This window comes from Neolewinella xylanilytica (assembly GCF_002934605.1).
Classification (GTDB): Bacteria; Bacteroidota; Bacteroidia; order Chitinophagales; family Saprospiraceae; genus Neolewinella; species Neolewinella xylanilytica.
The window spans coordinates 805,000-1,035,685 of sequence record NZ_PTJC01000006.1 but is presented as its reverse complement, the minus strand read 5'-3'; the positions used below and the strand labels follow the sequence as shown (position 1 = coordinate 1,035,685).

Sequence of the window (230,686 nt, the reverse complement as noted above, 5' to 3'; positions counted from 1 at the left end):
TGAGGGTGAGCAGATCGCGCACGATGATGGTGCCGGAAAAGGTGCCTTCAATCATGGCATTCTGGCAATCGACGTCGCCGGTAATGGATCCGCGCTCACCGATGATCAACTTGGCTTTGCAAACGAGGTCACCGTCCAGTTTGCCATCGATGCGGATGTCGCCTCCGGCCTGAATGTTGCCTTTGATGGAGGTGTGTTCGTCGATGGTGTTGACACCACCGGAAGGAGCAGAAGGCATAGGGCCGGGGGATTTTTTGGGGGTTTCTTTCCCGTTTCCAAACATGAGATTAGGATTATATTTTATGAGAGAACCTAAGGCATCAGAACTGGGGGCAGTATACTCCCCGGCGCTGACTACCGCAAATCTTGTACTGCAGCGACAATTCGAAACCGCCGTTTCCGTCGGTGGCCACCCGCAGGTCGCTGGTATTAATATCGTAGCTAAAGCCCAGCGCGAAGTTTTCGTAGTCGAAGCGGGTGCTAAGAATGATGGCGTCGGTTAGGACGCTGCTGTCGAGCCGGTTACTGACCCGCGTCCAGATGCCGACCTGGAACGCTTGGCTGGCGGCGTTGCGTCCCGCATCGAGCAGGAATTTCAGGTTCGTACCGGCGTTCACCTGGAAGCTGGGACCCTGCGTCATCAAAATGGCGCCGGGCACGAGCCCGAAACGGCGATTGAGCATGAATTCACCGCCGGCGTGGGCGGTAAAGCGAGTGTACAGCAAATCCTCTCCTTCCAGGTCGAAGCTCTGATTGGCCCGGTTCAGGTGGTGTAGGGCACCGCCGGCGTACAGGCTGTTGTTTTCGTCGAAAACCATGAACCAGAGCAAACCGGCCGCCATGTCGGAAAAAAGGAATTCGTCGCGGTCCAGGGTATTCTCGCCACTGGGCAGCCCACCGTTAAAACCACCATCTCCGTCGTGCTGTGATCCCCAGCGAAGGGCCAGGAAATCGAGGCTGCGCTGCGCCGCGCCTACTTCGGCTCCGGCTACCAGATAGTTGCCGTAATCACGGGCACCACCCAGCTTCTTGCTGTAACTGGCACTGAGTTTACCGGTCGTAGTGGCGAAGCTGGCCTCACCCGCGCGGTCGCCCCAGAAGGTACCGCCTACGCCGAAAAAGTCGTTGCGGCCTACAGCAATCCGCTGGTCGTAGCTCACGCTGTAGGTTTGAAAGGCATTGCTGCCCAACACCGAAGCCCACTGACTGCGGTAGTTCAGCGCGATACGGCTGTTGCAGTTCATCACCCCCGTCATGGCCGGATTCAGGTTGAGGGGCGACATGTAGAACTGCGAAAAGTGGATATCCTGCGCCTGTAGGGAAAAGGCAAACAGGATCACGAAGCAAAGAGTATGGACTAACTTCATATTCAAGGGGGAGGTATACACACAAAAACGCGCCGCAAGGCACAAGTTTACAAGCTAACGAACCCTAATTGCGGATTAGTCTTTCGGAATAAAAAAGACCGGTCGCGCATGCGCAGCCGGTCCGGAAATAAACACCTAAAACCCTATTATTCGTATTGGGAGCGAAGCCTTTCGCCCGAACGCGATCCAAACAGCTGCAATCTCGCAGACAATTGCTTGAATAAACGTCTAGTGCGAAAATAGGCGTAAAAATCCAATAGTGAAAGGGCAGACGAAAAAAAACGGTTGATACATCGATTTTAAATGTCGAAACTACAATTATGTACCCGCCAGACCGTCACCGCACTACCAACTTTGCCCCCTATCGGCCGTCCGGCGTCCGGCTTAGTGACTGAATCCGGATCGGTAAGCATCGTATGGCAGCAGCGCGACGGCACCCGGGTTTGACCCGGTCCGCTTAGGGTCGGAGGGCGCGTTGCTGCCGCCATACGGTATACGGTTTGGCGCCTCCGACCGATAAATATTGCTTACTCGTCCAAAGGAAGCCGGCTTCCCCGGGCTGGGGAACAGGAATGCCCCGCAGTGATTGCGATCGGCGCGTGCGCGTGCTGGAAATCGGTGAGTTACCGGCCCGTGATCAGCTCGATGTACCCGCTCACCGGTTCTTCGGAGGCGGCAACCCCATCCAGGCGACGCTCGAACACCGTACCTACGTAGTAATAGGTACCGGAGGGGAGGGACTCACCGGCGAGATTCTCCCCGTTCCACCGTATTCCCGGGTCCTGGGTCTCAAAAACGAGCTGCCCCCACCGATTGAAGATCTTGAACTCCACCCGTTCGATAAAGCACAGCCCGCGGGGAACGAAAAAGTCGTTGTCCCCGTCGCCGTTGGGCGTGAAGGCATTCGGAAGATCGTAAATGGGACAATTCGTAACGCAGACCTGGTTGCTGGGCAGACTTTCATTACCGTTTGCATCTACCGCCGTAATGGTGTAACAGCCCACGATTCCATCCGGAGGCGTATGGTCGAAGCGGAGGATATCCGTACTTTCTACTTGGGCGACGAGCGCAGGTGCGGCGGAACTGTCGGCCGTAAAGTATATCCGGTAGGTGACCACGTCATCGTCTCCACACACCTCTCCGCTCGGAACCCATTCGATGATGTTGAAGAGATTCTCGTCGACCGTACAGTCAACGCCCCGGTCACAGACGCTTTCCACCATTAATTGGGGCGGACAGGGGGAAACGTTGTCGATAGGAACCAGGCAAAACTCCTGGCTGCGGTTGAGTAGCGGAGACGGAATATCGTCGACGTTGTACGAGCCGCGGGCCCGCACGAAATAGCAGTACGTTTCGCCGTTGACCAGTTCGGAATCCCGGAAGCTTGCTTCGCTTACCGTGGTCAGGCTATCGTAGGTCGTTGCGCCGGGGAGGCGGCGGAAAACGTCGTAGCTTTCGTTTGTCCAGGGCACCTGCTCGGTCCAGGTCAAATCGACGGCCCGGTCGGTCGGGCTTCCTCCCAGCCGGACACTGCTCGCGGGCTGTGCTTCACCCAATGGCTCGTTCTCGTTGTTCACGAACAACTCAATGCGGTAGCTGTAGGCGTTTGCTTCGGTATCCAGATTCTGGTCGGTATAGCACGTATCGACGGCGTCGCCAAAAAAGGGAGAAGTATAGGTGGCAATTTCGCTGAAGGCACCGGGTTCCGTGGTTTGACCCACCGCCCGACTCAGTACGTAGCGGTATGGCCCGGGGTTCTGGAGGGTATCCAGGCTCAGCGGGTCGGGAAGAACCCAGCAGACATCGATTTGTCCGTCGGTAGCGCCGGTCGACAAGACGTCTACCTTGGTAAGCAGGGGAATATCCCGCGCCAGCTGGACGCATACCTCCTGGGAAGGAATCGATTCGAACTCCTCGAAAATGAAGCCCGTGCTCTGCGTGATGCGCGCCATCACCGCCACCACCCGGTAGCAGTAGGTTCGCCCGCGCTCTACGTCGTCGTCGATGAAAAAGTAGCGGCCGTCGGCGAGATCGCTCACTTCGCCGTCGGATATCTGGGTATACCCTCTACCGGCCAGGCCGGTCTCGCAGGTGTCGGGCACGAAACTGTTGCTTCCCTCCCGACGCCAGACGGTGAACCCGAGGAAATCGGGATTGGCATTGTCTTCACAGGCGTACGGGCTCTCCCAGTTGATGGTGATCTCTTCGTCTTCCACGGCGGCACGCACATCCTCCGGGGGCGGGGGCACCACGCGGATACTTACCGAACGTAGGGTAGCCAGTCCCGATGGTCGCGGGGGACCGTCGTCTACGGCGCGGAGCACGATGAAGTACTCCTGGTTACTGATGTCGTTGCAAGTGGTCTGCCACCGGAATCGCCTGCGCAGCGGATCGGGTTCGTAAGCGGGTGGATTCGCATTCACCGGCGTGAAAGTGGCCGGATTATCTGCGAGGTCGAACGGGCGGCCGGAGGCGGTGAGAAAAATCTCCTGCTCCGTATCCGATAGCGGCGCGGTAGCGACTACGTCAAACTCGACCACCTCACCGGCTACGACGCAGATCTCCTCCCGGTCGATCTCGATCACCGGGGGGTCGTTGGAGCAGTCGTCCACGAACACCTGCATATCCCGTACCAGCGTATCCAGGGGAATACCGTTCCGAAACGACTTCACCATGAAGGCCAGGTTATACTCTCCCGGGATGCCGGGGGAATCCCAGGTGATCTGCCCGGTGCGGGGATTGATTTCCAGGCTTCCGGTCGCGCCGTTGATCTGATTGGGCAGTACGTAGCTGGGAATGGGTGCTCGGGGCGCGAAAGTCGGGGTAGTGAATTCGAAGGCCAGGCTGTCTCCGTCGACGTCGAAAGCCCCGGGGTTGTGGGTCCATACCGAGCCGATACAGGCATTATCGATGGGCTCCTGACTCAGCTGCGGGGAAGTATTGCAGCCATTCACGATCGGGTTGACCAGCGAATAGGAGGTGAAAACGCTGAAGGGGATGTTGACGGACTGCGCTCCGATGTTCCGTACGTTGCGGACCCGGTTGACGTCCTGAAAGCTGAGTACGTAGCGACCGAAGGACGGGTACCGGTGGCACATCCGGTACTCGTTACGCTGAATGCCGGGAGTCGAGGTCGGAATGATCTCCGTTCTACCGATCATTTCGCGGGTGCCGTCGCCCCAGATGATTTCGAGGCTGTCGCGGTCTACCTCCGTCTGGGCCGTTTCGGTGTAGGTGATGATCGTGGCGCATACCCGCAGCTGGTCGTTCACGTTGTTGCAGTCCCCCTCCGCTTCCACGATGATTTCACCCGCCCGGTTGTGGGTACCGGTCAGCACCAGGGGGAGAACGGTCAAAAGAACTAGTAAAATTCGCAGGAGCATGGACCAAGAGATTATTCGGGCAACGGCGTGTGGATGCCGTTAACGGAAGAAACACATAATCCGGCAAATTGCTTCGACACGGTGCGGGTACCGGCCCGATTTGTCTTACCGGAAGCTAAGACAGCAGGCCTTGGAGCTTCATGGCCAGGCCCATGTCGCCCTGGATCTTCACTTTACCCGACATCATAGCCATCATCGGGTTTAGTTTTCCGCTACGTAGCTGGTCGAGTACGTCGACGGAAGTGATCACGGTAGTATCCGCCTCCTTGTCTTCGTTCGTCACTTTGGCCTGATCTTCCGTCATGTCGATGAAGATGACGCCCTCATCGAGTTGCAGTTTGATGCTTTTACCGAGCTTCGGGGCATTGGCCGCGGCTTTGGCAACGCCGTCGTTGAGTTCCTGAAAGGTCATGATCTTATGGTTTGGCGACAAGGTAGAATAAATCACCCGGATGGCGAATTTTCGCCCTCCCACGGTCCGTTGGGTTTTTTGCTACTTCCCCGCTGTTGTGCCGGGGGGGTCACCTTCAGTCAGCCGCCCCGGGATGCAGCCGATAGTGAAAACTTATCAGCTTGAAGTCCACCGGAATTCGGTCCCCTACCGCGTAGCGCCCTGCCAGCCGGGCAGTAAGCTCTTCCGCTGGATTTTCGCTCCCGAACTTGGCCGACAGTAGGGTTCGGCACCAGTCCTCGGCCAGTATGGTGTAGGCAAGCTGCTGCGCCTCCATGATCAACAGCACCTCCGATTTCAGGTCCTGCAGCTTGCTCACGGTACCGGTCTCATCCACCGGAAGTTGACAATCCCAGCGGTATGCATTCACCGGCGGCTCGAAGGGACCTACCCCAAGCGCCGACAGGAATGGACGCGGGTCGAAGCGGTAATCATATACGACTACGTGGGACCCCGGCTTACCCACCCGCCGTATCTCCTGCAAGGCCGCCCCACCGTCCAGATAGAAGAGCGAGCCGGCAAAGGTGATGACATCCACCGACTTATCGGCCACCGGCCACCGGCCGCCAGACCATCGCCGATACCGGATCCGGGGTTCGGGCTTAGCTTTGGCTAACATGGCCCGGCTGTTATCCAGGGCGGTTACCTCCCAACAATGATTCAGGAGTGCCCGCGCTGAATGCCCCACCCCGCAACCTACATCCACTCCCCGCCCGAAAACCCGTTCTCCAAAGTAGTGAGAGAGCGGCACGTCGTGCAGTTCCGGACGGTAGCCCGCATAGATGTTGGCTTTGAAATCGTCGTACATTGGTTTTGCTTCTTAGGCCATAGTCGTCCGCACAGGAGGCAACAGTCGTCCGCACAGCTTTGCTGGTCGGCCGACGGGCCGGAGAATGAGATCTCCCCAAACGCTGGGCCGACGAGCAGACAACCATCTCGTCAACCGTATTGCTCCTACGGATAGCTCGGCGGACCAGCCGGGCCGGCGGACCCGCTAGCTCACCAGCTTCCGGGCGTGCTCCAGCACCGCCGGAATACCCCCCGGCTCCTTACCCCCCGCCGTAGCGAAGAACGGCTGACCGCCTCCGCCGCCACGAATGTGCTTCGCGAGTTCCCGCACCAGGCTACCCGCGTTCAGTTTGCTTTCCGCCAATCCCTTACTGATCGCTAGGGTGAGCAAGGCTTTTCCCTCGTTCTCACTGGCAAGCAAGACGAAAGCATGCTCATTCTCCCCCGTCAGTTGAAAGGCCAGGTTCTTTATGGCGGCCGGATCGGTCAAATCCACTTTGCGGGCGAGGAAGTTGACCCCATTGATCATCTCGAAAGATTCTTCCAGCTCTCCCTTCAAATTGCCGGCCTGCGCGGCTTGTAGCTTATCGAGTTCCTTTTTTAGGCTGCGGTTCTCGTCCTGCAGATTGCGGACGGCGCCGGAAAGATCGGAAGCTCCCTTGAGTGCGTCGCGCACCTCCTCCAGTAAGGCCAATCTACCGTGCACGTACCACTCCGCCCGTAAAGCCGTGACGCCCTCGATACGCCGCACTCCGGCCGCGAGGGCGCTTTCGTTGGTGATTTTGAACAGACCCAGTTCGCCGGTATGCTTGACGTGGGTACCGCCGCAGAGCTCGGAACTGTAGTCCGGGTCGAAGGTGATGATGCGCACTTTGTCTCCGTACTTCTCGCCGAAAAGCATCATGGCGCCGCTATTCCGGGCTTCGGCGATGGGCACGTCGCGACGCTCCAGCAAGGGGATATTTTCGCGGATGCGGGCGTTGACCATTAGTTCGATCTCCCGCAGTTGCTCGGTGGTCGGACGCTCGAAGTGACTGAAGTCGAAACGGAATTTACCCGCCTGCACGTCCTGCCCCTTCTGGACGGCGTGTTCGCCCAGCACCCGGTGGAGAGCGGCGTGCAGCAGGTGAGCCGCGGTGTGGTTATTGCTGATGGCCTGCCGCTCCTGGGCCGTTACCTCAGTGTAAACGTCCGCTTCCGGATCGGTGGGGAGTTTATCGACTACGTGTACCGTTAGGTCGTTTTCCTTCTGCGTGTCAATCACTTTCAGGGTCTCCTCCCCTACCCGGATGGTACCCCGGTCACCGGCCTGCCCCCCGCTTTCGCCGTAGAAGGGGGTGCGGTCCAGGACCAACTGGTACTGGGGCTGGTCCTTCACCTTCACCGTGCGGTACTTGGTTACGCGGGACCCGGCATCGGAGAGCACGTCGTATCCGATGAACACGGATGGCTCGTCACTGACCACGGTCCAGTCGCCCACCTCCTTGGCCGCATCCTTCCGGCTGCGGGCCTTTTGTCGTTGGAGTGCCAGGTTGAATCCTTCCTCGTCAACTTTTATCCCGCGCTCCGCCGCCATAATGCGCGTCAGGTCGATCGGGAAGCCGAAAGTATCGTACAATTCGAAGGCATCTTCACCGCTGATCCTTCCGGATTCGGTATCCAGGGCCGCGAAGCGCTCCAGACCGTTCTCCAGCGTGTGTAGGAAAGAGCGCTCCTCGGATTCGATGATCCGCGCGATCTGCTCCTGCTGCCGCTCCAGCTCGGGAAAGGCATGGCCCATCTCTCGGACCAGTACCGGCATGAGCCGATACAGCACGGGTTGCTGCTGGCCGAGGAAAGAATACGCGTAGCGAACGGCCCGCCGCAGGATGCGCCGCACCACGTAGCCAGCCCCGCCGCTGCCGGGGAGTTGGCCATCGGCGATAGTAAAGGCTACGGCCCGTAAGTGATCGGCTACCACGCGCATGGCCATATCGGCCTTGGCGTCCGGTGCGTAGCTGCTGCCGTAGGGCTTGCCGGTGAGCCGTTCGATCTCCCCGATGATGGGGGTAAAGATGTCCGTATCGTAGGTCGCGTCCTTCCCCTGCAGTACCATGCAGAGGCGCTCGAAGCCCATGCCGGTGTCTACGTGGCGCTCGGGCAGGTTGACGAGGCTGCCGTCGGCCTTACGGTTGAACTGGATAAATACGTTGTTCCAGATTTCTACTACCCCGCTGCCGTCCACGTTCACCAGGTCGCGGCCGGGGGTGTGGGCGCGCTCGGCGTCGGGGCGGACGTCCACGTGAATTTCCGTGCAGGGACCGCAGGGGCCGGACTCCCCCATTTCCCAGAAGTTATCCTTTTTATTGCCGTAGAGAATGCGGTCGTCGGGCAGCACGCGCTGCCAGAACCCCCTGGCTTCGTCGTCGCGGGGAATGCCCTCGTCGGGGGCGCCTTCGAAGACGGTGGCGTAGAGGCGATCGGCGGAGATGCCCAGCCGCTCGGTGAGCAACTCCCAGCTCCAGGCGATGGCTTCGTCCTTGAAGTAATCGCCGAAGCTCCAGTTGCCGAGCATCTCGAACATGGTATGGTGGGTACCGTCGCGGCCCACGTCGTCCAGGTCGTTGTGCTTACCGCTCACGCGCATGCACTTCTGGGTATCGGCCACCCGCCGCTTGTCGGGCACCTTGTCGCCGAGGAAAAAATCCTTGAACTGGTTCATCCCCGCGTTGGTAAACAGCAGGGAGGGGTCGCTTTTATTCACGATCGGTGCGGAGGGAACAATCTTATGCTCCTTTTCGCGGAAAAAGTCGAGAAAAGCGGTACGGATTTCGGAAGCGGTCATGGCCGCAAAGGTATTACGCCGGCGCAGATTCGACCGGCTGCGCGGAACACGAATTTATGGGGCGGCGGAGCGCGGGTGCAATGAAACACAATCGGCGACCGTTCAGGAAAATAGTGCTTATAATGCGCGGTATTCCATCTTTGGAATAATCATGGAATAAGGATCCAGGCTCACTACCTACTCCACTACTATTTTACGACCTTTGCGAACTAAACTCTGACCCTCACCGGTCTGCAACTTAGGGGAATGCGATTTTTGAACTTTTTTAAACAGGAACTGGCCGTCGATTTGGGAACGGCCAACACACTCATCATGCAGAACGGGGAGATCGTCATCGACGAGCCCTCCATCGTAGCGATCGACCGAAAATCGGAAGAAACCATCGCGGTGGGCCGGCGGGCGATGCAGATGCACGAGAAGACCCACGAGAACATTCAGACGGTCCGGCCGCTGAAGGACGGCGTCATTGCCGACTTCCGCGCCGCCGAGCAGATGATCAAGGGGTTGATCGACATGATCGGGCGTCGACGGGCTTTTTTCTCCCACCTGAAGATGGTTATTTGCATTCCCAGCGGCATTACCGAGGTCGAGAAGCGCGCCGTATTCGAAAGCGCGGCCCGCGTTGATGCCAAGGAAACCTACCTTATCTACGAACCCATGGCCGCCGCCCTGGGCATCGGCCTGGACGTCGAGGAGCCCGTCGGCAACATGATCATCGACATTGGGGGCGGCACCACGGAAATTGCCGTTATCGCCCTGTCGGGCATCGTGAGTGATCAGTCGATCCGCATTGCCGGCGACGAGCTCACCGACAACATCGTCAACTACATGCGCAAAACCCACAATATGTTGATCGGGGAGCGCACCGCCGAGCAGATCAAAATCCACGTGGGCAGCGCCCTCCCAGAGCTGGAGGATCCGCCGGCTGACTTCAGCATCAACGGCCGGGATCTTCTGAACGGCATTCCCCGCCAGATCACGGTCACCTACCAGGAGATCGCCGGCGCGCTGGACGAATCCATCACCCAGATCGAAGACGCGGTGATTCGCGCCCTGGAAACCATCCCGCCCGAGTTGGCCAGCGATATTTACAGTACGGGGCTATACCTGACCGGCGGTGGAGCGATGCTGCGCGGCCTCGACAAGCGCCTGAGCAAGAAGACCCAGTTGCCCGTGCACGTAGCCGAAGATCCGCTCTTGGCGGTGGTCCGGGGCACGAGCAAGGCCCTTTCCGACACCCGTCGCTATAAATCCATTCTCGTACCCGCAAGCAGCGTTAGTTAATGGGGAGACTGCTGCGCATCCTTCTTCACAGTAGCGGCTTCTTTACTTTTGCCGTCCTACAGTTGCTGTGCCTGTACCTCATTGTACACCACAACGATACGCAGCGGAAAATATGGGCGGAAACCAAGTTCGTCTACGGTTCCTACTTCACCAAACAGGTTTCCGACCGGCTGGCGTTTCTCGACGTGGCCCGGGAGAACGAAATCCTGCGCCGGGAAAACGCGGCCCTACTGAGTCGCATTCCCGGCTCGGGCTACAACACCTCGGTGGATACGAGTACCGTAGTGGATTCGCTGATGCAGCAGCGCTTTACCTACCTGGCGAGCCGGGTGGTGAGCAAATCACCCTACGGCCCCTACAATACGCTGGTGATCGACCGGGGTTCCAATCTTGGCGTCGAACGCGGACAGGGAGTCGTAGCGGATGGCGGACTGCTCGGCATCGTCAGTGAAGTCACCCCGCGGCACGCCCGGGTCATCAGCCTCCTGCACCTGGATACCCGGGTCAGCGCCGGGCTCGATAACAACGCCTTCGGAACCCTGCGGTGGGACGGTCACGACCCTCGCCGGGTAACCCTTACCGACATGCCGGATTACGTCCCCGTGGCCCCCAATGATACCATTTTCACCACCGGATATTCCAATGTTTACCCCACCGGCTTGCCGATCGGCATCGTGGAAAGCAGCGAGCCCATGCCCGGTACCGGTAGCCAGCACCTTACGGTGGTCCTGCTGAACGATCCCCTACTGGCCGCTACCGGCTACGTGGTCCGCGACCTGTTCAAGGAAGAACTCGAACGACTGAATCAGGTAAAATGAACACCTCGGCCCTGGTAAACAGCAGCCTGCGCTTCGTACTGCTCCTGCTCGTCCAGGTCTTTATTTTCAACCAGGTAGCCTGGGGATGGGGGCAAGGCGATCTCCTGTTCGTATTCGTTTACCCGCTCTTCGTGGCCATGCTTCCCCTTCGGTTGCCGCGCCCCGCCGTCATCCTGCTCGGATTTCTCCTCGGCCTTTCGGTTGATTTCTTCAGCGAAACCATCGGCTTGCACGCCGGAGCCCTGACCCTCACCGCCTATCTCCGTCCGTTCATCCTGCGACTGATCCAACCCCGAGATGGCTACAATATCAAGGCCAACCCGAGCATTTATGATATGGGGGGTGGCTGGATGTTCCGTTACCTCGCCCTCCTGTTGCTGGCGCACCTCGTGATGTTTTTTTTATTGCAGACCTTTTCGATCTATTTCTTAAGCGACATCGTTTTAAAAACCGTATTTTCCCTACCGGCCAGCCTCGTAGTCACCTTTGCGATCGTGCTGATTTTCAACCCTAAAGCATAGCCCCGGAATGCCGAAAGAGACCCTTGACGTACGCACCGTCAGTATCCGCGCCATCATGATCGCGGTACTCCTGCTACTGCTGGGTAAAGCCTTTCACCTGCAGGTCGTCAGCGACACCTGGCGCACGCGTGCCGACCGGGTAGGCAACAGCCAGATCGACCAGTACCCCGCCCGGGGCCTGATGCTCGACCGCAACGGCAAGTTGTTGACGATCAATGAACCGATCTACCAGATCGAGTTGACCTACAACCAATTCGCCGCCAAAGCCGAAGCCTTCGATACGACCCGATTCTGCCAGTTGCTGGGCATCACCCGCGACTACTTCGAAGAGGCCATTCCGGATAAGTGGGGCGGGAAGTTCAGTCCTTCCAAACCCTTCACGTTTCTGGCCAACGTTTCACCGACGGTCTACGCAACCTTCCAGGAAAACCTCTTCCAGTTTCCCGGCTTTTCCGCTACGCTACGCTCTTCCCGCAATTACCCCCACCAGGTAGCCGCTCACTTGCTCGGGTACATGGGTGAGGTCAGTCAGCACACGATCGACCAAGGGGAGGGTCGCTACAGCGGTGGCGATTACCACGGTATATCCGGTCTCGAATATCAGTATGAGCCGGCCCTGCGCGGCGACAAGGGGCGGCGGTTCGTATACCGTGACCGCCTGGGCCGCGAGGCCGGAGAGGTGCTCGACGGAGCGCTGGACGTTAACGCTACGGTAGGCACCGACCTGGTGACCACCATCGACCTCGACCTTCAGGCCTACGGGGAAGAACTTATGGTTAACAAAATCGGGAGCATCGTCGCCCTGGAACCCTCTACCGGGGAGGTGCTGACCATGATTTCCGCGCCGACCTACGACCCGCGCTCGCTGCGGATCGGCCGGGATCGGGGCCGTTCATTCGTCGACCTCCAGCAGGATACCCTGCAGCCGCTCCTGAATCGGGCGATCAATGGCAAATACCCCCCCGGCAGTCCGTTTAAGACCCTTGTAGCCTTGATCGCCATGGAGACCGGGACGCTCGAGCCCGACCGTGGCATTCAGTGTTACGGTGGATTTACCAGTGGCGGGCGCGTGCTGCTAGGTTGCCACAACCACCCCTACTGTCGCTCGGTCGAGGACGCCATCGCCCAAAGCTGCAATGCCTACTTCGTCACCGCCTGGTTAGAAAACATCAACCGCTACGGCAGCCTGACGCCCGAGCAGGGGCTGGATGAGTTTAACGAATACCTGTACCAATTTGGATTGGGCAGTAAGCTCGGTATCGACTTCCCCGGTGAAATCGCCGGAAACGTACCGACGTCCGAATACTACACGAAGCGCTTCGCCGAAGACCAGTTCTGGCGGGCTATCTGGATCCGCTCGCTGGCTATCGGACAGGGCGAATACGAATTGACGGCCCTGCAGACCGCCAACATGGCCGCCGCCATTGCCAATCGCGGCCACTGGTATACCCCCCACCTCGTCCGGGAAGTACAGGAAGGTAACCAGGGTGAGGTCCGAACCATCGAACCCGAACGCCACGACATCGATATCCGGCGCGAATACTTCGAGACCGTCGTACGGGGCATGCGCAAAACCGTAACCGAAGGTACCGCACGCGTCGCCGACGTGCCGGGCATCGAAATCTGCGGGAAGACGGGTACCATCCAGAACACCTACGGCGACCACTCCAGCTTCGTGGCCTTCGCTCCGGCCGACGACCCGAAGATCGCCATAATGGTGTACGTGGAAAACGGCGGTTTCGGCGGGTCTGTCGCCGCCCCCATTGCCAGTCTGATGATTGAAAAATACATCAACGGGGAAATCGCCGAAAAACGCAAGTGGGTCGAGCAGCGTATGCTGGATAAAGACATGACCCAGCGGGGGGAAAGCACCATCCGGGTAAAGTAACCCCCATACAATTTTTCATCCGAGACCGAACGTCTGCCAGTTGCCTTACGTTAGATAAGTGTAAGTAACGCGATAGCGGAAACTTACATATATCAATTTCTATTATCTGATGGAGATACCCTCTCCTCACCAAAATATTTATCTATGGATACCGTCAGCAACGAACAGACCAAAGGACTCAACAAATTAATCACTACGCTCTACGACGGAGAAAACGGTTACAAGGAAGCCGCTGAGGAAGTCGACAGCGTATCGTTGGCTACTAAGTTTCGCGAAATGAGCCAACAGCGCTACAATTTCGGACACGAAATTAAGCCCTTCATTACCCAGCTGGGCGGTAAAGTGGACAAAGGCGGCAGCACCGGTGCCGCGTTGCACCGCGCATGGATCGACCTCAAATCCGCTCTCGCCACTCAAGACGAGGCCGCGGTTCTGCAGGAATGTATTCGTGGTGACGAGCACGCGATCGAAACGTACCGTGGTGTCCTCAACGACACGAGCTACTCCAGCGACGCCCGTCAGGTGATCACGCGCCAGCTCGAAACCTTCGAGCGCAACGTTGCCGAGTTGAAGCAACTCAAGCAGACCTATAAAAACGTGTAGGAAGACCCTTCCGATCACGTCATGCGAAGACCCCTTCACCGTAAGTGAAGGGGTCTTCTTAGTTTGGCGACAGGCGTTATCTTCGCACGTTAATACGACTCCCTTTGACCGATAGTGCCATACTCCTGATCCATTGCCCCGACCAGGCCGGCCTGGTTGCCCAGGTTACCGAATTCGTTCATCGCAACCGGGGCAACATCATTAACCTGGATCAGCACGTCGACCGGTCGATCGGCCACTTTTTTATGCGCATCGAATGGGATTTGGAGGGCTTTTTGATCCCGCGCGAGAAGATCAACGATTACTTCGACACCCTGTTGGGCAAGACGTACGATATGAAATGGCAACTCCACTTCAGTCAGCGAAAGCCCAAAATAGCCGTATTCGTGAGTAAAGCAAGTCATTGCCTATTCGACCTGCTGCAACGGCACGGCACGGGAGAATTCGACTGTGAGATCACCGCTATCGTCAGCAACCACCGCCAGTTGGAAGGTTTAGCCTCCCGCTTCGACATTCCCTTCCACTACTTCCCTATTACGGCGGAAAACAAAGCCGAGCAGGAAGCGGAGACGAGCCGGATACTGCGGGAGGCGGAAACCGATTTGATCGTGCTGGCCCGGTATATGCAAGTCCTGTCCAACGATTTTTGCCAGTCGTGGGCCCATCGGATCATTAATATTCACCACTCCTTCTTACCCGCCTTTAAAGGAGCCCGCCCCTACGAGCGTGCATTCGAACGGGGCGTCAAATTGATCGGAGCGACAAGTCATTACGTCACGGCGGATCTGGACGAAGGCCCCATTATCGCCCAATCCGTCGAACCGGTAACCCACCACCATACCATCGAAGATCTCAAGCGCATTGGTAAGGATGTCGAAAAGCGGGTACTCAGCCAGGCCGTTTACCTGCATCTGCGCCACCTCATCCTGCCCTTCGGCAACCGCACCATAATCTTTAATTAACCATGCTGGAGGCTACCAATATCCGTAAAAGCTACGGCGAGCTCGATGTACTTCGTGGCGTCGATCTCAGTATCCAATCCGCCGAAGTGGTCAGTATTGTCGGCAAGAGCGGCGCGGGTAAAAGTACCCTGCTCCACATTCTCGGCACCCTGGATCGGCCCGATACCGGTCAGTTACGCATCGACGGAGAAGAGGTTTTCGGCATGCGTGATAAGCGGCTGGCGGCCTTCCGGAACGAGCGTATCGGCTTCGTCTTTCAGTTTCACCACCTCCTGCCCGAGTTTACCGCCCTGGAAAACGTCTGCATCCCGGCCTACATCGGTAATCGCGACCAGCAACTCGCGGAGCAAAGGGGACGGGAACTGCTCGATTACCTTGGACTGAAGAACCGCGCCGGCCACAAGCCCGGCCAACTGAGCGGCGGAGAACAGCAGCGGGTGGCGGTAGCCCGCGCGTTAATGAACGAGCCAGCCATCGTGTTCGCCGACGAACCCAGTGGCAATCTGGATTCGGTTAATTCCCGGGAACTGCACGATCTCCTCTTTCGGTTGCGCGATGACTTTTCGCAGAGCTTCGTCATCGTCACCCACAACGAATCCCTGGCGCAAATGAGTGACCGCCGACTGGAAATGATCGACGGCGTACTCGTGTGAGTTCAAGTATGGATACAAAAAAATCGGTTAAGGCCCCGCACGACCAGGTGACCCCGGGGGAAGGGGGCATCAAAGAATGGTTCCGGGAATTTCTGGACCTGCGTGAGGGAAGCGACCGGGAATCGGCCGTAGCTTCGATCACCGGAGGCAACCTGATGCGCGGTAGCAATGCCTGGATGCTCGTCTGCTCCATCATGATCGCGAGTCTCGGTCTTAACCTTAATTCCGGGGCGGTCATCATCGGCGCGATGCTGATCTCGCCGCTGATGAATCCCATCTTGGGAATCGGCCTCGGCGTAGGCACTAACGACCGCAGTTTATTAGTGAACGCACTGAAGAACTTCGGCGTAGCGGTCATCATCGCTCTGGCAACCAGTTTCATCTATTTCCTCTTTACCCCCCTCGATATTTTCACCCCCGAAATGCGATCGCGCACGGAACCGACCATCCTGGATGGGCTGGTAGCGGTGTTCGGGGGATTGGCGGGCATCATATCCGTTACCCGCAGCGATAAGACCAATGCCATCCCGGGGGTAGCGATCGCTACCGCGCTGATGCCACCGCTGTGCGTTTCGGGCTATGGCCTGACGGAAGCCCTGCAAAATGGCGGTGACTTTACCATATTTTGGCGATCCTTTTACCTCTTCTTCCTCAACTCCTTCTTCATCGCCGCAACGGCCTACCTGATCATACGTCTGCTCCGATTCCCCTTCCGGAAGTACATGAACCGGCAGGAAACCCAGCGTAGTCAGTTGATCATCGGTGCGATCAGCGTCCTGATGATCATCCCGGGATACGTAATCCTGTCGGATGTGCTGGACCGGCAACGGGTAGATCGGGCAGTAAGCGAGTTTACCGAGCAGTACTTTCCGATGAGTGTGAGTTCATCTATTTTCGATCGTCGCGACCCCGAACGGCCGCAGCTTATTTTTCCGCTTACCGACCGACAGGTACCGCCCGACAGCCTCCGCATCTACAGCGACATACTGCAGGCCCCGCCCTTCGGCGTGAGCGGAGCGCGCATCGTAGTCGACACCAGCTTCAGCCCTTCGGAAATTGCCGGCATCAAGGGCGAATTATCCACGCTCGAGGATATCAATCAGCGTATACAAAAGCTGGAACAATCCGAGATAAACCGCTCGCGAGAACAGCAGTCGATGTACAATGAATTGCAGGGGTACCGAATGGATTCTACGGACTTCGTCGCGTTCAGTCGCCAGCTCATGGTCGCCTTTCCCAACGTGACCGGCGTCCGGCTGGCGCGGGCTCAGACCATCGAACGGTTTGGCCCCGACGACGACCCGCCCTACTCCGAACGCATTCCGCTAGTGACCGTACGCAGCGCGGATCCTCGGCTGGACAAGGCCGAACTCGCCAGAATGAACGATCTCATTCGCTTGCAGCTCAAACTGGATACCCTCATTCTGGTTACGGAGGGCAGCTGACGAACGCCAAACATGCCTATCCAAAGTTGGTTTCATGCGTATGGGTGATGAAGTACGCGATCTGGGCAGCATTTTCGTAGGCGCCTGGAATCATTTTTTGGAGTCGATCCCGGGTATCATCCTGGCACTGATCATCCTCCTCATCGGTCTATTCCTCGCACGGATTATCGCCCGCTTCTTCGGCAGCCGAATCCTGTCGAAAATGGATGACCCCCTCATGGGTCGCTTCCTCGTTACGACCCTTAAAACGCTCATCATCATCGGGGCGGTGCTGCTCGGACTGCGGGCCGCCGGTCTAAGCGGTATTGCCACCGCGCTCTTCAGTGCCCTCGGCGCTAGTGCCGTCATTCTCGGCTTTGCCTTTCGGGACATCGGCGAGAATTTCATTTCCGGGATCATTTTGGCCTTTAACCGTCCCTTCAATGTCAACGATACCATCCGGGTAGTCGACCATTTCGGGAAAGTAAAAAGCCTGCAATTCCGGTATACCCATATCAAAACCTTCGACGGAAAGGATGTGTACATTCCGAACTCGGACGTCCTGACCCAACCCGTTCAGAACTACACCGCCGATGGATACATCCGCTACGATTTCGTGATCGGCATTGCCTACGAGGATGACATTCAAGGAGCTAAAAACGTTATCCAGGACGTGCTCGATTCCCATTATCGCATTGCGCGGGACGGCGAACACGAAAGCTTTGTTGCCGAGGACGAACTAGCCGCCAGTACGATCAATCTAAAGGTATATTTCTGGCTCGACACCAAAGATTTCCGCGCAGGTGCGCTGCAAGTACGGGGGGAAGTGATCCGGGATATCAAGAACGCGATCGACGCCAACAATTACAGCCTGCCGGCCGATATCACGGAAATCAAGCTGTACGGCAGTGAACGGGATATACCCGTCCGCGTCAGTTTCGAAGAGCCTGCCCATCCGGAAACCAAAGCCAGACCTGGTGCGGGCGAGAATAAAAAGGAATAGCCGCCTCCACTACAGCGGAGGCGGCTAATAAAAGCTAATCGGTAGGAGAAACCTATGCAACGGTAATCTGGCGGACTGGCTTCTGCACGTTTTCCCGTTTGGGAAGCGAGAGACGGAGAATACCATCCACGTACGTTGCCTCAATTGCCTGGTCGTCGATCACTTCACTGTTCAGTTTAAACTTACGGGTGAAGTCCTGGAGGGAGAACTCGTGACGAAGGTAGGTAGGCTGGTCCTCGGTGCCATTCTTTTCGGTCGTGTAGGAGACTTCTAGCAGCCCGTCGAAAAAGTCGACTTTAAACAAGTCTTTCTGACGTCCCGGAGCTACCATTTCCAGCTCGAAACGGTCTTCCTTTTCCAGGATATTCACCGCCGGACGACTGGGATGCACTGCCTGCGTGAGGGCGTCGTCGAAAAATCGAAAAGAGGCAGGAAAACGATTATATCTGGTCAGTTTCATGGTGGTTGTATTTAATTTTTGGATACACCCCCGTGAAATCAAATCACGTGCCATGCAAGACACGGTGCCCAGTGCTGACTATTTGACACCCGATCGTCAAACGGTCTGACCAATTGACATGCCAAGTCGAACGTTGCGTTTAATTCAGCGTTGCCGATCCCAGATTTCACCTATACACGCTACGCCTTGGTGCCGCCCTCCTTCGGAAACGGAATGGTAAGCACCTGATCGGGAAATATATTGTGGGCATCCTGCAGGATGTCGGTATTTGCCTGGTAAATGTGCTTATAGGCCATTGGATCGCCGTAGTAGTCTTTCGCGATCTTGCTGAGGCTATCGCCGCGCTTAACGGTGTACTTATCGTAGTATTCGGTATTGGCAACCTGAATATCAGCCTCGAAGTCACTAGGGTTTTCCCCGCCCACGCGCTTGATTTCATCCCAGAGCAGGTCTTTCTGTCGTTGGGTTTCCACCTTGGCCGCCAACCGGAGCTTTCCGTCTACTTCCTTCACCTGAGCATTGCGGGCGTTGAGCTCCTCGGTCATGCTGAGCACACCGCGGTATTTATCCTGTAGGTTCATAGTCGTTGTTTTCTGGTACTGCATAGCGCCAGGCATTTCCGTTTCCCTGGATTTCGCCCCCTAGCTCTCGGAAGGGAGAGGAAGCCATGTCCACTACAATGTTTAGCGGAATGCTGGCAGTGGCAACGGCAGCTACTTACTGGTTGTTCTCGAGATCAATGGATTTTTCCACTTCCCAGTTTGCCCGCAACTCCTCGGTTTCGAAGCGTTGGACCACCTCCGGCTGTCGGCCGAATCGGAGGTCTCCCGAGTCGAAGCGCTCGTTTCCGTTGCTATCGTAGATCAATTCGACCAAATAATTGCCGGGCGGGAGGCTGCGGTAGGTAGCGATGTATTCGAAACGCTCGTGAATGAACCGGCGGGTCCCCACGATCACCTCCCCTTCGGAATCAACGAGCCGCAGAATGTAGTCCAGGGTGGAATTGAGATTCGCAAGGGTTACGGTCAATACGCCAAATTCTTCCGCTGCGGCCACGTTCAGCGACCGGGCGATGGTATCCGGATTCGAGGTTCCATACCAGTCCGTAACCGCCGTCGGTAATAATTCGATAAAATACGGGGCGGCTTCCGACCAGTTGGCGCGTAGTCTCAACTCGGCCGGGTAAACCGAATCGATCGTATAGGTATAGGCGACCGGATTCACGAAGGTGTCCCGAAAAAGCCGCACCAGGCTGGTATCGATACTGCTCAACGGTCGATTGAATACCAGGCGGATGCCCTCCCCCGGGTTTACCTTACCCGTCGATTTTCCGACGGCGGTAAGCGGCAGAACGGGGGCATCGTCCATTGCTCCGCTAACGAACACGGTATCGGAGTAAATACTGTCGCGGCCCAGCAGGATCGTATCGGCCGCCGGCTCCCGGTAGTACAGTCGGATGGTGTCCGCTAGGTCATTACGGAGGTATTCGCGGCCGCTGCGCAGGTCGACTTTCCCGGCGGGCTGGTTCACTCCGATCTTGATCAGGCCGAACTCGTCGGCCGTAACTTCCGTAGCCAAGGGTGTAACGGGGATCGGCGACACGCGCACCTCACCGATGGGGTTTTCCGCATCGCTAACTAGGATCGTGCTGTCGCGAAAACCGACGGCAAGCGGGGGAAATACGCCATCATAATCCGGATAGTAGGCTGTTGCGCCCGGGTTTCGCTGGAGGGCTACCACCCGGTATTCCCCGGGCCGGACGTTGCCGATCGTGAACGTGCCATCCTCCTCGGAGATGGCAAAGTAGGTCGGATTCTCGGTAAAGACGGCCGTATCCGCCAGGTTATCGTACAGGCTCACCGCAATGGCCTCCAGGGGCTCGCCGGTGAACTCGTCGACAACGCTACCCGTGACGGAGGCGGTATCAAGAATGGGCCCGGTGGCAAACACGAAACGCAGGTTTTCGGTGGGATTTCCTTCGTTCAGGTCCTTGATCGCCGAGCCGATGTTTACCACGTAGGTAACGCTGTCGCGTAATTCCACGCCTTCGAGGGGAATGACCAGGCTACGCCGTCGCAGTTGCGGTCGGTTGTCGGCGCCGAGGTCCAGCGGGGGACTGATAACGATCTCCTGTTGAAAATCGAGCTCCACCCACTCGTCAAAGGTCAGCTCGATCCGGTCGGGTCGAAAATTAGTCTGAAAATTCGGCGTCGATTCTTCCAAGACCAGCACCGGACCAATCGAGTCGATGTCACCGCCCCGAGGCGGGGTGGGCGTGGCACACCGCTGGAGTCCGAAGAAAGAGGAGGCCAGCATGGATAGCCAAAAGACGAGTAAAATTAAACTGCGCAGCAACGGCTTGGATACTTGGGGGTAGGTAGAATGACACCGGAAGGTAGGCTAAGGTTGCCCGTCATGGCACCTGCGCCCCGTCGCCCGAATAGGTATCCACCGCCGCGAGCACCGCGTAATAGGCGGTAGCCACCAGACAGACGCCGCGCCATAAGGGGCTGGGCTCCGGATAATACCAAACATTCATCACGGCGGCGGCGATGAATGCCACGGTGGCCAGTAAGGTCAGCACCCACCACCGCCCACCCCGGGAGGGATAGGCGAAAAGCACGGGGAGAAAATGCATAACGGCAAAGGCGAACACCACCGCGACGATGGCCCAACCCGATATCCAGGGAAGTACGAATACCAGGACGTAGACAACCATATTCCACAGCACGGGGAAGCCAACAAAGTGGCGACCCGAAGGACTGACCATATCTTCCTTACCATAATACAGCGCCGCGGAAAGCAACATGGCAAAACAGCAGGTGAGGCGGGGCCAGTACGCCAGCTCCATGGCCTCGTAGAACAGGTAGGCGGGCAGGATCGCGTAGGAAAAGAAATCGATAACGTAATCGATCGTCTTACCGCTCACCCGGGGTAGCACTTCCCCTACCCTGGCCAGACGGGCGAAGGTACCGTCGACCCCGTCGATAACCAGGGCTACGAGAATCCAGAGCATCGCCAGCCGGTAGTCTCCCTCCGACACCGCGATAAGCCCCATAAAGGCCGCGAGTAGTCCCGTAGCGGTGAAGGCGTGTACGGACCAGGCCGCGAGCTTTTGCATATCGTTGCGTGAAGTTGAAGGCTCAAGATAGGCTTTTGGCCGTCCCACGCTGCTTTCGTCGGGCGGCCTTTCGTTCGGCCTTGGCCCGTTTTTTATCCGCCTTCTCCTTTTCCTTTTCGCTCATTTGGTAGCCTACCAGGTGTAGGTCGCTCTTTTCCCGGAGTACGATCGCCGCGGCCACCGAGGTAAGCAGGGGCCCAAGAACGGTACCGAATAACGGAACCTTTAATAGCAGGAAGAGCGGCAGCCCGAGCCCCATGCAAATGCCGATGTAGTTGCGTTGCAGTTGCTTCAGGCTCTGCTGAATGGTCAACTCGAATTGCTCGTTGTAATTGTCGGCAATGGCGTAACCGAGGATAGTCGACTGAACGGCTATGGCAAACAAGCCTTCCACGAAATTTGGCAGCACGGCATTCCCTATGTTGACGAGGACCTGCTGCAAGATCACGGCCATAAAGGATACTTGCAGCATCCGGATCTGGGCATTGAGGAAGGGCTTGAACGTATGCGCCTCCTCTACGTCTTTCTCCAGGATCACCCGCAGGGTCTGGCGCATAAAATGGTAAATCACCACCTCGAGTAACACCAGCACCACCCAGTTCAGGACCCCATTGGACAGACTATTGTAAGCTTCTAGTAACCACTGCCAGATCAAGGAATCGCTGCCGATGGCCATGGCCGTCAGGGGTTCATCGGCGTGGGATTCGAGCCATTCGAACACCTCGGTGATCATGAAGAGCCCGACTAAAATGCCAACGGCGACCAGCCCGCGGGCCACCCATCCGTATTGTCGCAATCCTACCCAGAGCCGGTGGTTGACCATGAACCGCCAGGCCCGGGGGAAGGTCATGAGCGTATAGAAAAACTCATGGATGCCGTAGCGCAGTTTTGTCATCCACCCGTCTTCCATCAGCTACCGGTAGTATTTTGACAGCGGGCCAGGGCTTCGCGGAGTTGCTCGTTCTCACTGCGGAGTTGTTGGATTGCTTCCATGTCGGCCGGGGCATCCGTTGCCGCCGGTGCCTCGTAGCGTTCTTCCAGCAGCTCCCGGTTGTTCATGCCCAACCACCCCCTGACGTTGTTCACCGGGTCTTCGCCGTTGTAGAGGGAGGCCGCGACGTAAATGATCGGCAGGGCAATAAGCATAAAGAGTAAAAATCGGCTGAATACGGTTAATTTGGTTCTTGGCATGGCTCACTAATTTCTTTGAAGATACGGGCGGCGCGCGCAGGTGCAAAGTTAACTCTACCAATCCTTGGCCGCGCGGGACCAACACACGATACGCGCCGGCGTCCAGGCGGTTGGCTTCGTCGTCCTAAAGCATAACGCGATAGCAGCCGTACCGTTTCAGTCCACCAGTACACCGGAAAGCATGGTACCGAACATCCAGGCCTGAAAGAAAAAAGAAACAATCACCAGTGCGTACCCCACCACGGCCCACTGCCGGTAATGATACAGGGCATACAGGAGGAACATTCCGGTAATTACCGAAAGGCGCAGGTATTTCTGGATGTGGGTATAGTATTCCGGCCAGACCGTAAAGTAAACCAGGTGCAATCCGATGAGCAAAAGGGGAAGCACCCAGGGCGATGCGGGCCGTTGCCGAAATAAATAAACCAGAAAAACGAGCAAAAAGGGGTTAACCTGGAGGTAGCGGTTAATGCCGGTGAGGATGGTGGACGTGTACTGGTAGTCCGGGATCCAGTGCCATTCGGGGTTAAAGAAGAGGATACTGACCAGGCACATGGACAGATAGATGATCGAGAGCAGTTCCACGGGCTGCAGATCGGCGGGCAGCAATCGGCCCCGCAACCAGGTAAACAGGTACTTCACTCCGAAGCCCGCGGCCAGCAGCCCGAGGCAGTAATTAAAAATCCGGAAACGCGTCAACCAGCCTAGGGGATTGTCGGCCAGGGGGAATACGGGAAAGCCGAATTCCCTGCCCCACACCGTGGCCTGGACGCTGAAGTAGAGGAATGGCTCGCCGAGTTGTACGTACTGGATGAGCGCCACCGTCATAAAGGCCAAGGCGATCGGTGGTACATACCAACCCAGGATGGGCCGCCAATTGGCCCAGGTGAAGGTGTGCCGAACATCCCGCTGCATGAGCGTGGCCCCTACCATCGCCGGGATGAAAAAGAGGAAAGTAGGCCGGGTGATCCCCGCCAGCAGCAACGCGACGAACGTCAACGGCCGGTTGCCACGGGCGTACCCCCACAGTATGCCCGTTGAAAAAAGGCAGAAAAAAGCTTCCGACAGCGGGGTGTAGGCGTAAAACAGAAAGGGGAGCGAGAGAAAAATACCCAGCACGACCGGATGTGGACGGAGCAGGAGGCAGTTGAGCCAGATCGCTACCAGAAAAACGGTCGCATTCAGTGCCGCTATTCCGACTACGCCTAAGCCGGTAAGCCGCCAGATGTAGGCAAAAAAGGGGAAAAATCCGGCGTTGCAAGGAACTCCGGGCACGTAAACGTATCCCTGCTGCTGAATGGAGTGGTAGAAGGTTGCATCCCCGTTTAACAAGTTCGACGCGTTGGGAAGCGTGGTAATGAAGTCCAGCGCATAAAGGATCCCGTAGGCGGTTGAGAGTAGCAGTACGAAACCGATAATCCAGATAGCGTAATACAGCTTGGGGTTTGATACGGACACGGCGGGGGCTTTGGAGTAGCCAAGGTAGCAAGCGGTTGTAACTTACCGGCGGTGCCAGCCGGTGCGACCGGAAAAAAACGTAGCGGGGATGCGAGCATCCGAAGCCCCGCTGCCTTGTATATTACCTCTTTCATCACATAAGCCGCAAAAGACTTGCCCACCGAAGCCTTCATCTACGACGCCCTGCGCAGTCCGCGCGGGCGAGCCGCCTTCCCCGCCGACCTGTACGAAGTTAAACCGATCGAGCTGCTGGCACAGTGCCTGCGGGCCTTTCAACGCCGTAGCGGTCGGGACGATCTACCCGCGGAGATCGACGATTTAGTCATCGGTTGTAACACGCCGGCGGGAGACCAGGGCTACAACATCGCCAGAGCGGCGCTGCTGTACGCCGGATGGGGACAAGCGCGCGGCGGGCTGCAGATCAACCGGTTTAATACGAGTGGACTGGAGGCCATCAATTTAGCTGCCGCCCGCATCACCGCGGGTTACGGGGATACGATCATCGCCGGCGGGCTGGAGGTGATGTCGCGGGTTCCAACGTACCTGAACAGTGGCCCCATGATGAACGACCCGGCTACGGTGATCAACAGTCATTACATCCCCCAGGGAGTGGCCGCGGATTTGGTAGCCAGCACCCACGGGCTCCAACGGGAAGACCTGGACCAATACGCGCTTCGAAGCCACGCAAAGGCAGTAGCCGCCCGGGAAGCGGGGTATTTTCGGGCCAGCCTCGAGCCGATCACCGACCAGAACGGACTGCCGATTCTGTCCATCGATACGATACCGGATGCCGGCCTCGACATGGAAAGCCTGGCCACCTTCGGTGCTCGCTTTTCGGAGATGGGGCTGGCCGGCTTCGATGAGATGGCGCTTCATCGCTTTCCCCTAGTAGATAACGTAGACCACCGACACACCAAAGGGAACACCAGCCCCCCCGCGGACGGGTGCGCGCTTTGCCTATTAGGCAACCGTGCTTCGGGAGAACGCCTCGGCTTTAAGGCCCGCGCCCGCATCCGTGCGGTGGCGATGTCCGCCGTTGACGCCACCTTGCTCACCGGAGGCGTTAACGCGTTTAACCTCGCCCTGAAGCAAGCGGGGCTAACCCGGGACGACATCGATCTTTGGGAATTCAACGAATCTTTCGCCGCCCCGGCCATTCGCTTTCAACAGCGGCTCGACATTGACGAGGATAAGATCAATGTTCTCGGCGGGAGCATTGCCCTGGGCGAACCCCTGGGCGCCGTAGGAGGTATGATGCTTTGCCAGATTCTGGACGAACTCGAACGCCGGGACCTGAACATCGGTAGTCTGACCATCGACGCCGGTGCCGGGCTGGCCGTTTCCACCATTATCGAACGACTATGATTTATTACCGCAAGGATACTGACAACATCGCTACGCTGATTCTGGACATGTCCGGCCGGTCCGGGAATCTGCTGAATCACGAAATCGTAGCGGCATTCGCCCCCGTGATCGAGCACCTCAAACAGGAAAAGCTTGCCGGCAAGCTGAACGGTGTCATTATTACCAGCGCGAAGCAGGACTTCCTCGAAAGCGGCGACCTGGATTACCTCTACCAGCTGAATGATCCGGCCAAAGCATTCGAGGCATCGCAACAGCTCAAACAGTTTTTGCGTGACCTCGAAGTGCCCGGCGTTCCCGTGGCGGCGGCCATCAACGGCGACGCTCTCGGTACGGGCTTCGAACTTACCCTGGCCTGCCACTACCGCATTGCCGTAGCCGACTCTAAAATGCGGCTGGGTCACCCGGAAGTTAAGATCGGCCTCATTCCTAGTGGCGGAGCGGTGATCCGGCTTATGTGGCTGTTGGGCATTGAAAGAGCCTATCCGTTACTGCTGGAGGGCCGGCGGTACAGTCCGCAGGAAGCGTTAAAAGTAGGCTTAGTGGACGAACTTGCCGAGGATCGGACCGACATGCTCCGCAAGGCAAAGAAGTGGCTTCTGGCCCACCATGACGTCCGTCGCACTTGGGACGATCCGGACGGGGAGATCCCGGGCGGCACCGCCGCGGATCCTAACCTGGGCCACCGCATTCGCCTGCTTACCGCCCGGCTTTCGGCAAAGACGAACGACCTCTACCCCGCCAAACTGGCCATTATCGATTTGCTCGCGGAAGGCAGCAAATTGGACTTTACGACTGCCTATCGCCTCGACAGCCGCTACTACGCCCGCGTGGCCACCGACCCGGTCACGAAAAACATGATCTCCACCTACTGGTTCGACAAACAGGCGGTACGCGGGGGGGTAGGCAGACCCAAAGGGTACGGAAAGTTCCGCGCCCGCCGCATGGGGGTAATCGGAGCGGGCATGATGGGATCCGGGATTGCTTTTTTGTGTCTGCGCAACGGCTTTGAGGTAATCCTGAAGGACGTGAGCCAACCCATCGCCGACCGGGGAAAAGACTACATCGCCGACAAGATCGACGAGTACATCGAGCGCGGCACCTTCCAGCCGGAGGATCGGGAAAAGCTGCTGAACCGAATTACCACTACCGCCAAGAGCGACCTTTTCGTGGATTGTGACATCGTGGTGGAAGCCGTCTTCGAAAATAAATCGGTCAAGACCAAGGTGACGCGGGAGGCGGAAGAGCACCTGGATGAGTATGCCATATTTGGCACGAATACGCTGTCGATCCCCATTACGGAATTAGGGAGGGGAAGTCTGCGCCCCGAAAACTACGTAGGGCTTCACTTTTTCTTACCGGCGGAAAAAACTGCGGTGGTTGAGGTGGTAAAGGGAGAACAGACCAGCGACGAAACCGTGGCCCGTGCTTTCGACTTCGCCATTGCGATCCGCAAACTCCCCATCGTGGTCAAGGACAGTTGGGGGTTTTTTGCGGCACGGGTACTCAATACCTACATCCTGGAGGGCGTCACCATGCTCAACGAAGGCTATCCGGCCGCATTAATCGAGAACATGGGCCGACAGGCGGGCATGAAAAGCGGCCCGTTGGCCATGGCGGATGACCTAGGGCTCAAATTCGTACTACGGTACGAACAGCAAGCCGCCGACCATTACGGTAAACGGTATAAACAGCACCCTGCCGTTCCGGCTCTCATCAAGGTCAAGGAAGAACTGGAACGGAGTGGAAAGAGTAAACGCGCCGGGTTTTACGAATACGAAGCGAACGGGAACAGCCGCCTATGGTCGGGTTTGGAAAAGCACTTCCCCGTTACCAAGGATGATTACGACCGGCTTCGCATGAAACACCGCTTCCTCTTTACCCAGGTTATCGAGGCGGGCTGGTGCCTTCAGGAAGGGGTGATCGAGTACATCGAAGCCGCTAATCTCGCCAGTGTGTACGGTTGGGGATTTCCGGGATACACCGGGGGGGTTATGCGGTACATCTACAGCTACGGACACGAGAATTTTCTGCAGCGCTGCGAGGAATTAAAGGAGCGTTACGGCCAGCGCTTTACCGTCCCTCGTTTTATCAGGGAGATTGACCTGAATCGCCTAACTCCCTAGTACTTATTAAATATCCAAATTTGTGAGGTAGCTGCGTGAAGATTGACGGGATTTAGTAAATTTGGGAGCTCACACCGGATTAATGAACTCACCCACTTCCGACTTAGGTAGGATTCTGGAAACGGTCCCTTTACCAGGCTTCATCGCTTTGCAAAACGGGAACATTGCCTGTGCAAACCGCTCGATGTTGTCCGTTGCGGGCCAGCCCGACCTGGTTGAGATGGATCGCACCGTATTCGGCCTCGGCATTTTTCACAATCCAGCGGAGTTTCGAGGTTTCCTGTTAAGTTTCAAGCAGGGCGGGGCTACCCGAAGATTGGTGCTCCCGGTCGGGCGCTTTTCCAACACCCGAAAGCCACTCATTCTTTTTGCCACGCGCATCACCTACGCGAACAGCCCCGCTATTTGCGGCATCATCAGCCGTACGCGAATCGATGGGGAGGCGGCAAAGTATATCCCAGAGGAGGATGCGGAGGTAGTCATCGATAAGCTAAATTGCTTTGCGATGCGCATCGACGAACAGGGAAACGTCCTTTCCATCAACCTGCCCCTGCTCATCGAATTGGGGCTCGATCGTACCCAACCGCTCCCCGCCCTGACCGAAATCGACGCCGAACAGAACGCGCAGGATATTGCCAGCCATCTACGATCGGCGATGACGCGGGGGTCCGTAACCTACCAGACCTCGTTCCAACGGAATAACAACACCCTCATTCCCGTCGAAGTCACGATCAAGCCGCTAAGTAAAATCGCGTACAAAGATCAGTACATGATCACCGCCTTTGACCTGACCGGCCGACGGGCGGAGGAGCGACAGCGTCAAACGCTGGAAATCGAGCTCGAGAAACTCTCCACCCAGTTAGAAAGGCGGAGTGCATTAATGAATGACAAACTGAGCGGTCAGATATCCTACAAGATCGTTTCCCAGAGTCCGCTGTACGATAAAGTGCTCCAGCAGATCAATCAGGTGGCGGCCACCGACAGCACCGTGTTGATCACCGGGGAAACCGGCACGGGAAAGGAATTGATCGCGCGGGCAATTCACGCCCTTAGCCTGCGCGCACGCCGCCCCCTGGTCATCCTGAACTGCGGTGCCCTTCCCGCCGATCTGATCGAAAGCGAGCTGTTCGGCTACCGCAAAGGTGCCTTCACGGGTGCGCGTGGCGACCATTTGGGTCGCTTCGAACTAGCCGACGAGGGTACATTATTCCTCGACGAGATCGGGGAGATGCCGATGTTATTGCAGACGCGGCTGCTCCGGGTCCTTCAAGACGGAGAATTCACTCCGCTGGGTGCGAAAGAGAGCATTCAAACGGACGTACGGATCATTGCCGCGACGAACCGCAACCTGCGCGAACGGGTAAGCGAGGGATCCTTTCGTTCGGATTTGTACTTCCGGCTGAACGTATTTCCGATCCACAGTCCGGCCCTACGCGAAAGGCCCGAAGATATACCTGCTTTGGTAGCACACTTTATCAAGAAGCACGGACCGAAAAATGGGCGGTCCTTCCGGGTCAGGCAGGAAGACATCGATCGCCTACAGGCTTACCCCTTCGACGGAAACGTACGCGAACTGGAAAATATCATTCAACGCGCCCTGATTGTGAGCGACGGTGAATACCTGGACATCTCCCTGGATCGTGCCCCCAAAGCAGCAATGCAGCCGCTGGGCGCGAATACGGTGCTGACCGAAGCGGACGTGATAACCTTTGAAGAGATGCAACGTCGCCACATTCTTTCGGTGCTCCACCTTACGGAAGGCAAGGTGAGCGGAAAAGACGGAGCGGCAAAATTACTGGGGCTGAATCCACAGACGCTCTTTAGCAAAATGCGTAAACTAGGCATCAATCGCCCATCCGGACGTACTAGCGGTCAAAGTCCGAAATAAGGATAGGTTACCCTTCACCATCGTGGTGTTGGCCTTCCCGCCTAAAAACCTCCCATAGCCTGGTGACCTTGCGGGTAGCGCTCCGCAAGGTTTAAGCTGCCATACGGTTAACCACTCGCCCGGCACTACGCCCTCGGCTTCCGGGTATCACTGCTCAGTTCGATCCGGAAGCACTAATCTACCGTCTCAAAATTGATGAAGGTGAGTACACCGTTAATGAATACCGGACGGTAAAGCACGGTACGCGGTTGATTGTCATCCAGTAATTCCTGCAGCGAGAACGTGACTTTTTCCACTTCACTCCCGCCCCGAATCCGGTCGACGGCTAACCGGTATTTTTCCATACCCGATGGGGTGATAAAGTCAGATATCATTCTGTTCAGGTAGTGGTCAGGCTCATGAATGTGCCCGCGCATGTGGTTGACGTTGATTAATCGATCCTGCATGTCTACCAGACCCGCATCCTGCTGCAGCTGGGAGAGGGCTTCGACGTACTTGGAGATAATCGCGGTCGACTGCTGACGCTCTTCTTCAATTTCGGTGAAATCATGAATGATCACCATAACTTGACTTACCCGGCCCATCTTTTCAGCGGTGTTCTCCACCGTGGGAGCGATCGGAATGATCTCTAGCTTGGTATAGATGGTCGATCCCGCGGAACTTTTCAGGCTCAATTCCTGATTGGAGACTTCTCCCCGGTCGAAACTAGCCCGCAGGCCTTCGTTGAACCGTACTTTATCCTGATCGCTCACGATCAGGTCGGTGAAGTACGTTCCGACTAACTCGGCTTTCTGGCGGCCGGCAAGTGGACGATTAACTTCCTCGATCCGGCTGTTCTCCCAGAGTACGGCGATGGTCTCCTCCGTATTCTCGAAAATAGCCTCGTACTTGTTCGCCATGTCGGTGAGCCGATGACGGGTGAACACCAAATCGTTGATGTCCACGAAAGTAATGACGATGCCCTGTACATGCTCCTGATCGGTGAGGTACGGCAGCATTCGTAACAGGAAATAATTCCCTTTCCTGTCTTGAATCTCCTGATCGTGGCGAACGGTCGAGGTTAACACCTTGCGGCAAAGCGCTTCGAAGTCCAGTTCTTCGAAGGGATTGGAAAAGGAGGTTATGGGACGCCCCAGGTCCGAGGTATGCAGATCGAACTGCTGGCCCACTCCGGGAGTAAACCGACGGATCCGTAACTGATCGTCAACGAAGATCGTACTGATTTGGGTACTCTTCAGAAGATTGTGGACATCGTTGTTGATGTTGTTCAGTTCCTCGTTTTTCCGCTGGAATTCGTTGTTAACCGTATACAGCTCTTCGTTGACCGATTGGAGTTCCTCGTTGGTACTCTGCATTTCCTCGTTGGAGGCCAACAGCTCCCGGTTGCTGGATTGTAACTCTTCATTGGTCGCTTCCAGTTCGTTATACAACTTTTGCCCCCTTTGCTCACTCGACAGCAGCTCCGCCTCCAACCGCCGAATCCGTTCTCTTAATCTGCTATCGACTGAATAGACCTCGTCCCCTTCGATTTCCGCCCCGAATTTCAACTGCTCTTCGCTGGGAAAAAATTCCAGCATGGCGACCGGCTCGTCTACCTGTGCGAACTCCGTTACGCTGAAGCGTACCCGCACGTAATTCGGGGTATTGCCCGTGTCCGCTAGATTAATGCGTTCGAAAACCCCGGAGTTTCCGGTGCGCAACACCCGATCCACGCCCGCGGTGAGCAGGCTTTGCGCTTCCTGACTCACCATGGTGTGCAACGACAGCATGGCATTGAACCGGGGTAGCCGGAGCATGCCGTCGAAGTCGCCATTCAAGTATAAAATATCGTACTGCCGGTTTACGAAAAGCGTCGCCGGTGCGTAGCGCTCGGAGAGGTAGCGAGCGTAAAAGTCCATGGAAGCCAAGGAGGATGGATTAGATCTTTTGAAGGCACCGGTCGAGGAGTCCGCCAGCCGCTGGCTCAGCTGCGGTACTGCCGGGGTATTTTCGCCTTCGGTCAGAGAAGATGAATGGTCGATAATGTGCCCGCCCCTTCTCGCCGGTGTCTTTCCGCCCATTCGTTTGCGGTAGATCTTCCAACGACGATCCACGGTGGTAAAGGCGGATTGTAAGCCCCCGAGGCTTTCGCTGGGGCCAAGCATCAGACAGCCTGAAGGGTTAAGGCTGAAGTGAAAATTTGCCAAAATGCGCTGCTGCCCTTCCCCGTTCACGTAGATTAGAAAATTCCGACAGGATAAAAAGTCAATGCGAATGAAGGGCGGATCATCCAGCAGGTTCTGAACGGCAAAAAGAATGTTTTCCTTCAGGTCCGGACGAACCCTGAAGCCAGGGGGTTCCCGAATGAAATACTTTTGTAACCAGGGTGCCGGAACGTCTGCGGCAATGGATTCGTCGTACACCCCGGCAGCCGCGGTAATGATCGATTTACGGTCCACGTCGGAGCCAAAGATCTTAAACGTACGCTCCAAACCGTTTGAATCCAGGTAATCCTGAATGAGGATGGCGATGCTGTAGGCTTCCTCGCCGGTGGAGCAGGCGGGCACCCAAATGCGTACTTCCCGCTCCCCCACCTGATCGAAAAGAGAGGGAATGACCTCCTGCTTCAGTACGTCGAAGGCATCCTGGTCCCGAAAGAATCGGGTTACCCCGATGAGAAAGCTTTGCCGCAGGGTTTGCAGTTCCTCCTCGTCCTCAAGGGTTTGCTGGACGTACTGTGCTAGATCGGCGTGCTGTCGGATCAACATGCGTTTCTCGATTCGCCGCATAATCGTAGCGGGCCGATACCGGTTGAAATCTAAGCGGGCGGTTTGATAGATCCGGTCTAATAACTTGCGAACCAGGTCGGATTGGGTCAGATTGTGCAGTACGTCATTCTCCGGATCTAGTGCCGTGCTATGACGGAGCATGGTGGCGAGGCGGGAGGCCAGTTCAGCGGGCGGCAGCACGATATCGGCAAGATGCTGGCGGAGGGCCGCACGGGGCATACCGTCAAACTGAGCCGATCCCGGATGCTGCACCATAACCAGTCCGCCACGAGATTTCACCTCTTTAAGGCCCCGGCTTCCATCGGCCCCCATCCCGGAAAGGACGATAGCGATTGCATCTTCACCCCGTGATTTGGCCAGACTGAAAAAGAAATCGTCAATGGGGAGGTAAAGAGCATTCTTTGTCGCGTTACGGGCGACAGTCCGGATAGTCATTTTGTCCACTTCTACGTCAACCCCGGGCATCTTCACGTAAACCGTATCCGGTTCGGGAACAACCAAACTATCTAACGGTACGACCCGCAGACTCGTCGTACGCTGGAGGATCGAGCTCATCGAGCTGGCATGATCCATACTCAGATGCTGCACCACTATGAAAGCCACACCCAACCCTACCGGAACTTCAGAAAAAAACTCCTCAAGGGCTTGCAAGCCACCAGCGGAGGCACCGATACCGATGATCCTCACTGTCATTAAACACCAAAATTTTCACGGTCGCAACAAATCATGAAAAGCAATAGTAACAAACATTAGGCTAGTGCACCCATGATAAGCAAACACCCCCCTTAACGCTCTGATGCAAAGGAAGGCAGGGCACGCGAGGGGTCTATTGCGTTTTTTGAATTAACTCCGGGCAACGTTAGCAGGTGAAATTCGTCCAGATGGCCCTCCAACGGTGGAGGTAGCGGTGATCTTCGCAAGTGTCGCCGATCATCATAGCCCCAAGCCGAACTTGGTAGGCGATTACTTCGGGAAGCAACGCATTGTGCAAGACTTCCAGTTCTTTCCGGAATTCACCATCGGCCCGTTCGAGCTCCCGACGGAAATAAGCCAGTTTTTGACGAGTGATGCGCCAGGTTTGCAGTAATTCCGAACGCAGGGCAATCGGCATGGGGATATCTCCGGCCATCGCCACTACTTTGGCGGATTGTTGGTCTAATCGATTAATGTAATCTAGGGTGTTGTGTTGGTAGTCGGGTAGGCTGTCCTGATAAATCGACATAGGGCGTAGGTTTACATAAATCTTAACATCAAAGAGTGTGCCACAGATATATACATCTTAAAAACAGCAGGTTATGCATAAACAGTCATTTTATCAGCTAGGCATTTATTAAATATAAAACATCGCAAAGGACAATTTTATTAGGTTTGATGTTTTATCAAATGAGATAAAGCAACTAATCCTTGTTCCTCCTCCCATCTACACGTGCATAAGATCGGGATTAATTTTCACTTTTTGCGCTTCCGCCGCTTTTTCCACTGACATGCCATCTTGCATTTTAAATGCCTGGGCGGTTTCGATTTGTTCCGACACCTTCAACTTTTCCGCCACCTTGCTGAGATGGATTGAGTATTCTTCCAGTCGCCGCATCACTTCCCACCTGCTCCGCCAGACATGCTCGCTGATGCTGGCATGAAGCGATTCTGCCAAGAACCTTAGCGACGACCGTACATCTCTGCATGAGGTGCGGGTGACGATCTGCGCGGACACCATCAACAATATCGGCTTGCATTAGCTCGCCGTCTTCGGCCATTTTTGCCCGCAACCGGGTACGAGCAGCCGACACCTTATCCACGCTACTTTCCGAATGGGCGGGGTGGCGCTGTACGGTAAAGACCGCGAGCCGTGCATCCCGCGGCATGTTTTTTTTCAAGCTGCGGCATGGGGCCTACGCTACCCTCCGAGGCAACGATAACTACTCGGTTAGGGTAATTTGCACGCAAATGAAACACGGCTATGTGGGTCGAGATGGAAAGGATGCCAAGAAAAGACCGGACCTGCTCCCTTGCTGGACCCCGGAAACAGAGTTTTTCGTAGATCTATGCGCCATAACGGAGCTTGTTTCCTCAAATAAAAAGAATGACCGTTCGAGATATTACGCTATTCCCCATTCGCATTCCGTTGACGGAACCGTTTGTCATCTCCCTCGGCCCGTTCACCCATGCCGAGAACTTATTTGTACGGATTCGGAGTTCGGACGGACTTGAGGGGTGGGGGGAGGCGAGCCCCTTCCCCACGATCCACGGGGAGACACTGGACGGAGCAGTGGCCATGGCCCGTTATTTGGGAAAACGGCTAATCGGTTCTCCGGTAATCGATGCACCCGCGTACACCGCCCTATTCAACCGCGCCCTCCACGGAAATTTCGCCGTCAAATCGGCCTTTGACATCGCGTTGCACGACATCGCCGCCCAGCAGGCCGGCCTGCCGCTCTACCGCTATCTGGGCGGAACGGAAAACCATACGCTGTACACCGATTACACGGTGAGCCTCGGGACGCCGGAGGCGATGGTTGCCGCCGCCCGCACCGTTGCCCGACGGGGATTCCCGGTGATCAAAGTAAAGCTGGGTGGGGGCGCCGAAGCGGATATCGAACGGATCGCGGCCATTTCAGCGGCCGTAGGAGCGGATGTTCCCCTACGCATCGACGCCAACCAGGGCTGGACCTTCGAGGAAGCCAAACGGGCACTGCGGGGAATGGAGCGATTCAACATTCAGCACTGTGAGGCCCCGATCAATCGCTACGACTGGACCCGCCTGCCTGAATTACGGCGTAGCACGACCATCCCCCTGATGGCCGACGAGAGCTGCTGGAACGAACAGGACGCGCGACGGCTCACCGAGATCGACGCCGTGGACCGGATCAACATCAAGCTCAGCAAATCCGGCGGCCTGTACACCGCCGGCCGGATCGTCGATACCACTACCCTACCCCTGCAGGTGGGTGGATTCCTGGAGTCCAGACTGGGTTTTTCCGCCGCCGCCCACTTCGCACTAACTTCTGATCGTATCGCTTTCTACGACTTCGACACCCCGCTCATGTTTTCGGAGGACCCGGTGGAGGGGGGCATCACGTACGGACCGGGGGGCGCCGTAAGCGTCCCGGAGACCCCGGGGCTCGGCGCCCGGCTGCGGCCGGAATATCAATTACCTTCGCTCCCACAAACCATCATAGCATGAAGACCCGTCAGGAAAAAGACAGCATAGGAACCATCGACGTCCCGGCCGACCGCTACTGGGGAGCCCAAACGGAGCGCAGCTTCACCAATTTTGAGATCGGCGACCAGCGCATGCCGTTGGAAATCATCCGCGCCTTCGCCATTCTAAAAAAGGCAGCGGCCCGCACCAACGTCGCGCTCGGCGTTCTCGAGCAAGAAAAAAGCGACCTTATCGGGCGGGTGGCCGACGAGATCCTTGCCGGTGAACTCGACGATGAATTCCCCCTGGTGGTCTGGCAAACCGGCTCGGGCACCCAGTCGAACATGAATGTGAACGAAGTGATCGCCAACCGCGGACACGTCCTCTCCGGCGGGTCGCTCAACGACGCGAAGAAGGCCCTCCACCCCAACGACGACGTCAATAAAAGCCAGTCGAGTAACGATACCTTCCCCACCGCCATGCACATTGCGGCGTACGAGATGGTGGTCAGCAACACCATCCCGGGCGTGGAGCAGTTGCGGGATACCCTGCGGGCTAAAGCCCGCGAAATGGAGTCGGTGGTCAAAATCGGCCGTACCCACTTTATGGACGCTACCCCCCTGACCCTGGGCCAGGAATTCAGCGGCTACGTCAGCCAGCTGGACCACGGCATCAAAGCACTGAAAAGCACCCTCGACCACCTGGCCGAGTTGGCACTGGGGGGAACGGCCGTCGGTACCGGACTCAACGCGCCGGAAGGCTACGACGTCAAGGTGGCCGCCGAAATCGCCGACCTGACCGGCCACCCCTTCCGCACCGCGGAAAATAAATTCGAAGCCCTGGCCGCCCATGACGCCATCGTAGAGGCCCACGGAGCGCTAAAGACCCTGGCCGCCAGCCTGACGAAGATCGGCAACGACATCCGGATGCTTTCGAGCGGACCGCGATCCGGGATCGGCGAGATCATCATCCCCGCCAACGAACCGGGCAGCAGCATCATGCCGGGCAAAGTGAATCCTACCCAGAGCGAAGCCCTGACCATGGCCATGGCCCAGGTGATGGGTAACGACGTCGCCATCAACATCGGTGGCATGACGGGACACTTCGAGCTCAACGTGTTCAAGCCCCTGATGATCTACAACTTCCTGGTGAGCGCACGGCTGATCGGCGACGCATCCCGCAGCTTCGACAAGAACTGTGCCGCCGGTATCGAACCCAACCGCAATCGCATCAAGGAGCACCTCAACAACAGCCTGATGCTGGTCACCGCCCTGAATACGAAAATCGGATACGACAAGGCGGCGACCATCGCCAAGAAAGCCTACGCCGAAGACACTACCCTCAAGGAAGCCGCGTTGGACCTGGGTTACCTTACGGCGGAGGAGTTTGATGCCTGGGTCAAGCCGGAGCTTATGATTTAGTCTTTTAGTCGGGTAATTCTTTAATCGGGTAGTCTGTTAATTCGTTAGTCGGGGAGTCTAGGCGTTTCAGTTTGCAGGATGGAACGGGCGGCGCGCGCAGGAGCGGTGTAAGTTTTCCGCTTTCGAGCCTGCTGCCGAACCGGTCAATAGCAGGGACTAGGGGACGCTGCTGCTCCAATCGATTGGACGATTAGCAGCCTTAAAGACTGTTCCAATAAAGTGTGTCTACCTTATTCACTGACACACACCGTTATTATGCCTGAGGAAAAGAATGAAGCCCGGACTTTTGAGTCGTTGTTGCGGGACCCGGATCAGTTTGCTAAGAGCTTGTTTGGGTTTTCCGAGCCTGGTCGAAAATGAGGCAATTGGCAGACCGGTGAGGAGAATCCAAACAAGCTCTAAAATGAAACCACCCCCTTACTCGCGACGTCCCCTGCTGGAAGAAGGTGGCGATTTTGCCGAAGCCTGTCTTCACCTGGCAACAACCGCAAATCAACCGGTCGAAGCATCCAGCACCTTACCTTCCTTAAAGCCTGAAAGACTACCGACTAAAAGACTAACGAACTACCCGACTAACAGACTAACGAACTAAAAGACTAACAGACTAAAAGACTAACGAACTACCCGACTAAAAGACTAAAAGACTAACGAATTAAACGACTCCCCCCTAACTAAAAGACTAAAGAACTAAAAGACTACTATGTCCTTCCTTTACCCTTCCTTTCTCTGGGCGTTGACCCTGGTTGCCGTGCCGGTGATCATTCACCTCTTTTATTTCCGGAGATTTCGCAAGGTGTACTTCAGCAACGTCCGTTTTCTACAGGAGGTGAAAGAAGAGACGAGTATGCGCAGTCGGCTCCGGAATCTGCTGGTCCTGCTGCTGCGTTGCCTGGCGGTGATCGCACTGGTGATTGCCTTCGCCCAGCCATTTATCCCCGTGAATGAGGGCATCTTGCAGGGCCGCAAGGCCATCAGCGTATACGTGGATAACAGCTTTAGCATGGCAGCGGAAAGCGACCGGGCACCACTGCTGCAGGTTGCCCGCGACCGCGCCCGCGACATCGTGGCCGCCTACGGACCGGAAGACCGCTTTCAGGTGCTGACCAATGCCTTTAGCGGCCGCAACCAGCGACTGGTCGGCCAACAGGAAGCACTGGATGCGATCGACGAGATACGAGCGAGTCCGGAAAGCCGTCGATTGAGCCGCGTGGTCGACCGACAGACGGCCGTGCTGAATACCGGCAACGTCGAAAACCGCATCAGCTACCTCATTTCGGATTTTCAACGCAACATTACAGACCTGGAAGGCTCCGACACCACGCTCGCGATTAACCTGGTGCCACTCAAGGCCGTACAGGAGCGGAACGTGGCCATCGACTCCGCCTGGTTCGATGCACCCGTTCCGCAACTCAATCAAAACAACTTGCTGCTGGTGCGCGTGCGCAACTACGGTGATGAAAACCTCGACAACGTTCGGCTTAGCAGCAGCTACCTGGGCCAGAACAAGCCGGAAGGGACCCTCGGGATTCCAGCCGGGGGCAGTATCGTCGATAGTGTCTACCTAAATATCAGCCAGCCGGGTTCGGGATCGGCTCAGCTACGCATCACCGATTATCCGGTGGAATTCGACGACGTCTACGAACTGGCATTCCGAACCATCGACCGGGTTCGGGTCCTGCACATCGACGGCGACAACCTCCCCGACCGCAACCTCAGCGCAGCCCTGCAACTGGGCGTCTTCGAGGCAACCACGGTCAACGCGCAGAACATTGACTACGGTAGCCTGGGGAATTACGAACTGCTCATCCTGACCGATCTGACCTCCATGGCCAGTGGCCTGGGTGAACAACTCCGGCAGTACCTCCGCAACGGCGGCAACGTCCTGCTCTTCCCACCCACCGGGGTCGACCTGACCAGCTACAATGCTTTCCTTTCCGCCCTCCCGGCCGACGAGCTGGAACCCTACCAGGAGCAGTCGCGGGAAGTCAGCGGACTAAACGACGAGGAATTTATTTTCGAGGGCGTATATCAGGGTCGGCAAAACGCCCTGAATTTACCTGCCACCCAGGCCAACTACCCCCTGACCCGCTACGGCAGCCGGCAACAAGAAGCACTGCTTACGTACCGGGATGGCAGCACCGCGCTGGCGAAATACACCATTGGAGACGGTAATCTTTACCTCAATTCGGCTCCCCTCGACGCCGAGACCAACAACCTGGGCCTGAACGCGGAAGTCTTCATTCCGATGCTTTATAAGATGGGCATCAGCAGCGGACGACGTCGCCCCCTGGCCTACGTAATCGGCCAGGACGAGGTGATCGAAACCAGCCGCCGCCAATCCTCCGCGGAAATCGTCTACAAACTTCGTGGCCCCGGCGGGGAATTCATTCCTCAACAACGGACCATCGGCGGACGCGTGGCCCTCAGCCTGGGCGGTCAGGTGCCGGAAGCGGGCGTTTACGAGCTGGTCATCGACGAGGAAACGGTGGAATCCTTCGCCTTCAACTACGACCGCACCGAATCGGACCTCACCTATTCGACCGATGCGGCATTAGCGTCCATTCCCGGGGTAACGGTACTGGACGCCAACTCCCAGGCAGCGCTGGTGGACGACATACGGGAACGCACCGAAGGAAGGTCGCTCTGGCGCTACTTCATCTGGGCTACGCTCATTTTCCTCTTGGCGGAAGCCCTGGTGTTACGCTTCTGGAAAACCTGATTTAGTCGATCAGCCGGTACTGCCAGGTATACGGTACGTCCATTTACGGCGAAATGATACCTTTGCCCCGCCATGCTCCTTCGCTCCGTTCATATCACCGACCCCGACAGTCCGTTTCACCGCAAAACCGTTGACGTACGCGTCGTTGCCGGGCAAATCACCGAGGTCGGGAAATCCCTGGAAGCCGCAGCTGACGAAACGGTGTTCGCCCGGGAACACGCCCGCCTCTCCCCCGGCTTCGTGGATATCGGAGCCTATCTCGGCGATCCGGGCCACGAAGAAAGGGAGGATATTCAAAGCCTCATCGCTTCGGCGCGAGCCGGTGGATACGTTGCCGTGGCCGTACTGCCGAACACCTCCCCGGTGCGGCAAACGGTTGCCGACATGGCGTACCTCAACGCACGCAGCCAGACCGGGGAGGTTGACCTGCTGCCGCTCGCCGCACTCAGTCACGAGACTAAGGGCAGCGACCTGACGGAAATGATGGAGCTGAACGAGGCCGGCGCCATAGCCTTTACGGACGGCCCCGGACGATCGCTAGCCGGCAGTCTGCTAAAACGGGGCCTGGAATACGCAAAGGGCTTCGGCGGACTCGTAATGGACAGCCCCTACGACAGCGACTTGGCGGAAGACGGACAAATGCACGAGGGAAAGCACAGCGTTCAGCTCGGATTACAGGGCATACCGACCATATGTGAAACGATTCCGCTACGCCGGGCGCTCAGCATCCTCACCTATACTGAAGGTCGCTTACTGCTGCACCTTGTTTCCAGCGCGGAATCCCTCGAACTGATCCGGGCTTATGGCCTATCCCCGGAAAGGCTGATCGGCTGCACGGTAGGCGCCCACCACCTCAGCTTCACCGACGAGGAACTTTCCGACTTCAATCCGAACTTCAAGGTGATGCCGCCGCTACGAAGTGCCAGCGACCGGGAAGCGCTGCGCCGGGGCGTTCTGGACGGTACCATCACCGCCATCGTCAGCCATCATCGTGCCCGGCACGGAGAGGAGAAAGACCTGGAATTCAGCTACGCCGCCTTTGGTGCCCTGGGCCTCGAAACGGCCTTCCGCCAGCAACTGAGCTGGGTTGACGGAGAGGATGACATAGATCGGGTGGTAGCCGCGCTCACATCCGGACCACGCCGCCTCCTGGGCCTTGAGCCGGTACGGATAGCCGTCGGCATGCCGGCCTCCCTTACCCTCTTCACGACGGCCGGTTCGGCACGCTTTACCGCGGGCGATCTACAGGGGAAGACCCGCAATAGCCCCCTGATCGGCCGCGAACTGCCGGGCCGTATCCTGGCGACCATCAACCACGACCGCCTATGGACATCAGCGTAGTCGTTCCCTTATTCAACGAGCAAGAATCCTTGCCCGAACTGACGGCCTGGATCGACCGCGTCATGCAAGCCAACGGCTACAGCTACGAGGTCTGGCTGGTAGACGACGGAAGCAATGACGATAGCTGGCAGGTCATCACGGCACTGGCCGCTCGGAATGACTGCCTGAAGGGAATCAAATTCCAACGGAATTACGGTAAAAGCCCCGCCCTCAACGTAGGGTTCCAGTACGCCGCCGGCGATGTCATCATCACCATGGACGCCGACCTACAGGACAGTCCGGATGAAATTCCCTTCCTGTACCAGATGGTAATGGAGGAGGGCTACGACGTCGTTTCGGGTTGGAAGAAAGACCGCAAAGACCCCCTCGGTAAAACGCTGCCGTCCAAATTCTTCAATTTCGTCACGCGCAAGGTCAGCGGCATTCGTCTCCACGACTTCAACTGTGGCCTGAAGAGTTACCGCCGCAACGTGATCAAATCGATCGAGGTATACGGCGACATGCACCGCCACATGCCCTTACTGGCGAAGTGGGCCGGCTTTCGCAAAATCGGTGAAAGGGTAGTCGAGCACCGGCCACGCAAGTACGGAACGTCGAAATTCGGCCTGAGCCGGCTGATCACGGGCTTTCTCGACCTGCTGACCCTGATGTTCGTCGGAAAATTCGGCAAGCGACCCATGCACCTCTTCGGCACCATCGGCACCATCATGTTCCTGATCGGCTTCGTCGCTTCCATCGTGATCGGCACCACCAAGGTGTACGCCCTGGCGAATAACATGCCCATGGTGCTGGTCACCAACAACCCCTGGTTCTACATCAGCCTGACCACGATGGTGATGGGAACGATCCTCTTCGTGACCGGCTTCCTGGCCGAACTGGTCGCCCGCTCCAACCCCGATCGCAACCACTACCTGGTAGAAACCGTACTGGATGCTTGAGATATACGACGATGCCTACTTTATGCGGCAGGCCCTGGCCCAGGCCCGACTGGCCGCCACCATCGGAGAAATTCCCGTTGGTGCGGTGGTCGTATCGCACGGACGTATCATCGCGCGGGGCCACAACCAGACCGAGCGGCTGAACGACGTGACGGCCCACGCCGAGATCATCGCCCTCACGGCCGCGGCCAACCATCTGGGCGACAAGTATTTGCGCGACTGCACCCTATACGTCACGTTGGAACCCTGTCCGATGTGCGCCGGAGCGCTGGCCTGGGCCCAACTCAGTCGGCTGGTGTACGGCGCCAGCGATGACAAGCGGGGCTTTATGCGTTTCGGCCGGGAATTGCTGCACCCGAAGACAAAACTCGAGTTCGGGATTTTGCACGACGACTGTGCGGAACTCATGACCGGGTTTTTCCGGGGTCGGCGTTAAACTTGGCTTAATCCGACCGGCCACCGCACCTGCGCCCCGGCGCCCGACGTATTATTGATTCCCAGCAGAGATGGCTATTTATGATCCGTATCCTCACCCTACTTTCCCTTACCGTTCTGGCTCTGAGCTCCTGCGGTCCTAAACTCAGCCCCTTCACCCAGCGCCTCTACGAGGAGCAGGGTTGGGAAGAACAGGACCTGCGCCGCATCCAGTTCTATCTTTCCGAAGACGTGGTGCTGCAACGGGAGCTGCGCAGCGGCAACTCCCAGATCCGCAACGGAACGGTGCGGGTGATCAACGGCCGGGACGTCGAACAGGTGGTTTTTCGGCGCAACACCCCTGGCGTCTTCATCTTCAGTCCGAAAACGCAACGGGTGGCGATCTCCTTCGAAGACGACAACGACAACTTCCTGGTTTTCGGCCCCAACCCCAAAAACGGCGATCGGTACACCCTGCTGGCCAGCGACTGGGAACGCGACAACGGGACGATCACCTACGCGGGGCGGGATTGGAAAGTGAGCAGCGCGGATGCCTTCGCGAGCTTGTTGATCCCCCTCAAGCGGCTCCGGGAGGAAGACCGCCGGGGCCGGGTGGTCGGCGGGCGTAAAATCTAGTCGGCCAGGAAGTCGCGCGTGATCAGCTCGGCCTCCGCCAGGGCGGTTTTCAGATCGTCGTTGACCAGTACCCGGTCGAAGGAGGTGGCATACGCCAGTTCCTCCCCCGCCCGCTCGATGCGGACTTTCAGGCTTTCCTCGTCTTCGGTGCTTCGATCGCGAAGCCGCTGAAAAAGTACCTCCCGGGTGGGCGGCGCCACGAAAACGGCGAGGCTGTCGTGGGGATAATGCCGCTTAATGGTGGTAGCCCCCTTCACTTCGATATCGAAAACGACCGTACGGCCCGCGGCCCAGATGCGGTGCACTTCGGAGTGGAGGGTGCCGTAAAACCGACCGGGGTAAACCTCCTCGTATTCCACGAAGGCGCCCGCTTCCACCTCCCGTGCGAAGGCTTCTTTACTCAAAAAGTAGTAGTCGACGCCGTGTTCCTCTCCCCGCCGGGGCGGGCGGGTGGTGGCGGAGACACTGAAGGCGAGTTCGCCGAATTTCCCGAGAAGGTGTCGGACGATCGTGGTCTTGCCGGCACCGGAAGGAGCGGTAAAGATGAGCAGTTTTCCTTGGGGGGGCTCAGGCAACATTGGCAAGCTGTTCTTTGATCATCTCGAGGTGCTCCTTCATGTTGACGACCAACCGTTGCAGGTCGGCGGAGTACGATTTGGCGCCGAGGGTATTGATTTCCCGGCCCAGTTCCTGGCTGATGAAGGTGAGCTTCCTTCCTTTAACGTCGTCTTCGTTCTCGAGGATTTCGAGGAAATAATCGCAGTTCTGGGCGAGACGGACCTTTTCCTCGTTGATGTCCATCTTCTCGAGGTAGAAGAGCACCTCCTGCTCGTAGCGGTTCTTATCCACGTTGGCGCGGCCCAGGTATTCGGCCAGGTGGCGCTCCATGCGCTCGCGTACGGCGTCGATCCGCTGCTCGCTGTAATCATCCACGCGGGCCAGGAGTTCCAGAATACTCCGGACGCTGCCGCTGAGGTCTTCGGATAGCACCTGCCCTTCCTGCTGCCGGTATGCGAGCAGCCGTTGGAGGGCATCTTCCACCGTGGCCTGGATGTTCTCCCAGTCGTTGGCGGCCAGCTGTCCGGCACCCGTTTCGATGATCCCGGGGGTACGCAGCAGGGCGGGTACGAGGCCGTCCATGGTATGCTCGGGCAAGGGGCGGCTGCCGTAGGTGTTGAGGCGGAAATAGACTTCGTGGCTAATGGCGGCGAGCAGGGGCAGGTCGACCTTCACTTTACCGGAGCCGGCTTCGTCGTCGATGTCAACGGACATTTCCACCTTACCGCGCTTGGTGGCGGCGAGCACCGACTTGCGCAGTTCCAATTCGTGGGCTTGTAGATTCAGGTTGGTGCGCAGCCGAAGGTCGCTCTGTTTGCTATTGAGCGCCCGAAGTTCGGCGGTGTAGGTTTTGCCGCCATCGGTGCGGGTAGCGCGACCGTAGCCGGTCATGGAAAGGAGCATGGAGGGGTCGTTTTCGGAAGGTGCGAAGATAGGCGGAAAAGGCCAGGGGGCGCCGGGGCGCGGGTGCGAAGGCCGTAAATCCGGGAATACGAAGGACCGCAGAACGACCGACACCTCTATAAGTGACTGATTTTAAAAGAAATAGTTCCTGGCATTGGGCAGAACCGGCGGAAAAAGCAGATATTTGCACCGCTTTTGATAACCCGGGTAACGGGAACAAAAACTACAGAATGAGAAAAGCTGATTTAGTGGCAAATATTGCCGACAAGACCGGCATCGCGAAAGTCGATGTGCTGGTCTCGCTGGAAAGTTTCTTCAAGGAAGTGAAGGGTAGCTTGGCCGAGGGGGAAAACGTCTACATCCGGGGTTTTGGCTCCTTTGTGGTTAAGAAGCGCGCCAAAAAGATCGGCCGCCACATTCAGGAAAACCGGGCCATCGAAATCCCGGAGCACTTTATTCCGGCCTTTAAACCGGCCAAAATATTCGTCGAACAGGTCAAGGATAAGGTTTCCGACCTGCCCGATGATGAAAGCGACTACGACTAGATGCGAAAAACACAGTGGATTGCCGCCGGTATCGCCTTCGTACTCCTGCTCGTCACCTATTGGGGGTGTCCGGTACGTCCGCCCGAGATGGAAGACGGGTTCCAGCGGGGGCCCGTGCAGGCTACCGGCATCGAGTCGCTGATTCGCGAAGCCCACGCCGATCTTTCCCCGGCGGCGGCGGCCACGATCAGTACCCTGGAAAGCCGGCTGGAGGGGCAGGACGACGATAGCCTACGCGTCGACCTGTTACAGCAGCTCGCCGGAGAGTGGTACCGGGCGGGGCAGCCGGCCATTTCCGGTGCCTACGCGGCACGCATCGCCGAAATCAAAAATACGGAAGACGCCTGGGCCATCACCGCCACCACGTTCAGCCTTTGCTTGAAACAGGAAGGCATCGACGATAAGGCCCGGCAATTCTGCAGTGCCGAGGCGGAAGCGGCTTACCAGGCGGCTATCAGTCTCAACCCCGACAACCCCGAGCACCGCATCAATCTGGCGGTGACGTACACCGATAATCCACCGCAGGACAATCCTATGAAAGGTATCCTGATGCTACGCGAACTGGAGGAACGGTATCCTGACAATCCGCAGGTGTACATCACCCTGGCACAGTTGGCCATCCGCACCAATCAGCTCGACCGCGCCGCCGAGCGGCTGCGGAAGGCGGACGAGCTCCAGCCCGGCAACCCCGACGTGGTTTGCCCCCTGGCGAAAGTGTACGAGAATCTAGGACAAGCCGAGGCGTCGGCGATTTACGCCCGAAAGTGCGGCGAGCTGCTGGAGCGGGCCAGCGACGCGGGTACCGGTTCCGTCAGCGGTTGACGACGGTCTTTTTGAAGCTGGTATTCCTTTTTACCTTACCTTTGCACACTAATGCCCGCCCGAAGCCTTCGGATGGACAACTTATACCCTTCCCAATTTGTATTAATTGGTGAGTGCTGTACTCAATTTTACTAACATAAAAACGAATTACTATGCCGTGTGGAAAAAAACGGAAACGTCATAAAATTGCAACCCACAAGCGGAAAAAGCGCCTGCGCAAGAACCGCCACAAGAAGAAAAATCGCTAGTCTTTAGTCTAGCATCATACCCTGCGGCCGGTAGCATTCCACTGATGGTGCTGCCGGCCGCGCCCGGTATAGAAAGCCGCATTTGCAATTTCTGTCTGTTCCCCCTTATGCTAAACTAACGGCCTGTCTCTTTTGGCCGTTCAATCACCCGCCTGCCTGAGGGTTAACCCATTTTAGTTGTCGCATTGATGGCCTTAAGCCCGATGTTGCCGCCAAGACATTTCCGCCACACGTAGTGGCGCGATCGACCGAGCAGAGCACCTTTTCTACTCCCTTCCGGGATGCAGGCCATGCAAAACCTTTCTATTCCTGAATAGTGGTATGTCTTAATTGACCGGATGCACCCGCATCCCTCCGCCAACAATACCCGGCGGGGGGAATTCGTGTATCTACGTAACCCTGTTGAACAGTGGAAAAAGAAATGATCGTCTCGAGCACGGGCAAGGAAGTTGAAGTTGCCCTGCTGGAAGACGGAAAACTGGTGGAAATTCATCGACAGCGATCCACCGACCAATTCACCGTAGGGGATGTGTTCCTAGGGCGTGTCAAGCGCGTCACGGCTCCCCTTAATGCCGCCTTTGTTGACATAGGCCATAAAAAAGACGCCTTCCTACACTATACGGATCTCGGCCCGAAAGTGAAGACCCTCCAGAAATACGCCGAACAGGCCGTCAAGGGAAAGTTGAAGACCCATAAGCTCGAGAACGTATCCCACGAGCCGGAGATCGTCAAGACCGGAAAGATCGACGAGGTCTTCACGAAAAAGCAGGTGGTGCTCACCCAGGTGCTGAAGGAACCCATCAGCACCAAGGGACCCCGCCTGAGTTGTGAAATCACCATTCCCGGGCGCTACCTGGTGATTACGCCCTTTAGCGAAGCGGTCGCGGTATCCAAGAAGATCAGCACCAGCGAGGAGCGCAAGCGCTTGCAGCTCCTCGTGGAAAGTATCCGGCCCGAGAACTTCGGCGTCATTGTACGTACCGCCGCAGAAGGAAAGGGCGTCGGTGAGCTGCTGGAGGAGATGGATAACCTGCTCGAAAAGTGGCAAACCATCGTCGACGGTGCAAAGGACGCCACCCCGCCGGCAAAACTGCTCAGTGAGGTAGACAAAACCACCGGGCTGCTGCGGGACTTACTGACCCCCGACTTCACCAAGATCGTAGTGGACGACAAAAGTCTGTACGAAACGATCAAGGACTACGTCAAGGATATCGCTAAGGACCGGCCTAATCTGGTTCAGTTCCATAAGTCTAGCAAGCCGATTTTCGACACCCACGGTGTAACCAAGCAGATTAAAAGCAGCTTCGGCAAGACCGCGACCATGGCCAGTGGGGCCTACATCGTGATCGAGCACACCGAGGCCATGCACACCATCGACGTGAATAGCGGCAATAAAATGCCCAGCCAGAACCAAACGGAGGCGGTACTCAAGATCAACCTGGAAGCGGCCGAAGAAATCGCCCGGCAGCTCCGGCTACGCGACATCGGTGGCATCATCGTGATCGACTTCATCGATATGCGCGACGCCGAGCACCGCAAAAAGCTCGCGCAAACGATGCGGAACGCGATGAAGAACGATCGCGCCCAGCACACCATCCTGCCATTGAGCAAGTTCGGGCTGATGCAGATAACCCGTCAGCGCGTCCGCCCCGAGGTCAAGATCACCACCGCGGAGAAATGCCCCACCTGTAACGGTACGGGTAAAGTCAATGCCACCATCCTCCTGACGGACGAGATCGAGCGCGACCTGAATTTCATCATGGAAGCGCGGCCCAAGGCCAAACTGAAGCTAAAGGTTCACCCCTACATTTCCGCTTACCTCAAGCGGGGACTACCGAGCGCCCAGATGAAGTGGTACATGAAACATTACCGCTGGCTGGACATTCAATCCGACAACGACTTCCCCATCACCACCTTCAAGTTCTACGACAGCAAGGACGATGAGATTAAGCTGCAGAGTTAGGGGGTAGTATGGAAGGGGGTAGTTCGTAGTACGTACGACTACCCCCTCCACACTACCCACTTACAACGGACGCTTGGCCAGCTGATCGCGAATCTGGATGAGGATGTCCTTCTCCGAAGGGCCTGGATCGGGTGCGGGTGCTTTGGGTACGGGCACGGCGGTCAACCGGTTGTAGCTGCGTAGGAGAATGAAGATGATGAAGGCGATAATCAGAAAGTCGATGACGGTCTGGATAAAACGGCCATAGCGGATTGCGGCACCTTCTTCCAATACATTTCCCTGAGCGTCGATCACAGGTTCCGATAACTCGATGGCGAGCTCGGAAAAATCAGCTCCTCCGAGGGCTAAGCCGATCGGGGGCATGAGCACGTCATTGGTGAAGGAGGTTACGATGGCGCCGAAAGCTCCGGCGATAATAACGGCGGTAGCCAGTTCGAGCACGTTGCCCTTCATAATGAAGGCCTTAAACTCTTTTAACATCAAGCAGGGTGTGATGGAACCACGGTGGGCTCCGGGTGAGAAAATGTGCCCTGCTTCACCCGGTGTTTACCGCAATCGATCGGCACTACGGACCAGCTTTTCGTCTTTGCGGATATAACGGGAGGCCAGGACGGAAAATAAGACGGCCAAAATGGGTAAAGTCACACCTGGTTCCACGCCGGCTTCCTCGGCGGCGGTGTCCTGAATCCACAGCAGCGCTCCGTAAATGGCGTAGGCCATCGTGAGAAAAATGCCCACGTAGCACAAATTCATCTGCAATTTACGGTTGCGAAAGAGGAAAATAGCCAGAAATAGTACGATACCCGCGCCGATTACCCCGCCAATGAGGATCGGGCTGTCGTATACGTCGAACTGGGCGTCGGCGAAGACCTCGCTGGATACCACCGGGGCGGCCGTCTCGGCGACGTCGGTTCCGAAGAGCCCGAAGGAACAGATAGCGGCGAGCGCCAGAAAAATGGATTGAATGCGTTGAATCATCGTTGCGGGTTTGGGGGCGGCAAAGGTATTATCTTACAGCTTCTCTGAAATCTATTCCTTAGCCCGCATGCTTTACCGTTTTGTAGCCGCAATAGTTCTCACCTACGGCCTGTTCGCCTGCATCCCCCCCTCCGAGAAGGTGGTCGAGCAACCCGTGGTCATCGACCTCGCCGATCCCCGGCTGCAACAAATCTACGAGCTGCAGAACGAGCGGGCGGAAGATAGCCTGCGCCACTACCTGTCGGCACCCGAAGCCAGCCACCGCTACCTCGCCGCCCGCGCCCTGGGTAGTTTTCCAAGCCTCCAACCGGCCACCCTCGACAGCCTTGCCGCCCACCTCAACGACGATATGGCCGTGCGGATCGAGGCGGCCTACGCACTGGGACAATCGGGGGCGGCCCGGGCCGCAGGCTCACTGGCCCGCGCCTTCGACCGCACCGGCCGCTATCCGGCGTTTAATGCCACCGTGCTCGCCGCCGTCGGGAAATCGGCGGACGCCGCCACCGCGCGGCAACTGGCCGAGATCACCACCTATACGGTTGCCGACACCGCCCTGATGGCGGGCAGACTGTGGGGCATCTATTACGCCGCCCTGCGCGGGCACCACGGACCGGCCGCCGATGCCACCGTGGTGGACGTGCTAACGGATCCCCTCGCCGCACCCGCGCTCCGGCGCCCGGCCGCCCACTACCTGTACCGCATCGATGTCCCGTTGGATACCGCCACCGAGGGTCGGCTCCTGGAGTTGCTCCGGCGGGAAACGGACCCGGAGGTCAATATGGGCATCATCCGAAGTCTGGGCCGTACCGGCAACGCCACCGCCCGGGCGGGGCTGCTGCGGCACTACGAGACCGCGGAAGATTGGCGCCAGCGGGTAGAAGTACTCCGGGCATTGGAGGGGTTTGAATACGCGGCGGTAAGGGAATCGGTGCTCGAAGCCCTGCGGGACCGACACCCCCTGGTAGCCCGCACCGCCGCGGAGTATTTTATTAGCCAGGGTGAAACCGCCGACGCGCCTTTCTACCTGCAGCTAGCGGAGGATCAGCTGACCGACGAAGTTAGTACGCTGATGTACCGCGCGGCTAACCGCCACCTGGCCCCTTTCCTTACCGATTACCGCGACCGGATGAACAATGCCCTCCGCACGGCTTATGGTCAGGCCGTAGACTCCTACGCAAGAGCGGAAATCATACGGGCCCTGGGTGAGTTTCCCTGGATGTACCGCGTGCTGTATACTTACTACCGCGAAGCGGAATCGCCCGTCGAGCGTACGGCGACCGCGGAAGCCTTGCGGACCATTAGCGAGCGGGACGATTTCGACGCATTCTTCCGGGGAAGTGCCCGGCGGGTACGCTCCGAACTGGCCAATTATTTCCGGGAAATGATCGCAAGCGCCGACGACGGTCCGGCCTACCACGCCGCCCTGGCCATCGCTTCCGCGGCGGATACCTACCGACCGGTATACACCGATAGCGATTGGCTCGATACCGCTACCGAAAGTTTCACTCTGCCCCGACAGATCGAAGCTTACCGGGAAGTCGTGGCCGCCCGGAATGCGCTCCGGCAAACCGAGGGCGCTGTCCCCGAAGTAGGAAGCGGATCGGTCCGACAAATAGAATGGGCCCGCATTTCGGGCGATGCGGAATTGGTGGTCAACGTGGCTACTTCCGAAGGCGACATTCGCATCCGCCTTTGGCCGAAGGAGGCACCCGCTACCGTCTCCAGTTTTCTCGAACTGGTCGAAGGCGGCTACTACGACGATAAGCGCTTCCACCGGGTCGTCCCCAATTTCGTAGCCCAGGGCGGCGGGCCCCGCGGCGATGGGATGGGCGCCGAAGACTTTACCGTTCGGACCGAAACGCCTATGGTGCACTGGGACCGGCCCGGCTTGGTCGGCATGGCCAGCGCGGGAAAGGACACCGAAGGGGTTCAATTTTTCATCACCCATCGCCCCACCCCTCACCTGGACGGGAAATACACCATCTTCGGCGAGGTGATCGAAGGACAGGAAGTCGTGGACCGGCTGGTGCCCGGCAGTCCCATCAACCGCATCAGCCTTCGATAAGTGCCCATGGCCGAGTCGCTCGAACACTCCTGGCAACTTGATCCGAAAGACGCCGTCGAGCTGCAGCGCGAGTTGCGCACCCGTATCCGGTTGCAGCCACTCGATAAACCGATTCGGTTCATCGGGGGAGCGGACATCTCCTTCAATCTGTACTCCGATGTATTCTATGCCGGAATTGTGGTGCTGGACTATGCCACCTTGGAAGTCGTGGAAACGGCCTTCCACACCGAAACCGTCACCTTTCCCTACATTCCCGGCCTGCTCTCCTTTCGCGAAATCCCTACCCTGCTGAAGGCCTGGGCCAAGCTGGCAACCAAACCGGACGTCACGATGGTCGACGGCCACGGTATCGCCCACCCCCGCCGCATGGGCATTGCCACCCACTTCGGGCTGGTGACCGACTCCCCTACCCTGGGCTGCGCGAAAAAGGTACTGACCGGTCGGATTGCGCCGGTAGGTAAGGAAGCGGGATCCGTGAGCCCCATCATGGATAAAGAAGAATTGCTGGGCTACGCGCTGCGCTCCCGGCTACGGAGCAACCCGGTTTACATCTCACCGGGCCACCTGCTGGATCCGGAAAGCGCCCTGGCGATCGCCCGCCACTGCCTGCGGGGCTACAAACTACCGGAGCCGACGCGACGGGCGCACGAAGTGGTCAATGAATTTCGGCGTAGGGAAACCGCCGAATCATCGGATGAGGATAACCCTACCGGTTGAGCGCTCCCCGGCATCCGTAAGTAGATAAAGGTGGTAGAGTCCCGGTCGCAGGCCGCTCAGGTCCAATCGATTCTCCCGTATGGTTTCCTGCACAACCAGGCGGCCCTGACCGTCGAAAACCGATACCGCCACCCTCCCGGCTGACAAAGCGGGGAATTCAATGACCCCGGTGGTTGGATTGGGGTATAGCCTGATGGGGGAAGGAGCTTCACCAGAGGCCACGGATACAGTAAACTCATTGCAGTCATCTAGGCTTCGGAACAAGACCTCTCCGCCTCGGGCATAACATATCAGGACCGCGGGGCCCGCATCTACAACGCAACTCCAGGCCGGTTTCATAAATCCATAGACACTCCCGATACCCTCGATCCAGGTATCGATTCTGCTTCTAGGTGCCGACCCCGGCTGTTTACAAAGAAGTTGGTAGCGTTTCCGCCATGTCCCATCCGCTAGCCGGACGGAATCAATGCTTTCTACGTATCCACTATTGGAGTATCTACCAAAATCGGCGTACAATTCAGGGTGGGGGATCGTATCCCCCGCGGTTACAGAAAAATCGTAGAATACTTGTTCCTGCCCGCTGGGCATGCCGGCTTCGGGAGTAGTATCCACGATGAAAACCCGGCCGTCGGCTTCCCGTAGAAAGTAGGCGCTGCCGACGTAGCCAACACTATCCTCCAGGACGTTGACCTGTATATTTTGGTACCAGACGCCATTGATCTCGTTACTGTCCGGTGCTATGCGAATGCGGGTCACTCCACTGCGGTACTCATCTATCGTACCCCCGATACTCCAGACAGCGGACGTATCGAGAAACGCCACATTGGCAGCATGCAAACTGTCGGCTTGCGAAGACTGGGCAGCCAGGCTCGTCGATAGCAGGGCGAAAAGGAAGAAAAACAGGCTGGGTTTAGGCATTACGCTACGGTGTATTCCATACAAAATAAGCGATTACAGCGATCTGAGACAGGCTCGCCCGGATCAACGCCGATCCGCCACGTATGCATTGCGTAGGTTTACCGCCCGAATTAATCCCCCGCTAACCGTGTCCAAAGAACTCCGCTCCCGTGTTCGCGACCTGGCCGAAGAACATGCCCCCGCCACCCTGACGGATCGCCGTCACCTGCACGCTCACCCCGAGCTCAGCTTTGAGGAGCACGAAACGGTGGCCTACGTAGCCGGGCGGCTCGGAGAGATGGGCATCCCCTACCGCAGCGTGGCGGGTACCGGCCTCGTGGCGGAAATCGGGGGCGGCTCCGGCCCCACCCTGGCCCTGCGCGCCGACATGGACGCCCTCCCCATTCAGGAGGCCAACGACGTGGCCTACCGGTCTACCAAAGCCGGAATCATGCACGCCTGCGGCCACGACGTCCACACGGCATCCCTGCTGGGTGCGGCACGCATCCTTGCCGGCGTGCGTGACGAACTGAAGGGAACGGTCCGGCTGCTCTTTCAGCCCGGCGAAGAGAAATTGCCCGGCGGCGCTACGCTGATGATCCGCGACGGCGCTCTCCAGGATCCCGTTCCGGCCGCCATCTTCGGTCAGCACGTGCATCCTCCCCTGCCGGCCGGCACCGTCGGCTTCCGACCGGGGATCTATATGGCCAGTACCGACGAACTCTTCCTGACGGTGCGCGGCCGCGGCGGGCACGGTGCCATGCCGCATCAGTCGGTCGACCCCATCGTCATTACCGCCCAGGCGATCACCGCCCTACAGCAGCTGATCAGCCGCGAGAGCGACCCTACCCTGCCGGTGGTGCTCACTTTCGGCAAGATCGAAAGCGAGGGCGGGGCAACAAACGTCATCCCGAACGCCGTCCGCTTAGAGGGAACTCTCCGGACCCTCGATGAAAGCTGGCGGAAGGAACTGCACCAACGACTACGGCGCACCGTCGAAGGCATTGCCGCCGCCCTGGGGGGAAGCGCGGAACTGGAAATACGCCACGGCTACCCCTTCCTGAAAAACGACGAACCCCTCACCCACTGGGCGCAGTCGGCGGCCCGGGAGTTACTCGGGGCCGAAAAAGTGGTTGATCTACCCATCCGCATGACGGGGGAAGACTTCGCCTTTTACACCCACCACGTGCCCGCCTGTTTTTACCGCTTGGGGGTCGGCAGCCCCTCCCCCGTGCATACGGATACCTTCGACGTGGACGAAGCCTGTCTCCAGACGGGCAGTTCCTTACTGGCGTGGCTGGCGATGGAGCGACTCAGCCAACCCGCTGCTTCCAATTCAAAATGAGGTAAACCCCTTCGTCGGCCGTAACGAACAGGTGATCGTAGACGACCGCCAGGTTTACCGCCGTGCGGTCCAGTTTGATCTTGCCACGCAACTGTCCGTCTAGATCGGCAACGTAGACGCCGTCTCCGCCGCCGACCAGTAGCGAATCCTCGGTGGTTTGGCTACCGTCCGGCACCCCCTCGTCGGTGGAGAAGGCATAGCGGTGGTTGCCCAGAATGGTCCCCTTAGCGGGGTCGAAATCGAGGGCGTACACCCGGTGGCGGCGATCGAGGTCGACGGCGTCGTGGGCACCGTCGTCGCTGGTATCCGTTACGAAAAGAGTACGTTCGTCGGGACTGAGCGCCAGGCCGTGGGGCATTTCCAGCTCCCCCCGGTAGGCTACCGGATCGCCGTTCTTAGGTAATACGTAAAGCTGGGGCTCGAGGGAAGGCGGCGGCCGGAAGCCCTGCCGAAAGCCATAGTCGGGGTCGCTGACGATCACGTGGCCCACCCGGCTCTGGATCACCTTATTCGGACTGTTGAGCGGCATGCCGCCGTACTGGTCGAAGACCACGGTGCGCTGCCGGTCCGCGAACTCGATGCGGGAGATGCAGGCCGCCCGCTCCTGACTACCCTGTTCGGCAACGAGGAGGGCCAGCCCGTCGTTGGTCAGGCAAAGGCTGTTGGCCATGTTCGCGTCGCGGATCCAGGTTTGGGCTTCCAACCCCTGCACGGATTGCCTATCGAGGCGGGCCGACCAATCGCCGTCGCGCGCCAGGTCGAAGGCGCTGAAATCCAGGTACATCAGGTCGACGCGGGTTTCCTCCAGCTTTTTGGTGGTGGAAAAATAGAGGCGGTGCTGGCTGGCGACCCACACGCAGCCCTCGTGGGCGTCGCAGGGAATGAAATACGTATCCTTCATACTGCTAAATAGAGCGGGACGCGGCAGAGGTTCGTTGCGTCGGGGCGCGGGAGGGGATAAAGCCCACGAACTTCCTCCATTGTACCTTCGCAAGATGCGCGCCAAGAAGTCCTACGGTCAACATTTCCTTACCAACGAGCACTACGCCCGGCAGATCGCCGAAGCGCTCACCCTCACCGATACGTACGATCATGCCCTGGAAGTCGGCCCCGGCCAGGGCATGCTCACCAAGTACTTACTGGAACGGGAGAGCGCCTTCCACCTCAAGGTAGCCGAAGCGGACCGCGACATGGTAGCGTACCTGAACACCCACTACCCGCAGCTGGCCGATGACATCCTAGAAGGAGATTTCCTAAAGTTGCGGCTGCAGGAGGTGTTCGCCGGACAAGCCTTCGGGCTGATCGGCAACTTCCCCTACAATATCTCCAGCCAGATCCTCATCAAGCTGCTCGACAATTATACGCTGATCCCGGAGATGGTCGGCATGTTCCAGAAAGAAGTGGCCGACCGGGTGATCGTCGGGCACGGTACCAAGACCTATGGCGTGATCGGCGTGCTGGTGCAGTCGCGCTACGAGCCCTCCCTGCTGCTCAACGTGAGCCGGGGGAACTTCGCCCCGCCCCCCCGGGTGGAAAGTGCCGTGATCCGCTTGGTGCGCCGGGAAGAGCCCCTGATCGCCGACGAACACTACGGACTCTTCAAGCACGTGGTCAAATCCGCCTTCGGCAAGCGGCGGAAAATGCTCCGCAACAGCCTCAAATCCATTTTCCCGGCCGAGGCGATGGCCGACGACGCACTGTTCGAGCGCCGCCCGGAACAGGTGAGCCTCGATGATTTTGCGGCGCTAACCCGAAAGGCAGCGGGCCTCCAGAACGACAACTAGCTGATTGTCAGCAATCCATGCTGTATTCACCTGTCTAAACGGCCGTCGCAGGCAGGAACGGAAGCGGGCAAATCGTCCCGGGAGATCCAGAAAGGTGAATAGATATTTGGTGTATACGAAAGGGAGCGCATTTCCTCCCGGCAACACCAACAGTATGTATAAACACCTGAACACCCATTATTTCATTTATTTTCGAGCATGCCGCGCCGGACTCCAGGCGGACGTACGCCTGGGTTCGCCGCGGTTCTCCGACTGCCGGGGAGTCGGCATTTGCGCTATCCTGCTCGACGGCATTCCGGCCGCCCACGCCCACTGCCGGGATTGGTGCCAGGCGTACCTAAGCGTGGACGAACCGACCGGCCGGCTGCTGCTCCACTTCGTCCGATCGACGGTTTCGGAACGCAGTTTCGACCATCATTTCGCGAGTGGCTATCTGCAGCTGCAGGACCCCTTCCGGTTGCCGTCCGACGTGGCGCGCCGACTGGCGTTGACCGAGCGCGACAATATCATCGTGCCGGGCCGTTACCCGGTGCTCGGAGGCGAAGACACGCTGCTCGTTTCCTGCCGCCTGGCCATCCCGGTGGTTCGCTGCTTACCGGCCGCTACCAAGGTGGCCTGACGGTTTTATTGAAATTCTTTGCACCTGCGCTCCGGCGCCCCCCCCCCTTAGCGGTCCGGAACGACACCTAACACCTTTGATATGCCAACCGAAGCGCCCCGGCTCTTCCCCTTTCCGCTCGTGGAGGGGGTCGAGGGCCTCTACGCCCGCCACTCCCGCACGGGACGGGCCATTTACCTAACCATCGTTGCCGGCCTGCTGCTGGCGGTATGCGTACTGCCGCTCGTCGAGGTGGAAGTGAACAGCCAGAGCCGGGGTATCCTGCGTCCGGCCATGAAACTGATCCCGGTATCCAGTCCGGTGGGCGGCCGGGGAACCCTGGCCCGGCTACAGGATGACCGGGCGGTCTGTGCCGGCGATACGCTACTGATCGTCTCCACCGCCGAGCTGGACGGCGAAACCGATCACCTCGTTGCCCAACGTCGGGAGCGCAGGCTGGCCCTGGCGGATCTGGGTACCCTAACCGCCAGCAACGGTACGGCCCTAGCCGAACTGCGCACGGCGGTCTACCAGCGCGATCACCGCGAATACCTGCGCCGCCGCGACGAGCTCGAACTCAAGCTCGACCACGCCCGTCGCCACCTCGGACGGCAGACGGAACTGTTGGAAACCGGCTCCGTAGCCCGTATGGACCACGAGCAGGCCGCCTTCGAAGTGGAGCTGCTGGAGGGGCAGCTGCGGCAACTTACCGAGCGGCAGCGGCACCAGTGGACGCAGGATCTGCAACGTATTCGCCGGGAAACCGCGGAGCTGGACCGCAGTCTCCGACAGACGGCCGAACGCTCCAAACAGCACGTCGTAACCGCCCCCGTGGACGGCCACCTGACGCAGACGGACGGACTACAGGCGGGAGCGTACACCTCGGCCGGCCAGTCCCTGGGGCAGATCAGCCCCGACGGCGACCTGCGGGTGGAGGCCTTCGTGAGTCCCTCGGATATCGGGCTGCTCCGGGAAGGGCTGCCGGTACGCCTGCAGCTCGACGCCTTTAACTACAACCAGTGGGGACTGGCCCGCGCCACCCTCACGGAGATCAGCCGGGACGTCACCGAGGTGGAGGGCCAGGCCGCCTTCCGGGTGCTGTGCACGCTGCACGATACCGAGCTGCGGTTGCAGAATGGCTACGTTGGCGGTTTGCGAAAGGGCATGACGCTGACCGCCCACTTCACCCTTACCCGACGCAGCCTCTTCCAACTCCTCCACGACAAACTCGACGACTGGTTCAATCCCGTATACCACTAAGCCATGAAAAAGACGATCAAGCAACACGACATCACGGACTGTGGCGCGGCCTGCCTGGCCTCCATCGCGGCGCATTACCAGCTGGCGCTTCCGATCGCCCGCATCCGGCAAATGGCCAGCACGGACCAGAAGGGTACGAATCTGCTGGGGATGATCCAGGCGGCCGAGAAACTCGGATTTACCTGCCAGGGGGTGCGGGCGGAGGAAGATGCCTTTAAAAACGAGGCACCCTTTCCCGCCGTCGCTCACGTCATCGTCAATAAGCGGCTGCACCACTTCGTGGTCGTGTACCGGGTGACGGACAAGTACGTCCAGGTCATGGACCCGGCCAACGGGCGCATGCAGAAGAAAAGCTGGAAAACGTGGCGGGAGGAGTGGACGGGGGTGCTGCTGCTGATTGCCCCGGGCGATGACTTCAAGGCCGGTGACCGGCGGGTATCGACCTTCGCGCGCTTCCGGGCGCTACTGCAGCCGCACCGGTCTACCTTACTGCAGGCGCTGGTGGGGGCGGTGGTCTATACCGTACTCGGACTCAGCACCTCGATCTACCTGCAGAAGATCACCGACTTCGTATTGATCAACCAGAATACCCGCTTACTCAATCTGTTGAGCATAGCGATGGTGGCGCTGCTGGGCATGAGCATCTTCATCGGCACGGCGAAATCGGTGATGGTCATGAAGTCCGGTCAACTCATCGACGCCCGGCTGATCCTGGGCTACTACAAACACCTGCTTCGCTTGCCGCAGCGCTTCTTCGACACCATGCGGACGGGGGAGATCATCAGCCGCATCGGGGATGCCGTCAAGATCCGCGCCTTCATCAACGACGTGGCGATCAACCTGCTGGTCAATGTCTTCATCGTGGTGTTCAGCTTCGGACTGATGTTCACCTACTACTGGAAACTGGCGCTGGTGTTGCTGATCGTCATCCCCTGTTACGTGGCGATCTACTGGGTCACCAACCGCATGAATCGCAGTCGGGAACGGGAGCTCATGGAACGGGCGGCCGACCTGGAGAGCCAGCTGGTAGAGAGCGTCAACGCCGTGCGGACGATCAAGCAACTAGGCCTGGAGGACCACGCCAACCGGAAGACCGAAACCCGCTTCGTGAAGTTACTGCAGACCACCTACCGTTCCGGCATGACGGGCATCTTCAGTGGCAATGCCTCGGAACTGGTAAGCCGGCTCTTCACGATCATCCTGCTGTGGGTGGGCAGCTACTACGTGATCGAAGGCGCCATCTCCCCCGGGGAGCTGCTGGGCTTTTACGCCCTGATCGGCTACTTCACCGGGCCGGCCAGGGGGCTGATCGGCATGAACAAGACCATACAGAACGCCCTCATCGCGGCGGATAGACTTTTCGAAATCATCGACCTGGAAAGCGAGGAAGAGGCCATCCAAGGGATGGAGCTCAAGCGAGAAATGATCGGAGATATACGCTTCCGTGGGCTGGCATTCAGCTACGGTTCCCGAAAGAACGTATTCGAAGGGTTTGACCTGACCATCCCTGCCGGCCAGATAACCGGGCTGGTAGGGGGAAGCGGCTCGGGAAAATCTACCCTCGCCGCCCTGCTGCAGAAGCTCTACCCGCCCACCGCCGGAAAGGTCGTGATCGGCGACGCCGACCTGGCCTACGTCACCAATCAGAGCCTGCGGGCCCGCATCGGGGTAGTCCCCCAGGAACTGAGCCTCTTCGCCGGCAACCTGATCGAGAACATCGCCGTCGGAGACTACGCGCCGGATATGCAGCGCATCCTGTCCATTTGCAAGGAACTCGGTCTCCTTCCCTTCATCGAAACCCTGCCGGAAGGATTCGCGACCTACGTCGGCGAGCACGGCGCTACCCTGAGCGGCGGTCAGCGCCAGCGACTGGCGATTGCCCGGGCGCTTTACCGGGACCCCGACATCCTTATCCTGGACGAGGCTACCTCGGCGCTGGACAGCGCCAGCGAGGAATTCGTGCAGCGCACCATCCACCGCTTACGCGCCGCCGGTAAAACCATCATTATCATCGCCCACCGGCTGAGCACCATCATGGACGCCGACAAGATCGCCGTACTGGAGGAAGGTAAGCTTATCCAGGAAGGTACCCACGATGAACTGTTGGCGGGGGCCGGTGCGTACCGCGAGCTCTGGAACAAGCAGTTTCCCAGCCGGGTCGTCCGGCGATTGGCGGCTTAATAAATCCTACATCCCACTCCCTAAACTCCCTGAGCCATGTCCGTACTAAAACAAGTAGAGCGCCTCCGGCGCATGCATACCTTCATCAAGTTCCACCGCACCGGCACCCCGGAAGAATTCGCGGGGCGGCTCGGTATATCCCAACCCGGCCTGTACCGACTGCTATCGCAGATGAAAGCGTTGGGCGCGCCGATCCACTTCTGCCAGCAGCGCCAGAGCTATGCGTACTACGAGAGCGTGGAATTGCGCATCGATTTCGTACGCGTTCAGTCGGAGCAACCTGGCGAAGCAACCTCCTTCGACGGACCGGCCAAGGTGCGTAAACTCGTCCCACCCGCCGTTTCCTCCACCGCAGCCGTTTCCTGATATGTACTTCCCTACCCTACCCCTGCTGCAGGCCAACCAGTGCGGTGAACTCTGGTGGCTCCCTTACGTAGGCGATATCGCTTTCTGGCTGGTTTACCTCTCCGGGATCGCCATCCTCTATGGAATATACCGCCTGCTGTACTGGCTGCTTGCATCGCTGTACACCTGGATCCGTCAGTAAAAAACCGGGACGTGCGCCTGTGCAGCACACGTCCCGGTCTGTCTAGTAGCCCCTTTTACTTTCGGCGAACGCTACCGGATAACGACCGGCAGGATGTCGCGCACGTATCCGTCGGCACTTTCCAGCGTCACGACCACGAAAAAGTAGCTACTACTGCTACGGCCAAGCTGGCTGATATCGATGCGGTGATCGGCCCCGCCGGTGATCTCCACCCGATCGCGCAGCCGCACCCGTCCGAGTACGTCGATGATTTGTACGTCGGCCGTTCCCCGCAGGCCCTCCCCGAAGTCGAGCATCAGGAAGCCGTTTTCGGCGGGGTTCGGGTAGGCTTTCACCAGTCCGGAAACCCGCCGGGGGAGGTTGCCGACGGCGCTGGGAGCGCTACAGTCGACGGTGTCCAGTTGTAAATTGAGTACCCGCTGGTAGAGAATAGCGTGCCCGTCGTCATTGACGTGGATGCCATCGCCGCTATCCAGCGAATCGACAATGAATCCATCCGCGCTGGCCAGGCCGGTCCAGAAGTCGATGGCCATTTCGCCGTAGATCGCCAGGATGCTGTCGCGCACCTCCCGCTGAATCTGAATCTGGGCTGGATTGGTGAAATTGCGGGGCTGGGTCGTGGCTACGTAGACTAAAACCCCGGCTTCCCGGGCGGCCTCCACGACGGTCTCGAAGTTGTCGAGCTGCTGCGCTACCCCGTAGCCACCTGCGGCGTCGTTGGACGGCATGTTGATGATGATGGCAAAGGGATCGTAGGTGAGCGCCTGGGTGACGTTGCGGGCCGGGTCGATGGTTTCGTTCACTCCCGCCGGGATGTCGGTGCCGGTCGGCAAAATCCGGAAAGTGTTGTACCCGCTCCGCCCCAGGTTGACCACGTCGTAGCGGGTATCATCGGCCAGGTATTCCTGGTAGCGACCTACCCAGCTGCTATCCTGCGTAGAGGCGCCCGTTCCCTCCGCCGTGGAAGACCCCAGTACCACGATCGTACAGCTGGTCGTCTCCGTACTGATGGTAAAGGTCGAATCGCTGGTAGCCAGCAGCGTATCCGAGGTGATGCGTACCAGGGCTTCCTCGGTATCTACTTCCGGGAGGGTCCAGGTATACGATTCGTTGAAGGCGGGCACGGTATCGATCACCGTCCACGTGGACCCGGCGTCCGTGGAGTATTCCAACCCCAGCTGGCCGAGGTTGCGGGCGTTCCAGGTGATATCCGCCGTTTTTCCCGCCTGCCAAAATTCTCCGCCGGTTGGATCGGTGAGTTCCAGCGAGACGTCGCCCACGGGATCCATATCCGGATAGATGAGCCGCAGTACGCCGAGATAGTAGAACAGGTCGCTGTTCTCGTTATTCGGTCCGCTACTGGCCGTTATCCGGAGGGTGCCTTCGGCGTCCGGCTGCATTTCCACGAAGACGGAGCGGTTCTCGTTCGAGCTGACCGTCAGGTAAACGGTATCGCTCCCGGCCCCTTCGACGACATACTGCGTTTCCCGCCGTTCGCTGGTGGTCCGCGAAGCAAACAGTTCGACGGTGTAGGTGACCGCCGGGTTCAGACCGGTCAGTTCCACGGCACCGGTCGGTTGCGACTGTCCGCCAAAATCTCCGGTATTCCCGAAAAAGCTGTCGCCGGTGGCCGTAGCGGCCAGTCCCAATTCCTCGGCGGGGCGCTGCGTACCGTCCGCGTTGGTGTTATTGAAAGAATCGACCACGGCGATGGTGTAGCCGGTATAAAAGCCGGCGCTATTGGTCAGGTCGCTCACCTTTCCGGCGTTGGGATCGGTAACGTTGTTGTAGGGCGGTGGCGTGGTGTTGGATCCGCCGAAGTCGACCAACACCGTGTCCAGGGGGGCTACCGCCGTTGCTTCGGCGAACACCTCCATGGCGTTGAGGTAGTAGAAGCCGAGGTTGTTGACGTTGTTGGGGCCCGGACTGGCCGTTAGCACGATCGATGAATCCCGGGTCGGGAATACGGTAGTCACCGCCAGTTCGCCGGTGTTGTTGGCCGAGTTGAGGTAAAGGGTATCCGTCGTGATCCCTTCCACCACGTACATCGCTTCCCGGTTCTCCTCCGTATTCCGGGAGCCGAAAATGCGGAGCGTATAGCCCGTGCGCGGATCGAGGCCGGTCAGTTCGATTCCGCCGGTGGCTTGTATGGCGCCGTTGAACGGGCCGGTATTCCCGAAGAACGAATCTTCGGTGGCGGAGGCGGGGAATCCGAGTTCCGCGTCCGGCGTGGACGTACCCAGTGTATTCACCCCCCGGAAGGAATCGACGACCACCAGCCGGACGTTGGCTAGCGTACCGACCTGATTCGCCAGGGTGACTACGGCGCCGGAGTCGAAATCGGTGACGTTATTCCAGGGCGCCGGCGACGGGACGGTACCGAAATCGACCAGAAAGGTATCCGCTGCCACCTCGACAACCGGCGGCGGTGCTTCCGCGTCGTAGTTCATCACCAGAGCCCCGAGATAGAAGAAAGCTTCCGGGGTATCGTTGTCGGGGCCGGCGGCGGCTTCGATCACGATGGTGCTATCGGCCGCGGGGGTCATGGAGGTCCGCACCCGCATACCGCCGGTGCCGCCGGCCTCCAATAGAAGGGTGTCGCGGGTAGCTCCGATCACGATGAGCCGCGTTTGCCGCGTTTCGGTGCCGGCCCGGGAAGCGTACAGGGCCAGGTTGTAGTTCTTTCCCTGCCGCAAATTGGTGAGGGTCACCGCTCCGCTGGGCTCGGTGGCTCCTCCCCAGGGTTGTCCGTTGCCGAAGAAGCTGTCGCCAGTCGCGGTAGCGGGCAGTGCCAGGGAGTCATCCGGCTCGGTGGTGCCGCCTGTATTTACCCCGCGAAAAGTATCCGACACCTCGATGCCGTAGCGCGTCCGTTCCCCCGCGGCGTTCAGGAGTACCGGAACCGCACCGTCGGTGAAGTTGGTCAAATTATTCCAGTTCCCCGTTGAAAGTTGGGTACCGAAATCGACGAGGATGGTATCCTGCTCGGTGTCCTGCGCGCCGAGGTAGGAAATAGCCAGCAGGCACACCAAGAGCGGTAAGAAGCGGGAGTAAAGTCTAGCCATGATCAACGTGTTTTGGCCGCTCGTAAAATCCGGCGGTTCCGGGAAGATATAAAGCTTCCGATATGTGTCACTTTTTTACCCCTCCCTGTGACGAATAATCACGTAGGCGGCTAGGGGCTTGGGCGCCGGGGCGCGGGTGCCGTGTGGACACCGTTGCACTCGTGGCCTTCGTGCAACCCGGTTCATTGCCCTCCCCACGTACCGCCCGCGGAAGGGGGAAAGGAGAAGCTGCGCTACCCGCATTGGTCCGATCATCCCGCGGCAGCTTCCCCGTTTTGGAGGACTAACCCAACCCCGAAGTAAAAGTGTGTCCAGGATCCCACACCCGGCTTACCCGCTGCGCCTGACCAACCTAAAACTTGCCTGATCGAACGACGAAAGAACCGGAATGCCGGGTTCCTTACGAGCCGTCGTCCTCGGGAACCCGCAACGGAAAAATTCACTGACCCACCGAAGAATTAACGCCACTATCACCCCCTGAGAGTGGCTGACCCGATACTTGTACTATCGAATGACAGAAGAGCCGGAACGCCGGTATCCCTAAAAGTCGACTGCCCCTGAAAATCGGAGCGACAAAAAAATCACCGGCCCGCCGAAGATTTAACGCCACTATCACCCGTTGAGAGTGGCCGACCCGATACTTGTACTATGAAACGACGACGGAGCCGGAACGCCGGCATCGCGATCAATGACTACCCTTGAAAATGCAGAACGGGAAATAATTTACCGCAGTGGAAGATTTAACCCCACTATCACCCAGTGAGAGTGACCCGCCCGATACTTGCATTATTGAATGACGAAAGCGCCGGAACGCCGGATGGCTTCCGGAGCATTCCCACTAATAATCCACTACGCCAGAATTTACTGTCGCACCGAAGATTCACCCTTTCGGTCATCCGGTGCGCGGAATCACCCTACTACTTGTACTACCTACCTATCACAGCGCCCCACCCGCGAAAAGGATGATTTCCTCCTGTCACCGTCGGGGCCAAAATCCAATCCCATGAACGACTACGACTTTTTCCCGGAGGATTACGAAACCGATGAATTCTCCATCCCCCACCTGCCCCTCGACTGGAACGAGGACCTTTCCCTGGAGGAATACCTCGAGCGCATGCAGGGGCAGAGCGAGAATAACAATACTGCCACTTAATTTAATCACCAATTTATATAGTATGTCTATTCAAGAACTTCGATCCGTTAGCGGCGGGTTTGGCTTTGAGCTTGGTTGTGTGTTTCCTACACCATACGATATTCAATGTAAAAGACCGGTTGGTGAAATTATCATACCAACAATAGAGAGATTTTCAATCAATAGATTCATCAATTAACCTCAATAATTTTGTTCACACAATAAATCTATAGTTATGAAAAATTTAAAAAATGTTGAAATCATTCCCCACGAGGAATTGGCCGTATTAAATGGAGGGGAGAGTATTTGGTATTGGATTGCATATGCTGCAGGTTGGACAGCAAGAGGAATTCAAAGCGATATCGATCGAATGTCTCAGCCTGGCAGATACGAATGGAGTCCTGCCCGTCCATATTGACAACTCAAATAATTACAACTTCAAAATAGCAATTTTATGAAACCCATCAATCATTCTCAAATTTCCTGTATTCGAGGAGGCTGGGGCATATCGTCCTTCCTCAAGCGAGCAGGCTTACTTGGTGTCCTTTATGATGCACTAGACAATTTACCGGATATCCGAGAAGGATTTTACGACGGATACAATGGTGCCTCACCACGTCATCAGGCACGGTAGTTTGTATGCTCCGAAGATAGAAGTATCTTCGGAGCAACAAATAATTGTTGAGCCATGTATTTGAATAAGTATTTCGCGACTGTAGTCTTCTTTGTTGTACTTTATCTCCTACTCAACAGTGTTGAAATCTATAAGGGCACCCATAATTTTGACAATATTGGTTTCTTTATTATTTTAACCATACTGTCAATAGCAGTTATCCGATTCTACAAATTAGATTGAGACAGCTGTTACGGTAGTTTTTATTTTGAGGTTGGAGCTAAAGTTTAACAACCATCCCGCTACCTCGGCGAGAGAGTATTACATAAAGTGTGTCACGGCATTTTCTAGCGGAAGAATTTTTCGGTCAAGCCCCCGCAGAACACCAAGGGGAGTTGGGCAGAAAATACGTTGACAGCCGCGCTCACAGGTCCAGACGCAATTGGTCGTCGTAAAGAATAGCTAGCTAAGCGAGGATCAGATTCCAGCTATTGATCTGGTGCGGAGCCAACTGGGGTTGATCAGTCAGCTCCGCTAAATAGTATTGTTCCTAAATGGCCTCCGCGGCAACCTTAAATCTGAACTCCAAACTGAATTTACGATCCTTCATTTTTCGTACGATAATTTCAATAGTGTCTCATTCGCTAGTCTAAATTTTTGGAGAATACTACCCAAGTTGTTTCCCAGCAGTTTAATGTAACCAACCTTAAAAAACTTGCCTACCGCCCCCATCGCAGTCAAAGACTGCTTCGAACAGCGCGGTCGGAGACCGCCTATTACTCCATTGCCTACCGCAACAACCACCCCCACATCCGCTCCACCTCACAAACCGTCAAGTACACCTGCGACCCGTAGCCCATCATCAGCTCCCGCGAACTACCCCCAAAGCAATTGATCTTGTCGCTGCCGTGGTTGTGGGGTACGCAGTCGCCGTAGCATTCTTCCAACGGGTCGAAGCCCTGCCCGGCGCAGGGGTTGTCGCATTTAAAGGTGTGATCGAGGGACAGGGCGTGCCCGATCTCGTGGCCGATGTTGCGGGCCAGCGACCAGGTGTCCTGGCTCCCCGCCAGGTAAGTTTGTAGAGCGTTGTAGATGTAAATCGTGGTGCTCCCTACCCCACCCGTCGAACCGTTCGGTGCCCGGGGGCCGGGGTGGTACCGGAATATCACGTTAAATGCCCCGGGAACGTGCACCGGTCGCTCGCCGTGAGCGTAAAAGGACGCCCCCCGGATCCCGGAATCCAGGGTTTCGACCAAAGCGAACCGAATCTTCGTATCCCGGCTCGGCGCGTAGTCCACCATGCCGGTGCGGAAGCGGTGGTTCAGTTCCTGCAGTACGTAATAGATAAGGATGTCGGCCCGTAATTTCTCGTTGTTGCCGTGGGCGATTAGCAGACTATCGTTGGGGTCGGTGACGAAGTTCCGACCGTCGGGCAGGGCCTCGAAGTGGAAGGCCAGCCGCAAGGTGGTGTCCGGCAGTTGTTGAATCACTTCGATCGGTAACGGCTCACTACCCGCCGACTGACCGGGCAGCGCCCCGCCAAGCAGCCACGCCAACCAAATAATTACGAAGGCTCGCAACATGCTAAACTAGCTAGTGAACGGGACCAAAGTTACTAATCCAGCTGCCCCCGGGATGTTGAATGGCCGACGCTCCGCGGCCTTTTACCCGGATAGCGAAAGCTACCCGATTCGACCAAGGCAGGCAAGGCAGTTGCCCAGCGGTTTTCCCCTACGCAACAATTAGCCGTGCATCCGCTTCTTACTGGTGCTTACCGGCCTACCCAACAAATCAACTGGTATGAGTGACTTCAACTTCGGCGAAGGCCTGCTATTCCTGATCCCCGTCGCTACCTTCCTCGCGATCTGCTATTTCCTTTTCCGGTTTCTTTACCACAACGGCCGACGGTAGGCCCCGCTCTTCCAACAAACCGTGCGCGCGGGCGTAGCGGATCAATTCGATCGCCCGATTGACGCCCGCCTTTTTCATCATGTTCTTTCGGTGCGTAGACACGGTATCCCTGCTGATAAACAGCGCCCCGGCAATCTCCCGGCTACTCATCCCCTGAGCTACGAGTTGCAGGACTTCCCGTTCACGGGCCGAAAAAGGGATGGTTTCCCCGGTAGCTGGTAAGTCCACGTTGTAGGATTGGTGGCTCCCCATTCCCACGGCCCCGATGTGCAGGAAACCCGACTGCGGTCGAAGAAATGGCGTTATGTCCGTGACCACCACTACGTCGGCAACCGGATTTCCCGCTGCGTCGACCGCAATGATCGTTTTTTGGAAACCGAGGTGAACGGGTACGCCGTCCGCCGTGAGTAGTCGAAGGCAATAGGTGAAATGAACGTTGGTGCGCTGTTTCGCGGGAGATTCACGCAATACGTCGCCGATGTGCTGCCAAATCGCTCGATACAGGGCCTGGTCCTCGGGGTGTATCGCCGCCGCGATGGCCTCCGCTCCCCGCCGCTTCCAGGAATCGTGGCCAAACCCGAGCATGCGTTGAATTCCGTGACTTAAGTACTTAAAGCGGCGGGTTCGGTAGTCAATCGAATACACGAAGGCGGCGGATCGATCCAATAGCCCACCCGGGTCTCCGTCCCGCACGCTCCGACTTTGGTCGCCGCCGTAAGGATCACGATTCGAGTCTTCCCCGCCGGGGTTACTGAAGTTAAGGTGCATGGCGTAGCTTGCTTTGTATTGCCCGGAACCAGGTGGTGGGGTGAGGAGTAGTCCACCCGGTCCCTGCCTTTTCATGACGTGCTCCGCCGATAGGTTACCCTATTTTCTCATTTTTCTCGCAGTTGTTCTTCCAGCCGAAGCACGAACGCGCCTACTTCCCTACCGTCCATTAGTGCATGGTGGGCATGAATGGAAACGGGCATGCCTAAGCGGCCGTCCCTTTCGGTTACTTTTCCCACGCTGATTTTCGGACAGCTATCGGGATGCCGGTACTGCCGCGCATGGCTGAGGGCGGTAAAGTCGAGCCAGGGCGCGGCACTAAAGTGAATGACGTCGTCGCCGGCGACGCCTACGTTGAGGCCAGACGTGGTTCGGATACGGTCGATCTCGCGACGGGCACCCACGGCAAAATCCGTGAATTCGGGCACGAAGGGGATGTAGGAAAAATCGAAGGTTCCGTCTTCCCGATTGATGGTAGCGGACGCGTGGATGCGATCGTGGATCACTACCCGGTCATCGCGGATCCGGTACCGAAATGCCTCGACCTCGTTGACGGATACCAGCACTTTATGTAGGTACCACTGGAAGAAAGAATGGCCGGTCTGCTTACTTCGGGCGTAGGCTTCCGTACAATCCACCCGTACCGTTAAGCCGAAAAAGGGCTCTTCGAATTGACGGAAGAAGGCAAAATGCTCCCGTCGGTTCCAGGTAGGGAGGTCGAGAAATCTCATGGGAGCAGATCGAATATTTCGGAAATCGAACGGGCTTCGAGAAAGCGGGGATTGGCTTCCTCGTAGGTCGCTTCCTCGTGCACCCAGGTCGTATGAAAGGGGACGTGAACGGCATACCCGCCTAAGCGTAGGACGGGAATGATGTCGGATTTTACGGAATTCCCCACCATCATGAACTGCTCCGGTCGGCAATCCAGGTGGGCGATCAATCGCTCGTAGTTGCCCGTTTGTTTGTCGCTCATCACTTCGATGTGGTGAAAGTACCCGGCCAGCCCGGATTTCTCCAGTTTTCGCTCCTGGTCGAGGAGATCCCCCTTAGTGGCCAGTACCAGCCGATAATCCGGCCCCAGTCGTTCGAGGGTTTCCTCCACCCCGGCCAGTAGTTCGACGGGTTTTTGCAGCATTTCTTTTCCGATCTGGAGTGCGCGATCTACGATATGGCCCGGCGCTTTTCCATCCGTTATGCGCAGTATGGTTTCCACCATGGAGAGGGTGAAGGCCTTGATGCCGTAGCCGTAGAGGGGCAAATTTGCAATTTCGGTAGAGAAAAGCTCCCGATGCACGCTGTGGTGCGGGAGGTAGTCTTCGAGTAATCCACAGAATGTCGCCTCCGCCTCGCGGAAGAAGGGTTCGTTGACCCACAGGGTATCGTCTGCGTCGAAGGCAATGGTACGGATCCGGTCCATGCCGCAAAGTAAGCCCTGCCGGCCACTCCTCGACCGTCCGGATATCAGCCAGCTACCGGCGTGATCAGATCGATGTCGTCATCACGCAGAAAAGCGGACGGTATCGGATGCTCCGTCTTGCCAGCTCCGGCAGTGGATGGCGGCAGTATCCGCACCACCCAACTCCGAACCCGGTCGATGGCACCGAGCAGCCACTGCATTTCTGCTTCGGACAACTCCAACACCACCGTTTTCAGATTGGAATACAGCGCATAAGGGGTGGCCCGCGCACCGGCTACCGTCCACCAGCCGGCAAAAAGCGTATGCAGGCTGCTGAGCGTCAGGCGGGTGAGCGCGCAACTGCGGCAAGCGAACTCCGGACGTTCCTCGATCCGCTGTCGGAAAACAAGGGCGGTAACTTTCCTTCGCTTGTACGGCATCAATTGCCCCGCCCGCTGACAATACTGACAAGTAGACGTTCGGATGCACCGCATCACTTCCGCCAAGCGGAGCTCATCCAGTGCCTGGTTGGTCAGGATGCCGTCGGCAACCCCACCTTCCAAGACGGCGAGTTCGAGCTTACGCCGCAGTTGCGACGTAAGCTCGATGCGTTTGGGGTGTTTTCGCAAGATGCGCGAAATGGTAAAAAGGTTTGAATACGAAAAGCGTGTAGGTTTACGAGACTTCATGAGAGACAACTGAAATAAAAAAGCAAATTCCCCGCTTATCCTTGGGACCGAAATACACTTCCCGCCCGCTCCTCTTCCCCGCGTTGGACGCACATGCGTACCATTCGGTATGGTAAGATTTGCTAAGTTTAGGTGATGTATAACTCCGGGCCGCTACCGCGACAATCGGGGGTGATACCAAGATAGGAGCGTGTTCAAGCCAGTTCCTAACAATTCTCAGGCTTTCGATGGAGCGGTACCCTTTCCGCCGGGAACGGTAGCATTCGTATGTTCGCACATCTCTTTTTTTCCCTATGCGCTCCATTTTTTTCCTGCTGCTTGCCGGATTGGCCCTGATTGCCCTGAAGGCCTGTTCTCCAAAAATGGGGGATGAAGCGTTAGTAAAGGAGACTTGCAGTTCCTGCCACCGGTTCGTAGCTCCCGCGCTTTTGCCGCGATCCATCTGGGAAAAGCGGGTGTTGCCGGAAATGGGCGCCCGCCTGGGCATGCTCACCTTCGGCTACGACCCGGCCCGCCAACTCCCACCGGGCGAGTACGAGCTGGCGCTTGCCCACGGCTTCTACCCGCAAGCCCCTACACTGGATCCGGAAGCGTGGGAGCGGGTCCGCCAGTACATACTCACCCGGGCACCCGATACCCTGCCCCTCCCCCGGCCACTGCACCTGGATTCGCTGTCCGGCTTCGTGGCACGCCCGCTTACGCTCGACGACCAAGACGGCTCGCTGATTACCTATATCGGCCAGGACGCCAGCGGACTGATCGTCGGAGACGGTTACGGTCAGCTTACCCGCGTTTCCCCGGCCGGGGCCGTCGATACCCTCGTGAACCTGCAATTGCCCCTGGTACACTTTACCTCCACGGGCGAAGATTCCCTTCTTCTTGAGATCGGCAACATTTACCCCACCGAAGCCAGCAACGGCAAGTTGTACCGGCTTACCTCGGCAGGACCGGCCGTTCTGTACGACAGCCTCCACCGCCCCGTCTACCATATGGCAGCGGATCTGGATGGCGACGGAGCGCGGGAAATCGTGATCTGTGAGTACGGCAACTTCTCCGGCGCCCTTTCCCTCCTCGACCCCGACGGCAGCGGCGGCTTTACCTACCGGCGTCTCCTGGGCGCGGCCGGCTGCACCCGGGTCGTGGCCGCCGACCTGAACCGCGACGGGTTGGCCGATCTCGTAGTCCTCCACGCCCAGGGCGACGAGGGGATCGACGCCCTCTACCAGCAACCCGACGGCAGTTTCCTTCGGGAGCCCCTCCTGCAGTTCCCCGCCGTCTGGGGAACGAGCTGGTTCGAACTGGTCGACTTCGACGGTGACGGCGACCAGGACCTGATTACGGTCCACGGCGATAATGCCGATTACTCCAACGTGATCAAGCCCTACCACGGACTCCGTATCTACACCAACGACGGTAATGATGACTTCAGCGAAACTTATTTCCAGCCACTCCCCGGGGCAACGCGGGTGGTGGCAAGGGACTTCGACCGAGACGGTGACTTCGACCTGGCCGTCGCGAGCAACTTCGCCGACTTCGACCGACAACCACAGGCCGCCTTCGTGTACCTGGAGCAACTTACCCCGGGCCCCGGCCTCTCCTTCCACGCTTCCACCGTCCCCCAAGCCCTGGATGGTCGCTGGCTCATCCTGGAAGCGGCCGATTACGACCAGGACGGAGACGACGATATCGCGCTGGGGTCGTTCACCCTCAATCCGGCCCCGGTTCCCAACACCCTTGCGCGGCGGTGGCGCGAGAGCCGGACAGACGTTTTACTGCTGGAGAACCTATTGCCGGAAGCACGGTAACGATTGACGCGGCACTTTGCGCAAGACCGTTACCTTACTCCAAAGTCACCGGTTATGCGCTATCTGATCGTTTCGCTCCTATTCTTCGCCTGTACCGCAACGGACCCCGCTACCGTATCGTCACCAACAACGGATAGCCCGGGCGGCCCCCGGTATTCCCTGGGCCAGTGGTCCTTCCACCGGGCGCTTTTCGACGGGGAGATGGACAATTTTGACTTCGTCGCCACGGCGGGTGAAATGGACTTCGACGGCGTCGAGCTCGTCAACCAATTCTTCGCCGACCGCGCCACCGATGCTGCTTTCCTGGATAGTCTGCGCGCCGCGGCCGACGATGCCGGGGTGGCGCTGACCATGCTCCTGATCGACGGGGCCGGAAATCTAGGCGATCCGGATGCGGCCGCACGCGACTCCGCCGTAGCCCGCCACCTCGAGTGGGTAGCGGCGGCCGAGCGATTGGGCATCCGTGACCTGCGGATAAACGCACACGGCGCGGGCACCTACGAAGCCGTTCTCGATGCGGCCACCGACGGGGTCGGCAAATTGGCGCGGGCCGCCCGGGAGAGCGGGGTCCGCATCCTCATTGAAAATCATGGTGGCTGGAGCAGCAATGGGACCTGGCTCTCGACCCTGCTGCAACGCCTGGAGCCCGAGGCCGTCGGCGCGGTGGCGGATTTCGATAACTGGTGTTACCAGCGGGACAACGGTCAGTTGTGGGGCGGCAAGTGCACCGCCCGCTACGATCGCTATAAAGGAATGCAGGAACTCATGCCCTACGCCGGTGGGGTCAGCGTCAAGGCCTTCAACTTTACCGCGGACGGGGCGGAGACGGTCATGGACTTCCGCACCCTGTTCGACGCGATCCGCGCTTCCGGCTACGACGGCTACCTCGGTATCGAATACGAGGGGGATAGCCTGCCGGCGCGGGAGGGCGTGGAAAAAACGCGGGCACTGGCCGAACGCAGCTGGCCCCGCAATACGGTAGTAACGCCAACCGCCCGGGAGCGTATCGACAGCACGCTAAGGGGATTCGTTTCCGCGGGCGACATCGCCGGAGTATCCGCCCTGGTTTTCGAAAAAGGAGACGAAGCCTACTTCGGGGCCTTCGGCCAGTCCGACCGGGAAGCCGACATCCCCATGCAACGGAATACGATCGTCCAGATTTATTCCATGACCAAGCCCATCACCGGCGTCGCCCTGATGCAACTGTACGAGCAGGACAAGTTCGAACTGGACGACCCGCTAGCCGATCACCTCCCCGAGTTCCGCGATGTGCGGGTGTACGTTTCGGGCGGCGGCAGCGCAGGTACCATGCAAACCCGGGCAACGAGCCGACCTATCCTGGTACGCGACATCACCCGACACACGGCTGGCTTTTACACTGGCGGCGATCCCGACGGGCTCCAGCAGGCCTTCGTTGCGGCGGACCTGCGCAGCTACGAAAATACCCTGACCACCATGGGGGAGAAACTCGGCCAATTGCCCCTGCGCTCCGATCCGGGAACGGAATGGCACTATGGTCCGTCGGTTGACGTCCAGGCGTTACTGGTAGAACGCCTATCCGGCCAAGCCTTCGATGCCTACCTGCGAGAGCACATTTTCACTCCGCTCGGCATGAACGATACCCGCTACGTAGTTCCGGAAGCGGATCGCGACCGCTTTTCTGCCGCCTACCGCCGGGACGCGGACGGTACGCTAACCCAACTGCCGAGCGCGGAAGCCCACGAATTTAATCTCCGGCAGTGGCCCCTGACGCCGGGTGGCTTCGGGCTCACCTCCACCCTCGACGATTACATGACCTTCGCCCGCATGCTGCTCAACGGCGGATCGCTTGACGGCGTCCGCATTCTGCAACCGGAAACGGTCCGCCTGATGCGCACCAACCAGCTCTCCGACGAAGTTACCGAGCGGCTATGGCTGCCGAGCAAGGGGCAGGTCGGCTTCGGCATCGACTTCGCCGTACGCCAGCGCCCGCCGGCCACCGCAGCGGAGAACCCCGGGAAGGTGGGCGAATTCTTCTGGGACGGGGCGGCGAGTACCCTCTTCTGGGTAGATCCGGCGAACGAACTGGCTGCGGTTCTCTTCGTCCAGCTTTTCCCCTTCGACCAGATCGGACTCCACCACGACTTCCGGCGTGCCATCTACGGACCTTTCGTACCCTTACCCGAAGCGGCCAGGTAGCCACGCGCCGGCTACCACCGAACCTGCCGACCCCGCGCCGACATACAGCAAGAAACCCAATACTATGAAACAACTACGCTACAACGACTACGGCGGAATTGACAAAATGTACCTGGCGGAGGTCGAAACCCCCGAACCCAGCCCGGAAGAAATCCTGGTGGAGGTAAAGGCGGCCGGTATCAACCCCATTGATTGGAAGATCCGCAACGCCCACATGAAAATGGCGGACGGCCACCTGTGGCCCCGTCGGATGGGACTGGAATTCGCGGGCGTGGTTCGTAAAGTGGGGTCCAGGGTGACCAACTTCGAAGCGGGAGACGAGGTGTTCGGCGCAGTAAGCCTCAAGGTGATGGGTGCCATGGCCGATGCCATGCTCGTCACGGCCGATCAGATTCACATCAAACCCCCCTCGCTGAGTATGAGTGAAGCCGGTGGCCTGCCGCTAATCGGAGCAACAGCCTACCAGGCATTGCGGGAGAAGGTAGATCTGCGCGGTCAGGAAGTGCTGATCAACGGCGGGAGCGGCGGCGTCGGAAATATGGCCATTCAGCTGGCTCGTATGGACAATGCCACGGTGACGGCGGTGGCCGGTCCGCACCACCAGGAGATCATGCGCGAACTGGGAGCCAGTCGCACGGTCAACTACGAAACGACGGACGTGACCACCGAGGACCATCGCTACGACGTAATCCTCGACACCGCCGGCACCCTTCCGTGGTCGAAAGCAAAGCATTTACTGAACGAACATGGCACCTACATCAATTTGCAACCGGGTATGACGAGCTACATCTCCAGCTTCGTCAACAACAAGCTGAACGACAAAAAGCACGTTCCGATGCTGACGGACATCACCCACCATAGCTTGCACCAATTGTACGATCTGGTAGAGGAACACGGCCTGAAGGTCAAGATCGGCCGGGAATTTGCGCTGATGGAGTACGCGAAAGCCTACCGGGAACTGGAGGAAACGGGCGGCCCGGCGGGCAAGTGCGTCTTTATCCCGTAGGCGCGGGGCGCGGCTGGTGTAGCGCTTGCTTAGTCTGTCCGAGCCTGCTTCCAGGGTACCACATGCCTGAAACGTAATGCGGGAGATAGCGCTGCTATCTCCCGCATTTACGTTCCGGCGAAGGGCGAAAACAGGCTATGGCTTACTTTACGTAAGCTACCTGCTTGACGGCGCGGACGATCTTTTCGGCGTTGGGCAGGAACTCCTCCACGAAGCTGGCGGCGTAGCCGAGGCTAACATCGGCGGAATTGACCCGAATGACCGGCGCGTCGAGGTAATCGAAGGCCGACTTCTGTATTTCGTAGGCGATCTCCGAGCTGACACCGGCGAAGGGCCAGCTTTCGTCGATCACGACACAGCGGTTGGTCTTTTTGACGGATTCGACAATGGTCTTGCGGTCCATGGGCCGGATAGTCCGCAAGTCGATCACCTCGGCGCTGATGCCCTCTCCTTCCAGTATTTTGGCGGCTTCCATGGTGGGCAACATCATCTTATTGTAACTCACCAAAGTCACGTCGGTTCCTTCCCGGCGGATAGCGGCCTTCCCGATTTCCACCAAGTATTCTCCTTCGGGCACTTCGCCTTCGTAGCCATACAGCAACTCGGATTCCATGACGCAGACCGGATCGGGATCGCGGATCGCGCTCTTCAGCAACCCTTTGGCGTCGGCGGGGTCGGTACAGGAGATCACCTTCAGGCCGGGGGTATTCGCCATCCAGCTCTCGAAGGTCTGGCTGTGTTGTTGGGCCAGCTGACCGGCGCTTCCACTCGGACCGCGGAAAACGATGGGGCAACTGTACTGTCCGGCCGACTGGCTGAGCGTTTTGGCGGCATTGTTGATGATCTGGTCGAAAGCCAGGATGGCGAAGTTCCAGGTCATGAACTCGACGATGGGCTTCAGGCCGTTCATCGCCGCGCCTACGCCGATTCCCGCGAATCCCAGTTCGGCAATGGGGGTATCGATAACGCGCTCGGGTCCGAACTCGTCCAACATTCCCTTACTTACTTTATAGGCGCCATTATACTGGGCAACTTCCTCTCCCATCAGGAAGACGGTGTCGTCGCGACGCATTTCTTCGATCATTGCTTCGCGCAGGGCGTCACGTAGGGCAATCTTTCTGGCCATGTTCGGTTTTGGTTTAGCTTGAGCTGGCCGCCGGCGGCGGGAGCGGGCAAAAGTACGCTACAGCGGTTAATTGCCCTAATGCGTTCAACCCGTAACGGGCGGGAAGGGTTCCCGTTAAGACCAGTTACCTACTATGAAGTACCTCAAGCGCCCCGCTACCCTCCTTGCCGCGTCCACTATCCTTCTGCTGTCCTCCTGCAATCGGGGTTACGGTTGCCCGGGCTCCAACTTTTCCGTCGACGACTTTGTTTCCGCGCTAATTACGCTGCTCGTCTAACGCAGCCTCAAGCCCCAACCTACCCCACATGAACTGGACTTCGATCGACCACCTGCACGACGTAGAAGCTATCATCGAGCGGAGCAGCCAGACTCCCTGCCTGATTCTCAAGCACAGTACGACCTGCCCCATCAGCAGCCTGGCCAAACACCGGCTGGAAAAGCAATGGGATCTGCAGGAAGTCGCCATTGCCCCGTATTATCTGGATCTCCTGCGCCACCGCGAGGTCAGCCATCACATCGCTTCCACCTTCGGCGTTCGCCACGAGTCGCCCCAGGTGTTATTGATCAAGGATGGAAAGTGTATCTATGACGCCAGTCACCTCGATATCCGGGTAGACGAGTTGCGGCAAACGGCCTGATGGAGCCGGAGTTATTCACCACCGCCGATGGCAGTCACAGCCTGCGCTCGCCCCAATTTTCGGCGGCCTACCACAGTACCCACGGCGCGATTAACGAAAGCCGGCATATCTACATCGAATCCGGCCTGCTTCCTTACCTGGAGCGCGGGCAAGCCGCGATCCGGGTCTTGGAGATGGGCCTGGGGACCGGACTGAATGCGCTATTAAGCTGGAACCACCTAAGGAAATTTCCTACCATACGCGTAGATTATACGGCTTTCGAAAGCTTCCCGATCAGTGCCGAGCAGGCGGAGCAGCTCAATTACCCCGAGCTGCTGAAAATTCCCCGTGACCCATTTCTCGCCCTGCACCGGGCCGAATTCGGTAAAGTCCTTTCCCTAGGGGAGCAGTTTTGCTTTACCAAGTACCGGCAGGATTTCCTGGCTGCGTCACCGACTCCCGACTTCGACCTGATCTACTACGATGCCTTCGCACCGGAGCAGCAACCGGAACTGTGGACGGTCGAAGCAATGGCGCACTGTGCCCGTTGGCTAAAACCGGGCGGGACGTTAGTGACTTACTGCGCCAAGGGGCAATTCAAACGAAATTTGCGCGCGGCGGGATTTCAAGTGGAAGCTTTACCGGGCCCGATCGGGAAGCGAGAGATTACGCGGGCGAATCTTGTTAATCTTGCCTAACTTACCGTATAGCTCCCTGGATTTCTCGTTGTACGCCAGAGCGGCTTCCTCCGCGGTGCTGAACATACCGATGTGCACGCTGCGCCGGTTGACGGAAATTACCGCACGGTAACGATTGTTCTCCTTGTATACCCCCGTATAGCCGATCTTGCTCGAGGAACGGCGCTTGCGGCTCGCTACCGATCGACTGCGGTACTCCAGGTTTTCCAACCGGCAATCCAGCTTGTTACCATTGATGCAACCTACGAGTGTACGCTCGCCGACGCACTTATGCGCTAAGTACCGCTCGGCAATCAGCTTATGCAAGTAGATCGTTTCGGTCCGGTAGCCTTTCTTTGCCTGATCGCACTTGAAGGTCTTTTGAAATACAACGCATCCCGAAGAATGTAAACGAAGGTTGTTCAGCATATCCAGTTCGCGGAGGTAGGCATCCTTGGAGAGCTCCTCATAAATCGGGGCATCCAAAATTGCCTCTTCCGAAGCATTCTTCAATTGTATGCGATGTACCATGGGTGCGAGTGTTGCTGTAGTGTTTGAAAATTGCAAATAAAAGGAGGAAGAACATTTGTTGAAACTGTTCACGTCCTCTCTCTCAAATTTAGCATAAAATGCTTTTAACCCCCCATTATCCGTCGATAACTAGCATATTTTATGACCTATAATAACATAACCGGCATTTAATCCCCTTTTGTGAAAAACATTGACATTTTATCCCGTACCGCCCAATTGGCCCGACTTGCCGATTCCCGAGTTTGTGACAACCCGCGGGTCGGGGCCGTGCTCCTGCACGACGGCCGCGTGATCGGGGAGGGCTATCACCAACAGGCCGGGCGGGCCCACGCGGAAGTAAATTGCCTCGCATCTGTACGGGAGGAGGACCGGGAATTGATTCCCGAGTCGACCCTCTTTGTCAGCCTGGAACCCTGTTGCATCAAGGGGCGCACCCCGGCCTGCACCGGGCTCATCCTCAAGCAGCAAATCAAGAAAGTGGTATTTGCCCAGCGCGACACTAGCGATGAGGTGTCCGGTCGGGGGGCTGGCATTCTACGGGAGGCGGGAGTGCGCGTCAAGGAGTACCCGAACTTTACCCCTACCGCGGCCACCAACGCCAACCGGTTCGTCTACACCACGGAACAGCGGCCCTTTATCTTGCTGAAGTACGCGCAATCCGCCGACGGTTTGCTGCGCCCCCGTGATCGCAGCAAGAAATACTGGATCACCAACGACATCTCCCGGCGGCTGGTCCATCGCTGGCGCACGCACACGAATGCCCTCATCATCGGCGCCCGGACCGTTATCGAAGACGATCCGAAGCTGAACGCCCGTCTCTTTCCCGGCCCCGATCCCCGCCCGGTGATCATCGACCTGCGGGATCGGCTAACCGGAAAGGAGAAAATCTTCGCTACCGCGGGTCATAAACCGCTTGTCTTCACGGGGCGTAAAGCCGCCAAGCTAAAAGCCGATACCGTTGAGATTAAGGAAAAAGAGCTGAATAAAAAGGCGCTCAAAAAGATCCTCAAGCATCTCCACGACCTGAAATTCGGCCACGTTACCGTCGAGGGCGGGGCGGTCATCCTGAACGCATTCCTGCAGTACGGTTTCTGGGACGAAGCCTGCGTGTTTACGGGACCGGGCCGCTTCGGAAAGGGACTAGCAGCTCCCCAATTGCCCGCTTCGGCCGAACTGACGGATAGCCAGTACATCGGCACCGATCGGCTGGACAGGTACCGGCACCTACCCAAAGGATGAGCTTACGAATCCGCTGATGATCGGCCAAGTTTGAAGTCTTGATTGGCCGCCAAAATTGCCGCGGACGCGCTTTACATGCTAGGCTAACAAAATCACTAATCAATAGCATACTGTCCCGGTTCGATCCCCCTAGTTCGGGCGTTGGGGTTCGACTGCGCTGCAGTCGATGGTGCTTTACCTCTACATACCCGGAGTTTTACTCCGGGCAAGCCTGGAGGATTTTGGTGCGGGAAACGTGGGATGGACGGCGTTGCGATCCTGAATCGCTCGTAAACCTGGAGGATTTGGGTGCGTGGTTGTGAGATTATTGGCAGGCGAGGAACGAAAGGTGGAATTTGCCGGCCCTATGGTCCCCTACGGTAGAGGCGCAACGCTCCAGAAGATTTCTTGTAACGAAGCATCGCGCCGAAGGAGACCGCGAATACCCTGCACGTGCAAACTTGACAGGATAGTAGGGACGAAGGGAATGGATTTAACCGCTAGGAGGTCCGACGACGGTCGGTGCCCAGTCGCGGTTAACTCAGCCGGCGGCGAACATAGCTTCCACCGCTTCCCCGATGATGCGGCAAGCCTCCTCCAGCTCGGCCTCGGAAACGACCAGGGGGGGAGCGAAGCGGATGATGTTCCCGTGGGTCGGCTTTGCCAGTACCCCACGATCGGCGAGGGAAAGGCAGAGCTTCCAGGCGGTGTCGCCTTCGGGCGTATCGTTAATGACCAGCGCATTCAGTAGTCCCTTTCCCCGCACCCCGGAAAGCCGCTCGGGGAATTTATCGACCAGTCCTTGCATGCGTTCACGGAAAAGATGGCCGAGTAGACGGGCATTCTGGGTGAGTTTCTCATCGCGTACGACTTCCAAAGCTTCCCGCGCCACGGCGCAAGCAACCGGGTTCCCGCCGAAGGTACTGCCGTGCTGTCCGGGTTGGATAACGTGCATCACCGCATCGTCGGCGAGTACGGCCGAAACGGGGTAGGTCCCGCCACTGAGCGCCTTACCCAAAATGAGGATGTCCGGCCGGGTGTAGGTTTCCCGCCGTTCGCAGTGGCCGGGGCAGCTACAGTCGCCGCACACCCGCAAGAGGGCACCGGTGCGGCCGATGCCGGTCTGAATTTCGTCGGCGATAAAGAGCACGTTTCGGTCACGGCAGGCCTTGGCAACCGCGGGGATATAATTATCGTCGGGCACGAAGACCCCGGCCTCTCCCTGAATGGGTTCTACGAGCACCCCGGCTATCGTATCCGGATCCCGATCCAATTGGGCCCGTAGCGCGTCGACATTACCGTAGGGCACGGATTCGAAGCCGGGGGTGTAGGGCCCGAAATTGCCCTTTGCGTTCGGATCGGAGCTAAAACTGATGATGGTGGTAGTGCGACCGTGGAAATTTTGTCCGCAGACGATGATGCGGGCACGATCCGCGGGAATTCCCTTCACCTCGTAGCCCCACTTCCTGCAGATCTTGATCGCCGTTTCCACGGCCTCGGCCCCCGTGTTCATCGGTAGCACTTTGTCGAAGGAGAAGTAAGCTGTTAGGTAAGCCTCGTAGGGCCCCAGCTGATCGTTGTAAAAGGCCCGGCTCGTGAGGGTCAGGCGCTCGGTTTGCGCCTGCATGACCCGCACGATGCGAGGATGGCAGTGGCCCTGATTGACCGCGGAGTAAGCTGAAAGGAAGTCGAAATACTGCTTTCCCTCGATGTCGTACAGGTACACTCCCCGGCCTTCGCTGAGCACGACCGGCAGGGGGTGGTAATTGTGGGCGCCGTGGCGGTCTTCCAGGTCGATGTATTGGCGAGGAGTCATGGTCAGTATTTAGCACGAAGGTAAACAGTATCACCATCCACCCGCGCCGCCGCCGCCCACTCCGCCGCCCACCGATCCGCCGCCGCCCGATGCCGATCCGGGAGGGGTGCTGCTTGCCCCGATGACGCTGGAGAAGGAATCATTGAACCGATCGGCCCGAAAAATGGTCCCCCCCGCAATCCAAACCGGATGGTAGTGCTGTTGCGTCAGCAGGTCGCCAAAGTAATTCGACCACTGGGTATTGATGCCCAGGGCGACGGCGTAGGGCAGCAGGGCTTCGTAATGGTCACGGTCCATGGAGGGAGCGTTGATCAGTTGCTTGCGTTTCCCCTCCGACAGTCCCAGGTACTCCTTAAGCGAACGGATTTCGGTGCGTAGCCGGACCAAGCCGGGGGAAGGTTTTCGAATCAGCCAGGCGTACACGATCAGCCCGATGAGCCCCAGTACGAAAAAAGCGATCAGGGCCGGAATGGCGAAGCCCGTGGTATCCATTTTGACTAACAGAACGGCCGGCAACAGCGTGGCGGCATAAATTCCGACGAGTGGAAGCACCTTCCACCCGTTCGTCTCAATGTCGCGCCGGTCCTGGTAATGCTCCTTTACGGCCTCACCGTGGCGCTTGGCGATTTTTTGGATCCGCTGGTCATACTTCCCCTCGAGGCGAAGCTCCCGGCCTTCGGCAAACAGTTGCTCAAAGAGCTCCCGCTGCTCGGGGGCCAGCTCGGAACGGGAAGGTGCCGTTTCCAGCGCCTGCAATACGTAGGTGTAGTTCGTCGAGAATATCCCCGACTCTTCCTCTTCCGCGATTCGCAGGTAGCCCCGGGTGGCGAGGTAGAGAATGGTTCCGGTAAAGCCGGCGGTACCGGCATCTGCGGTGGCACTATTCAGGTAAGTCAGCGCGGCCGGGGAAAGCCCGTCCGGTGGGGTAAATACCGTGCCTACCCGGGGAGCCTCCGGATCGACGCCGTATTGTTTCCAGCTGCGATAACCGTATAGCAGGCCGGCGATCGTACCCAGCACGACCGCTAACAGGCTGCCCTCCCCCTGCCACCAGGTCACCGGTTCCCGCCGGCCGGCCGGGGCGACCGCACTTGCTTCGGCAAAGTAACCGGGCTCGAATCCCACGGCCACCGACAGTCCCTCTCCGTTCCCCAGCGTACCCGTGCTCGTGAAACTCAGCTGGCCGCCTTCGGGAGCGGCGATGGTACAATCCTTTTTTGAGCTTCCGCTCCGCCCGGTGTAACACGCATACTGAGTGGCCTCCAGCCCGGTCGGTAGTTGTAAAACGGCCCGGGCACGTTCGACGGGCAGGCTGACGTCCGGCCCGACAATTTCCACCTGCAGTTCGTCCACTTCCTCCAGGGAGGTGACTGCGTTCCCGATCGTGTACCGGATTTCGTAGGTATACGTGCCGGGCGACAGGAACGCATCCGCCTTGCCGGCGTAAATGGTGGTGGCCCCGCGCTTGTTTTCCGTGTGATAATCGGCTTCCCGGCCATCGCGTTGTACGGAAAGGATCCGAAGCGGGTGTCGGTCGGTTTCCGGCAGGGTGCGGGTGATCCCCCGTTTGACGACGTCTCCCTCACTTACAACGGTCAGGGTTTCGGTGACATCGACGGACCGATCGGCCCGGGGGGTGATTTGCGCCGTCCAGTCGGTAAACCGCTCCTGGGCGGGGAGAAGGGCGGCGAAGAGGCAAGCGATAAGGAGAAAAATACGCGGCACGGAGATAAACTTTAGCTCGGAAGTTAGGCTTTTCGTGAGCTTGCCTTAACCGGCTTTCGACGAATTGCCCTTTCCTCCTTTCGCAGGTAGCTTATCTTTCGACATGCTGTGGTTATTTCTGCTCTTTCTCGGCCTTCTACTGATTTTTGCCTGCTTCAGTTGGCTGCCGAAGCGGATCGTGCAACCCCGCCGCCGGCTCATCAACTTAGACCCGGGCGACTTGGGCTATAAGTTCGAGGAAGGCCACATCGCCACCGCTAACGGACTGATGCTGTCTTCCTTTTACGTGCCGGCTACCGTACCGGCTCGTGGCAACCTAGTCATCCTGCACGGCAAGGACAGCGCGAAGGAACTCTACCTGGAATACCTCCCCCAGCTGGTCCCCTACGGCTACAACGTGCTGCTCTACGATGCCCGCGCCCACGGCCGGAGTGGCGGCCGGATGACCACCTTCGGCTACCACGAATGGCAGGACGTGGTCGAGGCCGTCCGCTACCTCAGGTACCTCTCTCCGGGCTTGCCCACCGGCGTCTTCGGCCACAGCATGGGGGGCGCCGTAGCGCTACAGGCCATGGCCCGCACCGGGGAGATCGACTTCGGCATCGTCGAAAGCGCCTTTGCCCACCTCGGCGACATCACCCACGCTTACGCTTGTCGGGAAACGGGTGTTTCCCTCCCCCGGCCGGTCACCGATGCCCTGCTCGACCGGGCCGAGCGGATCGCCGAATTCCGGCACCGCGAAGTCGAGCCGGAACGTGCCGCGGTCGCCGTCTGGCAGCCGGTGCTGGTCATCCACGGCGAAGAAGATCGCAGCATCGACGTCGACAACGGTCGCCGCCTCTACGCGGCCCTGGCCAGTACGGACAAGGAGTTGTATGTCATTCCCGGGGCCGGTCACGACGACATCACCGAAATCGGGGGGGAAACGTACTTCCGCAGGTTACGCCTCTTCCTGCGGTCGGTGTGCGAACGCGATTAAGCACCCCGTCAGAGGTCGTAAATTGCCGGTATGCAAAAGCCCGTTCGTGAGGATATTCACCTGATTGCCCGCAACAGTGACTGGCGGCAGGAGGACATTCACCGCACCCTCCAATCGGATGTGTACGCTTCGGGCCGGGACTGGCGGAAACTAACGGAATACCTCTTACTGGGCGCCGGCGCCTCTTTTTTACTCAGTGGCGTATTCTTTTTCTTCGCCTACAACTGGGCGGCACTCACCGCCGGGGTAAAAATCGGCATCGCCGTAGGCTGCTTCCTCGCGGCGGCGGTGCCGGCGGTGATTGCTCCCATGCCCCGTTTGGGCCGATCGGTGCTCCACACTGCGGCGGCCGTCCTCATCGGTGCCATCCTGGCGGTACTGGGCCAGGTGTACCAAACCGGCGCGAACGCCTTCGACCTGTTTTTGGTGTGGAGTCTGCTTTGTATCCCGTGGGTGGTTGCCCTCCCGTTCGCCCCGCTGTACCTGGTCGCCATCACGCTGATGAACGTGACCTTCATTACCTACACCCAGCAGATCGGGATAGAGCTGACCTTTCTAGTGACCGGCATGCTGCTCTTCGGGTTTAACCTGCTGTGTTGGTTGTTGCTTTGGTCGGGGTTCCGGTCTAAGCCGAGTTTTCGGTGGCTGTTGCAGCTGGTTGCCTTCTGGGCGGTCATTGTCGCTACCGTGAACGTGAGCGCGGGGGCCTACGACGATTACCCGCGTCAACTGTTGTTTACGGCGCTGTTCGCCGTGCTTGCCTACGCGGGATGGGTATTGCTGGCATTGCGGCAACGGTCAATCTATTACCTGGCCCTAGTGGGTGGGGGAAGCCTGGTGACCCTCACCTTCCTGCTGCTCCGCTGGGCGGATTTCCTCAACAGCTTTTTCCTTGCAGGGCTGTTGATCCTGCTCGGCGTGACCGCCCTCGTGCACTACCTCAATCGCCTAAACAGCAGCTGGAATGGATAAGGAGCTGATCACCGCATTGCAGGCACGGGCCAGGGTACCTTTTACGGTGCGGATGGAAGCGCTGGCCGCCGACGAGGCCGAATGGCAGACCACCGAAAACAGCGACCAGGCGCTGCGGGTGTTGTCGGGAATGGGGGGCGTTTTGTCCAGCCTGCTGTTCCTGCTGTTCCTCTGGCTGGCCGACCTGCTCGCCCGCCCGGTGGTCTCGGTGTTGCTGGGGGTGGTGCTGATCGTAGCCACCATCCTGCTCGGCCGCACCCGGCGGCAGGCATTTCTGGCCACGGCCACGGTATGCGGCTACCTAGTTGGCGTGGGATTGATCATGGTGGGGTTACCTCCTTCCATACCTACGGCTTACCTGGTGGTGCCGGTGCTGATCATCGCGCTGGCGACCGGCCTGTTCACCCGCAACTACTATCTCATTCTTTTGGCTACGGTATCCGTTCCGGGTTGCCTGATCTTTTTGCATTACGTCCTTCGGCAACCGCTTTGGACGTGGCTTGCCCTCGCCGTTTGCGCGGCGGGGCTCTTGTTACTGGCGTTGGGCGAGCACCGGATGATCCACGATCGGCGGTTTTCGCCACTGCGTTCCGGCCTGGCCATCGGCTTTTTGCTGACCCTGATCTGGTTCCGGTGGGCGGGGGTGCTCTTTCCGGCGATCGGAGGAATGGCCACGGTGCTGCCCCTCTTCGGTGGCTGCCTGTTGCTGCTCCTGGTGAGCTTCCGCAATCAACACCTCCTCGGCGTCGGCCTTGCCGTGGCGGGGCTGTTTTACTTCACGGTCCAGTATTATTACGACCTGCGGTGGGATCTGCTGAACAAATCCGTATTCCTGATGGGTACGGGAGCCGTCCTACTAGCCGCCTATGGGGTGCTGCACCGCATGAATATCCACCAGCATGACTAGCCTGAGACGCGGTACGTTGATCTTCGGCATCCTGGCCGTGCTGGGTTACACCGCCTGGTTCGTCTACGACAAAGAGCGGATCCTGGCCGAAGGGGAACTGGTGCTGTTCGAACTGGCGCCGGTCGACCCCCGCTCCCTGCTCCAGGGCGATTACATGCGCCTGGCTTACGAGATCGACGCCGGGCTGAGTCGGGAAACCTTACCCCCCGGCGGATACCTGGTGTATACGCTGGACGACACGGGCGTTGCCCGCTTCCGGCGGATCCAAAGCAAGCTGACACCGCTACGAGAGGCGGAAGGGCTGATTCAATTTCGGCGCCGGCGCGCAGGATCGATCCGCAACGGAACCATTCGGCTCGGTGCGGAGAGTTACTTCTTCGAGGAGGGCAGCGGGGATCGGTTCGCCCGGGCGCAGTACGGCGGCATGCGCATCGACGGCCGGGGCCGGGCGGTGCTCGTCGGGTTATGGGATGAGGATCGGCAACTTATCCGCTAATTTCCTGCTCCCCGCGCTCGATCCCGAGGTAGCGGTCGATGAGGGTATGGCCCCAGTAAATCACCGGGGTGAGCACGACGGCCATAAAGAACTTGAAGGCGTACTGTACGGTGGCTACCGCCAGCAGCCGCGACCAGGGCCACGGTTCCGCCACTCCCCCGAATAGCTGGGGCCCGAGCATAAAGGCGATGTAGAGCACGATAAAGCTATCGACCAGTTGGCTCACCAGGGTAGAGCCGGTAGCCCGTAACCATAAGCGGCCGTTCCCCGTCCGCTCCCGGATCCGGTGAAAAACGAATACGTCGGTCAGCTGGGCCACCAGAAAGGCCGTTAGCGAGCCTACGATGATGAAGAGCCCCTGACCGAAGGTTACCCGGAAGGCCGCCTGGTTATCGGGAATGCCCTGCTCCTGCGCTCCGGCGCGCCACCATTCCGCCGGCTCCAGCTGGATCGCCAGGAAGATCATCAGGAAGGCGTAACCGATGAGCACCACCGTAAAGTAGCTCAGCAAGCGGACGCCGCGTTCGCCGTAGTATTCATTGAGCAGATCGGTAATGACGAAAACCACCGGCCACAGCAGTACCCCCGCGCTGAACTGCAGGGCCCCGATCTCCCCGAAGAGATTGAAGTTCCAGGGCGAAAGCCCGAGGGTGGTTTCGAGGGCGAAAATCTTTACCCCGATGAGCTCGGCGACCAGGGCATTGGCCACGAAAAACCCCGCCAGATAGACGTAAAGCCGGCTGGAGCGGCGGTCGACAACATCGCGAACTAGTTCCAAAGGATTGAGGGATTAAGGACGACGGGCAAACGCCTGGAGGGTAACTTGCCGTCTGTTAAGGTAGATTCTTCCCGCATGCGCCACGCCCTTTTTTTCTCCCTGCTGATCTCGGTTTGTACGCTGCGGGGCCAAAATTATGAAGATCGAATCAACCGGGAGGTAGTGATCGGCGATACCACCCAAACCCACCAGGTCATCCTGCGCGACTACAGTCGTTTGCGGGGAACGGTAACCGAGGTACGCAGCGACAGCTTCTTCCTTAAGGTGGCTTCCGTGCCGGAATCCCTGGCCATACCTACCGACGCGCTGCGACACCTCGGCCTGTACCGGCCGGAGCGCTCGCCGGAGCTCGTATCGCCCCGCCCCGCGCGCGAAATTGCCGATCTGGACGACCTGACGCTGGTGCGGACCGCCCTACCCTTTGCCACCGATCGGCGCTTCCAAACGGTGATGCTCGCCTACAATGCCATCGAATGGCGGTTCGGAGAACACTTCGAGATCGGTACGGGCATTGCCGGTCCGCTGGGCGTCCTCTTCAACCAACGGTACCGAACGTCGCTAACACCCTATTTACACGTGGGCTTAAGCAACGAGCTGTTACTGTTTCCCCTCATCGGCAGCAGCGCGGATTTCCCGGTGGTGGGTGACCTCACTACCCTGCTGACGGTGGGCAATGCCACCCAGTTCTTCAATGCCGGCGTCGGACTTTTCTACGGTGGCGGGGGCAATGATGGCCCCACCTACAATTACCGGGTGGGCGCGGGAGTACGGGTAAGCCGGCGCGTCCACCTGTACGGGGAAATGCTGGGCTACTTCGACCCCTTCGACGGCTTTGGTCTCCTGCCGTCCCTGAACGTAGCCGTTGCCAAACGGCGGCACCGCTGGTCGTACGGGATCATGAGCGTCTTTCTCGATTCCGAATTTAACCCCGCCGTACCGATTCCGTACATCAGTTACACCGTCTACCATTAGCACACTAGCTTTGCGGCCGTGCAAGCGATAATCGGAACCGACCCCGCCGAGGCCGCACGACGCCTCGCCGCCGGCGAGCTCGTGGCCCTTCCCACCGAAACAGTATACGGCCTCGGCGGTAACGCGCTGGACCAGACCGCCGTAGCCAATATCTTCCAGGCCAAAAACCGGCCCCGTTTCGACCCCCTCATTCTGCATCAGTCGGATGCCGACCGGATCCTGCGCTACGCCCGCCACGTGCCCGCCGCCGCGCGGCTCCTGGCCGATGCCTGCTGGCCGGGGCCGCTCACCCTGGTGCTGGAAAGGGTAAAGACCATCCCCGACCTGGTCACCTCCGGCCTGGATACCGTTGCCTTGCGCGTGCCGGACCACCCGCTTACCCGCGAGGTACTCGGACGGCTCGACTTTCCGGTGGCGGCACCAAGCGCCAACCCCTTCGGCTACGTCAGTCCCGTGACGGCCACCCACGTCGCCGATCAACTCGGTGAACGGGTAGATTACATCCTGGATGGGGGGCCGTGCGCCGTCGGCCTCGAAAGCACCATCGTGACCTTCGCTCCGGACGGAACACCCGTAGTGTTACGCAAGGGCGGAACGCCGGTGGAGGCCCTGGAAGCCCTACTGCAACGGCCCGTGACCGTGCGGACCCACGGTAGTAGCCGCCCCGAAGCCCCCGGGATGCTACTGCGACACTATGCTCCGGGGCTAAGCCTTCTCCTGGTGGAATCGTCCCCCGGACCCGGCACGCCGGAGCGCGCGGTAGTCCGCTTCGGGGAAGCCGCGAAGAACGCCTACGAATACTCGCTTTCGGAATCCGGCAATCTCGAAGAGGCCGCCCATCGCCTTTTTCATACCCTACGGCAACTGGACGCGGCCGGCTTCGGGGAGGCTGTCGTACAAACGGTGCCGGAGCGCGGGCTGGGCCTGGCGATTAACGATCGACTGCGCCGCGCGGCGCGGTAGCGAATTGCCTTAACAATCCACCCGTTGCCGCGTTTTGGGAATTGCAACCGACCGTACTATGCGTATTTTTTCTGCTTTGCTCCTCCTCGTCCTTACTGCCTGTGGCTCGGATCCAGCGCTGACCGACGCACAAGTCTCCGCCCTGGAGGGGCGTTGGGAATTGGTGGAAGCTCGCCGCGACAACGTCAAGACCGGGGTGCTGGAAGGCCTGTACTTCGACTTCGGGGCCGACGCTGCCTTCGAAACCAATCTTTTGGCCGAGGACACCCAGTCCGGCTCCTACCAGCGGGAAGGAGAAGAGATTACCACCAGCGAAGTGGATCCGGCCCTCACCTACGAAATAGTAGCCCTGGAAGGAAACCGGCTACTGCTGCGGTCGCGCTACCAGGGCTTTCTTTTCGACTTCGATTTGGAACGGGCCGGGCCGGATCCGGCGGATCCGGCTACGGAGGAGTAACTAGCGCAAAAAGTAATGCTGGAGGTCGCCTACCGTCTCGATCTGGTTGGCTTCTTCCTCGGTGAGGTAGTATTCCAGCCCGCTTTCCAGGCTGGCAAGCAGGAGCTCGATATCCATCGTATCGAGGAAAAGATCTTCCCGCAAGCGGGTAAAGGAGTGGAGGCGGTTATTGGGTAACCGCAACTCGCTGCTCAGTTTATGCATCAGGTTGGTGGCGGTGCGGTGAGGTTGGGACACGGCCGGTAGGGCGGAGGCGTTCATAGCAATCATTTAGGGCCGTAGCGCGGCTTTCGGGTAGTTAAGCGAATATTCGCTGGAGAGAACGCAGGCGGGTAATGAAGCGTTGCCTCGACTCTAAAATTTCTTCCGAATCAAACCGTTAAGTGTCTTCACGCATTCCCTTCGGGCGAATGGGTTGTCCCTGAAGCCGATAATCGAATGTTATTATGAGTGATTTTGCCGGGCTGGAACGTCAAGCCCCCCGCCGATGGAATACCGAGCCCTTCGGCGAAAATAGCTGGACCATGTTCAAGGTCATCAGCGAATTCGTGGAAGGTTTCGAAGTAATGAACCGCATCGGTCCCTGTGTAAGCATCTTTGGTTCCGCCCGTACCAAGCCCGACCACAAATACTATAAGGTCGCGACCGAGATCGGCCGGCTGCTCGTACGCGAGGGCTACGGCATCATCACCGGCGGAGGCCCCGGTATCATGGAAGCCGGCAACAAAGGCGCCCACGACAGCAAGGGGGCCAGCATCGGCCTGAACATCGACCTGCCGTTCGAACAGAGCAGCAATGCGTACGTCGATCACGATAAGGACATCGATTTCCGCTACTTTTTCGTCCGCAAGGTCATGTTTGTCAAGTACGCTCAGGCTTTCGTTTGTTGCCCCGGCGGCTTCGGTACGATGGACGAACTCTTCGAGGTGCTGACCCTCATCCAGACGAAGAAGATCAGCCCCGTACCGGTGATTCTGGTGGGAACGGAGTACTGGTCGGGCCTGCGCGACTGGATCTTCAACACGATGTCCGAGCGGGAGAAGACCATCAGCCCGGAAGACATGGACCTGATCCCGATCGTCGATACGCCGGAGGAGGTGCTGGCGATCATCCAGGAATTTTACGACGAAAAGGGCGGGCGGCTGGAGCCGAATTACAAACTTTAATCCGCCTCCGTGGCCGGCTCGGGTTCCACTTCGTAGATATTCTTCTTTTGCAGCAGGCGGGATGCGTGCTTGATCGCCCGCCGGTGGCCGAAGATGTCGCGGGCGATCTGCGACCGGTCGTGCGGGTTTTCGATGTGCCGGCGCGCATCCCGCAACAGGGCAGCTATTTCCCGCTGGACAAACAAGCGGTAACTCAGGCTGGCGGCCGCCATCTCCAGTAAATGGTACAGCATTTGGAATAGCCGACGCACGACCAGCGGATCCTCCTTCGCGTAGCACCGCATTTCCGACATCAGGGTACGGAGCACCTCCTCATAGCTGTGCCGCGAAAACCAGATTTCGCCACCTTCCTCGCAACGGTAATAATTGTAAAGGGGTACGTGCATCATCTTTCCCAGTACCTCGGTCTGCCGATCGATGACCATCAAAGCGGTACCGGGGTCGTTGATCCCCGGGGAAAGCGCTTTCAGGGCGATCTCGGTCAGTTGCTTTAAGTTGGGTAAATACCAGTCATCAAACTGGTCACGAATGGGTTCCACCGCCGAAAGCACGTCTTCCACCTTCTCGTCATCCAGTACATGCTGCGATTGCAGGAGGGGTAAGCCTTTGGGTACGTACTGCCCCTTGCTAACGCCGATGTAAAAGCGGGTTGCATTCTCCTGGGCTAGCTTAGCCAGGGTGTCGTGATCGACGGAGCCGACGTAGCCGCTGATCGGCGAAGGGATGACGAACCATTCCGCCACGTCTTCCGGCACCCCCTGCTCCGAGTAGCCGCGATCCCCAAGCTTGCACTGGCTCTCCAGACTTTCCATGGCATCCCGGGCGGAGGCATCAATGATGCTATCTACCTGAATTTTTTTAGTGATCGCCGTTACGAAGTAGACGAATAGACACAGGCATACAACCCCGAAAAACACGCATACCAGGATGGAAAAATTCGGAATTGAATACCCCTCATTGCTACGGATAGACAACAAGACGGTGATCGTCAGTACAATCGTGGCCAGGTTGAGGCCCATGACGAACTGCAGGGAGCGATCGCCGGTCAGCTTGGGTAGCAGGCGGGGGCTATAGCTACTGGCTACCTGGTTGAGCAGGATCATGATCTGGGAAAAAGTGAACACCGTCAGGGTAATCAGCCCCCCCACGAACATTCCCAAAATGGTACGCGCAGTGTCCTGGCTCGTAATCGCGAGCGCGGGCAGCCATTCGCCGGTGAGGTCGCTGACGTTCGTGTTATTCTCCAGCCAAAAGAAGACGTAGCCGAAGACCACGGCAGTGAAGATCATGGGTACGGGCAGAAAGGCTACGCTGCGCACGGCTTCCTTCCCGTAATTCTCCAGGGTGCGGTATAATTTTTTTATGCCGGGATGCTTCACGCTCCGTTCGTTTATGTTTCCCGCAGCGCGCGGAGAATGTCTGCCACGGCCGGGCAGATCAGGGTGTTCCTCAGCGTCAACGGAAGGATGGACAACATGTTTTTCCGGTCGGTGTGCGGGTACTCCCGGCAGGCTCGTGGACGCGCTTCGTACACGGAGCAGTAGTTATCGGCACCCAGGAAGGGACAGGGAGCGGTATTCAGCACGTAATCCCCCTCTCCGTCCAAATGCAGGTGTTGTTCCACCAGTTCCGCCGGCCGGATACTGAGGTGGCGGGCCAGTCGGTCGATATCGATATCGCGGAAGATCGGGCTGGTCGTTTTACAGCAGTTGGCGCACTCCAGGCAGTCGATCTCCGCGAAGGCCCGGTGGTGTTCGTCGTGCACCCGTTCGTCGAGGTCCTTAGGGGGCCGGGCACGGGTCCGGGACACCCACTTCTTGTTGGCCTTATACGCGTGGCCGGCCCGTTCGAGTGCTTTGGTTACCTCCATGATTACACGGCGATCGGGGCCCGGATCGCGGGCCAGGGGTCGTAATCGAGCAGCTCGATGTCATCGAACTGAATAGCGAACATCGAAGGGGCTGCTTCGGCGATCCGTAGCCGGGGTAGGGCGCGCGGGGCGCGGGAGCGTTGCAGTTCGGCCTGCTCCAGGTGATTTTGGTAAAGATGGGCATCGCCCAGGGTATGCACGAAATCACCTACCTCCAACCCGCATTCCCGCGCTACGAGGTGCGTCAGCAAGGCGTAGCTGGCAATATTGAAGGGAACGCCCAGGAAGACATCGGCCGAACGCTGGTACATCTGGCAGCTTAGGCGGCCTTCGGCTACGTAGAACTGAAACAACGTATGGCAGGGGGGGAGGCCGGCCTTGACCATTTCGGGAATTTCGGCCGGGTTCCAGGCCGTAACGATGTGGCGGCGGCTATCGGGATTCTTACGGATATTCGCTACTACCTCCCGCAACTGGTCGACGCCGTTGAAGTTGCGCCACTGTCTGCCGTAGACCGGACCGAGCTCGCCCCACTCGTCGGCAAAGGCCTCGTCTTCCGCGATCCGGGCGGTGAAGGCCTTCATTTCCGCTTTCCATTCCGCACTGTGTTTAGGAATGTCGGCTGCCCTGCCGGTCGCTTCGAGATAATGCTGAAAGGGCCATTCGTTCCAGATGCGCACGCCATGACGCACGAGGTACCGGATATTGGTATCCCCGCGGATAAACCATAGTAGTTCGTGCACGATGCTCCTCCAGTGCACCTTTTTGGTGGTTACCAGGGGAAAGCCGTCCCGTAGGTCGTACCGGGTTTGGTAGCCGAATACCGAGCGGGTGCCCGTGCCCGTGCGATCGCCCTTTCCGACGCCTTCCCGCAAAATATGACCCAGGAGATCGAGGTATGCCTGCATGGCTTCGTGTTTATGCCACCCCGCCGCGGAATGAGCCGGAAAGGTAAAACTATCGTGGCGGATTCCTGCTTTAAGAGCTTGTTTGTACAATTGACGCAACATGAACCCCAATATATTTTCCGGCAAAACGGCCATTGTTACCGGAGCGGCAACCGGGATCGGGCTGGCCATCGCCGAGTACCTCATTTGCCGTGGCGCGACGGTCGTGGTGAACGATCTCGACGCCGAGCGCACCGAAAGCGAGGTAGCCAAGCTCAACCGGAACGGACCGGGAAAGGCGGTGGTGTGTGCCGGTGACGCCAGCCGGGTTGATTTCGTGCGGGAAATGGTGGCCTACGCCGCGAATATTCCGGACAGCCGGCTGGAACTGGTGGTGGCTAATGCGGGGCTCACCGAATTCGGCAGCTTTTTCGACTTTTCGGAAGCGAGCTTCGATAAGGTGGTCGGCCTAAATCTCAAGGGCACGTTCTTCCTTACCCAGGCCGCGGCCCGCTACTTCCGCGAACAGGGCTCCGGAGGGCGAATCGTCCTCATCGGATCGACGGTGGGCAACCGGGCGTACCCTAATCTGGTGGCCTATGGGATGTCAAAGGCGGGCATTGCTATGCTGGCGGAACAGCTGACGCTGGAGCTGGCTCCCCTGGGCGTGACCGTCAATACCGTCTCTCCCGGCGCCACCCTCACCGAGCGGACCGCGGAGGAGGAGCCCGACTACGCGGGGGTATGGTCTAAACTCAACCCCGACGGTCGGGTAGGCCTTCCGAAGGACGTTGCCGCAGCGGTCGGCTTTTTCCTCGGGCCAGGCGCCGCACACATCACCGGGCAACAGATACTGGTGGACGGAGGGTGGTCGAACTACTCCGCTTCGCCCTTCTTCGTGGACACCATTCTGGAGGCGGATAAAAAAGAAGAGGTCTAGCTTCACAATTTACGGCCTTACACGTTCACCCATTTGAAACATCTCACTAATTCAAGCCAACTATGCGATTTAAGACCATTCCTAGCCTTCTGCTCTGCGGCCTCCTTTTCGCAGTGGGTTGCAACACCGCCTCTAACGGATCGAGCGAGGAAACTGCCACCACCCCTTCTACGACTCCGGGCGGAGCCACCAGTGAAGCGGACATGCAGGGCAACGGCCAGTACACCACTACCACCATCGACACGACCATCAAAAGCCCCCGCAAGGAGCTGACCGGTACCATTGATGGCGTACAGGTCACCATCAACTACGGTAGTCCCTCCGTCAACGAGCGGACCATCTTCGGTGATCTGGTGCCCTACGGACAAGTATGGCGCACGGGTGCCAACGAAGCCACGCGCATTACTTTCTCCGAAGACGTATTGTTCGGTGAAGAGCAAAGCCCGGTTCCCGCCGGCACCTATTCCCTCTTTACCCTGCCGAACAGCAAGGAAGACTGGACCATCATCCTGAATAAAACGGCCGACCAGTGGGGCGCCTACGACTACTCGGAGGGCGACGACCTGGTACGGGTGAAGGGGATGTCGGAACCAGCCGCCACGCCGGCCGAACGCATGGACTTTGCCCTCGATGGTGGCGAGATCGAACTGATGTGGTCCGACCTGGTCGTCAGTTTCCCGGTTAACCCCGCTGCCCGCTAGCTTTTCCTATCTGCCACCGGAGCCACCGTCCCCTTTGTTGCCCCGGCCGAAAATATCGCGCCCCTCGCTTGGTTTAGGTACCTCGCGGGGGGCTTCTTCGTATTTATGGGTGAATACCTGCTCTTTTTCCAGCCACTGTCCCCGGTCGTCCATTTCCAACAGGTGGTAGCTGCCGTCCGGAACCTGTACCGGGCCCTCGCCGTTGCTGCCCGGCATCATGATCAGGTTTTCGTAGAGAATCCCCCCCAGTTCGCTATCCTCCCGTAGCGCCACGGTAGCCTCGGCCGCATACTCCAGAATGATGCGCGCCCGGTCGGCGAGCAACAGCCCCGAATCCGTGTAGGTCGTGAAGACCGGCAAACCAAAACGGGGGGCCCCATCCGCATCGAAGCGCACTACGTCCAGGATCTTGCGTCGCCGGAAGGCCCCGTAGCTATCGTACCCGAGAACGAAGTAATAAGGTTTGCCCTCGTAGGTACCGCCGGGCACCACGTCGTAAACGGCGTATCCTAACCAGTTGTCGGCACCGACCACCGCGTTTTCCGGATTTTCGAGCCAGGAGTCGCCGCGATCCACCAAGGGGGTTAACGCCAGCGTGTCGGCCCGGCGCTGGATCGCTCCGAAGTGGCGGTACTGGTCGCGATCGATGTTCAGCTCCCAGGTGAAGACGCGAAAGGTGCTATCCGGCGCGTACTGAATGCTCAGGCCGGGCAGGGCAGCGAAGGAGTAGGTGAAGGAATGGGGGCGATCGAGGGTCTGGACCAATTCCTTGATCAGGTCGCGGGTGGCCTGGAAGCGTGCCTGCTGGGAACTATCGGCATAGACGACCTGTAGGAGATCGGCCATCCGCGACTCTCCCTCGACCATGGCCGCGCGGTCGGATTCGGTAAGGGATTGCGCCGAAACGGCAGGGGCCAACCAGGCCGTCAGCAGGGCGAAGAAAAACGGTTTGAGCATGTCCATAGGTAGTCGGTAAATCAGCTATAAGACGTTGCAGCCCCCCGGAAAGTATGACCCGGCCACCTACATTTGCAATATGATAACAGTCGACTTTTCGAATCGCACCGCATTGATCACCGGGAGTAGCCGCGGCGTGGGCCGGGCCACCGCCCGGATACTGGCCGAAGCGGGAGCCCGCGTTTGCGTTCACTACTACCGCGGCCTGGCGGAAGCGGAGGAAGTAGTGGCTTCGCTACCGGGTAGTGGCCATGCCGTGCTGCAGGCGGATATGTCGGACCCGCACGCTGCCCGCGAACTGGTGGACCGGGCGGTAGCGCAATTCGGACAACTCAGCATCCTGGTGAATAACGCCGGCGTTTTCCTCCCCCACCCCGTGGACGGGAGCCTGGCATTCGAGGATTGGCTGAACGTCTTTCAACGAACGCTGAACACCAACCTGGTCGGCCCGGCGGCGGCATCCTTTCAGGCTATCCAGCATATGCGCGGCCAGGGCGGGGGTACGATCGTTAACGTCGGCAGCCGGGGTGCCTACCGCGGTGAGGCCGGGCAGGTGGGCTACGGCGCCGCGAAGGCGGGACTGCACAGCCTAAGCCAGTCCCTGGCCCGGGAGGTAGGCACCGACAATATCACGGTGCACGCGGTCGCGCCGGGCTTCATCGAAACGGCCATGGCCCGACCCCACCTGCAGGGAGAAGCCGGTGAGGCGGTGAAGGCCCAAAGCCCGCTCAACCGGGTAGCGACGGTGGAAGAAGTAGCCCGGGCTATCCTTTACCTGGCCAGTCCGGAGGCCGTATTCACCACCGGCTCCGTACTCGATCTCAACGGAGCAAGTTACCTTCACTAAATAATGGAGGAGGCTGGCCTGTACGACATTTCGGAAACGTTCATCTACCATTTCGCCGAATGGATCAAGTTGGGCGTGGAACTGTGCGGCGTACTGGTCATCGCCTGGGGTGTGCTGGCTTCCCTCTGGTTGTACGCCTCCCGCATCTTTACCCGGGCGGAACAGGACTTCGTCGCGCTGCGGCTCACCCTGGCCCGTTACCTCATCGTAGCGCTGGAATTTCAGCTCGCGGCCGATATCATCAGCACGGCCATCGCTCCCGACTGGGATCAGATCGGCAAACTGGCTTCCATTGCCACCATCCGCACCGTCCTGAATTACTTTCTTCAACGGGAAATCGACCAGGAAGTAGAAGCTGTTCGCAGTGGAGACCGGGAGACCTTTGAATCTCGCATGGACGAAGCGAAGGATACGCCGACGGATACGTAACGATCAGCCTACCGCCTCGATGTAGCTGCTGTCGAGCGGCTCCTGGACCGTAACCTCCCAGCTTCCCCTAGTATCCCGCACCGCCCGGAACCGCGTAGTGGCGCGGGAGCTGAAGTAAACCCATTCCTCCACGGGTGTTTCACCGGAAGCCGACTGCCGCAGTCCCCGTGCGTGGGATAGCTGGTAATACCGTTCCTCGCCGTTCCGGAGCGAAGCCGGCGGTTCGAAGGCCTGAAATCCCAGCATTTTCCGCTCGTCCGCGTCGAGGGGGCGCTCCGCGAAGTAGATCCACTGGTTTCCGTCCGGGTGGGTGTAAAACTGCCGTGATGCCCCTTTCTCCTGTGGTGTCGCGGTCAATACCCTGGACGGTCGCTGCTCCCCTGCCCCGGTCCACTCGAAGCGTTCAACATCCGCCAGGCGGTAGGGTACGTCCTTCACCCGAAACAGGGCACCGACCGGGGCGTGGCAAAGCGCAAAACCGTAGGCCAAGTGGTCCGAATGATGTTCCTCCGTGAAAACCGGCGCGGGAGTCGGTAGCTGCGTGGAATCGGCGGTACCGTACGCTTCCTTTCCCACTTGCTCCATCTGCTGCCGTACGTCGGCGGGAATGATTTTCTTCAGTAGGCCGAGATCCGGCAATTCAAAGCGTTCCTCGACGGGAGCATCCCTGATTTGGAGGTAATCTTCAATGGTTCGTTCGATTTCCTCCCCCACTGCCCTATCGGAGATTCCCCCAATCAACTTAAACGCTTCCTGGGCCCGGGTACGGAGTTGAAGGGCGTACAACTGCGTGACCTTGTTTCCCGATTTCATCGTGCCCGCGCTTTGGAGATAAAGCTGTTCGACTTCCCGGCTGCTGATGTTTTCGTTAGTCCGGAAGGTGGGTAGCGGGCCGTGCTGAACGACCAGCTGGTGACTGTCCACCGTGATTTCGGTCCGGTTAAGCAAAAGGCATAAGCCGTAGTACACTACGCCCAGGCCGATGAGTAAATGCACGCTGATCGCCAGTCCGGCTCCCCCGAGGAGCGACAACAGCAGTATTCCGTTCCAGACCGCGGCGAAGAGCAGCAGGAAGTAAGCTGCGGTGCCGCGCCAGCGGTATCGGATGTAAAGCTGGTTGGACCGCCGATCGATCTCCAGATTTTCTCGTTTCAACATGGGAATGAAAATAGGGCGAATGATGGAAGATTCCCATTCTATTCCCCTGAGGTCCGGTCGTGTTACTATCGTTAATGAGGAAGCGGTCTTCGGAGACTACGGCCACGGCAGCGGGCAAGGTGTTTGGCAGTCCGACCGGGGTAAACGTCAGGGGATGGCTGAGACTCCCGCGCCCCGGCGCCCTACCCCTCCCCCCGATTTTTCAGACCATTGTTTTCTCCGAAGGTGACAAAGGCGGGCCCGGTTCCGTCCGGCAAGCAAACGATAGCTCCTTTAGCCCTACCTCCTTCCCTTACGATTTATGAACCCGGTGCCCGGCGACCGACATATACCAGGAAAACAGCGCGAACCGATGGCCGACAAAACAAAGGAGGACATTTATCAAGAATTCCGGGGTGCCGTCAACATGGCGCCTAAGGAGCTGGAAGAATGGCTCGACACGGAGGAAAGCAAGTCGGTCGGCGACAGCGATTCCGGAGAAAGTACCGGTCACCAAAGCGGCCGGAAGATCGTCCGGATCAAGCGTAAGAAAAAGGACGACCTTAGCGGGGCCGATTACGATCATATGGAAAAGGTAATCGGCTACGTCCACCGCCACCTCGCTCAGCGGCCGGACGGAGACGTTGCGGACACTAAGTGGACCTATAGCCTCAAGAACTGGGGCCACGATCCTACGAATTAGCCTTTAGCCTTCGCCCTATCCCCGCTCTCCCTACTATGCACCGAACCGGCCTATTGCTTCTTTTACTCTACGCGCTTATTCCGGGACTGGCACGAGCCCAATCCACCTACGAAGGTCAGATCACCGTCATCCGCGACATGATTGAGCGCCGGCAGTATACCCAGGCCAGGATACAGAGCGAAGCCCTCATCGAAGCCGGTCGTCAACAACGACTCGACGAGGTGGAAGGGTACGGGCACTACTTGCTCGGACGCGTGCTGTTGCAAAACCCCGACGCGAGCTCGAAATCGCGCGTGGAAGGCATCCAGGAATTGCGTCTCGCTTCCCGCCGCTTTGGTGCCGCCGGCCAGGTCGCGCTGGTGGACAGCATCTCGGTGACGCTCGAGCGGCTTGTCGCGGCCAACCCCGGGGACTACTCGGTTCCCGCCCTTCCCGCCGGCAGCGTGCCCCTGGTCACCCCTACCCCGGAAGCCCTCGACGAAACGGCCCTCAACGCCATCGTGGCGTTGCAAAGCGCGGAGATCGAAGCGCTCAACGACAGCCAGCTTCGGCAACTGCTGCGGATCCAGCAACAAGATATAGCCCTCGATTCCTTCAAATTCCAGGTGCTGAACGACAGCTTCCGGCTCATGCGACAGCAAATGCAACTGGAGGAACAGCGGTCTCTGACCCGGGAGGAGGTGCAGCGCCGCAATTTCTTCATTGTGCTGGCGCTCGGTATCCTGGTGGCCCTGGCGTTGCTTTACCTGCGGTACCGTTCCTCCCAGCGCTACCAGGTGCGGATCCGGGACGCCCAGCAACGGTCTGACGAACTGCTCCTAAACATCCTACCCCAGTCCGTGGCCCGGGAACTAAAGGATACCGGAAAGGCTACCGCCCGCCGGTACGAGCAGGCCACCGTCATGTTTTCCGACTTTGAGGGCTTCAGCCGGATCGCCAGCTCGCTCGATCCGGAGCAACTGGTGGCCGACCTAGATCGCACCTTCCGGGCCTTCGACGAGATCGTAGAGCGGCACGGGCTGGAGAAAATCAAGACGATCGGTGACGCCTACATGTGCGTCGGTGGCGTACCGGAGGCCGACCCGGACAACGCCGCCCGCGCCGTTCGGGCCGCCATCGAGATTCAGGACTATTTAAGTACCCAGGATAAATTCCGGGCCAGGATCGGCATCCACAGCGGACCGGTAGTGGCCGGCGTAGTGGGCCGCGACAAGTTCGCCTACGACATCTGGGGGGATACGGTCAATCAGGCAGCACGGCTGGAAGCGGCCGGCAAGCCGGGCGAAGTGACCCTCAGCCGCATCACCTGTGAGCTATTGGGCGATGACTTCGACTGCGAGCTCATCGGCACCTTTACGGCTAAGAATATCGGTGAAATGGATCGTTACCGAGTCCGGAGCAGCCGGCTGACAAAAAATCCGTCGTAGCCGTCCCGCTGGGGCAAAAAGCTTTTGCTTTCTTCCAACACCCAGTCTTTGCCTTCTTCCGAATTCAGAAAATGGTCGACCCGCTCACTGTTCTCTCGGGGAAGTATGCTACAGGTAGCGTAGACCAGCTTACCTTCCGGGCGGACCATCCGGGAATAGCTGGACAGGATTCCATCCTGCTCCGCCACCACCCGGTCGATGGTCTCCGGCGAGAGTTTCCACTTGGCATCGGGGTTACGGCGCAGAACCCCGAGCCCGGTACAGGGTACGTCGAGCAGCACGCGGTCTGCTTTGCCGGTCAGCCGCTTGATGATTTTGGTGGTCGTGATGGGCCGGGTTTCCAGGTTGGTTACCCCGTTGCGGCGGGCGCGGCGCTTGAGCTCGTCCAGCTTCCAGCCGTGGATGTCCATACTCAGCAAGCGCCCCTTATTTTCCATCAGGGCGGCCAGGTGCAGGCTCTTTCCGCCGGCTCCCGCGCAGGCATCGATCACCAGCTGGCCGGGTTCGACCTGGAGGGCGGGGGCCGCCTGCTGGCTGCTGTAGTCCTGGACTTCAAAAAGGCCGTTTCGGAACGCGTGGGTACGGAACAAATTCTTCCGCTCGGTGACGATCAGGGCATCTTCGGCGAGGGGTTTCACCTTGATGCCGTCCTTGGCCAGCTCCCGGGTCACCCTATCCGGATCGGCCTGCAAGCGATTCACCCGCAGCACCACCGGTGCCTGGTCGTTGAGCGCGGCGATGGTGGCCGGCCACGCTTCGCCGAGCTGCTCGGTCCCGACCGCATCCATCCAGTCGGGGATGCTCTCCCGGAGGACGCGCTGCTCGCGGGCCTCCGCCAATTGTGCCCCGAGCGTTTCCGCGTCCAGACCGGCAAATTCCCGCCATTCCGGTAAGGTATACCCGGAAGCCAGCAGGTGAATGCCGATCAACCGCCACCAGTCGCTCTTGGACTGGGGCTCGCCACCGGCCAGGTGGGTGTACAGCCGGTAGTAGCGGACGATGCCGTAGGTATGCTCGGCAATGAAGGCCCGGTCCTGGCTGCCCCGCCGCTTGTCGGCCTTGAGGACCCGGGCGATCTCCTTGTCGGCGTAGGCCCCCTCCCGGAAGATGTTCTGGAGGGCTTCGGCGATGGCTTGGATTTGGGCGGCGTAGAATTTCAATTGGTGAAGGTTTGAATTAATGAATTACTGAATGGCAACACGTGACTGCGTCATCGGATGCACGCATTCAGTAATTCACTAATTCAACGAGTACCCAACTGGGCGGACGAGCTTCGCTCGGCAGACCAGTTGGGCCCTACTCCACCGTGGAACCGTTAATCGTAGTCCCGAACATGATGGCATTCATGAACAGCCGGTTCGTACCGTACCAGAAGCCCCGAAAGTTGGGGTTACTGGCAAAGGAAATCGTCCGTCCGCCGCGGCTGCCGCTGACGATGACGGCGGCGCTGCCGGCGGCCTTCTGGGCGAAGCCACGGGGGCTGTAGCCGCTGATGAGGGGCTCATCGGCGTAGCGGACGGGGGTGGCGTAGATGTTCTCGGCGGGCTCGTAGAGGAGGGTGCCGCTGCGGAAGACGGGGATCTCCTCCCGCTTCATGCCGAAGAGCAGCGGGTGCGTCAGGTCGGCTACGGTGCGGTAGATGGATCCGCCCAGCACCTGCCCGCCGCGGTCCCGCTCGGCCTTTTCGTAGGGGCGCTGGGTAATGGCGCTGTCGGGGTCGCTGGTTTTGCGTTCGGTAAGGTTGGCCAGGCCGTTCTTCGCCGCCCAAGTGCCGGCCCGCTCTACGGTGATGAAGACCTTGTCGCGGCCCATCCATTCCTTGAGCGCGGTGGCTACGGATTCGTCGAGGCGGTTGTAGTAGCCATCGGGCATGATGATGGTATTGTAGCGGCTCAGGTCCGAGCTACCCACTTCGTCGATCGGCAGCTTCGTGATGGGGATACCAAATCGCTGATCCAGCAGGTGCCAGGTCTCTCCGGCGTCGAGGCTGCTGGTGCTTCCCTCGATAAGCAGGGCAATTTCCGGCTTACGCAGCGTCTGGTAGGCGGAGCGGGAGCCGAGCATGAGTCCGCCGGCATCCACCGTTCCGCTGTTGGTCGTCAGGATGTCGATGCCGGTTTCGTCTTCTACCTCGGTGACGATACGGTGAAGTTCTTCGGCGCTCATTTCCTGGCCGTATACCGGCACCATGGCGGTACCCCGGCCGAATTCGGTCGCGCCGTCGTTGATGGAAAAGGACTGGTCGCTGACCTTCACCCGTACGCCGGCATCCTGCAGTTCGTAGATGGCACGAACCGAATAGTAATCGTTCGATGGGATGAAGTAGGCGTATTCCGCGCGGGAGCGATCGAACGGAGCGGTGGCTTCGCCCATCTGGTAGGACGTCCAGCGCATATCGGTCGGGGTACCGCCACTCACCTGGCGATAGGGCAGGTTGAAGGCCATCGGCAGGGAGAAGGTAGACACGTCGTAGAACAGGCTGTCCTCAAATTCGAGAATCGGTTCGAAGGCCGCTTCGCTGAAGGGGGTTTTCGGCACGTAGTAGGCTTCGCCTTCCTCACTGGTACCGTGCTGGACGGGCAATCCGTGCCGCGCCAGGATATCGGCCAGTTCGCGGGACCTCCCGGGATCGCCGTCGGCGTCGATGACGTAGCCGTCCGAAGTCACTCCCTCCAGGTTGAATTCCCGTTGGTAGCTGAGTAAGTCGTCGTGGAGGTTTTCCAGGGCCTCGTAGGTGCTCAGGGCCGTGGTGACCTGATTGCGGATGGTGAAGGGGAAAGTCAGGATGCCGTTTTCGGATTCCTGCAGGTGGCCGCGGGAACTGGCCTGCTCGAAGAGGATGCCCACCGTACCGAAGATATCCGGATAGGTACTGCCTTTGCCGTAATAGAAATCGTCGTAGCCCTCCCCGCTGTAGTAGAGGGATCCTATCCGGTCCAGTGCGGCGGAGTGGTATTCGCCGATCCGGGCCGTCAGCTCCTGGTTTACGGGGGCCGTCATCGGGTGCACGCGGGTCGATTCGCCGGGCATGAAGAAAAAGGTAGCGTCGGTACCCATCTCGTGGTGGTCGGTAAGGATATTGGGTTTCCAGCGGTGGAACTGAGCGATGCGGGCCTGGCTCTCGGGGTGTTGTACGGGCAGCCAGTCGCGGTTGAGGTCGAACCAGTAGTGGTTGCTCCGGCCACGGGGGTAGGCCTCGCTGTACTCCCGGTCCTGGCCGTCGGCCGTCATGTTCTTATTCTTGTGGGTGTTGGCCCAGCTGGCGAAGCGGTTGAAGCCATCGGGATTGTAGCAGGGGTCAAAAACGATAATATTGTTGGTCAGCAGTTCCCCCACCTCGCTCATGGGAGCCGCGGCCAGGTAGTAGGCCGCCATCACCGCGGCGTTTCCCCCGCTGGCTTCGTTCCCGTGGATGCTGTAGCCCTGGTAGAGTACGCCGGGTACGTCGGCCAGATCCCCGTCGCTCATGCCGCCGTTGGGGCTGCTCCAATTGACGTGCATTTCCCGGAGTTCTTCCAGGCGGCCGTGATTCTCTGGCGTCGTATAGATCAGGTTCAGCAGGGGGCGCTGCTCGTAGGTGTGACCAATCACTTCCAGGGTGATGCGGTCGCTGCTCGCGGCCAGGGCGCGCATGTAGGCCTGCTGCAGGTCGTGGCTGATGTGCCAGTCGCCGATCTGCCAGCCCAGGAATTCTTCCGGGGTCGGAATATTGGGGTCGTATTCCAGATCGGGCAGGTAGTAGGTCAGGGGTCTCCCTTCGTCACTGTTAGCGGTGGGGCCGTCGGTCAGCGGCTCGGGTAACATTTGCGCCGGAGCGCGGGTGCAGAGCAATACGGCAAGGAGGAGTAGGGAGGAGTAAGTTTTGTTCAATGGTCGGGGGGTTGTAGTTCGTTAGTCTGTTAGTCTTTTAGTCGGGTAGTTCGTTAGTCTGTTAGTCTTTTAGTCGGGTAGTTCGTTAGTCGGGTAGTCTGTTAGTCTGTTAGTCTTTTAGTCGGGTAGTTCGTTAGTCGGGTAGTTCTTAGTCTGTTCGTCGCCTTCACCGGTTAGTTCGCTCGGCGGCCTTGTTGGTGATCCTGCGCTCCGTCGCCCAATTTATAAGATTCTTAACCTAAGTTGTGAGGCGGGGGACCTATTCTTGTTGAATGAGGTATAGCTGGACGGGGTGGTGCACCGCATGGATGGTCCTGTTGCTGTCCGGTCAGCAGCTGTGGGGGCAAGTCGTTACCGACACCACCGTGGTAGCGGAGGTCGTGGAGCGGGCAGCGGCGAAGGTCCTGCGATCACGGGATATTCGCTCCGTATCCATCGGGGTGGTGGTGGACGGTAAAACGGTCACCCGCCATTTCGGGGAGCTCACGCCCGGCGGTGGTAATCCGCCCGATGACGGCACCGTCTTCGAGATCGCATCCGTTACCAAGACCCTGGTCGGCTACCTGGTGGCGGCGACCGTTGCGGCGGGCAAACTGGATATCGACGAGGATATCCGATCCTATCTGCCGGCTCCCTATCCGAATCTCGCGTACGACGGCGAACCGATCCGGATTCGGCATTTACTTACGCATACGTCCGGCCTGCCCGGCTTTCTCCCGCTGGCGTGGAATGGCGTTTTCGAGACCTTCGCCCCCGATGTGCCCGCCCGCTTTCACGCCCTGGAGCAACAGTACGGAAAGGATGATTTCTGGGAGGATCTCGCCACGGTACGTCTCTCCGAACCGCCGGGAAGTACCTATGCCTACAGCAGTGCGGGGACGGAGTTACTGGCCTACATTCTGGAGCAAGTGAACGAAGCGGCACTGGACCAACAACTTGAAACGATCCTTACCGGCCCGGAGAAACTAGCGCACACTCAACTGAAGCTACGGGGCACCGGCGATGCGGTACAAGGATACTGGATGGAGAATGACGCGCCATCGCCGCGTAGCTTTAATTCCCTGTGGGGGGGCGGGGTCGGCGTCACCGCTACCCTACCCGACCTGCTCCGCTACGCCGCGCTGCAGCTCCGGAAGGAAGATCCGGTGGTAAGCCGATCCCACGAAATCCTTTATACGGATGGCAAATCCCGGCACATCGCCTACTGCTGGAACGTGTGGCGGGATAAGTACGGGACGTCCTACAACCACCACGGGGGTACTTCCGGTACGCAAAACTGGTTGTACGTCTTCCCGGACCACGAGCTGGCGGTATCGGTCATTTCCAACCACAGCGGCCCCAAAACGGCGGGCAAACTGAATCAGACCGTCCACCGCATCGTCCGCGAGTTGGTGGATACCCGTCGGTAAGCTTATAGCTCGACCGAACGCCAGTAGGTCGGGAATGCCCGAATGGCCTCCACGTCTTCCAGGTGAAAAAGAAAAGGGCGGACGTCCTCCGCGAGCAGGTCGAAATCGAAGGCTTCGATGGTCCGTTGCAGGAAATTGCGGAGTTGGGTGGCGCTGCTTACCCGGAAGCGCTCGTCCAGGTAGCCGTAGTCGGGGGTGGTCCGGGCCAGGCACCAGGCGAGGTCGTAGAAATCCCTGCCCTTTGGACGCTTGCGACCCACTATGGCGGCTACCTTCTGGGAGGCGAGCAGCGAGAGCGGCACCGCGGGTACTTCCGTTCCGATACCGGCCAGATTGATGGGAATGAGCTCGCGGTGGTAGTGATATTGTTGCTTCTCGGTGTCCATTTTGATGAACAGCTTGGCTTCGCGGTGACCGCTAAGCTCGTAGCCGTAAAGCAAGCCAGGAAATTTGATGCTGCAGTGGTAAGCGCCCTTGAAGGCGAGCCTTAGTTCGACCCGGAAGCCGCGCAGTTCCAGCTGGCGCTGGATGATGCGGGCGGTCTCCTCGAATTCGCTGACGGTGATATCCTGATTGTCGAAGTCGAGGTCTTCGCTGAAGCGGTCGGTACCGTAGCAGATCCGCAGACAGGTGCCCCCGAGAAAGGTGTAGCGGTGGGCGAATTTGCTGGTGAAGAGGATGGCGAGGATCTCGTACTGGAGGTACTCGCGGAGGAGGAACTCCCGTTCGTCGTGAAGGTATTCCGGGTAGGCTTTGACTATTTGCGAAAGATCAATCATCGGCGAGTACATCTAAAAGGACGGCAATCCGCTGGCGGACGACTTCGGAGTCCATGATATGGCTAAAGTGCGTAAGCCGGTCCCAATCCAGTTCCATTATGCTCCCGTGGTCGAACCGCATCTCCTCGACCCAGGCGTGGTCCGAGAACTGAGGCTCCAGGTAGGCAAGGTCAAGCAACGCCTTTTCCGGATAGGCAACGCTGTAGTGTTGTCCGCGCCACGGAACGTTTTCGAAGCCGAAGAATAGCTCCGGTTTCAGGGTCCGGTAACTGTACCGCTTCTTTCCGTCTACGGTGCGGGTGGTTTTTTTGGTCGCCACCGACGTTACTTCGTAGGGGAATTCAGGAATGAGTCCGTAGTAATGTAGTGCGCTGTGCAAACTGACGTAGGAAGGCTCGTACAACTGATTCGCTATCATAAACTGATCGGCCTTTCCCTTTACCTCAAACGCATTATTCAGGTACAATCCGTTACGCAGCTTACGCACCAGCGCTTTCTCCTGCCAATACGTAAAGGTATTCGGATCGAAATTACCGTAGCGCTTGCGGAGGCCGGCCGGGGTGATGAAGATGTCGTCATCCTTAGGCGGAGGAACGGCCATTATGTTTCTTTTTTTCAAAAACGTATGAAAAAAGGAAATGGTTCTCCGTATTGGTTGGGGCTGGCTTCGCACCTGCGCCCCGGCGCCCCGTTGCTACCTTGCAGCCGCGAGCATACCAACCAACTTATGTACGACCAGACGACCCTAGAATCATTTTACGAGAAAGAAGCCGCCCAAGCCGACAAAGCCTTCCTGCACCAACCCTTCGGCGACCGCTGGGAAACCTACACCTGGGGAGAAGTCGGACAAATGGCGCGGCGGCTGGCGGCCTACCTGCGGGCGGTTAATCTGGAGCCGGGAAGTCACATCGGCCTGGTCAGCAAGAACTGCCGGGAGTGGATCATCGCCGACCTGGCGATCATGATGGCGGGCCACGTCAGCGTCCCCTTTTTCGCTACCCTCACCGGGGAGCAGATCGCGGAGGTGATCGAACTGGGGGATATCGACCTGCTTTTCCTGGGAAAGATCGACGTTTGGGACAGCATGCAATCCGGTATCCCGGACGAGCTACCGGTCATTCGTTTTCCCCACTACCCGGGCAACTCACGCATCGAACGCGGCAAGGACTGGGATGAAATTCTACGGGAGACCGAGCCGATGCAGGGCAATCCGGTACCGCCCCGCGACGGCCTCTGGACGCTCATTTTCACCTCCGGCACCACCGGAACGCCAAAGGGGGTGATGCTGAGTATCGAAAACCAGATCGCGCTGATGCGGGAACTGTACGACCGCAATCCGCTGGAAAACGACTACTCCGGCGACAACCGCTACTTCAGCTTCCTGCCCCTCAACCACGTGGCCGAGCGGGGCACCGTCGAGACCATGTGCCTGACCCACGGGGGGGAGATCTTCTTTACGGAGAGCATCGAGCGCTTCGCGGATAACCTGCAGCACGCCCGGCCGACCTTCTTCTTCGCCGTGCCGCGGATTTGGACCAAACTGCAGCAGGGGGTGCTGAAGAAATTGCCCCAGGAAAAAATGGATACGCTACTGAAGATCCCGGTGGTTTCCTGGTTCATCAAGCGCAAGGTGCGTAAGGGGCTGGGGCTGGACCAGTCGCGCTGCAACGTCTCCGGGGCCGCGCCGATCCCCCAGGCCACGAAAGACTGGTTCGCCCGCGTCGGCATCCCGATCTCCGAAGCTTACGGCATGACGGAAAACGGGGCCGTGAGCCACATGATCTTTGCCGACCAGGACCGCCCCGGATCGGTGGGCCAACCTCTGCCCGGCACCGAATGCCGCATCGACCCCGAGACGAAGGAAGTGCTGACCCGCTCCCCCAACACCATGATCGGCTACTACAAAGCGCCGGAAAAAACCGCCGAGACCATCGATGCGGAGGGCTGGTTGCACACGGGCGATCAGGGCCGCGTCGACGCCGACAACTTCCTCTACCTCACGGGTCGGGTGAAGGACACCTTCAAGACGGCCAAGGCCGAGTTTATCGTGCCCAACGAGATCGAGGATAAATTCAGTGGCAACGCCGATATCGACCAGCTCTGCGTCCTGGGCCTCGGCATGCCGCAGCCTCTCCTGGTCGTTTCCCTGTCGGAAACAGGCGCGGAGCGGGACCGGGCCGCGGTGAAGGCCCGTCTGGAACAACAACTCGCGAAAGTAAACGAAAGCCTGCCCGGCTACAAAAAGGTGGCCACCGTGGTAATTGCCGAAGAGCCGTTCAGCGTCGAGAATGACCGCCTCACCCCCACCCTGAAGGTGAAGCGGCCGCAGGTGCACGACTTCTATCGCGACCGGATGGAGGGGTGGATTATGGGTACGGAGCGGGTAGTGTTTGAGGGGTAGTGGTCGCGCGAGTACTCGTCGGACGGCTACTCGTCGCGCGATTAGTCGTCGGACGACGACTCGCGCGACCACTTTTGTTACCGACGACCCCGAAAAAGTTAACCCTGAGTTAACCTTGCCACCCTATCGGTTCATCCGTACCGAAGTACCGGTACGGCCCACCCCCGTAAAGTTCGTCCTCCAGAATCGCCGGATCGATACCCGCCCGGTCCTCCGGTTCGGAGGTGATCTCCACCAGGTTGCCCGCCGGGTCGCGGAGGTAGAGCTGCATGGAGCCATCCGGCAATTCCCGTACACGTCCCCACGGCCTGACGTCCAGGATTCCCAAATCCTTCATCCGGTAAAAAACGGCGCTGAAGTCCGGCACCCGCAGGCAGAAATGCCCCCGGAACGTCGGCGGGGCATCCGGCAGTTCCGCCAGGTGCAATGTTGTTGGTCGTTGATAATCAAGAAGGCACCGGGGTAATCGAGCCCGTCCACTTCCCGCTCTCTGAAGCCGAACTCGCGGACGTAAAAATCACGACTGCTTTTCAAATCCTCGACGATCAGGGTGACATGGTGGATGCGGGTCATGGTAAAAAGCTTGGTAAAGGGTGAGGCTACGATGTTGCCTGGTAGTAGGCGATTGTGTTCCGGCCGAGCTGAAACATGTGGACTTCGTCCGGTCCGTCGGCCAGCCGGATACTACGTGCATAGGCGTAAAAGTCAGCCAGCGGAACATCACCGCTCACGCCCATTCCGCCGTGCAGCTGGATCGCCCGATCGACCACCGTACACGCCATTTGCGGACAAACGATCTTGATCATGCCCACCAGGTCCTTCGCCCCCTTGATCCCTTCCCGGTCGATGTGGTCGGCGGCACTCAGGGTTAGCAGTCGCGCCTGCTCGATTTCACAGCGGCTCCGGGCTATCTCCTGCCGTACGCTGCTGAACTTCGCCAGCTGCCGCCCGAAGGCTTCCCGCTCCCCCACCCGCCGGCAACTCATCTCCAGGGCTCGTTGCGCCACCCCGATCAGCCGCATGCAGTGGTGGACGCGACCGGGCCCTAATCGGCCCTGGGCGATCTCGAAGCCGCGCCCTTCACCCAGGATGAGGTGGCTCGCCGGCACCCGTACGTCCGCTAGGGTGATCTCGGCGTGGCCCGCCGGACTATCGTAGGTTCCGAAGGCGGTAAGTGGCCGCTCGACTTTTACGCCGGGAGTATCGGCCGGAACGAGGATCATGCTCTGCTGCCGGTGGCGGGGGGCCTCCGGGTCGGTCTTACCCATCACGATGTAAAAAGCGCAATCGGGGTGCATCGCCCCGGTACTCCACCACTTACGGCCGTTGATGACGTATTCGTCTCCGTCCCGCTCGATGCGGGTGGCGATGTTCGTCGCGTCCGAACTGGCCACGGCCGGCTCGGTCATCAGGAAGGCGGAGCGGATTTGCCCGTCGAGCAGGGGCAGCAACCACTGCTGTTGTTGCTCGGGGGTACCGTACTTCGCCAGCACCTCCATGTTGCCCGTATCCGGCGCGCTGCAATTGAAGATTTCGCTCGCCCAGAGCACCCGGCCCATGATCTCGGCCAGGGGGGCATACTCGAGGTTGGTCAGCCCCGGACTGAAATCGCCGTAGTCTTCCGGCAGAAATAGGTTCCACAGTCCGGCTGCACGGGCGCGTTCCTTGAGTTCCGCCATGCCGGGAAAGACTTGCCAGCGGTGCGACTCCGTCCATTCCCGGTAAGGCCGTTCCACGGGGTAGACGTGCTCGTCCATGAAGGCTTCGAGGTGGCGGATGTTGTCTGACGTCGATGCGGAAAAGGTGAAATCCATTCGGACAAGATAAGGCGAGGTGACTTCCATCCAGCGGCTGAGGGCTGCTTCCGTAGCACGGGTGGAAAGAAATGGCATCATAATTACCAATTACACAGCGGGGGGACACATCCGTCCGCCCGATACGACCTGATACGAGAAACCCCGGCGGGGAGCAACGGGCAAACCGAGTTTTGGCACATGTTTCACCAGCTACACCATTCACTATGAACAACCAAATGTTAGCGGAATACGGCCTGAGCGTATCGGAATACTACGAAGCCCTGCGGCAAGTAGTGGACGAACGGTTCCAGGATGCGCCCTACCGGGAGCTGGACGCCACCGTCACACCGGCCATCGAAAGGATGGCTCCCGAGGAAAAGGATGAGTTTTTCGGAGCCCTGGCAGCCATCGCCGCTCCCTTCATCGGCAAAGCTATCGGCTTCGGTGCTAAAAAAGTAGCGGGCATCGCCGTCCAGCAGCTCCGTTACCAAGTCCGTAAGGTAGCCGATCCGCGCTCCCGCGTCAGTCATCTCCTGAAACTGATCAATGACCCCCGCCTCAAGCGACTGCTTGCCGGCAACCTCCTGAACCGGGTCAGTCCTAAAGGTCCGATCGGTCGCCAACGCATCCGCCACGTCCGGCAGCGGGCGGGAAAACAGGAATTTACCGAAGTCAACCTCTCCGAGTACGTCAATCTCTTCAATCTGCTCGCTGGCCCGGCCACTTCGACCCGCACTGCGGACCAGCGGACCAGCAGCATAGGAAATGAAAGTGCCGAAACCGGCCAGGGATCGCTGGAAGCCAGCCTGCAAAAGCTTTATGGCCCCGAACTGGTAGTCCAGGAATCCAGCGACACCTCGTCGGGCTTCCAGTCCAAAAGCGATTTCGGCGTGGGAAACAGCTCCGAGGCCGCGCTATGGGGCGATGAATTCGCCTACGATGAGTCCATTTATTTCTAATCCTGCCTGATAAAAACCATACGACCATGCCCAACTCCATCTATCAGAACGGCAGCGTTCACGAAGGCATCGAGGCCGACCCCTACGATGCCTACGAATCCTGGCAGGACGAAGCCGGTGATTTCGAATCCGATTTCAATGAATCCGGTGACGCCGAGCGAAGCCGCAGCCGAACCGGAACGGCTGCCTCGGCCGTCCTACGCCGGATGCAACGCCAGATCTATTCCCTGCGGCGGCAGCTGCTGCAACTCAGTCAGACCCCGGGTTCGCCGGCCAGTATACACCGCCGCTTACAGCAGCTGGAACGATCCACCGCGGGAATGCAGCAGTCGCAGCTGATGGCCCTGCTCCTCGATCAGCCCCAACTTCAAAGTATACGGTTCGCCGGCGCCTCCGAATCCCAGACGGTGGAAGAAAGCAGTTTCGACAAGAAGTCGCTCCTGCTGCTGCAACTGCTCGGACAGGACGGATTGAACGGCTCCAAAGGCGGAGGTAATGCTTCCTTGCAAAGTTTGCTTCCCCTTCTGCTCCTACAGGACGATAAAGGGGAAAAGAACGACCAGCTCTTCACCTTCCTGCTTATTTCCCAACTCTGCAAATAGGAGGTCATGTACGATAACGCTCCCGCCTGCCCGGCGCCGGCATCAGATGCTGATTCGATGCTCCGTACCCTCTTGCTCCTACGGCTGCTCGGCAAGTCCGGATCGAGCAAGACGCACCAGCTCTTGCCCCTCTTACTGATGGGCCCGAGCGCCGACCGATCCTCCAGTCTTCTGCTATACCTGCTGCTTCAGAAACCGTCTCCGCCGGTCCCCGTCACCAGCCCGGCCGCCGACCATACCCCGAACGCCAAGGCCAAAATGAAGGCCGAGCCGAAGTACGACGGTCCGGTCATGGCGAAATGATATCATCCATACCTCAACGTTTCTATCAATTTGCTCCACCATGGAAAGTACCATGCTATATAAGGCCAATGGCCACACCGCTGTCAGCAGCGAAACGTCCGTCAGTAACGCCAGCCAGGAATCCTCCGAAAATGACGGGAATGCTAGTTCCGCCACCGAAGCAACCGATACGCTGGAATCCCTTGGAGAGGAACAACTCCGTGAGTCCCAGGATGGATCCACCGCCGATGTGCCCGCCAAGACCACTTCCGATGAGTATTCCAGCCTGGAGGAATTTGACCGACAGGACGGCAGGGGCGGATTCTCCCAGGAGTCGGACTCCTGGTTCGAAAGCGATGACGAGGGGAGTGATGACGGACAGACCCCCGGCGGCGATGGGGATGGAAGCGGTGCTTCGGTAGGCAACGTTGCCGTCGAGGCCTACGCCGCCAGCTACCCCGGACAAACCACCATCGCCGAGGTCGTTATCGGGCGCGACGATCGCAAACAGGTACGGGACACCACGCCATTCCCTTACAGCGCCATCGTACAACTCACGATCGAAGCTAAAAACGGGCGCCGCTACGTCGGCACCGGTTGGCTGATCAGCCCCCGAACCGTGATCACCGCGGGCCATTGCGTATATCTTCATGGTGCCGGTGGATGGCCGAAGTCGATCCAGGTTACCCCCGCCATGAACAACGCCACGAAACCTTTCGGCAGCTGCCAGGCAACGGCCTTCCGGTCCGTTCGCGGCTGGGTGAGCGGGAAGGAGAGCGACTACGATTACGGCGCCATTATTCTGCCACAACAGTATCCCTTCGGCCGCAAGGTGGGCATGTTCAAGTTTGCCTCCTTCACCGACCAAACCCTGCTGAGCAAATACGTCAATATCTGTGGTTATCCGGGTGACAAGGGGGGTAAAACGCAGTGGTACCACGCCAGGCGGGTGAGTCGCCTGACCAATAAGCGCATAACCTATCTTATCGATACCGCCGGCGGACAGAGCGGCTCGCCCGTATTTTACCGTCGGGACAAAACCCGCGTCGCGGTGGCCATTCATACCAGCGGAAGCATGGCCGGCAATTCCGGAACGCGCATCAACGCCTCGGTAAAAGCCAACCTGGAGCGCTGGGCTCAAGAAGGTAAATGATGCAATCCATTGAAGGGCTGCTGGTCGACCGAAGCGGAAGGCCCGTAGCGGACGCTACCCTATCCATTGTGCAAGCTACTGCCCCCGTCGCGGACATCGCCATGATGACCGACGGGAGCGGTCGCTTTTACCTCGACGATCTTCCCTCGGGTAGGTTCAGGCTACAAGTCATGCCCCCTGACGGCAGCGGACAGACCACCGTCGACTTCGCCGTTCCCCGTGCGAATGGTTTGCTGAGGATTCAACTGGATCGCTGAGACGAAGCGATCCGCAACCGCGAACCGGTCAACAGGCTCGATCCTCCATAGCGGTAAAAAATGCCGCACGGTGGCTTCTCGAGAGGTATACCTTGCCGCCACCCTGTAATACAATCGTTCCGCCTTCCTCCCGCAGGTACGCGAGTACGTGCGCCAGGTTAATTAAATAGGAGTGGTGGACCCGCAGGAACCCGCAATGCTCCAATTTCTCCTCCAGCTCCCGTAGGGTACGGCACACGACCCGGCTTTCTCCGTTACAGAAATGAACGGTGGTATAGTTTCCGTCCGCTTCCAGGTAGGTGATCTCCACGATCTTGGGAAAATAAACGCCCTGCTGATCCGCAAGCTGCAACAACCACGGCGTTCCCTCCGCCCGCTCGAAGTTGGTAATCGAGGTATTCAATTGTACGGGAATCTGTCCGGAATTCAGGGTAGGTTTTAGCATGGGTCAACGATTTAGACGGCAAACGGAGCTGCACACGATCCTACTGCCAGACATTTCCGTTCCTCTGGCTTTTGCTCCCCCAGCCCCCGGGAAGGGGAAGAAGCCAGGTCCACTACAATGTCCCGCGGTGTGGCATACGGTCCGCTCCGCGAGGGATGTGCGGCCGCCATTGGAATTCTAAAAATAGGTGAAAAGACACTGCGTAGTGCTAATTGCGGGAGGATATGTTACAACATTCATAAACTATTTTATCACCTAAATAAAATAGTTAGAACCCTTTTATTACCGATTTACCTCAATCTTTTGCCTGCCGAGTCGGGCAAACGCCTGTGCTGCCTGCGCGAATTGCTCCATCCGAATATCCTTCGTGCCTCCGTCCCGGTACCGGCGGTACAACTGCTGCGCGATCACCGCCGTCTTCAGGCAGGCGAAGGCCTCGTACCACGGCATGCGGCTGAGGTCGAAGCCGGTGTACTCGGCGTAGCGCGCCTTCAGGTAGGCCTTGTCGGGCCAGTCGCCCACGAGGAGGGGGATGGGCATTTCCGTCGGATCGATCTTCGGGTCCGGCCAGAAGCTCAGCGTACCGGCCAGATCGATGAGCGGATCGCCCAGGGTGGCCATATCCCAATCAAATACGGAAGTCACCCGGTCGGGCTCCCCGGGCTGGAACTGGCAGTTGTCGAATTTGAGGTCGCCGTGGACGATCGATACCGCCTGGGGCTCCGGGATATTTTGCCCGAGCCGATCCGCCAGGTAGTTGACATCGTTGTTTTCCTCCGTTTTCGCGAGTTGCCACCGCTGCGTCCAGCCCCGCAGCTGACGTTCGGCAAAGCCCCGCGGCCGCCCCAGGTCGGCAAGACCCGCCCGCTCCGGGTCGACGAGATGCAGCTCCGCCGTCACCCGCATCAGGGCATCGGTCAGCCGCTCTTCCACGCGGTCGATGCCGCCGAATTCCTCCGGCAGCCGGTAGCGGACGACCGTGCCTTCCCGTCGTTCCATCACGATAAAATCCACCCCGATGATGGCCGGGTCGGTACAAAGGTGGAGGGCGCCGGGCGCAGGTGTAAAGTATTCGGGCAACCGCGACAGCACCTGGTATTCCCGCCGCATGTCGTGGGCACCCGGTGCGATATTCCCGAAGGGCGGGCGGCGCAGGACGAAAGCCCGGTCTCTAAAGGTTAACTCATAAGTAAGGTTGGCGTGGCCGCCGCGAAACTGGCGCACGGAAAGCGGGCCATCGAAATCGGGGAGGTGGCGGCGCAGATAGGGCTCCAGTTGGTCCAGGGGAAGTTCTTCCCCCGGGCGGGTATCCATAACACGATCGGACATACCGCCAAAGTAACTGATTACTTCCGACTCACGGGGTACAGCTCCCGGTCAATATCGTTGACCAGCTCCCGTCCCATACGCTGCAGTTCGGCGCGCTGGGAGTCGAGAAATTTGCCGGTAAAGCCACGGGTGGATTTCCAAAGATTTCGCATCGGTTCCTCCCGGCTGAAGACGGTACTGCTGCCCCAGGCGGACCGGCGGTCACTGCCATCGGTAACGGCGTAGGATGCCACCAGATCCGTTGGTACGGGCGTGATCGACTCTTCCCCCATGGTGCTGTAAGCCACTATGGCGATAACGACGTACATCCGGTTGACGTAGTAGAATTGCCCCGGTACCTGACTTAGGGTGATGGACAGTTGCTGTCCGGCCAGCTTTCGATCCAGCCCCAAACTATCGGCAGCCTGCATGACGCCCTCCCGAACGTAGGCAAGCTGCTTCGCCGGATCCAGGGAGCATTCCAGCGTATTATTCCAGCTCCAGTACAGGATAGCGGGTACGAAACTGTTCTTGATCCGCTTGACTTCCGGTTCGCTGCGGTAATCGTCCGCATACCGCACGTCGATTGCGGAAACAGGCGCTGCGACTACCCCGTCTTCCGGCTGGTATTCCGCCAGGTAATCGCCATAGCGGGCGGGCCCGACGCAGGAACAGGTAAGGAACAGACAGGCTAGCAATAATGCTTTGAACATAGGTAGGGATAGGTGAGTGGAATGCCACCGCTAAATTAACCTGGCTCGAGGCCAGAAACAAGTACCGGATTGCCACCTGACCAAGATTTCAGGAGCATGACTCCGCACCGGGGGGGAAGGCGGGCTGTTCATCGGGTATGAATCCGCCGCAGCTCCTCTATGCCTTCAATGAATTTTCCGTCCGTGCCCAATGGCGGGTGGTCGATGACATCGTGATGGGTGGCCATTCCGACGGCCATTTCGCCATCACCCCCGAAAAGCACGGTCGCTTTTACGGTGACGTGAGCCTGAAAGACGGGGGTGGTTTCAGCTCGGTCCGCCACCGCTTTAACCCGCCCTTCAATGCCCAGCCCTTTAACCGCATCTTCATTCGGCTGAAAGGAGATGGCAGCGACTACAAGTTCCGGCTCAAGTCCGATCCCGAGGCACAATTCGCTTACGTTCACCCTTTCGCCACCTCCGGTGAATGGGAAGTCATCGAGATCACCCTGGCGGAAATGTACCCGGTCCGGAAGGGAAAACGGCTCGACTTGCCCAATTTCCCCGGCGATGTCATTGGGGAAATCAGCTTTTTAATCGCCAATGGCCGCGAACAGCCGTTCCAGTTGTTGATCGATCGCTTGGAGATGTTGTAACTTAACTGTCGAACAACTATATTTAGGTATGCCTGCCCAAAAACACACCTACGCCTACGGACACGTCCTCCGCTTCGGTCAAACGCTCCTGAGCAGCCTGATCGCCGTACTCGTACTCAACATTTTGTGGGCTCTAACCTCCCAACCCTTCGACCTCGGTATCTACCTGGACCTTTCACTGATCCTTACGATCATCCTCTACGTGATGTCCTACCACCACACCTTCAACGCGGGGATACGCTTAAACGAGCATGTGCTGCGCATCGACCGTATGGTGCTGGACGACCACGTCCTGGAATTAGCGGACGTTCGCCGCATTGAAATCACCCAACACAAGCCGCAGTTGGCTACGCTGTTCGCCGGTAACCGGCTTTCGATGCGGGTGGTTGGTGAAGCAAACGCGCTTACGATAGAAGTTTCCGACCTGCAGGATTCCCGGTCCTTTCTCGATGCCATGGAGACGATCGCCCAGGACCGCGGCATTCCGGTCAGTTACCAAAATGAAAAGGGAGAGTTCCTTACCGAAGAATCGGACGGCCAGCAAATCAGCTATTGATCGACTTCACTTTTCTTCCGGCAGGGCCTGATCCCGTCACCGGTAATATCTTGATGGCAAACTTACCGCATGTCACCGCTCCACCCGGCCCCGCCCGTTCATAGCCAGCAGAATATCGCCAGACTGACCCAACGGACACTTATCTATCACTTCCTCCCGCTGGTTGCCGTTCTGTTTGCCTGCGGAGGGCATACGGACACCGATTCGACCGCTTCGGATAGGCCATCGCCGCCGAACATCATCTATATCCTGGCCGACGACCTGGGCTACGGCGACCTGAGCTGTTACGGTCAAACGCTATTCGACACCCCTAATATCGACCGCCTTGCCGCCAACGGCCTCCGGTTTACGCAGCACTACAGTGGCAGCACGGTTTGCGCCCCGTCACGCTCCGCCCTGATGACCGGCTTGCATACCGGCCACACCTTTATCCGGGGCAACAAGGAAGTACATCCGGAGGGACAGTGGCCCTTGCCCGACCGCATCCGGGTCCTCCCCGAAATGCTCCGTGACCAGGGCTACCGTACCGGCGCTTTCGGCAAGTGGGGGTTGGGCTATCCCGGTTCCGAAGGTGATCCCGTCCGCCAGGGCTTCGATACCTTTTACGGCTACAATTGCCAGCGGCTGGCGCACCACTACTACCCCTATTATTTATGGGATAATCAAGAACGGGATTCCCTGCCCGCCAATGCCGGTACCGCGAAGGGCAGTTATGCCCCTACCCTTATTCAGGATCGGACCCTTGCATTCATCGAGGAGAACCGGGACCGGCCCTTTTTCCTGTATTACGCCCAGGTCATCCCTCACGCCGAGCTGGCGGCGCCCGATAGCCTGGTCACCCGTTTCGCGGAGCAATTCGGTCCGGAAAAAGCCTGGCAGGGGACCGATTCGGGGTCGGACTACCGGCGGGGCTCCTACGAGTCCGCCGAACGGCCGCACGCCACCTTCGCGGCCATGATCACCCTGCTGGACCAACATGTCGGCGAGATCCAGAAAAAGCTGGAAGAGCTGGGCCTAACGGAAAATACCCTCATCATTTTCACCAGTGACAATGGCCCCCACACGGAGGGCGGCGCCGATCCTGATTTTTTCGACAGCAACGGACCGCTGCGGGGCTACAAGCGGGACTTGTACGAAGGGGGCATCCGGGTACCGATGATCGCCGCGATGCCGGGCACCGTTCCCGTAGGCGAGACCGACCACGTTTCCGCCTTCTGGGACGTGCTGCCCACTTTGGCTGACCTCTCCGGCGCCCGCGTGCCGGAAGGGCTGGACGGTATTTCTTTTCTGCCAACTTTGGGCGGCGGAGCGCGGGAACAACAACGACACGAATACCTCTACTGGGAATTTCACGAGCGCGGCGGCCGGCAGGCCATCCGGCAGGGCGATTGGAAGGGGGTTCGCTACAACGCGAAGACCCAACCCAATACTCCCCTGGAACTGTATGACCTGGCTGGCGACCCGGGGGAAACCCAAAATGTGGCGGCTCAACACCCGGAAGTAGTGTTGCGATTGGATTCCTTGCTAAAGGCGAGCCGGTATGATTCGGAGGTTTTCCCCTGGGTCTTGGCGGACGGTTCGTGATGGCTGCTAACGGTGTACGTCAACTTGGTGTGCCTGGGGGGGGGGTGGACTGCGCTGCAGTCCCCTGAGGCTTGGGCTCTCTTTGTCCGGAGTTGGCATTCCGGGCAAGGGGGTTGGACCGCGCTGCGGTCCGTCTTCCCCCCGTCGTTGAGCGCTGCTCAGGGTATGATCCGTGCGCTCCGGCTCCCGGCCATACCCGGGCGCAGCAAGGCCCGATTAACCTAATCCCACCTTGCCCTTCCAAACCCAACGCGTACCTTCCAGTTATGCAAGCCCATACCCTAATTGCGCGATCGCGCTCCTGTTATTCCGCCATACTGGCGATCTTGATGGTTAGCTTGATCTCCTGCGGCGGAACGGCGGCAACCGACCCAACCGAGGAAAACGGGACCCGCCGCCCCAACATCATCTTTATCATGTCGGACGATCACGCCTACCAAGCCATCAGTGCCTACGACGACCGGCTGATCGAGACCCCCAACATCGATCGGCTGGCGGCCGAGGGGATGCTGTTCACCAATGCTTGCGTGACCAACTCCATTTGCGCCCCCTCCCGGGCGGTTATCCTCACTGGCAAGCACAGCCACGTGAATGGCAAGATCGACAACCGGATGCCGTTCGACACCTCTAACATTACCTTTCCCCAGCTCTTTCAGCGGGGTGGGTACCGGACGGCCATGTTCGGCAAACTGCACTTTGGCAACAATCCCGAGGGGGTAGACGATTTCATGATCCTCCCGGGCCAGGGCAATTACATTAACCCCACCTTCATCACCCCGGCGGGTGATACGACTATCCAGGGCCACGTCACGGAGATCATCACCGATCTCACGCTGAACTGGCTCAAACAGCAGGAGGACAGCGAGCAGCCCTACATGCTCATGTACCTGCACAAGGCCCCGCACCGCCCCTGGTGGCCCACACCGGAGAAGTTTGCCGAATTTTACGAGAAGAAATTCCCCGAGCCACCAACGCTGTTCGACGACTACGAGGACCGCGGCACCGCCGCCCGCACCGCCGAGATGAACCTGCTCGACTACCTCCAACACATGCACGACAGTAAGGTCCATCCCGAGACGATCGCCGCGATGGGCGACCAGGTCGCACCCCAAACGGCCGAGGGGCCCAGCGGACCCGGCGCCTTCTACGGCCCCTACAACCGCGCCACGGAGGAGCAGAAGGCCGCCTACCAACCCACCCTCGACAAGATCGCCACCGACTTCCGCGACAACTGGCCGAAGATGAACGACCGCGAACGCATGCGGTGGAAGTACCAGCGCTACATGCAGGACTACCTGGCCAACGTTTCCCTGGTCGACGACAACATCGGTCGGCTGCTGGACTACCTCGACGCAACCGGCCAGGCGGATAATACCATTGTAGTGTATACCTCCGACCAGGGCTTCTACCTCGGCGAGCACGGCTGGTTCGACAAGCGTTTCATCTACGACGAAAGCTTCAAAACCCCGCTGCTGGTCCGCTGGCCGGGCCACGTAGCCCCGGGATCCGTGAGCACGGAAATGGTGCAGAACCTCGATTACGCCCAAACCCTCCTGAATGCGGCCGGCCTCCCCCAACCCGCTGACCTGCAGGGAGAAAGCCTGATTCCCCTTCTTACCGGCGATACGGCCGCCTGGGACCGTGATGCAGTGTACTATCACTACTACGAATATCCCGCCGTGCACATGGTGAAACGCCATTACGGCATCGTAACGCAGCAGTATAAGCTGATTCACTTCTACGACGACGTGGACGAATGGGAACTCTACGACCGGAAGGCCGATCCCCGGGAAATGCGAAGTGTATTTGAAGAGCCGGCTTACGCGGAAGTGGTGGACCGACTAAAAGATGAGCTCGCAACGATGCGGGCATATTACGAAGACAGTGAGGAGCTCGACCGCAACTATATGCAATTTCGGGAGGATTGAGCGATCGTCGGCAGCAGCCTACCCACCCACCACCTCGATGCGCAAGTAATTATCCTCTCCGACCAGGCGCCCCCCGCCCAGTTCGACCACCGTTACGGGCAAGGTGAAGGTGATTCCCCCTTCGGTATCGATGAATACGCGGTAAGACGCTCCGGTGTCGTCGGTGAGGGTCAGCAGCCCCTTATCAAAATCGAGCACGTAGCTCCCCTGCAGGACGATGTGGTCGTCGGAAAGGAACATCACCGTACCGTCGTCGAGAAAGCTCGCGCTAATGGCGCCAAGGTCTCCGGGATCGATGTAGCTGCGGCGGGGCAGGCGTTTGGTATCGGCGGAGGCGGCCGATCCTTTTCGATTGCGCTTCAAGAGCAAATAACTGCGGGAATAGCCGGTATTCACCTCCTCGACGAAGGTTTGCGAACTGGCTCCGGCCGTGGTTTCCGTTGCTTTGAACGTGATCGGCACTGATTCACCGTTGGCTCGGAGAATGCGTCCGCGAAACGCGTCCGAACCAATGCTATCGATTATAATGACCTGATTATCTTCGTACTGGCCGCGGTCCCGTTCGGAAAGGATCAGGATCGGCTGCACGTAGTCGTTGACCAGCGTGTATTCCGAATATTCCAGGCCGGGGGCGGTCGCGCTCCAATCCGTCAGTCGGTTCACGAAATCCCGGGCGCCGGGACGAGCGTACTCCGGGAACCCCGTGAAACTCGGCTCGAAGCTAGCCCAATACTCCTGATCCAGATATCGATACAGAAAGGGCTGGCGGGTAAGAAACTGGGTATCCAGCCGCTGCTCCGTGGGTTGCAACGCGACGAGACGCTGTTGGGCGGCATCACCGCCGGACAACGTAATCGTACCATCGGATTCGACCCGGATCACGTTGCGGGCTGCACTAACGGGGATAGTGGTGTCCCTTCCGGTAAGTGGATTTCGGAGTGAAAGCTCCTCCTCCCTAAACCGGATGACATCTCCGGATTGAAGCCCACCGGTAAGACCGGTTTCGCTTAAAAAGAGGTAGCTGTCCCCGTAGGCGGCATCTTCCCGTTGCTCTTCACAGCTCGAAACGCTAATGAACAGCAGGATAAAAATTACAACGTAGTACTTCATAAGCGGTATTGCCCGCACTACAAGCGCTGCAGCCGCGGTTGGTTCGCTCTCCGCCAGGAGACCGCCCCGACCGGATTCGATACCGGCGGGGCGGAACCCATCGTAGGCAGCATACGGATCAGTTCAAGTCGAAGCTTACGCCCGCACCGACGTTCCAGCCCTGGAAGCCGACTTTGTCCTGGATGACGGGCACGTCGTACGGCTGGCTTAGTCCGTGCTGGTACCGAGCCTCAACGAAAAGACGGGTGGCTTCGCCTAGCCGGGCATTGGCCCCTACTCCACCGACGGCCGCCACGTGGAAGCGGTCGTAGCGGATAGCATCCAGGTTGATCGAGGAGGAATACAGGTCCAACTCGATGACCGCTTTAGCCGCGGCGGCCACCCGGCCGGAAGTGGCATACCCCAGTGAGGGCCCGGCAATCACGTAGGGCTGGATGCTGCTTTGGGTAGGGATTTGGAGTTGGATCAGGAGCGGTGCTTCGACGTAGTCAAAGCGGGTCTTGACCCGGGCACCGACCGGTAGGGATATACCTCCGAGATTAATGCCTTCCGATACCCCGATCGCGGTACCACGGCTGGTGTATTCCAGACCGGGGCGTAAACTAAAGTAGGCAGTGACGGGAATTTCGGCGGTGACGCCGAAGGTGGCGGTTCCGATCCGGTCCAGTTGGTCGGTTGCCCCGTCGAAGGCATCTCCCGAGCGAACGTTCGACTGGCCGAAGGCGCCATACACCCCAATGGACGTCTGGGCGGTAGCGAAGCCGAAAAGGAGGAAGGTAAAAAGAGCGAGCAAAGACAGTTTCATGGTAGTCAGTTTGCTCCTCAAACGGGGGCGTGGCCCACCCTGACGCAAAGAATAGGTTAAGGCTGGCGTTAAAGCTTGTTAAGCACTTTTCAAATGCTCTTTGCCTTCCAGCAAAGCACCGGCGAATGCGGCAAACGATAGCAGAATTCCGCCACCGATCATCAGGTCAGTCCAAAAGGACGAGGCGTAAAGCTGGAGGTGTAAATACGCTCCGGTTACGATTAACAAGACGGCCACTACGAAGGAAATAGGGTAAATAAGTTTCATATACTAATGCTTAGGTTTCAGGGAAAAGGCGCGGACAACTTCTAGGTATAGAACGAAATGAGGTAAGGAATAGGTTGCATCAACACCCCGCTCTGCCAAACTTTTTTCCGCTAAATTTCATTTTTCGGAACATCCTACCCCTATTTCAATTAAACCACCCCCGTTGCGCTATCTGCTGGTCGCTCTCCGCCAAATAATAAGTCCCGAACGCTCCCCGCCGGTAGGCAGGAACCCATATCGTGGTCTGCTCCCTGCCAGTTCCCCTTTCGAAACCGGTGTATATTAGCCGGACACTATACGAAGCTTTAAGTCGATAAAATGCCTTACCGAATTCTCCTTTTTTTCATGGTTGGCTTTGCACCTGCGCTCGCCGCCCAAATGGAAACCCAGGAAGTACGTATCCCGGGTACGGACGTACAATTTACCATGGTGGATCTGCCGGGAGGATCGTACGCCATGGGTGACGGAGGAAAAACCATTACCGTATCCCCCTTTGCGATCAGCCGTCACGAGGTGACCCACGATACCTACCGTATTTTTCAGGAACGGGACAACGACAGCCCGGTGGCCGCGAATACTAACTGGGATGTCGATGCCGTCAGCCGGCCCTCCCCGCCCTACCTCGACTTCACCTACGGTATGGGAACCCGCGGCGGTTACCCCCAGGTGAATACCACCCAGCAGGCGGCCCTCCGCTTTTGCGCGTGGTTGTACGACAAAACCGGGCGCTTCTTCCGACTGCCTACGGAAGCCGAATGGGAATACGCCTGCCTGGCCGGTGAAGAACCCGACCCCGCCGATCTGCAAGACATGGCGTGGCTGTATGAAAACGGCGAGGAAACCTACCACCCCGTTGGCGAAAAACAACCCAACGCATGGGGACTGTACGATATGCTCGGCAACGTCAGCGAATGGACGCTGGACGAATACTACGAAGATTACGCGGAGCGCCTCAATGACGATCCCGACCCTTGGATGCGTCCCGACGGCAAACATTCGCGCACCGTTCGCGGGGGTAGCTACGACACCTACACGGAAGAAGCCGGCTGTCGGACCCGCGAAAAGTCAAGCCCCCGCTGGCAGGCCCGCGATCCCCAGATCCCCAAAAGCAAATGGTGGAACGTAGATAGCCCGTTCCTCGGTTTTCGCCTCGTATCTCCAGATAAGCAGCCCACGGAAGCGGAAGTGCAGGCCTTCTTCGCGGAAGCAATCGTCGATTAAGGCGCGCCGTAATTGCGGCTACCTATACTCCTCGTTTGTGGGCCGCGATCACGTCAATCACCCCGAGCGCGATAGCCAGCATAGCCAGGCTCATAAACAGAGTGGGCCACCCCATTCCCTCCACGGAGCTATCCTGCGTGGCAAGCCCCGCCAGTACCAAAATCATGCCGCTATAAAAGGATACGAAGTAGGGAATACGCATGGTGCGGAGCTAGGAGTCAGCCGTTGGTTGTATGTACACATAACCCACGCCGACCCGGCAGGGTTCGGTGTATTTCCGGCGCTTAATCCCACCGGACGATACGGATAAGCGGATTTTATGGCTGTACCCATCCGATCGCCTTCAGCGGAGCATGGATCAGCTCCATACTTCGATTTGGGCCCCTACTTTAGCCGGCAAACCCACCACCCTAGCCCGGGGACCTGGCTACAACGGCTCCGCACGCTTCCCGCCTACCAAGCAGGAACCTTTCCGCGCCGCCCGGGATGTTACTAAAAGGATTTACCTCCCGAGCCCTTCCGGTCCTACGTCACCACAGGAAATGTTGACCGCGGGTTTTGCTCGTCGGCTCTTGTGCCGTAAATTGAAGCTGTAATTACTAATTGCTTTGATCATGCCCTTAGACAGACGCTCTTTTTTGCAGAAAACTACCGCCCTCGCTGCCGCCGGGCTGATTATCAATCCGGACCTCGCCGCTAAAGTCCACGTTACAGGTGCCGACGTCATCCGCATCGGCCTTATCGGCTGCGGCGGGCGCGGAACGGGTGCCGCCGTACAGGCGCTATCCACCGAACAAAACGTCAAGCTGGTCGCCATGGGGGATGCTTTCCGCGACCGGCTGGACGAGTCCTACACCGGCATTCAGGGACAGTTAGCGGAAATGGAGATGGACGCTTCCCGCCTGGACGTTGCGGAGGAAAATAAATTCGTTGGCTTCGATGCGTACGAAAAAGTCATTCCGCTGGTCGACGTCGTACTCATCGCCACCCCCCCGGGCTTCCGGCCCATCCACTTCGAGGCGGCGGTCGCCGCCGACAAGCAAATCTTCATGGAGAAACCGGTGGCGGTCGACGGGCCCGGCGTGCGTCGGGTGCTCGCGGCGGCCGAGCAGGCCAAGGCCAAGAAACTGAACGTCGTGGTCGGTCTGCAACGCCACTACGAAAAAAAATACACCGACGGCTGGGTGGAAATGATGCAAAACGGTGCCATCGGCGACATCACCACCAGCTACGTTTACTGGAATAGCGGTGGCGTTTGGGTGCGTCCGCGCCAACCCGGCCAAACCGAAATGGAATACCAGATGCGCAACTGGTATTACTTCAACTGGCTCTGCGGTGACCACATCAACGAACAGCACATCCACAACCTGGACGTCGGCAACTGGGTCAAGCAGGATCACCCCGCGACGGCTTCCGGCTTCGGCGGGCGGTACGTACGCAACGGGAAGGAACACGGCGAGATCTTCGACCACCACGCCGTGGAGTATGTGTATGCCGACGGTAGCCGCATGATCAGCCAGTGCCGCCATTGGCCGGGTTGCTCCAATAAAGTGACGGAAGAGTTTCAGGGGACCAACGGATCCGCCCCGGCCCCCGGCAAGCTCCTCACCCGGTCGGGATATGCCCTCCTCGACCACGACGAACGCAAGGACCCCAATCCCTACCAGGCCGAGCACGACCTGCTGTTCAAGGCCATTGCTAACGGAGAATATAAATACGCCGACGCGGAAAATGCCGCCAAAAGCACCCTGACGGCCGTCATGGGCCGCATGGCTACCTATTCCGGCCAGGTGGTTACCTGGGACGAAGCGCTGCAGTCCGAAGTAGATCTCTCTCCAATCGCCTACTCCTTCGATGCGCCACCCCCTATCCTCCCGCTCGAGAGTGGCTACTACCCCACTCCAACGCCGGGGGAAACCAAGGTAAAATAAGGGCAGCTGTTCCTTCCCCCACTGCACTACCTCTTTTGCAGCGCGCTACTGCTGCTCGCCACCGGTTTGCGGTCCCAGCACGAGCTCACCGTCCGCCGTTCGGCGATGGGCACGCCCTGGTCCATTACCGTGTACGCGACCGACACCCTGTCGGCCCGGGCCGCAGTCGACCGGGCGTACGAGCGGATCGATCAGGTGGAAGACCGGCTGAGTGACTATCGGTACGATAGCGAAATCAACCGGCTGTTTCGCAGCCCCCCGGGGGCGTGGTATCCCGTATCCGGGGATCTCCATACCGTACTGGCCTATAGCGTGCGTCTTGCCGAACGAAGCGGGGGCGCCTTCGATCCGACCGTCGGTCCGCTGAGTCGCTTGTGGCGCAAGGCCTTCCGCAGTCAGGAGTTTCCACCATGGGAGCGGATTCGGGCGGCGGCCGCGCGGGTGCATTACCAATCCCTGGAAATTGGGCCGGACCACGAGGTCCGGTGGGCCGGCGACAGCATTCAACTCGACCTGGGCGGCGTGGCCAAAGGATACGGGCTGGATGCCGCGGCGGAGGTGCTACGGGCGGCAGGCATCCACAGCTACCTCATCGACGGCGGCGGCGATCTCCTCCTGGGCGAACCTCCACCGGAGCGGTCGGCGTGGCGGGTGGCGACGCCCCTCGGCGTGCTGGATACCTCCGGGGTGGCGATTGCTACTTCCGGCGCCACTTTCCGCTACCTGGAATGGAACGGTACCCGCTACAGTCACCTCATCGATCCGCGCACCGGACTCGGCCTCACCGATCCGCGTACGATTACCGTCATCGCTCCTACCGGGATGACGGCGGACGGGCTCGCTTCGGCGGCCAGCGTACTGGGCGAAGCAGCCTATGCTCAGCGTTTCGACGGCTTACCGGACATCAGGGTACACTGGGCCGTCCCACCGGACCAATAGTCGATAAAATACTTTCCAATTAGCTAACGGAGTCATCTTAGCGTGCATGGACATGAAAGCGGCCCAGCTCGACCTCGACCACGCCTTCTACGGCGGCGCTCCCGGCGCAATGGTATCCGGTGTTGTTTGGATGCTGGCCGGAGCGATCGGCGCCTGGCTTTCCCCCCAGTACAGTATAGCGGTGTTATTTATCGGTGGCATGCTGATTTATCCGCTCGGCATGCTCATCTCCCGCATGCTGGGGCGCCCCGGTAGCGCGGCAAACGACAATCCCCTAACGGCCTTGGCGATGGAATCTACCGTCTTGCTGTTTCTGGGGCTCTTTGTTGCCTGGATATGCTTTTCGGTTCGGATAGATTGGTTCTATCCGATCATGCTCCTCACCATCGGTGGCCGCTACCTGATTTTTCAGACCCTCTACGGAAACAAATTATACTGGCTACTGGGAGCCTCCTTGATCGCGGCGGGCACGGCGGGTTTTTTATTCGCCTTACCCTTTTACGTGCCCGCGCTCACAGGCGGGGGATTGGAACTGCTATTCGCCGCCATCATTTTCTTCGGAAACCGGGGGCATAGGTAAGGCAAGCTTTACCGGATCAGCCACTGGCGGAAAGCCGGAATTGTCGAGAAAGCGAAATTTCGCTAATTGGGCAACCCATTACTTGACCACTCCGTTATAAGGGCGTATTTTCACAGCGAAAATTCGCTATCACCCCTAATTCTTTCGATCATGTCCGCCACGCTTACCGATAATAAAGTATTGAAAGGCGGTGAGTTTCTCATCGCCGACGCCGCCTACCAGACCACCTTCATGCCGGAGGAATTTTCCGAGGAACAACGGATGGTCAAGCAAATGGTCGACGACTTCATCGAGCAGGAAATCCGGACGAATCTCGACAAGATCGAAAAGCAGGAAGACAATATCGCTCCCCGCCTACTGGAGAAGATGGCCGAGTTGGGCCTTCTCGGTAGTCACATGCCCGAGGCGTACGGCGGATTGGAAATGGACACCAACACCAACACCCTGATTTGCGACGTGATGGGGGGAAGCTCGGGATCCTTTACCGTTTCCTACGCCGCCCATACCGGTATCGGCATGCTCCCGATCCTCTATTACGGTACCGAGGCCCAGAAGGAAAAGTACCTGCCCCGCCTGATCAGCGGCGAGTTGAAAGCCGCTTACTGCCTCACCGAGCCGGGCTCCGGGTCCGACGCCATGGGTGCCAAGACCACCGCCACCCTTGACGGGGACGCTTACGTGCTCAACGGCCAGAAGATGTGGATCTCCAACGCGGGATTCGCCGACGTCTTCATCGTCTTCGCCCAGGTGGATGGCGATAAGTTTACCGGCTTCATCGTTCCCCGTAACTTGGAAGGGCTTACCCTCGGTGCGGAAGAAGACAAACTGGGGATTAAGGGCAGTTCGACCCGACAGGTTTTCTTCGAGAACGTACGCGTGCCCGCCGATAACAGCCTCGGCGAGATCGGCAAGGGTCACCTTATTGCCTTCAACGTGCTGAACGTAGGTCGCTTCAAACTGCACGCCCTCAGCGTAGGCGGAGCGAAGCGGGCCCTGCAAGTAGGCATCCGGTACGCCAACGAACGTATCCAGTTCAAGCAGCCCATCGCCAACTTCGGCGCCATCAAATATAAGATCGGCGAGGCCGCCATCCGCATCTTCGCCGGCGAGAGTGCACTGTATCGGGTCAGTCAGCAGATCCAGGACATGAACGTCCAGCTAAAGGAGCAGGGTAAAACCTTTTCCCAGGCTAAGTTGCTCAGTGCCGAAGAATACGCGATCGAGTGTGCCCTGCTGAAGTTTCTCGGTTCCGAGACGCTGGATTACACCGTCGACGAGGTGGTCCAGATCCACGGCGGTATGGGCTACAGCGAGGAAACCCTGGCTCCCCGGATGTACCGCGACAGCCGCATCAATCGCATTTACGAAGGCACCAACGAGATCAATCGCCTGCTGAGCGTCGACATGCTGCTACGCCGGGCCATGAAGGGAGCTCTCGACATAGTAGGCCCGGCCTGGGCCGTACAGAAAGAGCTCGGCGGCATGCCTTCTCTGGAACGCCCGGAGGGCGACTACGGCGAGGAGATTAAGGCCGTATCCGATTTCAAAAAGCTTATCCTGATGGTAGCCGGAGCCGCCGCCAAGGAGCAAATGGACGGCAAAATCAACCTGAAGGGCGAACAGGAAATACTCATGAACGTGGCGGACATGCTCGGCGACCTGCTGCAGGCGGAAAGTACGCTGATGCGGATTCGGAAAATGCGTGCCACGGGACTGGGCAAACAGGATATCGAAGTGTACGACGCCATCCTGCGCACCTACCTTCACGACGCCACCGCCCGCATGGCTAAAAATGCAACCGATGCCGTGGCCAGTTTCGTAGAGGGTGACCTCCTCCGCACCTTTACCATGGGTATCAAGCGCTTTACCAAGTATCCGCCCCAGAACGTGAAGGTGCTCCGCCGCCGGGTTGCGGATGTCCTGATCGAGGCCAATGCCTGGTCACTGTAGCGTAGCAAGGGGCTAAGGACCAAAGGAGAAAAGGGGTTAAGGATGTTGCATCCTTAACCCCTTTTCGATTTAGTCCCGAGAGCCTTTGCTTAAATCTTAACGACTTCTGCTTGAATCGGATAATCGGCGAGAATCCGGTTGGTGAAGGCCATGTGACCGCGGGGAACGGCCAAATACAGCTTGCCATGCTTGTAGGCGGCCAGCGAGCTCAGTAGCCGCCATTTGGTTACTACTTCCCGTACGTCGTCGGACTTGAGCCCGAGCTCAAAGTAGCTTTTACGGCCATTGACCTCACCGGTGACATCGGGGATGAAGTATTCATCGGAGTCTTTGCTGCGGCGGATCTTGGCGGGGGTTTCGTACCCCTCTGCATTCGCCTTAATGTTATCGAAGCCTTTTTTGGATACGATCTTGTCAAGCAAAGTCTGAATCAACTCAGCATCTTTTTGCTGGGCGTCGGTGAGGATTCCGTTTTCCATTGTGGGTGGGAAGATTTAAGCTGGTAAAATGTATAGCGAATATCCGTAAAATTAGCGAGAGCCGCCGTGGTGGCGGATCCGTAATGAGCGTTGTTCGCAAGTGTTCCAATGAGAACGTCTTCAGGCCTATTGCGGTTGATGCGTTGGGAAATTCCGATACCCTTGTTGTACTTTACCCTCACCAAGCTTAAACCAGCAGATCATGAATACCGACCAGCGTCCTTGGCTTTCCCAGTATCCGGCCGGCATCCCCGCCAACGTTGACGTGCATACCCACTCCACCCTCAAGGACCTCCTTGCCGTCACCTGTAAGCAATTTGCCAACCGGCCGGCCTTCAGCTGCATGGGTAAAGACCTGACCTACGCCGAGCTAGACAAACTCAGCACCGCCCTCGGGGGATATTTGCATTACCGCGGTCTGCAGCCGGGAGACAAGGTCGCCGTCATGATGCCGAACATGTTACAGTACCCGATCGTGCTCCACGCCGTGCTCAAGGCCGGGTTGGTGATCGTCAATACCAATCCGTTGTACACCCCGCGGGAGATGAAGCATCAGTTCACCGACAGCGGCTGTAAGGGCATTTTCATCGCGGAAAACTTTGCCGCCAACCTCGAGCAGATTATCGAGGAAACCGACATCAACACCGTGATTCTGACCACCATCGGCGGCATGCTGGGCTGGCTCAAGGGGGGGCTGACCAACTTCGTGGTGCGGAACGTCAAAAAAATGGTGCCCCAGTACAACCTGCCCTCGGCGGTCGACTTTCAGACGGCCCTCGACGAAGGAAAGAAACACCCGCTCCCCCACTTCGAGGGACAGCCGGATGACACCATCGCCCTGCAGTATACCGGCGGCACCACCGGCGTATCCAAAGGAGCCATGCTGACCAATGCAAACCTGGTAGCCAACGCCATGCAATCCAAAGCATGGATGACCCAAAAGCTCCAGGAGGGGAGCGACGAGCGGATGCTCTGTCCCCTGCCCCTTTACCACATCTTTGCCTTCACCGTCAATTCGGTGGCCATCTTCTGCCACGGCATCTGTAACGTCCTGATCGTAAACCCGCGCGACCTGAGTACCATCGTCAAAGCGTTCAAGGACAACCGGATCGCCGCCATGACCGGGGTAAACACCCTCTTCAACGGACTGCTCAACGATGACTCCTTTACTTCCCTGGATTTTCGCCACCTCAAGATTACCGTCGGCGGGGGGATGGCCGTACAGCGATCGGTAGCCGAACGCTGGCAAAAGGTAACCGGCGTGCCCCTCAGCGAGGGCTATGGCCTTACCGAAACCAGTCCGGCGGCAAGCATGAATCCACTCAACGAATCCTTGCGCATCGGTTCGATCGGCGTCCCTATGCCCAATACCGTAATGCGGGTATGGAACGATGAGGAAAACCGCCCGGCCACCTCGGAAGAACGCGGCGAGATCCAGATCAAAGGGCCCCAGGTAATGAAGGGCTACTACAATCGCCCGGAGGATACCGCCAAGGTGCTACACGACGGTTGGCTCAATACGGGCGACATCGGAATGATGTCCGAAGACGGCTTCTTCCGGATCGTGGACCGGAAAAAGGACATGATCCTGGTCTCCGGTTTCAACGTTTACCCCAACGAAGTGGAAGACGTCATTGCCGGCCACCCCAAGGTGCTCGAGTGTGCCGCGGTGGGTATTCCCAGCGACCGCTCCGGGGAGGTGGTGAAGATTTTTGTCGTAAAAAAAGACAAGTCGCTCACCGAGGACGAGCTCATCGCCTTCTGCCGCAAGGAGCTTACCGGTTACAAGGTGCCCAAAGAGGTGGAGTTCCGGGCTGAACTTCCGAAAAGCAACGTCGGTAAAATTCTTCGCCGGGAACTGCGCCAGGAAAAGGTTTAAGCATCGGCCGCGGTGGGCCGCATCGCAGGTCACCGGTAGCAATTGCCCGGTCTATGCAATCGAATCAGCAATTTATTGGCGCCGGAGCGCGGGAACTACGCGCGTTCCTTTCCGGACAGGATCCCGTAGCCATTGCCCGGGGGCTTATCGGTATGGAGCTCACGACCCGCACGGATGGGGGGCTTACTAGCGGGTTCATCACCGAAACCGAAGCCTACTGGGCCCCGCAAGACCGCGCCAGCCACGCCTTTGGCGGACGGCGGACCGCACGCACCGAGCCCTTCTTCGCCGGAGCCGGCACCAGTTACGTTTACCTCTGTTACGGCATTCACGAGCTGTTTAACGTGATCACCGGGCCGGCCGAGGTGCCCCACGCGGTGCTGATCCGCGCGGTGGAGCCAAACCTCGGCCTGGAGGAGATGCTGCGGCGGCGTCATATGGAAAACTTAAAACCGCAACTAAGCCGGGGACCCGGCGTTGTCTCGAAAGCCCTGGGGATAACGCGCATCCACAATGCGCTGGATCTGCTGGACCCCGCTTCTCCCGTGCAATTATCGTTCGGCCGCGCACCGGTTATGGCGGAAGATATCGTCGCCACGCCGCGGATCGGCATTGATGGTGCCGGTGCGGAATGGGCCTCCCGACCCTGGCGATTTTATCACCGGGGAAACCGCTTTGTCAGTAAACTCAATGCTTTTCGATGATCCGTTGGCCCGTTTCCGGATTCGCTTCCTTCCTGCGCTCCGGCGCCCTGTTCCTCGTTCTCCTCTCCGGGCAGTGGCTAGGCGCGCAAGACACCGAGCTACGGTACTTCGACTATACGTACGTGGAGAACCTGCACACCGTAAAATTGCGCGTTGATGGCTTTCCCAATTCGTATCCCATCATCGAACTCAATGGCGGTGCCCGGCTGCGGTTGAGCTTTGACGATCTCCGGGAGGACGTGACCCGGTATTCCTACAGTTTCATCCACTGCAACCAAGACTGGAGGCCATCGAATCTCGGCCAAATGGAATACAACAGCGGCTTTGGGAACGATTACATCCAGGATTATGATTTCAGCCTGCGAACGCTGATGCCCTTTACCCACTACGAGCTGGTATTTCCCAATGCCGATATGCGGCTGGAAAAAAGCGGGAACTACCTCCTGGTGGTTTACGACACCCAGGACGGCAACCGCCCGGTAATTACGCGGCGGTTTATGGTGTCGGAGAACGTAGCCGGTATCAACGGGCAGGTAACCCGACCGGCCGTGGTCGATAAAATCCATACCCACCAGGAAGTACGGCTGACGGCTAACACGAAGCAATTGCAACCCCGCGCGCCGCTTCAGGAGCTTTCGGCTACCGTGATCCAGAACGGGCGGTGGGATAATGCCGTGGCAGCCGTCGAGCCCAATTTACTGGGTCGGGAAAGCGTGCAGTTTAACTACCAGGACCGGATCATTTTCCGCGGTGGTAACGAATTCAGGAATCTGGATATCCGGTCGGTCCAGGCACCGCGGGCGGACGTCAGCAGCATAACCAACGAGGGCGACCGCTACGGCATGCTCCTGGCGCCGGAACTGACGCGGGGCGGAACGGTGTATTCCCAGTATTTCGACCTCAACGGAGATTTTGTCAACGTCGGTGGCGACCGCCCCGCACTGAATCTGGCCGATGAGTATTTGCAGGAGAACTACGCGCGCTTTGGCCTGGAATACACGGGCGAGTACGTCGAAATCATGCCGGTGCTGAAGACCCAGTCGGGGCTTCCGCTACAGGATGACGTATACCTGTACGGAGCGCTGACCGAGTGGCAGAAAAAGCCGGCTTACCGAATGGTATGGAACCCGGGTATCAGCGCTTACGTTGGCCGCTTCCTCATTAAACAGGGCTTTTACAACTACTATTACGTGACCGACGATGCGGCCTCCGATCGCCGGGAGACGGTGTACGAAGACACGGAAGGCAACCATTCCGTAACGGAAAACGATTACATCGCCCTGCTGTACTACCGCCCTTTAGGGGGGCGATACGACCGCCTTGTGGGGAGCGCGATCATCAATAGCAGTCTTTGACCCACCTTGCTTTCCACCCGTCTAATTCCGTGCACCGTTGATAGAATAAATTTCTATCCCCCGGTAGGAACCTTAGTTTTGCTGGCCTATAAACATTCAGCAAAATGCGGTTGCTCTTTTACCTATTCCTTGCCCTTATGATGCCAGCGTGGGCCGTGGCGCAGAACGATACCGAATGGACCCTCAGCGAAGCGGTCACCTACGCGAGGGAAAACAGTCTTCAGGTACGCCGACTCAATAACTCGACGGCCCTAGCCCGGCTGGACCTGCAACAGAGCCGCAACAACCGCTTACCCAGCCTGAATGCGGGAACCAGCGTAAACTACCTGCTGGGAAGGAGTATCGACCCGACTACGAACACCTTTGAGGCCCAGAACATCTTCTCTCAGGGCTACCAGGTTCAGGGGGCCGTGACGCTTTACGACGGCGGATTGCTCCGCAATAGTATCCGCCAATCGGAAATCGACCTGGAGGCCGCCGTGACGGATGCCCGGGTAGCGGGCAACGATGTGGGCTTACTGGTTGCCAACAGCTACTTGACCATCCTGCTCACCCAGGAGCAACTCGCTAACGCGCGCGTACAGCTGGAACTGATCGATAGCCAACTGGAGAATACCGATGCCCAAATCCGGGCGGGTAGCCTGGCCGCCGCCCAGCGCTTCGACCTGGTAGCGCAGCAGGCCGCCAACCAGCGTACCGTAGTCGATTTAGAGAATCAGGTACAGCTCGCTCTGCTCGACCTGCAGCTGTTACTGGAATTGGACCCCAATCAGGATTTCAGCATCGTGAACCCGGTGCAGGATCTCGACGAGAGCGTGCTGGTTTCGGATTATGACTTACAGGACGTACTGAACGCCGCCCGGCAAACCCAGCCCGCCATACGGGCCGCCGAACTACGGCGCACATCCGCCGATCTGGCCAAGGAAGTAGCCCGGGCGGGCCTCCGACCTACGATCCAGTTATTCGCTAACCTGAGCACCAACTACTCCAGTATAGCCAAAGATTTCGCAAACCCGGACGAAAGCAACGCGGAATTGGTGCAGGGGCCACCCGTGCCGGTAAATATCGGTGGGCAGGAGACAACGATATCGACCTTTAACCAGACCGGCATCGTGTACCCCAACTTAGCGTACCTGAACCAACTGGACCAGAACTTCAGCCAGGCCATCGGAATGAGCCTGAACGTACCCATCTACAACCAAAACCGCAACCGCCTCAACGTCGAGCGGGCGGAGTTGCAGCGCCTTAGCGCCGATATTGAGGTCGACCAGGCCGAGAACCAACTCCGGTCGGATGTCGAGCGGGCACTGGGTGATTTGCGGGCGGCGCGGGAAACCTACCGCGCGGCGGAAGTCAGCCTGGATGCCGCCCAGCAAGCCTACGATGCTGCCGATCGCCGGTTCAGTGCCGGTGCGGCCAACAGCCTCGATCTCACTACTGCGGCCAATCGGCTGGAGCAGGCGCGCGTTGAACTCACGCGCTCCAAGTACCAGCTCATTTTCAACCGGGAGGTCATTCAGTTTTACCTTGGCCAGGATCTTTCCCTCAACTAACCACAGCAAATTTTTTCAGCATGTCCCGTAAAGCCATCATTCTTGGTTTGGCAGTTATAGCGCTTATCGCCGTAGTCGCCATTATTTTAAGCAACCGCCCCGAGGAGGGAACACGGGTATTCGTTCGGGAGGTAGCGCTACGCGATCTTCAGGAGGTAGTGAGTGCCAGCGGTAAAATATTCCCGCAAACGGAAGTAAAAATCAGCTCAGACGTTTCGGGGGAAGTGGTCGAACTCTACGTCGAAGAAGGCGATAGCGTAGTTCCGAATCAGCTCCTGGCCAAAATCGATGCTGATGCCTACCAATCGCAAGTAGCCCGGGGGGTAGCCGGCGTCAATAGCAGCAAGGCGCAGCTGGCCAACGCTCGCGCCCAGATCAAGACCCAGCAGGCGCAACGCGAGCAAACTGCCGCCCAGTTGGCCAACGCCCGTGATGTCCTGAAACGCAACCAGCAACTGTTCGAGGATGGTGTGATCAGCGAAGCGGAATTGGAAACCAGCCAGGCGAACGTGCGCGGACTGGAAGCGAACCTGAGCGCCGCGGAAAGCAATATCCAGGCTGCGGAGGAAAGCGCCCGTGCCGCCGAATACGGCATCCAGTCCAGTGAAGCCACCCTGAACGAATTGCGCACCAGCCTGCGCCGGACCACCATCTACGCCCCGATGGGCGGAGTGGTCTCGCTACTGAACGTAGAACAGGGAGAACGGGTAGTAGGAACGATTCAAATGACGGGTACCGAGCTCATGCGGATCGCCAACCTCAATGCCATGGAAGTTCGCGTCGAGGTAAGTGAAAACGATGTTCCTTCCGTCAACCTGGGCGATAAGGCAAATGTCGAGGTGGATGCCTACCTCAACCGGACATTTACCGGTACCGTCACCCAGATCGCCAATAGCAGTACCACCGCAGGCTTGGCCGACAACGTGTTGAACAGCGATCAGGTAACCAACTTCGAGGTACGGATCAGCATCGACCCGGATAGCTACGCCGATTTAATCTCCGCCGGCAATGCCTATCCCTTCCGCCCGGGGATGTCCGCCAGCGTGGATATCCTAACCCAGGTGGCCGAGAACGCCGTCAGCGTACCGATCGAATCAGTTGCTACCCGGGAAGGCGAAACCAACGAAGACGACCCTGCCGGAACGGCCGACCTCCAGGAGGTGATTTTTATCGTTCAAAACGACACGATTTCAAAAGTACCGGTTCAAACCGGCCTCCAGGATGCCAAGTATATCCAGATAGTCTCCGGAGTCGAACCCGGACAGCAAGTTGTAGCGGGACCATACACGGCCCTAAGCAGGACGCTCGCCTCCGGTGAGCGTGTACAGGTGGTGGAAAAAGACGCCTTCTACGCGGAAAACCAACAATGAAAGCACCCCGGATGCCAGAGGCATCTCGGGGCAATCATCATGGTATGTCAGAAAGCGTAAAAAAGTCGCAGAGGAAATATCTTCCTCCGCAACCGGATAGGTTTGTTAAGTAGGTCTCTTAGTCACAATTAACGCGGCTACTCACCAAATATACGTCTTGCACTTACACGGCGCAACACCTAATTTGAGCTTTCATCGGGGGATCCATTCTATCGATAGGGCTCAATCGCCGAAAAATGGGTAAGGGATCGATTGGTCCGATAGCAGTATGGGTGCGCGGGAAGGGACTTTGGCGGATAGCTTACATCCATGCACTCACGTGCGGTTTCCGGCAGGGACAGCATACAGTATAGGGTCGGGCAATGCCCCGTAAGGATTCGCGCTGTTGGAAACGGATTGCTACCTAGACCGTAGGCGTACCGCATCCAACTCCTGCACCGGTAGGATAGCCAACCGGATTCTCAAGACACATCAGTTGTTAGCGAAAGACGGGAGGGCGTGCGACCTAGTCGTTAAACACCTCTACGTCACGGTTCTTGACGATCAGGTCGGTAAACTTTCCTTTGAAGCGGGTAGCCTTAACGATGTGGTTGTCGATCCAGTGGTAGTTGCCGCCGCGAGGTTTACCCATAAGCATACCGTGATACTTGAAATTATGCCGGTTGAGCCATTCTTCGGTGATCTCCCGGTGCTCCTCGGTGCGGGAAGTGAAGAAGGTGATGATGTGACCGTCCTCGTACCATTTGTTCACGATCCGCAACGCGTCCGGGTAAGGCAGGCAGGTAGCCATGCGCTCGGGTTCCTCGTTGGGGATATCGTCACAGACCGTCCCGTCAATGTCAATCAAAAAATTTTTCACGCCTGCGGGAAGGACCGGGCTAATCAGCTCGCCTTTCTCGTTGAAGGTAGTTTCCAGGTCTTTTTCGGGGGTAGCCATACTATTTTGTGGTATTCCGGGTCGATGTATTGCTTGCATTTGCCCGCCGGCATAGCCGGAAGCGGACAAAGTAACCAGCCGTAACGGTACAAAGGTACGGTACCCTAACGCTACGGACCGTTGGTTTGCTGTTATAAGTTCCGTTATTTGCGCCGACCAAAGTCAAATCCATGCAACAAGTGGCTCTAGTTACCGGTGTCTCGTCCGGGGTCGGCGAGGCGCTGGCCCCCCTACTGGCACGGCAAGGCTGGCGGGTATACGGGATGAGCCGCAGGACGGTCGATCTTCCGGGGGTCAGGTCTTTACCCGCCGACATAAGTGACGAGGAGGCGCTCCACCGGGCGATCGGCAAGTTGGTAGCGACGGAAGGCCGACTGGATGCCGTCGTGCACTGTGCCGGCATCGGCGGAGCGGGCCCCGTGGAAAACATGCCTACCCAACGGGCGCGGCGCATTATGGACACGAATTTTTGGGGAAGCTGGAACCTTTGTCAGACCACTTTACCCCAGCTGCGGGCCAGCCCGCGGGGAAGATTGTTGTTGCTGAGCAGCATCGCCGGCCACATGGGCATTCCCTTTCGTTCGGTTTACTGCGCCAGCAAAGCGGGGGTCATTGCGCTCTCGGATAGCTTGCGTTTGGAAACGAGGGGCTCCAACCTCCAGGTAAGCTGCGTTAGCCCGGGAGACATTGCCACGAATTCGATTGCCACCCAGTATCGGCAACCCGCCGCTGAGGTGGAGGGAATATACCGGGACCGCTACCAAAGGGCCGACGACTCCATGGTGGCTAACGTAGCCCAGGGAATGACGGCCGCCTACGTGGCCGACGAGCTACGGAAAATCCTTGTCAAAGACCAGCTGGCGCCGCATTACGTTATTGGAGAACCCATTCAGAAAATCAGCACCTTTGCGCGGCGGATTCTGCCCGGACGCGCATGGGAGTGGGTACTGGGTCGTTACTACGGGTAAACGCGTTGAACAACCGCTTTGGGAAGGCGTTGAAAAAAACTATTATGAGCAATTATTCGCACCTAGCAAATGCCCATCCGGGCTATATCGAGAAGCTGTATCAACAATATTCAGCATCCCCAGAATCCGTCGATGAAAGTTGGCGCGATTTTTTCCTCGGCTTTGATTACGGTACGGAGAAGACGGCAGGCTCGAACCTGCCCACTAGCGCGAACGGAGAGGTAGACTGGGCCCACGTCCAAAAAGAGCTGAACGTTTTCGCCCTGATCAAGGCCTACCGGATCCGTGGTCACGTCGCATCCAATATAGACCCGATCCAGGAGTTCAACGACCCCGACGCCGGGCTCGATTTGGAAGACTTTAACTTGGGGGAAGAAGACCTGGACACGCCCTTCAAGGCCGGTCACCACCTCTTCATGCCCGAAGGCAGCACCCTGCGCCAGATCGTAGCGAACCTGGACCGAATTTACCTCGGCAGCATCGGTTTCGAAACCGATCACATCTTTCACCGTGAAAAACGGCGGTGGCTACGGGAGCGAATCGAGAAGCATCACCCGGAGGAAGCCTATGGCCTGGATCTGGACGACAAGCGCCACATTCTGGAAACCCTCAACGATGCCGTCGGCTTCGAAGACTTTTTGAAGACCAAATACCCGGCGCAGAAGCGCTTTGGCCTGGAGGGCGGTGAAGGGGCTATTGTCGTACTGGATACCATCATCTGCGAAGCATCGCGGGACGGGGTCGAAGAAGTCGTTATCGGCATGGCGCACCGCGGCCGGCTGAACGTCTTAGCGAATATCATGGGGAAGAGCTACGAAAGTATCTTCCAGGAATTCGAGGGCGTCATTCCGGACAAGCTCAGGGGAGACGGCGACGTGAAGTACCACATGGGCTATAGCTCGATCATCGCAACCCGTACCGACAAATCCGTTAACGTTAAGCTCGCGCCCAACCCCAGCCACCTCGAAGCGGTTGGACCCGTGGTAGAAGGATTCGCTCGGGCCAAGGCGGATGTTCTTTACGAAAACGACTACGACAAGATCGTACCCATTCTCGTCCACGGCGACGCGGCGGTGGCCGGCCAGGGGGTGGTATTCGAAACGGCCCAGATGAGTGGGTTGGAGGGATACACGACGGGGGGAACGATCCACCTGATCATCAACAATCAGATCGGCTTCACAACCGATTACGAAGATGCCCGGACCAGCATTTACGCCAGCGGCGTAGCGACCGTGATCGAGGCACCGGTCTTCCACGTCAACGGAGACGATCCGGAAGCAGTGTACTACGTTTCCAAATTAGCGATGGAGTACCGCAACCGCTTTAACTCCGATGTTTTTATCGACATGCTCTGCTACCGGAAGAACGGCCACAACGAAGGCGACGACCCCGGATATACTCAACCGGGCATGTACGAGCGCGTCAAGCGGCATCCCAACGTCCGCCAGGTGTACACCGACCAGTTAGTTTCCCGTAAGGACGTCGACTCTAAATTGGCCAAAGAGATGGCCAAAAAATTTAAGTCGCAGTTGCAGTCCGTGCATACAAAAGTAAAAAACAGCGATCTGCCCTACAGCTACCAGCCGCCCGAAAAAGCCTGGAGCGAGCTTAAGTGCGACCACTGGGAGTACCAATACTTCGCCGAATCTCCGGAAACGGGCGTGCCGGAGGAAACGATGAAGGCGGTTCTGAAGCACATCACTACCCTACCCGAGGGTTTCGAACCGGTCAACAAGGTCAATCGCCTTTACAACAATTACGAGCAGTCCGTCAGCAATGATCAACTAGATTGGGCGATCGGGGAATTAAGCGCCTACGCCACCCTCCTGATGGAAGGTCACGACGTCCGTATGTCCGGGCAGGACGTTCGCCGCGGTACCTTTAGCCACCGTCACCTGGTCCTTAAAAGCCAGGACGGGGAAAGCCTGTACAACCGCCTCGATGGGCTGGATGAGAAGCAGGGAAAGATGCGGATTTACAATTCCTTGCTCTCGGAATACGCAGTGCTGGGATTTGAATACGGGTACAGTACCGCTAGCCCGGATAACCTGGTGATTTGGGAAGCCCAATTCGGCGATTTTGCCAATGGAGCGATGACCGTCTTCGATCAGTTCATCAGCAGCGGGGAAAGCAAATGGGGCCGCATGACCGGACTCACCGTCCTACTCCCCCACGGCTACGAAGGCCAGGGGCCCGAACACAGTAGCGCCCGCTTAGAGCGTTTTCTGCAACTGTGTGCCGAATACAACATGATCGTGGCCAACCCCACCATGCCGGCAAATATGTTCCACCTTTTACGCCGCCAGCTTACCTGGAATTTCCGTAAGCCGCTGATCGTGATGACGCCGAAATCAGGACTGCGCAACGACCGTGCCGTGAGCTCTATCAAGGATTTTGGACCCGGTACCCGTTTTCAGGAAGTTATAGATGACCCAACGGTCAGCGACCCCTCCCTCGTAAAGCGTCTGCTGCTGTGCTCCGGAAAGGTTTATTTCGACCTGGCGGCGCGGAAAGAAGAACAGGACCGAAAGGATGTGGCCATCGCGCGGATCGAGCAGCTTTTCCCCCTGCCGGTTAATCAGCTCAAATTACTTCGCGACCGGTACCAGGGAGCGGAGCTGGTCTGGGTGCAGGAAGAGAGCCGGAACGCGGGTGGCTGGAGCTATATCAGCGACCAGTTCCTATACAATGAAGAGCTCGGCTTTAACCAAGTACTGAAGTACGTGGGCCGGGCGGCTACCGCGTCCCCTGCAACGGGCTACAAACCCGTTCACTCCAAGGAACAGAAGCAACTGGTAGATTCAGCCTTCGGGTAAAGCTCGACGGGTACGACTTATTCCTCCTCCTGTTCTTCGGAAACCCGGCAGATCAAGGGGAGCAATGAGTCGTACCAGTCCACCAACGAGACCGACCGAGCCAGGGAAAGATCCTCGCAGGCTCCCGGGAGCATCTGGTTATCGAGCCGAACCTGGCCGCGAAGGATGCGGAAACGACCATCCCGGGGAAAGCGCTCGATCGCGTCGTCCATTTTGCCCAAAGCAGCGGAAAGCGCGGTAGAATCGGTCAGCATGAGTTGGGCGTCCTGCATAAGCTGCAGGGCTTCGTTATAGTCTTCTACGACGTAGGCACAGCCGGGGTCGGTGGGCACGAAGTTAAAGGTTACGTCCTGGGCGCTGATCACCTTCCTGCCCTGGTATTCGGCGGGGATCCACTGGTTAAAGGAGGCGGTTGCGGCATCGATCGCCTTTCCCGTAAAGGCTACCCCCAGGTCGTTGTAGTCTATGATGTCGTTGACGGTCACCAAGCCAGAGGGATGGACAAACAGCTGCATGTCAATCTGCCCCGTGGCGCAGCTGTCTTGCTGAATGTCAGGATACGTAATCGTTTCGTTGAAGTAATCGGCTAGGTTGCCGTCGTTACCAATGAAAGTGGCCTGTTTGGTAAGATCGGTATAGACCGTATCCGCACCAATTACTACGTAAGGCTTAGGTTCTTCCAATCGAAATCGAATGGGTAGAATGTATCGAAACCTAACGGGCATGCTATCTTTCATCGCGGGTCGCCACAGCAACTCCCGCCCCATGCCTACCACGCTGCGCAGGGCCGACATACCGATGCCGCCCCCCGGATCGCGCAATATTTCGGGGCGGTTGATCATACCGTTCGGCTCGACGATGAATGCGATAACCGCGGTTCCGCTGATATTTTGTTCCTGAGCCTCGGGGGGATAGAGTGCCCGCTTGTAAATATAATCCAGCAGAAACTGCTGCGCGCACGCCGCTTTGGCGGCATCGGTGGTATCGTAACGTTCGCAGGGACTGGGGAACCGGGGTGCCGCGTCGGCAAAGCTGTAGATGGTAGTGTCTACCGCTTCGGTAAGCGTAGTGTCCTGCCCAAAACACCATAGCGGCAAGAGGAACAATATGCTAAATAAGCTTTTCATTGATCTTCGTTGAATACGATTAGGAGGCCGGCCTCACCTGGATTGCGTTGAAATGCAGGTTTGGCGCCAACGGGGTAAGCGTGTACTCCAACCTTTTGGCAATAACCAGGGGCGCCTCGGGAGAATAGAGGAAAATCATCGGTTGATTCTGGTAAATGATTTCCTGGAAACGCTGGTACAAAGGTGCCCTGGCCGAAGAGTCGGTGGTAGCGGCTATCTGACGAATGAGACTATCTGCTTCCGGATTCCGGAAGTTTCCGCGGTTGGTTCCGCTGGGTGGAACGGACGCAGAAGCCCATACCTGGGAAAAATCATCGGGACTGGGTTCGAAGCCCAAGCCGTAGAAGGATGCCGTGAACTCGCCGGTGTTGAGCTTCTCGATGAGGGCACGTCCCTCCTGGCGCGTGACGATGATGTCGATGCCCACTTTGGCGGCGGTCTGAGCGACGTACAGGCAAATGCCCTCACTGGTCGGGTTGGTGTAGCTCATCAGGGTAAAACTCAATTCCCTGCGTTCCCCGGCTACTTCTCTGTCCAGGATGCCGTTACCGTTCGAATCTACCCAACCTGCCTGCTTCAATAACTTCCGTGCCTTCTCGAGGTCGAAATCGATTGGCGGCAAACTCCGGTTGTAGTAATCTTTCGACGGCAAAACCGGACCGCTGACCCGCTGGGCCAGATCCGGAAAAAAGTTTTGAATTATTAGATCTACGTCAACCAGGTGAGCCAAAGCCCGACGTGTAAGGCTGTCGCCAAGCAGGGGATCGTCTTGGTTAAGAAGAATGGAATAATACTTGAAACTGGGGATCGAAACGAAGTTGTAGATTTCCTGTAGGTATGCCTCGTTGCGCAAATTGACGAATTGGTCGATCGGCAAATCCATCACAATATCTACCAGCTGATCGCGCAAGGCATTGGCCGTGGTCGTATTGTCGGAGATTATTTCGAAAGTCAGGGTCTGCGGCACCCCTTTCAAATATTCCTCCTTTCGGCCCTTGGCCCAATAGTCTTCGCGCAAACTCAGTCGAATACGTTGACCGGGTTTCCAATACTCCAAAGCGTAGGGACCGCTGCCGACGACCCGTTCCGGGTCGTACCCCCAGGCCGGACTGTTGAAGTTATCGGCGAAGCGATGCAACCGGTCATCGGTTTTACTGACACGATCAGCGGAAACGGGATCGGTCAGGTCGCTGACGGCCACATCTTCCAGGAAGCCCTCCGGGTCGTACGCATACGCAGGGTACACGTATAAGTCGCCGATCGCCTGAGCAGAAAGGAAATATGGCCGCTTCGTAATGACGCGGAACGAGAGGCTATCGGGACTCGTGATCAGCACGTCGTCGATCATGCTGTAGTAGGGCCGGTAGGGGCCGGCATCGACTAGCGGATTGAGCATGGCCTTGAGGCTAAACAGGACATCCGAAGCGGTAACGCGGCTACCGTTAGGCCAGCGGGCCAGACTATCGATCCGGTAATCGTAAGCCATTCCACCCTGCGGCAACTGCTTTACGGTAGGCACCGAGGCAAGGGCGGGTTCCAGGGCGTAGGTATTCGGATTTTGCCGGTTAAGTGTCTGGAAGATTTGCTCCGCTACGTAGCGGGTGATACTCTGAACGGAAAGAAGCGGATTGAGGGTCGGCGGTTCCGATTTAAGCACGATGCGTACTTCCTCCTTACTCCGGTTTTCGGGAAATTCACTAGTAGCGACAGATCCCCCTGCGCAGCCCAAGAACATGCCGATTGAGGCAACCATTAGGAAAAAACGAAAATTCATGGGTAAGGACAAATGTCACGTAAGCAAGCGGCAAAGGTAATAAACGGAATGCGCCCGATCAGAATGATTCGGTATCCCATCATACATATAATACAGGCTTATTTAACTACCGCCTCGTGGTTGCCATCCGCCTTTTTTGTTCCGTCCGGCGTAACCAAATGCTGGGGAAGTTGCATGCCGCTTTGCTTCAAAAAATCATTTAGCTGGGGTACCATCCCGTAGAGCCCCTGCACGAATTTTCCAACTCCCTGCCCGTTGCCGCTGTCGTATACGACCACCTTTTCAATGTCGATATCCTTGATCGCATCGGTTTGAATACGGGTAAGCTCGGCCAATTTATCGAGCATGAGGTAGTTTATGGCACTCTGCGCGTCGCCGCCCGAAGCCTGCACGAGCTTTTGAAATCCTTCAGCCTGCCTGCGGAGCAGTTCTTCCATTCCCTGAGCCTCGGCCTGGTACTTCATTAATACGGCGTCCGCCTCACCCCTAGCGATCTCCCGACGTCTTTCGGCTTCTGCCTGGGCCGCGATGATGGCTTTTTGTTTTTCAATGTCGGCTACGACAACCTGCTCGGCTTCCATACGGGCTTTTTCCGTTGCGGCACGAGCGATCTCCGCATCCTGTTCGGCGCGATAGGCCTCTTCCCGGGCCTTGGCTTCCGCTACCTTCCTCGCGGCTTCCGCGCGTCTGCGTGCTTCGGCCATGGCTACGTCCCGAGCAGCATTACTTTCCGCAATCTTGATTTCGGCGGTGTTCTTACCCGCGGTTGCTTCGGCCCGGCTAGCAGCCTCCCCGATTTGGGCCGTACTCTCCGCTTCGGATACCTTGATGCGCCGTTCCCGCTGCGCTTCGGCCTCGCCAATCTCGGCGCGGCTGTTGGCAGCGGCTACTTGGATGCGCTGCTGTTGGAGTGCCGCTGCCTCGCCGATTTCTGCCCGGCTATTGGCATCAGCTACCTTTGAACGCTGGTCCTGCTGGGCTTCCGCTTCGCCAATGCTACCGGTACGAAGCTCGTTCGCGACCTTGATTTTGGCGTCGTTGATCGCTTTGGCGGCGGCCTCTTGCCCGAGCGCCTTAATGTAGCCGCTCTCGTCTTGAATATCGGTAACGTTAACGTTGATCAGTTCCAAACCGATTTTATGCAATTCCTCCCCCACGTTTCGGTAAACGCTTTCGACAAATTTATCGCGGTCGATATTGAGTTCCTCGATATCCATGTTCGCGATCACCAACCGCATCTGACCCATAATGATATCGTGGCTCAGGCTGCTGATGTTAGCCCGATCAAGCGCCAGTAACCGCTCGGCGGCGGCCAGCATCAGGTGGGGTTTGTTACTAATACCAACGGTGAATTGAGCCGGAACGCTCACCCGGATATTTTGCTTCGACAGGGCGTCCTGCAAATTTACGTCGATGGATAGCGGCGTGAGGTTGAGGTACTGGTAGTCCTGAATAATCGGCCAAACGAACGTACCGCCTCCCGCGTAGCACTTGGCGGAGGCATCGGTGCCCGTCCGCCCGTATACTACCAGAATTTTGTCACTGGGACACCGCTTGTACCGGCTGACCAACCAAACGGCGAAGATGAATATCAAGCCTACCACGGCTGCGGGAAGAAGTAGGAATTCCATTATAGAAGGATTTATGAGTGAGGGTGTGTAAAAAAGCCGGCCGGAGTAACGGGCCAAAGCTTCTGGATTAAGGTTCTAGTGGTTTGGAGTGCGGCATAGGCTCCGTCGGGCTGACTACCAGCATGCCCTCGGGAGTACATTCCTCCACGATAATCATCGTTCCCGTAGGAAGGTCCAGGCCATGCCGGCTGCGGGCTTTCATTTCCCGTATTCCGCCCTTTGCCGCTACCCGTACAATTCCTTCTCCCTGAGCAGGGATTCGCAGATATACCTGCCCCACTTCCTGTAGGGTGTCTTCCGCTTGCCAGTTTACGTCCGCTTCCTGATTGAGCAGGAACGACACCACCAAAGACAGCAGGTAAACGGCAACTGCCCCGGCGGCGAGTCCGGCTAGCAAGGAGAGGAAGGGATTAGATGATGTAATCAGGAGGAGCCTCGCCGCCCACGAGCCGACGGACAAAAAGGTAAGTGCGCCCTTGATGATTCCTACCCCACCCATGCCGACCGCCGCTTCACCATCTACGTCGGCATCGACGTCAAAATCCATCCCGCCAAAGATTCCCGCCAGCAGCAGGACGATTAGTAAACCACCGGCAATAAGGGATATGTAGGTGAGTACGATGACCATGGGTGAAGCAGTTTAATACATTATAAACGCTGCCCACGGCAAATCGTGCCTATCGATAAAATCACCCTTGTCGAATTATCCTTTTATTTGGTCTATGACCGAACCCCAATCGGTCAGAGTAATCCGCTTTTCAACGGGCGTCGAGCCACCGGAACGGCTTTTGCCGCCTGCCCCGAACACTGCCCCGGGTGAAGGCGTAAAATCGACATCAGAGACCGTAAACAGGGATATAAAGTCCTTGCTACAAAAATGCCCCATACACATACATACAGGCTACATTATCCCGAACCGAAGCAATTGGTGGTCTCGTGACGGATGGAAAATAGCTGGGTTGGATGCTGAAATCAACCGTAGAGAAGAAATAAAATTACCCCCACCATGAAGAGTATCGCAGCAGGTTGCAGGGGGGCGTGCGATTGATTAGTCATAGAAATGATGATTATTTGGAAAATAACGGCTGTACTACGGAAATGTTACCTAAATGGCCTTTAAACACCAGTTTATGACGGCAACAGGCATCTATAATAGATTATAATTTCCCAACCACCAACTATCCAGGAAGATTTAATTTCCGTCGTCAACAACAAAGGGCGCACGGCAATGCCGTGCGCCCTTTGTCAAGATTGCTTGGACGTCGCCTACAGCTTTGACACGATACCCGTTATGTTGTACTGCCCGGCAATATCGCGGGCCGCTGCCTGGGCATCGGTCAGGTTGAGGTAAGTGCCGGCAAATACCCGATTGATCACCTCACCGTCTTCCTTCGTTATGGACCGGTAATAGGCATTGTCCAGGCCTTTCTCCTTAAGCTCCTGCACCCGCTGCACGGCATAAGCCTCGTTATTGTACGCTGCTAGCTGAACCGTGAAACTAGCTTGCTCGACGATATCATCTCCGCCCCGCGACTGGCGGCTGTTGGCTACGGTTGGCGTCGGTGGAGTCACCGTGCTTTGGTAGGCAACGGCTTCGCCCTTGGGAGCTTCCGAGATAGCGGGAATGGGCCCTGGAGAGGTCACTTCCCGGCTAAATACGCTTGGGCGGGCGGCTTCGGATTCCGCTGCTGTTTCCGGACTTACCGGCTGCGGCGCCAAAACGGCACTAGCGGCGGGTAAGGCCACGTTTTCGGCTGCCGAGGTGGCTTCCCCCTGAGGTACGGGGTTCCAGTTGCTGAAGCCATCCCGCTCGATGGTGACCGCTGCCTTTTCACTCATTCCGAGCTGGTGAGCTGCGGTGTTGCTTAGCGTGACCACGCAGTCGGCACATTCCTGACCTCGGTCGGTAATCCGGACGACCACCGAACGGCCGTTGCTGATATTGGTAACCCGCAGAAGGGTTCCGAGGGGTAAGGCGGGATGGCTTCCCGTGAGTTCGTTAGCCCGGTAAATCTCCCCGTAAGCCGTAGGCGTACCATCGGCGTCGGGCGCATAGATTCCGGCTAGACCACCCTGCTCCTGCCCACTCTTGATGTCATCTGCGGGGACAATACGCTGTATCTCCTTAGGATGAGCGGCCGCAGCCGGCTTGTCCCACTCAAAGCTTTGGGCGCTGAGGGCGGTAACCGAGAGAAGTAAACTGAGTGAGAGTAAGCGTTTCATCGATGGTAAGTAATTAGGGTAGTTAGGCAAATTAAGACGCCTGAGGCTTGGTATGGTAACGGTAGATGCGGTGTCATTTCCCGGGACAATATAACCGAGAAGCCCGCCTTTTGCTCAATCGAGGAGCTTCTTTACCGTGAATTTAACTATTGGTTGTCGGTTTGCCACTTTCGCACTTCCCGCCACGCGTAGGCTTCGTCTTCCCAGCGGAGGAGCTCCGTAACGTTCGGACCCTTGTAATTCAGAAACCAGGTTTCAATGATGCGTTTGGCCGCATCGTTGCCGAGGGTAAAATCCAAAAAATTTGTCACGTCCAGGGTCCGCTGTTCGGGGTCGGCGGCTACGGCAATGATCTTCGTGTCAATTTCTCCCCGGTCCCGCAGCATCAGGGCCCCGATGGGAATAACCCGGAGTTGCGTTCCCGTAGGCACGCTTTCCCCGATCACCAGTACGTCCAGGGCGTCGCCGTCTCCCCCCCGGCTTTTGTCCATAAGGGTAGAAGGAACGAAGCCGTAATTGCCGGGGTACGGCAGAAAATTCACGATCCGGGTACTCCCGTCGGCCAGGGTGTCATTTACGTAACCGCTTCCGGGGTGGTATTCAATCTTGTGGTTCGTACCGGCCGGAATCTCGACGACCATGTTCAGGGCTTCGCCGTCCGTACTGGGTAGCGTATAGGGATCGACGGTGGCCACGGTATCCACGGCCGGTTCGGTAGTACAGGCGAACAGAAAGCAAAGGGCGTAAAGGTAAAGGCGCATGCTGATGGATTATCCGACGGTCATCTCAGGGCTCGAAATACCCGACCGTCCCGCCTACCCAGGTTTTCCCCTCGTTGTAGCGGACGCCGATCATCTCCCCTTTCGATAGCCGGACCAAGTTATTGACCAAAGTTGGCCGCTCGCGGTCCGGAGGCCAAAGGTACATCATGCGCAGCTCCACCCGGGCGGGTTCATCGGGAGTTTCCACGATCGGCGCGTAGGTTACCTTCCGTTGCAGAATGTAGTGCTCCGGCCGCTCGAGGGCTCGCAGGTCCGCTTCGGTGGGGTAAAGATTCACCCCCATACCCGCAAAGCTGTATAGCGGCTTCAGCACGTAATTGGAAAGATCCTCCGGATAGCTATCCAGGTCGGAAACGAAGTGCGTTTCCGGCACGTACGGACTATCCAGGAACGGCAGGCTGAACTTGCTGATGAGAAAAAACCAGTTCGGATGGCCCGCCCATTCCACTTCGGCATCCTCGATGAGATTGAATTTGCGCTGCAGATCCGTTCTGGCCTTCAGTTCGTCAAAAATGACCCGATTGAAGATCCGGAGCACCCGCGTCCGTTTACCGTCGCGATGGTAGTAGAGCTGACCGTCCTCGAGGTCCACCTCGCTGATGCACACTTCGCTGATCCCCAACTCCGCACAGGCCACCACGAAATCGATGCGGGTAGTCTGTCCTTTCGGATCCACCTCCAGCAAAATGACGTTTTCGGGCGGGTGGCCGTTCAGGATCGTGCTTCGCAGCAGCTCCAGGTAATCCGCATCGCTCGATCCGTCAAAGCGGGCGGAAAATCCTTCGGGGATGGTGAAAAAGCGCCGGAAACTGCGGTCGAGTAAACCCTGGAAGAAGTAAAGCGAGGGGAACCCCTGCACCTCCACCAACTGCGGCGTGAGGCTGCCATCCTCGGCGCGGCAGACGCCGAAATCAAGTTGCAGAAACAACGGCCGCTCGTCCTGGCGGGGAACTTTTTCCCCGGGCGGAATGGCACGGGCGGCCCGTTCGGCATAGTCCGGCGCCGTGACCGTGGCAATCACGTCGTCACACGCCTGAAATACGCGTTCACGAAACGCGCGGGAAAAGAACACCGGCGTTTCCGCCACGTGAAATTTTGGATCGTGGTTGTACTGCCCGCCCAGCCAACTAAGCATGGCCCGGTAGGCCTCATTGGTGAAGGTATCGTTGTAGCGGCGGCGTATGGCTGGTATCATGGATTAGGTAACCGGCCCCTTGAGTACATGTTTGCGCGCTATTCCGGCGTGGTAGCCACCGGATCCTGGTGATTCACCGTACCAACCCCGCCGTCGTGGTCGAGATCCTGGTGAAAGATGCGCTCCATCAAGGAAAAGAGCTCCGGATGCTTGCTCGCAAAGGCAGCGGGGCGGTTAAAGAAGTACTCCGCGGCCACCGCGAAGAATTCGGCTTTATTCGTCAGAGCGTAATCGTCGATATCGGAATTTCCCTGCTGGATCGCCGCCATCTCGGAGCGAATCATCTCGACCCACGGGATCAGGTACTGGTTATCCAGGAAGTAATCCGGTATCCCGTCCGTCTCCCCGTCGGCCTTGTCCAGCAAGTGGGTAAATTCGTGGATCCCCGTGTTGCTCCTTCCCGCATTGTCGAATCCGGCTCGCAGGGCGTGTTGGGAGAGCAGGAGCTTGCCGTTCATGTAGCCGCCACCCACCATTCCGGCTATCGTACGGTCCGCTCCTTCGGTAGCGAAGGTCTCCTTATTGAATGTGTTGGGATACAGGAGCACCTCCCGTAATTTCGGGTACTGGTTCCAATCGTCGAAACCGAAGGTGGGAATGATTCCGCTGGCGGCTACCAGTACCCGGTCGAGCTCGGTCACCTCCGTGTCGATACCGGTAATTTGTACCCGCTGGAAGAAGAAGCGCATCCGTTCCTGGAACCGCTTCTTGTCGTCTCGATCCAGTGTCTTGTAGAAGGTTACTTTCTTACGCAGTAACCGCCGCCACTGTTTCCGGAATTCCGGCAGCGGCCCCAGTGGCTCGTCTCGGAACAGGTAATAGATCAGTCCGCCGGCCAGGGCCAGGACGAGAATAGCGACGAAAGTAGCGGAGTAAGTCATTGGGTGGTGCAGGTCAGGGGTGGGGCGCCGGAGCGCGGGTGCAACGTAACTCAGTTAATGCCTTGAGTTCGGGCAAATGTTCGATCCTCCAACCGCCGCTGCCGGACGGGCGGCAGATTCTTTTGTGCATTCCCGCTGTCGCGCCGTCCTGCTATCTTGCGGCATGCAAGTTCTAGATCGCTTCCTGCGCTACGTCGCCATAGATACCCAATCGGACCCCTCCTCCGACACCCAGCCTTCTACGGCCAAGCAACTCGACCTCGCCAGGGTACTGGTGGAGGAGCTCCGGGACCTGGGCGTGATGGACGCGGAGCTCGATCCGCACGGGTACGTGTACGCGACCATACCGGCCACCCCGGGCCACGAAGCCGCCCCCGTCATCTGTTTTTGCTCCCACATGGATACCAGTCCCGATGCCAGCGGCACGAACGTCAAACCCCTGGTGCACGAAGCTTACGACGGCAGCGATATCGAACTACCCCTCGGCAACCGTGTCATCCTGCGGGCGAATGACTTCGAAGGATTGAGGGAGAATCTCGGCCAAACCATCGTTACCTCCAGCGGTGATACCCTGCTTGGCGCGGATAACAAATCCGGTATCGCGGCGATCATGGCCGCGGTGGAATACCTTTTACAGCATCCCGCCATTCCCCACGGCAAGCTGCGCATCCTCTTTACTCCGGACGAGGAGATCGGACGGGGTGTCGACGCCGTGGATATGGAGAAGCTAGGCGCCGATTTTGGCTACACGATCGATGGGGAGGCGCGCGGCAGCCTGGAGGACGAGACCTTCAGCGCCGATGCCGCCACGATCACCATCGAGGGCGTGAGCGCCCACCCCGGCTTCGGTAAGGGTAAGCTGGAAAACGCGGTGAAGATCGCCGGCGACATCATTGCTGCCCTGCCCCGCGGCGGGCTCAGCCCGGAGAGCACCGAGGGAAGGGAAGGCTTCCTACACCCCGTAAGCATGACGGCCAAAGCGGAACATGCACGTATCGACTTCATCCTACGGGATTTCGAAACCGACCAATTGGCCGACCATGCCGCCCTGTTGCGTTCGATCATCGGGGAGGTGGCCCCCCAATACCCTAGCAGCCGCATCACCTTGCAAACTAAGGAGCAGTACCGCAACATGAAAGAAGTGATCCGCCACCATCCCCGGGTAACGGAGCTGGCCGAAGCGGCAATCGCATCCGTTGGGCTTCCGGTACGTAAAGCGGCCATCCAGGGCGGAACCGATGGGGCACGCCTGAGCTTCATGGGCCTCCCCTGCCCCAACATCTTCGCCGGGGAACATGCTTTTCACTCTCCGTACGAATGGGCCAGTGTGTCCGAAATGCAAAAAGCCGCGGAGGTTATCGTAGCCATCAGCCGCAAAAACGTCGAAGCGTAATGATCTGGAAAACGCCCCCCACCCTAGCCGGCATGAATGCCATGGGACCGAATACCCTCGGCGCGACGCTGGGCATGCAATTCGTCGATTTTGGCGACGATTACCTGGTGGCGGAAATGCCCGTCGACGACCGGACGGTCCAACCCTTTCGCTTACTTCACGGTGGTGCGTCCGTTGCCCTCGCGGAAACCCTGGGTAGCGTTGCGGGCTTTCTGGCCCTGGAGGACCCGGATAATTATATCGTCGTCGGGGTAGACATCAACGCCAGTCACCTGAGAAGCGTCGGCGAAGGAGGCCGCGTCACCGGAACCGTCCGTCCGGTACGGGTGGGAAGAACGGTACAAGTCTGGCAGATCGAGATAACCGATCAGCGTGGCAAACTGGTGTGCGTGTCCCGTTTGACGTGCCAAGTGGTCGCAAGACGATAAATATTTTACGTTTACCCATTACTTTCCCATACCGTCAATTATTGGGTCCGAACGGGAGGATAGCATCGGTTTAACTAGCAGTCACCCCTTCCTTCGGAACATTTTACGGGTGTAAACCTGGAAGGCTGACTCACGTTCCATACGTAGCTCCTGCGTTCGGCGCCCAACGCTTTGACGGTCAGGCATTAGAGTTATAATTTTACCATAAAGACACCCACGATGATTAAGTCCAACTACGTAAAATCCAAAAACCAGTACAAGGTTTCCTTCGAGATTCCCCAGGAACGGGTCGGTGAAAACCGCGACGTTCGTGTGCTCGGCACCTTTAACGACTGGAGCTGGGAAGAAGGCCTCCAACTGAAGAACGGAAAGAAAGCCTATACCGGAACCACCGAGCTACCTGCCGGCCACTACCAGTTCCGCTACCTGATCGACGGGCATCACTGGGCGAACGACGACAGCGCCGAGGCGTACACCGACAGCGGCCACGGCTCCGAGAATTGCTGCTTCTCGCTGGAGCAAGTTGCCGAAGGGGAGCAGTCGGGGAAAGCACCCGCCGCCAAGAAACCGACCGCGAAAAAAGGAACCGCTAAAAAGAGCGATGCCATTCAGGCCGCCAATTCCGCACCGGCGACTAAGCCCGTAGTCACGCCAAAAAAAGCCCCCGCGAAGAAAACGACCGCGAAAAAGGCAACCACCAAAAAGGCTTCTACCGCTCAGGGTGACGATTTGAAAAAGATCGAAGGCATCGGTCCGAAGATCGCGGGTCTGCTCAACGAAGCCGGCATCATGACTTACTCGGATCTGGCCAAAGCCAAAGAGAATCTGCTCGCCGACGTGCTACAGAAAGCCGGAGCGCGCTTCCGTCTCGCCAAGCACGATACCTGGCAGGAACAGGCTAAACTAGCCGCCGCCGGTAAAACGGAGGAGCTCAAGAAGATGCAGGACGAACTGAAGGGCGGTCGCAAGTAACCCTTCCGATTAGTCCCGGTTCGTATCGGCATCCGGGTGGCGAATTCCGTCCGGCAAGGGGTACATTTCCATGTAGAAACTGTTGTATTCCAGGCGGTTAATCGCCCCGGTAGCCGCATCGATGATGAAGCCGGGCCACCATAGTAAATTGATGAAGGTCACGCCGTTTACCCGGTTCCGCAGGAGCTGGGTGGACGGCTCGTGCCCGTCCAGCTCGTAGGTGACGTAGCGGGGCTTCAGGCTCCGGGGCACGCTGGTGCGCAACGGCGTCCGTCCGAGGAAGTGGTCATCCAGGTAAACCGCCGCGCCCCCCGGCTGGGAATCGAAGAAAACCTGGTCGGTCGTACCGGAAAAAACGGTCGCACAGTTACTGCAAAGGGTGACAAGCAGGATGAAGAGGGGTAAAGGTGTACGCATGGGAGTGGATTTGTTGTTTCCGAATATCCGTCCTGCGCTTTAGAAAACCACCCTGGCGAACTAACTATAGGATGCAATTAACATCCATGGGCTTTTCACGTTACCACCCTTAACTCATATTAACTTTTAAACCCGATTCCCTCGTGCCGAATTCCGTAATTTCTCACTCCCTCTTCACCGACTACGACATCAATCTATTCCGTGCCGGAAAGAATTTCCGCATGTATGATAAACTGGGCAGCCACGTTATCGAGGTCGACGGAAAAACCGGGACTTACTTTGCCGTCTGGGCCCCCAGCGCCAAATCCCTCAGCGTAATCGGCGACTTTAACGGGTGGGATAAAAGCGCCCATCCCCTAAGCCCCCGGTGGGACAGCAGCGGAATTTACGAGGGTTTCATCGAAGGGGTCAAGAGCGGCACCGTTTACAAGTACGCGGTGCAGGCACAAAGCGGCGATTGGCTGGAGAAGGGCGACCCCTATGCACGACTTTGGGAAACGCCGCCGAAAACCGCCAGCATCGTATGGGATACCTATTACGAATGGGAGGATAAGGAATGGATGGGGAATCGGTACGAGCACAATGGAATCGATAGCCCCTATGCCGTATACGAGGTTCATTTGGGGAGCTGGAAGAAAACCGAGAAGAACGAGAGCCTGAGTTACCGGGAGCTGGCTACCGAACTGGTGGACTACGTAAAGAAGATGAACTATTCTCACGTGGAATTCCTGCCGGTCATGGAGCACCCCTACTTTCCGAGCTGGGGTTACCAGATTACGGGGTACTTCGCTCCCAGCAGCCGCTTCGGTGGACCCCAGGACTTCATGTACCTCGTGGATAAGCTCCACGCAGCGGGAATCGGCGTTATTCTCGACTGGGTACCCAGCCACTTCCCCAACGATGCGCACGGATTGGCCCAGTTTGACGGTACCCACCTTTACGACCACGCCGATCCGCGCAAGGGCTTCCACCCCGACTGGAAAAGTGCCATTTTCAACTACGGCCGGAACGAGGTACGTTCCTTCCTGATCTCCAATGCCTTATTCTGGCTCGATCGCTACCACATCGACGGTTTACGCGTTGACGCGGTGGCCTCGATGCTTTACCTCGATTACAGTCGTAAGCAAGGAGAATGGATTCCAAACCAGTATGGCGGTAACGAAAACCTCGAAGCCATCGAATTCCTACGGGAATTCAACGAGACGGTGTATCGGGAATACCCCGACTCCATGACCATTGCCGAGGAATCGACCGCCTTTAGCGGGGTCAGTCGCCCTACCTACATCGGCGGACTCGGCTTCGGTCAGAAATGGATGATGGGTTGGATGCACGATACGCTCAGCTACTTCAAGAATGACCCCGTCCACCGGAGTTACCACCATGGCGAGCTGACCTTCTCCCTGGTCTACGCCTTCACCGAGAACTTCATGTTGCCCCTGAGCCACGACGAAGTGGTCCACGGCAAAGGGCCCATCATCGACCGGATGCCGGGGGACGAGTGGCAGCGTTTTGCCAACATGCGCCTGCTCTACGGCTACATGATGACCCACCCGGGTTCCAAGCTGAACTTCATGGGCAATGAATTCGGACAAAGCACCGAATGGAGCATCGAAAGGGGGATCGACTGGAGTCTGATCCAGTATAAACCGCACGCTACCCTCCAGGCTTTCGTTGCAGATCTGAACAAGATTTACCGAACCACCACCGCCCTTTACGAGAACGCCTACGACCAACAAGGCTTCGAGTGGATCGACATCGGCGACCACCAGAACAGTGTACTGAGTTATCTGCGCCGTGGCAAGGAAGCGGATGACGTCATTGCGGTCATTCACAACTTCACTCCCGCCGTACGAACGAAGTATCGGGTAGGTATGCCGTTCGAAGGAAAGTATGCGCTGGTCATCAACAGTGACGACGAGCAGTATGGTGGAACGGGAAATTATTCCCAGGAAACCATGGATTCCGTTCCGTCCGAATGGAACGGTCGTCCGAACCACATCGAACTGACCTTGCCCCCCCTGGCGACGCTGGTTTTTCGTTTCCAGCCCGAAGGAAAGAAAGGGAAAAAACCCAAGGCCAAGGCCGCTGCCAAAAAGTAGCAAATAGCCGTAAGCTAAAACAGAATGCAGACCGGAATGGGGGCCGTCGTACTGGTTACGAAGTCCAACATTCCGGTTTCTTTGTTTCGGCTGAGCGTGGTGATGTTCTTCGAGCGCTGATTGGCTACCAGCAGGAAATCTTCCTGGGGAGAGAGGGCGAAGTTCCTCGGCCAATCTCCGGCAACGGATTCGTACTCGAGGGGGGTTAGCGCGCCGGAATCCTCGTCGACTTCGAAAACGACGATGCTGTTATGGCCGCGATTGGAACCGTACACGAAGCGGCCATCGGAACTGACATGGATATCCGCGCAGAAGCTTTCCCCGGTAAAGGCTTCTGGTAACGTCGACCAACTCTCAACGACTTGCATATGCTCACCTTGCCGCGACACCTGGGTGACGGTACTATTTAATTCATTGATGACGTAGATCCATTTCCCATTCGGGTGGATAGTCAGGTGGCGGGGGCCGGCTCCGTCCTCCATCGGGATAACGGCGGGGTCGGCGGGAATTAGTTCACCGGACGCGTCGTCTATGCGGTAGTACCACACTTCATCCGTTCCCAAATCTACGGCCAGCACTTCGCGGCCGTCGTTGATGAAATAGGAAGAATGCGCGTGAGGCTCCTCGGCCCCGCGTTGCCGGTGATCTGCTAAATCGAGCGGTTCGCTGAGGTTGCCATCGGTACCCAATCGGAGGAGTTCCAGGTTCCCCGCCGTGTAGTTTGCTACCGTAACGTATCCGTCTTCACTGACGTTAACGTGGCAGGACCCCTCTCCTCCGGCGGTTTGGCGGTTCTGGAGGATCAGACTGTCTCCCTCGGCGGCAAAACTGACCACGCGGCCGGGTTCCCCGTTCAATTGCTCCACGGAAACCAGGATAGACCGGTCGTTATTGTAAGCGATGAAAGACGGGTTGCTGGCTTCCGCTACCCTACCCTGGTTGGTCAGGCTACCGTCTTCTTCCAACCCAAAGCGATAAATACCGGGTTCGTGAACGCCGGCGTCGTCGTAGGTACCTAAAAGGAAGGTAACGGGAACGTTTGCGTTAGCGGCTGGCTCCGCTGCGGGCGCGGGCTGCTGGGCGCAGGCCATGAAGATTACAAGCGGGAGGATCAGAAAAAAGCAAGTGCGCATAGCTGGCTGGTACGAACACATCGGATGTGTCAGGTAGTGAAATTAGGAAATACGGGAATAGCTGCCCACGTAAAATCCGGTCAAATTACCACTTTCCACTAATTCATTGCGTCCGCTTTCTAGGAGCTTTCTGCCGAGGGTTACGTTGCAGATGCTTTCTTCCGCATGCGTGAAATCGGCGTATTCATAATGAGAACTATAGCCCCACTCCCCGGGGTGATCAACGAGTTTGGCCGCCACGGGATTGAAATGCAGGTAGTTCAAACCGTGGTGGAAGGGGCGATAATGATGCTTGCACCGGGTGTGCTGTTGAAAGCGGGAACCGGTAAGATGAAAGGTGTGATTGTACCCCTACGTAAAACCCATCAGTATTCGGCGGATGGCCTCGCTGATGGCGTCGGTCGGCAGGCGACTCATGACCTTATCGTCGAACTTCAAGATCACATCCAACGGATCCGTTGGTGTCAAAAGAAGGTGAAAGTGATTGGGCATGATGCAGTAGCCGAGTAGGTGAGCTGCGGTCGCCAGGTTCGACCTTACTTTGCCAAGGAAATACTGGTATTGCCCGTGCTCGGTAAACAGTGTTTTGCGATCGTTGGCGCGGTTGTATAAGTGAAAAACCGGGGGGAGACCGCCCATTTCAGTCAGAGAGGTGGGAGTAAGCATTAGGGATATGTTGTTGATCCCGCAATGACGTTGGCTTCACTCGCATGTGGTGAGAGTGGGGTTAATTCTCTTGTTTTGCTGAAAATTTCGACCTGACACATCGGATGTCTGACAAAATGTCGCACCTGACACATCCGATGTCTAAGCCGATCGCAATCGCCCTAACCAACCGCCCTCTTACAAACTAGCCCGCGCCCCCAAGAACCAGTTCCGCCCCGGCGCCGGCTGGTAGTACCGCCCCCCGAACTGGGGGTTGAGATCGTTGCCGAAGCTCATCGCCTGATCGAGCAGATTGCTACCCCCCACGTACACGTCGAGGCGCTTTCCTGCCCAATCGCCCCGCCAACCGAGGCGGGCCCGGAGCAGATGATACGCCTCCCCGAACACCGAATTATCGTCGTTCAGGGGGATGGCGTCGGTATAGTTCTCCGTAAGTACCGCATAGAAGCCCGCCGGAAGGGAAGCCGTCGCCTCGAGGTTAACTACGTGGGGGGCGGTACCCGGTAGCGGATTGCCGGAGTAATCCTCCCCCGAGCGCTCGTAGCTACCGTAGGAAAAGTCGTGGTAGGTGTAGCTGCCGTAAAGGTCGAGCCACAGGGCGGGCTGGTAGCGCAGGGCCATCTCCAGTCCACGCTGATCGGTGCTGCCGGCATTCCGGAACAGCTGGGTGCCCCGCGCGTCGGAATAGGTGCTGATGGCGTTGTCCAGGCGGAGGTAGAATAGGGCCAGTTCGTACTCCACCAGCCCGTTCCATGCGCCCTTTGTGCCGATCTCGTAATTGGTGCCCCGTTCCGGCTGCAACGACACGTTGATGCTTCCCTCGTTGGTCCGGTATTCATCGAGGGTAGGCGGACTGAAGCCGCTGCTAACCGTAGCGTACACGCTATAGCCGCCAAAATCGCGCAGTACGGAGATCCGCGGACTCGCCACCGGCTCAATGCTGCTCTCCGTGATGGCCGGGGTGGCCGCGGCGTCGAAAGTGCGATCCACCCGGTAGCGAAGGTCGTTGAAGCTCAGCCCCAACGCGAATCGCCAGTCTCCGAGATCATAAGCCGCCTGGGCGAAGAGAATGTACTGGGTGCTCAGGATTTCATCGCTAAAATTCAACTGGGAGGGGGTACCCGTTTCGTTTCCGAAGTTGTTGGCCATCCGCATCTGCAGCTGCGTTTCGGCGCCGGCGCTGAGCTTGAGGATGGAGCCGGCCAACGGGAGGGTGTAATCAAAGGCTGTACGCCCGCCGGTGCCGAGATTGGTTTCCCGCTTGTAATCGAAGTTAAAGGGGTGATCGAAATAGAAACCGGTACCGTACACGGTGGTTACGTTGCTCCACCGCCCCCGCGACCAGTCGTGGGTGAGCCCCAGCAGCAGGTTATCGTAGTTGATGCTCGCCTGCGTGGTTTCGCTGCCGGGCCGTGCCTGCCTCCGGTCGGCGGCGTACTGCTCGGCGTTCAGTCCGCCGGGAAGCTCGTAGTAGAGGTTGGTGTAGAGGGCGTGAAGCTGCAAGCTGCGAGTCGTTCCCATACGCCAGCGGGTCGAGAACTGGGCCGTTTGCCGGCTCAGGGCGCTTTGGGCGCGGTACCCGTCGGTTTGCTGGTGCGATAGTCGCAACTGGTAGGACGGCTGGCCGTTGGTGCCCCTGCCGTTGCCCGGTCCCCATTGCACCTGCGCGCCGGCGCGAAAAAAACCGTACGAGCCGCCCGCCACGCCGGCATCGGCGTGGCCCTCCAACGTATCCGTAGAGAACAGTAAGGTGCCCGCCGTACCCGCTCCGTAGAGGCTGCCCGCCGGACCGCGGATCAGCTCCACGCGATCGATATTCGCCACGTCCAGAAAATTGAGCGGGGTATCGCCGCCCGGCTCGGTAAAGGGAATGCCGTTCCAGTAGATTTTGATGTTGCGCACGCCAAACGGGCTACGCAGCGTACTGCCCCGTACGCTGATGCGGTAGCTGCCCGGGGCGCGTTGCTCGAAGCGGACGCCCGGCAGCCGGTTCATGGCCGGCAGGAGGTCGGCGGTGGGGATCAGCTGCAGTTCCCGCTCCTCCAGGGTACTGACGCTCGCCCCCACCCGGTAACTGGCCACTTCGTCGCGGAAGGCGGTCACGGTAGCGTCCGGGAGGGTATAGAGGGTATCGACCTGGGCGCCGACCGCGCCGGAGATCATCAGCAGAAAAAGGACTCGGTACATGCGGGGGATTTCTACCGAAAGCGCTCCGACCCCGAACTTGTTTTATCCTCTTGCCGACCTGGCGGGAATTCGTTCCACCGGGCAGGTCATGCAATGGCTCCCGCCCCGCCCCCGGCTCAACTCGGCACTGGGCAGGGTGATGATGGTTTTACCCAGCGTACTGACGTCCAGTTCCCCGCTGCTCACCCGATCCAGTACTTCTTGCGCCGTTACGATGGTGTAGCCGTTCCGCGCCAGGGTTTCCGCGGTCACGGGATTGCGGTCGTAGGTGAGGGCGATGCCCGGGGCTATCGCCACGAGATTGCAGCCGTCGGTCCACTGTTCCCGCTCCTGGAAAGGACTGCGACCGTTGCCGGCGGCGATGAAGTTGGCGTCCGCATCGATTTCCCGCAGGATGCACTCTTTCAGGCTGGTGTAGTGGGTGGTTTTCCCGTTGCTTCGCCACACTTCCACGCCGGCCTGTCGCCCGCCCTCGGAAATGATGGGCTCGAAACTGACGTAATCGTGGGCGTCGATCTGGGTGAAGATGGTATCCAGGTGCATGAAGCTTCGCTCGGAGGGTACGCTGACCCGAACAACGTTTCGGACCACCCCGCGGGCAAAGAGATCGTCGGCTAGTTGGCGGATGCTGTACGTGGTAGACCGTTCGCTGTCGCCGATGAGCAGGTAATCCCGGTGCAGCAGCATCACGTCGCCCCCCTCCAGGTAGACCTTTTCACCCTCGCGGCTCGGAGGAAATTTATCCACGTCGTTCAGGTTGATCACCCTGCCGCTGTTCCACAGATCGGCGAACATGGGGTGCCCGACGATCACCATGCGGGTCAGAAAGTTTTCCCGGCTGCGTGCCTGCTTGGCGGCTTTGGTGACCAGCACGTGGTCGTTGATGGTCACGGCGATATCGCGGGTAAAAATAAAGTTCGGGATCGGGTCGAAGAGCACGCGATCCTCGTGGGGTTCGTAGCCGGTGATCAGTACGTTGGCCAACTGCTCGGGGGTAAGCGCCCGGAGCTTTTCCACGTAGGTCTTGGGCAGTTCCTCCCAGTTGACGATCAGTTCCAGCAATTCCGCGGTCACTTTCGGCGCGGCGGCAATGGCTTCGGCGAGGAGCGTACCGATTTCCAGCACCCCGTCCGGCCCCAGAAACGCCCGCAGCAGGTCGGTGAAAACGTCGTGCTCCTCCTGCAGTCGGGGAACATAGACGATATCATCGAATAACAGCTCTTCGGCGCGGCGGGGCGTGATGGTGGAGGTACCGGCATCGGGGCGGTGGATGATGACCCGGTGCAGGCGGTCGATCTCGGAATGTACTTGGATAGGCATACCGCGAAGGTAAAACATGGGGCGCCGGAGCGCGGGAACGGATGAAATCCAAAAAAAAGCTAAATTTTCTGGTGCTATCCCAAGAAGCTTCGGAATTTCGCCGTTACCGAGGTATACCCGGCACGAAGTGGTTTGAAGATTTAGGTCGCCGCTATATTCGTTCAGATCGAGGCAGCAAACGTAGGCGACACCTAAGTGTCGGCGAGGCTTGCTAACGCTGAGCTGGACGCAGATAGCAAGAGATAAACGCCCAAACTACTTCGTAACGGGTATAATGTCCGTCTAACTACCCGATATATACCGCTATGAAACCTTTCGTTTGTGCACTACTCTGTCTGATTACCGCTAGTAGCCTTTCCGCCAACCTCCCCTTTACCTGGACGGCGGAGGAAAACAGCGAACAGGAAGCCTACATCGAACGCTTCAAGCGGATCGCGATGGAGGAAATGGAACGTACCGGCGTGCCCGCAAGCATCAAGCTGGCCCAGGGGATCCTGGAAAGCAACTCCGGGAAGAGCTACCTGGCCCGCACCGCCAAAAACCACTTCGGCATCAAATGCGGCAGCAACTGGAAGGGGGATGCCGTGTACCGGGAAGACGACGATTACGACTCCTCCGGCCGGCTGACCAAAAGCTGTTTCCGCCGCTACAACGACGCCGACGCGAGCTACGTAGCCCATTCCGAGTTCCTGCGCGACCCGAACAAGGCGTTCCGCTACGGCTTCCTGTTCCGCCTCGAACCGACCGACTATAAAGGCTGGGCCAAAGGACTCCGTAAAGCCGGCTACGCTACCAACCCCCGCTACCCGGAGCTGTTGATCACCCTAATCGAACGGCACCGGCTGGACGAATACGACGTACCCGGCGAGATCGACCCCATCGACCTCGAGGTGCCGGTGGAGGACGCCATCACCGGCATCCTGAACACCAACGACGTGAATTACTACGTAAGTCAGGCGCCGGTGAACCTGCAGCAGGTAGCCCAACAGGTGGACGTGAGCGTTCGCCGCTTACTCGATTACAATGAAAAGCTGGTATCCGAAAACCAGACCGTTGCCGCCAACGAGCGGATCTACCTACAGAAAAAACGGCGGTCCTACCGCGGTTCCGAGCGCTACCATACGGTAATGGCCGGCGAAGACCTCTACGACATCGCCCAACGCTACGGCATCCGGGTAAAAAACCTGGCCCGCCGCAACCGCCTGGGCGAACAGGCCCGCCCGGCGGCCGGCGAACAAGTCAAGCTGCGGGGCTGGCGGGTACGCAATCCGCCCGATCTGACTCGAAACGGCGCGACGCCCGATCCGGTCAACCCGATAACCAGGCCCGACCGGACCATCGAACCGGCGACCACCGATGACGACGGGTTCCTGGATATGGGGGCGCCCATCTCTCCCAATACGCCCATCCCCGAACCCAAGCCCCGGCCCACGGTAGAACCGGAACAGCCCGTCGTCACGCCGCCGGCCACTACCCCACCGACGAGCCCGAACCAACCCGCTACGGTATACCACGCCGTAACGGCCGGGGAAACCCTCTACGCCATTAGCCGGCGCTACGGGGTCACCGTCGATGCCATCCGCCAACTCAATGCCCTGACGGGAAACACCATCTCGGTTGGTCAACAACTGCGGATCCGCTAATTTGCGGGCATGCACCGCTTGCTCACCCTCTTTCTGCTATTACCCTTCTGCATGTCCGCCCAACTTCTGGACGAGGACGACGGGGTGTACGGGGAGGACTGGGGCGGCTACCTTTGGGGTATCCGGGGCGGATTCAGTCTGGGAAGCCAGGACTGGTCCAACATAGAAACGGAGCTCAACCTGGGGTTTCACGGCGATCTGTTTCTGGAATCCATTCCCGCCCAGGGTACCTTCAGTTTCTGGGGCAGTGTTGGCTACCACCAGCGCGGAAGTCGCATCAGCCGACGGCGGGCGATCACCTTCCAGGGAAACGGTGTCACCCTGCCCGCGGACGACTTCGTTTTCAACAACCTGGTGCTTAGTATCGGGGGGAAGCAGGTAGTGGCTCCCCTCGGGTTGGGGGATGCATATTACCTCATTGGCGTACGGGCGGAATACAACGTGGGGACGAACCTGGAGGAATACGACCTACTGAGCACGACCCAGGGCATCGCCTTTCGCAGCGCGTACCCACTGAATTCCTACGAATTCATCAATCGCTTCACGTATGGCGCTACCGTAGGTGGAGGCGTTATCCTGCCGCTGACCGAACGTATCGGCGGATTCGTGGAGCTCACGGCCCAGCCCGATCTCAGTTTCCAGTATAATCAGGGGCCCATCAATAACGTGGTGGACCCATTCGGCAGTGGCAATACTACCCTCGGGGAACGCGCCATCCGCAACTTCACCATCGAGATCAGTCTGGGACTACGCTTCCTGCGCAAATGGCGCTACATCGATTGACATGGGGCTAGCCGACATTTTCCGGGGCCTGACCAGCCTGTTTTTCCCGAGCCTTTGCCTGCATTGCCGCCGCTCGCTGGACCGGGGAAGTGATTTGCTGTGCGTGGGTTGCGACGCCGACCTTCCCCTTTCCGATAGCTATCTACAGCCGGAAAACGCCGTCACCGATCGACTGGCCGGGAGGTTTCCGCTCACCTACGGCGCGTATGCCTACACCTTTCGCGACGGTACCGTCTGTCAGCGGCTCATTCACGCCCTTAAATACCACGACCGGCCGGACGTCGGCGTAGCCCTCGGCCGTCGTTTCGGTACCTACCTGCAATCCGCGGAACCGCTCCGCGGGCTGACCGGCATCGTCCCGGTGCCAATCCACCGTCGGCGCCGCCGGCAACGTGGTTATAATCAGGCCGAGGAGATCGCGTGCGGCCTGGCGGAATCCTTATCCGTTACCGTATACCCCGATGCCCTGCAACGGGCCGCCTTCGCCGGTTCGCAGACAAAAAGGGACAAACTGCAACGGCTGGAGAACGTTCGCCATTCCTTCCGCGTGGGGCGGGGGGATTTTCGGAATGGCCACCTCCTCCTGGTCGACGACGTGCTGACGACGGGGGCAACTATTGACTTTTGCGCCGAAGCCCTGATTGCAGCCCATCCGGGTCTGCAAATCAGCGTGGTAACCCTTGCGGTAGCCGAGCGCTAGTGTTCCGTGTCCGTCAGTATTGTGCAAGGAGTACGGCAGGCCGTGGCAAATCGGTCCGGATTACTTACTTTTGCGCATGGAAGACAACAAAAGCACCCACGATCGCTTTGCCGTGCAGGGCCTCACCTTCGACGATGTCCTGCTGCTGCCTGCCTACTCCGAAGTCCTTCCCCGGGAAGTCGACTTGTCCAGCCAGCTCACCCGCGGTCTTCGCCTGAACGCCCCCATCGTTTCCGCCGCCATGGATACCGTTACCGACGGTCGGCTGGCCATTGCTATTGCCCGGCAGGGGGGAATTGGCATCATTCACAAAAACATGACGATCGCCCAGCAGGCCGCGCAGGTGCGGAAGGTCAAGCGATCGGAGTCCGGCATGATCGTAGACCCGGTAACGCTGAAGCACGATGCTACGGTAGCCGACGCTAAGAGCCTCATGACGCAGCACCGCATCGGGGGCATTCCCATCGTCAACGATACCTTCGCGCTGGTGGGCATTCTAACCAACCGGGACCTCCGCTTCGAAACCGCCTCCGATCGGCCGATCAGCGAACGCATGACCACCGAGAATCTCATTACGGCACCGGTCGGTACCACGCTGGAGCAGGCCAAGCAGATTCTACAGGGGTACAAAATTGAAAAACTTCCGGTGGTCGATGACGAGGGTAAACTGGTCGGCCTGATCACCTATAAGGACATCCTCAAGGTCCAGAATTACCCTAATGCCTGTAAAGATTCTTACGGACGGCTAGTCGTTGGCGGCGCCATCGGCGTGACGGCCGACATGCTCGAACGGGTCCAGGCACTGGTAGACGTGAACGTGGACGTGATCACCATCGACACCGCCCACGGTCACAGCCAGGGCGTTCTGCAGGCGGTGCGGAAGGTACGCCACACCTTCCCCGAGTTGCAGATCATCGGCGGGAACGTGGCCACGGGCGAGGCGGCACTTGCCCTCGCCGAAGCAGGCGCAGACGGAGTGAAGGTGGGCGTGGGGCCCGGCTCCATTTGCACGACCCGTATCGTGGCGGGCGTCGGCGTACCCCAACTTTCGGCGATCGCTAACGCCGCCGAAGCCCTGAAGGGTACGGATATTCCCGTAATCGGAGACGGCGGAATCCGGTACTCCGGCGACATCGTGAAGGCACTCGCTGCGGGAGCATCGACCATCATGGCCGGCAGCCTCTTCGCGGGCGTAGACGAGAGCCCAGGCGAAACGATCCTCTACGACGGCCGAAAATTCAAGGTCTACCGCGGAATGGGATCACTCGGAGCTATGAATAAAGGCAGCAAGGACCGCTACTTTCAGGACGTGGAAGATGACGTAAAAAAGCTGGTGCCAGAGGGCATTGAAGGCCGCATTCCCTACAAGGGCAGCCTGGCGGAGGTGGTCAACCAGTACCTCGGTGGATTACGGGCCGGGATGGGATACTGTGGAGCGGCTACCATCACCGACCTGCAGCGGGCGCAGTTCGTGCGCATTACCGGAGCCGGCATTATGGAGAGCCACCCCCATAACATTACCATCACGAAAGAAGCGCCGAACTACAGCCGCCGGTAACCGCCGGCAGGTGCGGGAAAAAAAAAGGCCCGCCGGAAAACCGACGGACCGCTTACATACACTCACCTTATCTTATACGCTTAGTTCGTTATCCATTTAACCCACACTTGAAAGAGGTGTTCATGATTGTGAAAAAAAAGTGAATCTACTTCAAAGTCAGCCTGGCGAATTAGCTCAGCACAGGGTGTTAGCCCGTATTGTTACTCCCATTCACAATCGACCAGGAAAGCGTTTCCCCGCGATCGGCTTACCTTTACCGATAAATCTAGTTAAATGATGTTGAGGCTATTCCTTTGGCTCGCCTTCGTGGGCGGCGCATTTATCTTGGTTGGCTGTAGTGAGGACGACTGTATTGGAAGCGATCAGGACATCGACGAGTACATCATTAGCAATTCAGCTGATCTCCAAAACCTAATAGAAACGGAGCAGGGCGTGTACTACATCATCGACGAGCCGGGCGACACGACGTCGCGCCCCACCCTGTCCAGCGCCATTACCGTCAACTACGTTGGCACGACCACCGAGCGGGATACGTTCGACCAGACTTCGGGAACTCCGGTCACCTTCATCCTGGATGAATTGATCGAGGGGTGGCGAATCGGCATTCCGCAGATCGGCGCGGGAGGCAGTATTCGGCTTTTCGTTCCGGCCAATCGAGGGTATGGTGCTAATCAGGCGGCCAACCTCTGCGCCAATTCAGCCCTGATCTTCGATATCGACCTGATCAGTTTCCAATAGCTCCCACATCCGACAGCTAGCGCACCACGAAGTTCCTCGGTCCGGCCATCAATATCCCATCTGGTTGTTGCTGCCGGACTGGGTCGACCCCCGGAACGTCGGGTCCGCCTTTCGCCTAGCGGATGCCGCCGGTTTGGCCGGCATCGTACTGGCCGGCTCCACTCCCGCCCCCCCGAATCCAAAAATTGCAAAAACGGCCCGTTCGACGGTGCGATCGGTATCCTACCGGGAAGTCCCTGACGCCGTTGCCTACGTAGAATCGGAACGCGCGCGGGGGAGCTATGTCCTGGCGCTTGAGCTAACGGACACCAGCGCGTCTCTCTTCACCTACCCGGTTCCCACCGGGAATATCCTACTAATCGCAGGAAATGAATCCGCAGGAATCCCGGCCAACTTACTGGCGCTAAGCCACGCGTCGGTTCACTTGCCCATGCACGGACAGAATACGTCGATGAACGTATCCGTTGCGCTGGGGGCGGCGGTGTACGTACTACTTATGAAGTTGCAGTAAGGCCTGCACCTCTTCGTCATTCGCCAGCTCGGGGTGCCAGTTGAAGAGCAGATCGTAATCTTCGTAGTAGGCGCTCAGCGCATCGTGGAGGGCAGCCAGCGCCTGTTGACGGCGGCCACACAACATTAGGATAGCTACCGTACCAAAAGCAAGGGCCGCATCGTCGAAGGAATCGCCTACGTCTTCGAGCATCTGGATGGCATCCATCTCCCGCCCGTGCTCGACGAGGAACAGGGCGTAAGACACGTAGGCATCGCTAAACTGCTCGTCCATTTCAATGGCCTTGAGAAATGCCTGTTCGGCTTCCAGGGGCGCATTGGTAGCCGAGCTGCAAAGGGCAAGGCCCAACCAACAATCGGCGGTATGATTCGGCAGTTCCACCGCGCGGCCGTAATTGTAGGCTGCCACGCCCCATTTTTCCTCGGCTACGCAGCATTCCGCGATGTACTGGAAGATATCGTACATCTGGGGATCCAGTTCCACGGCACGGAAGTAGGCTCGTTTCGCTTCGGCGATTTGGTCGAGCATCTGGTAGCTACGACCGATACGCATGCAAGTCTCGTAGCTTTCTTCGGCTTCGTCCGACTCGAAATAGGCATTGTAGGCCTGGAGGGCCGGCTCATACATTTCCAGATCGAACAGCTTATCCGCGTACTCGAGGTCGTAAGAACTCCGCGACTCATTGAGGGAGCGGGCGTTGGCAAAGGCATCCAGGGCGGCAAGGTCGTCGCCCCCGTCATCGTGCCAGAGTCCGAAATAGAACCAGGAAAGGTCATTGAACGGGTCGCTTTCGGTCTGCCGCTGCAGCACTTCCCCGATCTCTTTGCGGAAGGCGGAAAGTTCCGGGGCGTTTAGCAGTTCGTCGTAGGCGGGTTCCTGGTAGGGGTCAAGCCGAATGGCCTCCGACAGGGCTTCGAAGCTTTCGCGGAACCGGTTTTCCTGCATGCATAGCAAGCCGTCGAAGAAGGCCAGCAGGCTCAGCTTTTCGTCCTCGTCCACTACGTTGTAGAGCTGGTCCAGGGCGGCCCGGGCTTCCTCGTGGTGCTCAAAGTGAACGAAAATTTCCAGTCGGAGCATCATCACCTCCTCATCGTTGGGGGCGTAAATATTCAGTTGCTCCAGGGTGGACATCGCATCGTCCTCTTCCAAGTTGATCTTGTGGATCAGGGCTTTCCACTTATAAAAATCGGGCGTGTAGTTGTGTTGTGTAATGGCTTGATCGGCGACTTCGAGGGTTTGGTCGTAGTCATGTTTGCCGAAATAATGCATCAGCAGCTCTTCAAATTCTTCCTCGGAGAGAAAGATGCCTTCCCCATTGAGAGCTCCTCTTTCGTACCTGGCCACCAGGGCCATCAGCGCCTTTTCGCGCTGGTCGTTGCTCTTTCTATTCATACCGGTCATCGCCCCCGGCTTAATCGCCTGGACCATTGGCTGGGGATCGTGGTAAAAATACGATTTTGGAGGCAGAAAGTTGCACGAGCTCCGGGGTATATGAGTGGACCGGCGTGGCGGTAGCAAGCCATGCTTACCAAAAGCCAAAACACAATAAATTCTTAAGGGCACCCTCCGCGGCAAGCCGGATGCCTACCGAACCCGTACCTTTGCCCGAAGATTATCGCGGCCCGCCAGGTCGCCGTCGCAGCGTACCCTACTGATACAACAACCAACCGATGACCAGACTACTGACCCTACTGCTACTAGCCGTAGTGGCAAGCCTTTCCGCCCAGGATCTTTACAACGTCCGTATCGGCACTTTTCAGGACGTTAGGGCCGAGGATTTCGCGGAGCTTCGCGAACTGGGTTTTGTCTACGGCGTCCCCATGGACGGCCAGCTCACCGACGTTTACATCGGCAACTATTCCACCGAGGAGCGCGCCGCGGAAGTGACCGACAACCTGCAGGGGCGGGGGTTCCGCAATGCCGCTCCTTTCGCCCTGCCGGTAGCCGGTACCGAATCGGATACGTACATTCAGATAGCCCTGCGCGGTCGGGGCCGTGGCTTCGACTGGCCCGAACTGGAGCGTGCCGGCAACCTGTTCGTGGAAGCGACCGACGGCGTCGCGAAGGTCGTGGTCGGTCCCTACGATGACGCTAGCGCGGCCAACGGGGCGTTAGCGGATATCCGTGCGTCGGGGTACGCCGACGCCTTCACCCGATCCATCCGGGAAGGGAGTCTGATCCCGGTTCGGCTGTTTGAAACCGGGATCAAAAAGCCATTGATCCCGATTGACTTGAGCCGGTCTCCGGATCGGTCCACCCCATCCGGGGAAATCGCTGCACCCGCGCCGCCGCCGCCCACACCATCCGCGCCGGATTCGACGGCCGCCGCCACGACCGAGGAAACCACCATGGTGGAAACGGTCGCGGCGGACATCCAGCCCGTACCGACAACCCTTCCCAGCCTGCCGGAGATCGACGTGGCCACGAAGCGGCATTCGGCCGCGGAGCTCCAGCGGGTACTCAAGGAGAAAGGCTTCTACGAAGGCAGTATCGACGGGTATTACGGACCGGGAACCCAGCAAGCCTTCGAAACGGCCTGGAGTGAGCTGGAAGAACTGAAAAACTACCGCCTCCTCGCCGGAATGGAACCGGCGGCGGCGGCCTCCACCAGCCCCACCGCCTGGCCGGAGATGCGGGTACTTTCCGCGATCGCCGCGGATATGTCAGCCGGAATGGCAAACCTCGACCGGGAGGGAGAGCTGGCGAAGGAGCGTACGGAGCTCTTCGCTGCCGATGGCAAGCTCTCCGCCGCGGCTTCCTCCGAAGCACGCAGCTGGGAGACTACCGTCTGGAACAACCTAAACGACTGGGCTACAGAGGATCCCCTGCACGCCCGGCTGCTGAGCGCGCTGCGGGTAGCCTACTACCAATCGCAGGCGCGGCTGGAGGCAATGTACCAGCAACGCGGCATGAGCCCCATGGAGGCCCGCGACCTGTCCACGGCCGCCCTCCGTAACGTTCTCGTGGCGGATCTCGACCGGTTCATGTGAGGGAATCTTATTCCTCCTCCATCGCCAGCTGCCGACCCTCGTAGTCTTCCCGCCGGGTGATGATGAGCTGGTAGAGCGTATCCTTAAGGGCCGTCATCCCCTCTCCCGTTACGGCCGATATGTAGATGCTCGGCAAATCGTTCGGGATCTCCCCCGCACGCATCCGCTTTAGTTCCTCATCGACCATATCCGCGCGGGTGAGGGCCAACAGGCGGGGTTTATCGAGCAGTTCGGGATTATAGCGTTCCAGTTCGTTCAGGAGGATGCGGTACTGCCCTTTGATGTCGTCGGCATCCGCGGGGATGCAGAACAACAGGGTCGCGTTCCTTTCGATGTGGCGCAGGAAACGGTGGCCGAGGCCTTTCCCTTCGTGGGCACCTTCGATGATCCCCGGGATGTCGGCCATCGCGAACGACTTTCCGTCGCGGTACTGCACCATGCCGAGATTGGGTACGAGGGTGGTGAATTCGTAATTGGCAATTTCCGGTTTGGCGGCGCTGACGACGGAGAGCAGGGTCGATTTACCGACGTTGGGCAGTCCGACCAATCCCACATCGGCCAGTACCTTCAGTTCGAGGATGTACCAACCTTCCGTGCCGGGCTCGCCGGGTTGGGCGTAGTCGGGACTTTGGTTGGTACTCGACTTGAAGTGGGAGTTTCCCTGCCCGCCCCGACCGCCTTCCAGTAGGACGTATTCTTCCCCGTGGTCGGTGACTTCGACCAGGAGCTCGTTGGTTTCCGCGTCGCGGGCGATGGTGCCCAGCGGTACCTCCAGAACGACGTCGCTACCGCTGGCGCCGCTTTTGTTATTCTCGCTGCCCCGCTCGCCGTGCTCCGCCCGGATGTGTTTTTTGTATTTGAACTGCAGGAGCGTCCAGAGATTACGGTTGCCACGCAGAATGATGTGTCCGCCCCGTCCGCCGTCCCCCCCGTCCGGTCCTCCCTTGGGGATCCCCTTCGCCCGGTAAAAATGCCGGGATCCGGGCCCACCGTCTCCGGAAGTCAGATTGATCTTTACGTAATCAACGAAATTTGCCTTTGCCATACAGAGGTACCAACGGCTACTTGGCCGTGGTGTGCGTTACTGACCGGCGGGCATCTCCCGTCCGATGATGCTATCGATTTCCCGCGATACTTCTTCGGGCGTGAGCGTACCGTCCACCCGGTGCGCGAGACCTAAGTTTTGGTAAAAGTCGAATACGGGCGAGGTATAGTTTACGAAATTCTCGTAGCGGGTGCGGATCACGTCTTCCTTCAGGTCGTCGGCGCGGCCGCTGGTGGCGCCGCGGCCCAGGATACGTTCGACGATGGTATCGGCGTCGACGTCCAGCAGGATCAGCGCATTGATCTGGCTGCTGCGCCCCTGCATGAGTTCGTTCAGTTCGGCCGCCTGTGGATCGGTGCGGGGAAAACCGTCGAAGATGATGCCGGTGACGTCGGGGTGCTGATCGACGCGTTTGCGCAACATCGCGATCGTGACCTCATCCGGCACCAGGTGGCCGGCATCCATGTAGGAGCGGGCTTCCTGTCCGAGGGGCGTGTTCCGGCTGAGCTCCTCGCGGAACATGTCACCCGTACTGATGTGGAGAAAGTCGTATTTGTCCACCAACAGGCTGGCTTGGGTTCCCTTGCCAGAACCCGGAGGGCCGAATAAAATGAGGTTGTACATAGTGGCGATCGTGAGTGGGGCGGCAAATATAGAAAAGGCTGCCGGTTAACGCCCGACGGCGTACCGGTTAAGTAGGGATCGCAGGTTTTCGTACAGGGGTTCCCCGCTGCCGAGCACCTCCCGGACGTCGCGCCATTCGGCCCGCAGGATGTCTTCTCCGGTTTCGGGTACCAACGCTTCCTGGCGGGTGGTCATGCGGTACCAGTAGGTGGGCTTGAGGATTCGGTTCTTTTTGCCGCGGTAGGTATGGTAGGTCGTCGGCAGGGCCTGCCCGAGCTCGATTTGTTGCAGCCCCGTTTCCTCCGCTACTTCCCGAAGGGCGGCGGTGGGCCGGTCTTCTCCTTCGTCGAGCTTTCCCTTCGGCAGGTCCCAGTAGCCCCGGCGAAAGATGAAGAGTTGCTTCCCGTTATCCTCGTTGGTAACTACCCCGCCGGCGGCCTCGATCCAGCGGTAGTGGGCGCGAAAATCAGCCCAGAGTGCGTCCAGGTCATCGGTGGTCAGTTCGATGGAGGTGATCTTCTGGCTACTCTTCTCGAGGGTGTCGACGTAATTGAGCAGGCTCTTTTTTTTCCCGGTGTAGCGGGCGATCAGATGGGTGTCGGGGGAGGCATCCCCGTACGGGCCGGGAGACGAGCGTTCCCGGAGGGTCAGGGGGCGGTCGTTGATATAGATTACGTACATTTGCGCGAAATTTACAAACTATGGACACTCCCCGTCGAATTGCCCGTCAACTGCTTGCGGTCGGAGCGGTAAAGCTACAACCCCAGGATCCCTTTACCTGGGCCAGCGGGTTGCGTTCCCCCATTTACTGCGACAACCGGGTGCTGCTCTCCTACCCGGATATCCGGCGGGAGATCATCGAAGCCCTGGGCGAGGCCGCAGGTGACATGTCTTCCGTGGAGGGAATTGCCGGGGTAGCCACGGCGGGCATTCCGCACGGTGCCTTGCTTGCCGACCGGATGGGGCTGCCCTTCGTGTACGTTCGCAGTTCGAACAAGGAGCACGGTCGGCGGAACCGGATCGAAGGCCGCCTGGAGCCCGGCAAGCGTTACCTCGTCGTCGAAGACCTGATCTCCACGGGCGGCAGCTGCCTGAAGGCCGTGGAAGCACTCCGGCAGGCCGGGGCGGAGATCGCCGGTACCGTCGCTATTTTCACCTACCAATTCCCTTCCGCGGAGCGCGCTTTCCAGCTCGCGCAGGTTCCGCTGAAGACCGTGAGCAATTACGAAAGTTTACTGGAGGAAGCCACTTCTTCCGGAGCCATTTCCGGGGCGGAAGCCAATGCCCTTGCCGACTGGCGGCAAGATCCCCGCGCCTGGAGCGAGCAGTTTACCTCGCAGGCCTAGCCGCTCTACACCATTTTACCACTTTGAACAACCTAGATGTCTATCTTAAACCAACCCGCAGAAACCTTTTTACATCACTACTTGAACAACGCCTCCCCTACGGGTTTTGAGAGCGCCGGCCAAAAACTGTGGATCGAATACATCCGCCCCTTCGTGGATGAGATCGCGCTGGATACGTACGGTACGGCCTATGGCGTAATCAATCCGGGTAAGGACTACCGCGTGGTGATCGAGGGCCACGCCGACGAGATCAGCTGGTTCGTCCACTACATTACCGACAGCGGATTCCTGTACGTGGTGCGCAACGGCGGTAGCGATCACATGATCGCCCCATCCAAACGGGTGAACATCCACGGCGACAAAGGCATCGTTCGCGGCGTCTTCGGCTGGCCGGCCATTCACACCCGCCGCGGGGAAGACAGCAAGCTGGCCCCCAAGATCGAGAACATCTTCATCGATATCGGCGCCAAGGACAAAGAAGAGGTACTGGAAATGGGCGTGCACGTAGGTAGCGTCATTACTTACCCCGACGAACTGGAGATCATCAACGACCGCTACTACTGCGGTCGGGCCCTGGACAACCGCATGGGGGGGTTCTGCATCGCACAGGTGGCCCGCCTGCTGCGCGAGCGTAAGATCGAACTGCCCTACTCCCTTTACATCGTCAACGCGGTCCAGGAAGAGGTGGGACTACGGGGCGCACAGATGATCACCGACCGCATCAAGCCCCAGGTAGCCATCGTGACCGACGTGACCCACGACACGAATACCCCGATGCTGGACAAAAAGAAAGTCGGCGACGTGAAAAGCGGCAAGGGACCCAGCGTAACCACTGCCCCGGCCGTACACAACAAGCTACTCAAGCTGATCATCGAGGCAGCCCAGGAGAACGAGATCGACTTCCAGCGCGAAGCCAGCAGCCGGGCTACCGGCACGGATACCGATGCCTTTGCCTATTCCAACGGCGGCGTGGCGTCGGCCCTCATCAGTCTCCCCCTGAAGTACATGCACACCACGGTCGAAATGGCCGCCAAGAGCGACGTCGAAGGCGTTATCGAACTCATCCTCCACAGCCTGACCAAGATCGAAGACGGCATGAGCTTCAATTACTTCGACGTGTAGCAAACCCGGCCCTATGCGCAATCCGGTATTGAATTGGCTCTTTTACGGCCACGTATGGATTGCGCTGGCGGCCGCGGCCCTCTGCTGGCAATCCACCTACTTGGACACCGGCGACCGGACCGTCCACGCCGCACACTATTTCGTCTTCGCGGCCACGCTGGGGGTGTATACCCTACACCGACTATTGAGCTTCCAGCGAGCGGGCGGACAACCGGACGGGCGGCGCTACCGCGTAGTGGCCTCCCACCCGGAAGCTTCCCTCATCGTGGGCTGCGGCGGGTTGCTGCTGGCGCTTACGGCCGTGTGGTACCTTCCGCTATCTCGATTCTGGCCGGTGGTTTTCGCCGTTCCGTTTACGTACTTTTACCTGATCCCCTTGTACCCCGGGGGGCCCCGGCTGCGCGACTTTCCCTACCTGAAGGGGGTATGGGTGGCCTTCGCCTGGACGCTGATGACCCAGGTGTTCCCCATTCTTCCCGATCACTTGAGTGCGGAAACCCTGCTGCGGTTCTGCTTCACGCTCTCCGTAGCCTTGTTATTCGATACGCGCGACGTAGCGCTGGATCGGCGCCAGGGCGTAAAAACCCTAGCCGCCAATCACCCCCGACTCAATCGGCGGCTTGCCCTCGGACTCCTGCTACTGTGCGCGCTGGTCTCCCTTATGGTTTATCCTGCTCCCATCGGACGCCGGCTTGCCATCGCCTACGGCATCGGCATCGGGGTAGGTGCCTTTACGGGACCGGATCGCGGGGAAGATTACTACGCCGTTGCGGTTAACGGCTTGCTCCTGCTACCTCCGCTCATCCTGATGCGTTAACCGATTCGCTACGTTTGGCGACCAGGGCGGCTCCATAAGCACTGGCCTGGGGCGTATGGGCTATTTCTACCGTGCATCCGCTCCGCCGGGCCAGCAACGCTACCCACTCGGGCGAACGGGTGAAGCCACCACTGGCGTAGATGATGTCGACCGGGCAGGTGGCGGCTTCTACTTGCCGCAGGATTTCGATGATGTTATCAGTCACCCCCACCAAGACGGCCCGCGCCAGGTCCCGCGCCTTGTGATTTCCGCGAAGGTGGGTGAAAGCGGCCGTAGCCAGCGCATCCCAGATGGGCGCCCGTTCTCCGTTCAGGTAAGGGCTGAAGCGGAGGTCCGTGTCCGGTGCGGTAGCGGCGGACGCGATCATGTCACCAATGCTATCAAAATGGCCCTTCAGCAGGTCATACAGCCATTCCATCACCTTCCCCCCGTTGTTCGTGGCTCCTCCCAGGACGGAATAATCGTCGAAGAGGAGGTAATTAAACAATTGGTGGTCGACACCGGCATTCAGGCCGCGGTGGGTGACGCGGACGGCACCACTGGTTCCGATGGTGAGGGAAACTTTTCCGGGTTCCAACAGACCGCTGCCCAGATTCGCCAGGCAGCCGTCCGAGCCCCCGATGTAAAGGGGAAGATCCGCTACGCCCAGGCGTTCGGCTACCTCCGGTCGCCACTCCAGCCGGGTCCGTGCGGGGACTACCGTCGGTAGCTGCAAATTAAGCGGCTGGCCATTCCCCGCTAAGCGGAGAGCCTCGTCGTCCCAGTCGCGTTCCGCCAGGTTTAACAGGCCGGTGGCACTGGCTAACTGTTCGTCGATGACCTTCCCGGCGGTGGTCCACCGATCGACTAAATAGGACTTAAGATCACTGAGGTAGGTAGCGCGCTCCAGAAACGCGGGGCGGTCATCGGCGAGCCACCGGAGCTTCACGAGGGGCGACATGGGGTGGACGGGCGTACCGGTCCGGTGCCGCAGTTCGTCCTGAAGGCTTTTGGGAAAACGGTCCATCACCGCTTGGGCGCGGATGTCGGCCCAGGTGAGGATGGGCCCGATTGGATCGCCCTGGTCGTCCAGCAGGAGAACACCGTGCATCGGGCAGCTGATGCCCATTCCGGCGGGTGTCCGGGGCAGGGCCTCCAGCAGTTCCGTTAGCAGTTTTTCCGCGACGGAGATGATTTCGTGGGGATCCTGTACCGCGGCGCCCGCCTCGGGGTAGTGGAGTTCGTAACCGCCGGAGCGTTCGTCCACCATCTTGCCTGCCGCATCAAAGGCACAAACTTTCGCGGAGGTGGTTCCCAGATCCAGACCCAGGTAAATATTGTCGGTCGGCATGGGGTAAAGGTAAACGGTAGCGGCGGTACGGGGCGGGAAAAGGATCCACGATCTCTGGTTATCTTTACGGACCAAGAAATTACCGATGCGCCCTACCCTACTTCTGTGTTTACTCGCCTTGCTTTGCTCCCGCGCCCCGGCGCAAAAAGCCATTTCAGTAGCGGACATGCAAGCCTGGAAAACGATCGAGGGTGAACAACTGAACGCCGACGGAAGCCACCTCCTCTACAGCCTCGTACCGGACGTAGGCGACCCGACCGCCATCCTACGCCGGGTCACGGACGGGCAGGAACAAACCTTCCCCCGACTGCACGACGCGCGATTCAGCTACGACGGCAACTATCTCCTGGGCACCCTCAAGCCCTCGCGAGATACGGTGCTGCACTACAAACGAGCGGAGCGGGCCAAAGAACTCAAGGCCATGGACACCCTGCTGGTGTGGAACCTCACTACCCAGTCGGCCGACCTGTACCCGGAAGTTTACCAGGTAAAGACCAGCGAGCGTTCGCCGGAACTATTCGCCTACACGACGGGCACCCTCGTACCGGACAGCCTGGCGAAGGGGCTGGACGAGGACGCCCACCGGCTGGTGGTACGCCGGTTCAGCAATGCCGACAGTTTTTACCTGGAGGGAGTGACCGACTTCCGTCTGGCGCGGGACCGCCCGATCGTCGTGGCGCAGCGAGCCAAGAAGGACAGCACCTGGTCGAACAGCATCCTGCGCATCGACCCCGCCGACCTGGAATGGCAGACGCTCAGCTCCGGGCTACCGCACTACAGCGGCCTGAACCTGAGCTTCGACGGCAACCACGTGACCTTTCTGAGCAGCGAGGCGGACGAGACGGAAACCCAGCCGCCCTACCTGCTTCACTACTGGTCGGAAGGCAGCGATTCGGCCTACATCGTCACCGGTCGCGACATGAGCTGGCTGCCCAGCGGTTTTCGGATCAGCGACGACCGGCGCCCCACCTTCAACGAGGACGGATCCTACATTTTCTTCGGTACCACCCCCCGCAGACCGGAGCTCGACAGCAACGATATCGCCACGGAGCTGGCCGACGTAGAGGTTTGGACAACGGAAGACCCGATTCTCTACACCCGCCAGAACAACAACCTGGAACAGGACCGCACCTTCACCTACCTGGCGGCCTACCGGACCGGGAAGGACGTTTTCATGCAGATCGCCAATCCGGACATGCCGGAGGCCATCCTGCCCGACGACGGTAAGGGAAGTCACGTACTGCTCTACAACGAAAGCCCCTATGCCAAGGAAACGATGTGGACCGGCGGACCCGGGGGACGCGACCTGTGGATCTTCGATCTGAAAACCGGGAATAGCACCCCGATCGTGGAAGGCGAACCCGGTTACTTCGAGTGGTCGCCGACCGGCAACTACGTCACTTGGTACAATCCGGTCGACACCCTGTACCGGGTGTACGATGTCCGGGACCAGCAGATCCGCGACCTGACCAGCAACGAACTCGGAATCTTCTATGACGAGCTCAACGACCGCCCGATGGATCCTTCCCCCTACGGCACGGCCGGCTGGACGGAAAACGACCGCTCGCTGATCGTCTACGACCGCTACGACCTATGGGAAATAGACCCCCGGGGCGGTACGGCCGAGCGTCTGACCGAGGGCCGGGAGCGGGGCATCAGCTACCGCTACTACGATCTCGATCCCGAAGCCGAAGCAGTGGACATGCCGATGCTGCTCTCCTTCCAGCGGGATGAAGACTACTATGGGGGGTACGCTATCCTGCAATCGGACGGAGTGGTAGACCAACTGGAAGTGGGCCCCTACGTTTTCGACAACTTTAGCAAGGCGCGCCAGGCCGAGCGCTACCTGTACACCCGGGAAAGCTATACGGAGTTTCCGGATTTGCGCGTCACGGACCGACTCGGTGAGGTAGGCGAAGCGATTTCGCAGGCAAACCCACAGCAGCAAAACTTCGACTGGGGAACCATCGAGGAATACAAGTGGATCGACCACGAAGGCCGCCCCCTGCGCGGCCTACTGGTGAAGCCCGCCGGTTTCGACAGCACCAAGCAGTACCCGATGTTGGTCAACTTCTACGAACGGAGCAGTGAGGGGCTCTACCGGCACCGCACGCCGCAGCCGGGGCGCTCCTCGATCAACTACCCCCACTACGCTAGCCGGGGATACGTCATTTTCAACCCCGACGTCATCTACCGCGAAGGCTACCCGGGCGAAAGCGCCTACGCCTGCGTGATGAGCGGGATCGGCAGCCTGCTGCAGGATGGGTTTATCGACAAGGAACGCATCGGGATGCAGGGCCACAGCTGGGGTGGCTACCAGGCCGCTTACCTGGCTACCAAAACCGACCTGTTCGCCGCCATCGAATCCGGTGCGCCGGTGGTAAACATGTTCTCGGCTTACGGGGGTATTCGCTGGGGAAGCGGCCGCAGTCGGCAATTTCAGTACGAGCGCACCCAGAGCCGGATCGGCGGTACGATCTGGGAATACCCACTGCGGTACATTGAAAACTCCCCGCTGTTCTTCACCGATAAGATCAATACGCCGATCCTGATCCTTCACAACGACGAGGACAGCGCCGTGCCGTGGTACCAGGGTATCGAGTGGTTTACGGCCTTGCGCAGACTCGGCAAACCCGCCTGGATGCTCAACTACCGCGGAGAACCCCACTGGCCGGTAAAGCCCCCTAACCGGGCTGATTTTCAGACCCGGATGGCCCAGTTTTTCGATTATTACCTACTGGATGCGCCGCTGCCTAGGTGGATGAAGGAGGGCGTAAGTCCCTTACAGCGGGGCATCGAGCAAAACCTGGAACTCATGGGCGAATAATCGCCTCAGTGTAGCCACCGCAAGGTGCGCAGCTCGAAACGTTCTACCCTATCCTGCTCCATCGTTAATTCCAGCCGACCGAGGGTGTCTACCCCCCGTACGCGGGCGTTGAAGCGTCGGCCATCGTCAAGGCGCAGAAAATCGACGCGCTCTTCCCGGCGATAGAGCCAACGGTGGTAGGCCGTATTCAGGGCATCGACATCACCCGACTCGAGCAACCGGTTCCTACGGGAAAACGCTTCGAAAATAGCGTCGAGAAGGGCGGCTTTATCGATGTCGCGTCCGAGGAGCAACCGCAAGCTGGTGGCCGATTGTCGCAGCTCCGGTGGAAACGCCCGTTCGTTGACGTTTATACCCACGCCTACTACGGACCACTGGACGCGGTCTCCCCGCAGGCCATTTTGAATAAGGATTCCGCCGATTTTTCGACCGCCGGCGTACAAATCATTCGGCCACTTGATGCGGGGATCGTGGGATTCCAGGTCGGGCAGGTAGCGGAGGAGTCCATCGAGGACGGCCAGCGAGGTCAGCTGCGTCAGGGAAAAGATCCGATTCACCGCCAGCCGGTCAGGCCGAAGGAGCAAACTAAACGTCAAATTGGCAGCCGGACTGCTGTGCCAGCGATTCGTCCCTTGCCCTTTGCCAGCCGTCTGGTCGTCAGTAATGTATACCGTACCCGCCGGCAGCTGCTCGTCGCGTTGCAGGGAATCCAGGAGGGCGGCGTTGGTAGAGCCTAACCGAGCAAAACGGCGGGCAACTTTAGGAGTAAGCAAATTGTTTGTTTTGCAACTTCTCAGCGGTAGCGGTCCGGTTTTCGGAACGGTATTTGCTACCTTCATTGTGCTAAATTCTAGATTTGAATACATCTACTGAATCCGTACGCCACAAGATCGCTCCGAAGATGGAGCAGCGGCTCGACGTCATCCTGGATAGTATCCGGGACATCAAAGGTAAAAACATCATCCGGCTGGACTTGCGAAGGCTGGACGACCGCCCGGCGGAATTTTTCTTCATCTGCTCGGGAGAATCCAGCACCCAGGTGCGGGCGATCGCGGAGAACATCCAACGACGCATGAAATCCGAGATGGGAGAGTTCACCAAAAACACCACGGGAAGCCGGCCATCCAACTGGGTGTGCCTGGACTACTTTGACACGGTGATCCACGTGTTCTACCCGGAGACCCGCGCCTTCTACCAGATCGAGGATCTGTGGAGCGACGCCGTAGCGACAGAATTTGAGACCCTGTAAAGGGCCAACCCCAAAAAGTGTACGGTCACCCAACGAATCCGGCCGCCGCACGTTAGCCATAAGATATGAGCACAAACAATCAGAATAATAAGTCCGAGGGCAACGGCGGACCGAAATTCCAGAGTTACTGGATTTACGCGATCATGTCGGTAGTGTTGCTGGCCCTGGTGCTCACTAACTGGGGCACCGGCGCCTCCAGTCAGATTCAGCTCGACCGCCTCAACGAGATGATCAAGGACGATGCCGTCAGCGCGATTACGCTGGTCAATGGCGAACGGGCCGAAATCTACCTTAAGGAAGACAAGAAATCGTTGCCCCGCTACGAAGATTCCGCCCCTGAAGGCATGGGCGGGAGCCGGTACGACTACTTCCTGGAAGTGGTAGACCCGAGTTCTTTCACCCGTTTCGTTGACCGCGCTTACGAAGAGGAGGACATTCCGTTTTCCGACCGGGTGCAGGTGAACTCCGAAAACCGGGCTGATTACCTGGGCACGGCGCTGCAATGGTTGCTCCCTCTGGCGGTTATCGCCTTCATCTGGATCATCCTGATGCGTCGCCTCGGTAGCGGTGGTGGTGGCCCCGGCGGCCAGATCTTCAACATTGGCAAATCCAAAGCTACCCTCTTCGACCAGAACAGTAAGGTCAACATTACTTTCGCGGACGTCGCCGGCCTGGACGAGGCGAAAGAAGAGGTGATGGAAGTCGTGGATTTCCTGAAGAACCCCAAGAAATACACCGCCCTGGGTGGTAAAATCCCGAAAGGGGTTCTCCTCGTCGGCCCTCCCGGTACCGGTAAAACCTTGCTCGCCAAAGCGGTTGCCGGCGAAGCGGGCGTGCCCTTCTTCACCATGAGTGGATCGGACTTCGTGGAAATGTTCGTGGGCGTTGGTGCATCCCGCGTCCGTGACCTCTTCAAGCAGGCACGGGAAAAAGCCCCCTGCATCATCTTCATCGACGAGATCGATGCCATCGGCCGTGCCCGTGGCCGTGCCAACATGCAGGGCGGCAACGACGAGCGCGAGAATACGTTGAACCAGCTGCTGGTCGAAATGGACGGCTTCAGTACCGACAAGGGCGTTATCCTGATGGCGGCTACTAACCGCCCGGACGTCTTGGACTCGGCCCTACTGCGGCCCGGTCGCTTCGATCGCCAGATTAGCATCGATCGCCCTGACCTACAGGGGCGGGAAGCCATCTTCAAGGTGCACCTTAAAACGATCAAGACGAACGATACCGTAAACGCACTGGTCCTTTCGGAAATGACCCCTGGCTTTGCCGGTGCCGAGATCGCCAACATCTGTAATGAGGCAGCCCTGATCGCCGCCCGTCGCAATCAGGATAGCATCGGTTTGGATGACTTCAACTACGCGCTGGATAAAGTAATCGGCGGACTGGAGAAGAAGAACAAACTTATCAATCCGGAGGAGAAGAAGATCATTGCCTACCACGAAGCCGGGCACGCCATCTGTGGGTGGTTCCTGAAACACGCCATGCCGCTCGTGAAAGTTACCATCGTACCCCGCGGCGTTGCCGCTCTCGGTTATGCTCAGTACCTTCCCAAGGAGCAGTACATCACCCGTACGGGGCAGATGCTCGATATGATGTGTATGACCTTCGGTGGCCGTGCGGCCGAAGAAGTAGTCTTCGATGAAATCAGCACCGGGGCCCAGAACGACCTTGACAAGGTGACGAAGATGGCCTACGACATGGTTACGGTCTACGGGATGAACTTCGACGTGGGTCAGGTTAGCTTCTACGGCATGTCCCGGGACAGCTACCAGCGGCCCTATTCGGACGACACCGCCACGCTGATCGACGATCAGGTACGGGAATTGCTCCAGGGTCAGTACGAACGTGCCAAGCAGTTGCTCATCGACAAGCGGGAGGAGATGCAAAAACTGGCGGAAGCCCTGCTTGAGAAAGAGGTGCTCAGCCGTAAAGACCTGGAGGATTTGATCGGCCCCCGCCCCGCCGATGCCGAGGAAGGCGCCCAAGAATGGGCCGGCGTAATCGACAACTCCCACGATCCCAATAACAACGGCAAGGTTATGCCGTAACCCGGGCCGCCGCCCCTTTCGGACCCTGACGGCCCCCACGCAATTGCCTGGGGGCCGTTTTGATTTTAGGATTCCTTATCTTCACGAGACGCAAACCCTATTTAAGCCTTTCCACTCTCCGTGACCGAGCAAGCACCACCCGTTGACGCACTGTTACAAATGCACCAGGATGCCTTCAACCTGGTATCTGAGGGTGTACTGTGGGTAGACATTTCGGGCCGCGTGTACTATGGCAACGAAATCGCCGCCAAGTTGCTGGGGTATTCTTCCAATGCCCTGCAGCGCGCCAGTTATTTCGAGATCAACCCCCACTTCAGTATCCTGGGGTGGAAAAAGTTCTGGAACCGGCTCACGGACAACGGTAGCGAGCACTTTGACACCGAGTTCGTCAATCGGGATGGTAAGCTATTCAGCGTACGGGGTCGGGCGGCCTTTGACATTTATAGCATCGACCCGGAGCTCTGCCTCATTGTTTTTGCGGCAACCGAGGCGGGGAAGCGCGATGCCGATTTGCTGGAAGCCGTACAGGAGGACGCTAAAATCGGAAGTTGGGAAGTTAACTTTACGAGCAAGCAAGTTTACGTGTCAGCCCAAATCAGGCAGTGGATCGGCCTGCCCATCGATCGGGCGTTCTACCCGGCCGAAGAGATGCTGGGCTTGCTCCAGGAGCAACTGGTCGGTGATTACGATCGGATACGGCCCGTCTTCAAAAAGCTAAAAAAGACCAAGGCTTTCGAGGAAGCCACCCTACAGCTTCGGGCTAAATCTACAGACGAGCAGACCGGTCCCACCGAATACGTCATCCGGGCCCGGTCGGTAGAAAACGAGCTCGAGGTGTACAAGGTATACGGTACGCTCACCCGGGCGGATACCGCCATGGGCGCGGTTTCGGAACGGACTTTGGACGATGCATTATATCGGCGCGCGCTGGACCAGCAATTGGAAGCCGTTTACATTATCAGCTATTCGGACAGGAAAATCGTGTACCTCAATGACCGGGGCGCCGAACTCGTAGGGTATTCCCGCGGCGACCTCCTGCACGTTCCCGCTTCTAACCTTTCCACTCGCGCGGATTCGGAAGAGATCAGTGCGCTCTATTCCAAGCTGAAGGAGGAACGTTATTTCGAGTACGCGACCCAGCTCTTGCGGCAGGATGGATCCTCCGTCCCGGTACAGGCCCGACTGAACTACTACGGTGACGGCCAAGAAGAATACATGGTCTTTGTCGCGCAGGATCTCAGCGATACGGTTCACTACGGCGAAGATATTCAGCTGTACACCTCCACCCTGGACTCGCTTCAGGAATGGGTTATTTGGCTGGACACCCGGAAAGAAGTCGTCCTCCTAAATGAGGCGGCCCGGCGAAAACTAAGCAGGAAGACCAGCCGTGACATCGAAGGCATGCCGATCGAGGAGTTGATGCCCGAACTGCCGGTGCCGTCCTTGGCCGAGATCCGCCAGGAGAAGATCGACGGCCGGTACCGGAGCGCGACCGAATACATTTTTAGTACGGTGAGCGGAGACGACCGGACATTACAGATTCGATTCGCGCAGGTAGAAGCCGGAAACCAACGATTCCTTTGCCTGATCTGCCGGGACGTAACCCTCGAGCAAAACAACCGCCGTAAACTGCAGAAGACAAAGCGCAGGGTGGATGAGCTGACCAAACAGCTGCAGAGTGAGAATGAGACACTGCGGGAGCAGATCGAGCAGGTAAACACGGGCGGGGCCATCATTACGGTATCCAAAAAGTATCAGAAAATACTCGGGCAGATCGCCCAGGTTGCTGATACGGATGCCACCGTACTCGTGACCGGGGAAACGGGAACCGGCAAGGAACTACTGGCCCAGTCCATCCATAAATTCAGCAGTCGGGGGCGCAAGCCTCTGGTGAGCGTCAACTGCGCCGCCCTACCGGAGAACCTGATCGAAAGCGAGCTATTCGGACACGAGCGCGGCGCTTTTACGGGTGCGTTCGCCCAGAAAAAGGGGAAATTCGAACTGGCCAATGGCGGCACGATCTTTCTGGACGAAATCGGCGAGCTTCCCCTAGATATGCAGGCCAAGCTACTGCGCGTACTCCAGGAAGGAGAGATACAACGCATCGGCTCCACGGATGTGATCCACGTCGACGTACGCGTAGTGGCGGCTACCAACCGGAACCTGGAGCAGATGATCGGCGATGGCACCTTTCGGGAAGACCTCTTCTACCGACTGAACGTGTTTCCCATCCATAACCTACCCCTACGGGAGCGCCCCGAAGATATTCCGGTACTCGTCAAGCACTTCGCCAAGGTGTACTCCGACCGAATGGGACGGAACATCACCCACATCAACCCGAACGACATCAAGGAGCTGGAGAGCTACGAATTTCCCGGTAACGTCCGGGAGCTGATCAACCTGGTAGAACGGGCGGTAATCACCACGCAGTCGTCTACCCTCAACCTCACGGCGAGTCTGCGGGCACTGCGCCGTACGGACCGCACCGACGAAAAAACGTCGTTTCGGAGCGACAAGATCGTTCCCTTCGAATTGATGCAGCGACAGTACATTATCGAGGCGCTCAAGCGAACGAACGGTAAGGTGACCGGCCCCGGGGGAGCCGCCGAACTGCTGGATTTGAATGGCCGGACGCTAATGTCCAAAATGAATAAGCTGGGCATCAATCGGAATAAATTCACCACCTGATCCCATCCCCACCGCTTTGGGGCCGTCGTTTTCCCCATCGGCTCATCCGATTGTACCTTTCCCCCGTAAATTCCGTTTGATGAAACGTATCGTCTGCCGCGAGCCCGGCACATTTGAATTGGAGGCCTCATCCGCTCCGACTCCCGGGCCCGGCGAAGCGCTGCTCCGCATCCATCGGGTTGGCATTTGCGGTACGGACCTGCACGCCTTCCAGGGTAACCAGGCCTTTTTTACCTACCCCCGCATTCTCGGGCACGAATTATCCGCCGAAATTCTTTCCATCGGTTCCGAGTCAGGCGGTCTGGCGCCGGGTGACCGGGTGATCGTTATGCCCTACATTTTCTGCGGAAACTGTATTGCGTGCAGGGCGGGAAAGACAAACTGCTGTCGCCAAATGGCCGTCCTGGGCGTCCACGTCGACGGGGGCATGCAGCAGGAAATCTCGGTCAGAAGCGACCTGCTCCTTCCCGCGGGCCAGCTCAGTCACGAAGAAGTGGCGATCGTAGAGCCGCTGGCGATTGGCGCGCACGCGCTCCGTCGGGCACGAACTGAATTAGACGATACGGTCGTAGTGGTCGGTTGCGGCCCCATTGGGATCGGCATCCTAGCACAGGCATCCGCTATCGGATGTCGGGTGATTGCCCTCGATACCGACGCGGGCCGGCTTGCTTTCGTCCGAAAAGCCCTAGGTATTCAGGATACCGTCCTCGTAGACGAACAGGCCGCAGCTCAAGTAGCGCAACTGACGAACGGCGATCTGGCCACCGTCGTCTTCGATGCTACCGGCAATAAGCAGGCCCTAGAATCCGGTGTACGCTACATGGCCCACGGTGGCCGGTACGTTCTGGTTGGACTGAGCAAGGGGGAGCTTAGCTTCAACCACCCGGAAATTCACGCTAAGGAATCTACCCTGCTCTGCAGCCGCAACGCTACCCGGGAGGATTTCGAAAGCGTCCGGGCCTTTTTGGAGAGCGGTCAATTTCCGACGGGAAAGTACATTACCCACAGCGTCCCATTCGAAGAGATGATCGGTCACTTCGAAAGCTGGTTGCAGCCCCAAAACGGGGTGATCAAGGCTATGGTAGACTGGACCATCCCCTAGCCAGCCGCTACTCTGCTGTTGTACGGGGACATCGATTGTATTTCCTAGCTGCACCGGGTACCGCCCCATAGCTTGCCTGCAAAGCGGCGGGCGGGGCTTTCGCGGCCGGAAAACCATTTTGTAAGTACATTGATGGCGATTGGCTAAGGTGTCGAGAAGTGGCACTCCGTGCCCCAAGCAATAGCGTAATATGGAAACCAATCTCGCGGGAAAAGTAGTAGTGATCGCCGGCGCCGCGGGCGAAAGCGGCAGTATCGGAGAGGTTATGCTCCGCCGCATCGCCGCCGAAGGCGCCCTTCCCGTCATTTTAGACCGCAGCGACCGGGGAAATACCTACGCCGAAGCACTAGATCGCCAGGGAATCGATGCGCTCTTCGTGCGCACGGACGTGACCGATCCGGACCAGATTGAAGCGGCGGTGGAACAAATTGGGGAGAAGTACGGCCGTATCGACGTCCTGATCAACAACGTAGGAATTAACGACGGAGTGAGCCTGGAGGGATCGATGGAAGCCTTCCTCCAAAGTCTGCGCGTGAACCTCGTCAGTTACTGGTGCCTGACCAAGTATTGTCTCCCCCATCTGAAAAAGAGCGGCGGCAACGTACTCAACATCGGATCGAAAGTGGCCCTCACCGGACAGGGAGGTACCTCCGGCTACGCGGCCAGTAAGGGGGGCGTACTGGCCCTAACGCGGGAATGGGCGGTTGATTTCGTTCCGTTTAACATGCGGTGCAATGCCATCATCATTGCCGAGTGCTATACCCCCGCTTACCGGACCTGGATCGACGGCTTGGAGAACGGCGATGCAAAACTTCGGTCCATCAACGAAAAAATCCCGCTCGGCCAGCGAATGACCACGCCGGAAGAAATCGCGAATACGGCCCTCTTCCTGATTTCCGATCTCGCCTCCCATACTACCGGGCAGTACGTATACGTGGATGGGGGGTACGTCCACCTGGATCGGGCTCTCCTACCCCAAGTACACTAAGCATTATGTCCGATCAAGCACCCGTCGTCAGCCGGTCCGTCCTGCTGCCCTTCATCATCGTCACTTCCCTTTTCGCCCTCTGGGGTTTTGCCAACGATATTACCAACCCCATGGTTTCGGCCTTCAAGAAGGTACTGGAGTTGGATAACTTTCGGGCCTCCTGGGTCCAGTTCGCTTTTTACTTCGGCTACTTCACCATGGCGCTACCGGCCGCCATCTTCGCCAAAAAGTATTCCTACAAGAAAAGCATTGTCCTGGGTCTGGGCCTTTACGCTATGGGAGCCTTATTATTCTACCCCGCCGCGCGGTGGGAGAGCTACGGCTTTTTCCTCCTCTCGCTGTATATCCTCACCTTTGGCTTGGCCTTTCTCGAGACCACCGCGAGTCCCTATATCATGTCGCTCGGATCGGAGGAAACCGCCACGCGCCGCCTGAACCTGGCGCAGGCGTTCAACCCCATCGGTGCCCTGGGCGGCCTGATCGTAGCCAAGCAGTTCATCCTTTCCCGCCTCCAGGTAGAGGAACTCGGCGTGGAGGCGTACGCCGCGTTACCTCCGGCCGAGCAGGCGACTATCCGGGTAGCGGATTTACAAGTAATTCGCGATCCCTACGTGCTACTGGGGGTGGTGGTCATTGCCATGCTGGTTTTGTTCCTGGCCGTGAATATGCCGGAAAAAGCGGAGACCAGCGGGAATCTGGGTATCCGCGCGGCCATTCGCCGGTTGTGGCGGCAACCCCGCTTCGCCGGGGGCGTCGGGGCACAGACCTTTTACGTCGGGGCGCAGATCATGTGCTGGACCTATATCTACCAGTATGCGGAATCCATCGGTATTTCCAATGCGGATGCCGTGCCCTTCGGGATTTCCGCCCTCGTCATCTTCCTGATCGGACGGTGGATCGGCACCTACTTACTGAAGTTCGTCAGCGGGGGGCAGTTGCTGTTGTACTTCGCGGTCGGCGCCTCGGTGATGTGCTTACTCACCATCTTTTTGGTAGGAAGTTGGGGGCTTTATGCGCTGGTGGGCATCAGCTTTTTCATGTCGGTGATGTTCCCGACGATTTACGGTATCGCCCTGGAGGGTCAGGGAGAAGACGCCAAATTCGGAGCGGCTTTTTTGGTGATGGCCATCGTAGGCGGCGCGTTGATGCCGACCCTGCAGGGGCTCATCCTGGACATTGGCGGCGACGGATACACCGACGCGCGGCTGTTAGGCGTCCCCGAGGTGAATTTTAGCTTCATCCTCCCCCTACTGTGTTTCCTGGCCGTCGGTATCTACGGATGGCTCGTGTTTTCGCGTTGGCAGGAGAACGATGCGCCCGTAGTCGGTGCACCACCCCGGCCCTAAATTCCCCCTCATGATTCATTACTTGCTCTGTGACCTCAAAAACGATCCAGACCTGATCGCCGAATACGAGGCGTACCACGCGGCCGGGCACTGCTGGCCGGAAGTGACCGAGGGGATTCGCGCGGCGGGCATCGTACAAATGGAAATTTACCGGACAGGCAACCGACTGATGATGGTGATGGAAACCGACGGGACCTATACCGCCGAGCGGCACGCAGCGCTTAATCAGGCTAGCGATACCATTCAACAGTGGGAGACGCTAATGGACCGCTTCCAACAACGGCTTCCCTTCTCCGCTGCCGGTATCAAGTGGGTACCCATGAACAAACTATTCGACCTGCGCGACCAATAAGGTATCCGGTGTCCCCCCTTCGGTAAGCCACCAATTGTCCGGCTCCGCAGCCGGTATCACGCGCATGCTCAGCGGAGGCGCCCGGGTATCCGGTACATACCGGCCGCGCCGACCCACCAGGGAACGGCGCGGGTACGGCCAGCGTCTGCCTTAATCCGTAACAACATGAAACGACAACTCGACAGCCCGGATCTGATTATTTTCGAGAGCGCCCTGTTTCGCACGGTGACCACGTTGGTGGTGGGGACGGACTACCTGTTGCTAGTCGATCCCAACTGGTTACCGGAAGAAATCGAGCGCATCCGGGCGGCGGTCGACCGGCGGAAAGGCGACCGGGCCTGCTACTTGTTGTTCACCCATTCGGATTACGACCACATCATCGGGTACGGTCGCTTCCCGGACTTCACCGTGATCGCTTCGCAAGCGCTGCGGAACCAGCCGAAGCGGGAGGACATCTTAAGTGAAATCCACGGCTTTGACGATCAGTACTACATCGAACGGGACTACCCCATCAGCTACCCCACCGTCGACCTGGTGGTAGACAAACGGGTCTGGACAACCCGCCTGGGTCAGGATACCTATGCATTTTACCAGGCTCCCGGACACAACGACGACGGACTGATCGCCCTTAACCAAGACCGGGGCCTCCTCATCGTAGGCGACTACCTTTGCGACGTCGAATTTCCCTACGTCTACGATTCGGTGGCGCGGTACCGGCGGACGCTGGATACGCTGGATGAGCTTCTCCACGGGGAGGATATCCGGCTACTTATCTCGGGCCACGGAGACCATACCGATAGCCGGCAGCAGATGGGCAGGCGCCTCTACGACGCCCGGCACTACCTGGACGCGCTGGAAGCTGCCGTGCGGGGGGAAGCGGCCTTCGACCTGGACGCCCTCTTTCGACGCTATCGCTTTCCCCGCGTGATGGCGTCGTTTCACGAGGAAAATCGGAAAAAGATGATCGAATACGTGGAGGACTATGCCGCCCGCTGACCGGGATTCGGGGTCGGAAGCTTACTTTGGGCTTGATGAAGTCCGTTGCTCCTGCGTTCCCCGCCCTACTCCACTACGAAGCGGCCCACCGTATCCTGATGGGCTACATGGACTACTATTACCGGTTCAAGTTGATCACCAAACGGGCCCGGCTACGGTTCGAACAGCGGGACTGGCACGGTACGCAGGCCGACGCGGTGAGCCGGATCTCGCTCTACCGCCAGGAAGTTGCCAAAACCACCGAACGGCTGAAGCGGATGCTGGAAACTTCCCATCCCGACGACGACTTTTGGCGGCAGGTTCGCGACGCGTATTCCGAGGAAATCGACCACTTCAACACCCGTAACATCGCGGAGACCTTCTTCAACTCCGTTTACCGGCACACCCACGGGATCGGCGCCCATCCGGAAGTAATGTTTGTGGTCCGTACCGGAAGCTACCGGGAGTACCGGGGCCTGACGTCCATCAGCTACGACTACGACCTGAACGACCGACCGATCGGCGAGGTGATCCGGGAAGTACTGGATCATTTCCCCTTTACCGTAGAGTGGGAAAACCGTACCCGAGACATTCGTTTGGTGGCCGAACGGTGGTCGTCCCACCCTGCCGCGGCCGCCAGCCGGCTGGAAGTGCTGACGTCGGTTTTCTACCGGAACAAATCCGCCTACATCGTGGGCCGGCTGCTGGACGGCGATCGAATTTATCCATGGATCCTACCCCTGCTCCACCCGACCGGCCGGGGTATCCTGATCGATGCCCTCCTGCTCGAAGCCGACCAGGTGGTGTCCATATTCAGTTACCATCGCTCCTACTTCCTGGCCGACATTAGCGTGCCCAGCGACATGGTCGATTTTCTGCAGACCTTCATGCCGAGCAAGCGGGTCAGCGAATTATACAACGCTATCGGCTTCGAAAAGCACGGAAAGACGGTGTTCTACCGCGAATTGCTGCGCCACTTCAAGCATACCGCGAACGACCCGGACGAGCGCTTCGTCACCGCGCCGGGGATCGCGGGTATGGTGATGTACGTATTTACCAGTCCCCGGCTGAATATGGTTTTCAAACTGATCCGCGACCGGTTCGCTCCGCCCAAGCAGGTTACCGCCGAGACGGTAAAGGAAAAGTACGACCTGGTAAAACGGCACGACCGTGTCGGTCGCATGGCGGATAGTTACCTGTTCGAAAAACTATCGCTGCCCTTAGACCGGTTTTCGGACGATTGCCTACAGGAGCTGCGCAGGGCGGCCCCCTCAAAGGTGGAGGTCCTCGATGACTGCGTGATGATCTCCCACGTGTACGTCGAGAAGGAGATGACGCCGCTCAATATCTTTTTGCAGCGAGCGGATGAGGTCATGGCCCAGAAAGCCCTCCGGGACTACGGGCGAGCGATCAAGCAACTGGCGGCGGCCAATATCTTTCCCGGTGACCTGCTGATGAAGAATTTCGGCGTCACCCGCGTGAATCGGGTAGTCTTCTACGACTACGACGAGATCGAACTGGTAACGGAATGCAACTTCCGCCACATCCCCCAACCGAGAACTCCCGAAGACGAGATGGCCAGCCAGCCCTGGTATTACGTCGGCCCGAAGGATATCTTCCCGGAAGAGTTTCCGGCATTTCTCCTGCGCGCCGGCGCCCAACTGGACTACCTGCGGGCGCAACACGGAGAAATCTTCGACGCGGACTTCTGGAACGACGTGAAACGGCGGCTCCTCGCCGGAGAGATCATGGACGTTTTCCCCTACCGCACGGACTGGCGCTTTTTACAAAGGGTAGAAAGTTAGTCAGTAGGCGTATCGGCGGTAGGCGATCGTGCCTACTCCTCCGCTCTCCGGATCACCCACTTGGTTCGCAGGGTACTGGTCTCTCCGTACCCCAGTTTCCGGTAGTCTCCGTGCAGTTCGAACTCAACGAAGCCCGCCGCCGGGTCCAGATAGATTTCCAGGGGTGCCTGGCCGGGAGCGACCCGGTAAAAGTCCGTCACGACCGTGTGCTTCTCGAGTACCAAGCCATCGTTGGTGTAGGAGACGGGAACGGAATCGAGGTCGGCGAACACCTTGATCTTGCCGGTATGGCGGTCGTCGACGGTGATGCGCCGCAAGCTATCCCGGCTTTGCACGGTAGTTCCCGCTCCCCGCTCGACGCGGAGGGAATCGCTGTAAAACCAAAATGCCCCACCGTACGGCAGGCGGGTGACTTCCCAGGCGGCCACGGAACGGGTCGTATCCCCGTGGTTGGTGATCCAGTAGGTCAGGCCCACGTCGGAATCGGGCCCGAGGCGGTAACGCTTTTGCAGGACGAGCCCCGTTTCCGGATCCTCCCGGCTGATCAGTAAAAGGGAGTGTGCATCGACTTCCTGTACGGTGTAGGCCTCGCGGTCGATGGCGGCCGGGGGTGGCCAGTTCCATTCCGACTGCGGAGCGGGCCAGGCGGTGCTTCCATAGGTATAGCCGCTGCTGTCGCGCTGGGTTGGCAGCATTTCCCGGCCACCGTAGGTAAGGCTGACGAGGCGGCCGCCCATGCCGGGTTCCACCGTGATGGAGAGACTGTCACGGGTCAGGGTAACGGTCTTCACCGGGTGATCGTCGGTAGTCTTTTCGGAACTACAGGAACTGAGCAAAAGCAGGGAAAGGAAAAAGTGGTAACCTAGGCGAAGGGTAGCGTTCATTCAGCTTGGGTTTCGAATTTCTTGTAGGAAATATTCAGGTTCCGAATCTGCCCGAAGGGGATAACCAGGTAATCCCCTGGCATATTATAATATCGGGGATCTTCTTCCCGGTTGGCGGGAGGCAGGTCGGCCAGTGCGGTTTCCGAGAGCCGGAGATCGTCGCTGAGGCGCCGGCGGTAGACCACTTCCATGAAAATGCGGTCGATACCCTGTTCCTGGTTCAGGCTGTAATTCGCAAGGGCGCCGGTATACAGTATATCACCTTCTCCACTTTGGACCACGACATCCACCTGGACGTAATCGAAGCTACGGCGGGGGTCACCGGACACGCTGTGGCCGGTGAAGTATTTGTCCCAGTCATTAAAGATGCGCAGCAATTTAAAGTGATCGTCCCAGGCATTCCGCAGTACCCACCGCTGAACTAAAGTCCCGAGCCATCCCGCGACGGCACCCAACAACAGAATGTAAAGAATGAAAGGAATCAAGCCGCGTTCGAGCCGCAGCAGCCCGGCGTCGGTAAGGAGTTGTCCGGTGATCAAGCGGTAGAACACGCCGAGGTCGGGCACGAGGTTCAGGGCGGGACCAACGAGCCGCGCCAGTCCCCAACCGAAAGCGTGCAGGATGAGGGTGGGAATGAGTACGAAAACGGCTTCGCTAAGCAGGCTGAAGTCTACGGTTTTACGCAGCGAATCGCTACGCAGGTAGGCATACCGAAACAGGATACCGGGAAGCAGGATGGTGGCCAATAATAGCGCGCCAAAGGCCAGCCCCATCGCTTAGTGGTAGGTGGAATCCGAGTCCGGCGCTGTAGACGTAGCATCCCGTTCGGAAACCGCTACTACCCGGTAGCGTTTGCCCTCGAACTCGAAGGTATCTTCCAGGCCCGATTCCGGCCGCTGACCGGCGATGGCCGCCCGGAGAGCGGCCCGCTTGACGTCGCGGGGCATACGCTTAAAGAGTTCGGATTGAGGAGCATCCATAGGGCAATCGTTAGCAACAAGATAGGGTTCTTTACAGACACCTGGCAAGAAAACGGCGGAGACCGGCCCCGGGTTGCCAGAAAATTCCAGGAGAACCAGGTAACGGATGCCCGAGGGAAGGAATAAACACGAAAAGCATTCACCGGCCGGGTATTCCGGGCCACTCCTTTGATAGCACTGATGCTTTGTATTTTGCGGCGGCGCCCGGTCCGTCAGGTTCCGGGCGCCCTTTTTGCGCTACGGTCTATCTTGTCCGCACCCGTATGACCGATCACCTACTCGAATTATCGCCCGACGCCAAGACCCTCGAGGCGGGTCGGCGGCTCTTCTACAGCCGCCGCTGGCGGCTGCTGGGTGGCGACGGCAACTGGCTCTGGGGAGAATTCGACTACAACGGCCGCCGGGCTATCGAATCCGCCGTCCAGGTAGTGGAGGGAAAATTTCACTGTAGCTGCCGCGCCCGCGCCCGACCCTGCGCCCACGGACTGGCCCTGGTTTTCCTGCTAAAGAACAATGCTGACCGATTCACCGTGGGGCAGCCCCCCGACTGGGTGCGGTCAGTACAGCACCGCGCCCTCCGCCCGGTCAGGGAGGTGAAGAACGAAAGCATGGCCGACGATCGCCTGGCGGCGCGCATCGCCTTGATGAGCGAAGGCATCGACGAGTTGGAACTGCGGTTGTTGGACATCGCCCGGCGGGGTATTGCCGACACCCAGGCCCAGGGGGCGGATACCTGGCTCGCGATGGCTACCCGGCTCACCGATGCCAAACTGCCCGCACTGGCGGGGCGGGTGCGGCGACTGGCCGACCAACCGGAAGAGGCGGCCGAAGAAACCATCGCCCGCACCCTCGGCGATCTTTACCTTTTCGTGCGCGCGTGGCACATTCGGGATGAGTTCACCCCCGATCGGCGGGATGAGCTCTACCAGGCAGCGGGGATCACCACCCGGCGGGATGAGCTTCTCCAACGGACCGGAAAATCTGATCACTGGCTCGTGCTGGGGACCGTGCAGGGGGAAGAAGACCGGCTACGGTACCGCAGGGTGTGGGTGCGGGGGGAGCGGAGCAAACGGTATGCTCTTTTGCTCGACTACGTTTTCGGCCGGGCTCCCTTCGAGCAGTCCTGGCCATTGTCGGCTTCTTTTAACGGGGCTATCCACTACTATCCCGGCAGCTATCCGCAGCGGGGCATCTTCCCGGAACCCCGGCCGGGCGGGCGACCGTACGACGGGCTGAAGGGCTACGCCGGCTTCTCCGACATGCTGGGCAATTACCGGAGGGCGCTCGGCGTAAATCCCTGGCTGCAGCAGTATCCGGTCTACCTCGACGACGTTCGCCCCATCAAAAAGGGGCAGCAGCTGCTGCTGGTCGACTCGGCGGGTGGCGCCCTGCGCGTTCACCCAGATTACGGGGGCTTTTACCGGTTGCTGGCGGTATCCGGGGGGCGACCGATGACAATCTTCGCCGAATTCGACGGCTACCGGCTACGCCCCCTCAGCCTGCTTACCGAACTGGGGCTGGTCGACGCCGAGCAAGCGGAGATTTAGAGCTCGTTTGGGTTTTCCGAACCTGGTCGAAAATGAGGCCATTTGCAGACCGGTGAGGAGAATCCAAACAAGCTCTTATGCCTCCAGCCGGGTGCGGACCATGCGCCACTTCCCCTGGAGGTCCTTGCGCCGCTCTACCAGTTGGTAGCCCAGCTCGCGGAAGGTACGCATGACCTCATTGCTGTTGAACTCGTTCGTTTCGACGTACACGTAGCCGCCGGGGCTAAGGGCGCTCAGGCCTATTTCGCCGACGCGGCGGTAAAATACCAGGGGATCGTCTTCCGGTACGAAGAGCGCCAGCTCCGGCTCGTGTACGAGCACCGACTCCCCCATTTGTTCCCGTTCGGAAGGGGGGATATACGGAGGGTTGCTGACGATGACGTCGTACGCCCCCTCGTCAAGGTGGCAATCCTGGAGTACATCCGCTTCGTGGAACACGACAGTGGAACAGAGCATCTTCCCGTTTTCACGGGCAACCGCCAGCGCTTCCTGGCTAACATCGACGCCCTCGCACTGCCACTCCGGCCGGCGATCCTGGAGAGCGAGCGGAATACAGCCCGATCCGGTACCCAGGTCGACGGCCCTCCGGTTGGTACCGCCCGGATGATCTTCCAGGATCCATTCCACGAGTTCCTCCGTCTCCGGGCGGGGGATGAGCACGGCGGGGGTGACCTTCAACTGCAAACCGTAAAAGTCGGCAATGCCGGTCACGTACTGCACGGGCTCGCCACCGTGAAGCCGGTTCAGCGTTATCCAGGCTAGCAATTCCTCGTCGGGGGTAAGCATCCGGGGCCGGTTGCCCTGCCGGTGACCGAACACGTCTTCCATTACCAGTCGGGTGACCGAGGCGGCCTCTCCGGCCCCCAGTGCCGTCCGCAGTTCGCGGACAAAATGTTTGCTAAGATCGTCGGTGCGCACGGGTAGTACGTTGGCGGGCTGCGTTAGAAGGCGTTCTTCCACATCATCGATTCCATCGGCCGGTCGCTTACCTGGTTGTATTTAGCGTTTGGCTTCTTGTTGTAGTAATTCTCGATATCGCCGTCTACGCCAAAGTAAATGAGTTGGCCGATCGGCATTCCGGCGTACACCCGTACCGGGTGGGTACAGCTGATCTCCAGGGTCCAGTGATTGCAGAAGCCGACGTCTCCCTTACCGGCCGTGGCGTGGATGTCAATGCCCAGGCGCCCCACGCTGCTCTTCCCCTCCAGGAAGGGAACGCTGCTGTGGGTTTCGGTGTATTCCAGGGTCACGCCCAGGTAGAGAGTGTTGGGATGGAGGACGAAGCCCTCCGGCCCGATGGTCATTTCCTCGATCTGATTGTGTTGGCGGGCATCGAGGATGTGGTCTTTATAGCGGGCCAGGTATTTTCCCAGGTGAACGTCATAGCTGTTGGTTCCCAGGTTAGACCGGTCGAAGGGTTTGATCACGATCTCTCCGCGCTCCATGGCGGCAAGAATCTTTTTGTCACTCCAAATCATGCCCGCAAAGGTACTATTTGCCGGCCTTGCCCGCCCGCACCAGCTACGTGACTAGAATCCGGAGCTGTCCACCGCGATCGATGGCAGGGAATCGAGACCCTTCGCACGATTAGGATTCGGCGGCAACCCCGTCCGGCGCTGCGGTAACTTCGTAGGTGCCGGCGGGTCGGTAATCAGCCAGCCAGTAATCGGTGCTGTCGATCGTAAGTTCGAAACTGTTCTCGGCGGTTTGCCGGGAGGTAATGCGGTACAGGAGATAGGGGGCCGAGGGGAAAGCATCGCCTTTCAGTTCGTCTTCGTACAGCCGGTGGAGTAGCGCGTGCGCATCCATTGCCGGTGCCAGCAGGCGTAGCACCAGTGCGGGGTCGGGATCCGCGAGCAGCGGGGCTCCGGCTTTCGTGGTGGTCACGTTGACTACCAAACGGCGTCCGTCCGGCTTCGGATGCCCCCCGTTATAGGCGGCGTAGAGGAGGCTACCTACCCGGTAAAAATTACGGTGGTGACGCGGCTCAGGGTATTCCTCCCACAGCCGTTCGGTATCTATCTCGTGGCTGCTGTTCTTGATCTGTCCGGCGGTGAGGCTCCCCTCCGGAAATACGTACGAAATGAGGAGTTCGGCGGCCTCCGATTTGGGTAGGTCGGCGAGGGAGAGGTAGGCCATTTCACCGATTTCCTTATCGGAAAGGTCGCCCACCTCACCGTAATCCGTGAGGGCTAGGATCTGGCGAAAATCGTTGGTGGTCCAGTCTCCCGGTAGTTGCGCGAGCGGCTCCGAAGAGACCGATGTCACGGAAAAGGTTGTTTGCATAGTGTGGTAACGTGGGCGGGCATCGCTTGTGCGGGGGACCGCAGGTGCGGTATCTTTCGGAACCGGACAATTGTTTTGGTATGCACCCTGTCGGACATCCGGGTACTCCGCTTACACCTAATCCGGCCGGCATTCGTTTATTGGGTTGAAAGCTTTCCGTATGTACCGCAAACTCCCCCTCCTTCTGCTCTTTGTCGTGTTGGCCACCGTGGCCCGGGCTTCCACCATTCTGATCCCGATGGACGAGACCCAGACGGATCACCTGAAAGCGTACGGTATTACTTTTTGGGTACTGAACAACGACATCGAAGCCTGGTGGCTGCTCAATTACCGGGGCGGCAGCTTCGCCTTTCAGCACAGCCGGGCCTTCGAGCGGGAGTGTCTGACGCGGGGCGTGAAATACGAAGTGATCCCCGATACCCGCTTCAATGGCATCCTCGAGGAGATCGCCGACCCGGAACGCAACATGGACGCGATGAAGCTCGAAAAGGCACCGAAGATCGCCGTCTACACCCCCGATTATAACTTTCGCGAGGGCACCGAGGTCCAGCCCTGGGACGATGCAGTTACCTTGGTACTTACCTACGCCGAAATTCCCTACGAAACCATTTACGACACGGAAGTCCTCAACGACGAGCTGGCAGAATACGACTGGCTGCACCTGCACCACGAAGACTTCACCGGGCAGTTCGGACGCTTTTACCGCAGCTTTCATACGGCCCCCTGGTACCGGCGGCAGGTGGCTTACCAGGAAGAGTTGGCGGCCGCTAACGGTTACGAAAAGGTGAGTCAGCTAAAGCTCGGCGTCGTAAAAAAGGTACGGGAGTACGTCGGCGGCGGAGGTTTCATGTTCGCCATGTGCTCGGCTACGGATAGCTACGACATTGCCCTGGCCGCCGACGGAGTGGACATTAATGCCCAATACTACGACGGTGACGGCATTGATCCCCAGGCCCAGGAAAAGTTGGACTTCAGCAAAACCTTCGCCTTCGAAAATTTCCAGTTGGAGCGTAACCCCCTGGAATACGAATTCAGTTCCATCGATCATAATCCGCGGCCGGTCACACCGGAGCAGGACTACTTCACCCTTTTCGACTTCAGTGCCAAGTGGGACCCGGTACCGACCATGCTGACCCAAAACCACGTACGTACCGTCAAGGGATTCATGGGACAGACCACCGCGTTCCGCAACCAGCACATCAAGAGCAGCGTCCTGGTGCTCGGCGAAAACAAACCCGCCAGCGAAGCCCGTTATATCCACGGCCAGTTCGGAGAGGGCTTCTTTACCTTTTACGGTGGCCACGATCCGGCCGATTACCGCCACCTCGTCAACGACCCGGAGACGGACCTCAGCCTGCACCCCAACAGCCCGGGCTATCGGCTGATTCTCAATAACATCCTGTTTCCCGCGGCGAAGAAGAAAAAGCGGAAGACCTAAAGCGCAGCGGTATCCAGCCAGCCTACCGGTGGCAGAAATCGCATTTGTTGATGGGCCGCGCCGAGGTATCGATGGCCTTTCCCCGGGTCAGGCTCACTACCCAGGCAAGTGAGAGCGTCAGCCGGTGTACCCTGTCGAGCAAACGCATTTTGCGGCGGCAGCGCGGACATTTTTCCGGCCAGATATAATCCTTGAATAGCGAGGTCATGGAAGCGGAATTGATACTTTTGCGAGTATATAACTCTATACCTTGATCCAGATCTTCGTTACCGGCGGCACCTTCGATAAAGAATACGACTTCGTAACCGGCAAGCTTTTCTTCCGCGACAGCAGCCTGCCCAAGATGCTGGAAGTCGGTCGCTCGACCCTCGACGTCAGCATCCGGACGCTTATGATGGTCGACAGCCTGGAGATCGGTCCGCAGGACCGGGAGAACATCGCCAACAACTGCCGCGCCGCCGAGACCGACCAGATTTTGATCACCCACGGGACCGACACCATGACGGATACCGCCAAGCACCTGGCCAAGGCCGATATCCGCGGCAAGACCATCGTCATTACCGGGGCCATGATTCCCTACGCCTTCGGTAGTTCTTCCGACGGATTCTTTAACTTGGGCAGCGCCTTGGCTTTCGTACAGTCGCTACCCGCCGGAGTGTACATCGTCATGAACGGGCGATACTTCACCTGGGATGGCGTACGGAAGAACCGCGCGACCGGATTTTTTGAAGCTGTTTAACCGAACGTCGATCCTATGATGCCCGCCTGGCTGGCCCGTTTCATGTTCCGCCTGAACGGCATGCGCTTTGTCGACCACAACCACGGCAATTGGCCAAAGAAGTGCGTGGTTCCGACCGGTCCGCACACCAGCAACCGGGATTTCCCCTACGGCATCTACGCCCGGGCGGCGGCGGGACGCTACATCCAGTTCGTGGCTAAATCCAGTTTATTCAAGGGGCCGGCGGGTTGGGCGATGAAATTTATGGGCGGCGTGCCCGTCGTGCGGGAGAAACGCTCCAATTTTGTGCAGGCAGTAGCCAAAATTTTCGCCGAGCGAGAGGAATTTTACCTGTGCATCGCCATGGAGGGTACCCGGAAGAAAGTCGACCGCTTCAAAACCGGTTTCTACTGGATCGCCCGGGAAGCGAAGGTGCCCATGGTTTTCGCCAAATTTGATTTCGGGAACAGGGTGATCGAATTTTCGAAGCCCTTCTACCCCACCGGCGACGTGCGCGCGGACTTCGACTTTATTTACCGCCACTTTGACGGGGTGCAGGGGTTGGTGCCGGAGAATAGTTTTGATTATGATCCGGTGGTGTTGGAGGAGCTGCCTTCAGCGGGGGAGCAGCAAGGTTCACCACAGAGCTAAGAAGAAGCGCTAAGGTGGTGGGTAGGCAAGGTGCTGGCTTTTCGCTGCGCTCAAAGACTGTAAACACGGAGGTGCCACAGTGGGAAGCACAGAGGTGCCACAGAGATACTTTTAGCGCTTTGGATTTTTGCTTAGCTCCAAGTAAAGCAACGCTAATAGTACCCTGATGGGAGCGCACCGGTTATACGATGAAGCGCTTGATCCCATCTTTCATTCGGAACACGTTGAAGTCCAATAATAGTCCTAGCCTGACTCCGCTCAGTCGCATGTACGTCAGGATTTGCGCAGTATCTATTGGTGTTAGCTCACGGACTGCCTTTAACTCGACTACTACTTTTCCAGCCACCAGCATGTCCATGCGATAGCCTATCTGAAGATCAACATCTTTATATCTTAAGGGTAATCCCTTCTGTCTCTCTACGGAATATCCCATTTGCTGAAGTTCATGAATCAGACATGCTTCGTAAGCCGATTCCAGCAGTCCGGGTCCAAGTTCTGTATGCACCCGGAAGGCAGCCCCACGTATGTCGTAGGTGATTTTGTTCAAAGGTTTCATTGTTTTTTCTCTAAGTTAAAACTAAATGTAGTTTTTATTTAGAAAAAAACAACCCCTCTGCGGCACCTCTGTGCTTTAAACTCCGTGGCACCTCTGTGTTTACCTCCTACAAAGCCTCCACCACCACAGCCGATGCCCCACCCCCACCATTACAAAGCGTAGCCAAGCCATACTTCCCCTCCCGCGCGTGCAGCACGTTGATCAGCGTGACGAGGATGCGCGCACCGGAAGTACCCAGCGGGTGGCCCAGCGAGACGCCCCCACCGTGGACGTTCATGTTGTCGCCCGGGAGGCCGAGCTCTTTCGCGAAGGCCATGGGCACTACGGAAAAGGCTTCGTTTACCTCGAGATAGTCCATGTCTTCCATCGTAAGCCCGGCGCGCTCCGCGGCCAAAGGAGCGGCCTTGGTCGGGGCGGTGGTGAACCACTGCGGCTCATGGGCGGCATCCGCGAAGGAGATGATCTTGGCTAGCGGCTTCAGGCCGAGTTCATCCAGTGCTTTTTGGCTCACCAGCACCAGCGCGGCGGCGCCGTCGTTGATCGTACTGGCATTGGCGGCGGTCACCGTGCCATCTTTGGAGAAAGCGGGCCGCAGACTGGCCATCTTTTCGAATTTCACCTTCTTGTATTCCTCGTCTTCATCGATAATCAGATCGTCACCGCGGCGTTGGGGCACGTTTACGGGCACGATCTCCCGCTTAAAGGTGCCGTTGCTGGTCGCCTCGGCGCTGCGCTTGTAAGAATTGGTGGCGTATTCGTCCTGCTCCTCGCGGGTGAAGCCGTACTTCTTAGCCGTGGCGTCGGCGCAAGTGCCCATGGCGTTTTGATCGTACGCGTCGGTGAGGCCGTCCTTGGTGAGGCCGTCAATGAGCTTGCGGTCACCGAACTTGGCCCCCCACCGGGCATCGGCGACGTAATAGGGAATATTGGACATGCTTTCCATCCCCCCGGCGACGACCACGTCGTGGTGGCCCAGCATGATGGTCTGGGCGCCGAACATCACGGCTTTCATACCGCTGCTGCACACTTTATTGACCGTCGTACAGGGCACCGTATTGGGAACACCGGCGCCGAGGGCAGCCTGGCGGGCGGGAGCTTGCCCCAGGTTAGCACTCACCACGTTGCCCATGAATACTTCCTGGACTTTGTCGGGCGAGACACCGGCCCGCTCCAGGGCTCCCCGGATCGCGGCACTGCCCAACTGGGTAGCAGAAAGGGACGCCAACGCTCCGCCGAAGGAACCGATGGGCGTGCGGACGGCGGCGACGATGTAGACGGGGGGGTGGTGATGTTCGGGCATGATCTTGAATTTTGGCTAATATAGTTGTCTTGCTAACAGTCCGCCCTGACAAAAGGATGGCGGCGGAGCGCGGGAGCAACGGTAGTAAGGAAATGAAGGACCGTTGGGTTCACTAGCCCCATCGGCCGGCACTCCCAAAGCTTATCTTTGGATCAGCCACTAGTCATCCCCCCGCGTGCAACGAATGATTTTCCGAATTTGCCTGCTGTTCCTGTGCGTTCATGGCTCCTGCGTCCTCGCCCAAAAACCCACCGTGAGACGGATCGACGTCAAGGACGGCTACCACATCGAAGTAACGAACCCCGGCTACCTTCCGATCTCCCTGGTGTTTGAATGGCAATTGGACAACCTGCGGGTCGAGGGCGAACGGGACACCGTGGTGTTGGCTCCCCGATCAACCCGCATCGTTCATCGGCTTGTCCGGGTGAATAACCGGGACGGCTACGGGTTCCGGTATTCCTACACTTCCCAAACCGGGACTATTAACCGCCAGCCCTACGATACCGCATACGTGTACGCCCTCCCCTTCTCCGGTCCGGTAGCCCGGCGGGTGCTGCAGGGATACGACGGGAGCTTCTCCCATCGGGCAAAAGCAGCCTTGGACTTCGACATGCCGGAGGGCACACCGGTGCTGGCCGCGCGGTCCGGCACCGTGATTGAAGCGGTCGCTTCCAACGACTCCGGCTGTCCGGATCCGGTCTGTTCCCAGTTCAGCAACCTCGTTCGCATCCTCCACGCCGACGGAACGATCGCCGAGTACGTCCACCTGCGGAAGAACGGAGTAGCCGTCGCCTTGGGCGCCCCGGTAGCTACGGGCGACCTGCTCGGGTACAGCGGTAATACCGGCTACAGCACCGGGCCCCACCTTCACTTTGCCGTCTACCAGCAGCGCGTCGGCGAACGGATTTTTCTTCCCACCGTCTTTCGCACCACGGAACGGGACTCCATGCGGTTAGTAGCGGGAGCGCGCTACACCGCCCCGGAGTAAAGGAGTAGTACACGGCTATCGAGCCTGGGTAGGTAAGGCGTCGCGGAGTGCAAGCCGGGCGGCGGAGCGCAGGTGACCAGCCATCCGGTAGGGAGAGCGCTCATCAACACCCAAAGCGGTGGCTTCCCGTGCTAACTCCCCGAATGCGGGAAAAGTGGGGAGAGGTAGCTTGGAGCCTGCCGATTCGCCTTACTATTGGACGTCATTTCGGTGCATGGCGCGGCGTTTCCTTTACCTTTGCCCCATGAAACAAATCTCCGAACTGCTCAGCCTGCTCGACCTCGAACGTCTCGAAGTCAACCTCTTCCGGGGAGAAAGTCGTAGCGTCGGCAGCGCCCGGGTCTTTGGCGGACAGGTACTGGCGCAGGCGCTCGCCGCGGCGATGCAGACCGTGCCGGAGGAGCGGCAGGTGCACAGTCTCCACGGTTACTTCGTACTACCGGGGGATTTGGACATTCCCATCGTTTTCGAGGTCGACCGGATCCGCGACGGTGGCAGCTTCACCACCCGGGCGGTGAAGGCCATCCAGAACGGGCAGGCCATCTTTCACCTGACGGCCAGCTTCCAACTCGATCAACAGGGCTTCGACCACCAGGTCGATATGCCGGAAGTGCTCCAACCCGACGAACTGGTTAGTTACGAGGGAATGGCCAAGCAATTCGGAGATCAGTTGCCCGGCAACATTCGGAAGATCCTGAGTATCGAACGTCCCCTGGAGTTCCGCCCCGTCGAATTCCTCAATCCCTTCGACCGGGAGAAGTACGCTCCGACCCGCAACGTCTGGCTGCGCACCAAGGGCGACATGCCCGATGACCGGCGCCAACAGGCACTTGTCTTGTCCTACGCCAGCGATTACAACCTGCTCACTACGGCGCTCCTACCCCACGGCCGCGCCACCGATTACCGCAACCTGCAGATGGCCAGCCTGGACCACGCCATGTGGTTTCACCGCCCCTTCCGCACGGACGAGTGGCTTTTGTATAGTATGGACAGTCCGAGTGCCAGCGGAGCGCGGGGATTCACCCGGGGCAACATCTTTAACCTGGAGGGTAAGCTGGTGGCTAGCGTGGTGCAGGAGGGTTTGCTGCGGGAGAAAGGGTGATACTAGGGAGTTGCCGCTGCGCGATGTGAGCTAACGGCTGGATTACAAGAGGTTTAGCCCACGGACTCAGGCAAAGGACTACGTCATTTCGTACCTTTGCGGCGGAATTCCGATTCAGCGCCCCAACCGTCCTGCAGTTTCCGGCGAAACCGGTCCTTTAGTCTTACATATACCCCCAACCGAATGCTTACCGCCACCGGCATCTATCAACAATACGGCGACCGCGTCCTCTTCGACCGCGTGACGTTTTCCATCGGCACCCGCGACAAGGTCGGCCTCGTAGGGCGCAACGGCGCCGGTAAGTCCACCATGCTGAAAATCATCGCGGGAGACGTTAACTCCGACGAGGGCAAGGTGCAGCGGGAAACCGGTTCCACCCTCGGTTTTCTGCACCAGGAGATGGACCTGCCCTCCGGCAACACCGTCATGGAAGAAACCCTCACCGCCTTCGCCCACATCCAGGAGATGGAAGACCGGCTGGAAGCACTGAATAAGGAAATGGAGGTCCGTACCGACTATACCTCCGATTCCTACTCCGAAATGCTGGAGGAATTCACCCACCTCACCGAGAAATTCGCCCTCGTCGGCGGCATCACCATGGAAGCCGAAGCCGAGCGGGTGCTCAAAGGGCTGGGCTTCTCCCAGAAAGACTTCAACCGCCAGACCACCGAATTCTCCGGCGGCTGGCAGATGCGCATCGAACTGGCCAAAATGCTCCTCCAGCGGCCCGACTACCTGATGCTGGACGAACCGACCAACCACCTCGACATCGAGTCGATCATCTGGTTGGAAAACTGGCTCAGCAGCTATTCCGGCGCGGTAATCACCATCAGTCACGACCGGCAGTTTCTTGACAACGTAACCAACCGGACCCTCGAAATCGAGCTCGGCAAGGTGTACGATTATAAAGCAGGCTACAGCAAGTACGTGGAGCTCCAGGCCGAACGCCGCGAAAAAGCCGAGGCTGCCTACCTTAACCAACAGAAGGTAATCGCCGACAAGGAGCGGACCATCAACCGCTTCATGGCCAAGGCCACCAAAACGAAGATGGCCCAGTCGATGCAGAAGCAACTCGATAAGATCGAACGCATCGAGCTCGACGAGACCAACACCGCGGTGATGAACCTCCGCTTCCCCCCGGCACCGCGTTCGGGCGCCATCACCCTACTGGCCAAGAACGTCACCAAGACCTACGGCAAGCTGAACGTGCTGCGCGGCGTTGACCTGAAGGTGGATCGCGGCGACCGGGTAGCCTTTGTCGGGCAGAACGGACAGGGAAAGACGACCCTAGCGAAGATTCTCATCGGTAAAATCCCGGCCACCGCCGGCGAGATCACGCTGGGGCACAACGTCAGCGTTGGTTACTACGCCCAGAACCAGAGTGATGCCCTGGACGGCAACAAAACCCTGCTGGAAACCATGGAGGAGTCGAGCCCCCCCGAAATGCGGACTCGGCTAAGGGGTATCCTGGGTGCCTTCCTGTTCAGCGGAGAGGACCAGGACAAGAAAGTCATGGTACTCTCCGGCGGCGAGCGGGCCCGACTGGCCCTCGCCTGCATGCTCCTCCGGCCCTTCAACCTGCTCGTGCTGGACGAACCGACCAACCACCTGGATATGGCCAGCAAGGACATGCTCAAGCAGGCCCTGATGGACTACGACGGTACGCTGCTGGTGGTCAGCCACGACCGGGAATTCCTGGCGGGCCTCACCACCCGCACCATCGAGTTTCGCGACCACCAACTCTACGAACACCTCGGTGACGTGAATGCCTTTCTCGAGAAGCGGCAGTTGCAGGATATGCGGAGCGTCGAGCTGGAGAAACCGAAGCAAAACGGGGCGTCGCCAAACGGCACTTCGGCACCGGTCAACCCCGCACCCGCGCCCCGGCGCAACCTGAGTAACGAGGAGCGGCGCGCGTTGCAAAAGGAAGTGAGTACGGCGGAGCGCCGAATCGAGCGGCTTGAAAAGGAGATCGAGAAAATCCACCTGGAGATGTCCGACCCCGACTTTTACGATGATTCCGACCGGGTAGAGAAGACCGCGACCCGGCTAAAGGAAAAGCAGACGGAACTGGAAACCGTCATGGAAGAATGGGAAGCGGCCAGCCTCGATTTGGGGGAATAACCCCATAGGCATGGGGTAACGAAAGTCAATCCTGTGTAAGCTTTCCGGCAATTATTTCGTGGGCAGGAATTTTACCATTAAAAAATTCCTAATTCCGGGTGAATCGCTATACTTTTTGGCGGCACCAAGCGTATAGTACGTATCAGGTCAGCCTGGTGTTCACTCGCCGCTTACATCCCCGGAATCTTGAAAACAAACCTCATGAAAATCGTTGTCGCACGGCTCACGCTTCTGGCTTTATGCTTGATGGCCTTTGCGAATACCAACCTCACTAACCTGGGCAACCCAGTCAATTACCAACGCTTTTCGCTCCCCTTTTACGCCCAACCCGTCGCGGTGACCTTCGACCCCGCCATGCTCGTGGACGAACCCGCCACCCTGAGCAACGTCTCCATCCGGCATACCTATAACCAACTGGAAAAGCGCCCCACCCAGGTGCTGCTGAACCACCTGCTGGCAGCAAAGGGGCAGTACCAACTCAACGATTTTCTTTTCTTCAAGCTCGCCCGCCGGACGCTGCATTCGATTTACGGCGGACAGTCGCCGCTGGTGCAGAATATTACGCTCTACAAGCTCCTGATCGATTCCGGTTTCGATGCCCGCCTCACCTTCCGCGGCGACAAGCTCTTCGTGAACGTCTACACGACGGAGGATCTCTTCGAGGTTCCCATCATCCAGTCTAACGGAAGAACCTACGCCAACATCAGCTGCCTTGCCGGCGATTGCAAGGGACGGCAACGGCTCTACATCTACAACGAACACCCCAACCCCCGGGGAAAAAGTTTCGGCTTCCAGTTGAAGCAGTGGCCCCAGTTGGCCGAACAACCGACCGACAAATCACTCGAATTCAACTACCACGGCGTACCCCAAAAAATCGACGTCACCTTCGACAAGACGATGGTAGACATCATGACCGATTACCCCTTCATCCACGAATACTGCTACCTCGATACGCCCCTCTCCCCTACGCTCTCCGCGAGCCTGCTACCCCAGCTGGAAACGTTCATGCAGGGAATGGATACCCAGCAAAAATTGGAGCTGCTGACCAGCTTCACCCGCTCGGCCTTCGCCTATAAAGAAGACAACGAATACTTCGGTCGCTCGAAGCCCATGGTTCCGGAAGAGCTCTTCGGCTACAGCTACAGCGACTGCGAGGACCGTTCCGCCCTCTTCTTCGCCCTGGTGCGGGATTTGCTGGACCTGCCCATGGCCGTCATTGCCTACGACGACCACCTTACCGTGGCCGTTGGCACGGACATCCCGGGCGACTCGTTCAACTACAAAGGACAACGGTACCTCTTCTGCGACCCCACCGGCCCCCGCAACAGCAGCCGGGTCGGCCAGGTTCCTCCAGGCTACGAAGACAAAAGTTTCACCGTTATCGGAACCTACAACTGATTGATTTCCAACGCCCCACCCCTCCCTGGAGAAATTTTCCGGCTCAGTGAACGCGAAATGTTACATTTGCGGCCAGAACGAGCCGAAACAAATTGTAGCCTGGAGGCTTTGATAGGTATTTAAAGAACAGTTAGTATGTATTGGACCCTCGAACTTGCTTCTCACCTGGAGGACGCCCCCTGGCCCGCCACCCGCGACGAGCTGATTGACTACGCCATCCGTTCCGGCAGCCCCCTGGAGGTGATCGAAAACCTGCAGGCCATGGAAGACGAAGGCGAAAGCTACGAGGCCATCGACGACATTTGGCCCGATTACCCGCGGAAGGACGACTTCCTCTTCAACGAAGACGAATACTAAAATTCCCCCGCCCTAGTGGCCGGAGAAAGCCGATGACCCGCGGGTTATCGGCTTTCTCCGTAATATGCCCCTCGGTTTTCTTACCGAAATTGGCAAAATTCAGTCCCTTGGGGAAAGACAAATACACGATCGCCATCGACGGCTACAGCGCCTGCGGAAAATCAACGCTCGCCCGAGCGCTCGCCCGCCGCCTGGGGTACAGCTACATCGACACCGGGGCCATGTACCGCGCCGTCACCCTTTATTTTCAGCGCCACGGTATCGACCCGGGCGACGACGAGGCCATACGCACCGCGGTCCCGCATATTCACATTGACTTCCGGCCCGAAGACAATCACGTGCTCCTCAACGGAGAAGATGTTGAACACCAGATTCGCGGGCTGGCCGTCAGCCAGATGGTCTCCCCGGTGGCTACCCGCTCCGAGGTGCGGCGGGCGATGGTACAGCAACAGCGCAAAATGGGCGAGAACGGCGGCGTGATTCTGGACGGGCGGGACATCGGCACCGTGGTCTTTCCCGATGCCGACCTCAAGCTGTTCGTCACCGCCGACCAGGAAACCCGTACCGATCGCCGCCTCAGCGAGTTACTATCGGCCGGACGGGAAGTAAGCCGGGAGGAGGTGGCCGAAAACCTGCGGGAGCGCGATTATATCGACAGCCACCGGGCGGACAGCCCCCTACGGCAGGCCGACGACGCCATCCTGTTGGACAATACCCACCTCGGCCTCGAAGAACTTATCGAGCACGGCGTGGAGCTGGTAAACCGGATCAAAAAAAGCTGAGGAGCCATTCGAAAAGCTCGATGATCACCCAGATCAGGACGACCATCAGTACGAGGATCGACACGATCACGGCGACGACCACCGGCCAAACGCTTCCGCGGTGCTTACCCTCCTCGTAGTACTCCCGCATCAGTTCGGCATTGCGGTAGTTGGCCTTGTAAACCAGATCGAAGATGTTGCCGAGAATGGGAATCGATCCGACCAGGGCATCGAGTACTACGTTCACCAGCATTCGGGCTACTAATCGCGGACTCGCACCGTGCCGGGCCATCGTGGCGATGAGCGTACCGGACAACCCGAGCGACAGAATATCCCCCGCTCCGGGCACCAGGCCCAGGATAAAGTCGAGTCCGAAGCGAACCCCCGTACCCGGAATGCGAAATTTAGAGTCGAGAACGCGGCTGAAGGTATCAACCCAGCGCAACTGGGGTACCTCGCGCTGCCGCTCGGTGAGAATGGGCTTATCTGGCTCGTGCATAGTACTCATCAATCGTTAGGAACCCCTTCAGGTTCGGTCGCCGGCGATCCGTTACCGGACGGCCCCGTCGAGGAGCGAAATTTTGCGCGCCCCCCGTGCCGCTGGCGTGCGGACTTCAATAAGGTATAAACCGGCCGGCAGATCGGTTAGATCGAGCTCCCGAACCCCCTGCCCGGCCGCGTCGACCGTCCGCACGAGTTGCCCCTGGCTGCCGTACACCTCGATGCGCTGCGCCACCGATCCGGGGAGGTCCGAGAGGGTGACTAGCCCCCCGCTTGGATTCGGGAATACGCCGAAATCCAGTAAGGAAAGTGGCGGACTGAAGACCCCCGTGGGCGCTTCGGCCGCCAGGTCGGTGCGGAAGTAGGTCACGCCGCCCCGCTCATTGCCCACTACCAGTTCGAGCTGACCGTCGTTGTTGAAATCCGCGGTAGCCGGTGCGGAATAGCCCCCCAGGTCGATGCCGGCCACCGTGTCTCCCAGCGCGACGAAGGGTTGGGTATATTCGGCAAACGAGTAGGCCTCCAGGGTGCCGGACCGATTACCGGTCACGATTAGAAAACGATCGTCGTAGGTGATGACCCGGGGGGTGGGATGTCCGCTGCTCAGGCCCGGCTTATTCGTGTTGATGCCGCCGAGCTGCAGCAGGTTGCCGGGAGCGGCTTCGTCGGGGTCGAAGCGGGGGGCACCCGGTTCCCCGACGTTGCGGTAGAAGCGGATCCGGCCGTCGAACCCCCCGACAACGAGGTCGTTGCGACCGTCACGGTCGAGATCGGCGATGTCGGGCTTGGACAACTGACCAGCGTCGATGCCCATGTACCCGAAGACCGGTTCGGCGAATTCCGCTGGCCGGCCGGGGCCGGCCAGGTTTTCGTAATAGATGAGCCGGCCGGACCGCTCGCCGATGACGGCGTCGACGTCGCCGTCCCCATCGAGATCGCCAAAGGCCGGGGCAAACGCCGACGAACTATTCTGGAAACGGCTGAGCTCCAGGTAGTCCTCCTCCACCAAGGTGAAAGCCGGCTCCCCCGCGGCACCGACCGTGTTGCGATACAGGCGCAGGCGGCTGTCAAAAATCCCGCTGCGTCCGAAGTTTTCGGTATTGCCGACTACCAGGTCGGTCCGACCATCGGCATCGTAGTCGAAGCCGGCCGGCAAACCGCCTGTTCCGAAGTCGATCGCGTCGCGAACGAGGAACTGGCTGTCCTGAAGGGCAAAGGAAGGAGCAGCGTTCGTACCGACGTTGCGGTAGTACCAGCCCACGTTGATGTCTTCGGCGTTGAGGGTCTGGCTGGGAGAGGCCAGGATGTCGCGATTACCGTCGTCGTCTACGTCGAGGTGGTAAGCTCCGGGAAAGAACGGGATATTGGCGGTCACCCCCGGTGTCGGCCAAGTCGTATCCTGGCTACTGATCCAGGCCGTTTGGCGGGTGCCCTTGTTGAGGCCTAGCACCAGGTATTCGAAGGAAACGTCGCCGAGCATCACGTCCTTCAACCCGTTCCCGTCGACATCGAGGGTCAGAACCGTGGAACCTGCGTGCCGGCGCCCTACCCGCGTTTCCTCCGACAAAGACTTTGCGAAACAAGCCCCGGCAACGGCAGCGAGATCGAGGGCCGGGGTGCGTCCGCTCTCATAAAAGCCCCCCCAGCATTCGCTTTCCAGCTCGTAGAGCAGGGTGTCGGTGCCGAAACCCCGCTCAAAGCTATAGTTCCGGTAGTACTCCACGTAGCCGCCCCCGACGCTGAAGGTGAGGATATCGAGGTCGCCGTCGCCGTCCAGGTCATCCACGGCGGGATAGTCGATGGGGGTAACGAAAATGGGTATGGTGCCGTTGTTAAAAGGGTACCGCAGGCCGGCGTAGGTCGGATCGACGGGGAAGGATAACAGGCCGCCCGCCGCCCGGAATCCCCGGTGCACGCGAAAGCCACCGGAGGCGGCGGAGTAAGCGAAGAGGTCGTCGATGCCGTCGCCGTCGTAGTCGCGCAGCAGTACCCAGTGGGTCAGCTCCGCGGGAAAACCGGCCAGCAGTTCCGGTGCGAGCGCGTAGCTGCCGTTTCCATTTCCGCGCAGGGCGATCTGGGCATCGCCCGCCCGATCGAAAATATACAGGTCCGCCTGCCCGTCGCCGTCCAGGTCGGTGCGCATGAACTGGGGAGCGTTCAGTCCGCCCAGCCAGGCCAGGGGCAACTCCCGGCCGGCGGCGTCGGTGACGACCGGATAGGCGGGGGTCATCTCAAACTGGGCGGCTACGACGAGGGGCAGCAGGAGGGCAAATAGGAAGGACGGTCGGCACATAGGGAATCGGCTTACCCAAGGTACATTCCCACCCCGGGATTGTTTGTCTGCTCCGGGCGGATCGGCGGTTTTTCGCCAAGCAATGCCCTGCCGTATATTGGCGGCCCAAGCCTCCCATATGCCCCTCCCCAGACTTACGCTTTTGTTCGCCTTTTTGCTGTGTAGTTGGTCCGGTATAGGGGCGCAACCGCGGGTAACGGCTACCGAGGAAGGGCTTTTTATTCAGGGCGCGGACGCAGGAGCAACGTTCGAACTGAACGGGGAAGCCGTGCTGGCAACTGCCGTTGACGATGGCTGGCTGATCCCGGTGGAATCCGGCGTCCAGCTACTGCGTATGGAAGACCATACGGAGCTGTACCATCTGGCCGACGGAAGTGGGCCGGACCGGTTGCGTCGCATTCCCCTGTGGCTGTCTATCCTTCCCCCGCTGATTGCGATCGGCCTGGCGCTCCTATTCAAGGAGGTCATCATCTCCCTGTTTGCGGGCATCTGGGTGGGGGCCTTTATCGCCGGAGGATTGCGGTTCGAAGCCTTTCTGGGCGTGATCAAAGCCTTGCTGGATACCGTCGACACCTACCTCATCAATTCCCTGAACGACGCCGGCCACCTGTCGGTCATTGTCTTCAGCCTGCTGATCGGGGGCATGGTGGCCATCATCTCCCGCAACGGGGGCATGGCCGGGGTGGTGAACCGGATGACGAAATACGCTACCAACCCCAGGCGGGGGCAGTTTGTCACCTGGCTCCTCGGCGTGGCCATCTTCTTCGATGATTACGCCAATACCCTTATCGTGGGCAATACGATGCGCTCGGTCACCGACCGATTCCGCATCAGCCGGGAGAAACTGGCCTACATCGTCGATTCCACGGCGGCACCGGTAGCTTCCGTCGCCTTTATTACCACCTGGATCGGTGCGGAGCTGGGCTACATCGGCGACGGGATCGAGCAGGTAGAGCACTTCGCCAATACGACGCCCTATGCCGTCTTCATCGAATCGCTCAAGTACAGCTACTACCCCATTTTCACGTTGGCGTTCATCCTCTACCTGATCTATCAGCGCCGCGACTTCGGCCCGATGCTGACCGCCGAAACCCGCGCCCGTACCACCGGCGTCCTGAAGGCTACCGCCCTGGAAACCGACGCGGTGGACGACCAGGAAGACCTGGACCCCATACCGGGCGCTCCCCTCCGGGCCCGCAACGCCGTCATTCCCGTACTGACGGTAGTGGTGATGACGATCGTAGGCCTGTTCGATACCGGCTTGAACTCCCTGGCTGGCGGGCTGGAGAATCCGCCGGCCTCGAGTGACTGGGGCGCCGTGTGGGGTGCGCTGGAGGGTGGCTTCTTCGCCAAATTGGGCCTGACGATCGGCGCCGCTGACAGCTACGTGGCCCTGTTGTGGGCGAGCATGAGCGGCGTGGTGGTTGCCCTGGTCCTCACCGTTGGTCAGCGCATCATGAACATCGCGCAAACCATCGGCGCCCTCACGGCGGGATTCAAAGCCATGTTCTCGGCGGTGATGATCCTCACCCTCGCCTGGGCGCTGGCCCTGACGACGGAAGAACTGCATACGGCCACCTTTCTGGTCGAATTGTTGGGCGATGCGCTCAATCCTTACCTTTTGCAGCCCGTCATCTTCGTGCTGGCGGCACTGATTAGTTTTTCTACGGGGTCCAGCTGGAGTACCATGGCGATCCTCTACCCTATCGCCATTCCCCTCACCTGGACGGTGGCCATGCTGTCCGGCTGGGCGGAACCCGATGCGGCCGGCTTACTCTACAACGTAATCAGCACCGTGCTGGCCGCCAGTGTGCTCGGCGATCACTGCTCGCCGATCTCGGATACGACCATCCTCTCCAGCCTGGCTTCCGATTGCCACCACATCGACCACGTGCGCACCCAGCTTCCGTATGCCCTGACAGTCGGCGCGGTGGCCATGACCGCCGGATTCCTGTCGACGGTCCTGGGCGGTGGCTGGCTGGTGTGTCTTTCCCTGATGGCGGGGGGGCTCGTACTGCTTTACTTCGTCGTAAAGATTGTCGGGCGCACCATGGAAATGGATGACTGATGCCCGGGGGCGCTATTCCGGATCCGCCAGGCGGTATACCCGAATATTCCCGCGGCTGAGAACCAGACTATCCAGATAAGGCGCCGCTTCCGGATTTTCGTCTACAACCCTGGTATTCGAATACAGGTGGGTAGGTCGGTGGGTATCGATTATATCCTTGATCCAATGGGGACGTAAGTTATCCCCTGCGAACACGTATGCTTGTTTTCGAATCAGCCAGGTAAAGATCGTACCGGAATTGTCATTGGCTACGATTACCCGGGCGTCGTCATCAACCGCTGCCTGCAGTTCCTCCTGGTAGGCAAAGATATCCCGGAACTCATCGTAATGGTAGCTCCGTGACTCCTCCCAGTACTCCTGCCGTAAGGTATACGCCGCAATGGGGCTGCCAACCAGTGCGCTAGCTAACAGGGTGTACCCCATCTTGACCAGACCCCGGGCCGCTCCCCACTCGACAAGTCGCCCGGCGCCCGCGCAGACCACGATGTACATCCAAGGCAGGAGAGGCAGCAGGTAATAGTCGTGTACGTACGTAATCGTATTCCACTGCAGAATAACGTAGACTATGGTCATCAGGGCCAGCGCCCAAACGTAACGCGTATACGATACCGATACGCGGGGACGGGCCGGTACGAAAACGCCCAGCAGGAAAAATACCCATACCGCCGGGGATAACAGGTCGTAGGTTATGTAATGCTGATAAAAGTGTCGGAGGATGCGGAGATTCTCTTCCGGCGTGTTTTCGTTGCCGAAAATGCCGTAGAGCGCCGGGCTGCTATTCCAGGTTGGCATTACCCAAGCATACCAGGCCAGGGCCGGCAGAATCAACAGCAATTGCCCCCCGGCGAAACCGATTAATTTCCTCCGTTCCTGTCCCTTCTCGAACAGTTTCGAAACGAAATAGACGATGGAGACGATAGAAAGCATCAGGAAAGGCAACTTCGCCAATGTGGCGATCATTAACGCCAGTCCCGCACCAATCAAGCGGGCGGTTGTCCCGCCCCGAAAGTAGGCAAAGACAAAATACAGGTACCATATACCCGCGGCCAGCGCCAGCAGATCGGGCTGAACGTTGACCGTGTAGAAATAAAAGACCGGGGAAAACTGAAAGAATACGGTACCCGCCAGGGCAAGCCAGGCAGCAAATCCCATGACCCGCAGTAACCGATAGAAACCCAGCAGACCGACCAGGCCGATAACCCAAACCAGCAGGCGGGAGACCAATATTTCGTGGCCGAAGCGTCGAACGACTTGTGCGATTCCCCACTGCATGATCGGAAACTCCAATCGGTTGATGTTGGACCCGCCATTCCACTGACCGTCGCGAGGACTTAAAATGTCGTTGTCGTGGTACGCGAAGTTGTATATGTTCCACATGGTGTACGACTGACGCCAGTTGTGGTGGCCCTGTATCTCCGCACCGAGAATGCTCCAGTGCAGGGCTAGGCTGAGCAGTACGCTCAAGCCGGCCACCATCCAAAGTCCGGAACGCAGGGTAAATTTCATTCGATAGGGCTGTTCATGATTCGAAGGCATATAAGCTAGTGCCGGGATTGAAATACTCCGTTGCAGGGGACGAAAGCGACGGCTGCGGGAAGTCCGTATCCGCGAAAATCGGACAGCGGCCAAATGGCGGTCTTTCGGAAGGACGTTGTCGAGCGAGGAAGAAGGGAAAATCCCGACCCGCCCGGGCGAAAATCCGTGGCACTATCGGAAAGCCATACGGATCGGGGGGGATACGGTCGCTTGGCCATGATGGGGTAAAACATAGCGTTTTAGGTGAGGCGCGAAGGTAGCTAATGCAGGAGGCAAATGGCCGACGGACTGGCATTGAAAGCTTCGGATTCGAACTCCCGGGGGGGCGGTGGAGCAACCCTTCCGGTACCGAATGGCCGCACCGTTTTTAGCTCACCAGAAAGCCATGGCTGATGGCCAGTTCTTCGGGAGTATACGCGGCATATTCGGCACTGAGACGGGCCGAGCGTACCGCAGCTACGTTTCCGGCTAAGTAGCTTTCCTCCCGAATAGGCATACCGATTGAATGGTAAAGCTTCCGGTAGTCACGCCAGCGGAGCCGGTTCTGGGGCTGAATGTCGTTGTCGATCAGCCTCCACTGCCAGGCGTCGAAGCGCAGGAAGTTATAGATGGTGATGGAGTGATCGAGGTGTGCGAAATGGTCGGACAGGTCAATGAAGTGACTCATCACGCCGTCCCCTTTCAGCACGCGCTTAAATTCCAACAGGATCTTGCGTAATACCGGCTCATAAATGTGCTCGAAGGTATTGTTGGAACAGATAAAATCGAAGCAATGATCCGGAAAGTCAAGGGCGGTGGCGTCCATGATCCGGGGCGATAACTGGATCAGCTCGTTGATCGCTTCCTCGGAAAACGCTTCGGGAGAAGCCAGGATGCCGCGCAGGGTATGTACCCGTTCCGGTACGATTCGATCCAGGTAGGCGGCAAGACGCCCTTCGTCAAGGTAATGCAGCACGCGTCCAATACTCACCAGCTGCCGCTCCTTACTGGTCCACTTTCGGATATCGATGGACACGATGCGGTCGAATCCGGCGAGAAACAGCATCAGCGGAACAATGGGATACCATCCCGTACCTAATTCCAGTACCGTGGTCACGTCTCTGGGTATGGCCCCGTAAGTTTCGTAATACCGGATATGGTCGCGGGCGGCATCCAGTTTATATTCCAGGTGTTGGTCCGATAACTTCACGCCACGGGTGACGTGCTTCTGAAAGAAAAAGTTGATGCGTTCTTTCGCCGGCAAAAAGGAGATTGTCTTTTGGACCGCTGCCTTCAATATCCACTTGGTCATTACACCTTCCTTCTTTCCCAGTAATTCTGTCCTTCAACTTCTTCCAGTATCTGGAGGTAGGAATAGTAACGTAGATCGGTCACACGGTCATCCCCTTCCTCGACCGATTCCTTGACGGCGCAGCCGGGTTCGGTACGGTGCAGGCAGGAACCACCAAACCGGCAATCTTCGCTGACGACGAAAATCTCGCGGAAGTTGTGGGCGACGTCCTGGGGCTTGAGGTAGTTAAAGCCGAGGGTTTTGATGCCGGGGGTGTCGATGAGCTCCCCCCCGAAGCTCAACTGGTAGAGCTCGGCGAAGGTGGTGGTGTGCTGCCCCTTTCCGGTGTAGTCGCTGAGTTCGCCGGTGCGGAGCTCCAGACCGGGTTCGACGGCATTCACGAGGGTAGACTTCCCTACCCCACTTTGTCCGCTCAGCAGGTTGCGTTTACCGTGCATCATAGCCCGTAGTTCCTCGATGCCCCGCCCCGTGGTCGCGCTGACCAGCAGGACGCGGTACCCGATGTCCGCGTAAATAGTGCGGATTACTTCATAGGTCTCCATTTCTTCCGCACCGTACAGATCCGCTTTGTTGACGACGATGGTCGTCGGGATACCGAAGGGCTCGGTCATCAGCAGAAAGCGGTCGATGAAACCCAATTTGACACCGGGGTCGACAATAGTAGTGATCAGGATCGCCTGGTCCACGTTACTGGCGATCAGGTGAAGGTCGTGTTTGCGGCGCGGACTCTGGCGCACCACGTAATTTCTGCGATCGGCGATGCCCCGAATGGCCCCGGTTTCCTCATCGTTGTTGGTCTCCAATTCCACGGTGACGCGGTCACCCACGGCGATGGGATTGGTGAGGTTCATATCGTCGAGCCGGAACTTCCCGGCCACCCGACACCGCAACGTGTTGTCCCCCTCGGGAGTGGGTTCGTCCAGTAGTACGTTATACCAGCTACCGGTAGATTTGATGACAGTGCCTTCGATCATAAGTATGCGGCGGATGGGCGGGCGCGGCGACAAGATACAGGGATCGGGCCGGATCGTTTGGTGATTCGCCCGGGCTTTCCGATTTTGAAGGATGGAAAGAACACACCGTTATCAGAGCCAAGTAACCTGGACCGGCAACCGCGGCAGCGGCACCCTGGACTATCGTGCTTATTCCAGAGACCACCGCATCGAAGTCGACGGCAAGAACCACCCTATCGAAGCCTCCAGTGATCCGCTGTTCCGGGGCGACCGGGAAAAATATAATCCCGAGGAGTTGTTCCTTTCGAGCCTGTCTTCCTGCCACATGCTTTGGTACCTCCACCTTGCGGCGGTGAACGGCATCGTCGTGCTCGACTATCAGGACCGGGCCGAAGGAACGATGCACGAAGCGGATGATGGTTCGGGGAAATTCACGGGGGTCGCCCTCCACCCTACGGTGAAGATCGCGGACCCGGAAAAGATCGGAACGGCCAACGCCTTGCACCGGGAGGCCGGGGAAAAATGCTTTCTGGCTAGTTCCGTCAACTTCCGAATCATGTACTACCCGACAACGAGCGTGTAGTCGGATACGGCCGAGATCCTCGGATAGCCGCCGCTTATTGTATATGACTCATCTGTAAACGTTTTTAAACGAATATATTCGAATATATACGCTTAAAAACGGGACACCTGCGCTCCGTCGCCCTTACTTGCGGTCCACAACTCGCTAACCATGTCTACCAATCCCGAACTGGAACTCGCCCACCGTTACGTCAGCCAGACCGACCGCCACATTTTTCTCACCGGTAAAGCGGGTACCGGAAAGACGACCTTTCTGCATAAAATCCGGGATATGGTGCCGAAGCGCAAGGTCGTGGTGGCCCCTACGGGCGTGGCCGCCATCAATGCTAAAGGCGTCACCATTCATAGCCAGTTTCAGCTTCCCTTTGGCGTGCTTTCCCCGGATCGCCTCCAGGCGGAGCTGCGCACACATCGTCTCGGTCGCGAAAAAGCGGAGGTGCTTCGGGGGTTGGACCTCCTCGTCATCGATGAGATCAGCATGGTGCGGGCCGACGTACTGGATGCCCTGAGCGCCGTACTGAGCAAATACCGGGCGGATAAGCGGCCTTTCGGCGGTGTACAACTCCTGATGATCGGCGACCTCCACCAGTTACCGCCGGTGGTGCGGGACAATGAGTGGGTGGAGATGAGCCGCCATTACGAGACCCCTTATTTCTTCGGTAGTCGGGAACTGGCCCGGTCGGGCGTCATAACCATACAGTTAAAGCACATATACCGGCAATCGGACGGCGACTTCATCGACCTGCTGAACCGCGTGCGCCACGATCGGATGGACGAAGCCACGCTGTCGTTGCTGAATAGCCGATACCGCGGAGCGGAGTTCGAGCCGCGCAAGGAAGATGAATACATCACGCTGACTTCCCACAACCGGACGGCGAACGCTATCAACGAGCGACAACTCGGCACCCTTTCCACCCCCTTGCACCACTTCGAGGCGGAAATCGAGGGGCAGTTCCCGGCGTCCATGTACCCCAATGACCCCAAGCAGGCTTTTCGCGTCGGGGCGCAGGTGATGTTCAATAAGAACGATACGGCGGGCCACGCCTATTATAACGGCAAAATCGGCCGAATTACCGCCATCGAGGGCGAGCGGATTACGGTAGTCAGCCCCTCCGAGGAATCGATCGCCGTGCTACCCGTCGTGTGGGAAAACAGAAAGTACGAACTCAACAAACAGAGTAAGGAGGTAACCGACGAGGTGATCGGTACGTTTACCCAGCACCCGTTGCGGCTGGCCTGGGCAATCACGATTCACAAAAGCCAGGGCCTAACGTTCGAGCGGGTGATCATCGACGCGGCCGCCGCCTTCGCCCACGGCCAGGTGTACGTGGCTCTCAGCCGGTGCAAGACCTTCGAAGGGATCGTTCTGCGCAGTCGCATCGGCAGCAACAGCGTAAAAACGGACAGGGTAGTCAGCGACTATTCCACCCGGGCGGAAGAACAGGCGCCCACGGCGGAAGACCTGGCGGCCGATCGCCGGCTTTACCAGTACAATTGCCTGCGGGAGCTTTTCGACTTTTCGGGAACCGATCGCCACCTTGCCCAGTTGGAGCGTACGCTGTTCGAGCACGAACAAGCCGTACAGGGAAAAGCCCTGGAAGAAGCCAGGCAGATCAGGGAAGCACTCGAAGCTAAGATCGGTCAGGTCAGCCGGAGTTTTCAACTGCAACTGAAGACCTACCAACAGGCAACCCATCTTCCCAGTGAAAGTGAGGAACTAGGTACGCGCTTAAAAAAAGCGGGGGCATACATGGTGCCCGCGATTAAGGAATTGTATGCGAACCTCGGCCAGTTGTCCTTCATGTCCGATAACCGGAAGGTGTACGACGCCGTCACCGAGCGGATGAAAGCGTGCGGGTTGGATTTTGCCATCAAGCTGCGGTGCTTTCAGTCCCTTGACGAAGGATTCACTCCGGATCGCTACCTGCGGGCCCGCACGGATGCTATACTGGACTTCCAGCAGGAGCGAAAAAAATCACCGTCCAAACCCACCGTGACCTTGGATACCGTGTCGCATCCCGAATTGTATGCCCAGCTGGTGGAATGGCGCACCCACACGGCCAGTGAGCTGGGCGTTCCGGCCTACCGCATTCTGCACAACGCGGTCTTGCTCACCATAGCGGGCATACTACCCGGTGATGCCGATGCCCTGCAGGCGATTCCCGGTATTGGTAAGCGCAAGTTTGAAATGTATGGAGACGAAATCCTTGCGTTGGTCAGCGATTATGCGGAGGAACAGGACGTGTCAGTCCACTCCGGTAGTTTCGAGTTGACGGAGAAAGCGGATGCTATATCCACCCCCGGTTTGTCTTCGCGGGAGATTACGCTGGCGGCATTCCGCGCGGGAACGTCAGTTGACCAAATTGCTAGCGACCGGGACTTGACCGTTGGAACGATCCACAGCCACTTGCTGCATTGGGTCAAGAAGGGCGAACTGGCGGCCGAGGAGGTAGTGCCGGCCGAACGCCTGGCTCCGCTGACCGCCTTTCTCGCTGATTATAGCGGAGAGGGATTACGGCCGGTATTCGAGCACTTCGGCGAGCAGTATAGCTACGAAGAGATCAGGATAGCCGCGGCTACGCTAGTGGTTAAAGATTGAAGTGGGGCGCAAGGCCGACTGTAGCGTGGTGCTGGGCGACCGAAAACGGTGGCGATGACGGGTGATTTGGCGTCAAGCCGGATCGGTCCAGGGCAAAGCATCCACGATGTGGGTTACCGTAGCTACCAAGTCGTTGCGATCGACGCGGGTTTGTACGACTACCTGCAACCCATTGTAGCAGAGGAATAAATAGTTGGCCAGCGGTTTCGGGTCGGCCTGCGGGTCCAGTTCCCCCCGCCGCTGCGCCGCCGCGAGGAGCTCCACCACGATGTCGACGAACCGTTCCCGATTATCGGCTACGAAATCGAGGGCCCGTGAACAGGCATTGGCCATTTCGGTCGTAGCGTTCACGAGGTAGCAACCTTTGGCGAGGGCGGCACAATCGGGGCTGTATTGGCGGGCCGTCGCCAACAGTAGATTGGTCAAATCCGCCTTCAGGTTTTTGGTATGCCCCAGTTGCCGCCGGAGAAGCTGAAAATTCTCCTCCTGATACCGGGCGAGCGTCCGATCGTACAGCTCTCGCTTGCCACCGAAAAATCGATAAAGGCTGCTACGGCTTATCCCGAGGTAAGCCTCGAGGTCCTGGATCGACGTAGCGTGGTAACCCCGTTCCCAGAACAGGTCGCGTGCTTTATCCAGCACGGTATCCTCATCGAATTCTTTGGTACGGGCCATAACGGGAAAGGGTAGCAATACGGGAAAGCCCCGGTCACTTCCGCAAAGATAGTGCCGGGGTACTCTCATACCGTGGGGGTGAGCGAGGGGTTAGTTCATTAGCGGATTGATATTAAGCCCTCCGTCGATGTTGTACTCCCCGCCGGTAATGAAGGAAGCCTCCGAAGACGCTAGAAACGAAACGAGATGCGCCACTTCCGACGGCTCGCCGAATCGTTTGAGCGGAACCCGTTGCTCCATCGCCACCGAAAAACCGTTCAGATCCGTTTCCGACAGTCCGCTTTTACCGAAAATGGCGGTCTTGATCGGACCAGGATTGACGACATTTACCCGGATTTTGCGGGGGGCCAGCTCGGTCGCCGCCGTACGGGTGAACGAATTCATCGCCGCTTTGGAAGCAGAATAGATGGCCGTATTCGCCATGCCGGTGTAGGCATTGATGGAGGAAAGATTCACCACCGAAGCGCCGTCGTTGAGAATGGGCAAGAACTTTTCCAGGGTGAACACCGCCCCTTTGAAGTTGATGCCTATCTGCCGGTCGAACATGTCCTCCGAGATGCTTCCCAGCGGGGCCGGTTCAAATACCCCGGCGTTGATGAAAAGAATATCGATGCTGCCCACCAGCGCCTTTACTTCATCGGCGAGTCGGCCTAACGCGGATACCGAATTCACATCGGCCACCAAACCAACCACGTCGAGGGCTGCGGCGGCCTCCGTCACTCGCTCCGGGGAACGTCCGGTAATGATCACCCGCGCCCCGTCCGCCTTCAGTCGTTCTGCCGTAGCGTAGCCAATTCCGGAATTCCCGCCGGTTACGACCGCGATCTTTCCTGTTAAGTCTGTCATCTTGATCCAGATTAAAAGAGTGAAACAATTCTGTAACGTTCGTTACATTTTCAAAAGGAAACGATCGTTCCACAATTAAGTTTCTCGGCCTCCGATAATTAGACTTTCCTGGAAGAGAGAATCGCTCGCCTGCTATGGTCAACCGTTCCGAGCAGACATAAAAAAAGAGGCAACAAGTTGCCTCCCAATAACCCCAAAAAACCAAATGAAAACTAATTCTTGCGTAGACCAGCAGCATTATCTACCGGTTTAACGCCCCGTTAAGGTAAAATAAATTTAATTACTGTAAAGGAATCGGCCAATTTTTTTTCTACTCCCCCCCAAGATTCCGCATTTTCTCCCGCTTTTGAGGGGCCACCTCACCGCTTGGCGGCAAAAGCTTATCTTTGCACTTATGAAAACGGGTTCAATTAGCGACGCCATAATTATTTCCGGCACCTTGTGTCCGTAAGCTGGCTGTTGTACGAACCCGACTCAAAGCTCCGACGGACTCGCCCGATCGGAGCTTTTTATTTTTGCATCCCCAACGTCCCGTCTACCGCATGTATAAGGAATTCAAGAACCTGGACTTACCGGCCATCGACAAGGAAATCCTCGCCTTCTGGGAGGAGAACGATATTTTCCGTCGCAGCATCGAGGAACGTCCCACCGATAACTCCTTCGTCTTTTACGAAGGTCCGCCCAGCGCGAACGGGCAGCCCGGCATCCACCATGTCATGGCCCGGACGATCAAGGATATGTTCTGCCGGTTTCAAACGCTACAGGGAAAGCGGGTCGAACGGAAGGGCGGATGGGATACCCACGGGCTTCCTATCGAACTGAAGGTGGAATCGGAGCTCGGCATCACCAAAGAAGACATCGGGGATAAAATCAGCGTCGACGACTACAACAAAGCGTGCCGGGAAACCGTGATGCGCTTCAAGGACCGTTGGGACGACATCACCCGCAAGATGGGCTACTGGGTCGACCTCGATAACCCGTACATCACCTACGAGCGGGAGTATATGGAGTCGGTCTGGTGGCTGCTGAAACAGATCTACGATAAGGGGCTGATCTATAAGGGGTACACCATTCAACCCTATAGCCCGGCCGCCGGTACGGGGCTTAGCTCCCACGAGCTCAATATGCCCGGAGCCTACCAGGACGTGACGGACACCACGGTGGTAGCCATGTTTAAGGTTCAAGGGGCTGAGGGGTTAAGGGGTGAAGGGGCTAAGGACGGCAACCCTAACCCCTTGTATCTGATTGCCTGGACCACCACCCCCTGGACCCTACCCAGCAACACCGCTCTCACCGTAGGCCCGAACATCGATTACGTACGGGTGACCACGGTCAATCCCTATACGGAGGACAAGATTGATGTCATTCTGGCGGAGGCCTTGATCGATAAGTGGTTTAATGGCAACAACCAACCGAAGGTCCTGGCGAAAAGTGAGCCCTTCAAAGGCACGGAACTCATCGGTTTACGGTACGAGCAGCTATTACCCGGCGCTACCCCGGACGACGGCGATGCTTTCCGCGTCATTCCGGGCGACTTCGTCACCACCGAGGCGGGTACGGGTATTGTACATACCGCCCCCAGTTTCGGTGCGGACGATATGCAAGTGGGGAAGGCCAATGGTATCGGATCGCTTACCCTGGTAGACAAAACCGGCCGCTTCACGGCGGATGCCGGTCCCTTCGCCGGTCGCTACGTCAAGAATTACAAGGATGAGGAGGACTACGTCGACGTAAATGTCGATATCGCCGTCCACCTGAAAAAGCGTGGCCTGGCCTTCAACGTCGCCAAGTATAACCACAGCTACCCGCACTGCTGGCGGACGGACAAGCCCGTGCTGTACTACCCTCTTGACAGTTGGTTCATTAAGTCAAGCGCCGTCAAGGAGCGGATGCAGGAACTGAACCGGACGATCAACTGGCAGCCGGCCAGCACCGGCGAAGGCCGCTTCGGTAAATGGCTGGAGAACCTGCAGGACTGGAACCTCAGCCGCAGTCGTTACTGGGGTATTCCGCTGCCGATCTGGCGCAGTGAGGACGGGGCGGAGGAAATCTGCATCGGCTCCCTGGCCGAATTGGAGGAGCAGGTCGCCATCGCCAATCGCGAACTGCAGCTAGACCAAAGCGTCCCCGAAGATCTTCACCGTCCCTACATCGACGAGGTCGTCCTGTGGAAGAACGGGAAGAAACTGCGGCGGGAGCTGGACCTGATCGACGTCTGGTTCGACTCGGGCAGTATGCCGTACGCGCAGTGGCACTACCCCTTTGCAAACAAGGACATTTTCGACCGCTCCTACCCCGCCGACTTCATTGCCGAGGGCGTGGACCAAACCCGGGGCTGGTTCTATACCCTGCACGCCATTGCCACGATGGTTTTTGACTCGGTGGCGTACAAGAACGTGGTCTCTAACGGGTTGGTGCTCGACAAGGAGGGAAAGAAAATGTCCAAACGACTGGGCAATGCGGTGGACCCCTTTCTCACCATCGATACCTACGGCGCGGACGCCACGCGCTGGTACATGATCAGCAACAGCGACCCCTGGGACAACCTGAAATTCGACCTGGAAGGCGTCAAGGAGGTGCAGCGGCGCTTCTTTGGGACCCTCTATAATACCTACGGCTTCTTCGCGCTGTACGCTAATATCGACGATTACAATCCGGTGGGTGACGAGCCAATTGCCACGAACGAATTGGCGGAAATCGACCGCTGGATACTCAGCCGGCTGAATACACTGACCGGGGAGGTGACCCGCCACTTCGCCGAATACAATGCCACGCCGGCCTGCCGGGCGATCGAAAGTTTCGTCAACGACGAGCTGAGCAACTGGTACGTGCGTCAAAGCCGCCGCCGTTTCTGGCGGGGCGATATGACCACCGACAAGCGCGCCGCCTACCAAACGCTCTTCACCTGCCTGACGCGGGTGTCTCAGTTGATGTCGCCGGTGGCCCCCTTCTTCGCCGACTGGCTCTACCGCAACCTCGCCCCCGCCGGTGACATCGAAAGCGTCCACCTAACCTTTCTATCTGGCGCCAAGGAGGAGATGATCGACGAGGACCTGGAACAACGAATGGCCTACGCCCAGCGGATATCTTCCCTGGTACTAAGCCTGCGGAAACGGGAAAAACTACGGGTACGGCAGCCGCTGCAAAAGATTCTCGTGCCGGCACTGAGCGACGAATTCCGCCGCCGGGTAGCGGATGTTACCCCCATTATTCAGTCGGAAACCAACATCAAGGAAGTTGAGTTCCTGACCGACGATGGCTTCCTGAAGAAGACCATCAAACCCAATTTTAAGGTGCTTGGAAAGCGCCTGGGCAAGCAAATGAAGGCCGCCGCGGCCGCCATCGGGCAAATGACCGAAGCGCAGATCGGCGAACTGGAACATCAGGGTAGCTACACCCTGCACCTCGACGGTGAACCCGTGGACATCACTACCGGCGAAGTGGATATCCTCACCGAGGACATCCCCGGCTGGAAGGTAGCCACCGACGGGGAGCTCACCGTAGCCCTCGACGTCAACGTGACACCGGAATTGGTGCGGGAAGGACTGGCCAGGGAACTGGTAAGTCGCATCCAAAACCTACGGAAGGATTCGGGCCTAGACGTCACGGACCGGATCGACGTTCGAGTGGCAGCCACCGCCGAGGTCAGGGAAGCCATCACCACCTATCGGGCATACCTGATGGAAGAAACCCTGGCCGATTCGCTGAACTTCGCCGAAACCCTAGACGCTCCAGCCCTGGAGCTCCCCGGTGACCAGACGGCACGAGTGACCCTTTCCGCCGTGCCCCAACCGCAAAATTGATGGCTAAGACCTTAATTATCCTCGGCAGCGCCCGTGGCGATGGCAATACCGCCAAAGCCGCCCTGCAACTGGAAGCCGAAACCGGCGGAAAACTGGTAGACCTACTGGATTACCGGATCGCTCCCTACGATTACGGCAATAACTACCCCGAAGACGACGATTTCATCGCGATGGCCAAGCGCCTGATCATCTACGACCGGATCATCTTCGCCAGCCCCGTCTACTGGTATAGCATGAGCGGCTTACTCAAGGATTTCTTCGATCGGCTGACGGACTTGCTTACCTACCACAAGGACTTAGGCCGACGGCTGAGGGGGAAGGAGATGGGGGTCCTTTCCTGTTCCGCCGAACGACACGTCAACGCCGGATTTTACGAGCCCTTCCGCTTATCGGCCGATTACCTCGGCATGACGTACGGCCCGGAGCGGCACGCCTGGGTCCGGGGGTCGCGGGTGGAAATGCAGTTGGTGAATGGCTGAATTGGTGAATGACTGAATTGGTGAATGACTGAATTAGTGAATGACTGAATTGGCCCGCAGCACTCGGCCGTACTTACCGCTGAACGGCTTCTGAGGAATGGGTGAAGGCTGAATTAGTGAATGACTGAATTGGCCCGCAGAGCTCCGCCGTACTTACCGCTGAACGGCTTCCCAGGAATGGATGAATGGCTGAATTAGTGAATGACTGAATTGGCCCGCAGCACTCCGCCGTACTTACCGCTGAACGGCTTTCGAGGAATGGGTGAAGGCTGAATTAGTGAATGACTGAATTGGCCCGCAGCACTCCGCCGTACTTACCGCTGAACGGCTTTCGAGGAATGGGTGAATGACTGAATTAGTGAATGACTGAATTGGCCCGCAGCACTCGGCCGTACTTACCGCTGAACGGCTTCCGAACAAGTTCTTGTAAGAACGCACTATTCCAGGCAATGCTCTGCATAATTACCTCACGAACCCGAGCGAAGCGAGGGGCAAGGTGGCCGCCTATTCAGTAATTCAAGAATTCAGTCATTCAGCCCTTGCACGAACCCGAGCGAAGCGAGGGGCAGGTGGCCGCCTATTCAGTAATTCAAGCATTCAGTCATTCAACCCTTGCACGTACCCGAGCGAAGCGAGGGACAGGTGCCCGCCTATTCACTAATTCAACAATTCACTAATTCAACCCTTGCACGAACCCGAGCGAAGCGAGGGGCAGGTAGCCGCCTATTCAGTAATTCAAGCATTCAGTCACTCAACCCTTGCACGAACCCGAGCGAAGCGAGGGGCAAACCGCCGCACATTCACTAATTCACCAATTCACTAATTCAACAATTTCACCCGTCCGCCTCCGTCATCAGCCGCGAGTCGATCACGAACCGCACGCCCAGCGGGATCTCCGCCGAAAAGCTGGATCCTCTACCTTCCGTTACGTCGAGAGTGAGATGGGTATGCTTCCAGTATTCGTACTGAAAGGTGGACATGTAGAACTTGCAGCCTTGGACCTCACCCAATAAGATATCGTTGTCATCGTCGACCATCAATTCTCCTTCGGGAAAACACATTGGGGAAGAGCCATCGCAACAGCCGCCGCTTTGGTGGAACATTAGCGGCCCGTGGGTCGCTTTCAATTGATCGATGACCGCACGGGCGCGGTCGGTGATGTCTACTCGTGGCATAATCGTAGGAAGTTAAAAATGGCCGGCCGGTACAGTACCGGCCGGCCAGGAATTATTCGGTTTTCAAACGGGCTGCGGCCTAAAAGAAGCCAAGTTTAGACTTGCTGTAATTGATCAGCATGTTCTTCGTCTGGCGGTAGTGGTCGAGCATCATCTTGTGATTCTCGCGGCCGATACCCGATTTCTTGTAGCCGCCGAAGGGGGCGTGGGCGGGGTAATCGTGGTAGCAGTTCACCCAAACGCGGCCGGCCTTGATCTTGCGGGCTACGGTGTAGGCTTCGTGCATATCGCGGGTCCAGAGACCGGCACCGAGTCCGTAGAGCGTGTCGTTGGCGATCTCGATGGCATCGGCCTCGTCCTTGAAGGTCGTCACGCAGAGTACCGGTCCGAAGATCTCCTCCTGAAAGACGCGCATTTTATTGTTGCCCTTCAGCACCGTCGGCTTGATGTAGTATCCGCCGCTGAGGCCGTCGACGTAGGCTGCCTCGCCGCCGGTCAGCACCTCGCAGCCCTCTTCCTTGCCGATCTTGATGTACTTCAGGATCTTCTCGTACTGGTCGTTACTGGCCTGGGCGCCCATCATGGTACCGGGGTCGAGGGGGTGGCCCATCTTAATAGCCTCCACCCGCGGGATAAACCGCTCCATGAACTTGTCGTAGATGTCTTCGTGCACCAGCAATCGGCTGGGACAAGTGCAGACCTCTCCTTGGTTAAGCGCGAACATCGCCGCGCCTTCCAGGCACTTGTCGAAGAACTCGTCGTCGGCGTCCATTACGCTCTTCATGAATACGTTCGGGCTTTTACCGCCGAGCTCGAGAGTAACCGGAATGATGTTCTTGCTGGCGTACTGCATGATCAGCTGACCGGTGGTCGTCTCCCCGGTGAAGGCAACTTTGCAGATATCCGGGTGACTGGCCAGCGGTTTACCGGCCTCGACACCGAAGCCGTTGACAATATTGAGTACGCCGGCCGGAAGGATGTCCTCGATCATCTCCATCAGGACGAGGATACCCACGGGCGTCTGCTCGGCCGGCTTCAGCACGATGCAGTTGCCGGCGGCCAGGGCGGGCGCGATCTTCCAGGCGGCCATCAGGATCGGGAAATTCCAGGGAATGATCTGCCCGACCACGCCAAGCGGCTCCCACACGTTCATCGAGACGGTGTCGCTGTTCAGCTCGGCTACCCCACCCTCCTCGGCGCGGATCACCCCGGCAAAGTAGCGGAAGTGGTCGACGGCCAGCGGCAGGTCGGCGGCGCGGGTTTCGCGAATGGACTTCCCGTTGTCCCAGGTCTCGGCCCGGGCCAGGGCCTCCAGGTTCTCCTCCATCACGTTCGCGATCTTGAGGAGGAGATTGCTGCGTTCCGTGGCCGAGGTATTGTTCCAGTGGTCGGCGGCCTTCCAGGCGGCAGCCACGGCCTTGTCAACGTCCTCTTTGGTAGAACGGGGAATTCGGGTAAATGAATTTCCGTCCACCGGCGAGATGTTGTCGAAGTACTCGCCATTGGTGGGGGCTACCCACTCGCCGCCGATGTAATTCTCGTACTGGTCCTTGAATTTGGGTTTCGCCAGGGTATCGGCGGTGTTCGTTGCTGTGGTGCTCATGATCGATGCTAAGTTTTACAGGTGACCCCCGGATTTTTGGGCGCCGGAGCGCAGGAGAATGCGATTCAGGCAAACCCCCGGGGTGATGAATAGCTAATGTATCCACCCCTTCCCGGAAAGTCTTGCACGATCCTGCAAAAGCATTGCATAATGCTACAATCCTACTTCATTACCCACTTACACCACAATCATATTACGCTTATAGCTTCAACCAATAGTAATAATTCCGTATTCTTGAAGCATGCTGAACGCCGATCACCTGCGCGGAACCGATCTACAAACGCTGGTAGAAAACCGGACGACCTACTGCCTGGACGCCCTGGAGCTGAATCTCTTCGAGACCCACCAGGTAGCCGAAGCCGTTCACCTGCAGTTCGACCAGCCCGTCCTGGCCAGTATGATCCGGGGCCGCAAGATCATGCACCTACGGGAGGACCCCGGCTTTGCCTTCCTCCCCGGCGAGTCAATCCTGCTGCCCGCCCGGGAGCGCATGCGCATCGACTTCCCCGATGCTACCGAGCGGCAGCCCACTAAATGTTTGGCGCTCGCCATTGACGAGGCCGAGGTGAACCAGGTCGTTCAGATGATGAACGACCGACGCCC

207 protein-coding genes and 3 pseudogenes (2 of these 210 running past the window's edge) are annotated in these 230,686 nt (G+C 58.4%); 117 read left to right on the top strand and 93 right to left on the bottom strand.

The window, feature by feature from the left end; all coding sequences use genetic code 11:
- The 6 genes from CLV84_RS13630 to alaS form a co-directional block, all read right to left on the bottom strand.
- On the bottom strand, positions 1 to 238 hold the 5' portion of the coding sequence (locus CLV84_RS13630) for a bactofilin family protein (protein WP_170067704.1). Its footprint begins 197 nt before the window's first position; 238 of the gene's 435 nt are visible here — the first part of the coding sequence; its start codon is at positions 236 to 238; its stop codon lies off the left edge, out of view.
- Between the two features lie 82 nt (positions 239 to 320).
- On the bottom strand, positions 321 to 1,367 hold the full coding sequence (locus tag CLV84_RS13625) for a PorP/SprF family type IX secretion system membrane protein (protein WP_104421187.1): 1,047 nt from the start codon (positions 1,365 to 1,367) through the stop codon (positions 321 to 323).
- 623 nt (positions 1,368 to 1,990) lie between these two features.
- Positions 1,991 to 4,723 carry a gliding motility-associated C-terminal domain-containing protein gene (locus CLV84_RS13620; RefSeq protein WP_146088809.1) on the bottom strand — a complete coding sequence of 911 codons (2,733 nt, stop codon included), beginning with the start codon at positions 4,721 to 4,723 and terminating at the stop codon, positions 1,991 to 1,993.
- A 142-nt stretch (positions 4,724 to 4,865) separates the two neighbouring features.
- The gene (locus CLV84_RS13615) at positions 4,866 to 5,162 is read right to left on the bottom strand and encodes an SCP2 sterol-binding domain-containing protein (RefSeq protein ID WP_104420339.1); all 297 of its coding nucleotides are present in this window, start codon (positions 5,160 to 5,162) and stop codon (positions 4,866 to 4,868) included.
- A 115-nt stretch (positions 5,163 to 5,277) separates the two neighbouring features.
- Positions 5,278 to 6,009: a class I SAM-dependent methyltransferase gene (locus tag CLV84_RS13610; protein WP_104420338.1), complete on the bottom strand. Its 732-nt coding sequence runs from the start codon at positions 6,007 to 6,009 to the stop codon at positions 5,278 to 5,280.
- A gap of 186 nt (positions 6,010 to 6,195) precedes the next feature.
- A complete protein-coding gene (gene alaS, locus CLV84_RS13605) occupies positions 6,196 to 8,814 on the bottom strand; it encodes an alanine--tRNA ligase (RefSeq protein ID WP_104420337.1) in 2,619 nt (872 codons plus the stop codon).
- 246 nt (positions 8,815 to 9,060) lie between these two features.
- On the opposite strand from alaS, the gene CLV84_RS13600 reads away from it, so the two are divergent.
- From CLV84_RS13600 to CLV84_RS13560, 9 genes are all read left to right on the top strand, one after another.
- On the top strand, positions 9,061 to 10,098 hold the full coding sequence (locus CLV84_RS13600) for a rod shape-determining protein (protein WP_104420336.1): 1,038 nt from the start codon (positions 9,061 to 9,063) through the stop codon (positions 10,096 to 10,098).
- Entirely contained in the window at positions 10,098 to 10,916 is an 819-nt protein-coding gene (gene mreC, locus CLV84_RS13595; protein WP_104420335.1) for a rod shape-determining protein MreC, read from the top strand. Before CLV84_RS13600 ends, mreC begins: the two co-directional genes overlap by 1 nt.
- Positions 10,913 to 11,437, top strand: a complete 525-nt coding sequence (locus CLV84_RS13590; RefSeq protein ID WP_104420334.1) for a hypothetical protein — start codon at positions 10,913 to 10,915, stop codon at positions 11,435 to 11,437. Before mreC ends, CLV84_RS13590 begins: the two co-directional genes overlap by 4 nt.
- A 7-nt stretch (positions 11,438 to 11,444) precedes the next feature.
- Positions 11,445 to 13,325: a penicillin-binding protein 2 gene (mrdA, locus tag CLV84_RS13585; RefSeq protein WP_104420333.1), complete on the top strand. Its 1,881-nt coding sequence runs from the start codon at positions 11,445 to 11,447 to the stop codon at positions 13,323 to 13,325.
- Positions 13,326 to 13,469: 144 nt separating this feature from the next.
- Entirely contained in the window at positions 13,470 to 13,928 is a 459-nt protein-coding gene (locus CLV84_RS13580) for a ferritin-like domain-containing protein (protein WP_104420332.1), read from the top strand.
- 104 nt (positions 13,929 to 14,032) lie between these two features.
- The gene (gene purU / locus CLV84_RS13575) at positions 14,033 to 14,890 is read left to right on the top strand and encodes a formyltetrahydrofolate deformylase (RefSeq protein ID WP_104420331.1); all 858 of its coding nucleotides are present in this window, start codon (positions 14,033 to 14,035) and stop codon (positions 14,888 to 14,890) included.
- Positions 14,891 to 14,892: 2 nt separating this feature from the next.
- A complete protein-coding gene (locus CLV84_RS13570) occupies positions 14,893 to 15,543 on the top strand; it encodes an ABC transporter ATP-binding protein (protein WP_104420330.1) in 651 nt (216 codons plus the stop codon).
- An 8-nt stretch (positions 15,544 to 15,551) separates the two neighbouring features.
- Entirely contained in the window at positions 15,552 to 16,988 is a 1,437-nt protein-coding gene (locus CLV84_RS13565; protein WP_104420329.1) for a DUF389 domain-containing protein, read from the top strand.
- Between the two features lie 34 nt (positions 16,989 to 17,022).
- On the top strand, positions 17,023 to 17,970 hold the full coding sequence (locus CLV84_RS13560) for a mechanosensitive ion channel family protein (protein WP_245911515.1): 948 nt from the start codon (positions 17,023 to 17,025) through the stop codon (positions 17,968 to 17,970).
- Between the two features lie 52 nt (positions 17,971 to 18,022).
- Here the strand turns inward: CLV84_RS13560 and CLV84_RS13555 are convergent, their stop codons facing one another.
- The 7 genes from CLV84_RS13555 to CLV84_RS13525 all read right to left on the bottom strand — a co-directional run bounded on the left by CLV84_RS13555 (position 18,023) and on the right by CLV84_RS13525 (position 24,200).
- A complete protein-coding gene (locus CLV84_RS13555) occupies positions 18,023 to 18,430 on the bottom strand; it encodes an Hsp20/alpha crystallin family protein (protein WP_170067703.1) in 408 nt (135 codons plus the stop codon).
- A gap of 179 nt (positions 18,431 to 18,609) precedes the next feature.
- Positions 18,610 to 19,011: a LysM peptidoglycan-binding domain-containing protein gene (locus tag CLV84_RS13550; protein ID WP_104420326.1), complete on the bottom strand. Its 402-nt coding sequence runs from the start codon at positions 19,009 to 19,011 to the stop codon at positions 18,610 to 18,612.
- A 136-nt stretch (positions 19,012 to 19,147) separates the two neighbouring features.
- Complete coding sequence (locus CLV84_RS13545) at positions 19,148 to 20,785, bottom strand: carboxypeptidase regulatory-like domain-containing protein (RefSeq protein WP_146088808.1); 1,638 nt, start codon at positions 20,783 to 20,785, stop codon at positions 19,148 to 19,150.
- A gap of 58 nt (positions 20,786 to 20,843) precedes the next feature.
- Complete coding sequence (locus CLV84_RS13540; protein ID WP_104420324.1) at positions 20,844 to 21,551, bottom strand: CDP-alcohol phosphatidyltransferase family protein; 708 nt, start codon at positions 21,549 to 21,551, stop codon at positions 20,844 to 20,846.
- 22 nt (positions 21,552 to 21,573) lie between these two features.
- Positions 21,574 to 22,446: a hypothetical protein gene (locus CLV84_RS13535; RefSeq protein WP_146088807.1), complete on the bottom strand. Its 873-nt coding sequence runs from the start codon at positions 22,444 to 22,446 to the stop codon at positions 21,574 to 21,576.
- Positions 22,447 to 22,460: 14 nt separating this feature from the next.
- On the bottom strand, positions 22,461 to 22,742 hold the full coding sequence (locus tag CLV84_RS13530) for a hypothetical protein (RefSeq protein ID WP_104420322.1): 282 nt from the start codon (positions 22,740 to 22,742) through the stop codon (positions 22,461 to 22,463).
- A gap of 156 nt (positions 22,743 to 22,898) precedes the next feature.
- Positions 22,899 to 24,200: a hypothetical protein gene (locus CLV84_RS13525; RefSeq protein WP_104420321.1), complete on the bottom strand. Its 1,302-nt coding sequence runs from the start codon at positions 24,198 to 24,200 to the stop codon at positions 22,899 to 22,901.
- A 153-nt stretch (positions 24,201 to 24,353) separates the two neighbouring features.
- On the opposite strand from CLV84_RS13525, the gene CLV84_RS13520 reads away from it, so the two are divergent.
- The 3 genes from CLV84_RS13520 (at position 24,354) to CLV84_RS13510 (ending at position 29,576) form a co-directional block, all read left to right on the top strand.
- The gene (locus CLV84_RS13520) at positions 24,354 to 25,565 is read left to right on the top strand and encodes an acetyl-CoA C-acyltransferase (protein ID WP_104420320.1); all 1,212 of its coding nucleotides are present in this window, start codon (positions 24,354 to 24,356) and stop codon (positions 25,563 to 25,565) included.
- Entirely contained in the window at positions 25,562 to 27,688 is a 2,127-nt protein-coding gene (locus tag CLV84_RS13515; RefSeq protein WP_104420319.1) for a 3-hydroxyacyl-CoA dehydrogenase NAD-binding domain-containing protein, read from the top strand. The genes CLV84_RS13520 and CLV84_RS13515 overlap by 4 nt, the downstream gene beginning before the upstream one ends.
- A 184-nt stretch (positions 27,689 to 27,872) precedes the next feature.
- Positions 27,873 to 29,576: a sigma-54 interaction domain-containing protein gene (locus tag CLV84_RS13510; RefSeq protein WP_170067702.1), complete on the top strand. Its 1,704-nt coding sequence runs from the start codon at positions 27,873 to 27,875 to the stop codon at positions 29,574 to 29,576.
- Between the two features lie 173 nt (positions 29,577 to 29,749).
- Here the strand turns inward: CLV84_RS13510 and CLV84_RS13505 are convergent, their stop codons facing one another.
- The 4 genes and pseudogenes from CLV84_RS13505 to CLV84_RS22330 form a co-directional block, all read right to left on the bottom strand.
- Positions 29,750 to 33,037 (bottom strand): CheR family methyltransferase, encoded by a 3,288-nt coding sequence (locus CLV84_RS13505; RefSeq protein ID WP_104420317.1) that lies wholly within the window; start codon positions 33,035 to 33,037, stop codon positions 29,750 to 29,752.
- 166 nt (positions 33,038 to 33,203) lie between these two features.
- Entirely contained in the window at positions 33,204 to 33,566 is a 363-nt protein-coding gene (locus CLV84_RS13500) for a hypothetical protein (protein ID WP_104420316.1), read from the bottom strand.
- Between the two features lie 198 nt (positions 33,567 to 33,764).
- Positions 33,765 to 33,995 carry a hypothetical protein gene (locus CLV84_RS13495; protein WP_146088806.1) on the bottom strand — a complete coding sequence of 77 codons (231 nt, stop codon included), beginning with the start codon at positions 33,993 to 33,995 and terminating at the stop codon, positions 33,765 to 33,767.
- A gap of 37 nt (positions 33,996 to 34,032) precedes the next feature.
- Positions 34,033 to 34,206 (bottom strand): annotated as a pseudogene (locus CLV84_RS22330) (hypothetical protein); the annotation flags it as partial.
- 218 nt (positions 34,207 to 34,424) lie between these two features.
- Between CLV84_RS22330 and CLV84_RS13490 the strand changes: the two are divergent.
- From CLV84_RS13490 to CLV84_RS13460, 7 genes are all read left to right on the top strand, one after another.
- Positions 34,425 to 35,525 carry a dipeptide epimerase gene (locus tag CLV84_RS13490; RefSeq protein WP_104420314.1) on the top strand — a complete coding sequence of 367 codons (1,101 nt, stop codon included), beginning with the start codon at positions 34,425 to 34,427 and terminating at the stop codon, positions 35,523 to 35,525.
- On the top strand, positions 35,522 to 36,904 hold the full coding sequence (gene fumC, locus CLV84_RS13485) for a class II fumarate hydratase (RefSeq protein WP_104420313.1): 1,383 nt from the start codon (positions 35,522 to 35,524) through the stop codon (positions 36,902 to 36,904). Before CLV84_RS13490 ends, fumC begins: the two co-directional genes overlap by 4 nt.
- 700 nt (positions 36,905 to 37,604) lie before the next feature.
- Positions 37,605 to 39,623 carry a BatA domain-containing protein gene (locus CLV84_RS13480; RefSeq protein WP_104420312.1) on the top strand — a complete coding sequence of 673 codons (2,019 nt, stop codon included), beginning with the start codon at positions 37,605 to 37,607 and terminating at the stop codon, positions 39,621 to 39,623.
- A 72-nt stretch (positions 39,624 to 39,695) separates the two neighbouring features.
- Complete coding sequence (locus tag CLV84_RS13475; protein WP_104420311.1) at positions 39,696 to 40,964, top strand: dihydroorotase; 1,269 nt, start codon at positions 39,696 to 39,698, stop codon at positions 40,962 to 40,964.
- Positions 40,949 to 41,902, top strand: coding sequence for a glycosyltransferase family 2 protein (locus CLV84_RS13470; protein ID WP_104420310.1), 954 nt, complete (start codon positions 40,949 to 40,951; stop codon positions 41,900 to 41,902). The genes CLV84_RS13475 and CLV84_RS13470 overlap by 16 nt, the downstream gene beginning before the upstream one ends.
- A complete protein-coding gene (locus CLV84_RS13465) occupies positions 41,895 to 42,338 on the top strand; it encodes a nucleoside deaminase (protein ID WP_104420309.1) in 444 nt (147 codons plus the stop codon). The genes CLV84_RS13470 and CLV84_RS13465 overlap by 8 nt, the downstream gene beginning before the upstream one ends.
- Positions 42,339 to 42,418: 80 nt before the next feature.
- A complete protein-coding gene (locus CLV84_RS13460; RefSeq protein WP_104420308.1) occupies positions 42,419 to 42,952 on the top strand; it encodes a hypothetical protein in 534 nt (177 codons plus the stop codon).
- Here the strand turns inward: CLV84_RS13460 and gmk are convergent.
- The gene (gene gmk, locus CLV84_RS13455; RefSeq protein WP_104420307.1) at positions 42,949 to 43,530 is read right to left on the bottom strand and encodes a guanylate kinase; all 582 of its coding nucleotides are present in this window, start codon (positions 43,528 to 43,530) and stop codon (positions 42,949 to 42,951) included. The two genes, CLV84_RS13460 and gmk, sit on opposite strands and share 4 nt — an antisense overlap.
- Positions 43,520 to 44,413 (bottom strand): YicC family protein, encoded by an 894-nt coding sequence (locus CLV84_RS13450; protein ID WP_104420306.1) that lies wholly within the window; start codon positions 44,411 to 44,413, stop codon positions 43,520 to 43,522. The genes gmk and CLV84_RS13450 overlap by 11 nt, the downstream gene beginning before the upstream one ends.
- A gap of 230 nt (positions 44,414 to 44,643) precedes the next feature.
- On the opposite strand from CLV84_RS13450, the gene CLV84_RS13445 reads away from it, so the two are divergent.
- The 3 genes from CLV84_RS13445 (at position 44,644) to CLV84_RS13435 (ending at position 47,991) form a co-directional block, all read left to right on the top strand.
- Positions 44,644 to 44,958 carry an HU family DNA-binding protein gene (locus tag CLV84_RS13445; RefSeq protein WP_104420305.1) on the top strand — a complete coding sequence of 105 codons (315 nt, stop codon included), beginning with the start codon at positions 44,644 to 44,646 and terminating at the stop codon, positions 44,956 to 44,958.
- Positions 44,959 to 45,780, top strand: a complete 822-nt coding sequence (locus tag CLV84_RS13440) for a tetratricopeptide repeat protein (RefSeq protein ID WP_104420304.1) — start codon at positions 44,959 to 44,961, stop codon at positions 45,778 to 45,780. It abuts the gene before it with no gap.
- Between the two features lie 657 nt (positions 45,781 to 46,437).
- Positions 46,438 to 47,991, top strand: coding sequence for an Rne/Rng family ribonuclease (locus CLV84_RS13435; RefSeq protein WP_104420303.1), 1,554 nt, complete (start codon positions 46,438 to 46,440; stop codon positions 47,989 to 47,991).
- Positions 47,992 to 48,051: 60 nt separating this feature from the next.
- Here CLV84_RS13435 and mscL read toward each other — a convergent pair whose 3' ends face one another.
- A complete protein-coding gene (gene mscL, locus CLV84_RS13430; protein ID WP_104420302.1) occupies positions 48,052 to 48,471 on the bottom strand; it encodes a large conductance mechanosensitive channel protein MscL in 420 nt (139 codons plus the stop codon).
- Between the two features lie 66 nt (positions 48,472 to 48,537).
- A complete protein-coding gene (locus CLV84_RS13425; RefSeq protein WP_104420301.1) occupies positions 48,538 to 48,969 on the bottom strand; it encodes a DUF4293 domain-containing protein in 432 nt (143 codons plus the stop codon).
- A 67-nt stretch (positions 48,970 to 49,036) separates the two neighbouring features.
- Between CLV84_RS13425 and CLV84_RS13420 the strand changes: the two genes are divergently transcribed.
- Positions 49,037 to 51,034 (top strand): peptidylprolyl isomerase, encoded by a 1,998-nt coding sequence (locus CLV84_RS13420; RefSeq protein ID WP_104420300.1) that lies wholly within the window; start codon positions 49,037 to 49,039, stop codon positions 51,032 to 51,034.
- Between the two features lie 6 nt (positions 51,035 to 51,040).
- Positions 51,041 to 51,751, top strand: a complete 711-nt coding sequence (nfi, locus tag CLV84_RS13415) for a deoxyribonuclease V (RefSeq protein WP_104420299.1) — start codon at positions 51,041 to 51,043, stop codon at positions 51,749 to 51,751.
- Here the strand turns inward: nfi and CLV84_RS13410 are convergent.
- The gene (locus CLV84_RS13410) at positions 51,722 to 52,669 is read right to left on the bottom strand and encodes a T9SS type A sorting domain-containing protein (RefSeq protein WP_104420298.1); all 948 of its coding nucleotides are present in this window, start codon (positions 52,667 to 52,669) and stop codon (positions 51,722 to 51,724) included. The genes nfi and CLV84_RS13410 overlap by 30 nt on opposite strands.
- 127 nt (positions 52,670 to 52,796) lie before the next feature.
- Between CLV84_RS13410 and CLV84_RS13405 the strand changes: the two genes are divergently transcribed.
- Positions 52,797 to 53,993 carry a M20 metallopeptidase family protein gene (locus CLV84_RS13405; RefSeq protein WP_245911512.1) on the top strand — a complete coding sequence of 399 codons (1,197 nt, stop codon included), beginning with the start codon at positions 52,797 to 52,799 and terminating at the stop codon, positions 53,991 to 53,993.
- On the opposite strand, the gene CLV84_RS13400 is transcribed toward CLV84_RS13405, so the two are convergent.
- On the bottom strand, positions 53,962 to 54,894 hold the full coding sequence (locus CLV84_RS13400; protein ID WP_104420296.1) for an SMP-30/gluconolactonase/LRE family protein: 933 nt from the start codon (positions 54,892 to 54,894) through the stop codon (positions 53,962 to 53,964). The genes CLV84_RS13405 and CLV84_RS13400 overlap by 32 nt on opposite strands.
- A gap of 94 nt (positions 54,895 to 54,988) precedes the next feature.
- Between CLV84_RS13400 and rsmA the strand changes: the two genes are divergently transcribed.
- The 6 genes from rsmA (at position 54,989) to CLV84_RS13370 (ending at position 60,363) form a co-directional block, all read left to right on the top strand.
- Complete coding sequence (gene rsmA, locus CLV84_RS13395) at positions 54,989 to 55,777, top strand: 16S rRNA (adenine(1518)-N(6)/adenine(1519)-N(6))-dimethyltransferase RsmA (RefSeq protein WP_104420295.1); 789 nt, start codon at positions 54,989 to 54,991, stop codon at positions 55,775 to 55,777.
- Between the two features lie 154 nt (positions 55,778 to 55,931).
- Positions 55,932 to 56,396 (top strand): hypothetical protein, encoded by a 465-nt coding sequence (locus CLV84_RS13390; RefSeq protein ID WP_104420294.1) that lies wholly within the window; start codon positions 55,932 to 55,934, stop codon positions 56,394 to 56,396.
- Positions 56,397 to 56,477: 81 nt separating this feature from the next.
- Positions 56,478 to 57,635 carry an HlyD family secretion protein gene (locus tag CLV84_RS13385; RefSeq protein ID WP_104420293.1) on the top strand — a complete coding sequence of 386 codons (1,158 nt, stop codon included), beginning with the start codon at positions 56,478 to 56,480 and terminating at the stop codon, positions 57,633 to 57,635.
- Between the two features lie 3 nt (positions 57,636 to 57,638).
- Positions 57,639 to 59,816 (top strand): peptidase domain-containing ABC transporter, encoded by a 2,178-nt coding sequence (locus CLV84_RS13380; RefSeq protein ID WP_104420292.1) that lies wholly within the window; start codon positions 57,639 to 57,641, stop codon positions 59,814 to 59,816.
- Positions 59,817 to 59,852: 36 nt separating this feature from the next.
- A complete protein-coding gene (locus tag CLV84_RS13375) occupies positions 59,853 to 60,182 on the top strand; it encodes a hypothetical protein (RefSeq protein WP_104420291.1) in 330 nt (109 codons plus the stop codon).
- 1 nt (position 60,183) lies between these two features.
- Positions 60,184 to 60,363 carry a hypothetical protein gene (locus CLV84_RS13370; RefSeq protein WP_104420290.1) on the top strand — a complete coding sequence of 60 codons (180 nt, stop codon included), beginning with the start codon at positions 60,184 to 60,186 and terminating at the stop codon, positions 60,361 to 60,363.
- Between the two features lie 71 nt (positions 60,364 to 60,434).
- Here CLV84_RS13370 and CLV84_RS13365 read toward each other — a convergent pair whose 3' ends face one another.
- The gene (locus CLV84_RS13365; RefSeq protein WP_104420289.1) at positions 60,435 to 63,428 is read right to left on the bottom strand and encodes a GDSL-type esterase/lipase family protein; all 2,994 of its coding nucleotides are present in this window, start codon (positions 63,426 to 63,428) and stop codon (positions 60,435 to 60,437) included.
- Positions 63,429 to 64,431: 1,003 nt separating this feature from the next.
- Here CLV84_RS13365 and CLV84_RS21860 point away from each other — a divergent pair.
- The gene (locus CLV84_RS21860; RefSeq protein ID WP_170067700.1) at positions 64,432 to 64,581 is read left to right on the top strand and encodes a hypothetical protein; all 150 of its coding nucleotides are present in this window, start codon (positions 64,432 to 64,434) and stop codon (positions 64,579 to 64,581) included.
- A 214-nt stretch (positions 64,582 to 64,795) separates the two neighbouring features.
- Positions 64,796 to 64,978: a hypothetical protein gene (locus CLV84_RS21510; RefSeq protein ID WP_146088805.1), complete on the top strand. Its 183-nt coding sequence runs from the start codon at positions 64,796 to 64,798 to the stop codon at positions 64,976 to 64,978.
- A 983-nt stretch (positions 64,979 to 65,961) separates the two neighbouring features.
- Here CLV84_RS21510 and CLV84_RS13360 read toward each other — a convergent pair.
- From CLV84_RS13360 to CLV84_RS13340, 5 genes are all read right to left on the bottom strand, one after another.
- Positions 65,962 to 66,756, bottom strand: a complete 795-nt coding sequence (locus tag CLV84_RS13360) for a M43 family zinc metalloprotease (RefSeq protein WP_104420288.1) — start codon at positions 66,754 to 66,756, stop codon at positions 65,962 to 65,964.
- 247 nt (positions 66,757 to 67,003) lie between these two features.
- The gene (locus tag CLV84_RS22110; RefSeq protein WP_245911510.1) at positions 67,004 to 67,852 is read right to left on the bottom strand and encodes a helix-turn-helix transcriptional regulator; all 849 of its coding nucleotides are present in this window, start codon (positions 67,850 to 67,852) and stop codon (positions 67,004 to 67,006) included.
- 107 nt (positions 67,853 to 67,959) lie between these two features.
- Positions 67,960 to 68,583 (bottom strand): chloramphenicol acetyltransferase, encoded by a 624-nt coding sequence (locus CLV84_RS13350; RefSeq protein WP_104420286.1) that lies wholly within the window; start codon positions 68,581 to 68,583, stop codon positions 67,960 to 67,962.
- Positions 68,580 to 69,269 (bottom strand): HAD family hydrolase, encoded by a 690-nt coding sequence (locus CLV84_RS13345; protein ID WP_104420285.1) that lies wholly within the window; start codon positions 69,267 to 69,269, stop codon positions 68,580 to 68,582. Before CLV84_RS13345 ends, CLV84_RS13350 begins: the two co-directional genes overlap by 4 nt.
- Positions 69,270 to 69,313: 44 nt before the next feature.
- The gene (locus CLV84_RS13340) at positions 69,314 to 69,877 is read right to left on the bottom strand and encodes a hypothetical protein (protein WP_104420284.1); all 564 of its coding nucleotides are present in this window, start codon (positions 69,875 to 69,877) and stop codon (positions 69,314 to 69,316) included.
- 353 nt (positions 69,878 to 70,230) lie between these two features.
- Between CLV84_RS13340 and CLV84_RS13335 the strand changes: the two genes are divergently transcribed.
- The 3 genes from CLV84_RS13335 to CLV84_RS13325 all read left to right on the top strand — a co-directional run bounded on the left by CLV84_RS13335 (position 70,231) and on the right by CLV84_RS13325 (position 74,926).
- Positions 70,231 to 71,742 carry an FG-GAP repeat domain-containing protein gene (locus CLV84_RS13335; protein WP_104420283.1) on the top strand — a complete coding sequence of 504 codons (1,512 nt, stop codon included), beginning with the start codon at positions 70,231 to 70,233 and terminating at the stop codon, positions 71,740 to 71,742.
- A 54-nt stretch (positions 71,743 to 71,796) separates the two neighbouring features.
- A complete protein-coding gene (locus CLV84_RS13330; RefSeq protein WP_104420282.1) occupies positions 71,797 to 73,920 on the top strand; it encodes a serine hydrolase in 2,124 nt (707 codons plus the stop codon).
- A gap of 64 nt (positions 73,921 to 73,984) precedes the next feature.
- Positions 73,985 to 74,926, top strand: coding sequence for an NAD(P)-dependent alcohol dehydrogenase (locus CLV84_RS13325; RefSeq protein ID WP_104420281.1), 942 nt, complete (start codon positions 73,985 to 73,987; stop codon positions 74,924 to 74,926).
- A 142-nt stretch (positions 74,927 to 75,068) separates the two neighbouring features.
- On the opposite strand, the pseudogene CLV84_RS13320 reads toward CLV84_RS13325, so the two are convergent.
- Positions 75,069 to 76,058: pseudogene (locus CLV84_RS13320) on the bottom strand (pyruvate dehydrogenase complex E1 component subunit beta); the annotation flags it as partial.
- 127 nt (positions 76,059 to 76,185) lie between these two features.
- On the opposite strand from CLV84_RS13320, the gene CLV84_RS21855 reads away from it, so the two are divergent.
- From CLV84_RS21855 to mnmD, 3 genes are read left to right on the top strand one after another with little or no spacing between them, the layout of a single operon-like run.
- Positions 76,186 to 76,329: a hypothetical protein gene (locus tag CLV84_RS21855; protein WP_170067699.1), complete on the top strand. Its 144-nt coding sequence runs from the start codon at positions 76,186 to 76,188 to the stop codon at positions 76,327 to 76,329.
- 28 nt (positions 76,330 to 76,357) lie between these two features.
- Positions 76,358 to 76,690, top strand: coding sequence for a bacillithiol system redox-active protein YtxJ (ytxJ, locus tag CLV84_RS13315; RefSeq protein WP_104420279.1), 333 nt, complete (start codon positions 76,358 to 76,360; stop codon positions 76,688 to 76,690).
- Positions 76,690 to 77,367, top strand: coding sequence for a tRNA (5-methylaminomethyl-2-thiouridine)(34)-methyltransferase MnmD (gene mnmD / locus CLV84_RS13310; RefSeq protein WP_104420278.1), 678 nt, complete (start codon positions 76,690 to 76,692; stop codon positions 77,365 to 77,367). Before ytxJ ends, mnmD begins: the two co-directional genes overlap by 1 nt.
- Here the strand turns inward: mnmD and CLV84_RS13305 are convergent.
- Positions 77,308 to 77,877, bottom strand: coding sequence for an AP2/ERF family transcription factor (locus CLV84_RS13305; RefSeq protein ID WP_104420277.1), 570 nt, complete (start codon positions 77,875 to 77,877; stop codon positions 77,308 to 77,310). The two genes, mnmD and CLV84_RS13305, sit on opposite strands and share 60 nt — an antisense overlap.
- Positions 77,878 to 78,057: 180 nt before the next feature.
- Here CLV84_RS13305 and ribD point away from each other — a divergent pair, with 180 nt between their 5' ends.
- On the top strand, positions 78,058 to 79,116 hold the full coding sequence (gene ribD, locus CLV84_RS13300; RefSeq protein ID WP_104420276.1) for a bifunctional diaminohydroxyphosphoribosylaminopyrimidine deaminase/5-amino-6-(5-phosphoribosylamino)uracil reductase RibD: 1,059 nt from the start codon (positions 78,058 to 78,060) through the stop codon (positions 79,114 to 79,116).
- 520 nt (positions 79,117 to 79,636) lie between these two features.
- Here the strand turns inward: ribD and rocD are convergent.
- Both rocD and CLV84_RS13290 read right to left on the bottom strand, forming a co-directional pair.
- Entirely contained in the window at positions 79,637 to 80,911 is a 1,275-nt protein-coding gene (gene rocD / locus CLV84_RS13295; protein WP_104420275.1) for an ornithine--oxo-acid transaminase, read from the bottom strand.
- Between the two features lie 30 nt (positions 80,912 to 80,941).
- On the bottom strand, positions 80,942 to 82,636 hold the full coding sequence (locus CLV84_RS13290; protein WP_170067698.1) for a DUF2207 domain-containing protein: 1,695 nt from the start codon (positions 82,634 to 82,636) through the stop codon (positions 80,942 to 80,944).
- 103 nt (positions 82,637 to 82,739) lie between these two features.
- Here CLV84_RS13290 and CLV84_RS13285 point away from each other — a divergent pair, with 103 nt between their 5' ends.
- The 4 genes from CLV84_RS13285 to CLV84_RS13270 are packed head-to-tail and all read left to right on the top strand — an operon-like array spanning position 82,740 to position 85,990.
- The gene (locus tag CLV84_RS13285) at positions 82,740 to 83,615 is read left to right on the top strand and encodes an alpha/beta hydrolase (protein WP_104420273.1); all 876 of its coding nucleotides are present in this window, start codon (positions 82,740 to 82,742) and stop codon (positions 83,613 to 83,615) included.
- A gap of 30 nt (positions 83,616 to 83,645) precedes the next feature.
- Positions 83,646 to 84,587, top strand: a complete 942-nt coding sequence (locus tag CLV84_RS13280) for a DUF2157 domain-containing protein (RefSeq protein ID WP_104420272.1) — start codon at positions 83,646 to 83,648, stop codon at positions 84,585 to 84,587.
- Positions 84,580 to 85,494, top strand: a complete 915-nt coding sequence (locus tag CLV84_RS13275; protein ID WP_104420271.1) for a DUF4401 domain-containing protein — start codon at positions 84,580 to 84,582, stop codon at positions 85,492 to 85,494. Before CLV84_RS13280 ends, CLV84_RS13275 begins: the two co-directional genes overlap by 8 nt.
- The gene (locus CLV84_RS13270) at positions 85,487 to 85,990 is read left to right on the top strand and encodes a GDYXXLXY domain-containing protein (RefSeq protein WP_104420270.1); all 504 of its coding nucleotides are present in this window, start codon (positions 85,487 to 85,489) and stop codon (positions 85,988 to 85,990) included. The genes CLV84_RS13275 and CLV84_RS13270 overlap by 8 nt, the downstream gene beginning before the upstream one ends.
- Here the strand turns inward: CLV84_RS13270 and CLV84_RS13265 are convergent.
- Positions 85,980 to 86,768 (bottom strand): queuosine precursor transporter, encoded by a 789-nt coding sequence (locus CLV84_RS13265; RefSeq protein WP_104420269.1) that lies wholly within the window; start codon positions 86,766 to 86,768, stop codon positions 85,980 to 85,982. The two genes, CLV84_RS13270 and CLV84_RS13265, sit on opposite strands and share 11 nt — an antisense overlap.
- Positions 86,769 to 86,843: 75 nt before the next feature.
- Here CLV84_RS13265 and CLV84_RS13260 point away from each other — a divergent pair, with 75 nt between their 5' ends.
- The 3 genes from CLV84_RS13260 to CLV84_RS13250 are packed head-to-tail and all read left to right on the top strand — an operon-like array spanning position 86,844 to position 89,160.
- Positions 86,844 to 87,740, top strand: coding sequence for a hypothetical protein (locus tag CLV84_RS13260; protein ID WP_104420268.1), 897 nt, complete (start codon positions 86,844 to 86,846; stop codon positions 87,738 to 87,740).
- A gap of 18 nt (positions 87,741 to 87,758) precedes the next feature.
- The gene (locus CLV84_RS13255; protein ID WP_245911508.1) at positions 87,759 to 88,703 is read left to right on the top strand and encodes an L-threonylcarbamoyladenylate synthase; all 945 of its coding nucleotides are present in this window, start codon (positions 87,759 to 87,761) and stop codon (positions 88,701 to 88,703) included.
- 58 nt (positions 88,704 to 88,761) lie between these two features.
- Positions 88,762 to 89,160, top strand: a complete 399-nt coding sequence (locus CLV84_RS13250; protein ID WP_146088804.1) for a hypothetical protein — start codon at positions 88,762 to 88,764, stop codon at positions 89,158 to 89,160.
- On the opposite strand, the gene CLV84_RS13245 is transcribed toward CLV84_RS13250, so the two are convergent.
- Positions 89,161 to 89,421, bottom strand: coding sequence for an acyl carrier protein (locus CLV84_RS13245; RefSeq protein WP_146088803.1), 261 nt, complete (start codon positions 89,419 to 89,421; stop codon positions 89,161 to 89,163). It abuts the gene before it with no gap.
- A 185-nt stretch (positions 89,422 to 89,606) separates the two neighbouring features.
- Here CLV84_RS13245 and CLV84_RS13240 point away from each other — a divergent pair, with 185 nt between their 5' ends.
- Complete coding sequence (locus CLV84_RS13240) at positions 89,607 to 90,326, top strand: LOG family protein (protein ID WP_104420265.1); 720 nt, start codon at positions 89,607 to 89,609, stop codon at positions 90,324 to 90,326.
- Here the strand turns inward: CLV84_RS13240 and CLV84_RS13235 are convergent.
- From CLV84_RS13235 to thyA, 3 genes are read right to left on the bottom strand one after another with little or no spacing between them, the layout of a single operon-like run.
- Entirely contained in the window at positions 90,323 to 91,705 is a 1,383-nt protein-coding gene (locus CLV84_RS13235; protein WP_104420264.1) for a DUF2254 domain-containing protein, read from the bottom strand. The two genes, CLV84_RS13240 and CLV84_RS13235, sit on opposite strands and share 4 nt — an antisense overlap.
- 11 nt (positions 91,706 to 91,716) lie before the next feature.
- Positions 91,717 to 92,196 carry a YkgJ family cysteine cluster protein gene (locus CLV84_RS13230; protein ID WP_104420263.1) on the bottom strand — a complete coding sequence of 160 codons (480 nt, stop codon included), beginning with the start codon at positions 92,194 to 92,196 and terminating at the stop codon, positions 91,717 to 91,719.
- A gap of 2 nt (positions 92,197 to 92,198) precedes the next feature.
- Entirely contained in the window at positions 92,199 to 93,104 is a 906-nt protein-coding gene (thyA, locus tag CLV84_RS13225) for a thymidylate synthase (protein WP_104421185.1), read from the bottom strand.
- Positions 93,105 to 93,204: 100 nt separating this feature from the next.
- Between thyA and CLV84_RS13220 the strand changes: the two genes are divergently transcribed.
- Positions 93,205 to 94,023, top strand: a complete 819-nt coding sequence (locus CLV84_RS13220) for an SDR family NAD(P)-dependent oxidoreductase (RefSeq protein ID WP_104420262.1) — start codon at positions 93,205 to 93,207, stop codon at positions 94,021 to 94,023.
- A gap of 62 nt (positions 94,024 to 94,085) precedes the next feature.
- A complete protein-coding gene (locus CLV84_RS13215) occupies positions 94,086 to 94,724 on the top strand; it encodes a DUF2911 domain-containing protein (RefSeq protein ID WP_211295255.1) in 639 nt (212 codons plus the stop codon).
- 6 nt (positions 94,725 to 94,730) lie between these two features.
- Here CLV84_RS13215 and CLV84_RS13210 read toward each other — a convergent pair whose 3' ends face one another.
- A complete protein-coding gene (locus tag CLV84_RS13210; RefSeq protein WP_104420261.1) occupies positions 94,731 to 95,681 on the bottom strand; it encodes a hypothetical protein in 951 nt (316 codons plus the stop codon).
- Between the two features lie 79 nt (positions 95,682 to 95,760).
- Between CLV84_RS13210 and CLV84_RS13205 the strand changes: the two genes are divergently transcribed.
- Together CLV84_RS13205 and CLV84_RS13200 are read left to right on the top strand one after the other, a co-directional pair.
- Positions 95,761 to 96,528, top strand: coding sequence for an SDR family NAD(P)-dependent oxidoreductase (locus CLV84_RS13205; RefSeq protein ID WP_104420260.1), 768 nt, complete (start codon positions 95,761 to 95,763; stop codon positions 96,526 to 96,528).
- A 3-nt stretch (positions 96,529 to 96,531) separates the two neighbouring features.
- Complete coding sequence (locus CLV84_RS13200) at positions 96,532 to 96,957, top strand: DUF1622 domain-containing protein (protein ID WP_104420259.1); 426 nt, start codon at positions 96,532 to 96,534, stop codon at positions 96,955 to 96,957.
- A gap of 3 nt (positions 96,958 to 96,960) precedes the next feature.
- On the opposite strand, the gene CLV84_RS13195 is transcribed toward CLV84_RS13200, so the two are convergent.
- Complete coding sequence (locus tag CLV84_RS13195; RefSeq protein ID WP_104420258.1) at positions 96,961 to 98,115, bottom strand: hypothetical protein; 1,155 nt, start codon at positions 98,113 to 98,115, stop codon at positions 96,961 to 96,963.
- Positions 98,116 to 98,467: 352 nt separating this feature from the next.
- On the opposite strand from CLV84_RS13195, the gene CLV84_RS13190 reads away from it, so the two are divergent.
- Positions 98,468 to 98,797 carry a DUF3140 domain-containing protein gene (locus CLV84_RS13190; protein WP_104420257.1) on the top strand — a complete coding sequence of 110 codons (330 nt, stop codon included), beginning with the start codon at positions 98,468 to 98,470 and terminating at the stop codon, positions 98,795 to 98,797.
- Between the two features lie 35 nt (positions 98,798 to 98,832).
- The gene (locus CLV84_RS13185) at positions 98,833 to 100,224 is read left to right on the top strand and encodes an adenylate/guanylate cyclase domain-containing protein (protein ID WP_104420256.1); all 1,392 of its coding nucleotides are present in this window, start codon (positions 98,833 to 98,835) and stop codon (positions 100,222 to 100,224) included.
- Here the strand turns inward: CLV84_RS13185 and CLV84_RS13180 are convergent.
- The gene (locus CLV84_RS13180; RefSeq protein ID WP_104420255.1) at positions 100,182 to 101,384 is read right to left on the bottom strand and encodes an RsmB/NOP family class I SAM-dependent RNA methyltransferase; all 1,203 of its coding nucleotides are present in this window, start codon (positions 101,382 to 101,384) and stop codon (positions 100,182 to 100,184) included. The two genes, CLV84_RS13185 and CLV84_RS13180, sit on opposite strands and share 43 nt — an antisense overlap.
- 136 nt (positions 101,385 to 101,520) lie before the next feature.
- On the bottom strand, positions 101,521 to 104,094 hold the full coding sequence (locus tag CLV84_RS13175) for a M14 family zinc carboxypeptidase (RefSeq protein ID WP_245911507.1): 2,574 nt from the start codon (positions 104,092 to 104,094) through the stop codon (positions 101,521 to 101,523).
- Positions 104,095 to 104,366: 272 nt separating this feature from the next.
- On the opposite strand from CLV84_RS13175, the gene CLV84_RS13170 reads away from it, so the two are divergent.
- Positions 104,367 to 105,503, top strand: coding sequence for a serine hydrolase domain-containing protein (locus CLV84_RS13170; protein ID WP_104420254.1), 1,137 nt, complete (start codon positions 104,367 to 104,369; stop codon positions 105,501 to 105,503).
- Positions 105,504 to 105,505: 2 nt separating this feature from the next.
- Here CLV84_RS13170 and CLV84_RS13165 read toward each other — a convergent pair whose 3' ends face one another.
- The gene (locus CLV84_RS13165) at positions 105,506 to 106,282 is read right to left on the bottom strand and encodes a nucleotidyl transferase AbiEii/AbiGii toxin family protein (RefSeq protein WP_170067697.1); all 777 of its coding nucleotides are present in this window, start codon (positions 106,280 to 106,282) and stop codon (positions 105,506 to 105,508) included.
- Entirely contained in the window at positions 106,275 to 106,883 is a 609-nt protein-coding gene (locus CLV84_RS13160) for a type IV toxin-antitoxin system AbiEi family antitoxin domain-containing protein (protein WP_104420252.1), read from the bottom strand. The genes CLV84_RS13165 and CLV84_RS13160 overlap by 8 nt, the downstream gene beginning before the upstream one ends.
- Positions 106,884 to 106,907: 24 nt before the next feature.
- Between CLV84_RS13160 and CLV84_RS13155 the strand changes: the two genes are divergently transcribed.
- Positions 106,908 to 108,683 carry an AMP-binding protein gene (locus CLV84_RS13155; protein ID WP_245911506.1) on the top strand — a complete coding sequence of 592 codons (1,776 nt, stop codon included), beginning with the start codon at positions 106,908 to 106,910 and terminating at the stop codon, positions 108,681 to 108,683.
- 109 nt (positions 108,684 to 108,792) lie between these two features.
- On the opposite strand, the pseudogene CLV84_RS13150 reads toward CLV84_RS13155, so the two are convergent.
- A pseudogene (locus CLV84_RS13150) lies at positions 108,793 to 109,256 on the bottom strand (VOC family protein).
- Between the two features lie 26 nt (positions 109,257 to 109,282).
- Positions 109,283 to 110,497, bottom strand: coding sequence for an acyl-CoA dehydrogenase family protein (locus tag CLV84_RS13140; RefSeq protein WP_104420248.1), 1,215 nt, complete (start codon positions 110,495 to 110,497; stop codon positions 109,283 to 109,285).
- 206 nt (positions 110,498 to 110,703) lie between these two features.
- On the opposite strand from CLV84_RS13140, the gene CLV84_RS13135 reads away from it, so the two are divergent.
- Genes CLV84_RS13135 through CLV84_RS13115 form a run of 5 tightly spaced genes read left to right on the top strand, consistent with a single transcriptional unit; the run spans position 110,704 to position 113,732 of the window.
- A complete protein-coding gene (locus CLV84_RS13135) occupies positions 110,704 to 111,438 on the top strand; it encodes a hypothetical protein (RefSeq protein ID WP_104420247.1) in 735 nt (244 codons plus the stop codon).
- A 26-nt stretch (positions 111,439 to 111,464) separates the two neighbouring features.
- Positions 111,465 to 112,040: a hypothetical protein gene (locus tag CLV84_RS13130; protein WP_104420246.1), complete on the top strand. Its 576-nt coding sequence runs from the start codon at positions 111,465 to 111,467 to the stop codon at positions 112,038 to 112,040.
- A 57-nt stretch (positions 112,041 to 112,097) separates the two neighbouring features.
- Entirely contained in the window at positions 112,098 to 112,343 is a 246-nt protein-coding gene (locus CLV84_RS13125) for a hypothetical protein (protein ID WP_146088802.1), read from the top strand.
- Positions 112,344 to 112,383: 40 nt separating this feature from the next.
- Positions 112,384 to 113,475 (top strand): trypsin-like serine peptidase, encoded by a 1,092-nt coding sequence (locus tag CLV84_RS13120; protein ID WP_104420244.1) that lies wholly within the window; start codon positions 112,384 to 112,386, stop codon positions 113,473 to 113,475.
- A complete protein-coding gene (locus CLV84_RS13115; protein WP_104420243.1) occupies positions 113,472 to 113,732 on the top strand; it encodes a carboxypeptidase-like regulatory domain-containing protein in 261 nt (86 codons plus the stop codon). Before CLV84_RS13120 ends, CLV84_RS13115 begins: the two co-directional genes overlap by 4 nt.
- 28 nt (positions 113,733 to 113,760) lie before the next feature.
- On the opposite strand, the gene CLV84_RS13110 is transcribed toward CLV84_RS13115, so the two are convergent.
- From CLV84_RS13110 to CLV84_RS13100, 3 genes are all read right to left on the bottom strand, one after another.
- Positions 113,761 to 114,177 carry a LytR/AlgR family response regulator transcription factor gene (locus tag CLV84_RS13110; RefSeq protein WP_104420242.1) on the bottom strand — a complete coding sequence of 139 codons (417 nt, stop codon included), beginning with the start codon at positions 114,175 to 114,177 and terminating at the stop codon, positions 113,761 to 113,763.
- 282 nt (positions 114,178 to 114,459) lie between these two features.
- Positions 114,460 to 115,506 (bottom strand): phosphotransferase family protein, encoded by a 1,047-nt coding sequence (locus CLV84_RS13105; RefSeq protein WP_104420241.1) that lies wholly within the window; start codon positions 115,504 to 115,506, stop codon positions 114,460 to 114,462.
- A 17-nt stretch (positions 115,507 to 115,523) separates the two neighbouring features.
- The gene (locus tag CLV84_RS13100) at positions 115,524 to 116,198 is read right to left on the bottom strand and encodes a hypothetical protein (protein ID WP_104420240.1); all 675 of its coding nucleotides are present in this window, start codon (positions 116,196 to 116,198) and stop codon (positions 115,524 to 115,526) included.
- A 137-nt stretch (positions 116,199 to 116,335) separates the two neighbouring features.
- Between CLV84_RS13100 and CLV84_RS13095 the strand changes: the two genes are divergently transcribed.
- The 4 genes from CLV84_RS13095 to CLV84_RS13080 all read left to right on the top strand — a co-directional run bounded on the left by CLV84_RS13095 (position 116,336) and on the right by CLV84_RS13080 (position 120,901).
- A complete protein-coding gene (locus CLV84_RS13095) occupies positions 116,336 to 116,833 on the top strand; it encodes a CIA30 family protein (RefSeq protein ID WP_104420239.1) in 498 nt (165 codons plus the stop codon).
- A gap of 28 nt (positions 116,834 to 116,861) precedes the next feature.
- Entirely contained in the window at positions 116,862 to 117,389 is a 528-nt protein-coding gene (locus tag CLV84_RS13090; RefSeq protein WP_104420238.1) for a hypothetical protein, read from the top strand.
- 69 nt (positions 117,390 to 117,458) lie between these two features.
- A complete protein-coding gene (locus CLV84_RS13085) occupies positions 117,459 to 118,973 on the top strand; it encodes an arylsulfatase (RefSeq protein ID WP_104420237.1) in 1,515 nt (504 codons plus the stop codon).
- A 266-nt stretch (positions 118,974 to 119,239) separates the two neighbouring features.
- Complete coding sequence (locus CLV84_RS13080; RefSeq protein ID WP_211295254.1) at positions 119,240 to 120,901, top strand: sulfatase family protein; 1,662 nt, start codon at positions 119,240 to 119,242, stop codon at positions 120,899 to 120,901.
- Between the two features lie 18 nt (positions 120,902 to 120,919).
- On the opposite strand, the gene CLV84_RS13075 is transcribed toward CLV84_RS13080, so the two are convergent.
- The 3 genes from CLV84_RS13075 to CLV84_RS13065 all read right to left on the bottom strand — a co-directional run bounded on the left by CLV84_RS13075 (position 120,920) and on the right by CLV84_RS13065 (position 123,083).
- Positions 120,920 to 122,011: a hypothetical protein gene (locus CLV84_RS13075; RefSeq protein ID WP_104420236.1), complete on the bottom strand. Its 1,092-nt coding sequence runs from the start codon at positions 122,009 to 122,011 to the stop codon at positions 120,920 to 120,922.
- A gap of 118 nt (positions 122,012 to 122,129) precedes the next feature.
- The gene (locus CLV84_RS13070; RefSeq protein ID WP_146088801.1) at positions 122,130 to 122,816 is read right to left on the bottom strand and encodes a porin family protein; all 687 of its coding nucleotides are present in this window, start codon (positions 122,814 to 122,816) and stop codon (positions 122,130 to 122,132) included.
- A gap of 78 nt (positions 122,817 to 122,894) precedes the next feature.
- On the bottom strand, positions 122,895 to 123,083 hold the full coding sequence (locus tag CLV84_RS13065; RefSeq protein ID WP_104420234.1) for a hypothetical protein: 189 nt from the start codon (positions 123,081 to 123,083) through the stop codon (positions 122,895 to 122,897).
- A gap of 318 nt (positions 123,084 to 123,401) precedes the next feature.
- Here CLV84_RS13065 and CLV84_RS13060 point away from each other — a divergent pair, with 318 nt between their 5' ends.
- Positions 123,402 to 124,304 (top strand): formylglycine-generating enzyme family protein, encoded by a 903-nt coding sequence (locus tag CLV84_RS13060; protein WP_104420233.1) that lies wholly within the window; start codon positions 123,402 to 123,404, stop codon positions 124,302 to 124,304.
- A 22-nt stretch (positions 124,305 to 124,326) separates the two neighbouring features.
- Here CLV84_RS13060 and CLV84_RS13055 read toward each other — a convergent pair whose 3' ends face one another.
- Complete coding sequence (locus tag CLV84_RS13055; protein ID WP_104420232.1) at positions 124,327 to 124,506, bottom strand: hypothetical protein; 180 nt, start codon at positions 124,504 to 124,506, stop codon at positions 124,327 to 124,329.
- A 412-nt stretch (positions 124,507 to 124,918) separates the two neighbouring features.
- Between CLV84_RS13055 and CLV84_RS13050 the strand changes: the two genes are divergently transcribed.
- The 4 genes from CLV84_RS13050 to CLV84_RS13035 all read left to right on the top strand — a co-directional run bounded on the left by CLV84_RS13050 (position 124,919) and on the right by CLV84_RS13035 (position 129,704).
- Complete coding sequence (locus CLV84_RS13050) at positions 124,919 to 126,235, top strand: Gfo/Idh/MocA family protein (protein ID WP_104420231.1); 1,317 nt, start codon at positions 124,919 to 124,921, stop codon at positions 126,233 to 126,235.
- A gap of 66 nt (positions 126,236 to 126,301) precedes the next feature.
- Positions 126,302 to 127,174, top strand: coding sequence for an FAD:protein FMN transferase (locus CLV84_RS13045; RefSeq protein WP_104420230.1), 873 nt, complete (start codon positions 126,302 to 126,304; stop codon positions 127,172 to 127,174).
- Between the two features lie 46 nt (positions 127,175 to 127,220).
- On the top strand, positions 127,221 to 127,754 hold the full coding sequence (locus CLV84_RS13040) for a DUF7010 family protein (RefSeq protein WP_104420229.1): 534 nt from the start codon (positions 127,221 to 127,223) through the stop codon (positions 127,752 to 127,754).
- 150 nt (positions 127,755 to 127,904) lie between these two features.
- Positions 127,905 to 129,704, top strand: a complete 1,800-nt coding sequence (locus CLV84_RS13035) for an acyl-CoA dehydrogenase family protein (RefSeq protein WP_104420228.1) — start codon at positions 127,905 to 127,907, stop codon at positions 129,702 to 129,704.
- A gap of 89 nt (positions 129,705 to 129,793) precedes the next feature.
- Here the strand turns inward: CLV84_RS13035 and CLV84_RS13030 are convergent, their stop codons facing one another.
- Entirely contained in the window at positions 129,794 to 130,183 is a 390-nt protein-coding gene (locus CLV84_RS13030) for a hypothetical protein (protein ID WP_104420227.1), read from the bottom strand.
- Positions 130,184 to 130,385: 202 nt separating this feature from the next.
- On the opposite strand from CLV84_RS13030, the gene CLV84_RS13025 reads away from it, so the two are divergent.
- The 5 genes from CLV84_RS13025 to CLV84_RS13005 all read left to right on the top strand — a co-directional run bounded on the left by CLV84_RS13025 (position 130,386) and on the right by CLV84_RS13005 (position 137,044).
- Positions 130,386 to 132,062 (top strand): AMP-binding protein, encoded by a 1,677-nt coding sequence (locus CLV84_RS13025; protein ID WP_104420226.1) that lies wholly within the window; start codon positions 130,386 to 130,388, stop codon positions 132,060 to 132,062.
- Between the two features lie 53 nt (positions 132,063 to 132,115).
- Positions 132,116 to 132,766: a DNA-3-methyladenine glycosylase gene (locus CLV84_RS13020; protein WP_104420225.1), complete on the top strand. Its 651-nt coding sequence runs from the start codon at positions 132,116 to 132,118 to the stop codon at positions 132,764 to 132,766.
- Complete coding sequence (locus CLV84_RS13015; protein WP_104420224.1) at positions 132,763 to 134,121, top strand: type IX secretion system plug protein; 1,359 nt, start codon at positions 132,763 to 132,765, stop codon at positions 134,119 to 134,121. Before CLV84_RS13020 ends, CLV84_RS13015 begins: the two co-directional genes overlap by 4 nt.
- A gap of 104 nt (positions 134,122 to 134,225) precedes the next feature.
- Positions 134,226 to 135,674, top strand: coding sequence for a TolC family protein (locus tag CLV84_RS13010; RefSeq protein ID WP_104420223.1), 1,449 nt, complete (start codon positions 134,226 to 134,228; stop codon positions 135,672 to 135,674).
- A 20-nt stretch (positions 135,675 to 135,694) separates the two neighbouring features.
- The gene (locus CLV84_RS13005) at positions 135,695 to 137,044 is read left to right on the top strand and encodes an HlyD family secretion protein (protein WP_104420222.1); all 1,350 of its coding nucleotides are present in this window, start codon (positions 135,695 to 135,697) and stop codon (positions 137,042 to 137,044) included.
- Positions 137,045 to 137,549: 505 nt separating this feature from the next.
- Here CLV84_RS13005 and CLV84_RS13000 read toward each other — a convergent pair.
- Positions 137,550 to 137,981, bottom strand: coding sequence for an LNS2 domain-containing protein (locus CLV84_RS13000; RefSeq protein ID WP_104420221.1), 432 nt, complete (start codon positions 137,979 to 137,981; stop codon positions 137,550 to 137,552).
- 170 nt (positions 137,982 to 138,151) lie between these two features.
- On the opposite strand from CLV84_RS13000, the gene CLV84_RS12995 reads away from it, so the two are divergent.
- A complete protein-coding gene (locus CLV84_RS12995; RefSeq protein WP_104420220.1) occupies positions 138,152 to 138,949 on the top strand; it encodes an SDR family oxidoreductase in 798 nt (265 codons plus the stop codon).
- A 44-nt stretch (positions 138,950 to 138,993) separates the two neighbouring features.
- Complete coding sequence (locus tag CLV84_RS12990; protein WP_104420219.1) at positions 138,994 to 141,765, top strand: 2-oxoglutarate dehydrogenase E1 component; 2,772 nt, start codon at positions 138,994 to 138,996, stop codon at positions 141,763 to 141,765.
- A gap of 17 nt (positions 141,766 to 141,782) precedes the next feature.
- On the opposite strand, the gene CLV84_RS12985 is transcribed toward CLV84_RS12990, so the two are convergent.
- The 8 genes from CLV84_RS12985 to CLV84_RS12950 form a co-directional block, all read right to left on the bottom strand.
- Positions 141,783 to 142,892 (bottom strand): energy transducer TonB, encoded by a 1,110-nt coding sequence (locus tag CLV84_RS12985; protein WP_104420218.1) that lies wholly within the window; start codon positions 142,890 to 142,892, stop codon positions 141,783 to 141,785.
- A gap of 19 nt (positions 142,893 to 142,911) precedes the next feature.
- Positions 142,912 to 144,549 (bottom strand): ABC transporter substrate-binding protein, encoded by a 1,638-nt coding sequence (locus tag CLV84_RS12980; protein ID WP_170067696.1) that lies wholly within the window; start codon positions 144,547 to 144,549, stop codon positions 142,912 to 142,914.
- 215 nt (positions 144,550 to 144,764) lie between these two features.
- Positions 144,765 to 146,297 carry a flotillin family protein gene (locus tag CLV84_RS12975; RefSeq protein WP_104420216.1) on the bottom strand — a complete coding sequence of 511 codons (1,533 nt, stop codon included), beginning with the start codon at positions 146,295 to 146,297 and terminating at the stop codon, positions 144,765 to 144,767.
- Between the two features lie 67 nt (positions 146,298 to 146,364).
- Positions 146,365 to 146,925 carry a hypothetical protein gene (locus CLV84_RS12970; RefSeq protein WP_104420215.1) on the bottom strand — a complete coding sequence of 187 codons (561 nt, stop codon included), beginning with the start codon at positions 146,923 to 146,925 and terminating at the stop codon, positions 146,365 to 146,367.
- 638 nt (positions 146,926 to 147,563) lie between these two features.
- A complete protein-coding gene (locus tag CLV84_RS12965; protein ID WP_104420214.1) occupies positions 147,564 to 148,520 on the bottom strand; it encodes a septal ring lytic transglycosylase RlpA family protein in 957 nt (318 codons plus the stop codon).
- A gap of 146 nt (positions 148,521 to 148,666) precedes the next feature.
- On the bottom strand, positions 148,667 to 149,281 hold the full coding sequence (locus tag CLV84_RS12960; protein ID WP_104420213.1) for an inorganic diphosphatase: 615 nt from the start codon (positions 149,279 to 149,281) through the stop codon (positions 148,667 to 148,669).
- Positions 149,282 to 149,306: 25 nt separating this feature from the next.
- On the bottom strand, positions 149,307 to 150,497 hold the full coding sequence (locus CLV84_RS12955; RefSeq protein ID WP_104420212.1) for a hypothetical protein: 1,191 nt from the start codon (positions 150,495 to 150,497) through the stop codon (positions 149,307 to 149,309).
- 38 nt (positions 150,498 to 150,535) lie between these two features.
- Positions 150,536 to 151,378, bottom strand: coding sequence for a M90 family metallopeptidase (locus CLV84_RS12950; RefSeq protein ID WP_104420211.1), 843 nt, complete (start codon positions 151,376 to 151,378; stop codon positions 150,536 to 150,538).
- 163 nt (positions 151,379 to 151,541) lie between these two features.
- Here CLV84_RS12950 and pepT point away from each other — a divergent pair, with 163 nt between their 5' ends.
- The 3 genes from pepT (at position 151,542) to CLV84_RS12935 (ending at position 154,171) form a co-directional block, all read left to right on the top strand.
- The gene (pepT, locus tag CLV84_RS12945; RefSeq protein ID WP_104420210.1) at positions 151,542 to 152,771 is read left to right on the top strand and encodes a peptidase T; all 1,230 of its coding nucleotides are present in this window, start codon (positions 151,542 to 151,544) and stop codon (positions 152,769 to 152,771) included.
- Positions 152,771 to 153,199 carry a hotdog fold thioesterase gene (locus tag CLV84_RS12940; RefSeq protein WP_104420209.1) on the top strand — a complete coding sequence of 143 codons (429 nt, stop codon included), beginning with the start codon at positions 152,771 to 152,773 and terminating at the stop codon, positions 153,197 to 153,199. The genes pepT and CLV84_RS12940 overlap by 1 nt, the downstream gene beginning before the upstream one ends.
- Positions 153,200 to 153,418: 219 nt before the next feature.
- On the top strand, positions 153,419 to 154,171 hold the full coding sequence (locus CLV84_RS12935; protein WP_104420208.1) for a helix-hairpin-helix domain-containing protein: 753 nt from the start codon (positions 153,419 to 153,421) through the stop codon (positions 154,169 to 154,171).
- A 9-nt stretch (positions 154,172 to 154,180) separates the two neighbouring features.
- On the opposite strand, the gene CLV84_RS12930 is transcribed toward CLV84_RS12935, so the two are convergent.
- The gene (locus CLV84_RS12930; RefSeq protein WP_104420207.1) at positions 154,181 to 154,588 is read right to left on the bottom strand and encodes a PEGA domain-containing protein; all 408 of its coding nucleotides are present in this window, start codon (positions 154,586 to 154,588) and stop codon (positions 154,181 to 154,183) included.
- Positions 154,589 to 154,731: 143 nt separating this feature from the next.
- Between CLV84_RS12930 and glgB the strand changes: the two genes are divergently transcribed.
- The gene (gene glgB, locus CLV84_RS12925; protein WP_104420206.1) at positions 154,732 to 156,687 is read left to right on the top strand and encodes a 1,4-alpha-glucan branching protein GlgB; all 1,956 of its coding nucleotides are present in this window, start codon (positions 154,732 to 154,734) and stop codon (positions 156,685 to 156,687) included.
- Between the two features lie 14 nt (positions 156,688 to 156,701).
- Here the strand turns inward: glgB and CLV84_RS12920 are convergent, their stop codons facing one another.
- From CLV84_RS12920 to CLV84_RS12900, 5 genes are all read right to left on the bottom strand, one after another.
- A complete protein-coding gene (locus CLV84_RS12920) occupies positions 156,702 to 157,820 on the bottom strand; it encodes a lactonase family protein (protein ID WP_170067695.1) in 1,119 nt (372 codons plus the stop codon).
- 42 nt (positions 157,821 to 157,862) lie between these two features.
- Positions 157,863 to 158,084, bottom strand: a complete 222-nt coding sequence (locus tag CLV84_RS12915; protein ID WP_104420204.1) for a hypothetical protein — start codon at positions 158,082 to 158,084, stop codon at positions 157,863 to 157,865.
- Positions 158,085 to 158,171: 87 nt separating this feature from the next.
- A complete protein-coding gene (locus CLV84_RS12910; protein WP_104420203.1) occupies positions 158,172 to 158,486 on the bottom strand; it encodes a hypothetical protein in 315 nt (104 codons plus the stop codon).
- A 177-nt stretch (positions 158,487 to 158,663) separates the two neighbouring features.
- Positions 158,664 to 160,673 (bottom strand): TonB-dependent receptor family protein, encoded by a 2,010-nt coding sequence (locus CLV84_RS12905; protein ID WP_104420202.1) that lies wholly within the window; start codon positions 160,671 to 160,673, stop codon positions 158,664 to 158,666.
- Between the two features lie 42 nt (positions 160,674 to 160,715).
- Positions 160,716 to 161,993: an arginine deiminase family protein gene (locus CLV84_RS12900; protein WP_104420201.1), complete on the bottom strand. Its 1,278-nt coding sequence runs from the start codon at positions 161,991 to 161,993 to the stop codon at positions 160,716 to 160,718.
- Positions 161,994 to 162,298: 305 nt separating this feature from the next.
- Between CLV84_RS12900 and CLV84_RS12895 the strand changes: the two genes are divergently transcribed.
- The 6 genes from CLV84_RS12895 (at position 162,299) to CLV84_RS12870 (ending at position 167,926) form a co-directional block, all read left to right on the top strand.
- Complete coding sequence (locus CLV84_RS12895) at positions 162,299 to 163,636, top strand: glucosaminidase domain-containing protein (RefSeq protein WP_104420200.1); 1,338 nt, start codon at positions 162,299 to 162,301, stop codon at positions 163,634 to 163,636.
- 9 nt (positions 163,637 to 163,645) lie between these two features.
- On the top strand, positions 163,646 to 164,419 hold the full coding sequence (locus CLV84_RS12890; protein WP_104420199.1) for a hypothetical protein: 774 nt from the start codon (positions 163,646 to 163,648) through the stop codon (positions 164,417 to 164,419).
- 1 nt (position 164,420) lies between these two features.
- Positions 164,421 to 165,119, top strand: a complete 699-nt coding sequence (locus tag CLV84_RS12885) for a ComF family protein (RefSeq protein WP_104420198.1) — start codon at positions 164,421 to 164,423, stop codon at positions 165,117 to 165,119.
- A gap of 76 nt (positions 165,120 to 165,195) precedes the next feature.
- Positions 165,196 to 166,677 (top strand): IMP dehydrogenase, encoded by a 1,482-nt coding sequence (gene guaB, locus CLV84_RS12880; RefSeq protein WP_104420197.1) that lies wholly within the window; start codon positions 165,196 to 165,198, stop codon positions 166,675 to 166,677.
- A gap of 273 nt (positions 166,678 to 166,950) precedes the next feature.
- On the top strand, positions 166,951 to 167,415 hold the full coding sequence (locus CLV84_RS12875; protein WP_104420196.1) for an FKBP-type peptidyl-prolyl cis-trans isomerase: 465 nt from the start codon (positions 166,951 to 166,953) through the stop codon (positions 167,413 to 167,415).
- Between the two features lie 67 nt (positions 167,416 to 167,482).
- A complete protein-coding gene (locus CLV84_RS12870; protein WP_170067694.1) occupies positions 167,483 to 167,926 on the top strand; it encodes a TrmH family RNA methyltransferase in 444 nt (147 codons plus the stop codon).
- Here CLV84_RS12870 and CLV84_RS12865 read toward each other — a convergent pair.
- A complete protein-coding gene (locus CLV84_RS12865; RefSeq protein ID WP_104420194.1) occupies positions 167,906 to 169,354 on the bottom strand; it encodes a tetratricopeptide repeat protein in 1,449 nt (482 codons plus the stop codon). The two genes, CLV84_RS12870 and CLV84_RS12865, sit on opposite strands and share 21 nt — an antisense overlap.
- A gap of 242 nt (positions 169,355 to 169,596) precedes the next feature.
- Here CLV84_RS12865 and CLV84_RS12860 point away from each other — a divergent pair, with 242 nt between their 5' ends.
- Positions 169,597 to 170,916: a peptidoglycan-binding protein gene (locus tag CLV84_RS12860; protein WP_104420193.1), complete on the top strand. Its 1,320-nt coding sequence runs from the start codon at positions 169,597 to 169,599 to the stop codon at positions 170,914 to 170,916.
- Positions 170,917 to 170,923: 7 nt separating this feature from the next.
- Here CLV84_RS12860 and obgE read toward each other — a convergent pair whose 3' ends face one another.
- Genes obgE through CLV84_RS12845 form a run of 3 tightly spaced genes read right to left on the bottom strand, consistent with a single transcriptional unit; the run spans position 170,924 to position 173,266 of the window.
- Complete coding sequence (gene obgE, locus CLV84_RS12855; RefSeq protein WP_104420192.1) at positions 170,924 to 171,961, bottom strand: GTPase ObgE; 1,038 nt, start codon at positions 171,959 to 171,961, stop codon at positions 170,924 to 170,926.
- 36 nt (positions 171,962 to 171,997) lie between these two features.
- On the bottom strand, positions 171,998 to 172,585 hold the full coding sequence (locus CLV84_RS12850; protein ID WP_104420191.1) for an adenylate kinase: 588 nt from the start codon (positions 172,583 to 172,585) through the stop codon (positions 171,998 to 172,000).
- 45 nt (positions 172,586 to 172,630) lie between these two features.
- A complete protein-coding gene (locus tag CLV84_RS12845; protein ID WP_104420190.1) occupies positions 172,631 to 173,266 on the bottom strand; it encodes an NUDIX hydrolase in 636 nt (211 codons plus the stop codon).
- A gap of 20 nt (positions 173,267 to 173,286) precedes the next feature.
- Here CLV84_RS12845 and pyrE point away from each other — a divergent pair, with 20 nt between their 5' ends.
- The 3 genes from pyrE to CLV84_RS12830 are packed head-to-tail and all read left to right on the top strand — an operon-like array spanning position 173,287 to position 175,870.
- Positions 173,287 to 173,931 (top strand): orotate phosphoribosyltransferase, encoded by a 645-nt coding sequence (gene pyrE, locus CLV84_RS12840; RefSeq protein WP_104420189.1) that lies wholly within the window; start codon positions 173,287 to 173,289, stop codon positions 173,929 to 173,931.
- Between the two features lie 36 nt (positions 173,932 to 173,967).
- Positions 173,968 to 175,053 (top strand): M42 family metallopeptidase, encoded by a 1,086-nt coding sequence (locus CLV84_RS12835; RefSeq protein WP_104420188.1) that lies wholly within the window; start codon positions 173,968 to 173,970, stop codon positions 175,051 to 175,053.
- 13 nt (positions 175,054 to 175,066) lie between these two features.
- Entirely contained in the window at positions 175,067 to 175,870 is an 804-nt protein-coding gene (locus CLV84_RS12830; protein ID WP_104420187.1) for a UbiA prenyltransferase family protein, read from the top strand.
- Here the strand turns inward: CLV84_RS12830 and CLV84_RS21500 are convergent.
- On the bottom strand, positions 175,854 to 177,200 hold the full coding sequence (locus CLV84_RS21500) for a gluconokinase (RefSeq protein WP_170067693.1): 1,347 nt from the start codon (positions 177,198 to 177,200) through the stop codon (positions 175,854 to 175,856). The genes CLV84_RS12830 and CLV84_RS21500 overlap by 17 nt on opposite strands.
- Before the next feature lie 166 nt (positions 177,201 to 177,366).
- Here CLV84_RS21500 and CLV84_RS12815 point away from each other — a divergent pair, with 166 nt between their 5' ends.
- Positions 177,367 to 180,027 (top strand): S9 family peptidase, encoded by a 2,661-nt coding sequence (locus tag CLV84_RS12815; protein ID WP_170067692.1) that lies wholly within the window; start codon positions 177,367 to 177,369, stop codon positions 180,025 to 180,027.
- Between the two features lie 5 nt (positions 180,028 to 180,032).
- Here CLV84_RS12815 and CLV84_RS12810 read toward each other — a convergent pair whose 3' ends face one another.
- The gene (locus tag CLV84_RS12810; protein ID WP_170067691.1) at positions 180,033 to 180,800 is read right to left on the bottom strand and encodes a biotin--[acetyl-CoA-carboxylase] ligase; all 768 of its coding nucleotides are present in this window, start codon (positions 180,798 to 180,800) and stop codon (positions 180,033 to 180,035) included.
- 83 nt (positions 180,801 to 180,883) lie between these two features.
- Here CLV84_RS12810 and rsfS point away from each other — a divergent pair, with 83 nt between their 5' ends.
- The 9 genes from rsfS to aceK all read left to right on the top strand — a co-directional run bounded on the left by rsfS (position 180,884) and on the right by aceK (position 192,589).
- Entirely contained in the window at positions 180,884 to 181,276 is a 393-nt protein-coding gene (rsfS, locus tag CLV84_RS12805) for a ribosome silencing factor (RefSeq protein ID WP_245911502.1), read from the top strand.
- Positions 181,277 to 181,341: 65 nt separating this feature from the next.
- Positions 181,342 to 183,333 carry an ATP-dependent zinc metalloprotease FtsH gene (gene ftsH, locus CLV84_RS12800; RefSeq protein WP_104420182.1) on the top strand — a complete coding sequence of 664 codons (1,992 nt, stop codon included), beginning with the start codon at positions 181,342 to 181,344 and terminating at the stop codon, positions 183,331 to 183,333.
- A gap of 120 nt (positions 183,334 to 183,453) precedes the next feature.
- On the top strand, positions 183,454 to 186,021 hold the full coding sequence (locus CLV84_RS12795) for a sigma 54-interacting transcriptional regulator (RefSeq protein WP_146088799.1): 2,568 nt from the start codon (positions 183,454 to 183,456) through the stop codon (positions 186,019 to 186,021).
- A gap of 79 nt (positions 186,022 to 186,100) precedes the next feature.
- A complete protein-coding gene (locus tag CLV84_RS12790) occupies positions 186,101 to 187,123 on the top strand; it encodes a zinc-binding alcohol dehydrogenase family protein (RefSeq protein WP_104420180.1) in 1,023 nt (340 codons plus the stop codon).
- Between the two features lie 190 nt (positions 187,124 to 187,313).
- Positions 187,314 to 188,111 carry an SDR family oxidoreductase gene (locus CLV84_RS12785; protein WP_104420179.1) on the top strand — a complete coding sequence of 266 codons (798 nt, stop codon included), beginning with the start codon at positions 187,314 to 187,316 and terminating at the stop codon, positions 188,109 to 188,111.
- 5 nt (positions 188,112 to 188,116) lie between these two features.
- The gene (fucP, locus tag CLV84_RS12780; protein WP_104420178.1) at positions 188,117 to 189,457 is read left to right on the top strand and encodes an L-fucose:H+ symporter permease; all 1,341 of its coding nucleotides are present in this window, start codon (positions 188,117 to 188,119) and stop codon (positions 189,455 to 189,457) included.
- Between the two features lie 10 nt (positions 189,458 to 189,467).
- On the top strand, positions 189,468 to 189,809 hold the full coding sequence (locus CLV84_RS12775) for an L-rhamnose mutarotase (protein WP_104420177.1): 342 nt from the start codon (positions 189,468 to 189,470) through the stop codon (positions 189,807 to 189,809).
- Between the two features lie 165 nt (positions 189,810 to 189,974).
- The gene (locus CLV84_RS12770) at positions 189,975 to 190,805 is read left to right on the top strand and encodes an MBL fold metallo-hydrolase (RefSeq protein WP_104420176.1); all 831 of its coding nucleotides are present in this window, start codon (positions 189,975 to 189,977) and stop codon (positions 190,803 to 190,805) included.
- Positions 190,806 to 190,840: 35 nt separating this feature from the next.
- A complete protein-coding gene (gene aceK, locus CLV84_RS12765) occupies positions 190,841 to 192,589 on the top strand; it encodes a bifunctional isocitrate dehydrogenase kinase/phosphatase (RefSeq protein ID WP_104420175.1) in 1,749 nt (582 codons plus the stop codon).
- Between the two features lie 32 nt (positions 192,590 to 192,621).
- Here aceK and CLV84_RS12760 read toward each other — a convergent pair whose 3' ends face one another.
- Genes CLV84_RS12760 through CLV84_RS12750 form a run of 3 tightly spaced genes read right to left on the bottom strand, consistent with a single transcriptional unit; the run spans position 192,622 to position 194,453 of the window.
- Positions 192,622 to 193,473 (bottom strand): DUF4380 domain-containing protein, encoded by an 852-nt coding sequence (locus CLV84_RS12760; protein ID WP_104420174.1) that lies wholly within the window; start codon positions 193,471 to 193,473, stop codon positions 192,622 to 192,624.
- Positions 193,470 to 194,246 (bottom strand): DUF6338 family protein, encoded by a 777-nt coding sequence (locus CLV84_RS12755; protein WP_104420173.1) that lies wholly within the window; start codon positions 194,244 to 194,246, stop codon positions 193,470 to 193,472. Before CLV84_RS12755 ends, CLV84_RS12760 begins: the two co-directional genes overlap by 4 nt.
- A 3-nt stretch (positions 194,247 to 194,249) precedes the next feature.
- Positions 194,250 to 194,453 carry a hypothetical protein gene (locus tag CLV84_RS12750; protein WP_104420172.1) on the bottom strand — a complete coding sequence of 68 codons (204 nt, stop codon included), beginning with the start codon at positions 194,451 to 194,453 and terminating at the stop codon, positions 194,250 to 194,252.
- A 263-nt stretch (positions 194,454 to 194,716) separates the two neighbouring features.
- Here CLV84_RS12750 and CLV84_RS12745 point away from each other — a divergent pair, with 263 nt between their 5' ends.
- Positions 194,717 to 196,000 (top strand): hypothetical protein, encoded by a 1,284-nt coding sequence (locus CLV84_RS12745; RefSeq protein ID WP_104420171.1) that lies wholly within the window; start codon positions 194,717 to 194,719, stop codon positions 195,998 to 196,000.
- Between the two features lie 75 nt (positions 196,001 to 196,075).
- On the opposite strand, the gene prmC is transcribed toward CLV84_RS12745, so the two are convergent.
- The 3 genes from prmC to CLV84_RS12730 all read right to left on the bottom strand — a co-directional run bounded on the left by prmC (position 196,076) and on the right by CLV84_RS12730 (position 198,286).
- Positions 196,076 to 196,960 carry a peptide chain release factor N(5)-glutamine methyltransferase gene (gene prmC, locus CLV84_RS12740; RefSeq protein ID WP_104420170.1) on the bottom strand — a complete coding sequence of 295 codons (885 nt, stop codon included), beginning with the start codon at positions 196,958 to 196,960 and terminating at the stop codon, positions 196,076 to 196,078.
- The gene (dcd, locus tag CLV84_RS12735) at positions 196,942 to 197,478 is read right to left on the bottom strand and encodes a dCTP deaminase (RefSeq protein ID WP_104420169.1); all 537 of its coding nucleotides are present in this window, start codon (positions 197,476 to 197,478) and stop codon (positions 196,942 to 196,944) included. Before dcd ends, prmC begins: the two co-directional genes overlap by 19 nt.
- A 109-nt stretch (positions 197,479 to 197,587) precedes the next feature.
- On the bottom strand, positions 197,588 to 198,286 hold the full coding sequence (locus CLV84_RS12730) for a hypothetical protein (RefSeq protein WP_146088798.1): 699 nt from the start codon (positions 198,284 to 198,286) through the stop codon (positions 197,588 to 197,590).
- A gap of 160 nt (positions 198,287 to 198,446) precedes the next feature.
- On the opposite strand from CLV84_RS12730, the gene CLV84_RS12725 reads away from it, so the two are divergent.
- On the top strand, positions 198,447 to 199,724 hold the full coding sequence (locus CLV84_RS12725; protein WP_104420167.1) for an asparagine synthetase B: 1,278 nt from the start codon (positions 198,447 to 198,449) through the stop codon (positions 199,722 to 199,724).
- A 22-nt stretch (positions 199,725 to 199,746) separates the two neighbouring features.
- Here the strand turns inward: CLV84_RS12725 and CLV84_RS12720 are convergent, their stop codons facing one another.
- Positions 199,747 to 199,932, bottom strand: a complete 186-nt coding sequence (locus tag CLV84_RS12720) for a hypothetical protein (RefSeq protein WP_104420166.1) — start codon at positions 199,930 to 199,932, stop codon at positions 199,747 to 199,749.
- A 42-nt stretch (positions 199,933 to 199,974) separates the two neighbouring features.
- On the opposite strand from CLV84_RS12720, the gene CLV84_RS12715 reads away from it, so the two are divergent.
- Together CLV84_RS12715 and CLV84_RS12710 are read left to right on the top strand one after the other, a co-directional pair.
- Positions 199,975 to 200,463, top strand: coding sequence for an asparaginase domain-containing protein (locus CLV84_RS12715; RefSeq protein ID WP_104420165.1), 489 nt, complete (start codon positions 199,975 to 199,977; stop codon positions 200,461 to 200,463).
- 15 nt (positions 200,464 to 200,478) lie between these two features.
- Positions 200,479 to 201,093, top strand: coding sequence for a 1-acyl-sn-glycerol-3-phosphate acyltransferase (locus tag CLV84_RS12710; RefSeq protein WP_245911500.1), 615 nt, complete (start codon positions 200,479 to 200,481; stop codon positions 201,091 to 201,093).
- A 181-nt stretch (positions 201,094 to 201,274) separates the two neighbouring features.
- On the opposite strand, the gene CLV84_RS12705 is transcribed toward CLV84_RS12710, so the two are convergent.
- Together CLV84_RS12705 and CLV84_RS12700 are read right to left on the bottom strand one after the other, a co-directional pair.
- The gene (locus tag CLV84_RS12705) at positions 201,275 to 201,649 is read right to left on the bottom strand and encodes a GxxExxY protein (protein ID WP_104420164.1); all 375 of its coding nucleotides are present in this window, start codon (positions 201,647 to 201,649) and stop codon (positions 201,275 to 201,277) included.
- A gap of 106 nt (positions 201,650 to 201,755) precedes the next feature.
- Entirely contained in the window at positions 201,756 to 202,949 is a 1,194-nt protein-coding gene (locus CLV84_RS12700; protein WP_104420163.1) for an acetyl-CoA C-acyltransferase, read from the bottom strand.
- A 184-nt stretch (positions 202,950 to 203,133) separates the two neighbouring features.
- Between CLV84_RS12700 and CLV84_RS12695 the strand changes: the two genes are divergently transcribed.
- The 6 genes from CLV84_RS12695 (at position 203,134) to cmk (ending at position 209,700) form a co-directional block, all read left to right on the top strand.
- Positions 203,134 to 203,937 (top strand): M23 family metallopeptidase, encoded by an 804-nt coding sequence (locus CLV84_RS12695; protein WP_146088797.1) that lies wholly within the window; start codon positions 203,134 to 203,136, stop codon positions 203,935 to 203,937.
- Between the two features lie 244 nt (positions 203,938 to 204,181).
- Positions 204,182 to 205,039: an acyl-CoA thioesterase II gene (tesB, locus tag CLV84_RS12690; protein ID WP_104420161.1), complete on the top strand. Its 858-nt coding sequence runs from the start codon at positions 204,182 to 204,184 to the stop codon at positions 205,037 to 205,039.
- A 183-nt stretch (positions 205,040 to 205,222) separates the two neighbouring features.
- Positions 205,223 to 207,163, top strand: coding sequence for an ABC-F family ATP-binding cassette domain-containing protein (locus CLV84_RS22165; protein WP_104420160.1), 1,941 nt, complete (start codon positions 205,223 to 205,225; stop codon positions 207,161 to 207,163).
- A gap of 201 nt (positions 207,164 to 207,364) precedes the next feature.
- Complete coding sequence (locus tag CLV84_RS12680; protein WP_104420159.1) at positions 207,365 to 208,561, top strand: hypothetical protein; 1,197 nt, start codon at positions 207,365 to 207,367, stop codon at positions 208,559 to 208,561.
- A 135-nt stretch (positions 208,562 to 208,696) separates the two neighbouring features.
- Positions 208,697 to 208,918 (top strand): DUF2795 domain-containing protein, encoded by a 222-nt coding sequence (locus tag CLV84_RS12675; RefSeq protein WP_068220307.1) that lies wholly within the window; start codon positions 208,697 to 208,699, stop codon positions 208,916 to 208,918.
- A 107-nt stretch (positions 208,919 to 209,025) separates the two neighbouring features.
- On the top strand, positions 209,026 to 209,700 hold the full coding sequence (gene cmk, locus CLV84_RS12670) for a (d)CMP kinase (protein WP_245911498.1): 675 nt from the start codon (positions 209,026 to 209,028) through the stop codon (positions 209,698 to 209,700).
- Here cmk and CLV84_RS12665 read toward each other — a convergent pair.
- Together CLV84_RS12665 and CLV84_RS12660 are read right to left on the bottom strand one after the other, a co-directional pair.
- The gene (locus tag CLV84_RS12665; protein WP_104421179.1) at positions 209,687 to 210,178 is read right to left on the bottom strand and encodes a DUF4112 domain-containing protein; all 492 of its coding nucleotides are present in this window, start codon (positions 210,176 to 210,178) and stop codon (positions 209,687 to 209,689) included. The genes cmk and CLV84_RS12665 overlap by 14 nt on opposite strands.
- Before the next feature lie 51 nt (positions 210,179 to 210,229).
- Complete coding sequence (locus tag CLV84_RS12660; RefSeq protein WP_104420157.1) at positions 210,230 to 212,473, bottom strand: T9SS type A sorting domain-containing protein; 2,244 nt, start codon at positions 212,471 to 212,473, stop codon at positions 210,230 to 210,232.
- Between the two features lie 118 nt (positions 212,474 to 212,591).
- On the opposite strand from CLV84_RS12660, the gene CLV84_RS12655 reads away from it, so the two are divergent.
- The gene (locus CLV84_RS12655) at positions 212,592 to 214,541 is read left to right on the top strand and encodes a Na+/H+ antiporter NhaC family protein (RefSeq protein ID WP_104420156.1); all 1,950 of its coding nucleotides are present in this window, start codon (positions 212,592 to 212,594) and stop codon (positions 214,539 to 214,541) included.
- Between the two features lie 12 nt (positions 214,542 to 214,553).
- Here the strand turns inward: CLV84_RS12655 and CLV84_RS12650 are convergent, their stop codons facing one another.
- The 3 genes from CLV84_RS12650 to rsgA form a co-directional block, all read right to left on the bottom strand.
- Complete coding sequence (locus CLV84_RS12650) at positions 214,554 to 216,047, bottom strand: glycosyltransferase family 39 protein (RefSeq protein WP_170067690.1); 1,494 nt, start codon at positions 216,045 to 216,047, stop codon at positions 214,554 to 214,556.
- A gap of 397 nt (positions 216,048 to 216,444) precedes the next feature.
- Entirely contained in the window at positions 216,445 to 217,368 is a 924-nt protein-coding gene (locus CLV84_RS12640; protein WP_104420153.1) for a class I SAM-dependent methyltransferase, read from the bottom strand.
- Positions 217,368 to 218,342, bottom strand: coding sequence for a ribosome small subunit-dependent GTPase A (gene rsgA / locus CLV84_RS12635; protein WP_211295253.1), 975 nt, complete (start codon positions 218,340 to 218,342; stop codon positions 217,368 to 217,370). The genes CLV84_RS12640 and rsgA overlap by 1 nt, the downstream gene beginning before the upstream one ends.
- A gap of 91 nt (positions 218,343 to 218,433) precedes the next feature.
- Between rsgA and CLV84_RS12630 the strand changes: the two genes are divergently transcribed.
- Positions 218,434 to 218,904 (top strand): OsmC family protein, encoded by a 471-nt coding sequence (locus tag CLV84_RS12630; RefSeq protein ID WP_104420152.1) that lies wholly within the window; start codon positions 218,434 to 218,436, stop codon positions 218,902 to 218,904.
- 150 nt (positions 218,905 to 219,054) lie between these two features.
- The gene (locus tag CLV84_RS12625; RefSeq protein WP_104420151.1) at positions 219,055 to 221,502 is read left to right on the top strand and encodes a helix-turn-helix domain-containing protein; all 2,448 of its coding nucleotides are present in this window, start codon (positions 219,055 to 219,057) and stop codon (positions 221,500 to 221,502) included.
- 72 nt (positions 221,503 to 221,574) lie between these two features.
- Here CLV84_RS12625 and CLV84_RS12620 read toward each other — a convergent pair whose 3' ends face one another.
- Complete coding sequence (locus tag CLV84_RS12620; RefSeq protein WP_170067689.1) at positions 221,575 to 222,177, bottom strand: TetR/AcrR family transcriptional regulator; 603 nt, start codon at positions 222,175 to 222,177, stop codon at positions 221,575 to 221,577.
- Between the two features lie 90 nt (positions 222,178 to 222,267).
- The gene (locus tag CLV84_RS12615; RefSeq protein ID WP_104420149.1) at positions 222,268 to 223,023 is read right to left on the bottom strand and encodes an SDR family oxidoreductase; all 756 of its coding nucleotides are present in this window, start codon (positions 223,021 to 223,023) and stop codon (positions 222,268 to 222,270) included.
- Positions 223,024 to 223,565: 542 nt separating this feature from the next.
- Between CLV84_RS12615 and ileS the strand changes: the two genes are divergently transcribed.
- Together ileS and CLV84_RS12605 are read left to right on the top strand one after the other, a co-directional pair.
- A complete protein-coding gene (gene ileS / locus CLV84_RS12610) occupies positions 223,566 to 226,826 on the top strand; it encodes an isoleucine--tRNA ligase (protein ID WP_104420148.1) in 3,261 nt (1,086 codons plus the stop codon).
- Positions 226,826 to 227,305, top strand: a complete 480-nt coding sequence (locus CLV84_RS12605; RefSeq protein WP_104420147.1) for a flavodoxin family protein — start codon at positions 226,826 to 226,828, stop codon at positions 227,303 to 227,305. Before ileS ends, CLV84_RS12605 begins: the two co-directional genes overlap by 1 nt.
- An 833-nt stretch (positions 227,306 to 228,138) precedes the next feature.
- Here CLV84_RS12605 and CLV84_RS12600 read toward each other — a convergent pair.
- Together CLV84_RS12600 and CLV84_RS12595 are read right to left on the bottom strand one after the other, a co-directional pair.
- Positions 228,139 to 228,480, bottom strand: a complete 342-nt coding sequence (locus CLV84_RS12600; RefSeq protein ID WP_104420146.1) for a DUF779 domain-containing protein — start codon at positions 228,478 to 228,480, stop codon at positions 228,139 to 228,141.
- Positions 228,481 to 228,559: 79 nt separating this feature from the next.
- Positions 228,560 to 230,083, bottom strand: a complete 1,524-nt coding sequence (locus CLV84_RS12595; RefSeq protein WP_104420145.1) for an aldehyde dehydrogenase family protein — start codon at positions 230,081 to 230,083, stop codon at positions 228,560 to 228,562.
- Between the two features lie 241 nt (positions 230,084 to 230,324).
- On the opposite strand from CLV84_RS12595, the gene CLV84_RS12590 reads away from it, so the two are divergent.
- Positions 230,325 to 230,686: the start of an AraC family transcriptional regulator gene (locus CLV84_RS12590; RefSeq protein WP_104420144.1), read on the top strand. It continues 568 nt past the right edge of the window; 362 of the gene's 930 nt are visible here — the first part of the coding sequence; its start codon is at positions 230,325 to 230,327; its stop codon lies beyond the right edge, outside the window.

Bases quoted from the DNA above. Each gene is read 5' to 3' on its own strand.
- CLV84_RS12770 (WP_104420176.1), top strand. From the start codon at position 189,975: ATGAAACGACAACTCGACAGCCCGGATCTGATTATTTTCGAGAGCGCC.
- mreC (WP_104420335.1), top strand. From the start codon at position 10,098: ATGGGGAGACTGCTGCGCATCCTTCTTCACAGTAGCGGCTTCTTTACT.
- CLV84_RS13625 (WP_104421187.1), bottom strand. From the start codon at position 1,367: ATGAAGTTAGTCCATACTCTTTGCTTCGTGATCCTGTTTGCCTTTTCC.
- CLV84_RS12655 (WP_104420156.1), top strand. From the start codon at position 212,592: ATGCCCCTCCCCAGACTTACGCTTTTGTTCGCCTTTTTGCTGTGTAGT.
- ytxJ (WP_104420279.1), top strand. From the start codon at position 76,358: ATGAACTGGACTTCGATCGACCACCTGCACGACGTAGAAGCTATCATC.
- CLV84_RS13445 (WP_104420305.1), top strand. From the start codon at position 44,644: ATGAGAAAAGCTGATTTAGTGGCAAATATTGCCGACAAGACCGGCATC.
- CLV84_RS12885 (WP_104420198.1), top strand. From the start codon at position 164,421: ATGGGGCTAGCCGACATTTTCCGGGGCCTGACCAGCCTGTTTTTCCCG.
- guaB (WP_104420197.1), top strand. From the start codon at position 165,196: ATGGAAGACAACAAAAGCACCCACGATCGCTTTGCCGTGCAGGGCCTC.
- CLV84_RS12785 (WP_104420179.1), top strand. From the start codon at position 187,314: ATGGAAACCAATCTCGCGGGAAAAGTAGTAGTGATCGCCGGCGCCGCG.
- CLV84_RS13425 (WP_104420301.1), bottom strand. From the start codon at position 48,969: ATGATTCAACGCATTCAATCCATTTTTCTGGCGCTCGCCGCTATCTGT.
- CLV84_RS12615 (WP_104420149.1), bottom strand. From the start codon at position 223,023: ATGACAGACTTAACAGGAAAGATCGCGGTCGTAACCGGCGGGAATTCC.
- CLV84_RS13350 (WP_104420286.1), bottom strand. From the start codon at position 68,583: ATGAGATTTCTCGACCTCCCTACCTGGAACCGACGGGAGCATTTTGCC.
- CLV84_RS12985 (WP_104420218.1), bottom strand. From the start codon at position 142,892: ATGAAAAGCTTATTTAGCATATTGTTCCTCTTGCCGCTATGGTGTTTT.
- CLV84_RS12890 (WP_104420199.1), top strand. From the start codon at position 163,646: ATGCACCGCTTGCTCACCCTCTTTCTGCTATTACCCTTCTGCATGTCC.
- CLV84_RS13540 (WP_104420324.1), bottom strand. From the start codon at position 21,551: ATGCAAAAGCTCGCGGCCTGGTCCGTACACGCCTTCACCGCTACGGGA.
- CLV84_RS12850 (WP_104420191.1), bottom strand. From the start codon at position 172,585: ATGTACAACCTCATTTTATTCGGCCCTCCGGGTTCTGGCAAGGGAACC.
- CLV84_RS12940 (WP_104420209.1), top strand. From the start codon at position 152,771: ATGATCTGGAAAACGCCCCCCACCCTAGCCGGCATGAATGCCATGGGA.
- CLV84_RS13020 (WP_104420225.1), top strand. From the start codon at position 132,116: ATGCAATCGAATCAGCAATTTATTGGCGCCGGAGCGCGGGAACTACGC.
- CLV84_RS13490 (WP_104420314.1), top strand. From the start codon at position 34,425: ATGACCGTTCGAGATATTACGCTATTCCCCATTCGCATTCCGTTGACG.
- CLV84_RS13385 (WP_104420293.1), top strand. From the start codon at position 56,478: ATGCCAACCGAAGCGCCCCGGCTCTTCCCCTTTCCGCTCGTGGAGGGG.
- CLV84_RS12815 (WP_170067692.1), top strand. From the start codon at position 177,367: ATGCAAGCCTGGAAAACGATCGAGGGTGAACAACTGAACGCCGACGGA.
- CLV84_RS13035 (WP_104420228.1), top strand. From the start codon at position 127,905: ATGTCCGCCACGCTTACCGATAATAAAGTATTGAAAGGCGGTGAGTTT.
- CLV84_RS13115 (WP_104420243.1), top strand. From the start codon at position 113,472: ATGATGCAATCCATTGAAGGGCTGCTGGTCGACCGAAGCGGAAGGCCC.
- CLV84_RS13505 (WP_104420317.1), bottom strand. From the start codon at position 33,037: ATGACAGTGAGGATCATCGGTATCGGTGCCTCCGCTGGTGGCTTGCAA.
- tesB (WP_104420161.1), top strand. From the start codon at position 204,182: ATGAAACAAATCTCCGAACTGCTCAGCCTGCTCGACCTCGAACGTCTC.
- CLV84_RS13500 (WP_104420316.1), bottom strand. From the start codon at position 33,566: ATGTCGATTTATCAGGACAGCCTACCCGACTACCAACACAACACCCTA.
- CLV84_RS12835 (WP_104420188.1), top strand. From the start codon at position 173,968: ATGTCTATCTTAAACCAACCCGCAGAAACCTTTTTACATCACTACTTG.
- CLV84_RS12990 (WP_104420219.1), top strand. From the start codon at position 138,994: ATGAGCAATTATTCGCACCTAGCAAATGCCCATCCGGGCTATATCGAG.
- CLV84_RS13555 (WP_170067703.1), bottom strand. From the start codon at position 18,430: ATGAAACTGACCAGATATAATCGTTTTCCTGCCTCTTTTCGATTTTTC.
- mrdA (WP_104420333.1), top strand. From the start codon at position 11,445: ATGCCGAAAGAGACCCTTGACGTACGCACCGTCAGTATCCGCGCCATC.
- rsmA (WP_104420295.1), top strand. From the start codon at position 54,989: ATGCGCGCCAAGAAGTCCTACGGTCAACATTTCCTTACCAACGAGCAC.
- CLV84_RS13400 (WP_104420296.1), bottom strand. From the start codon at position 54,894: ATGAAGGATACGTATTTCATTCCCTGCGACGCCCACGAGGGCTGCGTG.
- fumC (WP_104420313.1), top strand. From the start codon at position 35,522: ATGAAGACCCGTCAGGAAAAAGACAGCATAGGAACCATCGACGTCCCG.
- CLV84_RS12660 (WP_104420157.1), bottom strand. From the start codon at position 212,473: ATGTGCCGACCGTCCTTCCTATTTGCCCTCCTGCTGCCCCTCGTCGTA.
- alaS (WP_104420337.1), bottom strand. From the start codon at position 8,814: ATGACCGCTTCCGAAATCCGTACCGCTTTTCTCGACTTTTTCCGCGAA.
- CLV84_RS13570 (WP_104420330.1), top strand. From the start codon at position 14,893: ATGCTGGAGGCTACCAATATCCGTAAAAGCTACGGCGAGCTCGATGTA.
- CLV84_RS12910 (WP_104420203.1), bottom strand. From the start codon at position 158,486: ATGCTTACTCCCACCTCTCTGACTGAAATGGGCGGTCTCCCCCCGGTT.
- CLV84_RS13030 (WP_104420227.1), bottom strand. From the start codon at position 130,183: ATGGAAAACGGAATCCTCACCGACGCCCAGCAAAAAGATGCTGAGTTG.
- CLV84_RS13335 (WP_104420283.1), top strand. From the start codon at position 70,231: ATGCGCTCCATTTTTTTCCTGCTGCTTGCCGGATTGGCCCTGATTGCC.
- CLV84_RS13580 (WP_104420332.1), top strand. From the start codon at position 13,470: ATGGATACCGTCAGCAACGAACAGACCAAAGGACTCAACAAATTAATC.
- CLV84_RS12705 (WP_104420164.1), bottom strand. From the start codon at position 201,649: ATGAAACCTTTGAACAAAATCACCTACGACATACGTGGGGCTGCCTTC.
- CLV84_RS12955 (WP_104420212.1), bottom strand. From the start codon at position 150,497: ATGATACCAGCCATACGCCGCCGCTACAACGATACCTTCACCAATGAG.
- CLV84_RS12950 (WP_104420211.1), bottom strand. From the start codon at position 151,378: ATGACTTACTCCGCTACTTTCGTCGCTATTCTCGTCCTGGCCCTGGCC.
- CLV84_RS13475 (WP_104420311.1), top strand. From the start codon at position 39,696: ATGCTCCTTCGCTCCGTTCATATCACCGACCCCGACAGTCCGTTTCAC.
- CLV84_RS13140 (WP_104420248.1), bottom strand. From the start codon at position 110,497: ATGGATTTCACCTTTTCCGCATCGACGTCAGACAACATCCGCCACCTC.
- CLV84_RS12725 (WP_104420167.1), top strand. From the start codon at position 198,447: ATGTACCGCAAACTCCCCCTCCTTCTGCTCTTTGTCGTGTTGGCCACC.
- CLV84_RS12960 (WP_104420213.1), bottom strand. From the start codon at position 149,281: ATGCGCCTTTACCTTTACGCCCTTTGCTTTCTGTTCGCCTGTACTACC.
- pyrE (WP_104420189.1), top strand. From the start codon at position 173,287: ATGGACACTCCCCGTCGAATTGCCCGTCAACTGCTTGCGGTCGGAGCG.
- CLV84_RS13025 (WP_104420226.1), top strand. From the start codon at position 130,386: ATGAATACCGACCAGCGTCCTTGGCTTTCCCAGTATCCGGCCGGCATC.
- CLV84_RS12600 (WP_104420146.1), bottom strand. From the start codon at position 228,480: ATGCCACGAGTAGACATCACCGACCGCGCCCGTGCGGTCATCGATCAA.
- CLV84_RS12845 (WP_104420190.1), bottom strand. From the start codon at position 173,266: ATGTACGTAATCTATATCAACGACCGCCCCCTGACCCTCCGGGAACGC.
- CLV84_RS13000 (WP_104420221.1), bottom strand. From the start codon at position 137,981: ATGGCTACCCCCGAAAAAGACCTGGAAACTACCTTCAACGAGAAAGGC.
- CLV84_RS13135 (WP_104420247.1), top strand. From the start codon at position 110,704: ATGAACAACCAAATGTTAGCGGAATACGGCCTGAGCGTATCGGAATAC.
- CLV84_RS12930 (WP_104420207.1), bottom strand. From the start codon at position 154,588: ATGCGTACACCTTTACCCCTCTTCATCCTGCTTGTCACCCTTTGCAGT.
- CLV84_RS12865 (WP_104420194.1), bottom strand. From the start codon at position 169,354: ATGGTCCAGGCGATTAAGCCGGGGGCGATGACCGGTATGAATAGAAAG.
- CLV84_RS12895 (WP_104420200.1), top strand. From the start codon at position 162,299: ATGAAACCTTTCGTTTGTGCACTACTCTGTCTGATTACCGCTAGTAGC.
- CLV84_RS13510 (WP_170067702.1), top strand. From the start codon at position 27,873: ATGTTGTCCGTTGCGGGCCAGCCCGACCTGGTTGAGATGGATCGCACC.
- CLV84_RS13250 (WP_146088804.1), top strand. From the start codon at position 88,762: ATGCGTATTTTTTCTGCTTTGCTCCTCCTCGTCCTTACTGCCTGTGGC.
- CLV84_RS13410 (WP_104420298.1), bottom strand. From the start codon at position 52,669: ATGCCTAAACCCAGCCTGTTTTTCTTCCTTTTCGCCCTGCTATCGACG.
- CLV84_RS12830 (WP_104420187.1), top strand. From the start codon at position 175,067: ATGCGCAATCCGGTATTGAATTGGCTCTTTTACGGCCACGTATGGATT.
- CLV84_RS13005 (WP_104420222.1), top strand. From the start codon at position 135,695: ATGTCCCGTAAAGCCATCATTCTTGGTTTGGCAGTTATAGCGCTTATC.
- gmk (WP_104420307.1), bottom strand. From the start codon at position 43,530: ATGTTGCCTGAGCCCCCCCAAGGAAAACTGCTCATCTTTACCGCTCCT.
- CLV84_RS13530 (WP_104420322.1), bottom strand. From the start codon at position 22,742: ATGCCAAGAACCAAATTAACCGTATTCAGCCGATTTTTACTCTTTATG.
- CLV84_RS13550 (WP_104420326.1), bottom strand. From the start codon at position 19,011: ATGAACCTACAGGATAAATACCGCGGTGTGCTCAGCATGACCGAGGAG.
- CLV84_RS13100 (WP_104420240.1), bottom strand. From the start codon at position 116,198: ATGTTCAAAGCATTATTGCTAGCCTGTCTGTTCCTTACCTGTTCCTGC.
- CLV84_RS13420 (WP_104420300.1), top strand. From the start codon at position 49,037: ATGCTTTACCGTTTTGTAGCCGCAATAGTTCTCACCTACGGCCTGTTC.
- CLV84_RS13615 (WP_104420339.1), bottom strand. From the start codon at position 5,162: ATGACCTTTCAGGAACTCAACGACGGCGTTGCCAAAGCCGCGGCCAAT.
- CLV84_RS13330 (WP_104420282.1), top strand. From the start codon at position 71,797: ATGCGCTATCTGATCGTTTCGCTCCTATTCTTCGCCTGTACCGCAACG.
- CLV84_RS12720 (WP_104420166.1), bottom strand. From the start codon at position 199,932: ATGACCTCGCTATTCAAGGATTATATCTGGCCGGAAAAATGTCCGCGC.
- CLV84_RS12630 (WP_104420152.1), top strand. From the start codon at position 218,434: ATGGAAAGAACACACCGTTATCAGAGCCAAGTAACCTGGACCGGCAAC.
- CLV84_RS13515 (WP_104420319.1), top strand. From the start codon at position 25,562: ATGATTTATTACCGCAAGGATACTGACAACATCGCTACGCTGATTCTG.
- CLV84_RS12695 (WP_146088797.1), top strand. From the start codon at position 203,134: ATGATTTTCCGAATTTGCCTGCTGTTCCTGTGCGTTCATGGCTCCTGC.
- CLV84_RS13450 (WP_104420306.1), bottom strand. From the start codon at position 44,413: ATGCTCCTTTCCATGACCGGCTACGGTCGCGCTACCCGCACCGATGGC.
- CLV84_RS13205 (WP_104420260.1), top strand. From the start codon at position 95,761: ATGATAACAGTCGACTTTTCGAATCGCACCGCATTGATCACCGGGAGT.
- CLV84_RS13305 (WP_104420277.1), bottom strand. From the start codon at position 77,877: ATGGTACATCGCATACAATTGAAGAATGCTTCGGAAGAGGCAATTTTG.
- CLV84_RS12680 (WP_104420159.1), top strand. From the start codon at position 207,365: ATGAAAATCGTTGTCGCACGGCTCACGCTTCTGGCTTTATGCTTGATG.
- CLV84_RS12665 (WP_104421179.1), bottom strand. From the start codon at position 210,178: ATGCACGAGCCAGATAAGCCCATTCTCACCGAGCGGCAGCGCGAGGTA.
- fucP (WP_104420178.1), top strand. From the start codon at position 188,117: ATGTCCGATCAAGCACCCGTCGTCAGCCGGTCCGTCCTGCTGCCCTTC.
- CLV84_RS12965 (WP_104420214.1), bottom strand. From the start codon at position 148,520: ATGAAACGCTTACTCTCACTCAGTTTACTTCTCTCGGTTACCGCCCTC.
- CLV84_RS12775 (WP_104420177.1), top strand. From the start codon at position 189,468: ATGATTCATTACTTGCTCTGTGACCTCAAAAACGATCCAGACCTGATC.
- CLV84_RS13560 (WP_245911515.1), top strand. From the start codon at position 17,023: ATGCGTATGGGTGATGAAGTACGCGATCTGGGCAGCATTTTCGTAGGC.
- CLV84_RS13050 (WP_104420231.1), top strand. From the start codon at position 124,919: ATGCCCTTAGACAGACGCTCTTTTTTGCAGAAAACTACCGCCCTCGCT.
- CLV84_RS13260 (WP_104420268.1), top strand. From the start codon at position 86,844: ATGCGCCACGCCCTTTTTTTCTCCCTGCTGATCTCGGTTTGTACGCTG.
- CLV84_RS13440 (WP_104420304.1), top strand. From the start codon at position 44,959: ATGCGAAAAACACAGTGGATTGCCGCCGGTATCGCCTTCGTACTCCTG.
- CLV84_RS13375 (WP_104420291.1), top strand. From the start codon at position 59,853: ATGTCCGTACTAAAACAAGTAGAGCGCCTCCGGCGCATGCATACCTTC.
- CLV84_RS13105 (WP_104420241.1), bottom strand. From the start codon at position 115,506: ATGTCCGATCGTGTTATGGATACCCGCCCGGGGGAAGAACTTCCCCTG.
- CLV84_RS13090 (WP_104420238.1), top strand. From the start codon at position 116,862: ATGCCTGCCCAAAAACACACCTACGCCTACGGACACGTCCTCCGCTTC.
- CLV84_RS12595 (WP_104420145.1), bottom strand. From the start codon at position 230,083: ATGAGCACCACAGCAACGAACACCGCCGATACCCTGGCGAAACCCAAA.
- CLV84_RS13155 (WP_245911506.1), top strand. From the start codon at position 106,908: ATGAAAAAAGGAAATGGTTCTCCGTATTGGTTGGGGCTGGCTTCGCAC.
- CLV84_RS12710 (WP_245911500.1), top strand. From the start codon at position 200,479: ATGATGCCCGCCTGGCTGGCCCGTTTCATGTTCCGCCTGAACGGCATG.
- CLV84_RS12625 (WP_104420151.1), top strand. From the start codon at position 219,055: ATGTCTACCAATCCCGAACTGGAACTCGCCCACCGTTACGTCAGCCAG.
- CLV84_RS12975 (WP_104420216.1), bottom strand. From the start codon at position 146,297: ATGGAATTCCTACTTCTTCCCGCAGCCGTGGTAGGCTTGATATTCATC.
- CLV84_RS12620 (WP_170067689.1), bottom strand. From the start codon at position 222,177: ATGGCCCGTACCAAAGAATTCGATGAGGATACCGTGCTGGATAAAGCA.
- CLV84_RS13120 (WP_104420244.1), top strand. From the start codon at position 112,384: ATGGAAAGTACCATGCTATATAAGGCCAATGGCCACACCGCTGTCAGC.
- CLV84_RS13275 (WP_104420271.1), top strand. From the start codon at position 84,580: ATGGATAAGGAGCTGATCACCGCATTGCAGGCACGGGCCAGGGTACCT.
- CLV84_RS21500 (WP_170067693.1), bottom strand. From the start codon at position 177,200: ATGCCGACCGACAATATTTACCTGGGTCTGGATCTGGGAACCACCTCC.
- CLV84_RS13380 (WP_104420292.1), top strand. From the start codon at position 57,639: ATGAAAAAGACGATCAAGCAACACGACATCACGGACTGTGGCGCGGCC.
- CLV84_RS12605 (WP_104420147.1), top strand. From the start codon at position 226,826: ATGGCTAAGACCTTAATTATCCTCGGCAGCGCCCGTGGCGATGGCAAT.
- CLV84_RS12750 (WP_104420172.1), bottom strand. From the start codon at position 194,453: ATGGATGCTCCTCAATCCGAACTCTTTAAGCGTATGCCCCGCGACGTC.
- CLV84_RS13280 (WP_104420272.1), top strand. From the start codon at position 83,646: ATGCAAAAGCCCGTTCGTGAGGATATTCACCTGATTGCCCGCAACAGT.
- CLV84_RS13270 (WP_104420270.1), top strand. From the start codon at position 85,487: ATGACTAGCCTGAGACGCGGTACGTTGATCTTCGGCATCCTGGCCGTG.
- aceK (WP_104420175.1), top strand. From the start codon at position 190,841: ATGAAGTCCGTTGCTCCTGCGTTCCCCGCCCTACTCCACTACGAAGCG.
- CLV84_RS13465 (WP_104420309.1), top strand. From the start codon at position 41,895: ATGCTTGAGATATACGACGATGCCTACTTTATGCGGCAGGCCCTGGCC.
- CLV84_RS12920 (WP_170067695.1), bottom strand. From the start codon at position 157,820: ATGCGCACTTGCTTTTTTCTGATCCTCCCGCTTGTAATCTTCATGGCC.
- CLV84_RS13195 (WP_104420258.1), bottom strand. From the start codon at position 98,115: ATGTTGAAACGAGAAAATCTGGAGATCGATCGGCGGTCCAACCAGCTT.
- nfi (WP_104420299.1), top strand. From the start codon at position 51,041: ATGGCCGAGTCGCTCGAACACTCCTGGCAACTTGATCCGAAAGACGCC.
- obgE (WP_104420192.1), bottom strand. From the start codon at position 171,961: ATGGCAAAGGCAAATTTCGTTGATTACGTAAAGATCAATCTGACTTCC.
- CLV84_RS13070 (WP_146088801.1), bottom strand. From the start codon at position 122,816: ATGAAACTGTCTTTGCTCGCTCTTTTTACCTTCCTCCTTTTCGGCTTC.
- CLV84_RS13015 (WP_104420224.1), top strand. From the start codon at position 132,763: ATGATCCGTTGGCCCGTTTCCGGATTCGCTTCCTTCCTGCGCTCCGGC.
- mscL (WP_104420302.1), bottom strand. From the start codon at position 48,471: ATGTTAAAAGAGTTTAAGGCCTTCATTATGAAGGGCAACGTGCTCGAA.
- CLV84_RS12860 (WP_104420193.1), top strand. From the start codon at position 169,597: ATGACCAGACTACTGACCCTACTGCTACTAGCCGTAGTGGCAAGCCTT.
- ileS (WP_104420148.1), top strand. From the start codon at position 223,566: ATGTATAAGGAATTCAAGAACCTGGACTTACCGGCCATCGACAAGGAA.
- CLV84_RS13325 (WP_104420281.1), top strand. From the start codon at position 73,985: ATGAAACAACTACGCTACAACGACTACGGCGGAATTGACAAAATGTAC.
- CLV84_RS12675 (WP_068220307.1), top strand. From the start codon at position 208,697: ATGTATTGGACCCTCGAACTTGCTTCTCACCTGGAGGACGCCCCCTGG.
- CLV84_RS13590 (WP_104420334.1), top strand. From the start codon at position 10,913: ATGAACACCTCGGCCCTGGTAAACAGCAGCCTGCGCTTCGTACTGCTC.
- CLV84_RS12905 (WP_104420202.1), bottom strand. From the start codon at position 160,673: ATGTACCGAGTCCTTTTTCTGCTGATGATCTCCGGCGCGGTCGGCGCC.
- CLV84_RS13220 (WP_104420262.1), top strand. From the start codon at position 93,205: ATGAACCCCAATATATTTTCCGGCAAAACGGCCATTGTTACCGGAGCG.
- CLV84_RS22165 (WP_104420160.1), top strand. From the start codon at position 205,223: ATGCTTACCGCCACCGGCATCTATCAACAATACGGCGACCGCGTCCTC.
- CLV84_RS13470 (WP_104420310.1), top strand. From the start codon at position 40,949: ATGGACATCAGCGTAGTCGTTCCCTTATTCAACGAGCAAGAATCCTTG.
- CLV84_RS13215 (WP_211295255.1), top strand. From the start codon at position 94,086: ATGCGATTTAAGACCATTCCTAGCCTTCTGCTCTGCGGCCTCCTTTTC.
- CLV84_RS13365 (WP_104420289.1), bottom strand. From the start codon at position 63,428: ATGGCTAGACTTTACTCCCGCTTCTTACCGCTCTTGGTGTGCCTGCTG.
- pepT (WP_104420210.1), top strand. From the start codon at position 151,542: ATGCAAGTTCTAGATCGCTTCCTGCGCTACGTCGCCATAGATACCCAA.
- CLV84_RS12755 (WP_104420173.1), bottom strand. From the start codon at position 194,246: ATGGGGCTGGCCTTTGGCGCGCTATTATTGGCCACCATCCTGCTTCCC.
- dcd (WP_104420169.1), bottom strand. From the start codon at position 197,478: ATGATTTGGAGTGACAAAAAGATTCTTGCCGCCATGGAGCGCGGAGAG.
- CLV84_RS12790 (WP_104420180.1), top strand. From the start codon at position 186,101: ATGAAACGTATCGTCTGCCGCGAGCCCGGCACATTTGAATTGGAGGCC.
- CLV84_RS13125 (WP_146088802.1), top strand. From the start codon at position 112,098: ATGCTCCGTACCCTCTTGCTCCTACGGCTGCTCGGCAAGTCCGGATCG.
- CLV84_RS21855 (WP_170067699.1), top strand. From the start codon at position 76,186: ATGAAGTACCTCAAGCGCCCCGCTACCCTCCTTGCCGCGTCCACTATC.
- CLV84_RS12640 (WP_104420153.1), bottom strand. From the start codon at position 217,368: ATGACCAAGTGGATATTGAAGGCAGCGGTCCAAAAGACAATCTCCTTT.
- ftsH (WP_104420182.1), top strand. From the start codon at position 181,342: ATGAGCACAAACAATCAGAATAATAAGTCCGAGGGCAACGGCGGACCG.
- CLV84_RS13040 (WP_104420229.1), top strand. From the start codon at position 127,221: ATGGACATGAAAGCGGCCCAGCTCGACCTCGACCACGCCTTCTACGGC.
- CLV84_RS13460 (WP_104420308.1), top strand. From the start codon at position 42,419: ATGATCCGTATCCTCACCCTACTTTCCCTTACCGTTCTGGCTCTGAGC.
- CLV84_RS13245 (WP_146088803.1), bottom strand. From the start codon at position 89,421: ATGAACGCCTCCGCCCTACCGGCCGTGTCCCAACCTCACCGCACCGCC.
- CLV84_RS13170 (WP_104420254.1), top strand. From the start codon at position 104,367: ATGAGGTATAGCTGGACGGGGTGGTGCACCGCATGGATGGTCCTGTTG.
- CLV84_RS13190 (WP_104420257.1), top strand. From the start codon at position 98,468: ATGGCCGACAAAACAAAGGAGGACATTTATCAAGAATTCCGGGGTGCC.
- CLV84_RS12650 (WP_170067690.1), bottom strand. From the start codon at position 216,047: ATGAAATTTACCCTGCGTTCCGGACTTTGGATGGTGGCCGGCTTGAGC.
- CLV84_RS13160 (WP_104420252.1), bottom strand. From the start codon at position 106,883: ATGGCCGTTCCTCCGCCTAAGGATGACGACATCTTCATCACCCCGGCC.
- CLV84_RS13230 (WP_104420263.1), bottom strand. From the start codon at position 92,196: ATGGAGGTAACCAAAGCACTCGAACGGGCCGGCCACGCGTATAAGGCC.
- CLV84_RS13075 (WP_104420236.1), bottom strand. From the start codon at position 122,011: ATGAAGTACTACGTTGTAATTTTTATCCTGCTGTTCATTAGCGTTTCG.
- CLV84_RS13110 (WP_104420242.1), bottom strand. From the start codon at position 114,177: ATGCTAAAACCTACCCTGAATTCCGGACAGATTCCCGTACAATTGAAT.
- CLV84_RS12875 (WP_104420196.1), top strand. From the start codon at position 166,951: ATGATGTTGAGGCTATTCCTTTGGCTCGCCTTCGTGGGCGGCGCATTT.
- CLV84_RS12900 (WP_104420201.1), bottom strand. From the start codon at position 161,993: ATGCCTATCCAAGTACATTCCGAGATCGACCGCCTGCACCGGGTCATC.
- CLV84_RS13165 (WP_170067697.1), bottom strand. From the start codon at position 106,282: ATGATTGATCTTTCGCAAATAGTCAAAGCCTACCCGGAATACCTTCAC.
- CLV84_RS12760 (WP_104420174.1), bottom strand. From the start codon at position 193,473: ATGAACGCTACCCTTCGCCTAGGTTACCACTTTTTCCTTTCCCTGCTT.
- CLV84_RS13240 (WP_104420265.1), top strand. From the start codon at position 89,607: ATGAGTGATTTTGCCGGGCTGGAACGTCAAGCCCCCCGCCGATGGAAT.
- CLV84_RS13200 (WP_104420259.1), top strand. From the start codon at position 96,532: ATGGAGGAGGCTGGCCTGTACGACATTTCGGAAACGTTCATCTACCAT.
- CLV84_RS13185 (WP_104420256.1), top strand. From the start codon at position 98,833: ATGCACCGAACCGGCCTATTGCTTCTTTTACTCTACGCGCTTATTCCG.
- CLV84_RS12935 (WP_104420208.1), top strand. From the start codon at position 153,419: ATGATTAAGTCCAACTACGTAAAATCCAAAAACCAGTACAAGGTTTCC.
- thyA (WP_104421185.1), bottom strand. From the start codon at position 93,104: ATGCAGGCATACCTCGATCTCCTGGGTCATATTTTGCGGGAAGGCGTC.
- mnmD (WP_104420278.1), top strand. From the start codon at position 76,690: ATGGAGCCGGAGTTATTCACCACCGCCGATGGCAGTCACAGCCTGCGC.
- CLV84_RS13565 (WP_104420329.1), top strand. From the start codon at position 15,552: ATGGATACAAAAAAATCGGTTAAGGCCCCGCACGACCAGGTGACCCCG.
- CLV84_RS22110 (WP_245911510.1), bottom strand. From the start codon at position 67,852: ATGCACCTTAACTTCAGTAACCCCGGCGGGGAAGACTCGAATCGTGAT.
- CLV84_RS12995 (WP_104420220.1), top strand. From the start codon at position 138,152: ATGCAACAAGTGGCTCTAGTTACCGGTGTCTCGTCCGGGGTCGGCGAG.
- CLV84_RS13370 (WP_104420290.1), top strand. From the start codon at position 60,184: ATGTACTTCCCTACCCTACCCCTGCTGCAGGCCAACCAGTGCGGTGAA.
- CLV84_RS13065 (WP_104420234.1), bottom strand. From the start codon at position 123,083: ATGAAACTTATTTACCCTATTTCCTTCGTAGTGGCCGTCTTGTTAATC.
- CLV84_RS13285 (WP_104420273.1), top strand. From the start codon at position 82,740: ATGCTGTGGTTATTTCTGCTCTTTCTCGGCCTTCTACTGATTTTTGCC.
- CLV84_RS13210 (WP_104420261.1), bottom strand. From the start codon at position 95,681: ATGCTCAAACCGTTTTTCTTCGCCCTGCTGACGGCCTGGTTGGCCCCT.
- CLV84_RS12970 (WP_104420215.1), bottom strand. From the start codon at position 146,925: ATGGTCATCGTACTCACCTACATATCCCTTATTGCCGGTGGTTTACTA.
- CLV84_RS13095 (WP_104420239.1), top strand. From the start codon at position 116,336: ATGAATCCGCCGCAGCTCCTCTATGCCTTCAATGAATTTTCCGTCCGT.
- CLV84_RS13085 (WP_104420237.1), top strand. From the start codon at position 117,459: ATGTCACCGCTCCACCCGGCCCCGCCCGTTCATAGCCAGCAGAATATC.
- CLV84_RS13480 (WP_104420312.1), top strand. From the start codon at position 37,605: ATGTCCTTCCTTTACCCTTCCTTTCTCTGGGCGTTGACCCTGGTTGCC.
- CLV84_RS13600 (WP_104420336.1), top strand. From the start codon at position 9,061: ATGCGATTTTTGAACTTTTTTAAACAGGAACTGGCCGTCGATTTGGGA.
- CLV84_RS12730 (WP_146088798.1), bottom strand. From the start codon at position 198,286: ATGCAAACAACCTTTTCCGTGACATCGGTCTCTTCGGAGCCGCTCGCG.
- CLV84_RS13130 (WP_104420246.1), top strand. From the start codon at position 111,465: ATGCCCAACTCCATCTATCAGAACGGCAGCGTTCACGAAGGCATCGAG.
- rocD (WP_104420275.1), bottom strand. From the start codon at position 80,911: ATGACTCCTCGCCAATACATCGACCTGGAAGACCGCCACGGCGCCCAC.
- CLV84_RS12745 (WP_104420171.1), top strand. From the start codon at position 194,717: ATGACCGATCACCTACTCGAATTATCGCCCGACGCCAAGACCCTCGAG.
- CLV84_RS13060 (WP_104420233.1), top strand. From the start codon at position 123,402: ATGCCTTACCGAATTCTCCTTTTTTTCATGGTTGGCTTTGCACCTGCG.
- CLV84_RS13360 (WP_104420288.1), bottom strand. From the start codon at position 66,756: ATGTTGCGAGCCTTCGTAATTATTTGGTTGGCGTGGCTGCTTGGCGGG.
- rsgA (WP_211295253.1), bottom strand. From the start codon at position 218,342: ATGATCGAAGGCACTGTCATCAAATCTACCGGTAGCTGGTATAACGTA.
- CLV84_RS13055 (WP_104420232.1), bottom strand. From the start codon at position 124,506: ATGCGTATTCCCTACTTCGTATCCTTTTATAGCGGCATGATTTTGGTA.
- CLV84_RS13610 (WP_104420338.1), bottom strand. From the start codon at position 6,009: ATGTACGACGATTTCAAAGCCAACATCTATGCGGGCTACCGTCCGGAA.
- CLV84_RS13010 (WP_104420223.1), top strand. From the start codon at position 134,226: ATGCGGTTGCTCTTTTACCTATTCCTTGCCCTTATGATGCCAGCGTGG.
- CLV84_RS13345 (WP_104420285.1), bottom strand. From the start codon at position 69,269: ATGGACCGGATCCGTACCATTGCCTTCGACGCAGACGATACCCTGTGG.
- CLV84_RS12700 (WP_104420163.1), bottom strand. From the start codon at position 202,949: ATGCCCGAACATCACCACCCCCCCGTCTACATCGTCGCCGCCGTCCGC.
- CLV84_RS21510 (WP_146088805.1), top strand. From the start codon at position 64,796: ATGAAAAATTTAAAAAATGTTGAAATCATTCCCCACGAGGAATTGGCC.
- CLV84_RS13080 (WP_211295254.1), top strand. From the start codon at position 119,240: ATGCAAGCCCATACCCTAATTGCGCGATCGCGCTCCTGTTATTCCGCC.
- CLV84_RS13535 (WP_146088807.1), bottom strand. From the start codon at position 22,446: ATGACAAAACTGCGCTACGGCATCCATGAGTTTTTCTATACGCTCATG.
- CLV84_RS13390 (WP_104420294.1), top strand. From the start codon at position 55,932: ATGTATAAACACCTGAACACCCATTATTTCATTTATTTTCGAGCATGC.
- CLV84_RS21860 (WP_170067700.1), top strand. From the start codon at position 64,432: ATGAACGACTACGACTTTTTCCCGGAGGATTACGAAACCGATGAATTC.